Here is a 215,900-nt window from a genome sequence, read left to right as displayed (position 1 = left end):
CGAGCGCCGCCGAGCCTGCGCGAGCCGCACCGGGTCGCGCGCTACCTGGAGGACACCGCCTCGGTGTTCAACAAGTGGTACGACACCAAGGAGTGCCGCATGCTCCCCCAGGGCGACGAGCCGGTGCGGCCGGTCAACGAGGCCCGCCTCGTGCTGACGGTCGCGACGCGGACCGTGATCGCGAACGGCCTGGACCTGCTGGGCGTCTCCGCGCCGGAGCGGATGTGAGCGGCCGGGTCCCGCCGGGCGACTACGCCGGGACCTCGCCGCACTGGCTGCGCGAGCCGGCCGACGTCGACGCCCTGGTTCCGGCTCTGTGGTCCAGGCTCGGCGCGCAAGGAGGACGGTGTCCTGCACGTCGCCGGCCTGGCGGTTCCGGACCTGGTCGCCGACGTCAACACCCCGGCGTACGTCCTCGACGAGGACGACTTCCGCGGCCGGGCGCGGGCATTCCGCGATGCCTTCGCGGGCTACGACGTCTACTACGCCGGCAAGGCATTCCTGTGCACGGCCGTCGCGCGCTGGGTGGCGGAGGAGGGGCTCAGCCTCGACGTGTGCAGCAACGGCGAGCCTGAGCGTGGCGCTCCGGGCCGGCGTCGACCCCGCCCGGATCGGCTACCACGGCAACAACAAGACGGCGATGGAGCTGCGCCGCGCGGTGGACGCGGGCGTGGGCCGCATCATCGTCGACTCCTACGACGAGATCGAGCGTCTCGCCGACGTCGCCCGTCGACTCGGGGTCATCCAGGGCGTGATGGTGCGCGTGACGGCGGGAGTCGAGGCGCACACCCACGAGTTCATCGCGACCGCCCACGAGGACCAGAAGTTCGGCTTCTCGATCGCCGCGGGTGCCGCCTTCGAGGCGGTCTCGCGGGTGCTGTCCCACGACAGCCTCGACCTGCGCGGCCTGCACAGCCACATCGGCTCGCAGATCTTCGACACCTCCGGCTGGGAGGTCGCCGGGCGCCGGGTGCTCGGGCTGCACGCCCGGGTCGCCGCGGAGCCTGGGCCACGTCGCGCCCGAGCCCGACCTCGGTGGCGGCTTCGGCATCGCCTACACCACCCAGGACGACCCGGCCGAGCCCTCCGTGCTCGCCGAGCAGATCACCAAGATCGTGACCGCGGAGTGCGCGGCGCTCGGCATCGCCGTGCCCCACCTGTCGATCGAGCCCGGCCGGGCGATCGTCGGGCCCTCGATGTGCACGGTCTACACCGTCGGCACGGTCAAGGAGGTCGAGCTCGACGGCGGCGCCACCCGCACCTACGTCAGCGTCGACGGCGGGATGAGCGACAACCTCCGCCCCGCCCTGTACGACGCCGACTACTCCTGCACGCTCGCCTCCCGCGCCTCCTCCGCGGCGCCGGTGCTGGCCCGGGTGGTTGGCAAGCACTGCGAGTCCGGCGACATCGTGGTCAAGGACGAGTTCCTGCCCGGCGACGTCGCCCCCGGTGACCTGGTCGCGGTCCCGGCGACCGGCGCCTACGGCCGCTCGATGGCCTCCAACTACAACCACGCCCTCCGCCCGCCGGTGGTCGCGGTCAAGGACGGCGTGGCACGGGTGATCGTGCGCCGCGAGACCGAGGACGACCTCCTCGCCACCGACATCGGCTGACTCCGCGCGCCGGCACGCAACGACCGAATTCGCTGTCGATCGGCCCTTCTCCCGACGAATTCGGTCGTTGCGACGCGCGTCAGGAGCGCCCGAGCAGCCGCACCGGCCCGTCCCCGTGCTCGCGCAGCACGTCGCCGGGGTTGGCGAGGGCGCACGAGCGCATCGACAGGCAGCCGCACCCGATGCAGTCGTCCAGGGTGTCGCGCAGCCGCTCCAGGCGCGTGATCCGCTCGTCCAGGGTGGTCCGCCACGAGCGGGAGAGACGGGTCCAGTCGGCCTTCGTCGGCGTCCGTCCCTCCGGCAGGGTGGCGAGCGCCGCGCGGATGTCGGCCAGCGAGATGCCGACGCCCTGGGAGACCCGGACGAAGGCGACCCGGCGCAGCACGTCGCGGTGGTAGCGGCGCTGGTTGCCGGCCGTGCGCACACTGGTGATCAGTCCCTCGCGCTCGTAGAAGTGCAGCGCGGACACGGCCACGCCGGCCCGGCGGGCCACCTCGCCGGGGGAGAGGTCGTGGTTCCGGATCTCCCGGTTCATTTCGCTCATTGACCTCAACCTTAGTTGAGGTTGTCGGATGGGCACATGCACGCGATCCGGCACCACGCCTTCGGCCCCGCCTCCGTCCTCCGCCTCGAGCAGACTGCCCGACCCCGAGCCCGGCTCCGGGCAGGTGCGGATCGCCGTCGAGGCGGCGGGCGTCCACCTGCTCGACACCTACCTGCGCGCGGGCACCGGGCCCGCGACCGTCGCCGCGCCCGCGCTGCCGATGGTCCCCGGCCGCGAGGTCGCCGGCGTCGTCGACCGGGTCGGCGCGGTCGTCGACGACAGGTGGCTGGGCAAGCGGGTGGTGGTGCACCTCGGGCCGGCCGGACGGGGCGGGTACGCCGAGCGGGTGGTCGCGGACGTGACCCGCCTGCACGTCGTACCGGACGGGATGGAGGCGGCCACGGCTGTCGCCGCGATCGGCACCGGGCGCACCGCGGCGGGCATCCTCGACCTGGCCGCGCTCACCGCCGACGACGTCGTCGTGGTGACCTCCGCGGCGGGCGGCCTCGGCACCCTGCTGCTGCAAGGTGCGCGGAACGCCGGTGCCCGGGCGGTCGGTCTCACCAGCGGCCCGAAAGCTGCACCTCGCGCGGCGCCACGGCGCCGACACGACGGTGGACTACCGCGACCCCGAGTGGCCCGCCGTCCTCCGCGCCGCCGAGCCGCGACTGACCGTGCTGCTCGACGGCGTCGGGGGCGACGTACCGCGCCGGGTGCACGCGATGCTCGCCGAGGGCGGCCGGACGGTCCGCTTCTCCGGCGACCGCGAGGGCTACGACGGGGGCCGGGTCGTCGACGTGCTCGGCCCCGCGCTCGCGAGCCGGGTCCCGGAGCCTGGAGAAGGCCGCGCTGGAGGCGGCGGCCGACGGCTCCCGGGTGCCGTACGTCGGCACGGTCCTCCCGCTCGCCGACGCCGCTCGCGCGCACGAGGTGCTGGAGACCCGGCAGGCGCTCGGCAAGGTCGTGCTGGCGGTCGGCCGGTGACCGCGCTGGCCGAGGCCACGGTGGTCTCGCCGTGGCGGGGCCGGCACGCCCGGACGACGCTCGGCGTCTTCTCGCTGGCGTTCCTCTTCGCCTTCGAGGCGCTCGCCGTCGCCACCGTCATGCCCGACGTGGCCGCCGACCTCGACGGCCTGCGCTGGTACGCCGTCGCCTTCGGCGCCCCGCTCGCCGCGGGCATCGTCGCGCTCGCCGCCGGCGGCCCGCAGGTGGACCGGCTCGGTCCGGGGCCCGCGCTGAGGATCGGGCTCGTCGTCTTCGGAGCCGGCGTGCTCGTCGCGGGGCTCGCGCCGGACATGCCGGTCTTCGTGGTCGGCCGCCTCGTCCACGGGTACGGCGGTGGGCTGATCGGCGTCGCGCTCTACGTCGTGATCGCCCAGGCCTACCCCGAGTCCCTGCGGCCGCGGGTGTTCGCGGTGCTGACCACCGCCTGGGTGCTGCCCGCGCTGGTCGGGCCGGTGCTGGCCGCGCAGGTGGCGGACCGGTTCGGCTGGCGGTGGGTCTTCCTGGGGGTGCCGTTCCTGGCGTTCGCGGCCTGGCTGCTCGTCGCCGACGCGCCGTCGCGCCCGGGCTCCGCCGAGCCGGTGCCGGGCCGGCTGCGCTGGGCCCTGGCGGCCGCGGCCGGCGCGCTCGCGGTCAGCCTCGGTGGCCAGCGGGTGGTCGCGGGCTGGCCGCTGCTGGTCGCCGCCGGCCTGGCGGCGATGGTCGTCGCCGGGCTCCGGGTGCTGCCGCCCGGCGCGTGGAGCGGTGGGCCCGGGTTGCCCGCCGTGCTCGGCACCCGCGCCGCGATCAGCACCTCGATGGCCGCCGCCGAGGTCTACGTCCCGCTGCTGCTGGTCCTGCAGCGCGACCTCAGCATCGCCCAGGCGGGCTGGGTGCTCACGGCCTCGGCGGTGAGCCTGGTCCGGGGGCGCGGTGCTGGCGGCGCGGTGGAGCGCGCTCGCCGACCAGGACCGCCGGGTCCGGCTCGGCGCCGGGCTCCTCGCGGCGGGGGTCGCGGGCTTCGCGACGGTGTCCCTGCCCGCCGTACCGCTGCTCGTGGTGGTGCTCGCCTGGGGCGTCGCCGGGCTCGGCATCGGGATGGCCTTCTCCACGCTCTCGGTGCTCGCCCTGGCGACCGCGGCCGTGGGGGAGGAGGGCCGGGTGTCCTCGGCCCTGCAGACTCAACGACTACCTCGTCAACGCAGCGGGGGTCGCCGTCGGAGGCGTCGTCTTCGCCACCTTCGCCGACAGCGCGCCCGCCGCCGCGGCGACCGGGCTGGTGCTCGCCGCCGCGGTGGTCGCGACGCTCGGGCTGGTGCCCGCGCGCCGGCTCGGCGGCCGTGCCGACTAGGCCGGCACGCGCAGCGAGAACCGGGCGCGGTACTGCTGGGGCGAGACGCCGACCCGGTCGCGGAAGTGCTTGCGCAGCGCGGCCGCCGTGCCGAAGCCGGACAGGGCCGCGACCCGGTCGATGCCGGCATCGCTCGTCTCCAGCAGGCTCCTTGGCGCGCCCGACCCGGGCCTGGGCCAGCCAGTCGCCGAGGGTCAGCCCGGTCTCCGCGCGGAACCTGCGGGTCAGGGTGCGCACGCTGAGGCCGCACGAGTCGGCGACCTCGTTGAGGCTGACCGGCCGGTCGAGCCGGTCGAGCAGCCACGAGCGGACCTCGGCCATCCCGCCGCCCTCGTCGGCGAGCGTGGGGCGGGGCACGAACTGGGACTGGCCGCCGCCGCGGTGAGGTGGCGCGAGGGTGGCCCGCGAGACGTCGGCCGCGGCGGCCGCGCCGAGGTCGCGGGCGATGATGTGCAGGGTGAGGTCGATGGCGGCCGAGGCGCCGGCGGCGGTCAGCACGTCGCCCTCGTCCACGAACGACTCGTCGGGCCGGAAGTCGACGCGCGGGAAGGCCGCACGGAACTCGTCGGCGGCGCGCCAGTGGGTGGTCGCCGCGCGCCCGTCGAGCAGCCCGGAGGCGGCGACCGTGAACGCCCCGGTGCAGTAGGACACGACCCGCGGCGCGCCCAGCCCGCGAGCCCGACCGGGTCGCCGGTGGCCGCGGAGGTCTGCCAGGGCGGCACGATGACGGTGTCGACCTCGGTCAGGACCGAGCGGTCCGCCGTCACGGCGACCGAGAAGTCGGCGGCCGTCGGAACCGGGCCCCCGTCGAGGCTGCAGGTCACCACGTCGTACGCCGGCCTGCCGTCGACGTGTGCCGCGCCGAAGAAGCGCGAGGCGATGCCGAGCTCGTAGGGGTAGACGCCCGGCAGTGCGATGACGCCGATGCGGTGGGGAGCGTGCGCGGCCATGGCCAGATCATGACACATGTCGTCCATCTGGCCACTGTTGTCCCAGGCCCCGCCGCGCGAGGCTGGACGCCCCGGACGGACCGGGAGAGCCTGGACGAAGGAGAAGGACATGCGCGCAGTGCGCTACACCGGCGTCGGGGCGGCGGCCGAGGTCACCGAGCCTGATCGAGGTCGACGAGCCCACCGCGACCGCGGGCGAGGTGCTCGTCCGGGTCGGCGCCGTCGGGCTCAACCCGGTCGACGTGAAGATCCGCGCGGCCGGGGTCGACTTCGGCCCGATCCGGTACACCCCGGCGCCGGGCTGGGACGTCGCGGGTGAGGTCGTCGCCGTCGGCGACGGCGTCACGTCGTTCGCGCCCGGCGACCGTGTGTTCGGCCTGGCCCGGTTCCCCGAGGCCGCCCACACGCTGGCCGAGCCTGGTCGCCGTGCCGGCGAGCGACCTGGCGCGGGTACCGGCCGCGTGGACCCTCGCCCAGGCGGGGGCGGCGCCCCTGGCAGTCCTCACCGCCTGGCACGCCCTCGAGGCCGCCGGCCTGACCGGCGATGCCCGCGGTCGCCGGGTCCTGGTGCTCGGCGGCGCGGGCGGGGTGGGCCACCTCGCGGTCCAGGCTCGCCAAGGCGCGCGGCGCGTACGTCGTCGCCACCGCCAGCCCCGCCAAGCACGAGGTGCTCGCCGCACTCGGCGCCGACGAGACCGTCGACTACCGCGACGACGCGGCCCTGGCCGCGATCGAGCCGGTCGACGTCGTGCTGTCGACGGTCGACGACGGCGTACCGCCCCTCGGCGTCGTGCGGGAGGGCACGGCGGTCATCACCATCACCGGCTTCCCCGAGGGCGCCGAGGACGCGCTGCGAGCATCCGGCGCGGCGAGGGCCGAGCGGATCATGGTCGTCGCCGACGGTCCGGCTCTCGCCGAGGTGGCCGCGCTCGCCGACAGCGGCCGGCTCGACGTGCTGCTCGACACCGAGCTTCCGCTCGCCGACGTGGTGAAGGCACAGGAGCGGCTGGAGACGGGCCGGGTCACGGGGAAGGTGGTCGTGACGGTGCCGTGAGACTCGCCGGCCGGGCATCTCCCCGGGTGTCGTCGCCTCTGCCCGGGTGGTCCACCACCCGGGTGGAGGCATGAACACGTGGTGACGAGCACCGGACGTCTGTCCGCGTTCTGCCGTCGCTGACGGCGCTCGACCCCGGCGCCGATACGATCGCCGGGTGAACAGTCCCCCTCAAGGTCGCCGTGCTCGGCTGTGGCTCCGTGGGGTCGCAGGTGGTCCGGCTCCTCGGTGAGCAGGCGGACGACCTCGCGGCTCGGGTGGGCGCCCGCGTGGAGCTCGCCGGTGTCGCGGTACGACGCCTCGACGCCCCGCGCGAGGTCGACGTCCCCGCCGAGCCTGCTCACGACGGACGCAGCCGCGCTGGTGGCCCGCGACGACATCGACCTGGTGATCGAGGTGATCGGCGGCATCGAGCCCGCTCGATCGCTGATCCTGACCGCGCTGGAGAACGGCGCGTCGGTCGTCACGGCCAACAAGGCGCTGCTCGCCGAGGACGGTCCCACGCTCTTCGAGGCCGCCGAGAAGGCCGGCCGCGACCTCTACTACGAGGCGGCCGTCGCCGGCGCGATCCCGATCCTGCGCCCGCTGCGCGAGTCGCTGGCCGGTGACCGGGTGACCCGGGTGCTCGGCATCGTCAACGGCACCACGAACTTCATCCTCGACAAGATGGACACCCAGGGCAGCGGTTTCGCCGACGCCCTCGACGAGGCCCAGTCGCTGGGCTACGCCGAGGCCGACCCGACCGCCGACGTCGAGGGCTTCGACGCCGCCGCGAAGGCCGCGATCCTGGCGAGCCTTGCGTTCCACTCGCGGGTGACCGCGGCCGACGTGCACCGCGAGGGCATCGCCGACGTGACCGCCGGCGACGTGCGCTCCGCCCGCGAGATGGACAGCGTCGTCAAGGCTGCTCGCGATCGCGGAGCCTGGTGCCCGGTGCTGCCGGTGAGGACCCGGGCGTCAGCGTCCGGGTGCACCCGGCGATGATCCCGCGCAGCCACCCCCTCGCCAGCGTGCGCGAGGCCTACAACGCGGTCTTCGTGGAGTCCGAGGCTGCCGGTCAGGCTGATGTTCTACGGCCCGGGCGCCGGCGGCTCGCCGACCGCGAGCGCCGTCCTGGGCGACCTGGTGACGGTGGCCCGCAACCACCGTCAGGGCACGCGCGGCGTCGGTGAGTCGGCGTACGCCGACCGCGCGGTGCTGCCGATGGGGGAGACCCGCACCCGCTACCACGTGGCGATCGACGTCGACGACCGTGCCGGTGTGCTGGCCACGGTGGCGCAGGCGTTCGCCGAGCACGGGGTCTCCATCCAGACCGTCCGCCAGGAGGGCCGGGGCAACGACGCCCAGGCTCGTCGTGGTCTCGCACGAGGCGACGGACGCGGCACTGGCCGCGACCGTCGAGCACCTGCGGGGCATGGAGATCGTCCGCGACGTCACCTCGGTGATGCGCGTCGAGGGAGTCGAGGAATGACCCATCAGTGGCGCGGTGTCATCGAGGAGTACCGCGAGCTCCTCGAGATCCCGCAGGACACCCCTGCCGTCACCCTGCGTGAGGGCGGCACCCCGCTGGTCCACTCCGGCTGGCTGTCCGGGGTGACCGGCGCCGAGGTGTGGCTCAAGGTCGAGGGCAACAACCCGACCGGCTCGTTCAAGGACCGCGGCATGACCACGGCCCTCTCGGTCGCCGTCCACGAGGGCGCGAAGGCCGTGGTCTGCGCCTCGACCGGCAACACCTCCGCCTCGATGGCGGCGTACGCCGCGAAGGCCGGCGTCACCCCGATCGTGCTCGTGCCCGAGGGCAAGATCTCGGCCGGCAAGATGGCCCAGGCCGTGCTGCACGGCTCGCAGGTCATCCAGGTCCGCGGCAACTTCGACGACTGCCTGCGGATGGCGCGCGAGATGGCGTGGAAGTACCCCGTCGCGCTCGTGAACTCCGTCAACCCGCACCGCCTCGAGGGCCAGAAGACCGCGGCCTTCGAGATCGTGGACTTCCTCGGCGACGCTCCGGACTTCCACCTCCTGCCGGTCGGCAACGCGGGCAACATCTCGGCGTACTGGCTCGGCTACCAGCAGTACGCCGCCCTGGGCCGGGCCACCAAGCGCCCGGTGATGCGCGGCTTCCAGGCCGAGGGCGCCGCCCCGCTGGTCACCGGCGAGCCCTTCCCGGACCCGGAGACCGCGGCCACCGCGATCCGGATCGGCAACCCCGCCTCCTGGAAGGCTCGCCGAGGCCGCGCGCGACGAGTCCGGCGGCCGCTTCGCCGCGGTCTCCGACGCGCAGATCCTGGCCGCGCAGAAGGAGCCTGGCGGCCAAGGACGGCGTCTTCGTGGAGCCGGCCTCCGCCGCGGGCATCGCGGGTCTGCTGGCCGAGCCTGGCCGCGGGGGAGTCCTACGCCGGCACCACCGTCGCGATCACCGTCACCGGCCACGGCCTCAAGGACATCGCCACCGCGCTGGAGGGCCTGGCCCTGCCGGACTCGGTCGTCGACGCCGACGTCGACCAGGCCGCGCACGCCGCGGGCCTCTGACGCCGATGACCTTCGTGGAGGGCCCGGTCCGGGTCCGCGTGCCCGCGACCTCGGCCAACCTCGGCCCCGGCTTCGACACCCTCGGCCCGGCGCTCGACCTGCGCGACAGCCTCGAGGCCGAGGTGACCGGAGGCGGCCTCGTCGTCGAGGTCCAGGGGCACGGCGCCGCGGACGTCCCCCGCGACGAGCGGCACCTCGTGGTCCGCGCCATGCGCGCCACCTTCGAGCGACTCGGCCAGTCGCCGGCCGGGCTGCGCCTGTCGTGCACGAACGTCATCCCGCACGCCCGCGGCCTCGGCTCGTCCTCGGCCGCGATCGTCGGCGGGGTGTGGCTGGCCCGTGAGTCTGGTCGCCGGTGGCCGGCTGCTGCTCGACGACACCGCCCTGCTCGACCTCGCCGCGCGGATGGAGGGTCACCCCGACAACGTCGCCCCGGCACTGCTCGGTGGCTTCGTGATCTCCGGCCAGGACCCCGACGGCTCGTTCTGGGCGGTCCCGGGTGCCGTGGACCCGCGGGTGGGCGCGGTCGTCTTCGTCCCGCCGACCCCGGTCGCGACCGAGGCCGCGCGCGGGCTGCTCCCGGCCGACGTACCGCACGGCGACGCGGCGGCCAACGCCGGCCGGGCCGCACTGCTCGTCGCCGCGCTGTCGCAGAACCCGGAGGAGCCTGCTGCGCGCCACCGAGGACCGGCTGCACCAGGACTACCGCCGCCCGGCGATGCCCGAGAGCCTCGCGCTCGTGGAGGCACTGCGTGCCGACGGCGTGCCGGCGGTCATCTCCGGCGCCGGCCCGACCGTGCTCGCCTTCACCGACGGCCCCGGTACGACGGCCGCCACCGCGCTGCTCGCCCGCTGCCCCGACGGCTGGACCGCGCAGGCGCTCGCCGTGACGCCCGTCGGCGCCACGCCCGCGGACTCCCGCTGAGCCGCCCGAGCGCGGTGGTACATTGACCGTGCGTCGCACTCGTCGGCGCCCGCACGTCCGCTCGGACGTGCCGATTCTCCGGTCTCGGCCGGACCCGCGTGCCTGGCTCGCAGGGTCGTCCGTGCCGGATCCATCCAGTTGCCGTCCCGAGCGGCGAAGCGCTGCGGCCGGGACGGGCATGACGTGGGAAGGGCTCACGTGACCGAGACTCTCGACTCCACCGAGAAGGCGCCCAAGAAGCGCTCCGGTGGACTCAACTCCATGCTGCTCGCCGACCTGAAGGCGATGGCGGGCGGCATGGGCATCCCGGGTGCCGGGAGCATGAAGAAGGCTGCCCTGGTCGAGGCCATCAAGGCGTCCCAGGCGGGCCAGGGTGCGCCGCGGAAGGAGCAGCCGAAGGCCGAGGAGCCGAAGGAGCAGCCCAAGGCCCAGGAGCCGAAGGAGCAGCCCAAGGCCGAGCAGCCGAAGGAGCAGCCCAAGGCCGAGCAGCCGAAGGAGCAGGCTGAGGAGCCGAAGAAGGCCGAGCCGAGCCGCCAGCAGGGCAAGCAGCAGGGCGGCCAGCAGGGGCAGAAGCAGCGCCAGGGCAACCAGCAGGGCAACCAGCCGAAGCAGGGCAACCAGGGCAACCAGGGCAACCAGCAGAACAAGCAGAACCAGAAGCAGGACGAGCCCCGCAACGCGCCCGAGGACGACGGCCACGACGACGCCGACGGCGAGGGTGGCGAGGGCGGCAGCCGCCGCAACCGCCGTCGCCGCGGCCGTGACCGGGACCGGACGACGCGCGCGGGCCGCGAGCCCGACACCGAGGTGCGCGAGGACGACGTGCTGGTCCCCGCCGCGGGCATCCTCGACGTCCTGGACAACTACGCCTTCGTGCGCACCAGCGGCTACCTCGCCGGTGCCGACGACGTGTACCTGTCGCTGTCGATGGTGCGCAAGTACGGCCTGCGCCGCGGTGACGCCGTCGCCGGCCAGGTCCGTCAGCCCCGCGAGGGCGAGCGCCGCGAGAAGTTCAACCCGATGGTGCGGATCGAGACCGTCAACGGGGTGGACCCCGAGCAGGCCAAGAACCGTGCCGACTTCGACCAGACTCACCCCGGTCTCGCCGAGCGACCGGCTCCGTCTGGAGACCGGCCCGGACGCCGTCACCGCACGGGTGATCGACCTGGTCACTCCGATCGGCAAGGGCCAGCGCGGCCTGGTGCTCGCGCCGAGCGACGCCGGCAAGACCGCGACCGTGCAGGCCATCGCCAACGCGATCACGGCCAACAACCCCGAGTGCCACCTGATGGTCGTGCTGATCGACGAGCGCCCCGAGGAGGTCACCGACTTCCAGCGTGCGGTCAAGGGCGAGGTCGTCGCCAGCACCTTCGACCGGCCGGCGGCCGATCACACCACGCTCGCCGAGTTCGCCATCGAGCGCGCCAAGCGCCTGGTCGAGCCTGGGCCACGACGTCGTCGTCCTGCTCGACGGGCTGACCCGCCTGGGCCGGGCCTACAACCTCACCGCTCCGGCCAGCGGCCGGATCCTGCCGGGTGGGGTGGACGCCGCCGCGCTGTATCCCCCCAAGAAGCCTGTTCGGTGCCGCGCGCAACATCGACAATGGCGGCTCGCTCACCATCCTCGCCACCGCCCTGGCGGACGGTTCGAAGATGGACGAGGCGGTCCTGGAGGAGCTCACCGGCACCGACAACCTGCGCCTGCAGACCAGCCGCGAGTCGGCCGACCGCGGGCTGCTCCCGGCGGTCGACGTACGGGCCTCGGGGACGCGTCGCGAGGACCAGCTTGCTGACCAAGGAGGAGCAGGCGGTGCACGCCGCACTGCGCTCCGAGCCTGGCCGGAAAGGACGCCGCCGATGCGCTCGAGCAGGCTGATCGGGATGGTTCACAACAGCGCGACCAACTACGAGTCTGCTGGTCCGCCTGCAGCGCTCCTGACGCGGGGAACAACTCCGCCACCCCCGTGGTTTGGGGTGGCGGAGTCTTGCGCCGTAAGATCTCCTGTTGGCTCCGGTTCACGTCCGCATCCCGCGAGACGACCCGGGCCCCTTTGAGAGGACACCCATGAAGAAGGACATCCACCCCGACTACGTCGCGACCCAGGTGACCTGCACCTGCGGTGCCACGTTCACCACCCGCAGCACCGCGACCTCCGGCTCGATCCACGCCGACGTCTGCTCGCAGTGCCACCCGTTCTACACCGGCAAGCAGAAGATCCTCGACACCGGCGGCCGCGTCGCCCGCTTCGAGGCCCGCTACGCCAAGGCTGCCAAGAAGTAGTCGCCTCCGAGCGCCGGTCCGCCCCACGGGGTGGGCCGGCGCTCGTCATTTGTCCGCTGGGGTTCTTGACCTCTTCCCTCGGTTCCTGGCTGTTGCAACGGTCAAGAACCGTAGGAATCCCCGGGTAAGCGGGGATTCCTGCACGACAAGGAGCCAAGGTGTTCGAAGCCGTCGAGGGCATGCTCGCCGAGCATGCCGAGCTGGAGACCCGGCTCGCCCTGCCCGAGACCCACGCCGACGCCCGGCTGGCGCGCACCCTGAACCGTCGGTACGCCGAGTCTGAACGCGATCATCGCCACCTGGCGCGAGTGGCGGCAGGCCGGCGAGGACGCCGAGGCCGCCCGCGAGCTCGGTGCCGACGACCCCGGGCTCGCGGCGGAGGTCGAGGGCCTGCTCGCCCAGCAGGAGGAGGCGGCCGAGCGGCTGCGCCGGCTGCTGGTCCCGCGCGACCCGGCCGACGACAAGGACGCGCTGCTGGAGGTCAAGTCCGGGGAGGGCGGCGAGGAGAGCGCGCTCTTCGCGGGCGACCTGCTGCGGATGTACAGCCGCTACGCCGAGCGCCGCGGGTGGAAGACCGAGATCCTCGACGCCACCGAGTCCGACCTCGGCGGCTACAAGTCGGTGACCGTCGCGGTGAAGAGCAGCGGCGCCACGGAGCCGGGCCAGACGCCGTACGCGCTGCTGAAGTTCGAGGGCGGGGTGCACCGTGTGCAGCGGGTCCCGGTGACCGAGTCCCAGGGCCGGATCCACACCAGCGCGGCGGGCGTCCTGGTGATGCCCGAGGCCGAGCAGGTCGACGTCGAGATCAACGACAACGACCTGCGCATCGACGTCTTCCGCTCCTCGGGCCCCGGCGGGCAGAGCGTCAACACGACCGACTCGGCCGTGCGGATCACGCACCTGCCGACCGGCATCGTGGTGAGTCGCCAGAACGAGAAGTCGCAGGCTGCAGAACAAGGAGCAGGCCCTGCGCATCCTGCGCGCCCGGCTGCTCCAGGCCGCGCAGGAGGCCGCCGACGCCGAGGCCAGCGACGCCCGGCGCAGTCAGGTCCGCACGGTCGACCGCTCCGAGCGGATCCGCACCTACAACTTCCCGGAGAACCGGATCTCCGACCACCGCACGGGCTACAAGTCCTACAACCTCGACCAGGTCCTCGACGGCGACCTGCAGCCGGTCCTCGACTCCTGCGTGGAGACGGACATGGCCGCCCGGCTCGCGGCGCTCGAGGAATGAGCCCGCGGGAGCCTGGTCCGCGCGGGCGCCGTGCGGCTGGCCGAGGCCGGGGTGGCGAGCCCCGAGCACGACGCCGCCGAGTCTGCTCGCCCACGTGCTCGGCACGACCCGCGCCCGGCTGCCCCTGGTCGGTGCCGTGGACCCCACCTCCCAGAGCCGGTACGACGCCCTGGTGACCCGCCGCGCCGCCCGCGAGCCGCTGCAGCACCTCACCGGCACCGCCGCCTTCCGCTACGTCGAGGTGGCGGTCGGCCCCGGCGTCTTCGTCCCGCGCCCGGAGACCGAGCCTGCTGGCGGGCTGGGCGGTCGACCGGGCTCGCGAGGTGCTCGCGGCGGGGGAGACCCCGGTCGTGGTGGACCTGTGCACCGGCTCCGGGGTGATCGCGCGCAGCCTCGCCGACGAGGTGCCCGAGGCCCGGGTGCACGCCGTCGAGCCTGGACCCGGCCGCGCACGCCTGGGCCGAGCGGAACCTCGCCGGCACCGGTGTGGACCTGCGCCAGGGCGACCTGGCCACGGCGTTCGACGACCTCGCGGGGCAGGTGCACGTGCTGGTGAGCAACCCGCCGTACGTCCCGCTGGAGGCGTGGGAGTCCGTCGCGCCCGAGGCACGCGACCACGACCCGCACCTGGCGCTGTTCTCCGGCGACGACGGCCTGGACGCGATCCGGGTGATCGCCCGGCGCGGCCTGGAGTCTGCTGCGCCCGGGCGGCGTCGTGGGCGTGGAGCACGCCGACGTGCAGGGGGAGGCGGCACCGGCCGTCTTCAGCGACCACGGCCGCTGGGAGGAGGTGCGCGACCATCGCGACCTCGCCGGACGGGCGCGCTACCTCACCGCCCGCAGGCCACGATGAGAGGATGGACGTCGTGAGTGCCGAGCGGTTCCCGACCGAGACCGACGAGGAGCGCGAGGCGGCGCTCGACGCCGCCAGCCAGGCCGTGCGTCGTGGCCGCCTGGTGGTCCTCCCCACCGACACCGTCTACGGCGTCGGTGCCGACGCCTTCGACGCCGACGCCGTCACCCGCCTGCTGGCCGCCAAGGGCCGTGGCCGCGAGATGCCGCCGCCGGTGCTGGTGGGCACCAAGGGCACCCTGGACGCGCTCGCGACCCGGGTGCCGGCGTACGTCGCCCCGCTGGTCGCGGAGTTCTGGCCCGGGGCGCTGACGCTGGTCTGCTTCCAGCAGCCCTCGCTGCAGTGGGACCTCGGCGAGACCCGGGGCACCGTCGCCGTACGGATGCCCGACCACGACCTCACCCGGGCGCTGCTGGACCGCACCGGCCCGCTCGCGGTCAGGCTCGGCCAACCTCACCGGCAGCCCCGCTGCGCTCGACGCGGACGAGGCCGACGCGATGCTGGGCGCCGCGGTCGACGTGGTCGTCGACGGCGGGACCGCGCCGGGCGGCGTGGCCTCCACCATCATCGACGCGACGGGGGAGCGGCCCCGGCTGCTGCGGGCGGGCGCGATCGCCGTCGCCGAGATCGACGCGGTGCTCGCCGGCCTCGGCGTCACCGTGGACACCGGTGAGGAGGACGAGCCGGCGGATGCGTGAGTACGTCGTCGTCTTCCTGGTCGCCGCCGCGGTCACCTACCTGCTGACGGTCGTCGCCCGCGAGATCGCGGTGCGCACCGGCGCGGTGGCCAAGGTGCGCGACCGCGACGTGCACGACGAGCCGGTGCCCTACCTGGGCGGGCTGGCGATGCTCGGCGGCCTCTGGGCGGCGTACTTCGTCGCCAAGGCGCTGCCCTTCCTGGGCCAGGACCGGGCCTTCGTCTTCGACGACGCGCTCGCCGTCCTGCTGGCCGGCACGCTGGTCTGCGCGGTCGGCATCATCGACGACATCATCGACCTGGACGCGCTGACGAAGTTCGGTGGCCAGGTGCTCGCGGTGGGGGTGCTGGTCTACTCCGGCATCCAGTTCCGCTACTTCTACCAGTCGCAGGGCGAGGTCTTCGCGCTCGACCCGGGCCAGGGGGCGCTCCTCACCGCCTTCGCCGTGGTCGCGACGGTGAACGCCGTCAACTTCATCGACGGCCTCGACGGGCTCGCCGCGGGCGTGATCGGGATCAGGCTCGGCGGCCTTCTTCCTGTTCTGCTACTCGCTGTCGTACCTCAACGACGTCACCCGGGCCACCACCGGCGCCCTGCTCTCCGCCGCCCTGGCGGGGGTGTGCGTGGGCTTCCTGGTGCACAACTTCCACCCGGCCCGGCTGTTCATGGGCGACTCCGGGTCGATGCTGATCGGGCTGGTGCTCTCGGCCACCGCGATCACGATCACCACCCAGTTCGCGCCCGGCGACCTGACCCAGGGCGCCGACGGCACCCGGGCCAGCCTGCTGCCCGTGCTGCTGCCCGTGCTGCTGCCGATCCTGATCCTGCTGGTGCCGCTGGTGGACCTGGTCCTCGCCGTCGTACGACGCACCCGGGCCGGGCGCTCGCCGTTCGCCCCCGACAAGCAGCACCTGCACCACCGGCTGCTCGAGATCGGGCACTCCCACCGCCGGGCCGTGGTCATCATGTGGCTGTGGGCCGGGCTGATCGCCTTCAGCGTGGTGGTCGCCAGCCTCTTCACCGGACCGGTCGTGTGGGGCATCCTGGGAGCCAGGCTTCGTCGTCACGGTGACGCTCACCTTCGTGCTCCCGCTCGTCCACGCCCCGCTGGTGGACCAGGTGCTCGACCAGGTGCTGGAGCCGGCCGAGCCGCCGGTCCCGGAGGTCGTCCCGCCGGCGGCGGGCACCCCCGATTCGGAGCCTCCCGGGACTTTGTGATAACTTTCACGAACTCCTGGAGAGCACTCTCCGAGACCGACGACCGCGACGAGCAGAACGGCCGCCGATGATGACGACCGACACCCGGACCACCCGCGTGGTGACCCGTGCGGCCCTGGTGGCCGCGGCGGCCGCCGCGGGCCTCGTCCTGGTTGCCGCGCTCGTCGCCGGCAGGTCCGCCGCGGCCGGTGCCGCCGTCGGGGAGTGATCGCGGTCGGCGTCTTCGCCTTCGGCTCCTTCGCCGTCGAGGCGGTCTCCCGGCTGATGCCGGCGGCCTCGCTGCTCTTCGCGATGGTGACCTACACCTTCCAGGTGGCGGCGATGGCACTGGTCTTCGTGGCGCTCAACACCTCCGGCCTGCTGGACGACGAGACTCGACGGCAGGCTGGGTCGGCGGAGCCATCATCCTGGGCGCCTTCGTGTGGATGGGCGTGCAGATCGCGCTCGCCACCACGGCCCGTATCCCGGCCTTCGAGACCCCGGCGTCCAGGCCGTCCGAGGGCGGTGCGCGATGAGGTTTCGAGACTGCTATTGTCCGGGGCGCAATGAGTCAGCCCGAGGAGAAACCCAAGGGCGATCCGTGGCATGCGTTCGGCTACGTCGTGGCCGGGGTCGCGTTCTACGGCCTGCTGGGGTGGCTCGCGGACCGGTGGCTGGGTACCACGTTCCTCGTTGCGGTGGGCATCCTCGCGGGTGCCGCGCTGGGGATCTACATGACCGCCCGCCGGTTCCGCATGGAACCACCAGATCAGCCCCACAGCCCCAAGCCCGACATCACAGACGAGCAGTGAACGCAGAGGAGACCTGGTGATCATCGCAGCCAGCGCCACCATCGCCGCCGAGGGTGGGGAGGAGTTCCACGCTCCGGGCCCGAGCCTGTTCGACCTGCCGGCCATCGCCGGCGGCGTCACCAAGCCGATGGTGCTGCTGTTCCTGGCCGCGATCGTCGTCTTCGCCTTCCTCTACGCCTCCTCGCGCAAGCGGGCGCTGGTGCCCGGCAAAGCCCAGTTCGCCGGCGAGGGTGCCTACGGCTTCGTGCGCAACAGCGTGGCTCGCGACATCATCGGCAGCCACGACTTCCAGAAGTTCGTGCCCTACCTGGTCACGGTCTTCTTCTTCATCCTGGTGAACAACCTCTTCGCCAGCGTCCCGTTCATCCAGTTCCCGACGTTCAGCCGCGCGGGCATGGCCTACGCGCTGGCCGGTCTCTCCTGGGTGGTCTACAACGGGGTCGGTGTGGCCAAGCACGGCCTGCTGGGCTACCTCAAGGCTGCAGAGCGTCCCGTCCGGCGTCAGCCCGGTGATGTACCCGCTGCTGGTCCCGCTGGAGTTCTTCTCCAACATCCTGGTCCGCCCGGTCACGCTGGCCCTGCGTCTGTTCTGCAACATGTTCGCCGGCCACATCCTGCTCGCGCTCTTCGCGACCGGTGGCCTCTACCTCATCGAGCACGTCGGCGGCATCGGCTACGTCGCCGGCCCGCTCGCCTGGGTGCTGGCGATCCTCGTCAGGCTTCCTCGAGATCCTGGTGCAGTTCCTGCAGGCCTACGTCTTCGTCCTGCTGAACGCGATGTACATCCAGGGCGCGCTCGCCGACGAGCACTGATCTTCCCGTCCGCTCCACAACCCCACAGTTCTCGCACGAGAAAACAACCCGAAAGGAAAGAAGCCATGGGTGGCTCTCTCAACATGATCGGTTACGGCCTGGCCGCCATCGGCCCGGGTATCGGCATCGGTCTCATCTTCGCCGCGTACATCAACGGCGTTGCCCGCCAGCCCGAGGCGCAGAGCCGCCTCCAGTCGATCGCGATCCTCGGCTTCGCGCTCGCCGAGGCGCTGGCGATCATCGGCATCGCCCTGGCGTTCGTCCTCAAGGCATCCAACACCTGAGCCGAACCGGCCTCCTGTCAGTAACGAGATCTAGGTCAGGTCCATGAAGTCACTGTTGATCGTCGCCGCCGCCGAGGCGGAGGAGCACAACCCGCTCGTTCCCGAGTGGATCGAGGTCGTGCTCGCCCTCGTCGTGTTCGGCATCCTGTTCTTCGCCATCAAGAAGTTCGTCGTCCCGAACTTCGAGAAGACGTTCGCCGAGCGCTCGGCGGCGATCGAGGGCGGCATCGAGGCGGCCGCGACCAAGCAGGCCGAGGCGGACGCGAAGGCGGCCGAGCTCGAGAAGCAGGCTGGCCGACGCCCGGCACGAGGCCGCGCGCATCCGCGAGGAGGCGCGCGAGCAGGGTGCCGCGATCGTGGCGGAGATGCGGGAGCAGGCCCAGGCCGAGTCCCAGCGCATCGTCGACCACGGCAAGGCGCAGATCGAGGCGGAGCGCCAGCAGGCGGTCACCTCGCTCCGTGCCGAGGTCGGCACCCTCGCGACCGGCCTGGCCGGCCGCATCGTCGGCGAGTCGCTGGACGACGACGCGCGTCAGGCGCGGGTCGTCGAGCGCTTCCTCGCCGAGCTGGAGACGGCTGACGCCGCCGACGCGGGGCGGGACGCCTGATGGTGTCCTTCCGCACCGCGTCCGCGGACGCCGTGGCCGCCCTCACCGACCAGGTCGGTGGGGTGGCCGAGGCGTCGGCCGCCACGGTGGCGGGCGACCTGTTCGCCGCTGCCGCGGCCGTGCGCGGCGAGGCGTCGCTGCGCCGGGTCATCACCGACCCGTCGGTGCCGGCGCAGGCCCGCGCGAGCCTGGTCGGCGACCTGTTCCAGGGCAAGGTCGACGGCATCTCGCTCGACCTGCTCCGGGACGCCGCCGGCCGCCGCTGGTCACGCCCCCGCGACTTCGCGGACGCGCTGGAGCAGCTCGGCGTCGTCGCCGCCGTCCGATCCACCGGCACGCAGGGCGAGACGCTGGTCGACCAGGCTGTTCGCCGTACGCCGCCTGGTGACGGAGAGCAGCGACCTGCGCAACGCGCTGTCCGACCCGGTCCGCTCGGCCGCCGACAAGGGCTCGCTCGTCGAGTCCCTGCTCGCCGGCAAGGCACTCCCGGCCACGGTGCAGGCTGGTCAAGCAGGCGCTGTCCGGGTCGTACCGGACCGTGGTCGCCGCGCTCGAGGACTACGAGCGCACCGCCGCGCAGGTGCAGGGGGAGGGCGTGGCCACGGTCCACGTCGCCCGTCCGCTGCCCGCGGCCGACCAGGAGCGGCTCGCCGCCGCACTGACGCGGCAGTACGGCCGCCCGGTGCACCTCAACATCGTCATCGACCCCGAGGTCCTCGGCGGCCTCCGGGTGGAGATCGGCGATGACGTCATCGATGGCACCGTCGTCAGCCGCCTCGACGACGCCCGCCGCAAGATCGCCGGCTGACCCCGGCCGATCACCGCACCACCCACGACTTCACGCAGTAGACAAGAGAGAAGGCACCTGAGATGACGGAACTCTCCATCCGTCCGGACGAGATCCGCGACGCCCTCGCCAAGTACGTCGCCGACTTCGAGCCCGCCGCCGCGAGCAAGGAGGAGGTCGGCACCGTCGCCTCCGCCGGTGACGGCATCGCCCGCGTGTCGGGTCTGCCCTCCGCCATGGCGAACGAGACTCCTCGAGTTCGAGGACGGCACGCTCGGCCTCGCGCTGAACCTCGAGGACCGCGAGATCGGTGTCGTCATCCTCGGTGACTTCGACAAGATCGAGGAGGGCCAGACGGTCCGCCGCACCGGCGAGATCCTCTCGGTCCCCGTGGGCGAGGGCTACCTCGGCCGCGTGGTCGACCCGCTCGGCAAGCCGATCGACGGTCTCGGCGAGATCGCCACCGACGGCCGCCGCGCCCTGGAGCTGCAGGCGCCCGGCGTGATGGCCCGCAAGTCGGTCCACGAGCCGCTCGCCACCGGCATCAAGGCCATCGACTCGATGACCCCGATCGGCCGTGGCCAGCGCCAGGCTGATCATCGGCGACCGCGCCACCGGCAAGACCACGGTCGCGATCGACACGATCATCAACCAGAAGCAGAACTGGGAGTCGGGCGACCCGTCCAAGCAGGTCCGCTGCATCTACGTCGCGATCGGCCAGAAGGGCTCCACCATCGCCTCCGTGCGCGGTGCCCTCGAGGAGGCGGGCGCGCTGGAGTACACCACCATCGTCGCCGCCCCGGCCTCCGACAGCGCGGGCTTCAAGTACCTCGCGCCGTACACCGGCTCGGCCATCGGCCAGCACTGGATGTACGACGGCAAGCACGTCCTGATCGTGTTCGACGACCTGACCAAGCAGGCCGAGGCCTACCGCGCCGTGTCCCTGCTGCTGCGCCGCCCGCCGGGCCGCGAGGCCTACCCGGGTGACGTCTTCTACCTGCACTCGCGTCTGCTGGAGCGTTGCGCGAAGTCTGTCCGACGCGCTGGGCTCCGGCTCGATGACCGGCCTGCCGATCATCGAGACCAAGGCCAACGACGTCTCGGCGTTCATCCCGACCAACGTCATCTCGATCACCGACGGCCAGATCTTCCTGCAGTCGGACCTGTTCGCCGCCAACCAGCGCCCGGCGATCGACGTCGGCATCTCGGTCTCCCGCGTCGGTGGCGCGGCGATGACCAAGGCGATGAAGGCCGTCACCGGCTCGCTCAAGGTCGACCTCGCGCAGTTCCGCGCGATGGAGGCCTTCGCGATGTTCGCCTCCGACCTCGACGCCGCCTCCAAGCAGCAGGCTGGCCCGTGGCCAGCGGCTGATGGCGCTGCTGCGGCAGCCGGCCTACTCGCCGTACCCGCTCGAGGAGATGACCGTCTCCCTGTGGCTCGGTACGTCGGGTCGCCTGGACGTCGTCCCGACCGACGACGTGCTGCGCTTCGAGGGCGAGTTCCTCGACTACCTGCGCCGCTCGCACGAGGGCCTGCTGGCCGGCATCCGCGAGACGCAGAAGTTCGAGGACGAGGACGGCCTCGTCGCGGCGTACGACTCCTTCCTGAACCAGTTCGAGACCTCCGAGGGCGGCAGCATCAAGGCCGGGCACGAGCCCGAGGCCGAGGCGCTGGGCGACGACGAGCTCGAGCAGGAGCAGATCGTCAAGCAGAAGCGGGGCTGACGCATGGCCGTATCGCTGCGTGAGTACCGCGCGCGGATCAAGTCGACGGAGTCGATGAAGAAGATCACGCGCGCCATGGAGCTCATCGCTGCGTCCCGGATCATCAAGGCGCAGCAGCGGGCACAGGCGGCAGCGCCGTACGCCCGTGAGTGACCCGTGCCGTGTCGGCGGTGGCGACGTTCTCGAACGTCGACCACCCGCTGACCCGGGAGGAGGAGAACCCGAAGCGCGCCGCAGTGCTGGTCATCACCAGCGACCGGGGCCTGGCGGGTGCCTACTCCTCGAGCGTCATCAAGGAGGCCGAGCGCCTCTCCGGCCGGCTGCGCGAGGAGGGCAAGGAGATCGACTTCTTCCTCGCCGGGCGCAAGGCGGAGGCGTACTTCAAGTTCCGCGGCCGCGACTACGTCCAGGCCTGGACGGGCTTCTCGGACCAGCCGACGTACGACAAGGCGGCGGAGATCGGCCGCGAGCCTGATCACCGCCTTCCTCAAGGAGCAGGGCGAGGAGGGCGACGTCGACGAGGTCCACGTCGTCTACACCCGGTTCCGCTCCATGCTGACCCAGGAGCCGACGGCGATCCGCCTGCTGCCCCTGGAGGTCGTGGAGGGCGAGGAGACGCCGGAGGGCGACGACCTGCTCCCGCTCTACGAGTTCGAGCCGTCGGCGGAGCAGGTGCTCGACGGCCTGCTGCCGCAGTACGTCCAGAGCCGGATCTTCTACAGCCTCCTGCAGGCCGCGGCCTCCGAGACTCGCCGCCCGCCAGAAGGCCATGAAGGCCGCGACGGACAACGCCTCGGAGGCTGATCAAGAAGGCTCACCCGGGTCGCCAACCAGGCACGCCAGGCGGGCATCACCCAGGAGATCAGCGAGATCGTCGGTGGCGTCAACGCGCTCGCCGACGCCCAGGCTGCGAACGACTGACCCACCAGAGAAAACACCTAACGGAGTAAGACATGACTGCAACGGTTGAAGAGACCACCGCCAGCGGTGCGGCCTCGGTGGGTCGGATCGCGCGGGTCATCGGCCCGGTCGTCGACATCGAGTTCCCCGTCGACGCCATGCCCGAGATCTACAACAAGGCTCGAGGCCGACGTCACCCTCGACGGCGAGACCTCCACCCTGCCGCTCGAGGTGGCCCAGCACATCGGTGACGGCGTCGTCCGCGCGATCTCGCTGAAGCCGACCGACGGCCTGGTCCGCGGCCAGACCGTGACCGACACCGGCGCCCCGATCGAGGTGCCCGTCGGCGACGTGACCCTCGGCAAGGTGTTCAACGCCACCGGTGACTTCCTCAACCTCGAGGAGGGCGAGACGCCCGAGGTCACCGAGCGCTGGGGCATCCACCGCAAGGCGCCCGCCTTCGACCAGGCTGGAGTCGAAGACCCAGATGTTCGAGACCGGCATCAAGGTCATCGACCTGCTCGCGCCGTACGTCACGGGTGGGAAGATCGGCCTCTTCGGTGGTGCCGGCGTCGGCAAGACCGTGCTCATCCAGGAGATGATCGCCCGCGTCGCCAAGAACCACGGTGGTGTGTCGGTGTTCGCCGGTGTCGGCGAGCGCACCCGTGAGGGCAACGACCTCATCGAGGAGATGCAGGACGCCGGCGTGTTCGACAAGGTCGCGCTGGTGTTCGGCCAGATGGACGAGCCGCCGGGCACGCGTCTGCGCGTCGCGCTCTCCGCGCTGACGATGGCGGAGTACTTCCGCGACGTCCAGAACCAGGACGTGCTGCTGTTCATCGACAACATCTTCCGGTTCACCCAGGCGGGCTCCGAGGTCTCCACCCTGCTCGGCCGCATGCCGTCGGCGGTGGGCTACCAGCCCAACCTGGCCGACGAGATGGGCACGCTGCAGGAGCGGATCACCTCGACCCGCGGCCGTTCGATCACCTCGATGCAGGCGATCTACGTCCCCGCAGACGACTACACCGACCCGGCGCCGGCCGCGACCTTCGCGCACCTGGACGCCACGACCGAGCCTGTCCCGCGACATCGCCTCGCAGGGCATCTACCCGGCCGTGGACCCGCTGACCTCGACCTCGCGGATCCTCGACCCGCAGTACATCGGTCAGGCGCACTACGACTGCGCGATCCGCGTCAAGCAGATCCTGCAGCGCAACAAGGAGCCTCCAGGACATCATCGCGATCCTCGGTGTCGACGAGGCTCTCCGAGGAGGACAAGATCATCGTCTCCCGGGCGCGCCGCATCCAGCGCTTCCTGTCGCAGAACACCTACGTCGCCAAGCAGTTCACCGGCATCGAGGGCTCGACGGTTCCCGTGGCCGACACCATCGAGGCGTTCAACAAGATCGCCGACGGTGAGTACGACCACGTCGCCGAGCAGGCGTTCTTCATGTGCGGCGGTCTCGACGACGTCGAGCGCAACTGGGCCGAGATCCAGAAGAGCCTCTGATCATGGCGGACACGACGGTCGAGCACCTGCACGTGGAGACTCGTCGCTGCGGACCGGACCGTGTGGTCCGGTGACGCGGCGATGATCATCGCGCGCACGCTCGAGGGTGACATCGGCGTGCTGCGCGGTCACGCGCCCACGCTGTCGCTGCTGTCGGCGTCGGTGATCGAGATCCAGGTCGCGGGCACGAACCAGATCGTGGTCGCGGCTGTCGACGGGGGCTTCCTGTCGGTGGCCAACGACCGGGTCTCGATCCTCGCCGAGCGGGTCGAGCGCGCCGAGGACATCGAGGTCGAGCAGGCTCGCGTCGACCTCGAGGAGGCCAAGCGCCTGCTCGACTCGAGCAACGAGGCCGAGCAGCGGGTGCGCCATGCCGAGGCACGCATCCGCGCGGCGGAGAAGGTCAGCTAGCACGCGTATGGTCTGGTGGGAGTGGCTGCTCGACGCCTGTGGCGCGCTCCTGCTGTTGTTCGTGCTGTACGGCGCCGGACTCATCGTCCGGCGCCGTCTGCTGTCCCGGAACGGTGGCACCTTCGAGCTGAGCCACCGCTATCGCACCGATCGCCCCGAGCGCGGCTGGGTGCTGGGCCTGGGCCGCTACTCCGGGGAGACCCTGGAGTGGTTCCGGGTCTTCTCGCTGTCCCCGCGGCCCAAGCAGGCCTGGCGACGCGAGGAGGCTGCTGTACGACGGCCGCCGGGAGCCTCTGGGCGCCGAGCAGGCCTCGCTGTACCCCGACCACCTCGTGATCCGCTGCCAGTCCCCGCACGGTGAGGTGGAGGCTGGCGATGAGCGTGTCCTCGTTGACCGGCTTCCAGGCCTGGCTCGAGGCGAAGCCGCCCGGCACCGACTGGAACCGCATCTCGGGCTGAGTCCCGCCCCCTCCCGCCCTTCTCCCCGCCTACCCGCGTCGTCGCGTCGCAGGGGGCCATGCTCAACGGGCAATTCGAGGAAGAGGTACGCAAGGGTTCTCGGATTTGTGGCTTTTTCGCGACGTGACCCTTGACACATCGTCCAAGCGGACGCAGGTTGTACCTGCGTGTTACCTCGAGTAACACGTCGCTTGTTGGGAGAGGCGAGCGGTTCGACGTACCAGCCGACGGCGTTGTGGGAGCAACCCGGGAGCAGGTGCGCCAGCCTGCACACCCCGGGGAGGGCCTCTCGTGGTCTCGCGATCACTCCACACAGCAACCGACAGCACCGATCAGCACACCGACCTCGGCGGCACCGACGCGGTGATCGCGCTGCGCGGCGTCACCAAGTCGTTCGGCACGACGACGATCCTCGACGACGTCAGGCTTCGACGTCGCCCGCGGCAAGATCACCGCGGTGCTCGGTCCCTCGGGCACCGGCAAGTCGGTGCTGCTCAACACGATCATCGGGATGTACCCGCCCGAGAAGGGCCAGATCTACGTCGACGGCGAGCCGATCGTCGGCATGCGCCACCGCGACCTGATGCGGGTGCGCCGCAAGTTCGGCGTGCTCTTCCAGGACGGCGCGCTGTTCGGCTCGATCAGCCTCTACGACAACATCGCCTTCCCGCTGCGTGAGCACACCGACCTCACCGAGGCCCAGGTCCGCGAGGTGGTGCACACCAAGGCGGACATGGTCGGCCTGGTGAAGCACCTGGACAAGATGCCCGGCGAGGTCTCCGGCGGGATGAAGAAACGCGCCGGCCTGGCCCGGGCGCTGGCGCTGGAGCCGGAGATCGTCTTCTTCGACGAGCCCGACTCGGGCCTGGACCCGGTGCGCGTGGCGCACCTCGACGAGCCTGATGCGGGCGGTCCAGGAGGTCACCGGCTGCACCTTCTTCGTCATCACCCACAACATCGACTCGGTCAAGCGCACGGCCGACCACATCGGGATGCTGTTCCGCTCCCGCCTGGTCGCCTTCGGCCCCGCCGACGAGGTGCTGTCCAGCGACCGGCCGATCGTCGAGCAGTTCTTCGCCGGGCGCGCCCGCGGTCCGATCGGCATGGACGAGATGGCCGACGCCGAGGCGGATCACGACCTCGAGACCAGCGGCGCCGGCTCCACCGGCGCCTGAGTCACCACCGCGTGTGCCGTCGTACCCGCCCACCGGTGTGCCCGGCCCACGCTCCAACCAGGGAGAGAACATGACCATCGACGAAGCCGTCCACGACGAGCCCGACACGACCACCGACACCCCGCGCGCGGAGCCCCCCACCGCGTCCCGGGCCGCCCGCGACTGGCGCCGGGTCGCCGCCCTCGCGCTGGTGGTGCTGCTGGTGCTGGGTGCGCTGGGCTACCTCACCGTGCAGGCTGCGCGGCGCCCACCGCGACCTCGACCGGTACGACGCCGCGAGGCTCACCCAGGCCGAGGTGCTCGAGAGCGCCCGCGGCCTGGCGGTGGCGCTGACGAGTCTACGACTACCGCGACCTCGACTCCCAGCAGCGACAGGCTGGGGAAGTCCTCCACGGACGCCTTCCAGCAGAAGTTCGCCGAGACCAACAAGACGCTCGGGCCGATGTTCACCCAGGCTCCAGGCCTCCGCGAAGGGCACCGTGGTCGACATCGCCGTGAAGGAGGTCCAGGGCGATCTCGCCACCGTCCTGGCGCTCGTCGACCAGGCGGCCACCAGCAAGCAGAGCGACAAGCCCACGACCCAGGCCAGCCGGCTGCGCCTCCACCTGGTCCGGCAGGGCGACCAGTGGCTGCTCGACAGCGTGGACCTGCTGTGAAGGTGTCCGGTGAGGCGCTGGCGGGGAGCGCCCGCGGCTTCGGCGGCATGGTGGCGATGTTCCTCGACTCGATGGCGGTGACCGTGCGCGCGCTGGTGCGCCGCCGGTTCTCCTGGTGGGAGTTCGTGCTGCAGACCCGCTTCCTCGCCTCGGTCTCGCTGCTGCCCACCGTCCTGATCGCGATCCCGTTCGGCCTGGTGCTGGTGCTGACCGTCGGTGGTCTCACCAGCCAGGTCGGCGCGGCCTCGCTGGTCGGTGGCGTCAACTCGGTCGCGACCGTGCGCCAGGCGGCGCCGATCATCAGCGGCATCGTGCTGGCGGGCGCCGGCGGATCGGCGATCTGCGCGGACCTCGGCTCCCGGGCGATCCGCAGCGAGATCGCCGCCATGCGGGTGATGGCGGTGGACCCGCTCGAGCGACTGGTCGCCCCGCGGATCCTCGCCACCATGCTGGTCAGCATCCTGCTCAACGGGGTGGTCGCCTTCGTCGGCATCGTCAGCGGCTACCTGTCCGCGGTCTACCTGCTCGACAGCACCGCCGGCGGCTTCCTGCACTCGTTCAGCGCCTTCTCGCAGCCGGCCGACCTCATCGAGTCGACCGTCAAGGCGGCCATGTTCGGCGTGGTCGCGGCACTCGTCGCGTCGTACCAGGGGCTGAACGCCCAGCACGGCCCGGCCGGTGTCGGTGACGCGGTCAACCGCTCGGTCGTGGTGACCGGCGTGCTGCTCTTCGTCATCAACCTCGTGGTCAGCCAGATCTTCCTGCTCGCCGCGCCGCCGAGGGTGGGGTGAGGGCGTGACGACGTCGCTCCAGGTCGGCCCGCGCGGCTGGCTCGACGGCATCAGCCGCCCGCTCGGCACGATCCTGCGCCGTCAGGGTGCGATGCTGCTCTTCTGCGTGCACGCCGTGGCGACGGTCCCGCTCGCACTGCGCCGCTACCGGCACGAGGTGTGGCGCCTGCTCGCCGAGATCGCCTTCGGCAAGGGGCTGCTGACGGTTGCCGCGAGCACCGTGTTCGTCTCCGCGCTGCTGTCGGCGGTGATCGGCGTCCAGGCTCGGCCTGGAGGGCCTGCAGGGCCTCAACGTCGTCGGTCTCGCCCCGCTCTCCGGCCTGGTCGCCGCCGTCGGCAACACCCGCGAGCTGGCGCCCCTCATCACCGCCTTCGGCCTCGCCGCGCAGATGGGCTGCCGGTTCACCGCGCAGGCTCGGCGCGATGCGGATCAGCGGCGAGATCGACGCGATGGACACCATGGCCGTGTCCAGCATGGAGTACCTCGTCACCACCCGGCTGATCGCGGTCTCGATCTTCGTCGTCCCGCTCTACCTGGTCTCGCTCTCGGGCGCCTACCTGGCCTCCGAGACTCACCGTGCAGGCTCATCGCGGGGCAGGGGACCGGCACCTACTCGCACTACTTCTACCTCTTCCTCGACACCGGCGACGTCCTGCTGTCGATCCTCAAGGTGGTCGTGCTCGGCCTGCTCATCACCTTCATCCACTGCTTCTACGGCTACACCGCCTCCGGCGGGCCGGAGGGCGTGGGGGTCGCCTCGGGCCGGGCCATCCGGGCCAGCATCGTGACGATCGCGCTGGCCGACATGCTGATGACCCTGCTGTTCTGGGGCACCTCGACCGGGGTGCGGGTGTAGCCGTGGACCTCTACTCGCTCGCTGGCGACCAGCGCGCCCTGGGCCGGCTCGGGGTGGTGTTCTCCGCGCTCGTCCTCGGCGTCACCGGGCTCGTCATCGCCCAGTTCAACGGCCTCTTCTCCGGCGACCCGAGCCTGCGGGTGCAGCTGCCGCCCAACAGACTCGGTCGTCGCCGTCGGCAGCCCGGTGACCTATCGCGACGTGCGCATCGGCAAGGTGCTCGACACCGCCGGTCCGGGCGCCGGCACCGTCCCGGAGCCTGAGGGTCACCATCGAGCGGCGCTGGCTGGACCGGCTGCCGCGCGACGTGGTCGCAACGGTCGGGCCGGTCTCCATCTTCGGCAACCAGTACGTCCAGTTTGCTCTCGCCGAGCGACGACGGGCCGGCCGGGCTCGCGGACACCGCCACCATCCCGGCGTACGACGCCCGGGAGACGCCCTCGCTGCAGGGCACCTTCGTCTCGCTCAACGACCTGCTCAAGGAGGTCAGCCCCGCCAAGGCTCAACGCCGGCCTGTCCGGCCTGGCGACCGCTCTGCAGGGGCAGGGCGAGGAGGCTCGGCAAGACGCTGGTCTCGACCAACGACTGGCTCGGCCTGATGCTGCCGCTGTGGCCGACCCTGGTCACCGACCTCGACCAGGCTCGCGCAGGTGGCGGGCGGCTTGGAGCAGGTGACCCCGGAGCTCCCTCTCCCTGGTGAAGAACGCCACCACCTCCGCTCGCACGGTCAACGAGAACGCCGCGGCCTTCCGGGCCCTGGTCTCCGACGGCGGCAAGGCTGGTGAGCACCACCGCGGGTCCGCTGCGCGACACCCTCGGCTCCTACGCCGACACCGTCGAGGGGGCGGTCTCCCTGCTCGCCGCGCTCTCGCAGGGACCCGACGTGATCACCCGCCTGCTGCGCGGCATCGACACCTGGGCCGGCTCCTGGGCGCCGGCGCTCGCCGACGGGATGCCCGATGTCCGGCTCGCCTCGCTGTCGGTGCGCAACCCTGCCGACCTGACCCTGGTGATGGCCGCCGGCGGCAACCCGGCCGACATCGTCCGGCTGCTCAACGAGGCGGTCCGGCCCGGCTTCGCCAACCCGCCGACCTACCAGGGCTGCCCCGCCCAGGCTCTGCGCGTTCAGCAGGCGCCCGGCCGAGGGGAGCACGCCATGAGCAGCGGTCGTCCCGTCCATCCCGCCCGGCTGCTGGCCTCGGTCGCCGCCTTCGTGGCGCTCGCGCTGCTGCTCACCGTCTTCGTGGTGATCTCCGTGCTCGACCTGGGACGGCGCAACGGCACGGAGTACCACGCGCTGGTGGCCGACGCCGCCGGCCTGCGCGCCGGCGACGACGTCAACATCGCCGGCCCGGAGGTCGGCAAGGTCACCGCCGTCGACCTGCGCGACGACGACGTGCGGGTCACCTTCGTCGTCAGCGGTGACCACCGCCTCGACACCGACACCCGTACGGCGGTCCGCTACGCCAACCTGATCGGCACCCGCTACCTGGCGCTGCTCCCGCCGGCCTCCGGCACCAGCGGCGCGCGTCTCGACCCCGGCGGCACACTGCCGTCGCGGCAGAGCCTGCCGACGGTCGACCTGACGGCCGTGTTCGACGGCTTCCAGCCGCTCTTCGACGCCCTCGACCCGGCACAGGTCAACGAGCCTGACCTCGTCGATCATCGCGATCTTCCAGGGTGAGTCGGGCACCGTCGCCAACCTCGTCCAGCAGGTCGGCACGATCACCACCCACCTCGCCGGCCGCAAGGAGGTCATCTCGACCGTGATCACCAACCTCGCCGACCTGCTCACCAGCGTCAACGAGCAGGGCGACGCGCTCGGTCAGATGATCGACAGGCTTCGGCAGCGTGGTCGGCAACCTCGACGACCAGCGCACCGTGCTGGCCTCCACCATCGACGGGCTCGCCACCTTCGGCGAGAGCGCCGCGCGGCTCACCCGGCGCTCGACCGACGCGATCAACGCCGACGTCGACGGGGTGAGCAAGGCGGCGGAGACGCTGAGCAAGAGCTCCGGCGCGATCATCGACCTGATGCGCGACGTACCGGCCACGGTCGATGCGCTCAACCGGATCCTCGACTCCGGCTCCTTCGCCAAGGTCTACCTCTGCAACCTGGACCTCACCGTGACCGGCCGGCTGAACCTGTCGCTGGTGCCGGGCGTCCCGGCGCCGCAGGACCCCAAGGGCCTGCAGGCGCCAACCGGGACCGTCGGCGACCCGGCTCGCGTGGGAAGGATCTGCCGATGAGCCTGGCGTGACTTCGACCTCGACGACTGGCGGGTCTCGGACCGCGACCCGATCAAGGTCGCCGCCGTGGCGGGAGTGGTGCTGCTGGCACTGGTGCTCCTGGCGCTCAACCTGACCCGGCTGCCGCTGATCAGCCACCACCAGGGGTACTCCGCCTACCTGGCCAACGCCTCCGGGCTCAGCGGCGGGGAGACCGTCCAGGTCCGCGGCGTACGGGTCGGCAAGATCACCGCGGTCGTCCTGGTGGACGACAAGGTCCGGATCGACTTCGAGGTCGACGACGACGTGGACCTGGGGGAGGACACCGCGGCCCGGGTCAAGGTGCTCAACCCGCTCGGTTCGCAGTTCCTCGAGCCTGCAGCCCGCCGGACCGGGGACGCTCGACGAGCCGATCCCGCTGGAGCGCACCTTCGCCAGCCGGACCCTCGTCGGCGAGACTCGGCCGGGTCTCCGGCCAGGCTCGACAAGACCGACATCCCGCAGCTTGCAGGAGGCGCTCGACACCGTCACCGCGACCCTCAACGGGACCTCGGCCGACTCCGTCGAGCGGGCCCTCACCGGCCTCAACGACTTCGCGACCAACCTCGCGGGCGACGCCGACAAGATCAGCGAGTTCGGTCGCCGCCGGCAGCGACGTCGTCAAGATCATCAACGAGAGGCGCGACGTGCTCGTCAACATCGTCAGCCAGGGAGACGCACTGACGGCGGTGCTGCGCGAGCGGCGCCAGGCGATCAGCCGGCTGGTGCGCGGGACCGCGGACCTCAGCGCCCAGGTCGCGAAGATCCTGTCCGTCAACCAGGCCAAGCTCGGCCCGATGCTGCGCAACCTGGAGAAGATCTCCCAGGCGCTCGCCACCGAGAACGAGACGCTCGGCCGGGCGATCCCCGCGATGGCCCAGGCTCAGCACGAACATCGCCCGGGTGACGGGGACCGGCCGCTTCGTCGACATCGTGGTGCCCGACGGGCTGATCCCCGACGCGGTCATCCAGCAGTGCACCGACGGCGCCTTCCCGAAGAAGAGCGACCCGCGCGTGGGGTGCCGGCCGTGAGCGCCCGGCTCCGCCGTGCGGCGGTCGTCACCCTGGTCGCCGTAGTGCTCGTCGGCGCGGCGGTGGTCGGCGTCAAGGTCCTCACCGGGTCCGACACCTACCGCGTCACCGCGACCTTCACCGAGATGCCGGGCGTCTACCCGGGCAACGCGGTGAAGATCCTCGGCGTCCGGGTCGGCAGGGTGGTCCGGGTCGACCCCGGCGCGAAGGGCGTCGAGGTCGAGCTCGAGATCGACGACGCGCACCGGCTGCCGACCGACGTGAGCGCCTTCCTGATGGCCCCGAACGCGGTCAACGACCGGTTCATCGAGCTCGCGCCGGCGTACTCCGGTGCGGGGTCGCGGGTGCCGGACGGGGGCCGGATCGCGCCGGACCACACCGTCGTGCCGCAGTCGGTGGACCAGATCATCGACAGCCTCGACGAGTTCTCGCGGCTGCTCGGGCCGCAGGGCGCGAACGCCGACGGCTCGCTGTCACGGGTGCTCGCCTCGCTCGCCGACACCCTCGGCGGGCAGGGGAGCACGGTGCACCAGACTCGTCGACAGCCTGGGCACGACGCTCGACGCGGTCGGCAAGGACGGCGACGCCGTCACCGACGGGCTCAACGACCTCGGCGACCTGACCACGGCGGCCGCCTCGGTCAGCGGCACCTACCGCCGGCTGGCCGAGAACCTCGCCGCGGTCAGCGGCGGGCTGGCCGGGGACGCGCCGCAGGTGACCGCGGTGCTGACCAACCTGCAGGACCTGCTGTCGGAGCCTGAACACCTTCGTGACGAACAACAAGGACCAGGCTCTCCGGCACGATCAGCAGCCTGTCCGGGGTCGCAGGGGAGATCGGCAAGCAGCAGAGGGCACTGACCCGGCTGATGCGCACCGCGCCGCTGGCGGTCTCCAACACCGGCAACACGGTGGTGACGACGCCCGACGGCAAGGCGATCCGCGCCCGCCTCGACCCGGTGCGCAACGCCGGGGTCCGCTCGACGGTCTGCGGCGACGGCCTGCTCCGGCTGATGGCGGTCGCCCTCGAACCGACCGTCACCAAGCGGGAGATCCTCGACCTGGCCTGCGGCGCCGACCGCTGGCTCGACGAGTCTGCCCAAGCCCGCCGGGACGCCCGACGCCTCGGCGTGGTCGCTGGCCAACCTGCGCGGGCTGGGAGGCTGAGATGACCAGGTTCGCACGACTGCTGCCCGTCGCGCTGCTGGCGCTGGTGCTGTCCGGCTGCTCCCTGAGCCTGCAGGACATGCCGAAGCCCGGCGGGCTCGAGGGGTCGACGTACAGCGTGACGGCGTCCTTCGACGACGTCCTCAACCTGCCCGCCAACGCCGAGGTCCGCGACGGCGCCCGGATCGTCGGCGAGGTCGGCTCGATGGAGGTCGACGGCTACCGCGCCCGGGTCGAGCCTGCGCTTCCTCGACGGGGTCGAGATCCCGCGCGGGACCACGGTGGAGGTCCGCTTCGACAACCCGCTCGGCGACCAGTACGTCGAGGTGCACAAGCCCACCGAGGGAGGTGCCTCGACCGCGCTGCTGCGCGAGGGCGACACCATCGACGTCGGCGACACCGCGGCGGCGCCCACCGTCGAGGACACCCTCGGGGCCTTCGCGACCATCCTCACCGGTGGTGGCGTCGGCGACCTGCACACGATCTCCCGCGGAACTCAACGCGGTCTTCTCGGGCAACCAGCAGCAGGTCCGCCAGGCTGCTCGGTCGCCTCGAGACCTCCGCCCGGCTGCTCGCCGGGGGACTCGGGCCGATCGACCGAGCGCTGACGCAGGTCGGCCGCCTGGTGAAGCGAACCAACGACGGCAGCGACGTCCTCGTCGACGGGCTCAAGGAGATCGCGCCCGCGTTGAAGGTGCTCGGCGACCTCAACGACGACTTCAAGACCCTGCTCACCGGCCTCGACGGCTTCGCCAAGGCCGGGAACGCCGTGGTGGCCCGCAGCGGGGACCAGACGGTCAAGGCGCTCGACGACCTGGTGCCGGTGGTGAGGCAGATCGTCGACTCCCGCGACCTGATCACCCCGGTGCTCAAGAACGTGCGGGTGCTCGCCGACCAGGTGCCGAAGGTCGACGAGATACGGCTACGCACGGGCCTCCGTCGTCGCCCCGATCGCCTTCAGGCTCGGCCCCCTCCGTCGCGAGCGGAACCGTCCGGCAACGCTCGGCGGTGACCTCGCTGATGACGGCTCTGGGTCCCCTCGAGTCGGGGAGGCAGCCATGAGCCGGACGTCCCTGTGGCCGCGGCTGATCGGCATCCTCGTCGGCACCGCGCTCGGTCTCTACTACATCGGCATCCAGATCATCGGGTGGTCCCCGGTCGACAACGACTACAGCGTCAGCGTCGACGTGCCCGCTCCGCGGGTCTGTTCGAGGACAGCGAGGTGACCTACCGCGGCGTCACCGTCGGGAAGGTCGACACGATGACGGTCGGCCCGGCCGGCGTACGTCTCGACCTGGAGTCGACCAAGGACCAGCCGATCCCCAGAGACGTCGCGGCCCGGGTGCGGATGCTCTCGGCGCTGGGGGAGAGCCTACGTCGACCTGGTGCCGAACGGTGCCGCGGAGCCCGAGACCGCCGACGGCGCAGTGATCGCCACCGCGCAGGTCCCCACCAGCGTCAGCCAGGCGCTGGAGAGCGGCACCAGGCTGCTGCGCTCCATCGACCCCGACGACCTCGAGGTGGTGCAGACGCTGTTCGCGGACGCGTTCAGCGGCCTGGCGCCGGAGCCTGCGCACCCTGGTCGTCAGCGGGCAGCGCTTCCTCAACGCCGTCACCGAGGCGGCCCCCGGCACCCGCAGGCTGATCCTCGACGGACTCACCGTGCTGCGCACCGGCAACGCCACCCAGCAGCAGACTCGCCCAGATCATCAGGTCCTTCGACCTGCTGTCCCAGCAAGCTCGCCGACAACGACGCCGACTTCGCCCAGGCTTGCTCCGCGACGGCGGGTCCGCGGCCTCGACCATCGAGGAGCCTGGTCCGCACCCAGAGCGAGCCGTTCCGCACCCTGCTCCAGGGCTCCGGCGCGATCGGGACCGCCCTCAGCCAGAACTCCGCCGCGATCAAGGTGCTGTTCGGGCTGCTGCCCAAGGTCAGCACCGACCTCAGCCAGGTCGCCCGCGACGGCGTCTTCCACGGTGACCTCACCATCAACGTCGGCCAGCCGCTGTGCAGCCACGGCCCGCTGCCACTGCCCTCCACCTCCGGTGGCGGGACGCCGCAGCCCTGCGCGAAGGGTCCGCGCCTGCTGCAGCGCGGGCCGGACTAGGAGATCGCGATGCAACCGACCGTCCGCCGTGGTGCCCTGGTGGGGCTGCTCGCCCTCGCCGGTGCGCTGCTCACGCTGCCCGCCAGCGCCGACCAGGCCCCGTCAGGGGTGCCTGCCTCCGTCGTACGGGCCGCGGTGCCGCAGGTCCCGCCCGGCTGCCGCCCCCGCCGCAACCCTCCGCCCACGGAGTACGGCGTCGTGGCCCGGATCGAGTCCGGCTCGATCGACGCCGGCGTGCTGAAGATCGAGGACATGGACGTCAGCATCTGCGGCGTCCTGCGCCTGGTCCGCAGCGGCGAGTCCGCGTGCCCGGTCTCCACCCAGGCTGGTGATTCCTGCCGACGGGGTGAAGGCCAACGCCCTGCGCGCCGTCTTCGACATCATCCCCGGCAAGCCGCTCGAGGTGCCGGTCAGCATGAGCGCCAGCGCCACCCGGTCCACCGTCTCCTGCACCGGCAGACCCAGGGGGGCTTCAGGGCCGACCTCAACGTCGCCCTGCAGGGGCGCGCACGCCTGTTCGGCCTCCAGTGCGTGATCCCGTTCACCGGCGTCGCGAAGGCCGTCATCACCGGCCCGCTCCTCTCCCCCGCCGTACGAGGGGACCGCGACGTTGAAGGGCGACAGACTTCACCGTCGCGAAGGTCGCCAACCACGACAAGTACTGCCCGGGCGAGCCTTCCCACCCGCATCGACCGGCTGGTCCGGCTCCCCATCACCAAGGTCCCGATCGACCTGAAAGCCAAGATCACCGTCTACCAGGACCCGGCGTGAGCCCCGGGCCTGAGAGGAGACACCGATGAGGATCCACCCGAGCCGCCGCCGTGCGGGACTCGCTGTCACGAGTGTCGCCGTCACGGCGCTGGCGCTCTCCTTTCCCGGCGCCGCGGGCGCCGACCCGAACCCGATGCCGAAGAACCCCTACTACTACACCCGACCGGAGTCTCCCCGTCTTCGACGGCATCCCCTTCGCGTTGAGCCGCGACCCGCAGCTGCCGGCGTCCGTCGCGGATCTTCGCTCCGGCGATCCGTCCTGTGCTGCCCCGCCGCCGTTGACGGCGACCGACTCCGCGTCGGCGGAGGGCTACACGCTCCCGGTCCGGATCAAGGTCACCAACGGGATGATGCTCGCCGGCTACTCGCCGGCTGCGGCGCACTGGAAGCAAGGTGTCCCGTTCTCGCTGCAGCTACGAGGCCTGACGGGCTGGGTCAACGCGCGGGTGCAAGCTGCCCTCGATGAAGATTCTGGTGGACCCCGCCGATGCGGTGATGTGCGACGGAGCGCGTCTCGCCGTCGCTCAGCCCGGCACGGCACCGTACCCGGACTGGGACTGGGCTGCCTGGGACGACCCCGGGAACGGGTCCTGGTCCCTGTCGCAGCAACCTGACGGGTCGATGGAGGCTGCGCCTCCCGGCACCTTCATCTCCTACATCTACCGCCTGTTCGGTGCCGACAACCCGGGCCAGACCCTCGTCATCGAGAACACGAAGGTGAAGAGCGTCAAGGCAGCGCTGTCGGGCCTGACGCCCAGCGGCGCCCTGGGTCTGAGGGTCGACCTCGACATCGACCTCGACGTCGTGCGCGGCGACCACGAGCCGGGGGTCCAGTTCCCGCTCGGCGTGAGCGGGACCTTCACCACCGAGGTGAAGGCACCGTTCGCGGCCCCCACGGCGAACGTCCCCTGGGATGTCGGGCAGGTGAAGCCGGCCAAGCATCCGTCGTACCTTCCGACGAGCACGCTGAGCGGGGCGGTGGAGGGTGCCAGGCTCCACCGTCGGCTCTTCCGACGTCGGCATCGACGTCAGCCGCCTCAACGACGTGACGGACGCCCAGGCGAAGGGCATCGCGACCTCGCTCTACTCCTTCCTCTACGGGGTCGATCCGTGGGGGCAGGGCATCGTCTTCGACGAGCCCAACGGAGACCAGTACAGCCAGTGGTCCGGAAATGTCTCCCAGGGTCTGGCGCCCTTCTTCCCGCCGGACCGCGGCGTCGCGGACGTGAGCGCTGACATGACCATCGAGCGGATCGGCCTCCCCAAGGGCCCACCGTCCGGCTACGGCTTCGACTAGCCGCATCCTCCGACTTCTGCCTCACGGCAGCAGCCCGCCAGCGCACGCGGCGGGAGCCCCCATGAAAGGAATCACGATGAAGGTAACTCTGCGCAAGACCGCCGGACTTCTCGGCGGTACGGCCCTGGCCCTCGCCGCCGTCGCGACCAGCACACCCGCGGCTCACGCCAACCCGAACTGGACGCTCTACAACGAGGGCACGGGCGCTCCGCTCACCAGCACGGACGTCCTCTCGGCCACGGGTACGGCGGTGTTCGGCGCCACCATCGCCGGCAGCCCGCACAACATCACCTGCACGTTCAACGCCAGCAACCCGCTGACGGTGACCACCACGGGCCCGTTCTCGGGTGCCCCGGGCACGACGCTCACGGTCAACGCCACGCCGCCCGCCTCGACGGTGTGCAAGAACCAGGCCGGGGTCAACGTTCCGGTGGCGCTCACCGGCACCTGGGGTGTCTCCTTCGTCGTGCCGGCCGCGGGCACCACGCCGGGTCAGGCTCTACAACGGCGCGCTCACCGGCACGCTCAACGTCCCGGCCAACGCCGTCACCGCGAACCTGTCCAACATCGTCGCCGGGTGCTCGGCGACCGGCCCGACCGTCGCCAAGAACTTCGCCGGCGGCTACAACGCGAGCAGCGGTGTCATCACCGGCAACGCCAACCAGGGCTTCGCCGTGACGGCTGCCGGCGGCTGCGTCGTCACCAACACGCGCCTGACCAGCGCGAGCCTGACCGCGAGCCCGATCATCGACCTCCAGTGGTGATCGAGGCTCTCCGCCTGAGATCACCGAGCACCGGTGATCAGCCGAGGGGTGGTTCGAGTGGCTGCTCGGGCCACCCCCGGTGACCGGCACCCGACGGATCGGGTGCCTCTTTCCAGCAGTGTGAGATTGGAGTTTCCCATGAAGTTGTCCAGATTGCTGCCTCGCAGGTCGGCGGTCGGTGTCGCCGTCGCGAGCAGCGCGGTCGCCCTCCTCGGGCTCGGCTCGAGCCCGGCCTCGGCGGAGCCGACGCTCCCGCCCAACCTCGCCATGTACGCCAACTGTCCGGTGAGCGACCCCTCGGTCGCGAGTCTGCCTGTACATGGAGACCACCAGTGCGCAGGCTCAAGGTCGGCAAGTTCGACCTGCGTACCCAGGACCCGATGAAGGTCGAGTTCGGCATCCGGTACGACGCGAACTTCGACTCGTTCGCGGTCGCACCGACCAACGGCCACAAGATCCTCACCGCACCTCCGATCGAGGTGCCCGGTGGTGTCCTCGGCATCCCCGGCGCGGGCATCGGACCGCTCGCCGCCTACGTGACGCCGGAGCCTGACCGCGTTGCCGACGGTCAACGTCAACAACCTCGTCCTCCAGCAGGGCACGACGCTGGGCCTGAAGGTGAAGGCGCGGGTGCACAACCCGTTCACCGACGTCCTCAGCATCCTCGGGCCGGGTTGCTACATCGGCAGCAACACGAAGCCGATCGCCCTCAACCTGACCACGGGAACGACCTCCCCGCCACCCCCGAACACGCCGATCAGTGGTGCCTACTCGCCCGGCCAGCCCGAGGGCTGGGGGATCCGCTTCGACGGGGTCCGAGCCGTCGACAACGCGTTCGCGGCCCCCGGCGCCAGCGGGTGCGGGACGCCGTTCGGCTACCTGAACCCGACGGTCAACCTGATCGCCGGGGTCCCCGCCGCTGCCGGGAAGAACACCGCGGTGCTCGACGCCACGGTGCACGTCACCGACGCCAACGAGGTCCGCGAGGCCCTGGGGCTCGACCCGGTCTACCAGTGACCCGCACGTGATGCGTGGCGGCCGGCCGCGACCCACCCACAGCCGCGGCCGCCCGCCACCTCTCCACCTCTCTGACAGGGATGAGATGAAGACTCGGATTCATCGGTCGACAAGAGCCTACGACGCCGGCACCGGCGTGGTGACCGGCAACGCCAACCAGACCTTCGGCGTGACGTCGACGGGCTGCGTGGTGACGAGCACCGGATCACCAGCGCGAACCTCACCCCTCACCCCGGTCATCGACCTCCCATGGTGATCGCACCCTGAGCGGCCGGGCGGCCGGCCCCATCCTGCCGCCCGGTCACACCGGCGCACCTCCTGCTTCGGCGCCGGTGACGAGAAACGCGCGGTCGGCGTCGCACCTCTCCCGCGGCGCCGGCCGCGCCCGTTCCCGCTCGCAGCACTCAGTCGGCGAAGAGGCCGCGGATGTCGTCGGCGCCGATGGAGGTGCTCATCGCGCCGTCGCCGTCGATCACCTGGGCGAACAGACTCGGCCTTGCGGGCCTTGAGCTCCATCACCTTCTCCTCGACGGTGTCGGTGGCGACCAGGCGGTAGACGTGGACGTGCTCGGTCTGGCCGATCCGGTGGGCGCGGTCGACGGCCTGGGCCTCGGCGGCAGGGTTCCACCAGGGGTCGAGGACGAAGACGTAGTCGGCCTCGGTGAGGGTCAGGCCGACGCCGCCGGCCTTGAGCGAGATGAGGAAGACGGGCGCGGTGCCGGCGCGGAAGTCGTCGATGACCGCGGCGCGGTCCCGCGTCCCTCCGTCGAGGTAGGTCATGCGGATGCCCGCCGCCTCCAGCCGGGTCCGCACCCGGGCGAGGAAGGAGGTGAACTGGCTGAAGACCAGCGCCCGGTGGCCCTCGGCGGTGATCTCGAGCAGGTGGTCGACGAGCACGTCGAGCTTGGCGGAGCCGACGGTGTCGTGCTCGGCGTCGACGAGGGCGGGGTCGAGCGCGAGCCTGGCGCAGCGTGGTGAGCGCGCTGAAGATGGCGACCCGGTTGCGGTCGAAGTCCTCGACCAGGCCGAGGATCCGCTGCCGCTCGCGGGCCAGGTGGGTGTCGTAGATCTTGCGGTGGCGGGGGGTGAGGTCGACGGCGAGCACCTGCTCCTGCTTGGGCGGCAGGTCGTCGGCGACCAGGCTCCTTGGTGCGGCGCAGCAGGAACGGCCGCACCCGGGCGCGGAAGCGGTCGAGCACGGTCTGGTCGGCGTCCCGCTCGATAGGGCGCACGACGCGCTCGGCGAAGCGGCGCGGCCACGGGTACAGCCCGGGCACGGTCACCGACAGCAGCGACCACAGGCTCCATCAGCCGGTTCTCGAACGGGGTGCCGGTGACGGCCAGCCGGAACGGCGCGTCGATCATCCGCACGGCGGTGTAGGTCTTGCTCTGGTGGTTCTTCACCTGCTGCGCCTCGTCGAGGACGAGGCCGGACCAGCCGACGGCGGCGTACTGGTCCTGCGCGAGTCGCAGCAGGGTGTACGTCGTCACCACGATGTCGCTGCCGGCCGCGATCTCCGCGACGTGGTCGGTGCCGCGGCGCACCACGCCGACCCGCAGGTCCGGGGCGTGACGGGCCGCCTCGTCCGCCCACGCGGTGACCACGCTGGTCGGCGCGACGACGAGGAAGGGCGGCTCGCCGGGCCGCTCGGTGCGGGCGTGCGCGATCAGCGCGAGCACCTGCAGCGTCTTGCCGAGGCCCATGTCGTCGGCGAGGATCCCGCCGAGCCCGTGCTGCCACAGGAACGCCAGCCACCAGAAGCCCTCGCGCTGGTAGGCTGCGCAACGTGGTGACCAGCCCGGTCGGCTCGGGGCGGGGGATGTCGGTCAGGTCGCGCAGCGCCTCGGCGCGTCGTACCCACTCCGCGACCTGGGTGTCGACCAGCCCGGTCTCGGCGAGCCTGGGCCCACAGCCCGAGGTCCTGGCGGCCGACGCCGATCCGCTCCCCGTCGCGCTCGTGCAGGCTCGGCGGCCGCGGCCACCACCTCGCGCAGCCGGTCGAACTCGGGTCGGTCGGTGGTGACGTAGCGCCCGCTGGGCAGGACGAGGTACTCGTTGCCGAGGGTGAGCGCCGCCAGCACGTCGGGCAGCGGGATGCCCTCCTCGGCCACCCGGACGGTGACGGCGAGGTCGAACCAGTCGGTCGAGCCCCGCTCGTCGTCCGTCTCGACCAGGTCGAAGCGGATCTCCGGCGCCTCGTCGATCTCGCGGAAGTCGGGGCGCTCCTCCTCGACCACCCGCACGCCCTCGATCGTGCGCAGGTGCGGCAGGTCGTGGATGGCGAGGGTGAGCGCGTCGCCGTCGGCGGCGGTCGCGGTGCGCAGCAGGTGGTCGGGGACGAGGGCGAGCAGGGCACGCTCGGCCACCCGGTCCCGTACGCCGCCCAGGGGGTCGCTGCTGCCGACCGGGCAGTCTGCGCGTGGCGTCGTCGCCGTAGGACCACGTCCAGGCGAGTGCGGCCTTCGTCGCGCTGTGCCAGGTCACCGTCAGCACCAGCGTGGGTGTCAGCGGCTCGGGCAGACTCGATCGCGGCGGTCTCCGCACGCACCGGCAGGTGCCGCATCAGCACGGGCAGACTCGGCACGGAAGGCCTCGGACTCTGCGGGCGGCACGGTGAAGCCGGGTCCGTCGACGAGGTGGCGCACGGCCAGCGGCATCGGCGCGGTCAGGTCGGCGAGCACGAGGTGGCCGAGCGCGTCGAGCAGTCCCACGGCGGTCGCCGGGTTGCCGATCGGTACGACGCCGTCGCCGCGCCAGGTCTCGTCGCCGAGACTCACCACGCCCTGCACCTCGGTGCCGCCGGTCTCCGCCTCACCCAGCCGGACGACGACCTCCGCCGCCTCGTCCGCCACGTCCACCGTCGCCACGGCCCCACCGCCGAGCAGGGTCACTCCGGCGTCACGGGCGGTGCGCAGCGCACGCACCACCTGGCTGCCGAACTCGTCGAGCGAGGGCGTCACCCCGGTGCCGTAGCCGCGGTGCCCGGACCACAGCGTGTGCAGGGCGGTGACCGCCTCGGCCTGCGCGCGCGGGAAGCCGCCGGTGATCGCCGCCGCGGCCACGTCGGACCAGTCCGCGCCGGTCTTGACCCACGGCTTGTTGCGGCCCGCGCGCAGCGGCCGCACGTGCAGCGTCGTGCCGGGGGACTGGTAGGAGCGCCGCGGCGGCGCGAGGCTGATCTCCAGCGCCAGGGCGACCTCCTCGCGCGGCTCGGAGCGCTGGCGGTCCAGGCTCGGTGACCACCCGCTCCAGGGTCCGCCGCCACGCGGAGGCCGGCGCGGCGGAGGTCTGGGCGAAGGACTGGCGCAGGGTCAGCGCCAGCGCCGCGCCGTGCTTGCACACCGAGCGCACCGGGCAGGTGCACACCGTGAACAGCCAGCCGTCGTAGCCCTCGGCGGGCGCCTCGGCGTGCAGCCTGGACCTGGTACGGCGTCTCGCGCGAGCCCTGCACGTCGGCGGTCGCGGTCACCGAGGCCTTCGAGAGCATCCCGATCTCCGGGCGTCGTACGGCGCCGCGGGCCGCGATCTCGCGGGCGCGCTCCAGCGTCCCGGCGTCGAAGTGACGCTCCAGGAAGGCATCGGTGAGCCTGGGCGAGGACGTTCACGATCGGATGATCGCTCCCTGGGGAGTGGTCATCCCTCCATCGTGACACGCAGGTCCGACCGTTCCCGCATCGCTGGCGCCGCCTCAGCGGCCGGTGCGCCGCCTCTTCCCGCTGCCCTCCGGGAACGGCCAGTCCATCGTGATCGAGCCGCCGGGGGACAGGGCGGCCCAGCGGGCGGCGAAGTCGTCGTAGCGCGCGAACAGGCGCTCGAGCAGGCCCGCGTCGATCCCGCCGCCCGCGACCCGTCCGGGCCAGGCGGGGTCGGGTGCGCGCCAGCCACGGGCGACCTCCCACAGCGCCACGCTGGCCGAGGCGAGCGTCTCGGAGCGGCCCATGTCGGCGGACTCCTGCGCGGTCGGCGCACGACGGCGCTTGAGCGAGGCCCGGCGCTCGGTGGGGTCGAGCGGCCAGAACATCCCGTCGTCGCCGTCCGCGGCCGCGAGCCGTCCGTAGACGCCGCCGCGCAGGCCGTCCTCGACCTCCACGATCAGGTGCGCGACGTCGTGCGGCACCCGGTCGCTGTGCCCGGGACCGTTGCGCGGCGCGAGCGCTGCGCCGGCCTCACGGCGCACGGCGATCTCGTAGCGCCCGCGCAGGCCTTGGTGAAGGTGACGTCCACCCGCCCATCGTCCGCAGCGCGGCACCCGGGCAGCAAGCGGTTATCCGCGCTCGCCACCCGGCACCCACAGCACGTCGCCACGCTCGCGGTTGGCGTGGCGGGCCAGGATGAAGACGAGGTCGGAGAGCCGGTTCAGGTAGGTGATGGCGAGCTTTGTTCATCGACTCGCCGTGGACCTCGTACGCCGCCCACGCGCCCCGCTCCGCGCGGCGGACCACGGTCCGGGCGACGTGCAGGCTGGGCCGCCGCGGGCGTGCCGCCGTTGAGGATGAAGGACCGCAGGCTTCTCCAGCGGCTCGTTGTAGTGGTCGCACCAGGCCTCGAGCCGGTCGACGTAGTCCTGCTCGATGCGCAGCGGTGGGTACTCGGGGTCGGGCACCACGGGCGTGCACAGGTCGGCGCCCACGTCGAAGAGGTCGTTCTGCACGTGGGTGAGGACCTTCACCACGTCCTCCTCCAGCCCGCCGGTCGCGATCGCCACGCCGAGGTGGGCGTTGGCCTCGTCCACGTCGGCGTAGGCGAGCAGCCGGGGATCGGTCTTCGTGGTCACGCTCATGTCGCCGAGCCGGGTCTCGCCGGCGTCGCCGGTCCGGGTGTAGATGCGGGTGAGGTTGACCATGAGGCGACCATAACCGGCAACACGCGCGAAATTTTCGGGGGCTCAGTGCAACCGATCGGGGTATCCGAGCGTCATGGTGGGTAGAGAGGCCCGTGGGAGGGTCCGGATCTCGGGAGGCCAAGGATGAGCGTGACGACGATCAGCACCGACCTCGACACCACCGGCGCGGTGCTCGTGCTCGAGGGCGACCTCGACGTGCGCAGCACCGGCGAGATCCGTGCGGCCCTCTACGAGCACCTCCGGGTGCACGGCTCGTACGCAGACGGCCGGGTCGTGGTCGACCTGAGCCGGGTCACCTCCGTCGACGAGACCGCCCTCAAGGTGCTCGCCGCCGCCAGCCGGCGTGCCCGCCGGCGCGGGGGAGCGGTCGTGCTGCGCGGTGCCTGTCCCGCCGTACGACGCATGCTGCACCTGACCCACCTGATCCGTCTGGTCGAGCTCGAGCGGGACCCGGTCCCCGCCTGATCCGCCGCGTCGTGGCCCCGCTGTGGAGAACCACACACCGAACGACCGTTACCAACCGGTAGCGATCGCACCTAGTCTTCGCTCTATGAGCACCACGTCCGACGCCGCCGCCACCCCCGAGCAGACGCCGCCCGTCAAGGACCGCCCCTGGGTGATGCGGACCTACGCCGGCCACTCGACCGCCGAGGCGTCCAACGCGCTCTACCGCACGAACCTCGCCAAGGGTCAGACCGGCCTCTCGGTCGCCTTCGACCTGGTGACCCAGACCGGCTACGACCCGGACAGCCCGATGGCGCGCGGAGAGGTCGGCAAGGTCGGCGTGCCGATCCCGCACCTGGGGGAGATGCGCAAGGCTCTTCGACCAGATCCCGCTCACCGAGATGAACACCTCGATGACGATCAACGCCGTCGCGATGTGGATGCTCGCGATGTACCAGGTGGTCGCCGAGGAGCAGAACCCCGAGATGGAGCCGGCCGAGGTCGCCAAGGCTCCTCGCGGGCACGACCCAGAACGACATCATCAAGGAGTACCTCTCGCGCGGGACCTACGTGTTCCCGCCCGAGGCGTCCCTGCGGCTGATCGCCGACATGATCGCCTACACGGTGAACTACATCCCGAAGTGGAACCCGATCAACATCTGCAGCTACCACCTGCAGGAAGCCGGCGCGACGCCGACCCAGGAGGTGGCCTACGCGCTGTGCACCTCGATCGCGGTGCTCGACCAGGTCAAGAACTCCGGCCAGGTCTCCGACGACGACTTCGAGAAGGTCGTCGGCCGGATCTCCTTCTTCGTCAACGCCGGGGTCCGCTTCATCGAGGAGACGTGCAAGATGCGCGCCTTCACCGAGCCTGTGGGACGAGATCACCCAGGAGCGCTACGGCGTCCAGGACCCGAAGATGCGCCGCTTCCGCTACGGCGTCCAGGTCAACAGCCTCGGCCTGACCGAGGCCCAGCCGGAGAACAACGTCCAGCGGATCGTGCTGGAGATGCTCGGCGTGACGCTCTCCAAGAACGCGCGCGCCCGCGCCGTCCAGGCTGCCCGCCTGGAACGAGGCGCTCGGCCTGCCGCGGCCCTGGGACCAGCAGTGGTCGCTGCGCCTGCAGCAGGTGCTGGCCTTCGAGTCCGACCTGCTCGAGTACGACGACATCTTCGACGGCTCCCACGTCATCGAGGCGAAGGTCGCCGAGCTCAAGGCCGGCGCGCGGGCCGAGATGGACCGGGTCCAGGCCATGGGCGGCGCGATGGGAGCCGTCGACTACATGAAGTCCGAGTCTGGTCTCCTCCCACGCCCGGCGCCGGGCCCGGATCGAGGACGGCGAGGAGATCATCGTCGGCGTCAACAAGTTCACGACCACCGAGCCGAGCCCGCTGACCGCGAACCTCGACGAGGCGATCATGACCGCGGACCCGAAGGCCGAGGAGGCGGCGCGTGCCTCGGTGGAGGCGTGGAAGGCGCAGCGCGACGAGACCGAGGTCGCCGAGGCGCTCGCGAAGGTCGCCGAGGACGCCAAGAGCGACGTCAACCTGATGGAGGCGACCCTGGCCGCCGCCCGTGCCGGCGCCACCACGGGTGAGTGGGCGGCGACCCTGCGCGAGGTGTTCGGCGAGTTCCGCGCCCCCACCGGCGTCGCCGGGGCCGTCGGTGTCGCTGCCGCCGGTGCTGAGTCGACCGCGGTCCGCGAGGCCGTTCGAACGACGGGCGAGGAGCCCGGTGGCCGCTTGCGCCTGCTCGTCGGCAAGCCCGGCCTGGACGGGCACTCCAACGGTGCCGAGCAGGTCGCCGTGCGTGCTCGCGACGCCGGCTTCGAGGTGATCTACCAGGGCATCCGGCTCACGCCGGAGCAGATCGTCGCGGCCGCCGTGTCCGAGGACGTGCACTGCGTCGGCCTCTCGATCCTCTCCGGCTCGCACATGGAGTCTGGTCCCGGCGGTGCTGGACGGCCTGAAGGCGGCCGGCATGTCCGACGTACCGGTGATCGTGGGCGGGATCATCCCCGACTCCGACGGCCGGGCGCTGGTGGAGCTCGGCGTGGCCGCGGTCTACACGCCGAAGGACTTCGGGCTCACCGAGATCATGGGCGGCATCGTCGAGGTGATCCGCAAGGCCAACGGCCTGGACTGACCCCGGCCTCGGTCTCCTCAGCCGGCGTCGATGACGCGGGCGAGGGAGTCGGGGTCGCGCCCGACCACGGTCGTGCCGTCCGTGGCGGTCAGGATCGGGCGCTGGATGAGCCTCGGGTGCTCGGCCAGGAGCGCCACCCAGGCGTCGCGCCGGGCGGCGTCCTTGGCGGGCAGGGCGACGCCGAGCCTGCGGGCGTCGGCCGTCCGGGCGATGTCCCAGGGCTCCAGCGCGAGGCGGCCCAGCACGTCCTCCAGACTCGGCGACAGTGGGCGGGTCGTCGAGGTAGCGGCGCACGACGTACTCGCTGCCGGCGGCTCGCAGACTCGCTCTCGGCGGTGCGGCACTTGGAGCAGGCGGGATTGAGCCAGATCTCGATCACGGGGCAGACCCTAGCGACGTGCGTCACGAGTGACCCCGGTCACGTCGGTTAGGTCTGCCTACCCTTTCTCACTTATCCTCGTGCACGTGGGCAAGGACAAGAAGAAGTCGAAGGGGAAGCAGAAGGCTCCCCAAGACGAAGTGCTGCGTCTCGAAGTCGAAGTGCGGTCGTTGCCCCCTGCGCATGCTCAAGGAGGGCACGCTGCCCGACGGCTACACCGTCAAGCGTCGGGTCCTGGTGACCACGAGCGGCAAGAAGGTCACCAAGAAGGCGCTCCAGAAGGCCGCCTGATCCCCACGACGATAGGGTGCCGCGCATGGCGGCTCCTCGCTTCACCGACCAAGCTCAACGTCCAGATCGGCAACGAGTTCGCCGCGCACAACCAGTACCTCGCCTGCGCGGTCCACTACGACGCGCTGACGATGCCCCAGGCTCGCCGGGCTGTTCTACGCCCAGGCGCTGGAGGAGCGCGAGCACGCCATGATGATGGTGCAGTACCTGCTCGACACCGACGCCCCTGTGGAGATCCCCGGCGTCGAGGCACCCGTCGCCACCTTCGCCGACATCGTCGCGCCGATCCAGGCTCGCGCTGGAGCAGGAGAAGCGGGTCACCGAGCAGATCTACGGCCTGCTGCGGATCGCCCGCGAGGAGAACGACTTCGCCTCCGAGCAGTTCATGCAGTGGTTCATCAAGGAGCAGGTCGAGGAGGTCGCCACCATGAACGACCTGCTCGCCGTCGTCACCCGCAGCAAGGACGACATCAACGCGATCGAGGACTGGGTCGCCCGCGAGCAGGGTGCCGGCGCGACCGACCCGACCGCGCCGGCGGCCGCCGGCGCCTGAGCCGCTAGGCCACCTTCGGGTGGCGGCGCCGGTAGACCAGCGTCGCCGCGGCGACGCCGACGGCCAGACCGAGCAGCGCGAGGAGCCCGGGGGCCTTGTCCCCGCCCACCGCCAGGCCGATGCCGAGGCCCAGCACGCTGCAGGCGATCGCGATGCTCGCCACGAGCACGTTGAAGAACATCTCCCCGAGGAAGATCCGCGAGAAGGCTCTGCGGCGGGTGCGCCGGGGCGCTCGGTGCCGGCAGCGGCGTCGCCCGCACGACCGCGCTCACCGGCAGCCGGCCGTAGATGTGCGGGAAGGTCTCGCTCACCCCCGGAGCCGGCGGCTCCTCGACGACCGGGACGTCGAGCCGGTCGGTGTCGATGTGCAGCAGCACCAGGGGCTCGCTCACCTCGCCGTAGAACCGGTCCCGCACGCCCGTCCACTGGTCGGCCCGGCTGGCGTGGATGAAGCCCTCCTCGGCGAGGCTGCGCCCCAGCGTCGAGGTCGTGTAGGCACCCGAGCGCTGGGCCGCCGCCCACTCCGAGGCGAGCGCGAGGTGGAAGATCGTGGCCATGCGGGCGATCCTGCCAGCCCGGAGGTGGTTCGTTGCCTACGGTGGTGGCGATGAGCGGCGAGGGGGGACCGGGGGAGCCCGGCAGGCGGGCGCGACGGGTGAGCTCCTCGCGCTCGGCGTCGGTGCGCCGTACCGGACGGCGGGGGCGGCGCAAGGCCGCGCGGCCGGGGCGCACCGTCGGTGCGGTCATCCTGGCGAGCCTGCTCGTCCTCGGGGTGGTGACCGGGACCGGCGTGAGCCTCGCCTACCGGCACTGGAACAGCAACCTCGACGTCGAGGACATCGACGCCCAGCCTCGGTTCGGACCGGCCGGACAACGCGGTGAAGGGCCAGGTCAACATCCTGGTGCTCGGCGACGACACCCGCGAGGGCAAGGGCAACAAGGCTCGACTCGGCCAGCGGCGGCGGCTCGGACACCACGATCCTGATCCACCTCTCCGCGGACCGGACCTTCGCCTACGGCGTCTCGATCCCGCGCGACATCATCGTCGACCGGCCCGCGTGCACCAAGAAGGACGGGGGCGCCGTACCGGCGCAGAAGGACGCGATGTGGAACGTCGCCTACACGGTCGGCGGGCCGGCGTGCACGGTCAAGCAGTTCGAGAAGCCTGACCGACGTCCGCGTCGACAAGTACGTCGTGGTAAAGTTCTCCGGCTTCAAGGACATGGTCGACGCGCTCGACGGCGTCGAGGTCTGCATCCCGGAGAAGATCGTCGATCCGGAGACCCACATCACCCTCGACGCCGGGACCCGCCGCATCCAGGGTGACGAGGCGCTGGCCTACGTGCGGGTGCGCAAGGGCGTCGCCGGCGGGGACGGCAGCGATCCGCAGCGGATCAAGCGCCAGCAGGCCTTCATGGCCTCGATGATCAACGGCGCCTTCCGTGCCGACATGCTGGCGCGCCCGAACCGGCTGCTGAGCCTGGTGAACGCCACCACGAAGTCGCTGACGACGAACTTCGAGAACGTCGCCCAGATGGCGGACCTCGCCGGCTCGCTGAAGGGCATCGGTCTGGACAACATCTCCTTCGTGACCACCCCGTGGGAGCCCTGGCCCGAGGACCCGAAGAACCGGATCCAGTGGCAGCCCTCGGTCGCGAAGGCTCGTGGAGCCTGGTGCGCCGGGACAAGCCGCTGACGCGGGAGTTCGAGGACGACGCGATCAACGCCGCGACGAATCCCGACGGCTCCGCCTCGACGTCCCCGTCCGGCTCGGCCTCCCCGTCCGGCTCGCCCTCGCCGAGCCAGGACGCCTCCAGCGAGGCGCCTGAGGTGCGACCGCGCTCGGCGGGGCTGTGCTGAGGCGTCGTAGCCGGACGGGCAGTACGAGGGCTGGCTAGAAGAGCCGGTCCTCGGCGTTGTCGAGCCCCCGCAGGGCGTCGTAGTCCACGACCGCGCAGGCGATCCCACGGTCCTCGGCGAGCACGCGGGCCTGGGGCTTGATCTCCTGGGCGGCGAAGATCCCGCGCACGGGGCCCTTCGCGGTGAGCAGCGGATCGCGGTTGAGCAGACCCAGGTAGCGGGTGAGCCTGCTCGACCCCGTCGATGTCGCCACGGCGCTTGATCTCCACCGCGACGCTCAGCCCCGCCTCGTCGCGGCACATCAGGTCGACCGGACCGATCGCGGTCGGGAACTCGCGGCGGACGAGGGTGAGGCCGGGCGTGAGGGTGGCGGGGTGCTCGGCGAGCAGCCTCCTGGAGGTGCTTCTCCACGCCGTCCTTCTGCAGGCCCGGGTCGACGCCGAGGTCGTGCAGGCTGTCGTGGAGGATCTCCTCGATCAGGATCCGCAGCGTGTCCGGCGTGGCGCCCTTGGCGGCCTTCGCGGTGACGGTCCACTCGACCTGGCCGTCCTCGGTGCTGCCCTCCCGGACGGTGCACGGGGGTGACATCCAGTTCAGCGGCTTGTAGGAGCCGCCGTCGGAGTGCACGAGCACCGAGCCGTCGGACTTGAGCATGAGCACCCGGGTCGCCATCGGCAGGTGGGCGGTCAACCGGCCGGCGTAGTCGACCTGGCAGCGCGCAACGACGAGTCTCACGAGCGACGAACATACCCGCCGCCCCGTACGCCGCCGTGCCCCGCACCGCCGTGGTGTGACCTCGGTCTCGAAGTGTCCACATGGTTACCGACCGGTAGCGGGTCGGCTCGGGGCCTGCCAGAATCCGGCGCATGACTTCGAGCGAGCAGATCTTCAACACGCTGGTGCTGCCGTACCTGAACCACGCGGTGCGCACCTACGAGTCGGGCTACGCCTCGGTGGCCGACATCGACGCCGCGATGTGCTTCGGCTGCGGCTACCCGAAGGGCCCGCTGACCGTCGTCGACGAGTCTCGGTGCCGCTCAGGTCCGCGACCTGCTCGCCGCCCGGTACGCCGAGACCGGCGACCACCTGCACCAGCCCGCGGACCTGCTGGAGAAGCTCGTCGCCGAGGGCCGCACGTTCGCCGACGAGGCCGCCGCCGCGGGCGAGGCCGCCGCGCCGGAGTTCAAGCACGACATCACCAAGGTCGGCGTCGTCGGCACCGGCACGATGGCCTCGGGCATCGTCCAGGTCTTCGCCCAGGCCGGCTACGAGGTCATCTACGTCGGCCGCAGCCAGGACAAGCCTGGACGGCGTCCTCGGCTACATCACCAAGAACCTCGACCGCGCCATCGCCAAGGGCAAGAGCACCGAGGGCGACAAGGACGCGCTGCTGGGCCGCCTGACCGGCTCCACCGAGCGCGAGGCGCTGGGCGGCGTCGACATCGTCGTCGAGGCGATCGCCGAGGACCTGGACATCGCTCGAGTCTGTTCCGCGACCTCGACAAGATCGTCAAGCCGGGCGCGATCCTGGCGACGACCACCTCCTCGCTCCCGATCACCCAGGCTCGGTGCCGCCACCGGTCGCCCGCAGGACGTCATCGGCATGCACTTCTTCAACCCGGCGCCGGTGATGAAGGCTGGTCGAGATCATCACCACGCCCGACACCGCGGCCGACGTGGACGAGACCGTCCGGGCACTGACCGCCAACGTCGGCAAGGTCGGCGTCTCGGCCGGCGACCGCTCCGGCTTCATCGTCAACCTGCTCCTCTTCCCCTACCTCAACGACGCCATCAAGGCTGGCCGAGGGCGGCGAGGAGCCTGGCCACCATCGACGCCGCGATCAAGGAGACCGCGAGCCTTCCCGATGGGCCCCTTCGAGTTCGCTCGACGTGGTCGGCAACGACGTGTCGCTGGCCATCCAGAAGGAGCCTGTACGGCGAGTTCGGCGAGCCCGGCTTCGCCCCGGCGAAGACGCTGGAGGAGAAGGTCGCCGCCGGCGGGCTCGGCCGCAAGACGGGCAAGGGCTTCCACACGTACTGAGCCGCGGAGCGCCCGATAGGGTGCACCGCGTGACTCTTCACCACACGGCTCTCGGTTCTACCGGGAGCCGTGTGGTCTTCCTCCACGGGCTCTTCGGCCAGGGCAAGAACTGGACCGGCATCGCCAAGCAGGCTCAGCCAGCAGCACCGGGTGCTGCTGCTCGACCTCCCGCACCACGGCCGCTCGGACTGGCTGGAGCGCTTCGACTTCGTCGAGACCGCGGCTCTGGTCGCGGAGGCGATCCGTGCGGAGGGCGCGGAGCCGGTGGCCCTCGTCGGGCACTCGCTCGGCGGCAAGGTCGCCATGGTGCTCAGCCTGCTGCACCCGGAGTCTGGTCGAGCGGCTGTGCGTCGCCGACATCTCGCCGGTCGCCTATCCCTCCGGCAGCGAGTTCCCGGGCTACATCACGGCGATGAAGAACCTGGACCTGAGCCAGGTCGTGCACCGCTCGGACGCCGACCGGCTGCTGGAGCCCGCGGTGCCCGACACCACGGTGCGCGCGTTCCTGCTGCAGAACCTGCGCCGCGACCCGGCCGCGCCGGCGGGCTGGAGTCGGCAGATGAACCTCGACGTGCTCGGCCGCGACCTGGGGGTCATCGGCGACTGGCCCGAGGCCGCGCTGGCCGCCGCGGCGCCGTACGACGGGCCGGTGCTGTGGCTCGCCGGAAGCCGGTCGGGCTACGTCCAGCCCGCCTACGACGCCGCGATGGACCGGTGGTTCCCGAGGAACCGCAAGGTGACCCTCAAGGACACCGGGCACTGGTTGCACTCCGAGCGCCCGGAGCTCTTCGTGGAGATCCTCCGGCGGTTCCTCGGGGACGGCTGACTACCAGATCGACTGCGCGTACTCGGGGTGGTCGACGAACGGGTTCCGGTTGCCCTGGTAGGTGTTGTAGATGACGTCGTTGCGCGCCCGCTCCGCGGCCGAGACCGGGTCGGCGGCGCTCCAGGCGAGCAGCACCGAGATCTTGCCGAGGTAGGGCACCGTGCCGTTGACGGTGTTGTTGAGCTCCAGGTCGGCGAAGCCGTCACCGCCCTCGTAGCGCACCGCCATGTACATCAGGCCGCGGGCGATGTCGCCCTTGACCGAGTCGCGCGGCTCGAAGGAGTCGGCGTCGCTGAAGCAGCCGGAGCAGTTGGCGACCGCGGAGCCGCCGTTGTCGAAGTCCTTGTTGCCGCGGGTGGAGTTGACGGTGACGTCCTCGGGCCGCAGGTGGTGCAGGTCGGTTCCGGGACCGTTGCTGGTGCCGAAGTCGCCGTGGCTCTGCGGCCAGGTGTGCTCGCGGTTCCACTGCCCGACGCTGCCGCCGTTGTTGGACTTCGCGATGGAGCGGCCGGAGTAGATCTCGATGATGTTGTTGCTGTTGGCCGGGTCCTGGTCGGTGACCTTGAGCGCGTCCCAGACCTGCGTGTAGGTCAGCGTCCGGTTGCCGTCGATGATGCCGTGCAGCGCGGTCGCCAGCGCGGCACCCGACTTGCCGGCCGCGGCGTCGTAGTAGCCCGCCGGGATGTCGGAGGAGCCGGGGTCGCCGGGCGGGGTGGTGGTGCCGCCGCCGGCGAGCGCGAACGCGCTGCTGTTCGTCAGGCCCGGGTGGGAGAAGTACGCCGCCAGCGTGCCGGTGACGTCGATCTGCTTGCCCAGCAGCGACGGGTTGGTCTTGAGTCCCCACGCCGAGCGGAAGGCAGCGGGGATCTGCACGTAGAGCATCGACCCGGTCGCGGTGGTGCCGGGGGAGTCGGCCAGGGCCAGGGCGTAGTCGTTGGGGAACCCGCTGGTCACCACGGTCGAGGTCGCGGTGGGCTGGCCCACGACGTACCCGCGCACGGTGGCCGCGGAGGAGTTCTGGGTGCCGATCGCCTGGGCCACCGTGAGCGGCGTGGCCGCGTCGGCGGGCGCCGGCCGCGGGGCGACGAGGAGGAAGGAGGACAGGAGGAGGGTGAGGACGAGGACGCCCAGCGGCGACCGTCGCATCCCGAGCATGCGAGTCATGGGGGAGATCCTGGCCCAGCAAGCGCCCCGCGGCCAGCCCCCCGCGCCGGGTTCACGTGCTCGTCACCGGATGTTGTCAGCCACCCGCCTGCCGGGCGCGGTACGCGGCGACGGCGTTGCGGTTGCCGCACGTGACCGAGCAGAACCGCTTGGAGCGGTTGCGAGACAGGTCGAGCACGACACCCTCGCAGGCCTCGTCGGCGCAGATCGCGAGCCGGGACATCTCGTCGGCGCGCACGACGTCGATCATCGCCATCGCGGTCTCCACCACGATCCGCTCGGCGAGCGGCCGCTCGGGGTCGATGGCGTGCACGTGCCAGTCCAGGCCGTCGTGGCGGCGCAGGCTGGGGGAGCGCACCGGCCTCGCGGAGCATGGCGTTGAGGATCTCCACGGCGCCGTCGCGAGAGGCGGTGAGCACGTCCCGCAGCCGGGGCACGACGGCGCGCACCTCCTCCAGGCTCGGCCTCGTCACCGTCGTGGCGCCCGGTGTAGGCGAACTCGGCGAGGAACTCGGCGAGGCTCCTCGGGGCTGGTCATCCCGACCGGCTCCAGGGCGGAGTTCACCAGCGTGACGGCGGCCCGGAGCGACACGGCGGTGTCATGAGCGAAAACCACGTTGACAGGTTACCGCAGTCCGCTCTAGCGTCATGGACCATGAGTACGTTGACCAGTGACGAGCCCCAGACTGCGCGACCGGGAGCCGGCGCCGGTCTGATGCTCGCCCTGGTCTCCGCCTTCGCCTTCGGGCTCTCCGGAGCGCTGGCGCGCCCCCTGCTCGACAGCGGCTGGAGCGCGGGCGGGGTGGTGCTGCTGCGGATCGCCGTGGGCGCGCTCGCGGTGCTGCCGCTGGGCGTGCGTGCGATGCGCGGGCGCTGGCGACTGCTCCGTGCGGCCCTGCCCACCCTGGTCCTCTACGGCGGCCTGGCGGTCGCCGGAGCTCAGTTCTGCTACTTCTCCGCGGTGCAGACCATGGAGGTCGGCCCGGCCCTGCTCATCGAGTACACCGCTCCGGCCGCGGTGGTCGTGTGGATGTGGCTCGTCCACGGCCAGCGCCCGGGCCGGGTCACCGTGCTCGGTGCGGCGGTCGCCGTGCTCGGCCTGCTCCTGGTGCTCGACCTGTTCTCCGGCGCCGACTTCGACCTGCGCGGTGCGGCCTGGGCGTTGGCGGCGATGGTGGGCGCCGCGGCGTACTTCGTCATCTCCGCCGACGAGCGCCACGGCCTGCCGCCGATGGCGCTGGCCGCCGGCGGCCTCGTGCTCGGCGGCGTGATCCTCGGCCTGCTCGGGCTGCTGCGGCTGATGCCGGTGGAGACCTCCTCCGCCCCGGTGGAGTACGCCGGCCTCGAGGTCGCGCCCTGGCAGGCGATCCTCGCCCTCGGGCTGGTGACCGCCGCCCTGGCCTACGGCACCGGCATCGCCGCCGGCCGGCGCCTGGGCTCCCGGCTGGCCTCCTTCGTGGCTCTCAGCGAGGTCGTCGCCGCTGTCGCGTGGGCCTGGGCGCTGCTCGGCCAGCCTGCCCGGCGTGGTGCAGCCTGCTGGGCGGGGTGCTGATCGTCCTCGGCGTGGTCGGGGTCCGGCTGGGGGAGCCGGCGGTCGCCACCGAGGAGCCCGTGCTCGGCTAGGCGGCGCCTAGCGTTCGTCCTGGCGCTTGACCACGACCTCGCGGATGATCAGCAGCACCGCGGCGGCCGCCGGGATCGCGAGCAGGGCGCCGACGACGCCGAGCAGCGCGCTGCCGACCAGTGCGGCGATCACGATCACCGCACCCGGCAGGTCGACCGAGCGGCTCATCACCCGCGGGTAGATCACGTAGTTCTCGAACTGCTGGTAGATCACGTAGAAGATCACGCAGATGATGCCGGTCTTGACGTCGGTGGCGAAGGCGATCGCGGAGACGATGACCGCGCCGAGGGTGGCGCCGATCATCGGGATGACGTCGAGAACCGCGACGACGAAGGCCAGCGCGACGGCGTACTTGCTGACCGGCGTGAACCACAGGAACACCAGTGAGCCTGATGCCCGCGCAGAGGGCGACGATGAAGGCACCGGAGACGTAGCCGCCGATGTTGGCGATCACCTTGTCGCCGAGCCTGGCCACCCGGTCGCGCCGCGAGGCCGGCGCGAGGCGGTAGATCGCGGCCTTGCTGTTGTCGAGGGAGGCCAGGAAGTAGAGGGTCAGGACGACGATGACGAAGGCGTTGAAGAGCCCGGAGACGAGCCTTGAGCCCGATACCGACGGCGTTGCCGAAGACCGCGGCGACGAGGTCGCCCTCGTTGAGCCTTCTTCTCGATCTTCTCGATGATGTGGTACTCGTCGTCGATGCGCTGGATGCGCTTGTTCTTCTGCAACTGGTCCAGCCACTCGGGCGCGTTCTTGGTGATCGCCTGCACCTGGTCGGTGATGACCGGCACGATCGCCACGACGAAGAGTGCCACCAGCCCGAGCGCCGCCAGGATCACCACGGTGACCGACAGCGAGCGGCGCAGCCCGCGCCGCTCCAGGAACATCACCGCCGGGTTGAGGCCGGCGGCGAGGAAGAACGAGACCACGACGAGCATCAGCACCGAGCCGATGCCCACGATCGCCTGGAAGAGCCAGAACGCCGTCAGCGCCCCGAGCGCGCCGACGAAGCCGTAGTAGTACGGCGAGCGCCGGTCGAAGGGCTTGCCCGGCTGGCCGTACGGCGCCTCCTCGCCAGCCGGCTCCGGCGCGGCGGGGTCGACCCCGCCGTGCTCGGTCACGCCGTCCGGCGCCTCCTCGACGGCGCCGGACCCGCTCAACTCTCGTCCTCGCCGAAGCCGGCGACGAGGTCGGCCAGGGAGGACAGGCTGGGCGGTGATGGCGGCACGGCGCTTGGTGAGCCGGTCCAGGCTCGGCGCGGCGCGACGCGATCTCGCGCTGCAGACTCGGACTCACCGCTGGCGGCGACGGCCTCGGCCTGGGCCCGCGCCGAGGCGATGATCTGCTCGGCCTCGCGACGGGCACGGGTGAGCAGGCCCTCGGACTCCGACTGCGCGGCGGCGCGGTTGGCGGCGGCCTGCTTGCTGGCCTCGGCGGCGCGCGCCTCCGCGGCGGTGGCGCGCTGCTCGGCCTCCTCGACCAGGCGGCGGGTCTCCGCGACGGCGCTGTTGTGGTGGTCGGTGGCCTCGCGGGCCAGCCGCTCCTTCTCCACGGCCAGCGCGCGGCGGGCCTCCTGGACCTCGCGGTCGACCGCGGCCCGGGCCTGCTCGACCTCGCGCTGGGCCTGGCTGCGCTGCTCGGAGACCTCCTGCTCGGCGGCGAGGCGGTGCTGGTCGGCCTCGCGGCGGGCGGCCGCACGGGTGTCCTCGGCCTCGCTCTGCGCCAGCGCCCGCTCCTGCTCGGCGTCGGTGAGCAGGCGGGTGCGGTTCTCCTCCAGGCCACGGAGCCTGGACCGCACGCATGTCGTCGGCCTCGCGGGCCGCCTCCGCGCGGATCGCCTTGGCGTCGCGGGTGGCCTGGTCGCGGATCTCGGTCGCGTCGGACTCGGCCGTGGCACGGATCTCGGCGGCCTCCTCCTCGGCGAGGCGCAGCATCGCGCTCGCCCGGCCCCCCAGCCCGGCGTACGACGGGGTGTCGTTCTCGGCCAGGCTCGGCCTTCGCCTTGGCGAGCTCCTGCTCGAGCTCGATGACCCGCTGCTCGGACTCGGTCAGGCTGGCGCCCAGGGTGGCCTTCTCGCTGGCGAGCCTGGCGGATCTGGGTGTCGACGGCCTCGCGGTCGTAGCCGCCCTTGCGCACGATCGGCAGGCTGCCGCCGGCCGGAGCGTTGAAGCCGACGGGCCGGGGCGCGCCCGCGGGCGCGGCACCGCGCGGGGCGGGGCGCGGCGAGGTCGCGGCCGCGCGGTCGGGCTGCGCGGCCGTCGGGCGGTCCGAGCCGGCGGGAGGACGGGGGGCGGGGGCGTCGCTCTTGACCGCCGGGATGACCTGCGTCGGCTCCTCGTCGCTGGACTTGGTGGTCGTCACGGGGGCGGACTCCTCGGTGGTGTGGGGCTCGTCGTCGAAGATGGACAGACCCTGATCGCTCATGGGGACGGAGCCTCCCTGGCTCTCGGTGCGGGCAGTTGGGGGGATGGGCCCCATGATCCCCGATGGACCTGAGCTTTCCCAGCCCGGCCCGCCGGATCCGGGCGGCAGGCGAAAAAGGCCGACGGGCCGGCGCGTGGTGCGCCGGCCCGTCGTAGGTCCGCCTCAGATGCCGCGGAACAGGTTGATCTTGTCGAGGTGCTGCGCCCGCAGGCTCCTCGTCGCGCACGCCGAGACCCTCCTCGGGGGAGAGGCACAGCACGCCGACCTTGCCCTGGTGCTTGTTGTGGTGCACGTCGAGGGCGGCCTGGCCGGTGTCCTCGAGCCTTGTAGGTGCGCGACAGGGTGGGGTGGATCTTGCCCTGCGCGATGAGGCGGTTGGCCTCCCACGACTCGCGGTAGTTGGCGAAGTGGCTGGAGATGATCCGCTTGAGGTTCATCCACAGGTAGCGGTTGTCGTACTCGTGCATGTAGCCCGTGGTCGAGGCGCAGGTGGTGATGGTGCCGCCCTTGCGGGTGACGTACACGCTCGCGCCGAAGGTCTCGCGGCCCGGGTGCTCGAAGACGATGTCGATGTCCTCGCCGCCGGTGAGTCTCGCGGATGGCCTTGCCGAAGCGCTGCCACTCCTTCGGGTTCTGCTTGGTGCCGTCCTCGTTCCAGAACTTCGGGGCGAGACTCGGAGCGGTTGATGACCATCTCGGCGCCCATGTTGCGCACGATCTGGGCCTTCTCCTCGTTGGAGACCACGCAGATCGGGTTCGCGCCGCCGTTGAGGGCGTACTGGGTCGCGAAGCCACCGAGGCCGCCGGAGGCGCCCCAGATGAGGACGTTGTCGCCCTGCTTCATGTTGCCGCCGTTGGCGGAGACCAGCCTGGCGGTACGCCGTGCAGTTCACCAGGCCGGGGGAGGCGGCCTCCTCCCAGGTGAGGTGCTCGGGCTTGGGCATGAGCCTGGTTGGCCTTGACCATCGCGACGTCGGCGAGGCCGCCGAAGTTGGTCTCGAAGCCCCAGATGCGCTGCGAGGTGTCGAGCATCGTGTCGTTGTGGCCGTCGGGGGCCTCGAGCCGACGGAGAGGCAGTGCGCGACGACGCGGTCGCCGGCCTTCCAGCGGGTCACGCCCGGGCCGACGGCGAGCACGACGCCGGACAGGTCGGAGCCGACGATGTGGTACGGCAGGTCGTGGCGCTTGGCGAGTCTCGGACTCACGGCCGTAGCGCTCGAGGAAGCCGAAGGTGGAGACGGGCTCGAAGATCGAGGTCCACACGGTGTTGTAGTTGATGGCGGAGGCCATCACGGCGACGATCGCCTCGCCGGGACCGAGACTCGGGCATCGGCACCTCGTCGACGTGCAGGGACTTGCGCGGGTCCTTGTCGCGCGAGGCGATGCCCTCGAACATGTCCACCTCGTCCTTGTGGACCGTCACGGCCCGGTAGGACTCCGGGAGGCTCGAGGTTGGCGAAGTCCTCCGAGGAGGTCCCTTCGGCCTGGATGGCGTCGAGAATGTGCTGCACGGTCGTCGTCTCCCTAGGAATGCTTGCGGATGGCAATACGGCCGCGGCGAAGATTACCCATCGGTAACCACCTCGTGGGGGCTTCGTGACGGGCGTCTCATCCGCGGCGATGTCGTCGCGAGTGCACCGTCCTGGGCTCGGCGGCGCGCTGATGGGTCACCATAGGCCCCGTGACGTTGCATCTGGGTGACCCGTCCACGAAGGAGGGTGCCGACCTCGTCGACCTCAACGCCGACGTCGGGGAGTCCTTCGGCCGGTGGCAGGCTGGGCGACGACGCCGCGCTGCTCCCGCACCTCACCAGCGCGAACGTCGCGTGCGGCTTCCACGCCGGCGACCCGCTCACCCTGGTCCGCACCTGCGCGCTCGCCGTCGAGCACGGCGTCGTGATCGGCGCCCAGGTGGGCTACCGCGACCTCGCCGGCTTCGGGAGGCGGTACGTCGACGTACCGGCCGCGGAGCCTGGAGGCGGACGTGCTCTACCAGACTCGGCGCGCTCGACGGCATCGCCCGGGCCGCCGGCGCCCGGGTCGCCTACGTGAAGCCGCACGGTGCGCTCTACCACGCGGTCTCCCGCCACCCGGAGCAGGCGGCGGCGGTGGTCCGCGCGGTGGTGGCCTTCGGCGGGCTGCCGGTGCTGGGCCTCGCCGGCTCGGACTTCCTGGCCGCGGTCGCCGGCGCCGGCCTGGCCGCGGTCGGCGAGGGCTTTGCCGACCGGGGGTACCTCCCCGGTGGCGGCCTGGTTCCCCGCTCGGAGCCCGGCGCACTCCTGCTCGACCCGGCCGAGGTCGCCGCGCAGGCGGTCCGCCTCGCCCGCTCCGGCGTCCGCTCGCTGTGCGTGCACGGCGACTCGCCGGGCGCGCCCGGCCTCGCGGCGGCCGTCCGGGCGGCGCTGGACGCGGCCGGGGTCGCGGTGGCGCCGTTCGCATGAACCTCCTCCCGTACGGCGACCGCGGGCTCCTCGTCGAGTCTCGCCGACACCTCCGCGGTGGTGGCCCTGGTGGCACACCTGCGGACGGACCCTGCTGTCGCGGAGGTGGCGCTCGACGTCGTACCGGGGGCCCGGACGGTGCTCCTCGTCGCCCGGCCGGGGGTGTCCGTCGACCGGCTCCGCGGGGTAGTCCCTGACGAAAGGCACGCTTTCGGAGACGAGATCAGTGCTTCTCGTCAGGGACTACCGCGGCGGGAGCTCGTCGTGCCGGTCGCCTACGACGGCGCGGACCTGGCCGAGGTCGCCGAGCCTGACCGGGCTGAGGCCCGAGGAGGTCGTGGCGGCGCACACGGAGACGCCGTGGCGGGTGGCGTTCGGGGGGTTCGCGCCGGGGTTCGCCTACCTCGTCGGCGGTGACCCGCGGCTGCGGGTCCCGCGCCGCGAGCGCCCACGCACCCGGGTGCCGGCGGGCTCGGTGGGGCTGGCGGGGGAGTTCAGCGGGATCTACCCGCGCAGGCTCGCCCGGCGGCTGGCAGCTGCTGGGCCACACCGAACTGGTCCTGTGGGACGCCGACCGCGACCCGCCGGCGCTGCTGACCGCCGGGACGACCGTGCGTTTCGAGGCCCGATGAGCGCGCTCGTCGTCCGGGCGGCCGGTGGACCGGTGCTCGTCCAGGACCAGGGCCGGCCCGGGCACGCGGCGATCGGCGTCGGCGCCTCCGGGGCCGCCGACCGCGTCGCCCACGCCCTCGCCAACCGGCTGCTCGCCAACGATCCCGGCGCCGCGACCCTCGAGGTAGTGCTCGGCGGGCTGGAGGTCGAGGCCGCGGGGACGCTCTGGGTCTGCGTCACCGGCGCGCCCGCGCCGCTGAGCGTGGACGGTCGCGCCGAGCCGACGGGCGCGGTGCTCGCGCTGCGGCCGGGCCAGCGGCTCGCCCTCGGCACCCCGGCGAGCGGCCTGCGCTCCTACCTCGCCGTCCGTGGCGGCCTCGACCTGCCCGCGCTGCTCGGCTCCCGTGCCCACGACAGCCTCGCCGGTCTGGGCCCGGGGCCGGTGCGAGCGGGGGACGTGATCGCCATCGGCCGCGAGGTCGCCGGCACGATCGGCGTGGACGCCGTCCCCGCCAGCAGGTACGACGCCCCGGCGACCGTGCGCCTGCACCGCGGCCCGCGCGACGACTGGGCCACCGGCCTCGACGCCCTGGTCGGCACGCCGTGGCGGGTGGCGGCGGACAGCGACCGGGTCGGGCTCCGGCTCGAGGGGGAGCCGCTCGGCGTCGTACCGGACCGCGAGGAGCCTGCCCAGCGAGGGTGCCCTGCGCGGCGCGGTCCGAGCTGCCGCCGGACGGACGGCCGGTGGTGTTCGGCCCCGACCACCCGGTGACCGGGGGCTATCCCGTGGTCGCCGTGGTGGCCGATGCCGATACCGACCGGCTGGCCCAGGCTCAGGCCGGGCGAGGAGCCTCCGGTTCCGCTGGGCCTGAGCGTGCTCAGTGAGCGCCGCCCGCGGCCGGCTCGACGAGCTCGACCAGGACGCCGCCGGCGTCCTTGGGGTGCACGAAGTTGATCCGGCTGTCCGCGGTCCCGCGGCGCGCCTCCGGGTAGAGCAGGCGCAGGCCGCGCTCGCGCAGGATCGCGGAGACCTGGTCGAGGTCGGTGACCCGGTAGGCGAGCCTGCTGCAGGCCCGGGCCGCTGCGGTCGAGGAACTTCGCGATCGTGGAGTCGGCGTTGAGCGGCGCGAGCAGGCTGGATCTTGGAGTCGGTGTCGCCGACCGCGACCATCGCCTCGCGCACCCCCTGCTCCTCGTTGGTCTCCTCGTGGGTGACGTGCATGCCGAAGTTGTCGCGGTAGAACGCGATCGCCTCGTCGAGGTCCGGCACCGCGATGCCGACATGGTCGATGGCGGTGAACAGGTGCGTGGGGACTGCGCTGGTGACCGGGTCAGTGATGCTCATGCGCGCCATTGTGCCGTCGCACCCTCCTCCGAGGGGTGTGACGAGTGCCTCACCGACCGCACGATGGACCCCTCGCCGGGCCTGGATACCCGCGAGTAGAGTCGAAATGTTCCGACCACACGTCTGCACGGAGGATCCATGTCCGACAACCCCAGCGTCATCGTCGCCGGCGCCCGTACGCCGATCGGCCGCCTCCTCGGTGGCCTCAAGTCCCTCTCGGCCGCCGACCTCGCCGGTGTCGCCATCAAGGGTGCGCTGGAGAAGGCGGGCGTCGCGCCCGACCAGGTCGACTACCTCATCGTGGGCCAGGTGCTCCAGGCCGGTGCCGGCCAGAACCCGGCCCGCACCGCCGGTCTCGCCGCGGGCCTGCCCGCGAGCGTCCCCTCGATCACCATCAACAAGGTGTGCCTGTCGGGCATCAACGCCATCGCCCGGGCCGACGCGCTGATCCGCGCCGGCGAGGCCGACATCATCGTCGCCGGCGGCACCGAGTCGATGACCAATGCTCCGCACCTGCTGCCCAAGAGCCGCGACGGCTTCAAGTACGGCGACACCACGCTGGTCGACTCGATGGCCTACGACGCGCTCTACGACCAGGCGACGCAGCAGGCGATGGGCAACCTCACCGAGGCCGTCAACGCCGAGCGCGACAACGGCCTGACCCGTGAGGAGCAGGACGAGTTCTCGGCCCGCTCGCACCAGCGTGCCGCGGCCGCGCAGAAGAACGGCGTCTTCGACGACGAGATCGTCCCGGTGAGCATCCCGCAGCGCAAGGGCGACCCGGTCGTCATCAGCGCCGACGAGGGTGTGCGCGGCGACACCACGGCCGAGTCGCTCTCCGGCCTGCGCCCGGCGTTCTCCAAGACCGGCACGATCACCGCCGGCTCGGCCTCGCAGATCTCCGACGGCGCGGCGGCCGTGGTCGTCACCTCCAAGGCCAAGGCCGAGGAGACCCGGCCTGCCGATCCTCGCCGAGATCCTGAGCCACGGCCAGGTCGCCGGCCCCGACTCGAGCCTGCAGACTCCAGCCGGCCAACGCGACCCAGAAGGCCCTCGACAAGGCCGGACTGAGCGTCGCGGACCTCGACCTGGTCGAGTTCAACGAGGCCTTCGCCGCGGTCGGCATCGAGTCGGCCCGCGCCCTCGGCCTCGACGAGGACAAGGTCAACGTCAACGGCGGCGCGATCGCCATCGGTCACCCGCTGGGCGCCTCCGGTGCCCGGATCACGCTGCACCTGGCGCTGGAGCCCAGCGCCGCGGCGGCGGCGTCGGCGCGGCCGCCCTGTGTGGCGGCGGCGGCCGGGGCGACGCGCTGGTCATCCGCGTCCCCTCTGCCTGACCCGTTGCCTGAGCAGGACATCCAGGGCGGCCGCCGCGGGATCACCGCGGCGGCCGTTCCTGCCTTGGTCGAGAAGGCCCGCACCGGCGACCCGCGCTCCGTGGGCCGGCTGGTCTCGCAGGTCGAGGACGAGTCGCCGCTCCTGCCGGAGCCTGATGCGCGCACTCGCGCCGCACACCGGCCACGCCCGGATCGTCGGTCTGACCGGCTCGCCCGGGGTCGGGAAGTCGACCTCGACCAACGCCCTCATCGGCGAGTCTGCGCCGCCGCGACCGACGGGTCGCGGTGCTCGCCGTGGACCCCTCCTCGCCGTTCTCCGGAGGCGCCCTGCTGGGCGACCGGATCCGGATGGGCGACCACGTCCTCGACCCGGGCGTCTTCATCCGCTCGATGGCCGCCCGCGGCCACCTCGGCGGACTGGCCTGGACCACTCCCCAGGCCCTGCGGGTGCTCGACGCGGCGGGCTTCGACTACGTCCTCGTCGAGACCGTCGGCGTCGGCCAGAGCGAGGTCGAGGTGGCCGGGCAGGCCGACTCGACCGTCGTCCTGCTGGCCCCGGGCATGGGCGACGGCATCCAGGCCGCCAAGGCCGGCATCCTGGAGATCGGTGACCTCTACGTCGTCAACAAGGCCGACCGCGACGGTGCCGACAAGGTACGACGCGACCTCCGGTCGATGCTCGGCATCGCCGAGCGTCGCGAGGACGTGTGGCGCCCGCCGGTCCTCAAGACCGTCGCCTCCACCGGTGAGGGCGTCGCCGACGTCGTGGACGCCCTGGAGGAGCACGGCGACTGGCTGCGGGACAGCGGCGAGCTCCAGCGGCGCCGGGTCCGCCGCGCGCGGAGCGAGATCGAGACCCTCGCCCTCACCGCGCTGCGCAAGCGCTGGGGGAGCGTCGGCGACGGCGACCGTCTCGACGACCTCGCGGCGGCGGTGGTGGCCGGCGAGACCGACCCGTACACGGCGGCCGGCACCCTCACCGACGGCTGAGCCCGCTCGGTAGGAATCAGTGCGGTGACCAGCGGGCCGGGCTCCCGGCGCCCTGGGCCGGGATGGTCAGCACCGCGGTGCCGGTGCCGATGCGCACCCCGCTCGGCTGGCCGATCACCACGCTCGCCCGCTCGTCGGGCTCGGTGAGCCCGTCGGCGCGGATCGGGATCGCGATGCTCGCCGTCAACCGGCCCGGCAGGACGGTGAGCCGGGCCCGCAGGGCCGGCAGGTCGTGCCCGATGGTCGCCGACCCGGAGCGCACGGTGAGCGCCACCGAGGTGGGCCGTCCGGCCATCCGGTCCAGACGGACCACGGCGAGCGCGGAGCGACCCTCGGCGGCGTTCTTGACCGAGACCGACGCGACCGGCACCGGGAAGCCCGGCTGGCCGCGACCGTCGAGGGCGGTGAAGCAGTAGCCGTGCCGGCGGGCGCCGCGCACGACCTTCGTGACCGCGTCGACCGACAGCGGTGAGCGATCGACGCCGTCGTGCTGGAGCACCACGTTGCGGCCCCGGCGCAGCGCGCCGAGGATCCGGGCGGCGATCTGGTCCGAGCCTGCCGTGGCTCCAGTCGAGGGAGTCGATGCTCCACAGCACCGGGGTGTAGCCCAGGCCGACGATGTCGGCGCGCACCCGGGCGTTCATCGCGCCGTACGGCGGGCGCATCAGCCGGGTCGGGTGCACGCCTGCGCGCACGAAGGTGCGGTTGGTGCCGGCGATCGAGGCCCGGACCTGCTGGTCCGAGCGCGAGGGCAGGCTCTCGTGCGCCCAGCCTGTGGTTGCCGATGAGGAAGCCGGAGCGCTCGACGAGACGGGCCAGGCTCGGGATGCGCCTGGACCCGGCTGCCGACCATGAAGAACGTCGCCGGCACGTGCAGGCTCGCGCAGGATCCGGACCAGCCGCGGCGTCGTACCGGGCACCGGGCCGTCGTCGAAGGTCAGCGCCACGGTGCCCGTGCAGGCACCTGCCCGCCCGGCGGGGGCCGGGCGCGGCCGGGGTGCCGCGGCACCGGCCAGCCTGCGCCGCGGGGACGTCGCGCCCGGCGGCTTCGGTCGGGACCGGGCCGGCGCTGAGCGCGTGGGCGAGGAGCAGGATGGCGACGGCCGAGGCGGCGGTCGCGAGCCTCCGTCCCGTGACCACCGTCCGGGCACGGGAGAGCAGCACGCTGAAAGCATGGGGTCTGAGAGCGTCGGAAGTGGGCATTTCGCAGGGGGCACGCCGTCCTCAGTGGCGGACGTCACCGGATCCGTCGAGCGCGGAGAAGCAGTAGCCGCGGTGCCGGGCCTTCGTGACGACCTCCGTGACGGCCGCCACGGACAGCGGGGAGCGGGCCACGCCGTCGTGCTGGAGCACGATGTTGTCGCCGGGGCGCAGCGCTCGCAGGATCCGGCGGGCGATGTCGCGGGTGCTGCCGTCGGCCCAGTCGCGGGAGTCGATCGTCCACAGCACCGGGAGGAGTCCCTCGCGGCGCAGAGCCTGGCGGGCGGTGGCGTCCAGGGCGCCGTACGGCGGGCGGGCGAGGCGGCCCGGCCGGACGCCCGCGCGGATCAGCGCCTGGCGGGTGCGGGCCGACTCGCGTCGTACCTGGGGGCCGGTGAGGGTGCGCAGGTCCGCGTGCGACCAGGTGTGGTTGCCGACGGTGAAGCCGGCCCGCTGCACCAGCCGGGCGGTCTCGGGGTGGGCGGCGACGTTGCGGCCGACCATGAAGAAGGTCGCCGGCACGTGCAGCCGCTGCAGGCTCGCGGACCAGCCCGGGCGTCACCCGCGGAGCCGGGCCGTCGTCGAAGGTCAGCGCGACCCGCCCCACGCAGCGCTTGCGCTCGACCGGCGCGGGCGCGGGCGCTGGCGAGGGCGCGGTCCCCGGTGCCGGGTCGGCGGCCGCGGCGGGGACCGCGGTCACGGACGGCATGGCGGCCTGCGGCGGGAGGGGGAGGAGAGGGACGAGGACGGCGAGGAGCCCGAGGGTGAGGACGATCCCGAGGCGAGCAGTGGTGGTCACGGGAGGAAGACGCGGAGACATGCCCGCAGGTTGCGTCGGCGATCTCACAACCCGGCGGCAGCGACGTCACAGGACCGTGACAGGTGCCGGAGCGCCGTGCACGCCTGATAGAACGACGGGGTGAAAGACGTCGTCATCCTCGGCTCGACCGGCTCGATCGGCACCCAGGCGCTCGACCTGGTGCGCGCCAACCCGGGCCGCTTCCGCGTGGTCGGGCTGACCGCGGGCGGCAGCAACCCGGACCTGTTCGAGCAGCAGGTCGCCGAGTTCGCCCCCCGCTTCTCCGGGCTCGGGGAGGAGGCCAGCACCGAGGCGGCGGCCGAGCCCTGCGACGTCGTCCTCAACGGGATCACCGGCGCGGTCGGCCTGCGTCCCACCCTCGCCGCGCTGGACGCGGGGACCACGCTGGCACTCGCCAACAAGGAGTCGCTCGTCATGGGCGGTCCGCTCGTCCTGGAGCGCGCGAAGCCCGGCCAGATCGTGCCCGTCGACTCCGAGCACAGCGCCTTGGCGCAGTGCCTGCGCGCCGGCACCCCCCAGGAGGTACGACGCCTGGTGCTCACCGCGAGCGGCGGCCCCTTCCGCGGGCGTAGCCGCGCCGAGCTCGCCGACGTCACGCCGGAGCAGGCCGCCGCCCACCCGACCTGGGACATGGGCCCGGTCATCACCATCAACTCCGCGACCCTGGTCAACAAGGGCCTGGAGGTGATCGAGGCGCACCTGCTCTTCGGCATCCCCTACGACCGGATCGAGGTCGTCGTCCACCCCACCAGCGTGGTCCACTCGATGGTGGAGTTCGTCGACGGCTCCACGATCGTGCAGGCCAGCCCGCCGACCATGCTCATCCCGATCGCGCTCGGCCTGGACTGGCCCGAGCGGGTGCCGAACGCCGCGCCGGCCGTGGACTGGACCCGCCCGGAGACCTGGGAGTTCCTCCCGCTCGACGACGAGGCGTTCCCGGCGGTCGCACTGGCGCGCGCCGCGGGGGAGCGCGGCGGCGCCGCGCCCGCGGTCTACAACGCTGCCAACGAGGTCGCGGTGGAGGCGTTCCGTGCCGGTCGCCTGCCCTTCACCGGCATCGTCGACGTGGTCGCCAGCGTGGTTGCCGCCCACGACGTACCCTCGGGAGAGCAGATCTCGCTCGACGACGTGCTCGCCGCTGACGCGTGGGCGCGTGAGGCTGCCGCCCGCACCATCGCCGCACGACCGCACTGAGGACACCCGAGACGCCCGTGATGACCGTTCTGCTCTACACCCTCGGCGTGCTCGTCTTCGCCCTGGCGATCCTCGCCTCCATCGGCCTGCACGAGCTGGGGCACATGATCCCGGCGAAGGCGTTCGGCGGGAAGGTCACCCAGTACTTCATCGGCTTCGGCCCGACCGTGTGGAGCAAGCAGGTCGGCGAGACGGAGTACGGCATCAAGGCGGTCCCGCTGGGCGGCTACGTCAAGATCGTCGGGATGCTGCCGCCGGGCGCGGACCACCTGGCCGACAGCGTCGAGATGGACTCCGCGGGCAACCAGGTGATCAAGGTCCGCAAGTCCAACACGGGCATGTTCACCCAGGCTCATCTCCGACGCGCGCGCGGCCGAGTGGGAGACCATCACCCCCGCCGACTCCGAGCGGCTGTTCTACCGGATGCCGTGGTGGAAGAAGGTCATCGTCATGGGCGGCGGCCCGACGGTGAACATCCTGATCGCCTTCGGCATCTTCGTCGGTGTCTTCGCGACCTACGGCAACGCCGGGGACCCGGCCATCGAGACCACCGTCGGCGAGGTCTCGGCCTGTGTGAAGCCCAGCAGCGAGACGGGCGAGGTGTGCACCCCCGAGGAGGCTCGCGAAGCAGCCCACCCCGGCGTACCAGGCGGGCATCGAGAAGGGCGACCGGATGGTCTCCTTCAACGGCGTCGCGATCACCAGGCTGGAAGCAGATGCAGGACCTGGTCAGGAAGAACGGCACCGCGCAGGCCACCGTCGTCGTCGAGCGCGACGGCGAGCAGCGGACCTTCCAGACCACGACCGTCGTCCGTCCGCCCGCCAAGGCGGGAGGCGCGACCGACGCGAAGGTGGGCTTCCTCGGCGTCACCCCCCGCAGCCACCCGACCACGGGCGGCGTCGGCTACACCCTCGGCCAGATGGGCACGATGACCGTCGACGTCGTCAAGGCGCTCGGCACCCTGCCCACGAAGGTCTGGGGCGTGGCGCAGGCGATCGTCGGGGTCAAGGAGCGCGACCCGATGGGCCCGGTCAGCATCGTCGGCGGCGGCCGGCTGGCGGGGGAGACCGCCTCGCACGAGGAGATCCCGGTCAAGCAGAAGATGATCTCCCTGCTCATGCTGGTCGCGGGCTTCAACTTCTTCATCGGCATGTTCAACTTCGTGCCGTTGCTGCCGCTCGACGGCGGGCACATCGCCGGGGCGCTGTGGGAGGCCCTGCGCCGCGGGTGGGCCCGGCTGCGCCGGCGTCCCGACCCGGGGTACGTCGACGTCGCCAAGCTGCTGCCCGTCGCCTACGTCGTGGGGCTGGCCATCCTGGTGATGGGCGTCGTGCTCATCGTGGGCGACCTCGTCGTGCCCGTGCACCTCGAATCCTGATCTCCACCTCCCCGCGACTAATCTTGAGGTCATGACGTCCATCAGCCTGGGCATGCCGGCCGCACCGCCGCCGGTGCTCGCCCCCCGCCGCCCGACCCGCCAGATCCAGGTGGGCAAGGTCGGGGTCGGCAGCGACCACCCGATCTCGGTGCAGTCGATGACGACCACGCTGACCAGCGACGTCAACTCCACGCTGCAGCAGATCGCCGAGTCGACCGCCGCCGGCTGCGACATCGTCCGGGTGGCCTGCCCGAGCCAGGACGACGCCGACGCGCTGCCGGAGATCGCCCAGCACAGCCAGATCCCGGTCATCGCCGACATCCACTTCCAGCCGAAGTACGTCTTCGCCGCCATCGAGGCCGGCTGCGCCGCGGTGCGGGTCAACCCCGGCAACATCAAGAAGTTCGACGACCAGGTCAAGGAGATCGCGGCCGCGGCCAAGGACCACGGCACCTCGATCCGGATCGGCGTCAACGCCGGCTCGCTCGACAAGCGGCTGCTGGAGAAGTACGGCAAGGCCACGCCCGAGGCGCTGGTCGAGTCCGCCGTCTGGGAGGCCAGCCTCTTCGAGGAGCACGGCTTCCGCGACTTCAAGATCTCGGTCAAGCACAACGACCCGGTCGTCATGGTCCGCGCCTACGAGTTCGCTGGCCGAGGCCGGCGACTGGCCGCTGCACCTCGGCGTCACCGAGGCCGGCCCCGCCTTCCAGGGCACCATCAAGTCCGCCACCGCCTTCGGTGCCCTCCTCTCGCGCGGCATCGGCGACACGATCCGGGTCTCCCTCTCCGCGCCGCCGGTCGAGGAGGTCAAGGTCGGCATCCAGATCCTGCAGTCGCTCAACCTGCGCCCCCGCAAAGCCTGGAGATCGTCTCCTGCCCCTCCTGCGGCCGCGCCCAGGTCGATGTCTACACCCTGGCCGAGCGGGTCACCGCCGGCCTCGACGGCCTCGAGGTCCCGCTGCGCGTCGCGGTCATGGGCTGCGTCGTCAACGGCCCCGGTGAGGCCCGCGAGGCCGACCTCGGCGTCGCCTCCGGCAACGGCAAGGGCCAGATCTTCGTCAAGGGCGAGGTCATCAAGACCGTCCCCGAGGCCGAGATCGTGGAGACCCTCATCGAGGAGGCGATGAAGATCGCCGAGTCGATGGAGCCCGTCGAGGGCGCGGAGCCGAGCGTGTCCGTCTCCTGACGGTTCGCTGACACCGCCCACGCCCTAGGGTGGTTCCGTGTTGACCACCCGGCACGGCGTGCGCGTCCTCGCGACCGCCGACGTCCCCGCGTTCGTGGAGCCTCGCGAGCCAGGACCCGGTCGTCAACGTGTTCGCGCTGCACCGCGCCCACACCACCAACCTCGAACCGCGCTGGCTCGGCGGCGAGATGTGGGGCCGCTTCGACGGCGGCCACCTCGTCGCGGCCTGCCACGTCGCCGCCAACCTGGTCCCGGTGCAGGCCCGCCCCGAGGACGCGGTGGCCTTCGCCGAGCGTGCGCTCGCGCGGCGTCGTACCGCCTCCACGCTGGTCGGCCAGCAGAGCGCCGTCCGGGCCTTCTGGGACGAGGTCGCCCCGCACTGGGGCGAGCCCCGAGACACCCGCTGGGACCAGCGTCACCTCGTCCTCGACGGCCCGCCCGCGGTGGCTCCCGACCAGGGTGTGCGAGCCGGGGTCCAGGGCGACCTCGGCACGCTCTACCCGGCCTGCGTCGCGATGTACACCGAGGAGGTCGGCGTCTCGCCCGAGTCCGGTGGAGGCGGCGACCTCTACCGCGCCCGCGTCGCCCAGGCTCATCGGCCGCGGCTGGTCCTTCGTCCGGTACGACGGCGACGAGTCTCGTCTTCAAGGCCGAGGTCGCGTGCGCCACTGCGCAGGCCGCCCAGATCCAGGGGGTCTGGGTACCACCGCACCGACGGGGCCAGGGGCTGGCCACGGCCGGGATGGCCGCCGTGGTCCACCAGGTGCGGGCGCGGATCGCGCCGACGGTCTCGCTCTACGTCAACGACTGGAACACTGCCGCGCGCGCGGTCTACGAGCGGGTCGGCTTCGTGGAGACGACGCGTTTTGCGACCGTGATGTTCTGACCGCGACGTTCTAGAGGCTCACCAGGTGACCTCCTCGGCCGTGACCACCTCGGTGGTGATCCCGGGGTACTCGGTGTCGGCGACGAAGAAGTTCGTGAACGCGATCATCTCCTTCGCCCCGACCGGCACCGTGCTGCCGTCGGGCAGGGGGAGCGGCCACGGGCCCTCGTCGGTGGTGTGCCCGTCGGCGACCAGCACGGTGTCGTAGCCCTCGACCTGCGAGCGGGCGGCGGTGCTGCGCACGCAGGCGTCGGTGGCGGCGCCGCACAGCACCAGGCGGGTGACCCCGAGTGCGTCGAGCCGCGCGCGCAGGTCGGTGCCGGCGAAGGAGTCGAGGTAGGTCTTGGCCACGACCGGGTCGCCCTCGCCCGGGCGCACCTCCTCGACGATCTGCCAGGCCTCGGAGCCGGGCACGAACGGCCCCGCCTCGTGCTGGACCCAGATCACCGGCACGTCGTCGGCGCGCGCCCGGTCGATGAGGCCGCGGATCCGCGCGATCACGCCGGCGCGGTCGTAGGCCTCGGCGGTGTTGCCCTGCTGGACGTCGATGACGAGGAGTGCGGTGGTCATGCTGGGCACGCTAGACCGAGCCTCCGACACAACGCCACCACGCGGGGAGAGCGCTCAGCGCCCGACCCGGGGCAGGCCGTTCCAGAGCAGCCGCGAGGCGATGTCGGTGACCTCCTCCAGCGGCGCTCCGGGGTGCTCCTGCCACCACCGCGCGACACCGTCGACACCGGTGATGAGCAGGCTCGACGACGACCGCGGAGCCGGTCGCGCCGGGCTCGAGGCCCGAGCGGGCGAGGTCGGGGGCGAGCATGGCGGCCACGGCCTGGGCCCGCGCCGTCCGGTACGCCGCCAGGACGCTGTCGAGGTCCGGGTCGCCGGTCGGGATCGGGTCCACGAGCAGCCGTCGGGCTGCGGGACGGTGCCGGGCGAAGGAGAGGTACGCCGCCACGGTGGCGCGCAGCCGGTCCGCACCCGCGCCGGCGCCGGTGATCCCCGCGCCGACCTCGGCGAGCATGGCGGCGTTCTGGGCGTCGAGCACCTGCAGGTAGAGCTCGCGCTTGGAGCGGAAGTGGTCGTAGAGCACCGTCCGGGACACCCCGGCCGCGGTGGCGATCTCGCCGACCGAGGTGGCGTCGTAGCCGCGCTCGGCGAAGACCTCGACGGCCGCGGCCTCGATCCGCTGGCGGCGGGCGGGCGCGCTGAGCCGGCGGCGGACGGTGTCCGTCGTGGCCACGGGTGCCTCCTCGTCGTCGTACCCACAGGGTTGTCGGTAGTAGGCCTCAGGGCCTTGACCTGCTGTGGTGCTGGTCACGATACTCGGTGTCGCCAGTTACCGACACTAGTGTCGGTTGATCTCATGGGGGAGACCAGATGACCCACCGCCTCGACCGCCGCACCCTGCTGAGGCTCCTCGGCCGCCGTCGGCGCCGGCGTGGCGCTGGCCGGCGCCGGCCTGGCGCCCGCCTTCGCCGCCACGCCGGGCAAGAACGCCGTGGTCCTCGGTGGCGGCATGGCCGGGCTGACCGCCGCCCACGAGCTCATCGAGCGCGGCTTCGCCGTCACCGTCTTCGAGCCCTCGGCATGGGGCGGCAAGGCGCGCAGCATCCCCTTCGCCGGCACCGGCGCCGGTGGTCGCGCGGACCTGCCGGGGGAGCACGGCTTCCGCTTCTTCCCGGGCTTCTACCACCACGTGCCGGACACGATGCGGCGCATCCCGTTCGGCTCCGGGACGGTCGGCGACAACCTGGTGGCCGCCAGCGGCGGCAAGTTCCTGCGCGGCGGCGACCACGCGGACGCCTTCGTCTTCGGTGTCGGTCCGGACCCGCAGCAGCCTGCTGACCGTGGACGGCCTGCGCCGTTTCCTGCTCGACAACCTCGGCGGGCACGCGGTGCCGCCGCAGGAGCCTGACGTACTTCGTCGAGCGGCTGCTGGTCTTCCTCACCAGCCTGCGACGAGCGCCGGCTGGGGCAGTGGGAGAAGGTCTCGTGGTGGGACTTCGTCGGCGCCGCGAAGCGGTCCCAGCCCTACCAGAAGATCCTCGCCGCCGGCCTGACCCGCAACCTGGTGGCCGCGAAGGAGACGATCGCCAGCACCCGCACCATCGGCAACATGGGCGAGGCGTTCATCTACAACATCATGGGCCGGGGGAACGACGGCGCGCTGGACCGGGTGCTCGACCTGCCCACCAACGAGGCGTGGATCGACCCGTGGACGACCTACCTGCGCGGGCTCGGCGTCCGCTTCGTCCCCGGCCAGCGACTGGTGCGCTACGAGACCTCCGGTGGCCGGATCACCGCCGCCGTGCTCGCCGACGCCGCCGGTACGACGAGCCGCGTCGAGGCCGACTGGTTCGTCAGCGCGATGCCGGTGGAGCGCGCCGTACCTACCCTCACGCCCGACGTGCTCGCGCTCGACCCGGGGCTGAGGGGTCTCTCCGCGCTGCAGACCGACTGGATGGTCGGCATCCAGTTCTTCCTGCGCGACCACGTCGAGGTCACGAAGGGGCACATCACCTTCATCGACTCGCCCTGGTCGCTGACCGCGCTCACCCAGGGCCAGTTCTGGGCCGACCGGCAGATCCCGCGCGACTACGGCGACGGCGAGGTCGTCGACATCCTGTCCGTCGACATCTCCAACTGGGACGCGAAGGGCATCCTCTACGGCAAGCCCGCCAAGGAGTGCACAGCGACGGAGATCGCCGCCGAGGTGCTCGCCCAGGTCCGGGACCACCACACGGTGGGGGACCTGATGCCCGAGGGCATCGTGCACTCGTGGTTCCTCGACCCGGGCGTGCAGTGGGACGCGGCGAACCGGCGCAACACCAACGAGACGCCGCTGCTGGTCAACACCGTCGACTCCTGGCGCCACCGCCCGACCGCGCGCACGAGGATCCCGAACCTGCTGATGTCCGGCGACTTCGTGCGGACCGACATCGACCTGGCCACGATGGAGGGTGCCAACGAGTCCGCCCGGCACGCCGTCAACGCCATCCTCGAGGAGTCCCGCTCCACCGCGGCGCGGGTGAAGACCTTCCAGGCTCTACGACCCGTCGGAGTTCGAGGCGCTCAAGGCCGCCGACCGGCTGCTCTACGGCTTGGGGGCGCGCAACCTGCTCGACCTGGGCTGAGGGCGGGACTGGCACAGTGGTCCCATGCCCGTCCCCTTCACGGCCAAGGCCGTCACCGGTGCCTTCTTCGTCAGCGGCGTGATCCACCTCGTCAAGCCCGAGGTCTTCGAGCCGCTCATCCCCGAGCAGACTGCCCGGCGGGGCGCGCCCGTGGGTGATCTGGAGCGGGTACGCCGAGTCGGCCTGCGCCGCCGGGATGCTGCACCCGCGTACCCGCAAGGCGGCGGCCTACGCCAGCGCCGCGCTGCTCGCCGGGGTGCTGCCGGGCAACGCGAAGATGGCCGCGGACGCGCAGAAGTCCTCGAACACGGCGTACAAGGTGGCGACGATGGTCCGAGTGCCGCTGCAGGTGCCGATGATCCGCGGGATGCTGAAGGCCGCGCGCTCCGCCTGAGTGTTACTGGTTCGCGGCCCGTCGTAGGACGGCCGTAGGCTGCGCAGCGTGCTGATGCGGATGTCGACCCTGTTCGTTCGGACCCTGCGCGAGGACCCCTCGGACGCGGAGGTCCCGAGCCACCGGCTGCTGCTGCGGGCGGGCTACATCCGGCGTGCGGCGCCGGGCGGCTACTCGTGGCTGCCGCTCGGGCTGCGGGTGCTGCGCAAGGTCGAGGCCGTCATCCGCGAGGAGATGGCCGCGATCGGCTCGCAGGAGGTGCACTTCCCCGCGCTGCTGCCGCGCGAGCCCTACGAGGCGACCAACCGGTGGACCGAGTACGGCGACGGCATCTTCCGGCTCAAGGACCGCAAGGGCGCCGACTACCTGCTCGGGCCCACCCACGAGGAGATGTTCACGCTCCTGGTCAAGGACCTCTACGGCTCCTACAAGGACCTGCCGCTGAGCCTGTTCCAGATCCAGACCAAGTACCGCGACGAGGCGCGGCCCCGGGCGGGGCTGCTGCGCGGGCGTGAGTTCATCATGAAGGACTCCTACTCCTTCGACGTCGACGACGCGGGCCTGGACGCGTCGTACGCCGCCCACCGCGACGCCTACGTCCGGATCTTCGACCGTCTCGGTTTCGACTACGTCATCGTCAAGGCCACGGCCGGCGCGATGGGTGGGTCGAGGTCGGAGGAGTTCCTGGCCCGCGCCGAGGTCGGCGAGGACACCTACGTGCGCTGCACCAAGTGCGACTACGCCGCCAACGTCGAGGCCGTCGAGGTGCGTCCTCCCGCCCCCGTCGCGTACGACGACGTCCCCGCCGCGCACGCCGAGAACACCCCGGGCACGCCCACGATCGACAGCCTGGTCGCGCACCTCAACGCGGCGTTCCCCCGGGCGGACCGGCCGTGGACGGCCGGCGACACGCTCAAGAACGTGCTCGTCGTGCTCAAGCACCCCGACGGCACCCGCGAGCCGCTGGCGATCGGCCTGCCCGGCGACCGCGAGGTGGACCAGAAGCGGCTGGAGGGCCAGGCTCGAGCCGATCGAGGTCGAGCCGATGGACGAGGCCGAGCTCGCGAAGCACCCCGCGCTCGTCAAGGGCTACATCGGGCCCGGCGTGCTGGGGGAGGAGGCCGCGACGGGCATCCGCTACCTGGTCGACCCCCGCGTCAGCGAGGGCACCCGCTGGGTGACCGGCGCCGACGACGCCGGGCGCCACGTCATCGACCTGGTCGCCGGCCGCGACTTCACCGCCGACGGCACGATCGAGGCCGCCGAGGTCCGCGACGGCGACGCCTGCCCGAGTCTGCGACGGCGGCGTGCTGGAGTCCGCGCGCGGCATCGAGATGGGCCACGTCTTCCAGGCTCGGCCGCAAGTACGCCGAGGCGCTGGACCTCAAGGTGCTCGACGAGAACGGCAAAGCTCGTCACCGTCACGATGGGCTCCTACGGCGTCGGTGTCTCCCGCGCCGTCGCGGCGATCGCCGAGGACACGCTGGACGAGATCGGCCTGTGCTGGCCGCGGGAGGTCGCGCCCGCCGACGTGCACGTGGTCGCGGCGGGCAAGGACCCGGCCGTCTTCGAGGCGGCGGAGGGGCTCGTCGCGGGCCTCGTCCACGCGGGCGTCGACGTCCTCTACGACGACCGCGCCGGCAAGATCAGCCCCGGCGTGAAGTTCAAGGACGCCGAGCCTGATCGGCGTGCCCACCATCGTCACCGTGGGCCGCGGGGTCGCCGACCCCGAGAACCAGGTGATCGAGGTCAAGGACCGTCGGACCGGCGAGAAGCAGGAGATCGCCCTCGACGGCGCGGTCGAGGCGATCCGCACGCTTGTCGAGGGCTGACGCCGTGGCTGTCGAGGCGGTCATCTTCGACTGGGGCGGCACGCTGACGGCGTGGCACGACATCGACTTCCACGCGGAGTCGCTGGCCCTGGCGCAGGCGGTGCTCACCACACCCGACACGAGCGACGACCACCACGCCTTCGCGCAGCGGCTGCACCGGGCGGGCAGCGTGATCTGGGGCCGCAGCCGCGACCACCAGCAGAGCGCGACGATCGGGGACCTGTTCACCGAGGCCGGGCTCGAGCACGATCCGGAGCCTGCTGGAGGCCTACTACGCCTTCTGGGAGCCGCACACGCTGACCGATCCCGAGGTCGGCCCGCTGTTCACGTGGCTGCGGGCGGAGGGGATCAAGGTCGGCGTGCTGTCCAACACGATCTGGCCGCGCCGCTGGCACCGCGGGTTCTTCGAGCGCGACGGCGTGCTCGAGCCTGATCGACGGTGACGTCTACACCAGCGAGGTGCCCTGGACGAAGCCGTCACCGGACGCCTTCCGCGCCGCGATGGACGCGGTCGGCGTGACCGACCCCGCCCGGTGCGTGTACGTCGGTGACCGGCTCTTCGACGACGTGTGGGGCGCCCAGCACGCCGGGATGCGCGCCATCCACGTCCCGCACAGCGCCATCCCCGCCGAGCAGGTCGGGCACACCGAGGGTGAGCCGGACGCGGTGGCGCACCGCCTCGCCGACATCCCCGAGTCTGCTCGCGCCCTGGCGCTGAGGAAGCGCGCCGCAGACGCCGGAACCGGCCGCGGAACTGCAGGTTTGTGCACTGCATATTTATGAGGATCGCAAGGTGCAGACCCCGGCGGATCTGTGTTGCATGATTGTGCACAGGTGATCGGTGAGCCCCACCTCTCCCGTCACCCAAGATGACCGTTGTCCCCGGTCACCAGTGGTTCGCGGCCCCGTACTTCGGGGGACGTCTCGGGAGTTCCCCGAAGGACGGAGGCCGCGAACCGCTGGCGTTTTGGACCACGATCCTCGGGGCCAGGGCTCGTGCTCCGCGGTAGCGGGGCCGGCCTCAGCGGCCGGGGAAGTCCTCGGCCCGCCCGCCGAAGCCGAGTCCGCGGACCGCGGCATCCACCAGCGCGCTGACCGCCCAGGCCCGGGTGCTGCCGGTGCTGTGCGCCACGAGGTAGGCGTAGGTCCGCGCGGCGTCCTGCTCCGGGCGCAGCGCCCGGGTGAGCACGGCGCGCTGGGTGCCGAGCTCGGCGGGCAGGGCGTAGCCCGGTGCCGCCGGCTCGGGCTTGCCGCCCGCCGCCCGGATCATCGCCTCGACCTGGTCGCGCCGGGTGCGGTGCAGGCGGTAGGCGGCGGTGAGCCGCGCGAACAGGCCGGGAGCCGTCGAGCGGGAGGTCTGCGCGCCGAGCGCGCCGTAGACGAAGACCGCGGCGTGCTCGGCGGCCAACGTGGTCTGCAGCGCCTCGACCGCCTCCGCGCCGTTCGGGGACGCGGTCGTCGTGGGCGTCGGGTCGCTCACAGGGCCACCCGCTGCTGGGCGACCGCGGCCGCCATCGAGGCGAGCAGGCTGGGCCAGGGCACCGCTCTCGGCCCGGCCTGCGGCCTGGACCAGACGGTCCTGGAGCCGGGTCTCGGCCTGGTCGAGGCCCTGCAGGGCCGTCGCACGGTTGCCGGCGACGGCAGGCGGCTCCGCCGGGTCGGCGCCGCCGAGCTCCTTCAGGTGGGCGGCGTGCAGCGCAGCGAGCCGGGTGGTGGTCGCGGCCAGGGGCGGGTACGTCGTACCGGTGGCGGTGGCGAGGGCCGCGACCGAGGCGACCGCGGTGGCCACCTCGGCGACCAGGTCGCCGTCGGCGTCCACGGCCGGAGCCGTCGGGGTCACCGCGCCCGACACGCCCGGGTCGTCGTCACCGCCGAGCAGGCTCGTCCACGGGGTCGCAGCCGGTGGCCAGCAGGGCCGCACCGGCCAGAGAGCCCGTCACCAGGGCGCGGCGCGTGATCGGGGTCGCTCGTGCGGGCACCGGGGAACCCTATCTCCACCCGCTATGGTGGGCGGGCACAGCCACAACAGGACACGGGAGGACTCGATCATGGGTTCGGGCCAGGGCGCTCAGCGAGCGACAACGGAGCGGATCGAGCACGTCCTCACGGGCCCGCTCGCCGAGTCTCGGTCTCGACGTGGAGGCGGTGGAGCTCACCCCCGCCGGCAAGCGGCGCGTGCTCCGCGTCGCGCTCGACACCGACGGCGGGCCGACGCTCGACGACGTGGCAGCCGCGACGAAGGTCATCGACAAGATCCTCGAGGGCGACGCCTCCGCGGTGATGGGCGAGCCTGCCCTACACCCTGGAGGTCACCTCCCGCGGCGTGGACCGGCCGCTCACGCTGCCGCGGCACTGGCGGCGCAACGCCGGACGCCTGGTCAAGGTGAGCCTGGCCGACGACACCACGCTCACCGGCCGGATCGGCGACTCCGACGAGGAGGCCGTGAGCGTGGACGTGGACGGCGCCGAGCGACGGGTGCCCTATGCGGACGTGCGCAAGGCGCTCGTCCAGATCGAGTTCAACCGCAAGACCAGCGACGACGAGAAGGACGCCGAGTGATGGACATCGACCTGAACATCCTGCGCACGCTGGAGCGGGAGAAGGAGATCAAGTTCGACGTCCTCGTCGAGGCGATCGAGCAGGCTCTGCTGACGGCGTACCACAAGACCGAGGGCTCGGTCGCCCAGGCGCGGGTGGAGACCCGACCGCAAGAGCGGGCACGTCAGCGTGCTCGCCGCGGAGCCTGGACGGCGAGGGCAACAAGGTCGGGGAGTACGACGACACGCCCGCCGACTTCGGCCGGATCGCCGCGACGACGGCCAAGCAGATCATGCTGCAGCGCCTGCGCGACGCCGAGGACGAGATCAGGTTCGGTGAGTTCTCCGGCAAGGAGGGCGACATCGTCTCCGGCATCATCCAGCAGGGCCGCAACCCCGACGACGTGCTCGTCGACCTCGGCAGGCTCGAGGCCCAGCGCGCCCTCGAGCGAGCGGGTGCCGGGGGAGGACTACAGCCACGGCACCCGGATCAAGTGCCTGGTCGTCTCGGTCCGCAAGGGCATGCGCGGCCCCCAGATCACGCTCTCCCGCTCGCACCCGAACCTGGTCAAGAAGGCTCTTCGCCCTCGAGGTCCCCGAGATCGCCGACGGCACCGTGGAGATCGCCGCCCTCGCCCGCGAGGCGGGGCATCGCACGAAGATCGCGGTGCGCTCGACCGTCTCCGGCGTCAACGCGAAGGGTGCCTGCATCGGTCCGATGGGCCAGCGGGTGCGCAACGTGATGTCGGAGCCTGCACGGCGAGAAGATCGACATCGTGGACTGGTCCGAGGACCCGGCGGCGCTGGTCGCGCACGCGCTCTCGCCCGCCCAGGTGCAGTCGGTGACGGTCGTGGACGCCGCGGCGAAGTCGGCGCGGGTCGTCGTACCGGACTTCCAGGCTGTCGCTGGCCATCGGCAAGGAGGGCCAGAACGCCCGTCTCGCCGCCCGGCTCACCGGCTGGCGCATCGACATCCACTCCGACGAAGAGGCCTGAGCCACGCCGGTTCGGTCCCTCGACCGGACAGGCGGTAGAGTTGAGCCTCGGTGGCTCGCCGACTGAAATCTTCCGCACGCCCGGACGCACTCCCCTCCACGGGGCCCGTCCGGACGTGCATCGGATGCAGGCAGCGGGCCGCCAAATGCGAGTTGTTGCGGCTGACCGCCGGCTCGGGGACCGACGGCCCGCTCGTCGTGCTCCCCGATCCTGACGCCAGCGCGCCGGGCCGTGGAGCGCACCTGCACCCCACGACCGGCTGCTACGACCTCGCGGTGCGGCGGAAAGCCTTCTCCCGTGCGCTCCGGGTCACTCCGGGTGCGGGTGGGCTGTCCACTGCGCCGGTGGGGGAGTACGTCGCCTCGCGGACCGATCCGACCGACAGAAACTGGAGCAACAGACTCATGAGCACTCGATGAGTACCTCGCGATGAGCCAGTTCGTTCTGCACCACCCACCAACGGTCTGAGATCCACCCCCGGGTCTCGGCCAGAAGGAGAACCGTGGCCAAGACCCGAGTTTCCGAACTCGCGAAGCAGTACGGCATCCCCAGCAAGGAAGCGCTGGAGAAGGCTGAGCGCGATCGGTGAGTTCGCCAAGACGGCGTCCTCCAGCATCGAGGCTCCCCCGCCGTGAAGAAGTTCGAGGCGACCTACGGCGCCGAGCCTGCTCGCCAACATGAAGCCTGCCGGCGACGCCCCCGAGGCGCCCGCCAAGGCGGCGCCCAAGCCCGCCCCGGCCAAGAAGGCCGCCGCGCCGGCGCCCGCCGCCCCCGAGGCTCCGGCCGCCCCCGAGGCGCCCGCTGCCGCCGCCCCCGAGGCGCCTGCCGCCCCGGAGGCACCCGCCGCCGACAAGCCGGCCGCGCCGCGTCCGGGCCCGCGTCCGGGCCCGAAGGCGCCGGCCGAGAAGCCGGCTCCGGAGGCCCCCGAGGCACCCGAGGCTCCGGCCGCCGAGGCGCCCGCCGCCCCGGCAGCCCCGGCAGCCCCCAAGCCGGGTGCGCCCAAGCCCAAGGCCCCCGCCCCGGCCCCGCGCCCGGTCGGCAAGCCCAGCGGCACCCCGCGCCCCGGCAACAACCCGTTCGCGCCCAGCCAGGGCATGGGCCGTCGTCCCGCCCCGCCGCCGCGCGAGGGCGAGGCCGGTCCGGCCGGCCCGCGTCCGCCGGCCGGTGCCGGCGGTGGGCGTCCGGGCATGCCGCGTCCCAACCCGGCGATGATGCCGAAGTCCCCGGCCGCCTTCGGCGCCGGTCCCGGCGGTCGTGGTCCGGGTCGTCCCGGTGGTGGCGGCGGTCGTCCCGGTGGCGGTGCCCCCGGTCGTGGCGGTGCTCCGGGTCGTCCCGGCGCCGGTGCGGGTGCGGGCGCTCCCGGTCGTGGTCCCGGTGGCTTCGGCCCCGGTGGCGGCGGTCGTCCCGGTGGCGGTCGTCCCGGCCAGCGTGGCCAGACCCAGGGTGCCTTCGGGCGCCCCGGCGGTCCGGCCCGGCGGGGTCGCAAGTCCAAGCGGGCGCGTCGCCAGGAGTTCGAGGCCATGGAGGCCCCGACGATCGGCGGCATGCGGGTCCGCAAGGGCAACGGCGAGACCGTTCGCCTGGCGCGCGGCTCGTCCCTGACGGACTTCGCCGAGAAGATCGGTGTCGACGCCGCCTCGCTGGTGCAGATGCTCTTCCACATCGGCGAGATGGTCACGGCCACCCAGTCGGTGGGCGACGAGACGCTCGAGTCTGCTCGGTGAGGAGCTCAACTACGTCGTCGAGATCGTCTCCCCGGAGGACGAGGACCGCGAGCCTGCTCGAGACCTTCGACCTCGAGTTCGGCGCGGACGAGGGCGGCGAGGAGGACCTGGTCGTCCGGCCGCCGGTCGTGACCGTCATGGGTCACGTCGACCACGGAAAGACCAAGGCTCCTCGACGCGCTCCGCGACGCCAACGTCGTGGCCGGCGAGGCCGGTGGCATCACCCAGCACATCGGTGCCTACCAGGTCCACACCGAGGTCGACGGCAACGACCGCCGGATCACCTTCATCGACACCCCGGGTCACGAGGCGTTCACCTCGATGCGTGCCCGTGGTGCGCAGGCGACCGACATCGCCGTCCTGGTGGTCGCCGCCGACGACGGCGTCATGCCGCAGACGGTCGAGGCGCTCAACCACGCGCGGGCGGCCAACGTCCCGATCGTGGTCGCGGTCAACAAGATCGACAAGGAGACCGCCGACCCCACGAAGGTCCGCGGACAGGCTTCTCCGAGTACGGCCTGGTGCCCGAGGAGTACGGCGGCGACGCGATGTTCGTCGACGTCTCGGCCAAGGCCGGGCTGCACCTCGACAAGGCTGCTCGAGGCGATCGTCCTGACGGCCGACGCCTCGCTCGACCTGCGGGCCAACCCCGTGCAGGACGCGCAGGGCCCTGGTCATCGAGGCGCACCTCGACCGCGGTCGCGGTCCGGTCGCCACGATCCTCGTCCAGCGCGGCACGCTGCGCGTGGGTGACTCGATCGTCGCCGGTCCGGCCCACGGCCGGGTCCGCGCGATGCTCGACGAGCACGGCAACGAGCTCGAGCGAGGCCGACCCGGCCCGTCCGGCGATGGTTCTCGGCCTCTCGTCCGTCCCGGGCGCCGGCCAGAACTTCCTCGTCGTCGAGGACGACCGGATGGCGCGCCAGATCGCCGAGAAGCGGGAGGCGCGCGAGCGGGCCGCCCTGCAGGCCAAGCGCCGCGTGCGTCGTACCCTCGAGGACTTCATGGCCTCCATGGAGAAGGGCGAGAGCCAGGAGCTCAACCTCATCCTCAAGGGCGACGTGTCCGGTTCCGTCGAGGCTCTCGAGGACGCCCTCGCCCAGATCGACGTGGGCGAGGAGGTCAGCCTGCGGGTCATCGACCGCGGTGTCGGTGCGATCACCGAGACCAACGTCGACCGGCCGCCGCTTCCGACGCCATCATCATCGGCTTCAACGTCCGGCCCCAGGGCAAGGCGGGCCAGATGGCGGAGAAGGAAGGCGTCGAGATCCGCTACTACTCGGTCATCTACCAGGCGATCGAGGAGATCGAGGCGGCCCTCAAGGGCATGCTCAAGCCGGAGTACGAGGAGCACGCGCTCGGCCAGGCGGAGATCCGCGCGATCTTCCGCTCCTCCAAGATCGGCAACATCGCGGGCTGCATGGTCATCGACGGTGTCATCCGCCGCAACGCCAAGGTGCGTGTGCTGCGCGACGGCGCCGTGGTGGCCGACAACCTCGACCTCGCCTCGCTCAAGCGGGAGAAGGACGACGCGGCCGAGGTCCGGGAAGGCTTCGAGTGCGGTCTCGTGCTCCGCAACTTCCAGGACATCAAGGAGGGCGACATCGTCCAGGCCTTCGAGATGCGGGAGATCCCGCGGGGCTGACCCCCGCACCACTGTTGTGCCGCCCGTCCCGGTCCTGCCGGGGCGGGCGGCGCGGCCGTTCTACTGATAGGAAATGACTCATGGCCAGCCCGCGCGTGCGCAAGATCGCCGACCGGATCCAGGTGATCGTCGCCGAGTTCGTTGGAGCGACGGATCAAGGACCCGCGCCTCGGGTTCGTCACCGTGACCGAGGTCCGGCTCACCGGTGACGCCCAGAACGCCACCGTCTACTACACCGTCCTCGGCGAGGACGCCGACCAGCAGGCGAGTGCCCAGGCGCTGGAGTCGGCCCGCGGGATGATCCGCTCCGAGGTCGGCAAGCGGCTGGGGATGCGCACGGTCCCGACGATCGCCTTCGAGTTCGACGGCATCCCGGAGTCCGCGCGCCACCTCGACGAGGTGCTCGCCAAGGCCCGCGAGGCGGACGCCGCCGTGGCCGCCGCGCGCGAGGGTGCGCAGCCCGCCGGCGAGGCCGACCCGTACAAGAAGCCGCGCGAGGTCGACGAGGACCTGGACGAGGCTGTCGAGGACGACGAGGCCTGAGTGGCTTCCGTCCCCTCCGGGCTGGTCGTCGTCGACAAGCCCGCCGGGATGACCTCCCACGCGGTGGTCGCCCGCGTCCGTCGTACGCTCGGTACCCGGAAGGTCGGTCATGCCGGCACCCTCGACCCGATGGCGACCGGGGTGCTGGTCCTCGGCATCGAGCGGGCGACCCGGCTGCTCGGGCACCTGATGCTGACCGAGAAGACCTACTCCGCCACCGTCCGGCTCGGCCAGGCCACCACCACCGACGACGCCGAGGGGGAGGTCACCTCGAGCGCCTCCGCCGCGGAGGTCACCGAGGAGGCCGTGCGCACGGCGCTCGAGGCGTTCCGCGGCGAGATCGAGCAGGTTCCCTCGACCGTCTCGGCGATCAAGGTGGACGGGCAGCGGGCCTACGCCCGGGCCCGCGCCGGTGAGGAGGTCGAGCTGAAGGCCCGGCCGGTGACGATCCACGAGGTCGCGGCGGACGGCTTCCGTCGTGAGGGCGGGCTGCTCGACCTCGACATCCGGGTGCGCTGCTCCAGCGGGACCTACATCCGCGCCATCGCCCGCGACCTCGGCGCCGTGCTCGGCGTCGGCGGGCACCTGACCGCGCTGCGCCGCCATGCGGTGGGCGCGTTCACCCTGGACGCCGCGAACACCGACCTCGACGAGCTTCACCCCTCACCCCGTTGGCCGAGGCGGCCCGGGCGTCCTTCCCGGCGCTCGACCTCGACGGGGAGCAGGCGCAGGCGGTCCGGTACGGGCGCCCGCTGCCGCTCGACATCACGGAGCCTGACCGCGGTCTTCGCCCCGGACGGGGAGTTCCTGGCGCTCTACCAGCCGCACGGCAAGGTCTCGAAGCCCGCGGCGGTGTTCGTCGGCTGAACCCCGGTATGGAAGAGTTGCCGCCGTGCGAGTGTGGCGCGACTTCTCCGAGGTGCCGAGCGAGACCGGCCGCACGGTGGTGACGATCGGGAACTTCGACGGCATGCACCTGGGCCACCAGCACGTCGTACGACGCGCGCGGGAGGTAGCCGCGGAGGTCGGGGTCGACCAGGTGGTCGCCGTGACCTTCGACCCGCACCCGATCGCGGTGCTGCGCCCCGAGCACGCCCCGCCGACGCTCACCACGATCGACCAGCGGCTGCGGTTGCTCGGTGAGTCGGGGGTGGACGACGTGCTCGTCATCCCGTTCTCCCGCGAGATCGCCTCCTGGACGCCCGCGGAGTTCATCCAGCGGATCCTGCTCGACACCCTGCACGTGAAGGCCGTGGTGGTCGGAGCGAACTTCCGCTTCGGCAACCGCGCCGCAGGTGACTGCAACCTGCTGCGCGCCGCGGGCGCCGAGCACGACTTCGTGCTCGAGGAGGTCAGCCTCGACGGCGGCCCGCAGGTGTGGTCCTCGACGTACGTGCGCACCTGCCTGGCCGCCGGCGACGTGTCCGGCGCCGCGGAGGCGCTGGGCCGGGCGTTCACGACCCGCGGCGTGGTGGTCGAGGGCGACAAGCGCGGGCGCGAGCCTGGGCTACCCGACGGCCAACGTGCCGGTGCGCCCGGGCGCCGCCGCCCCCGCCGACGGGGTCTACGCCGGACGGCTGACCGTGCTCGACGGCCCGGACGCGGGCGCGACGTACCCGGCGGCGATCAGTGTGGGCACCAACCCGACCTTCGCGGGGGAGCGGGATCGGCGGGTGGAGTCCTACGTCCTGGACCGCACCGACCTGGAGTTCTACGGCCACGAGGTCGAGGTGGCCTTCGTCGAACGACTGCGCGGGATGGTGCAGTTCGCCTCGGTGGAGGACCTGCTGGAGGCGATGGCCGGTGACGTGGCGCGGGCCCGGACGATCCTCGCGGGCTGAGATGAGCCTCCCGGACGACGTGCCCGCCGCCGAGCGGTGGTTCGTCGACCACGGCCTGCCCTACTTCGTCGACGGCTACCGCGCCGGGGTCGCCCGCGGGCTGCGCCGGGGCCGCCTGGTCGTGGTGTTCGCGGTCGCGGTGGTGCTCGGCGCCGTTGCCGGTGTGGCGGTGGGCGCGGGCTGGGGCGCGGCCGCGGGGCTCGGCGCCGCGCTGACGGGGGCCGGGGTCGTCCTGGCGGTGTACGCCGTCGCGACCCTGCGGGCCTGGATGGTGGTGGGTTGGGCGGTGCGCCGCACCCTCGGCTCGCTCGGCCTGGTGCTGCCGCTGGTCACGCGGGCGCTGCCGCTGCTGCTGCTCTTCATGACCTTCCTGTTCATCAACACCGAGGTCTGGCAGGTCGCCTCCAGCCTCGACGGCGGCGTCCTGTGGGTCTCGGTGTTGCTCTTCGCAGCGATCGCGGTCGGCTTCCTGCTCACCCGTCTGCCCGAGGAGCCTGGAGAGCGTCGACCCCGACGTGCGTGGCCTGGAGCGCGCCAACCTCCTGCTGGTCCTGCTGGTCGCGCAGGTGGTCCAGGTGCTGCTCCCGGCGCTCGCGGTCTACGCCTTCTTCCTCGTCTTCGGCATCGTGGCGATGGAGCCCTCGGTCATCACCACCTGGCTCGGTCACGCACCCGAGCCGCCGAACGGCCCGATCGGCGACTGGCTGGGGGAGCGGCTGAGCCTGGAGCTGCTGCGGGTCTCGACCTTCCTGGCGGCGTTCAGCGGTCTCTACTTCACGGTGTACGCCGTCACGGACGAGCTCTACCGCAAGCAGTTCTTCACCTCGGTGATCGCCGAGCCTGGAGCAGGCGGTCGAGGCACGGACCTCCTACCGCGCGTTGCGGGCGCAGGAGCCCCCGCGATGACGCCGGTGGTCCTGGACTGCGACACCGGCACCGACGACGCGGTCGCGATCCTGCTGGCCGCACTCCACCCGGACCTGCACCTGCTCGGCGTGACGACGGTGTGGGGCAACCACGACGTGCGGGACACCACCGACAACACCCTGCGCGTGCTCGACCTCCTCGGCCGGGGCGACATCGGGGTGCACCCGGGCCGCAACGAGCCGGTCCGGCCGCGGATCGCGCCGCTTCCCAGCGGGCGTGCGGACCTGCCGCCGGCCCTCGACCTGCCGGCGCCGGTCTCGACCGCCGGGGCAGAGGCGGTGGAGTGGCTGGTGGCGACCCTGCGGGAGACGACCGAGCAGGTGGCGCTGGTCGCGACCGGCCCGCTGAGCAACCTCGCCGCCGCGCTCGCCGCCGACCGCTCGCTCGTCGGCTCCGTCGCTCGGCTGGTCGTGCTGGGCGGGACGCACCGCCGGGCCGGCGTCACGCCGTACGCCGAGCGGAACGTGTGGTGCGACCCCGAGGCCGCCGCCGACGTGCTCGCCGCCCGCTGGAGCGACCTGCTGCTGGTCACCATGGACGCGACCTTCTCCGCGCCGCTCGACACCGCCGACGCCGCGCAGCCTGCGAGCCGTGGGCACCCCGGCCGGGACCGTCGCGGCGGACCTCGTCGACGCCCGGATCGCCTGGTACGACGGCCCCGCGCCGCTCCACGACCCGCTGGCCGTCGCGGCCCTGGTCGCGCCGGAGCCTGCTGACCACGCTGCGCGCCACGGTGCAGGTGGAGCGCACCGACCCGGAGCGCTACGGCGCCACCGCCTTCGCCGCCGAGCCGGACGAGCGGCGCGGCCGGGCCACCGTGGCCGTGCGAGCCGACCACGACGCCTACCTCGGACTGCTCCGCGACACGCTCGGACCTTAACTGCACTAAGTCGATCGTGTTAATCTCCTGGCCATGGAGATCGGACTGCGACGACGTTCCGTGCTCGGCCTCCCGGTGGCAGGCCTCGCCGCCGCCGGGGTCGCCCAGCTCCCCTCCCCGCGGGCCTGGGCCGGCGCACCGGCGATCCTCAAGCCGCTCCCGCCGGAGTGGTTCGTCGACTACGGCACCAATGCCGAGATGCGCTGGGCCTCGGTGGACCCGCGCGAGCAGCGCACCTCGCAGGCCCGGCTGTTCGTGCGCAACCACACCCGGACGCCGCAGATCGACCCGGCGTCGTACCGGTTGACGATCGCGGGGGACGGCCTGCGCGAGCCCGCCGGGGTGAGCCTGGGCCTGGCCGAGCTCAAGCGGCGCTTCCGGCACGTCGAGGTGGCCGCCGTGCACGAGTGCACCGGCAACGGCCGCAGACTTCTACGACACCCAGCAGGGCACGAAGGCCTCAGGCACCGCCTGGACCCTCGGTGCCGTCGGCTCGGTCACCTGGCAGGGTGTGCGCCTGCGCGAGGTGCTGCGCTGGGCCGGGCTGCGGCCCGAGGCGGTCTCGGTGCAGGGCGTCGGCCTCGACGACGAGTACGTGGACAAGGGCGAGAACCTTGGTCACGTGCGCCGCCCGTTCCCCATCGCCAAGGCGCTCGACGACGCGCTGCTCGCGTGGGGGGCGAACGGTGAGCCGCTGCTGCCCGACCACGGCTTCCCGCTGCGGCTGGTGCTGCCCGGGTGGGTCGGCATCGCCAGCATCAAGTGGCTCGGCTCGCTGGAGGTCTCGACCTCCGAGTCGACCTCGCCGTGGAACACCCGGTGGTACAACATCGGCGGCCCGCTCACCGTCAACCCGGTCCGCTCCGCCTGGGAGCCTGCCGTGGAACGCCACGCTCGCGGCCGGTCGCCCGGTCGTGCTCACCGGCCGCTCGTGGTCCGGAGCGGCGCCGATCGCCCGGGTGGAGGTCAGCACCGACGGGGGCACGACGTGGCAGCGCGCCCGGCTGCGCCCGGAGACCGGGCGTCGTACCGAGGGGCACGGGTGGACGCGTTGGACGCACACCTGGCACCGCCCCTCCGCGGGCAGCCACCAGCCTGCTGGCCCGGGCCACGGACCTGCGCGGGCGCACCCAGCCGGACGTGGCCGCCTTCAACCCCAACGGCTACTTCTTCGACGCCGTGGTGAAGCACCCGGTCACGGTCGCCTAGGCACGCCCTAGTCCTGGACCCGTCCGCGGAGCCTGCTTGGTCTGCCCGCGCTGGCGCTTGGCCTCCAGCCGCCGCTCCTTGGAGCCACGGCTGGGCTTCGTCGCGCGGCGCGGCGGAGGCGGCGGCGCCAGCAGGCTCCCGGATCCGGGCGGCCAGCCGCTCACGGGCGGCGTTGCGGTTGCGCAGCCTGGGAGCGGTGCTCGTGCGCGACGACGCTGATCGGGCTGGTGAGCCGGGCGCGCTGGCGCTCGTCCAGCACGGCCGACGTCCGCGGGTCCCAGGCCAGGCTCGACCCGGGTGTCGGAGGTGTTGACCGACTGCCCGCCGGGCCCGGGGGAGCGGGAGAAGCGCTCGACCAGGCTCGCCGTCGGGAACGACGAGACCCGCGGGCAGGCCGGGGCCGGGTGGGACGCTCAGGTCCATTCAGCCTGACGGTGACCGGTACGCCGGACAGGGCCGCGTTGCCCGACACGTCCAGTCGCTCGGGGTCGGTCAGGTCGTTGATCGACACGCCCGCGACCCTGCTCGCGATGCCCAGGCGCACTCCCTCGCGCTGGTGGCCGTAGCCGTGGGGGAGCGAGACCACGCCGGGCATCACGTCCTCGGTGGCCTTCACCTCCACCTCGACCTTGCCCACGCGGGAGGTCACCGTGACCAGGGTGCCGTCGACCAGGCCGCGGGCGTCGAGGTCGGCGGGGTGCATGAGCAGGTGGTGGCGCGGTCTTCCCTTGGTGAGCCGGTCGGTGTTGTGCATCCACGAGTTGCAGTCGCGCTGGTGCCGGCGGCCGATGAGCAGCAGACTCGTCGCCGCTGGGCGCCTCCTGGGCGCGCAGCCGGGCCAGGTCGCCGGCGACGAGGTCCGGCAGGGCGGCGATCCGCTTGTCCTTGGTGAACAGCCGCCCGGGCAAGCTTGGTCCGGGCGCAGCGCACCGATGTCGACGCCCTCGGGGTGCTTGCGGAGCCTGGCTGATGGTCACGCCGGACTTCCCGGTGCGCAGCAGCATCCCGATGATGAACGACGGGCTGAGCCGCAGGCGCGCCGCGGTCAGCAGCCGGCGCTTGAGCGGCGCCTTGCGCTCCAGCCGCTTGCTGACGCGGAGGTAGAGGTCGCGGAAGATCTCCCAGTCGTGGCGCTGGTCGCGGTCCTTGGGGAAGATCGCCGGGGTGAACCGGGCGGTGTCGCGGACCGCGAGCACGTGGAACGGCAGGTCGTAGTGGTCGCGCTCCAGCAGCGTGGTCGGCGGCAGGATCACGTCGGCGTGCCGGGTCGTCTCGTTGAGGTAGATGTCCACCGCCGCGCAGAAGTCCAGGCCCTCCAGCGCCTTGTCGAGCGCACCACCGTCGGGCGTGGAGAGCACGGGGTTGCCGGCGATCGTGAGCAGGGCGCGCACCCGGCCCTCGCCGGGCGTCTCGATCTCCTCGCGCAGCACCGAGACCGGCAAGCTCGCCGCCGAACTCCGGCGCCTGCCGCACCCGCGAGCGGAACCGGTCGTAGTGCCCGCGTCCCAGCAGTCCGCGCCCCACGGCGTCGACCGCGGGGGAGGTGAGCATCGCGCCGCCGACCCGGTCGGTGTTGCCGGTGACCAGGTTGAGCAGCCTGCACCGCCCACTGGCAGACGAGCCCGAACTCCTGGGTCGAGACCCCCATCCGGCCGTACGCCGCGGCTCCGTCGGCCGCCGCCAGGCTCTCGCGCCACCCGCACGACGACCTCGGCCGGCACCCCGCTCGCCTGCTCGGCGGCCTCGGGGGTGAAGCCGGCGAGCGCCTGCTCGACCGCGTCCAGCCCCTCGACGTACGACGGCGGGGTGGTCAGGCCCTCCGCGAACAGCGTGTGCAGCATCGCCAGCAGCACCCAGGCATCGGTGCCGGGCCGGACGAAGTGGTGCTCGTCGGCGACCCGGGCTGTCTCGGTGCGGCGCGGGTCGAACACGACCATCCGCCCACCGCGCGCCTGCAGACTCGCGCAGCCGGCCGGGGAAGTCCGGCACCGTCATCAGCGAGCCGTTGGACGCCATCGGGTTGGCGCCGAAGACCAGGAAGTACGACGTGCGGTCGATGTCCGGCACCGGCAGCAGCAAGCTGGTGGCCGTAGAGCAGGTGGCCGATGAGCCTGGTGGGGGAGCCTGGTCGACCGAGGTCGCGCTGAACTTGTTGTGCGTGCGGAAGGACTGCGTCACGGCGATCCCGTGGGTCAGCGCGCCCAGGCTGTGCGCGTTCGGGTTGCCGAGGTAGAGCGCGAGGGCGTCGTCGCCGTGCTCGTTGATCGTGCGCGCGATCCCCTCGGCCACGAGGTCCAGCGCCTCGTCCCAGCCGATCTCCTCCCACCGCGCGTCGGCGCCGCGGCCGGTGCGTCGTACCGGCCGGCGCAGGCGGTCGGGATCGGCGTGGATGTCGCCGATGGCGACGCCCTTGGGGCAGATGTGCCCACGCGAGAGCGGGTCGTCCGGGTTGCCGCGAGCGCCGGTCACCCGGCCGTCCTCGATGGTCAGGAGGAGCCCGCAGGTCGCCTCGCACAGGTTGCACACGCCGATCCGCTGCTCTGCCACGCTGGCATCGTCACACGTCGTGCCGGGGGAGCGCCATCACCCCCCGGCGTCATCGCGGGTCAAGGATTCGGTTGCCTCGCAGACCCGCTGTTAGCCTTGTGCGGTTGCCGTCAGAACGGCCGCGGATCAAGAGAGCCTCCAGGATTTCAGGCTGGGGCGCCGCGCAACGAGCGAACCGAGGAGAACTCATGGCAGTCGGAACCGACGCTGAGACCAAGAAGAAGATCATCGCCGAGTACGGCACCACCGAGGGTGACACCGGTTCGCCGGAGGTCCAGATCGCGCTGCTCTCGCACCGCATCAGCCACCTGACCGAGCACCTCAAGAAGCACAAGCACGACCACCACAGCCGTCGTGGCCTGCTGCTCCTCGTCGGCCAGCGCCGCCGTCTCCTCAACTACCTGAAGAAGACCGAGATCGAGCGCTACCGCTCGATCGTCGAGCGCCTGGGCCTGCGTCGTTGATCTGAACGACCGAAGATGCACTCGAACGGGTGACCCCACGCGGGGTCGCCCGTTCTGCATTTCGCCTCCGGCTCGATAGTGTGGCCGGTGACAATCACGTCCATTCCCGCGGGGCAACGCGTCCCGCACGTTCGAATAAGAGAAAACAGTTGACTGAACCCGTCATCTCCGAGGTCGAGACCGTTCTCGACAACGGCAAGTTCGGCACCCGCACCGTCAAGTTCGAGACGGGCGTCCTCGCCCGCCAGGCCGCCGGATCGGTGAGCGCCTACCTCGACGGCGACACCATGCTGCTGTCGGCGACCACCGCCGGCAAGCACCCGAAGGACCACTTCGACTTCTTCCCGCTCACCATCGACGTCGAGGAGCGGATGTATGCCGCGGGCCGGATCCCCGGCTCGTTCTTCCGTTCCGAGGGTCGACCCGGTGAGGACGCGATCCTCGCGTGCCGCCTCATCGACCGCCCGCTGCGCCCGACCTTCAAGAAGGGCCTGCGCAACGAGGTCCAGGTCGTCATCACCGTCATGGCGCTCAACCCCGACACGCCGTACGACGTGCTCGCGATCAACGCCGCCTCGCTGTCCACCCAGGCTCTCCGGCCTGCCGTTCAGCGGCCCGGTCGGCGCCACCCGGGTCGCCCTCATCGAGGGTCAGTGGGTCGCCTTCCCGACGCACAGCCAGCCTGGAGAAGGCCGTCTTCGACATGGTCGTCGCCGGCCGGGTCACCGACACCGGTGACGTCGCCATCATGATGGTCGAGGCCGAGGCCACCGAGGACGTCATCGAGCCTGGTCCGCGGCGGCGCGCAGGCGCCGACGGAGGAGGTCGTGGCCTCCGGCCTCGACGCCGCCAAGCCGTTCATCAAGCAGCCTGGTCGAGGCCCAGGTCGAGACTCGCCAACGTGGCCGCCAAGCCGGTCCAGGAGTTCCCGATCTTCCTCGACTTCGAGGACGACGTCCTGGAGGCCGTCGAGGCCGCCGTCGGTGCCGACGTCGCCGCGCTCTACAGCGTCAGCGGAGACCGTGAGCGCGCCCTGGGCAAGCAGGGAGCGCGATGCCGAGGGCGACCGCATCAAGGAGGCCCTCCTGGAGAAGCTCGGTGACCAGTTCGCCGGTCGCGAGAAGGAGGTCGGCGCGGCCTACAAGGCCGTGACCAAGCAGGCCATCCGCACGCAGGTGCTGCGCGACAAGGTCCGCATCGACGGCCGCGGCCTGGCCGACATCCGTCCGCTGCACGCCGAGGTCGACGTGATCCCGCGGGTCCACGGCTCGGCGCTGTTCGAGCGTGGCGAGACCCAGATCCTGGGCGTCACCACCCTCGACATGCTCAAGATGGAGCAGCAGATCGACACGCTGTCGCCGGAGAACCACCGGCGCTACATGCACAAGTACATCTTCCCGCCGTTCTCCACCGGAGAGACCGGCCGCGTCGGCTCGCCGAAGCGCCGCGAGGTCGGTCACGGCGCGCTCGCGCGTCGTGCGCTGCTGCCGGTGCTCCCGAACCGCGAGGAGTTCCCCTACGCCATCCGCCAGGCTCTCCGAGGCGATGGGCTCCAACGGCTCCACCTCGATGGGCTCGGTCTGCGCCTCGACCCTGTCGCTGCTGCAGGCCGGCGTCCCGCTGAAGGCCGCCGTCGCGGGCATCGCGATGGGTCTCATCTCGGGCGAGGTCGACGGCAAGACCGAGTATGTCGCGCTGACCGACATCCTCGGTGCCGAGGACGCCTTCGGCGACATGGACTTCAAGGTCGCCGGCACCAAGGAGTTCGTCACCGCGCTGCAGGCTCGACACCAAGCTCGACGGCATCCCGGCCGAGGTCCTCGCCAAGGCCCTCACCCAGGCCCGCGACGCCCGCCTGGCGATCCTCGAGGTGATGAACGAGGCCATCGACGCTCCCGAGGAGATGTCGGTCCACGCCCCGCGGATCATCACCGTCAAGGTGCCCGTGGACAAGATCGGCGAGGTCATCGGGCCCAAGGGCAAGGTCATCAACCAGGCTGCAGGACGACACCGGCGCCTCGATCTCGATCGAGGACGACGGCACGGTCTACATCGGTGCGACCAACGGCGAGGCGGCCGAGGCCGCCCGGGCCGCGATCAACGCGATCGCGAACCCGACGATGCCCGAGGTCGGCGAGCGCTACCTCGGCACCGTCGTCAAGACCACCAACTTCGGTGCCTTCATCGCGCTGATGCCGGGCAAGGACGGGCTGCTGCACATCAGCAGGCTGCGTGCCCTCGCCGGCGGCAAGCGCGTGGAGAACGTCGAGGACGTCGTCTCGGTCGGCCAGAAGATCCAGGTCGAGATCGGTGAGATCGACGACCGCGGCAAGCTCTCGCTCGTCCCCGTCGTCGAGGACGCCGAGGGCGACACGGAGTCCGCGGAGGAGTCCGAGGACGCGTGAGCACCACGTCCCGCACGTCGACGGCCGGTCAGCAGCACGCTGACCGGCCGTCGGCCGTTTCCCGCACGTCCACGCGCACCCTGGAGACGGTGCGTGACGAGGCGGGCCAGATCACCTCCGTCGTACGCCGCTCGCAAGCTGCCGTCGGGACTGCGGATCGTCACCGAGCAGATGGCCGGTGCCCGCTCGTCCTCGATCGGTGTGTGGGTGGGGGTCGGCTCGCGCGACGAGACCGCGACCACCCACGGCGCCTCCCACTTCCTCGAGCACCTGCTCTTCAAGGGGACCGGCGAGCGCTCCGCGCTGGACATCTCGATCGCCCTGGACGCGGTGGGCGGGGAGTTCAACGCCTTCACCGCCAAGGAGTACACCTGCTTCCACGCCCGGGTGCTCGCCGACGACCTGCCGCTGGCCGTCGACGTGCTGGGCGACATGATCACCGGCTCGACGATCGCCGCGCCCGACGTGGACGCCGAGCGCGACGTGATCCTCGACGAGATCGCGATGCACGACGACGACCCCGACGACGTGGTGCAGAACCTGCTCGCCGCGCTCGCCTGGGGTGAGCAGACCCCGCTGGGCCGGCCGATCGCGGGCACCGACGCCTCCATCGAGGCGATGACGCGCGCTCAGATCCGCCGGTTCTACCAGCGCCACTACGTGCCGGCCAACACGGTGATCTCGGTCGCCGGCGCGGTCGACCACGGTGCGCTGGTCAAGGCCGTGACCCAGGCGTTCGCCCGGCAGGACTGGCTGCGCGGGGAGTCCGCGCCCGTCGTACCGCGGGCGGCGGCGGGTGCGCGCCGGCCGAAGGTGTCGGCCGGAGCCGCCGAGGTGCACCGGCCCTTCGAGCAGGTCAACCTGGTCATCGGCCGCGAGGGCGTGACCCGGGAGGACGAGCGCCGCTACGCGCTGGGCGTGCTCAACACCGCCCTGGGTGGTGGTACGTCGAGCCGGCTCTTCCAGGAGGTCCGCGAGGTGCGCGGGCTGGCGTACTCGGTCTACTCCTTCGCCAGCCAGTACGCCGACTCCGGCCTGGTCGGTGTCGCGGTGGGCTGCCTGCCCGACCGCACGGAGGAGGTGCTCGCGGTGGTCCGTGAGCAGGCTGACGACGATCGCCTCCGAGGGGATCACCGCCGACGAGTCTCGCCCGCGGCAAGGGCGCGCTGGTGGGCGGGATGATCCTGGGCCTGGAGGACTCCGGCTCCCGGATGATGCGCCTGGGCAAGAACGAGCCTGGTCCACGGCCACGTGCTCGGCATCGACGAGGTGATCGCCCGGATCGAGGCGGTCACGCTCGACGACGTCCGGGAGGTCGCGGCGGAGGTGTTCGGCCGGCCCGAGTCTGCTCGCCGTGGTCGGACCCGCCTAGGAACGCGCAAGAGCGCGGCCCGCCCACCGGGTTCCGGTGGGTGGACCGCGCTCCGCGGCACGCTAGGAGCGGCCCTGGGCGGGCTCGGCCAGGCTCCGGCTCGCCGGGTGCGGGCTCCGGCTCCACCGACTCCACGGAGAGGGCGAAGTCGTCGCCGTGCTCGGTGACGCCGGCGATGACGGCCTGCTCGATGGCCTCCTCGCCGTAGCGCTTGCGGACCATCAGCGGGTCCTCGCGCAGGTCCTTCATCAGGGACGCCGCGAGCCCGATCATGATCACCACGAACGGCAGGGCAGCCACGATGGTGATCGTCTGCAGGCCCTCCAGTGCATCGGTGCCCCCGGCGAGCAGCATGACGGCGGCGACCGCGCCGGTGGCGACGCCCCAGAAGACGACGACCGGGCGGCGCGGCTCCGTCGTACCGCGCTCGGAGAGGCTGCCCATCACGATGGAGGCGGCGTCGGCGCCGGAGACGAAGAAGATCGCCACCAGGGCCATCACCAGGATGCTGGTCGCGGTCGCCCACGGGAACGCCTCGAGGGTGCCGAAGAGCCTGGGCCTCCAGGCCGTCGGCACCGGCGATGTCGGTGCCCTTCTCCTGCAGGTCGATAGCGGTGCCGCCGAGGATGCAGAACCACAGCACGCTGACGACGCTCGGCACGAGCAGCACGCCGGTGACGAACTGGCGGATCGTGCGACCGCGCGAGATCCGGGCGATGAACATCCCGACGAAGGGCGTCCAGGAGAGCCACCAGGCCCAGTAGAAGACCGTCCACCCGCCGAGCCAGGCCTCGGTGTCGGGGCCCTCGGCGCCGGTGCGCGCGGCCATCATCGCGAGGTCCTGGACGTAGGCTGCCGACCGAGGTCGGGACCAGGTTGAGGATGAACACGGTCGGCCCGACCACGAACAGGAAGAAGGCCAGGACGACGGCGAGCACCATGTTGATGTTCGAGAGCCACTGGATGCCCTTGGCGACGCCGGAGACGGCGGAGAGCACGAAGGCCACGGTGAGCACGGCGATGATCACGACGAGCGCGCCGTTGCCGAGCGGGCCGATGTCACCGACGATCTCCAGGCCACTGCTGATCTGCAGCGCGCCCAGGCCCAGGGAGGTGGCCGAGCCGAAGAGCGTCGCGAAGATGGCGAACATGTCGATCAGCCGGCCCGCGCCGCCCGAGGCGCGCTTGCCGAGCAGCGGCACGAACGCCGCGGAGATCAGCCTGCACGCGGCCCTTGCGGTAGACGCCGTAGGCGATCGCGAGGCCGACGACGGCGTAGATCGCCCAGGGGTGCAGCGTCCAGTGGAACATCGTGGTCGCCATGGCGGTCTGCACCTTGGCGTCCGGGTCGCCCTCGGTGCCCGGGGGCGGGGTGGCGAAGTGGGAGAGCGGCTCGGAGACGCCGTAGAACATCAGGCCGATGCCCATCCCGGCGCTGAACATCATCGCGATCCAGGAGACGGTCTTGAACTCCGGCTCCTCGTCGTCGCGCCCGAGCGGGATGGTGCCGTACTTGCTGATCGCCAGCCACACCACGAACACGACGAAGCCGCTGGTGACCAGGACGAACAGCCAGCCGGTGTTCGTCATCACCCAGTCCAGGGCGTGTCCCGAGGCGGTGGAGAGCGAGTCGGTGCCGACCAGCCCCCACACCACGAAGGCGATGCTCACCAGGGCGGCGAGCCCGAACACGATCGGGTCCAGGCCGCTGCGCGGCGGGTCCTCGGGCTCGATGGCCTGGTCCAGAGCCGGGTGGGGCACGACGTCCGCGGCCGGCGCGCTCAGCGCGGCCTCGGCGATCTCGGCGGCTCGATGGCTGTCAGCAGGTCTCTTCAGGCTCTTGAGTCACGAAGAGTTCTGGTACCCGCTCACCGCGAGCTCACGCCGTGACGGTCGTCACAAGGCCGCCCTCGCGGACGGAGCCGGGCGGAATCGCTCCCCGCGGCCGCGGTCAGCGGCGGCCGATGATGCCGATGACCGGCGGCTGCTTCGAGTCGACGATGTAGACCCGGAAGCCGCCGTCGCGCAGCCTGCGCGGAGGCCTTGGCGAGGATGTCCGGAACCTGCTCGGGGCGGCTGGTGTCGAAGAACAGGTTGACCGAGCCGCCGGGCATCAGCCGCTCGTGCAGCAGGGCGATCTCCTCGGAGGCGTCGCGCACCCAGAACAGGTTGACGTCGAAGGCGAAGACCTTCGTCAGCCGCTTGACCGGCACGCGCAGGGTGGCCAGGTCGATCTGCCGGACGGTGAGCCGGCCCGCCTCGATGTGCTCGGCGCAGCGCTGCTTGGTGCGGTCCACCCCGGCCTCGGAGCGGTCGATGGCGAACATCTTGCCCTTGCCCTCGAGCCGGCGGCAGATGAGGTCCGCGGCAGCGCCGTTGCCGCAGCCGATCTCCAGCACGTGGTCGTTGGGCTGGACGTCCATGAAGTCCACCGCCCACCGGATCCGGCTCGGGATCTTGTTCACCATGGGGGTCAGCCTGCCAGAACGCGTCCCCGCACGACGCACTACCTTGGTCCCGTGAGCACTCGTGTCGCGCAAGAGGCAGGTTCGGGGGACGGCGGACGGCTCCGCGTCGGGGTGCTCGGCGCCCGCGGCAAGGTGGGTGTCGAGGTGGTCCGGGCGGTCGAGGGGGCCGACGACCTGGACTTCACCGTGGGGGTCGACCAGGGCGACCCGATCTCCGCGCTCGTCGACAGCGGCACGCAGGTGATCGTCGACTTCACCCACCCCGACGTGGTGATGGACAACCTCCGCTTCTGCATCGAGAACGACATCTCCGCCGTCGTCGGCACGACGGGCTTCGACGACGCCCGCCTCGACACCCTGCGCGGATGGCTCGCGGACAGCCCCGGCACCGGCGTGCTGATCGCCCCGAACTTCTCCGTCGCGGCCATCTTGATGATGCGCTTCTCCGCGATCGCCGCACCCTTCTTCGAGTCCGTCGAGGTCGTCGAGTCTGCACCACCCGACCAAGGCCGACGCGCCGAGCGGCACCGCTCGTCGTACCGCCGAGCCTGATCGCGGCCGCCCGTCGCGAGGCCGGCAGCCCGCCGATCCCCGACGCCACCAGCACCGCCCTCGACGGCGCCCGCGGCGCCGACGTCGACGGGATCCGCGTGCACGGGCTGCGCATCCGCGGGCTGGTCGCGCACCAGGAGGTCGTCCTGGGTGCGCTCGGGGAGACGCTGACCATCCGGCACGACTCGCTCGACCGGGTCTCCTTCACGCCCGGCGTGCTGACCGGCGTACGGCGCATCGGAGACTTCCCCGGGCTCACCGTCGGCCTCGAGAACTTCCTCGACCTTCCCTGAGTCCGGCGGCGCGAGCGCGGTCGAGTGCGGAACGCGTTGCCTCCGTCGAGCGGCAAGCCGGTCGGCACGCGGAGCCGCTAGAGCAGCCGCAGCAGGGCCGCAGCGGCGGCCGAGCCGAACACCACGACGAGGAACGGCGCGCGCAGGAGCAGCAGCACCACGGCCACGCCCAGCGCGACCACGCGGGCATCCAGGACCAGCGCCCTGCCCTCGGGCGCGGCGAGCACCTGGACCGCGACGAGCGCGGCGAGCAGGGCCACCGGGATGAGGTCCGCGATCCGGGCGACGACGGGGTGCGCGAGCACGCGCCCCGGCACGGAGAGACCGGCGAGCCTTGAGCAGGTAGCAGCCGACGCCGGCGCCGAGCACGGCCCACCACATCAGCGCTCACCTCGCCGCAGCGCGCCGACCAGGACGGCGACGCCCGCCGCCACCAGTACCGGTACGCCGGCCGGGGTCACCGTCACCGCACCGGCGGCCACGAGCGCCGCGAGCAGCGCCGTCACCCGGGTCAGGGGCGTGGTGAGCCGCGGCCACAGCAGGGCGAGGAAGGCGGCGCCGACGGCGGCGTCGAGACCGAGGTCGCGCGGGTCGCCGAGCCTGCTCCCCGGCGACCGCGCCGAGACAGGTGGCGAGGTTCCAGAGCACGAAGATCGTCACGCCGGTGGTCCAGAAGCCGGTGCGTGCCAGGTCGCGGTCAGGCCGGTTGACCGCCATCGCGGTGGACTCGTCGATGAGCACGTGCGCGGCGGCGGCCCGGCGCCAGCCGCGGTAGCCCAGCAGCGGCGCCATCCGCAGCCCGTAGAGGGTGTTGCGCGTACCGAGCAGCAGCGCCGTGAGCGCTCCGGAGACGGCCGAGCCGCCGGCGCCGAGGACGCCGGCGAGGGCGAACTGCGAGGCGCCGGTGAACATCAGCAGCGAGAGCACGCAGGTCTGCGCGACGCTGAGACCGGAGGCCACCCCGACCGCACCGAAGCCTGATCCCGTAGGTGCCGGTCGCGACCGCCACGCCGAGGCTGTCGCGGACCACCCCGCGGCGGTCCTGCGCGCTCACGTCAGCGCGGTGTGCAGGCGGACCTGCTTGAGCGTGGCGCCGTCCTCGTCGGCCAGGCTCGCGGCTGGCGCCGTCGGGTCCCCAGCCGGCGCTGGTGAGGAAGGCGCGGAGCACGTCGTCGTCCGCGTCCACCCAGCACACGCCGCGGCGGAAGCCGTCGGCGACGAGGGTGTCGACGCAGGCCTGCAGCAGCCGGGAGCCGTGCCCGGCACGGGTCTGCTCGGGGTCGATGGTCAGGCTCACCCACCTCGCCGTCGGCGGAGGGGTCCGCGTCGGCGTCGGGGTTCGGCCCGGTGAGCGCGAAGCCCACCACCCGGTCGTGCAGCAGGGCCACCAGGGCCCGCTGCCGCGCCTGGGGCGGGCGGGCGAGGGTGCCCCGCCAGGCCTCGGCGAGTCTCGTCCACCCCGACGCCACGGTCCGCGAGCCTGCGCGGCCAGCCGGCCGTCGTACCGCTGCTGCCAGGCGCGGAGCCTGCACCGCGGCGATGCCGGGGGCGTCGGCCGGCCAGCCGACCCGGACGGAGACATCAGCGGAGACCACCCGGCCAGTGTGTCAGGCGGCCCGGCTGGGACGGCTCGCTAGGGTCGGGTGCATGGAGAAGCGCAACCTCGGTGCGAGCGGCCTCAGGATCTCGGCCATCGCCTACGGCAACTGGCTCACCCACGGCTCCCAGGTCGAGGAGGACGCCGCGCTGAGCCTGTGTGCAGCGTGCCCTGGACGAGGGCATCACCACCTTCGACACCGCCGACGTCTACGCCAACACCGCCGCCGAGACGGTGCTCGGCAAGGCGCTGGCGGGGGAGCGGCGCGAGGGCCTGGAGATCTTCACCAAGGTCTTCTGGCCGACCGGTCCGGGCGGGCACAACGACCACGGCCTGTCCCGCAAGCACATCATGGAGTCGATCGACGGCTCGCTGCGCCGCCTCGGCACCGACTACGTCGACCTCTACCAGGCGCACCGCTTCGACCACGAGACGCCGCTGGAGGAGACGATGCTCGCCTTCGCCGACGTCGTGCGCTCGGGCAAGGCGCTCTACATCGGGGTCTCGGAGTGGCGGGCGGAGGAGATCCGCGCCGCGGCCGGGCTCGCCAAGGAGCCTGCGGGTGCCGCTGATCTCCAACCAGCCGCAGTACTCCATGCTCTACCGCGTCATCGAGGCCGAGGTCGTGCCGACCTCCAAGGAGCTCGGGCTCGGCCAGATCGTGTGGTCCCCGATCGCCCAGGGCGTGCTGACCGGCAAGTACCTGCCCGGCCAGCCGCCGCCGGCAGGCTCCCGCGCCACCGACGACAAGGGTGGGGCGGACAACATCGGCCGGTGGCTCAAGGACGACGTCCTGGAGCGGGTCCAGCCTGCTGCAGCCGATCGCGGACGCGGCCGGCCTGAGCCTGGCCCAGCTCGCCGTGGCCTGGGTGCTGCAGAACGACAACGTCTCCGCCGCGATCATCGGCGCCAGTCGCCCCGAGCAGGTCACCGAGAACGTCAAGGCCGCCGGCGTCACGCTCGACATCGACACGATGACCGCCATCGACCGGGTGCTCGACGGAGTCGTCCTCACCGACCCGTCGCTGACGAGGTCGCCGCGCCGCTCGGAGGTGCTCGGCTGAGCGGCTACCGCTCGTAGGTCAGCGCGACCGCGACCGACGACAGGTCCGCCCGGTCGACCAGGCGCAGGTCGAGGGCCTGGGGCAGGCCCTCGAAGAGGTACGGCCCGTGGCCCACGACGCGTGGGTGCACGAGCGAACTCGTAGCTCGTCGATCAGCCCACGCTCGGTCAGCGACCGCGCCAGCCTGTACGCCGCCGACGAACAGGGCGTCGCCGGGCGTGGCCCGCAACCGCTCCACCGTCGCCACCAGGCTCCTCACCGCGGATCAGGCTCGGTGTTCCACCCCACCTGGTCGCGGGTGCTCGAGACGACGTACTTGCGTGCGGGGTCGATCACCCGGACGAAGGGGTCCTCCGATGCGGGCGCGCCCGGCGGCTGCCGGAAGGCGTCCTCCATCGGCTCGTAGGTCACCCGCCCGAAGAGCAGCGCGCCCGCGCGGCTCATGCTCCGCGCCGTGTGGGCGTGCAGGCTCCTCGTCGGCCGGGATGGCGCGGTGGTCGTAGCAGCCGTCGAGCGAGAGGTTGAGGGAGAAGTGGACCCGCATCCCGTCACGGTACGCCGAGCGGGCGGACCTCAGAGGCCGAAGCGGTAGCGACTGGTCGGGACCAGGTCCAGCCCGTCCGCGGCACCGAACCGGGCGCAGACTGTCCATCAGCACGGTGAGCCGGCGCTGCAGGCTCGGTGTCGTCGCCGCCGCTGCCGTAGAACGCGTGCGGGTCGTCCATCCCGGCCATCGGGAACAGGCTCCTCGACGATGCCGGCGACGTCCTGGGCTCCGGGCGTGAGCGCCTCGAGGACGGGGTTCTGGACGTAGCCGAAGGTGCCCTGGGTGTCGATCGCCACCTGGGTGTGCCGGTCCAACCAGTCGTTGCGCCACTCCTGCACGCTCATCGTCGCGGGCCGGCGCAGGAAGGCGAGGTTCGCGAGGGCGTCCGCCCGCTCACCGTCCGGTACGACGGGCGGGGGGATCGGCGTGCGCTCCTCCACCAGCCAGGCGTCCGTGCTCTCGTCCACCTCCTGCAGGGCGGCGAGGGCGGCCGCCGGGTCCTCGGTCCAGACCGAGACGACGGCGGTGATCGGCGTTCCGGGGCCGAAGCGCAGCGCCGCCGCGACCGGCTCGTCGTCGACGTTGACCTGCAAGGTGGTGGCACCGCCGGCCGCGAGCGCGGTGCGGAAGGCCGGTGCGCGCAGCACCGAGCCGGGTCGGGCGCCGTGCAGCGCCGCGACGAGCTTCACCGCTGGTAGTCCTCCGGCAGGGCCTGGCCGATCTTCACCCGGGACTTGGGGATCCGCATGAACTTCATCTGCATCGCGCGGGTGAGGGCGTAGTAGGTCGTGCCCTTGAGCGGCTCGTCGGGGAAGCGGCGCTTGAGACTCGCGCCGGATCCGTCGGCGCAGCAGGAACATGTCGGTGAAGACGAAGAGCACCGTCAGGAAGAGCACGTAAGCTGCTCGCGACCGCGAGCGTCTCGCTGCCCGACCAGCCCAGGACGAGCATCAGGATCATCAGCGGGATGACCATCTCGACGATGGAGAAGCGGGCGTCGACGTAGTCGCGGATGAAGCGGCGGACGGGGCCCTTGTCGCGCGGCAGGAAGTACTTCTCGTCGCCGGACTTCATGCCCTGGCGGATCGTCTTGCTCTGCTCGGCGCGGTGCTCGCGCTGCAGCCGCGCCATCTCCTTCTTGTCCCGCGGGGCCCGGGCGCGGGCCTTGGCCGCGGCTTCGGCCTCCTTGCGGGTGGGCGTGGGACGACCCTTGCCGCCGGGCTTGGCCGGGGTCGCGGGGGAGGCGGACGGAGCATCGGTCTCGGACTTGCGACGGAACACGCGGGCGCTTTCGTGACGGGAACCGCTGCCGGGCCAGGCAGCCGGGGCCAGCCTAGGCCATGGCCCGGCAGCGGTCCCGTCGTACGTCGTGCGTCAGTCGGAGTCGGGCGACGGGATCGTGCCGCCGGGCACGTCCGCCGGGGCGTAGACCCGGTCGTCGCCCGGGTAGGGCACCCGGAAGGCGTGCGTGCTGTACCAGGTCCACCGGTTCATCAGGCTCCGGAGCGACCGAGTCCGCCCGAGCGCCCTTGCCGGTCAGGTGCTGGCGGCTCTTCCACTGCGCCCACTGCGCCGCGAGGTCCTGCTGCGCAGGAGCGACCTGCGCGACCGGGGCGGCCGGTGCGGGCGGGGTGTCCAGGCCGCAGGCCGGGGGCGTGGTGATCGCCTCGGTGAGCGGGATCCGGTTCGCCACCGCGTCGTACGGCGTGAAGTCGGGCTTGCTCGTGAAAGCGCCGTACATCGGCGTGGCCGCGGCCAGCCGCTGGTTGAGCGGGTGCGCCCCGAGGATCTGCTGGATCGTGCGGACCATCGTGATCTGGGAGTAGAACCGGCTGTCCACCACGCCGTGGCGAGCCCACGGGCTGATCACCTGGATCGGGGCGCGGTGCCCGTCGACGTGGTCGACGCCGTTCTGGCTGTCGTCCTCGACGACGAAGATCGCCGACTGCTTCCAGTACTTCGAGTGCGAGATGGCCTCCACCACCCGGCCCACGGCCAGGTCCCCGTCGGCGACCGCGGAGCGCGGGGTCGTCGGCCCGCCGGTGTGGTCGCTGGAGAACCACATCATGTTGAAGTTGGCCGGCCCGTTGGCGCGGAAGGCTCCGCTCCCAGATCGCGGCGCGGTAGATGTCGGGGATGTCGAGGGCGTAGGGCGGCGCCTCGGGCACGGTGATGGCGTCGAGCGAGGGGATCACCGAGCCGTAGTTGCCCTTCAGGCTCCGGCGTGGTGAGCCTGGGCCGGGTCACCGCCGGCGTCCACGCCCCGGGTCGCGCAGTAGTACTGCTGCCAGGTGCCCGACGGCTTGCCCTCGGTGTAGAGGAACTCCCCGAAGTTCCGGGCGGTCCGGCCGGTGTCCAGCACGGAGGACCACAGGAAGCCCGAACGCTGGTGGCCGAGCACGTCCTCCTCGGTGTCGTAGCTGCGGACGTACTCCCCGGCGCTGGACTCGGTGTACTCCGGGTTGTCGCCCTGCATGATCCAGTTGTGACCCTCGGCGGAGTTGGTGCCGATGTCGTAGGTGTTGTCGTAGAGGCCGAACTGGCGGGCCAGGGCGTGCTGGTTGGGCGTGACCTGCTCGCCGAACTGCGCCAGCGAGGCGTCCCCGTTGCCCTGGGGCAGGTCGCCGTAGACCTGGTCGTAGGTCCGGTTCTCCTTGACGATCATGAAGACGTACTTGATGGTCGAGGGGTCGCCGATGCGCCGGGGCACCGGGACCGGCTTCGCCTTGCGGCCCCGGGCGGTCTTCACGTCGGTGTCGCCGGGTCCCCAGCCGTTCTGCTTGAAGACGGTGGCCGTCTGCTTCCGGATCTCCTTGTCGGAGGGCAGGGCGAACCGGGTCAGCGACCCGGTGGTGCTGTGGGTGCCGTGGCCGGTCGCGGGCGTCGTGCCGGCGCCCTTGTCGATCTTCACCTCCGGTCCGCGGGCGTCGATGCCGCGGGTGTTGGTGACGACCACGCGGTCACCGACGGTCGCGACCTCGGAGGGGTAGTAGTCGGTGGGCAGCAGCCCCACGAAGTCGACCGGCGCCTTCGGGCTGCCGTGGTAGCGGTAGACGGCGACGGCGTTGGCGCGGCCGAGGCTCACCAGCAGGTGCCCGTCGTCCGTGAGGGTCACCGCGTTGGGCTGGTAGCCCACCTCGGAGGCCGGCCAGGGCTGGGTGTCGATGCGCTGCTCGACCTGGTCGGTGCGGGTGTTGACGACCGAGACCGTGTCGTCGTTGGTGTTCGTCACGAAGAGTGCCTGTCCCGCGGCGTGGAGGGCGGTCGGGTGCAGGCCGACGGCGATCGAGCGGACGGCGGCGCCCGGAGCGGCCGTGTCGATCACGCTGAGGGTGCCGGTCGTGGACGTGCCCCGGTGACCGTCGGCGGGGACCGCCGTGCCGTAGGAGTCCATCGTCGTCTCACCGGGGCGGGCGGCACGTCCGCCCTCGTTGCTGACGTAGAGCTTCGTGCCGACCAGCGCGAGTCGACGCGGCGCGGTGCCGACGGCCCAGGACTGGCGGGCGGCGCCGGTGGCGGGGTCGATCGCGAGCACCCGGTTCTGGCCGTTGAGGGCGACGTAGAGCGTCGTGCCGTCGGCGGAGTACGCCGACTGGCCGGGCAGCGCGGAGCGCCCGCCCACCGCGGGGAGCGCGATCTTGGTCGGCGTGCCGAGCGAGCCGTCGGCGTTGACCGGGAAGCGGGTCACCGCGTCCTTCTGCGAGACCCACAGGACGCGACCGTCGGGGGAGAAGGTCGGGGCCTCCTGACCCACGCTGGCGTCCGTCCAACGCTGGTCGACGCCCGATGCCGTCCCCACCCGCCACACCAGCCGGTACGTCGAGAGGTCGAAGACCTGCAGCGCGACCGACCGGTCGTTGCTGGTGACCGCCAGGAAGCGCCCGTCCGGGCTGGGTGCGGAGCCCATGAACTTGCCGTACTCGGTCACCAGCCGCTCGCCGATCGGCTTGATCATCTGGTTGGAGGAGACCTGGAGGCCGTCGGCGTACTCCGTGCCGACCTGGTGGTCGCCGAAGATGTCGGTGGAGCCGTAGGCGACGCCGCCGCCGGCCACGGCGACCGCGAGCGTCGTCGCCACGGTGAGCCGGAGCCGTCGCCGGCCAGTCTTCTCGACGCGCCTTCTGATGACCTGCATGAGTGTCCTTCCGTCAGCGGGAGAACAGGTCGACGAGGCCGTCGACCTGCCAGAGCGGGTTCGGCGCGTCCCCCTGCGGGGTGCGCACCAGGAAGAAGCCGTTGACCTCCTTGGGGCCGTCGCCGTCGGCGACGTAGCGCCCGTCGGCGGTGACGTCGAGTCTGGTACGTCGCCGAGCCCACCGCCTGCGAGCCGGGCAGGTGCCAGGACACGACGCAGCGCCAGTCGTTGCCGGGGCCGCGGTCCTCCACGCGCGAGCCGCCCTTGTCGCAGTCGGCGGTGGCCGCCAGCCTGCTCCTCGGTCACGTCGGGCCGGTTCAGGCTGGGCGGTCTGCACCCGGTAGAGGTGGGCGAAGGAGGTCGCGAGGGAGGCCTCCAGGCTTCGCCCTCTCGACTCCCGAGCCGCTGACCGGGCTGGCCACGGCGGCGACGACGGAGGCCACGGCGACCAGGCCGGCGAGCGGGAGCACGGCCAGCGTGGCGGCGCGGCGCCCGCCGCCGTCGTACGCCGGGCCGGTGAAGTCGCGCCGTACGAACAGGTGGTGGGCCGTGGCCGTGGCCACCACCGCCCAGACCAGGCTGACGGCGATCCCGGTGAGGAGCGCACCGCCCTGCGCGGGCTCGGTGAACAGGCCGCGCCAGGCGAGGAAGGCGTTGCTGGGCAGGGCCAGTCGCACCACCGCCGGCACCGGCAGCACCAGGACGAGGTTCATCGCGACGGCGAGCACCGCGGGGACGAGCAGGCCCATGGGGGAGCGGCCGAGGACCACGGAGCCGAGCAGGCCGACGCCCGCGAAGGCGAGCGTCGGCGCCAGCACGCACAGCCAGGCGAGCAGCACCGTGCCGGCCGCCTCGCCCGTGCTCAGCAGGCGTCCGTCGAGGCCGACCAGCGGATGGTTCCCGGCGGCGCACAGACCACCGGCGGTGCTGGAGACCGCGAGGCCGGTGACCATGAGCAGGAGCAGGGTCAGGCTGGCCAGCGCCTTGGCCACGAAGATGCGGTGCGGCGAGCGCACCGCGACCAGCAGGTGCCGCCAGGTGCTGAGCCGGTCCTCGGCGGCGAAGACGTCGCCGGCCACGACCGAGGTCAGCAGGGGAAGCGCCCAGCCTGCACGCGAACGCGAGCACGACCAGCGAGCCGGACCACCCGGTGGCGTGCATCCACCGGCCGAACACGGTGTCGGTCGGCAGCGACGACTGCTGGCTCACGATCGCGACGAAGCCGCCGGGCGCCAGCCAGCACACGAGCAGCACGAGCCGGATCCGCCACGTGGAGACGAGTTCGACGAGCTCGAAGCGGTAGCCCGCCGTCAGTGCCGCGGGCCGGGCGAGCTCCGGGGGAGCGGTCAGCGTCATCCGCGCTCCTCCGTTCCGGTGAGGGCGAGGAAGGCCGCCTCCAGAGGAGGTACGACGGGAGCGAGCTCCCGCACCGCGACCCCGGCGCCGACCAGCCGGACGACCAGACTCGTCGAGCGCCGCCACCGCGCCGCGCACGACGAGGGACCCGGACGGACGCGGGTCGTCGGCAGGCTGCAGGGTCAGGCCGGGCACACCGGCCGCGACCCGGCGCGCGGCGAGCGGGTCGGAGGTGGCGAGCCGGTAGGCGAGGTCGCCGCTCTCCGCGGCGAGCTTCTCGACCGGCCCGGTGAAGAGCACCCGGCCGGCGGAGAGGATCGTCACCTCGGCGCAGAGCGCGGCCAGGTCGTCCATCCGGTGGCTGGACATCACCACGCTCACGCCGTCCTCGGCCAGAGCGGTGATCACGTCGTGCACCTGCCGCTTGCCGGCCGGGTCCAGTCCGTTGGCGGGCTCGTCGAGCACGAGCAGGCGCGGCCGGGTGATCAGTGCGGCGGCGAGGCCGAGGCGCTGGCGCATGCCGAGCGAGAATCCCCGCACCCGGTCGTCGGCGACGTCGGTGAGCCCGACCTGCGCGAGTGCCCGGGCCGCGGCGTCGTCGCGGCGGCTGCCGCCGCGCAGGGCGACCAGCGCGGCGAGGTTCTGGCGGGCGGTCAGCGAGGGGTAGAGCCCGGGGCCGTCGACGAACCCGGCCACGCCGTCGGGCACGGACAGCACCCGCCCGAGCGTCGTGCCGAGCACCTCCAGGGTGCCGCCGTCAGCGACGGCGAGACCGAGCAGGAGCCCGAGCAGGGTGGTCTTGCCGGCGCCATTGGGGCCGACGAGCCCGTGGACCTGGCCCGCGGCGACGTCGAGGTCGATGCCGTCGAGGGCGACCACGTCGCCGAAGACCTTGGTGAGACCGCGCGCCCGGACGGCGGTGGAGCAGTGCATGTCATGCCTCCCGAGAGGGAACCACGACACGCTATTCGGCGGCCCACGACGGGCGCGGGTCCTTCAGGCGAACGTTCGGCGAACGTCACCGGGTCGCTGTCCGGAGGATCAGTCCTTGTGCGTCTTGCCCGGCAGGTCGAGCATCCGCTGCAGCGCGGTGAGCGCGTCTGCCTCGGTCTGCGCGTCGACCTCGATCTGGTTGACCACGTTGCCCTCGACGAGGTTCTCCAACGCCCACACGAAGTGCGGCAGGTCGATGCGGTTCATCGTCGAGCAGTAGCAGACGTTGCGGTCCAGGAACATGATGTTCTTGTCCGGGTGCGCGTTCTTGAGCCGCTGCACGAGGTTGAGTCTCGGTGCCGATCGCCCAGCCTGGTGCCGGCCGGAGCCGCCTCGATGGTCTTGATGATGAACTCCGTGGAGCCCACCAGGTCGGCCTTGAGCACGACCTCGTGCTGGCACTCGGGGTGGACCAGCACGTTGAGGTCCGGCACCTTGGCGCGCAGACTCGTCGATGACGTCGGCGGAGAAGCGGCCGTGCACCGAGCAGTGGCCCTTCCACAGGATGATCCGGGCCTTCGCGAGGCTCCCTCGGGGCTGACGCCGCCGTCGGGCTTGAACGGGTTCCACACGACGCACTCGTCGAGGGAGTAGCCGAGCTTGAGCACGGCGGTGTTGCGGCCCAGGTGCTGGTCGGGCAGGAAGAGCACCTTCGTGTCGGCGCCCTTCTGCTGGAACGCCCAGTCCAGGGCGACCTCGGCGTTGGAGGAGGTGCACACCACACCGCCGTTGCGCCCGCAGAAGGCCTTGATGTCGGCGCTGGAGTTCATGTAGGTGACCGGGACGACGCTGTCCTGGACGCCGGCCGCGGCCAGGGCGTCCCAGGCCTTCTCGACCTGCGCGATGCGCGCCATGTCGGCCATCGAGCAGCCGGCGGCGAGATCGGGCAGGATCACCTTCTGGTCCGGGCCGGTGAGGATGTCGGCGGACTCGGCCATGAAGTGCACGCCGCAGAACACGATGAACTCCGCGTCCGGGCGGGCAGCCGCGTCGCGCGCCAGGCTTGAAGGAGTCGCCGGTGACGTCGGCGAACTCGATGACCTCGTCGCGCTGGTAGTGGTGACCCAGCACGAACAGCCGGTCGCCCAGGCCTTCGCCTTGGCGGCCCGCGCGCGGGCGACCAGGTCCGGGTCGGAGGCCGCCGGCAGGTCGCCGGGGCACTCGACGCCCCGCTCGGAGAGCGGGTCGGAGCCGCGGCCGAGCGGCAGCAGCGGGAGGTCGACGGTCGTCATGGCCTCATCCTAGTTTGGCCGGCCCCGCCGGCCGCGAGGTGCTCACAGCAGCGCCCCGTCGTGGAGGTACGGCGCCGGGGGCGCCATCCCGCGCAGCCCGAGGTAGCCGCGGGTGCTCAGCACCAGCCGGGCGGCCAGGCCGACGTCGACCGCCCAGGCGTTGACCGCGGTGACGTGGGAGGCCAGGAAGGAGCCCTCGGCCCGGGCCAGGCACTCCCACAGCAGCATCCGCGCCGTCGCCTCCTCGCGCGCGGCGAGCACCACCAGGCGGTGCGGGCTCGCGTAGGCGTACCCGCTGCGGTCAGCCGCGACCACGAGGTCGCCGTCGGCGGCCAGCGCGTCGTGGTCGGGGCCGTGCGGCCCGCCGCGGTGGTGGCGGTCGAGGTCGTCCAGCCACTCCCTGTCCGCCTCCGTGCCCGCGCGCAGCCCGGTGACGACGGGCAGCGCCGACCGGTCGACCGGGCCCTCGAGGCGCAGGTGAGGGTGCAGCGCGAAGCCCGCCGCGTGGTAGCGCCGGGCCGCCAGCGGGTCCGCGGAGGCCGAGAGCATCGCCCGCGGGCAGCCCGCGCCGTGCCGCTCGGCCGCCGCGAGCAGACGGGCGCCGATGCCGGAGCCCTGCAGGCCCGGGCGCACCGCGAAGGTGACCAGGCACCACACCTGCTCCCGCCGGATGCTCGTGGCGATGCCGACCACCGCGCCGTCGGCCTCGGCGACCCAGCAGCCGGGCCCGTCGGTCGCGACCAGCCGCCGGGTGCGGGCGATCCAGGCGGAGCCGTCCGGGCGTCGTACCGGGTCGGGGTCACCTGCGCCCCGCAGGCGCAGGTCCAGGGCGTGGAAGGCGTCGGCGCTGATCTCCTCGGCGATGTCCACGTCGTCGGTGCTCATCGGTCGCACGATCACGTCCCCGACCCTAGAGATTCACGTGCCGGACGCCTCCTGATTTTCCGTGGTTCCGGGGCCGCCGAGAGCGTCACGTCCATGGCTGACCTCGACCGACGTCGTTTCCTGCAGATCACCGGTGCGAGTCTCGCTCGCCGGGCTGACCACGAGCCTGCTCGGCAGCGTGGAGCGCGCCGCCGCGGTGGCCCCGGCCCGTCGTACCGGCACCATCCGGGACATCGAGCACGTGGTGATCCTGATGCAGGAGAACCGGTCCTTCGACCACTACCTGGGCGCGCTGCGCGGGGTGCGCGGGTTCGGCGACCCGCACCCGGTCCAGCCTGCCCTCGGGCAAGCCGGTCTGGTACCAGCCCAAGGGCGGCGGGGGCGGCGACCTGCTGCCCTTCCACCCCGACGTCGACGACCTCGGCGGCGCCTACCTGCAGGGCCTGCCGCACTCCTGGCCCGACGGTCAGCGGGCGATCAACTCCGGTCACTACGACCAGTGGGTGCCCGCGAAGGGGACGGCGACGATGGCCTACCTGCAGCGCCAGGACGCCCTCTTCCACTACGCGCTCGCCGACGCCTTCACCGTGTGCGACGCCTACCACTGCTCGTTCATCGGCAACACCGACCCGAACCGCTACTACCTGTGGTCGGGCTGGACCGGCAACGACGGCAAGGGTGGCGGCCCGGTGCTCTACAACGACGAGAAGGGCTACGACTGGACCACCTATCCCGAGCGGCTGGAGCGCGCCGGGGTGTCCTGGAAGGTCTACCAGGACGAGGGCACCGGCCTGGACGCGGCGGGATCGTGGGGCTGGACCAGCGACGCCTTCATCGGCAACTACGGCGACACCTCGCTGCTCTACTTCAGGCTCCTACCGCAACGCCCGGCCCGGCGACGCCCTCTACGAGAAGGCCCGGGTCGGCACCCGCAACCGCGACGGCCAGGGCTACTTCGACCTGCTCGCCGCCGACGTCGCCGCGGACCGCCTGCCGCAGGTCTCCTGGATCTCCGCGCCCGAGGCGTTCACCGAGCACTCGAACTGGCCCACCAACTTCGGCGCCTGGTACCTCTCCAAGGTCCTCGACACCCTCACCGCCAACCCCGAGGTGTGGGCCAAGACCGCGCTGTTCATCACCTACGACGAGAACGACGGCTTCTTCGACCACCTGGTCCCGCCGATCGCGCCCAGCCCGGTCGTGCCGGGCGCCTCGACGGTCTCGACCGCGAACGAGCACTACGCCGGCGGCGACCCCCGGGCGGCGCCCGGCCCGTTCGGGATGGGCCCGCGGGTGCCGATGTTCGTCGTCTCGCCGTGGAGCACCGGCGGCTGGGTGTGCTCGGAGACCTTCGACCACACCTCCGTGCTGCGCTTCCTGGAGCAGCGCTTCGGCGTCCGCGAGCCGCAGATCACCCCGTGGCGGCGCGCGGTCGCGGGCGACCTGACCTCCGCCTTCGACTTCTCCCGCCGCCAGGCGAGCGTCCCGCCGCTGCCCTCGACGGCGGCGATGGCGCCGCGGGACCGCAAGCGGCACGCGACGTACGTCCCGGCGGTGCCGGCCACCGGGACCATGCCGACCCAGGAGCCGGGCGTGCGCCCCGCCCGTCCGCTCGGCTACGACCTCGCGGTCGAGGAGCGCGACGGCGGCCCGCTGCGGCTGCGCCTGGTCAACCGGGGCGCGCTCGGAGCGCACTTCCACGTCCGGCTGATCGAGCCGGCCGCCGTGCCGCACAGCCTACACGGTGGAGGCCGGCAAGAGCCTCGACGTCGTGCTGCCCCTCACCGGCGCCTACGAGGTGCACCTGCACGGTCCCGACGGCTTCTTCCGCCGCTACGCCGGCGACGCGAGGCTGCGGCAGCCGCGGGTCGCCCTGGAGCCGCTCGGCCACGGCTCGGGCAAGCCTGCGCCTGCGGGCGGACGGGGCGAGGCAGGCCCAGGTCTCCTGCGCCTACGACGGCGACCGCACCCTGCGCGGCGGCAAGGTCGACCTCGACACCCGCGCCACCGGCGGCTGGTACGACGTGACGCTCACCCTCCCCGGCGGCTTCGTGCGCACCCTGGCCGGCCACCTCGCCGGGTCCCGGCACAGCACGAGCGACCCCCAGGCTGGGCTGACGGCGCGGCGCTCCCGCCCCCGGGACCGTCCCGTCCGCCATGATGGCGCCATGCGCGTGCTCGTGGCCCCCGACAAGTTCGCGGGCACCCTCACCGCCGTGGAGGCGGCCGAGGCGATGGCCGAGGGCTGGCGCCGCCAGTCGCCGGACGACGAGGTCGTGCTCGCGCCGATGTCGGACGGCGGGCCGGGCTTCGTCGACGTGCTGCACGCATCCCTGGGCGGGGAGCCTGCTCGCCGTGGTGGCCGAGGCACCGCAGGGCCAGGGCCACGAGGTGCCGGCCACCATCCTCCTCACCGACGGCACGGCGTACGTCGAGAGCGCCCAGGCCTGCGGCATCCACCTCACCGAGGGTGCCCTCGGTGAGTTCGCGACGACGGTCGGCGTCGGCCAGCCTGCTGCTGGAGGCCGTCAACGCCGGCGCCGAGCGGGTCGTCGTCGGGCTCGGCGGCTCGGGCACCAACGACGGGGGAGCGGGCCTGCTCGCCGCGCTCGGCGCCAGTGCCGACGTCGCGCTCGACGTGGGCGGGATCTTCCTGGAGGGCGTCGCCGACGTCGACCTGAGCATCGCCCGCGGCCTGGTCGACGGTGTGGAGATCGTGGCGGCGACCGACGTGGACAACCCGCTGACCGGGCTGTTCGGCGCGACCAAGACCTTCGGCCCGCAGAAGGGCCTGGACGAGGAGATGCAGGTCCTCCTCGACGGCTACCTGGAGCAGTGGGCGGCGGCGACCGATCGCCGGCTCGCGCTGGAGCCGGGCGCGGGCGCCGCCGGCGGGATCGGCTTCGCGCTGCTGCTCCTCGGCGGGCACCGGGTCTCCGGCATCGAGTCTGGTCGCCGAGGCGGTCGGCCTGGCCCGGCAGGCAGCCACCGCCGACCTGGTGCTCACCGGTGAGGGCGCCTTCGACTTCAGCAGCCGGGCCGGCAAGGTCCCGGCGGGGGTGGCGGCGATCGCCGCCGCCGCGCTGCGCCCCTGCGTGGCCCTGGCCGGCCAGGTGCTCGTGGGGCAGCGGGAGATGCGCGCGCTGGGGATGGACGCGGCGTACTCCCTCGTGGACGCCGTCGGCGAGGAGCGCGCCTTCCGCGACCCGGCCGGCGCGTTGAGCGAGACTCACCGCGCGGGTGGCGCGGACCTGGTCCCACTGAACAAGAACATGTTCTAGATTGACCGCGTGACCGACACCAGGCAGCGCTTCGACGACCTCCGTCAGGCCCAGCACGCCGATCCCGCCGACCTCGACGCCCTGTGGGCAGACCTCGCCGTCGTGGAGGTGGAGGAGATCCTCGGCGCGTGGCGCGGCGGCGACTTCGCCACCGGCCACCTGGCCAGCACGGTGCTGGAGAAGGTGCGCTGGCACGGCAAGCGCTTCGACGGCCCGCTCGCCGCCATACCGCTGGTGTGCCGCGACGACGACGGCGCCCTCTACTCGAACCTGAAGGCGGGTGGCGGCGGAGAGGCCTCCCTGTGGCCGGTCGGCTTCCGCGGTGAGGTCACCGCGACCATGGTCTACGACAGGATGCCGGTCCTCGACCACTTCAAGAAGGTCGACGACGACACCCTGATGGGCATCATGGACGGCAAGTTCGGAGGCGGCCTTCGGCATCGCCGACCTCTACTACTTCTGGCTGGAGCGCGAGGCATGAGGACCACCGTCGTCCTCGTCGAGGAGCCGGGCGCGGGCTTCACCTTCGCCGAGGTCGAGTCTCGACGAGCCGCGCGCCGACGAGGTGCTCGTCCGGATCGTCGCCACCGGCCTGTGCCACACCGACCTGACCGTGCCCACCATGCTGCCCGCCGAGATGATGCCCACCGTCGTGGGACATGAGGGCACCGGCGTCGTGGAGCAGGTCGGAGCCGACGTGGTCGGCATCGAGGTCGGCGACCACGTCGTGCTCTCGTTCCGCTCCTGCCGGGCCTGCGCGCCGTGCCGGGCGGGCGACGTCGGCTACTGCGAGCAGTCGCTGCTGCTCAACTACATGGGCATGCGCGCCGACGGCTCCACGACGATGAAGCGGGGCGAGCAGACGATCTTCGGCAGACTTCTTCGGCCAGTCCAGCCTCGCCCGCCACGCCCTGGCGTACGCCGACAACTGCGTCGTCGTCGACAAGGCGCTCGACCTGACCCGGCTCGCCCCCTTCGCCTGCGGCTTCCAGACCGGGGCCGGCACGGTCCTCAACGTGCTCGACCCGGCCGCCGACGAGCCCGTCGTGGTCTTCGGCGCCGGCGCGGTCGGCCTCGCCGCGGTCGCCGCGGCCCGGGGTGCCGGTGTGGAGACGGTCGTCGTCGTGGACCCGGTCGCCGCGCGTCGTCGGGTCGCCGAGGGGTACGGCGCCACCGCCCTCGATCCCGCCGACGAGTCCGCCGGCCCGGTCGTGGACCGGGTCAAGGCGCTCACCGGCGGCGGTGCGGCGTACGCGATCGACACCACGGCGATCGCCGCGGTGGTCCTGCAGGCCCAGCACTCCCTGCGCGCACGCGGCCTGCTGGTGGCGCTCGGCCTGGGCGCGCCGGAGTACACCATCGACGCGATCGACCTCCTGCAGTCCGGCAAGATCGTGCGCTCCTCCATCGAGGGCGAGGCCGATCCGCTGCGCACCATCCCCGAGCCTGATCGCGCTGCGCGAGGCGGGCCGCTTCGACGTGGACCACCTGGTCACGACGTACCCGTTCGAGGCGATCGCGGACGCCGTGGCGGACGCGAAGGCCGGCGCGGTCGTCAAGCCGGTGCTCGTCTGGGGGGAATAACCGGGTCTGTGCGACCATTGGACTGTCGAACACCGACCTGACACACCCTGGAGTGAGCATGAGCGACAAGCTTGCTGCGGAGGCGGCCACAGCCACGAGGCCCCCGGCGCGACCACGACCGTCGCGACCCCGGTGGACCTCGAGCGCCGTGAGGACCAGATCAACCTGAGCCCGGTGGCGGCGACGAAGGTGAAGAGCCTGCTCGAGCAGGAGGGTCGTGACGACCTCTCCCTGCGGATCTCGGTGCAGCCCGGTGGCTGCTCGGGCCTGCGGTACCAGGCTCTTCTTCGACGAGCGCACCCTGGACGGCGACGTCGTCACCGACTTCGACGGCGTGGGCGTCGTCGTGGACCGGATGAGCGTCCCCTACCTCAACGGCGCGGTCATCGACTTCGTCGACACCATCGAGAAGCAGGGCTTCACCATCGACAACCCGAACGCCACGGGCTCCTGCGCCTGCGGCGACTCGTTCCACTGAGGTTGACGTGGGGTTTTCCACCCCTTGAATTGTGAGAAACCCACCGGGCAACCGGTGGGTTTCTTGCATTCCGGGGCGACCGGCGGTGGGTTTCTCACAACTCAACGGTGGAAAGCCCCACGTCAACTAGTCCAGGTGGAGGTGGAGGGCGTTGGCCGGGCGCTGCGCGGCCTCGGAGATCTGGATCTCCCGCTTGCCCGTCTCCTTGGGCTGCTCGTCGAAGTGGATGCTGGGGGCGGGCCGGGTGGCCTTGACGGCGGCCTGCTCGAGCCGGCGGCTCACCGCCTCACAGTCGGCGTGCAGGTCGCGGGGTGCGGCGATCTCCTCGTACGGCGTCATGTCCTCGACGCTAGGCGTTACCGCGGGGTAGAACCATCCGTACTTGCCAGTAAGGCCGTGTCGTCTCGGTTAATGTTCCGTGTCGTGACTGCACCCACGGGCTCCCTCCTCATCGCCGGCTCGATCGCGACCGACCACCTGATGACCTTCGGCGGCAAGTTCGCCGACTCCCTGGTCGTCGACCAGACTCGACAAGCCTGTCGGTCTCCTTCCTGGTCAACGACCTCGAGATCCGCCGCGGCGGCGTCGCGCCGAACATGTGCTTCGGCCTGGCCCGGCTGGGCCTGCGCCCGGTGCTGGTGGGTGCCGCGGGCGAGGACTTCGCCGACTACCGCTCCTGGCTGGAGCGCAACGGCGTCGACTGCGACTCCGTGCACATCTCCGAGTCCAAGCACACCGCCCGCTTCGTCTGCACGACCGACACCACGATGGCCCAGTTCGCCTCCTTCTACCCGGGTGCGATGAGCGAGGCGGCCCAGATCGAGCCTGCTGCCCATCGTCGAGCGGGTCGGCACGCCGACGTACGTCCTCATCGGCGCCGACGACCCCGAGGCCATGAAGCGCCACACCGAGGAGTGCCGCCAGCGCGGCTACGCCTTCATCGCCGACTGCTCCCAGCAAGCTCGCCTTCGCCGAGGGCGACCTGATCCGCGACCTCATCGAGGGCGCGGCGATCCTGTTCTCCAACGAGTACGAGTCGCACGTCATCGAGAAGAAGACCGGCTGGAGCGCCGAGGAGGTGCTCTCCAAGGTCGGGATCCAGGTCACCACCCTCGGCAAGGACGGCGTCCGGGTCACCTCCAAGGACGGCACCTCGTTCGAGGTCGCCGCCGCCAAGGACGTCGAGGCCGTCGAGCCGACCGGCGTCGGCGACGCCTTCCGCGGCGGTTTCCTGGCCGCGCTCTCCTGGGGCACCTCGCTGGAGCGGGCCGCGCAGGTCGGCTGCGTCCTCGCGGCCTACGTCGTGGAGACGGTCGGCACGCAGGAGTACGACTTCACCACCGAGCAGTTCGTCGAGCGGGTCCGGGTCTCCTACGGCGACGAGGCGGGCGAGGAGATCGCCAAGCACCTGGCCTGAGTCAGGCTCAGGCGCCGCACGACGTAGCGGGGCGCGCCGTCCGCGGCGCGCTCCTCGCCGACGTACTCCTGGCCGCGCATCCGGCACCACGCCGGTACGTCGTACCGGGCCGCGGGGTCGTGGGCGAGGACCGCGAGGAGGTCGCCCACGGCCACGTCCGGCAGTGCCTTGGCCAGGCTCGATGATCGGGCGCGGGCAGGGCAGGTCGCGGCAGTCGAGACTCGATCACAGCCCGGCTCCCGCCCGGATCTCGCCGATGACGTCCGTGAGCGCCGCGCAGAACGCGTCCACCTGGGCGTCGGTGGTGTCGCGGGCCAGCGAGACCCGCACGTTGCCGTGCGTGAGCGCCCCCATCGCGGCCAGCACGTGGCTGGGCTCCAGTGTCGAGGCGGTGCACGCCGAGCCGCTGGCGACGCCGAAGCCGCGCGCGGCGAGCGCCGTGACGATCTCGTCGCCGGCGACGTAGAGCGCCGAGAAGGTCACCAGGTGAGGGAGCCGCGCCGTGGGGTGGCCGACCACCTCCACGTCCGGCACCGCGGCGGCCACCGCCCGGATCCGGTCCACCTGAGCGTGCTGCCGGGCGGCGACCTCGTCGCGCTCGGCGAGGACCGCCTGCAGCGCCGCGGCGGCGGCGAGCGCGCCGGGCACGTCGGGGAAGCCGGGCTGGTCCAGGCCGTCGTCGCCCGGGAAGGGGTTGGTCCAGCGGGTGCCGCGGCGCACCGCGAGGACGCCGACGCCCGCCGGCCCGCCCCACTTGTGCGCGGACGCGGTGAGCGCGTCCCAGCGCTGGGGGAGCGGCACGTGCCCGACCGCGGCGGCCGCGTCCACCAGCAGCGGTACGCCGCCCGGCAGGTCCACCTCGTCCACCGGCTGCCGCGTCCCGACCTCCTGGTTGGCGGCCTGCAGCGCCACCGCGCCCACACCGCGGGCGGCCGCCGCCGCGGCGAGGGCGGCGCGGTCCACCACGGCGTCGGCGTCGACCGCGACGGAGGCGTGCGCGGGGGAGTCGCGCCACTGCGCGGCGTGCAGGACCGCGGAGTGCTCGACCGCACTGTGGACGATCCCGTCCCGGCCCGTGGCCGCCGTCAGGCCGAGCAGCCCTCGGTGCACCGCCTCGGTGCCGGAGGAGGCGAAGCCCACCTCGTCGGGGTGCGCGCCGAGCGCCTCGGCGAGGACCGCCCGGGCGTTGTCGAGCAGCAGCCGGGCGTCGCGGCCCGGGCCGTGCAGGCGGCGCGGGTCGGCGTAGCCCCGGTCCAGGGCGGCGAGCAGGGTCTCCCGCGCCGCCGGGTGGAGACGCGCGGCCGACGCGCTGTCGAGGTAGACCTCGGGGGTGCTGCTCACGCCAGCACGATACGGCCACGCCCGGCCGGGGGCGTGCGCGCCCGAAACACCGACCCCACGCGGCGGTCGGGGTCGCTCTCCGCTAGTGTTCGCAGTAGTTCTGACCCTCGAGAGGAAGGCTCGTTCGTGGGCTGGTGGCACCCCGAGCGTTCGCGGGCGAAGCGGCGTTTCCGTCGCACGATCCCGCTCGCCGGATTCGTCGTACTCGCGGCCGCGTTGTCCGGTTGCTCGACCGACACCCAGTGGGAGCGGTTCGGCATGCCGGAGATCACGACCGTGCAAGGCATGCACATCCTGCACCTGTGGCAGGGCGCCTGGATCGCCGCGCTGGTCACCGGTGTGATCACCTGGGCGCTCATCATCGGCGTCCCGATCTACTTCCGTCGTCGCAGCGACGACGAGGTCCCGGTGCAGACGCGCTACAACCTGCCGATCGAGATCTTCTACACGATCTTCCCGGTCATCATGGTCGTCGCCTTCTTCTCGCACACCGTGCGCGTGCAGAACATCGCGCTCGAGCACGTCCCGAACCCGGACGTCGTGGTCAAGGTCGTCGGCCAGAAGTGGCAGTGGACCTTCAACTACCCCGACTCCGAGGCTGCCGGCGGCAAGAACCTGTTCATCAACAGCACCGGCGGTGACGACATCCCGCAGCTTGGTGATCCCGGTGGACAAGACGGTCGAGTTCGACCTCTACAGCCCCGACGTCATCCACGACTTCGGCGTCCCGGCGTTCGCCATGCGCATGGACGTCGTCCCGGGCAACGACAACTCCTACCAGGTCACCCCGACCGAGACCGGCACCTACGACGGCAAGTGCTACGAGCTCTGCGGCGCCTACCACTCGCGGATGCTGTTCACCGTCAAGGTCGTGACCCAGTCCGAGTACGACGCCTTCCTGGCCAAGGCTCGCCGCCGACCCGGACCACGTCTCCGACAGCCCCGTCCAGGGCGGCCGGTACTCCGAGCACCTGATCAACGACGACGAGGAGGGTCACGAGTGACCGCCACGCTCGCTCGCAACGCGGACGTCGCGGAGCGCAAGCCCCTGGGCAAAGCTTCTCGTCCGTGCGATGACGACGACCGATCACAAGGCTGATCGGCAACCTGTACTTCGGCACCGCCATGGCCTGGTTCATCGCCGGCGGCATCATGGCGCTGCTGATCCGCTCCGAGCTCGCCTACCCGGGCAGCCAGATCGTCAACGAGGAGCCTGTACAACCAGGCTCTTCACGATGCACGGCACGATCATGCTGCTGCTGTTCGCGACGCCGCTGTTCTTCGGCTTCGGCAACGCGATCATGCCGCTGCAGATCGGGGCGCCGGACGTGGCGTTCCCGCGCCTGAACATGTTCGAGCTACTGGCTGTACCTGTTCGGCGGCCTCATCGCCGGCGCCGGCTTCCTCACCCCGCAGGGCGCGGCCTCCTTCGGCTGGTTCGCCTACACGCCGCTCTCGGACTCGGTCAACAGCCCCGGTGTCGGTGGCGACCTGTGGATCATGGGCCTGTGGATGGGTGGTCTCGGCACCATCCTCGGCGCGGTCAACTTCATCACCACGATCATCTGCATGCGTGCGCCCGGCATGACCATGTTCCGGATGCCGATCTTCACCTGGACGGTGCTGATCACCGCGATCCTGGTGCTGGTCGCCTTCCCGATCCTCGCCGGCGCGCTGCTCTCCCTCGAGGCTGATCGCCAGGCTCGGTGCCCACGTCTTCGACACCTCACACGGTGGCGCGATCCTGTGGCAGCACCTGTTCTGGTTCTTCGGGCACCCCGAGGTCTACATCATCGCCTTGCCGTTCTTCGGGATCATCTCCGAGATCCTGCCGGTGTTCAGCCGCAAGCCGATCTTCGGCTACATCGGCCTCGTCGGCGCGACCCTCGGCATCGCGATCCTCTCGGTGGCCGTGTGGGCGCACCACATGTTCGTCACCGGAGCCGTGAACCTCGCGTTCTTCTCCGGCATGACCTTCCTCATCGCCGTACCGACCGGTGTGAAGTTCTTCAACTGGATCGGCACGATGTGGGGCGGATCAGTGCGCATGGACACACCCATGCTCTGGTCGATCGGCTTCCTGACGACCTTCCTCTTCGGTGGCCTGACCGGCATCATCCTGGCCAGCCCGCCGCTCGACTTCCACGTCTCCGACTCCTACTTCGTGGTGGCGCACTTCCACTACACGGTGTTCGGCACGGTGGTGTTCGCGATGTTCGCCGGCTTCTACTTCTGGTGGCCCAAGGCTCACCGGGCGGATGCTCGACGAACGGCTGGGCAAGATCCACTTCTGGCTGCTGTTCATCGGCTTCCACACCACCTTCCTCATCCAGCACTGGCTGGGCATCGAGGGCATGCCGCGTCGCTACGCCGACTACCTGCCCGGTGACGGCTGGGAGTTCATGAACCAGGTCTCGACGATCGGCGCCTTCATCCTGGCGTCCTCGCTGCTGCCCTTCTTCTACAACGTCTACGTCTCCCGCAAGGGCCCGCTGGTCAACACCGACGACCCGTGGGGATGGGGCCGGTCGCTGGAGTGGGCGACGAGTCGCCCGCCGCCGCGCCACAACTTCCACTCGATCCCGCGCATCCGCTCGGAGTCGCCCGCGTTCGACCTCCACCACCCGGAGATCGCCGCCATCGAGATGTACGACGAGCCGGTCGCCGCGGGCGCCGGGTCCAAGGAGGTCGACGCCTGATGAAGATCGAGGCATGGATCTTCGGCGTGACCACGATCTTCCTGGTCCTGGTCAGCCCCGCCTACTGGTTCATCACCGACGCCGGTGACTCCGGCGCCGACTGGACCGGCACCTCGGCCCTGGTCATGACGACCCTGCTGTGCGCGATGGTCACCCTGTACCTCGGGTTCCACGCCGGCCGCATGGACGCCCGGCCCGAGGACCGCAAGGACGGCGAGATCGCGGAGGGCGCCGGCGAGACTCGGCTTCTTCCCGCCGTACTCGTGGTGGCCGCTGTGGTGCGCCGCCACCCTGGGCGTCATCGTCTTCTCCGTCGCGGTGCTCGCCTGGTGGCTGATGATCATCGGGATCGTGCTCGGTGCCCTGGCCCTCTCCGGCTGGATCTTCGAGTACTACCGCGGCGAATACGCACACTGAGTTGTCCGGGGCGAGCGCGTCTTCGCCCCGGCGGTCGGCAGCAAGTTTGCTGGGCGCGTGGCTCTCGCCGCGCTGCCGCCCTGTTGGTCGGGGCGAGCGCGTCTTCGCCCCGGCGGTCGGCAGCAAGTCTGCTGGGCGCGTGGCTCTCGCCGCGCTGCCGCCCTGTTGGTCGGGGCGAGCGCGTCTTCGCCCCGGCGGTCGGCAGCAAGTTTGCTGGGCGCGTGGCTCTCGCCGCGCTGCCGCCCTGTTGGTCGGGGCGAGCGCGTCTTCGCCCTGAGCACGTCCGCTATCGGCGGTGTCACACTCACGGTGTGACACCGCCGACGCGCTTTGGGCGAGGTTTTCGTGCACCGGACAGGTACGATTTGTCGGTGTTCTCCACCATCCGTCGCTCCCGCCTCGTGCGGAGCGCCGCTGTCCTCTCGGTCCTGGCAGTGGCGGCCTCCGGCTGCGACGGCTCCGGCTTCAGCCCCGGCGGAGGCGGTGACGACAGCCCCGAGACCACCGCGGCCGCGGTCGTCAAGGCCAAGGTCACCGCGAACGTCACGGCCGGCGCGACCGGCGTACCGGTCAACACGGTGCTCAAGGTCGCCGCGTCGGACGGCACGCTGAGCGCGGTCACCGTCACCTCGAAGGCCGGCCCGGTCCCCGGCAAGATCGTCGGCGGCGAGCGCTGGGTCGCCAGGCTCGCGCCTCGAGCCCGGTGCCCGCTACCGGATCCGCGCCGTCGCCAAGAGCTCGGACGGCTCCACCGTGGAGAGCCTCACGCCGTTCACCACGCAGGCGCTCGGCCTCGACCAGGCTGACCTACCCCTCGGTCGCCCCGCTGCAGGGCGAGACCGTCGGCATCGGCATGCCGGTGATCGTGCACTTCGACGTGCCCGTCACCAACAAGGCGGCGTTCGAGCGCAACATGAAGGTCACCGCGACTCCCGCCCAGGCCGGCTCCTGGCGCTGGGTGAGCGAACACGAGGCGCACTGGCGCCCCGAGGCGTACTGGAAGGCCGGTACCAAGGTGCACGTCGCCGTCGACGTCAACAGCGTCCCGGCCGGCAACGGCGTCTACGGCCGGAGAGCCGCGACCTCGACTTCAAGATCGGCGACGCGCACATCTACAAGGTCAACGCCAAGACCCACCAGATGAAGGTCTTCTCCAACGGCAAGGCTGCTGCGCACCCTGCCGATCACCACTGGCAAGGAGGGCTTCACCACCCGCTCCGGTGTGAAGGTGATCATGGAGAAGTTCGCCACCAAGCGGATGAACTCCGAGACCGTCGGCATCGCCCGCGGCTCCTCCGAGGCCTACGACATCGACGACGTCCGCTGGGCGATGCGCCTGACCAGGCTCCGGCGAGTTCATCCACGCCGCGCCGTGGTCGGTCGGCTCCCAGGGCGTCGCCAACGTCTCGCACGGCTGCACCGGCATGAGCACCGAGAACGCGGGTTGGCTGTACTCCATGTCCCGCCGCGGCGACGTCGTCCAGTACGTCGGCACGACCCGCCAGATGGAGCCCGACAACGGCTACGGCGACTGGAACATCTCCTGGGCGGACTACCAGGCGGCCTCGGCCCTCTGAGTCCACCAGCACCCCAGGAAGCCCCGCTCCGGCGGGGCTTCCTGCATTCCGGGTGCGCCCGGATACCAGCGCGGTCTGCCGGGCCGTCCCCGGCGCCTCCCGGTGGGGCCTCTCGGCGGCTTCGACGGGGACCCGCCGTCGGCGTCCACCCGGGCGCGTGACGGGCTTCTCCTCACCCAACGCCGGCGGCACCCCGAGGCGCCGGCGAGAGGCCCCACCGTCCGGCACCGGAGACGGCCCGGCAGACGGCGGCGTCCTCGCCTGCAGAGTCGGGCGGTGCGCCTCAGGCGTCCGGAGCCCGGCCCCCTCGCCGGCGCCTCGGGGCGCTGCCGGCGTGGGAAGCACGCCCCCGTAGCGTCGAAGAGTGGCGCCGGCGGCGGCTCGTCGAAGTCGCCGAGGGGGCTGGGGGACGGCCGCCGGAGGCGCACCGCCCGACCCAGGAGGCCAACCGACGTCCGGAAGTGCGAAGGGCGCCACTCCCGCTGGGGGAGTGGCGCCCTTCGGCTGCCGGGATCAGTGCTCGGTCGGACCGTGGCGGTTCGGGCCGGCGGCGATCTGCGACTCGAGCTCGTGGAGCTCGTGCTCGGAGTGGTGCTGCGCCTCGTGCAGGCTCCTCGGCGGTGGGCTTCTGCACGTTGTCCGCGAAGAACAGCGCCTGCAGGCTTGGCCCGCAGCTTGCGGACGCGCACCTGGCGGCCGGCGAGACCCGAGGCCTCGATCTCCTCGACCGTCTCCGGCTCCGGGTCGCGGTCGCGAGCGGTGAGCGTGTAGGCCTTGGCCTCGGGGAGGGGCAGGTGCTTCTCGGCGTACCCACCCTCCGGCGAGCGCACCAGGACACCCGACTCGTAGCCGTGCAGGAGCATCTCCTCGTCGTGACGCTGCAGCGAGATGCACCAGCGGCGCGTGATGATGAAGGCGATCACCGGTCCGATGAACACCGCCCCACGCATGAAGTAGGTGATCTCGTTGATGCTCAGGTGCAGGCTTTGATCGCGATGATGTCGTTGCCGCCCGCGGCCCAGGAGAGGCCGTAGAAGGTCATCAGCGCGACCATGATGGCCGTGCGCGTGGGGGCGTTGCGGGGACGCTGGAGCAGGTGGTGCTCGCGCTTGTCACCGGTGATCCACGACTCGATGAACGGCAGCGCCATCAAGATCATCAGCATCAGCGGGGGCATGACGAGGATCGGGAGCATGACGTTCCACGAGATCGTGATGCCCCACAGGTGCGTCTCCCACGCGGGGATGATCCGGAGCAGGCCGTCGGGCCAGCCCATGTACCAGTCGGGCTGGGAGCCCGCGGTCACCTTGGACGGGTCGTAGGGGCCGTACTTCCACACCGCGTTGATCGAGAACAGACCGCCCAGGAGGGTGATCACGCCGAACACGATGAAGAAGAAGCCACCGGCCTTGGCCATGTAGACGGGGAGCATCGGGTAGCCGACGACGTTCTCCTCCGTGCGGCCGGGACCAGGCCACTGCGTGTGCTTGTGGTAGACGAGCAGCAGCATGTGGGCGGCGACCGGGCCGAGCAGGATGCCGGGGATCAGCAGGATGTGCATCACGTAGAACCGCGGGATGATCGCGTCACCCGGGAACTCGCCCCCGAAGAGGAAGAACGACATGTAGTCGCCGACCACGGGGGAGGCCTTCATGAAGCCGTCCGCGGCCCGGACGCCGGTGCCGGAGAGCAGGTCGTCGGGCAGGGAGTAGCCGGTGAAGCCCTCGATGGTGCCCAGCAGGAGCAGCAGGCAGCCGATGACCCAGTTGAGACTCGCGCGGCTTGCGGAAGGCGCCGGTGAAGTAGACGCGCATCATGTGGATCATCATCGAGGCGATGAAGATCATGGCCGCCCAGTGGTGCATCTGCCGCATGAGCAGACCACCGCGGACGTCGAAGGAGATGGTCAGCGCCGAGTTGAACGCCGACGACATCTCCTTGCCGCGCAGCGGGTCGTACGCGCCGTTGTAGTGCACCTCGGTCATGCTCGGGTCGAACCAGAGCGTGAGGAACACGCCGGTCAGCAGCAGGACGACGAAGGACCACAGCGCGATCTCGCCGAGCATGAAGGACCAGTGGTCGGGGAAGACCTTGCGCAGGTTCTTCTTCATGGCCGTGCCGAGTCCGAGGCGCTCGTCGGCCCAGTTCGCGATCGCACCGGCCCGCTGGGCGCCCTTGGTGGGCGCCGCCGGAGTGGTGCCGTTGGTCGTAGCGACCTTGCTCATGTCACCAACGGTCATAGTAGTCACGCTCCCAGAAGGCTCGGGCCGACCGGCTCGTCGAAGTCGCTCTGCGCGACCAGGTAGCCCTGCTCGTCGACCTTGATCGGCAGCTTGCGGCAGCGGACGGCCGGCGGGGCCGAACACCACCTTGCCGGAGTCGGCGAGGTCGAAGGTGGACTGGTGGCACGGGCAGAGCAGGTGGTGGGTGGTGCGCTCGTTCAGCGAGATCGGGCAGCCGACGTGGGTGCAGATCTTGGAGTAGGCGACGATGCCGTCGACCGTCCAGTTCTCCCGGCTCCGGCCCTGGGCGTCCTTGCCGGGCTTGATGTCGTCGGGGTTCATCCGCAGCAGGATCAGCGACGCCTTGGACTTGTGGATCTGGAGGTTGACGCCCTCGACCTCGGTCGGGTCGATGTCGTAGCGCTCGGGGTTGTGCAGCGCGTCCGGCTGGCAGTTGACCAGGTCGCCCATCTCGAGGTCCGAGGCGAGGATCGGGGTCCAGATGCCGTCGCGGACGATCCGCATCGGCTTGTCCTTGGTGCCCTTGCCCCAGATCGTGTGGTGCAGGCTTTGTCGCCCGGCAGCGGACCGAGGTCACGCAGCATCACGATCGCGGGCAGGCCCAGCAGGCCGACCGCACCGAGCAGCGAGTTGCGGATCAGCGGACGGCGGCCGATGCCGGACTCGTCCAGGCCGGCGGAGAGCGCCTGCAGGGTGCCCTCGCGGTCCTCCTCGGAGGAGCGGGCCGGGTGCCGCAGACTCGCTGATCTCGTGGTCACCCATGAGCTTGCGGGCCCAGTGGATGACGCCGACGCCGATCAGCAGCAGCGCCATGCCGAGGGTGAAGCCCAGGGCCATGGTCGAGGCGCCGAAGCCGGCGACGACGTGCCAGTTGTCACCGATGTCGAGGGTGAAGTACGCGACCAGGAAGAGCACCACGCACACGGCCGAGAGGCCGAACAGCGTGGCGACCCGGCGCTCGGCGCGCTTCTCCTTCGCCGGGTCGACGTCGGTGGGCCGCCACTGGTGCTCCGGGAGCCCCGGGTCGGCGATCGGCTCGACGGGCACCAGGCTCGTGCCCGGTCGGGTCGGGGGTGTGTGCGTCGCTCACGCTGCCGCCTCGTCCTTCTTCTTGCTCGAGCGGGTCGTGTGGGCCGCGATCCAGACCGCGAAGCCCACCAGCAGGCCGATGCCTCCGACCCAGGCGATGATGCCCTCACTGACCGGGCCCAGGCTGCCCAGCGTGAAGCCGCTGTAGGCTCGGGGCCTTGTCCAGGGTCTCCAGGTAGGCGATGACGGCCTTCTTGTCCTCCGGCGGGATGTTGCCGTCGGAGAAGGTGTCCATCGACTGCGGGCCCGTCAGCATGGCCTCGTAGATGTGCTTGGAGTCCACGCCGCGGATCTTGGGGGCGAAGCCACCGCGCGGCATGGCGCCGCCGGAGCCCTCGAAGTTGTGGCAGGCGGTGCAGTTGGCGAGGAAGATGTCGCTGCCGCGGGTGACGAGCAGGCTCGCGGTCGGCGTCGTCCTCCTTGCCGTCGCCGTTGAGGTCGCCGGGGCGCTCGGTGTCGTAGAGCCCGGCGTCCGGTATGGCCGGGCCCGTGCCCAGCGAGGCGACGTACGCCGAGAGCGCGGCGATCTCCGACTTGGTGTACACGACCTCCTTGCGCGGCGCCTGCACGCCGGGCTGGGCCATCGGCATGCGGCCGGTGCCGACCTGGAAGTCGACCGCGGCGGCGCCGACGTCGGTCAGGGCCGGGCCGTACTGCGAGCCGCCCTGGGTGAGCACACCCTGGCCGTTGGCGCCGTGGCAGAAGGCGCAGCCCACGAGGAAGAGCTCGCGGCCCTGCTTGACCAGGCTCTTCCTGGTCGGCCTTGGAGTTGGCCTGCGCGGGTGCGAAGGCGGCGTAGAGCCCTCCGGTGAGCAGCAGGCCCAGCAGGAGCACGACGAGGCCGGCGATCGGGCCGCGACGGTGCCGCGAGAGGCGACCGGCGGAGCGGTTGAGGAGTCGCACAATCAGTCCTTCGAGTCCAGGCAGGAGGAGTTCGGAGCGGGGGTGGCGATCGGATTTCCCATCGTGCGCCTCGTCACTTGATCAGGTAGATCGTGGCGAACAGTCCGATCCACACCACGTCGACGAAGTGCCAGTAGTAGGACACGACGATCGCGCTGACCGCCTGCTCGTGGGTGAACCGGCGGGCGACGTAGGTGCGGCCGAGGACGAAGAGGAAGGCGATCAGGCCGCCGGTCACGTGGATCCCGTGGAAGCCGGTGGTGAGGTAGAACATCGTGCCGTAGCCGTCGTGCGGGATCGTGACGCCCTCGTGGATCGACTCGGAGTACTCCAGCGCCTGACCACCGACGAAGATCGCGCCCATGATGTAGGTCAGGATGAACCACTCGCGCAGGCCCCACTTGCCCACCTGCAGCAGCGAGCCGGAGCGCCCGACCTGGCCGCGCTCGGCGGCGAACACGCCGAACTGGCAGGTGAACGAGGACAGCACCAGGATCGTGGTGTTGATGCTCGCGAACGGGACGTTCAGCAGGTCGGTGTTCTCCGCCCACATCTCCGGCGACACCGACCGGATCGTGAAGTACGACGCGAAGAGCGCCGCGAAGAACATGAGACTCGCTGGACAGCCAGATGATGGTGCCGACGGCGACCATGCTGGGTCGGTCGTGCTGGCCGTGCAGGCGCGAGGCCGGGAGAGATGCCGAAGCCTTGGATCGCCACGTGCGCCATTATGGCGGTTCCCGTCGGTGACGGCATCTCGACCCCCCGTTATGAGCCCCTACCAGGCGGGACCTAGGCTCGAAGAGGCCCGGATCGGCCCTGGTCGACCGGAGCGGCTCGAGGAGGTACGCGTGGGACTGGTGGGGAGCGCCGCCGTCGAGAACCTCCCGCGCTTCGACGCCGGTTCCTTCTTCTCCCAGTGGGGGATCGCGCCGCTGCCCCTGGTCGTCACCGTGTGGGGTGTGGGCCTCTACGCCCTCGGGGTGGTCACGCTGCGCCGCCGCGGCGACGGCTGGCCGGTCGGCCGCTCGATCGCGTGGGGCGTCGGGATGGCGGCGTTCTACGTCGCGACCTCGTCCGGCCTGGCGGCGTACGACACCGTGCTGCTGAGCGTGCACATGGTCCAGCACATGGTGCTGTCGATGGTCGTGCCGCTCTCGCTCGCCCTCGGCGCGCCGGTCACCCTCGCGCTGCGCACCCTGCCGCGCGCGCCGCGCCGGTGGCTGCTCGCGCTGCTGCACTCGCGCCTGGCCAAGGTGCTCGGCTTCCCCCCGCTCACGTTCGGCCTCTACGTGCTCTCGCCGTGGGCCCTCTACTTCTCCGGCTGGTACGACGCCTCCCTGCGCACGACGTACGTCCACGAGATGATGCACGTCCACCTGGTGGTGGTCGGCGCCCTCTTCTTCTGGCCGATCGTGGGGGTGGACCCGCTGCCCGGCCGGGTCGCGCACCCCTTCCGGGTGCTGCTGACCGTGATGACGCTGCCCTTCCACGCGTTCCTGGGCGTCACGATCATGGGTCAGAAGACCCTGCTCGGCGGCGACTGGTACCCCCGGCTGCACGACGGGCCGATGGGCGCCTGGCTCCCCGACCCGTACGACGACCAGAGGCTCGCCGGCGGCATCCTGTGGGGCGCGGGCGACCTGGTCGGTGTCGTCTTCTTCGTCGTGCTGTTCATCCAGTGGGTGCGCTCGTCGATGAAGGAGGCCGAGCGGGAGGACCGCCGGCTCGACCGGCTGGAGGCGCGCGCCCGGGCGGCGGGCGAGCGAGCGCAGGAGTAACATCGCGCGACGTGAGTCTCTCCGAAGTCTCTGAAGGTGCTCGTCTACAGCGACGACGTGCACACCCGCGAGCAGGTCATCCTGGCGCTGGGCCGTCGCCCGCACCCGGACCTGCCGGAGCCTGGAGTACGTCGAGGTGGCCACCGAGCCGGTGGTGATCCAGCACATGGACGCGGGCTACCTCGCCCTCGCGATCCTCGACGGCGAGGCCGTTCCCGCCGGCGGGATGGGCATCGCCAAGCGGACTCAAGGACGAGATCTACGACTGCCCGCCGCTGGTCGTGCTGACCGGCCGGCCCCAGGATGCCTGGCTGGCGACCTGGTCGCGTGCGGACGCCGCCGTGCCGCACCCGCTGGACCCGATCCAGGCTGGCCGAGGCGGTCGTCTCGCTGCTGCGCTCGCGCGTCCCGGCGTGAGCACGTGGCCCGACGTCCTCGGCGCGCTCGTCGCCGGGGAGGACCTGACGCCTGCCCAGGCGAGGCTGGGCGATGGGGGAGATCCTCGCCGGTGAGGCGACGCCCGCCCAGATCGCCGGCTTCGCGGTGGCGCTGCGCGCCAAGGGCGAGACGATCGAGGAGCCTGTCCGGCCTGGTCGAGGCGATGTACGCCGTGATGACGCCGATCTCGGTGCCCGGGCGCCTGCTCGACGTGGTCGGCACGGGCGGGGACCGCTCGTTCTCGGTGAACATCTCCACGATGTCCGCGATCGTCGCCGCCGGCGCCGGCGCGCGCGTGGTCAAGCACGGCAACCGCTCGGCGTCCTCGCAGGCCGGCACGGCCGACGTGCTCGAGTCGCTGGGCGTGCGGCTGGACCTGCCCGCGGAGCGGGTGGCCGAGGTCGCCGACGAGGCCGGCATCACCTTCTGCTTCGCCGCGGCCTTCCACCCGGCGCTGCGGCACGCGGCCGTGCCCCGGCGCGAGACTCGGCATCGGCACCGCCTTCAACGTGCTCGGCCCCCTCGCGAACCCGACCAAGCCGGCCGCCCAGGCGATCGGCTGCGCCGACCCGCGGCTGGCGCCGGTGATGGCCGGCGTGTTCGCCGGGCGCGGCGTCGACGCGTGGGTGTTCCGCGGCGACGACGGCCTCGACGAGCCTGACCACCACCACGACCTCCTCGGTGTGGGTGGTCCACGGCGGCGAGGTCACCACCACGACCGTCGACCCGGCCGCGCTGGGGCTGGCCCCGGCGAGTGCCGAGGACCTGCGTGGCGGCGACGCGGCGCACAACGCGGGCGTCGTACGACGGCTGCTGGCGGGGGAGACCGGGCCGGTCCGTGACGCGGTGCTGCTCAACGCCGGTGCCGCCCTGGCGGTGTACGACGCCCCGGGCCAGCCCGTGCCCGACGCGCTCGCCGCCGGGATCGCCCGCGCGGCCGAGGCGATCGACTCCGGTGCGGCTCAGGGCACGCTCGAGCGCTGGGTCGAGGCGGCCTCCGCCTGATCCAGCGCCGGCCAGGTCCACACCAGCGGGTAGCCGGTCAGGCACAGCAGGGCGAACGCCGTGAACACCACGGGCGCGCTCAGCAGCACGACGATCGAGAGGTGGAGCAGCACGCCCAGGGCCGGGGCGAGCCGTCGTACCCGACGCCACCACAGGCCCAGGCCGATGCCGATCTCGGCCGGCACCGTCGCCCAGGCGGCGAGCCGGGCGGGCACCCAGTCCGGCGAGAGCGAGCCGATCAGGTGCCCGCTGAGGAACTCCGGGTTGGCCTTGCTGAGCCCGGCGAACAGGTAGCAGGCCGAGACCGCCGCGACGACGAGCAGTCTGCGGCCACCAGGGGGACCGTGCCGCCCGCGGCCGCACGCCGGCTCCCGGCGCCCGGCGCCCACGCGCGGTCCGAGCAGGCTGTGGCGAACAGCACGCACAGCACCACCAGGAGGAAGCGGTGGTTGCTGTAGAGCCTGCTGGTCGGCGGCCATCAGCAGCGCGTTGCCCGCTGCGATCGTCAGGCAGGACAGCGGGACCAGCACGCCGAGCGCGAGCAGCACGCAGGCCAGGCCCATGGTGAGCACCCAGGCCGAGAACGGCACCGAGGCCGCCGACGGCAGCCAGGCTCGCGACCGGGGTGGTGACCCGGTCCCGTTGCAGTGCGTTGAGGAAGCCCGCTCCCTCGTGGCAGGTGAGCAGCGCGCCGGCCGCCAGCAGCACCCGGCTCAGCGCGACCGGTCGCGGCGCGACCCGCAGCGTGGTCAGCACGCGACCGCCCGGTGCTCGGTCCCGCCCGGGAGGGTACGGCGCACCTCGACCCGCGCCGCCTGCGGGAGCCGCGCGCACAGCCGCTCGGGGAGGAAGGACGGCCAGTCGACCTCACCGCGCGGATTGGCGGTGGAGCGCTCCAGGTCGAGCACGTGCGTCGTACCGGCGCGGTCGGTCCAGGTGGCGGTCACCACGCCGTAGCCGGAGTACATCTGGAAGCCGAACCGGCCCGGCTTCGGCGCGAGCAGCAGGATCGCCGCGGGGACCACGAAGAGCGCGAGGGCCACGGCGAGGACGGCGCGGTCGCGCCAACTCGTGACGAGGCCGGGGGGAAGCACCTGGCGAACCTAGCGCCGCGGCTCGCCCGGCGGAACGGGATCGGGACTCGTCCCGATGGCCCGAAAGGACTAGACGCACTGACCCGACGCCGGTCCCGGCGGCCCCGGCCGGCGACCTAGCGTGCAGGTGCCGGGCCGTGGGGGCCTGGCGCACGAGGGATTCTTGGGAGGGACCGTGTCGCTTCGACGCGCCATGACGACCGCGCTGGTGACGACGGTGGGGGGCTCCGCGCTCGCCGTCGTACCGCTGCTGGTGCCGGCGTACGCCGACGTGGACGCGCCCGCCGCGGCCGCCGCGCTCGACCTGCCGGCCGGGGTGACGGTGAGCGCGACGACCGGCGACCCGGTCACCCGGGCTGTGGCGGACACGGCCGCCGACGCCGACACGCGCTTCAACGACTTCCCGTCCCGGGGCAGGCTCCTACCTCATGCTCTCCAGCGGCGATGCGAGCAAGGTCTTCGAGGGCGTCCCGACCTCGCAGGCTGAGCACCGACATCGGTCAGGACGAGGCGCCGGACGCCTCCACCTTGACCCTCACCGTCGCTGCCGGCACGGCCAACGCGGGCTGCCTCTTCGTGGACTTCGCCTTCGGGACCGAGGAGGTCCTCGGGCTCACCTCGACCACGGCGGGCGACGACGACGAGACTCACCATCGTCTCCGGCGGCACGGACTACGCCGTCAACGCCGGGAGCGGCTACTTCGCGCAGGACGACCCGAAGACGACGAAGGTCCCGGACTGGCCGGCTGGCGCGGCGCCGAGCCTACCAGGTGAACCAGGCTGCGCTACTGGCACAAGCCGGGCGACCCGGGCGACCCGGTCCCGGGCACGGCGGAGGACCCGTACCTGCCGGCCGTGACGGGCCTCAACCACGTCACCACCCGCGACACGGCCCGGGTCCCGATCGACGTCAGCGGCGGCGACGTCCAGGTGACCCTGCGGGTGAGCGACGCCCCGGCCATGAGCAACGGCGACCTCGACTCGGTCGGCTTCTTCGACAACGTCCGGCTGCGCACCAGTCTGTGCCAACGGCCTCGGGGTCGAGCCGCACCCGGACACCCGCGAGGCGCCGGCCGCCTGCTGCGGCGTGATCCGCGGGATCCGCGGTGTCGGCAACGCGCTGGTCTACGACCCGGTGCCCTCGACCGACGCGATCGAGCGCTACGACAGCGCTGCCAACGGCTGGCGCTCGCCGTCGAGCGTGCCCGTGGAGGCTCCGCTTCCGCTGGTACCGCACCACGGTGGGCAACCGCTACAACGGCGACATGCGGAGCCTGGGAGGCCATCGACAACGCCGACCGGCAGAGCCTACGTGCCCACCGCCGTCGACCGGGGGATGGTGCTGATCGTGCTCGTCACCGGCGTGGTCGACGGCCGAAGGGTCGAGACCTTCCCCTCGACCAACGACGCCGAGACCTGGTACGTCACCACAGCCATCCAGAACGGCACCTTCCAGGAGGGCGTCGCGCCCGTCATCAGCGGACCCGCCGGCGGTGCGCCCTCCGTCGGTGACACGCTGACCGCCCAGATCGGCAACACGGTGCCCCGCCAGGACACCTATGCCTGGCAGTGGTACGCCAAGACACCGGGCTCCACCGGGCTCGGCACCGCCATCTCCGGCGCCACCGCGCAGACCCTGGTCATCGGTGACGCGCAGGCCGGCAAGGTCATCTCGGTCCAGGCCACCGCCCGGCGCGACCAGTTCGACCCCAAGGCGTGGCCCAGCGACCCCTACGGACCGGTCCGGCTCCAGGAGTGGCAGCAGACGCCCGCTCCGGTGGTCGTGAGCGACGGGACGCCGAAGGTGGGGGAGACGCTCAGCGTGGACACCGGCGCGTGGCTGCCGACGCCGACGTCGTACAAGCCTACCAGTGGAAGCGCAACGGCGGCGTCATCGCCGGTGCCACCACGGCGACGTACGCGCTCAAGGCGGTGGACGCCGGCACCACCCTCAGCGTCGACGTCTCCGGAGTCCTGACCGGCTACCCCCAGACGCCACGCGCCTCGGCCGGGGTGGCCGTCGCGGGCGACGTGATGACCGGTGCCCCAGTCAGCGTCAGCGGCACGGCCAAGGTCGGCTCCCGGCTGACCGGTTCCGCCAGCGGCTGGATGCCGTCCGGATCGTCGCTGAACTACCAGTGGTACGCCGGCACGACCCTGGTGCAGTACGGCATCAAGAACACCCTGGTCGTCCCGGCGTCCGCCGCCGGCAAGCGGATCACGCTCAAGGTGACCGGCACCCGGTCCGGCTACGACACGCTGACGCGCGCCAGCGCGGCGACGGCCGTGGTCGCCCGCGGGACGCTGCTCCCCGGTTCGGTGGCGATCACCGGGACGCTGCGCACCGGTCAGACGGTGCGCGCCTACGTCGGCGCCTGGGGGCCGGCCCCGGTGGCCGTCGAGCTACCGCTGGAAGATCGGCACGGCCTACGTCACGGGCCCGGCCGGAACCCTGAGCGTGCTCAAGCCTGCCCGCCCGGGCACGCGGCAAGCGGATCACCTTGGTGGTCACGATCCGCAAGACCGGGTACAACACGGTGGTCCGGGCGGTCGCCAGCAGCGTCGTGCGCTGAGCTCCGGACTCGGTCTCGGGGCCGGTCTCAGTCGAGGCCGAGCGAGAACGCTGCCTCGAGGTCGTGGCGGGAGTAGGCCCGGTAGGCGATGTGGGTCTCGGTGTCCACCACGCCGTCGACCTTGTTGAGCCGGTCGGAGACCACCGTGGCGATGTCCTCGTGGTTCTTGACCCGGACCAGCGCGATGAGGTCGATCTGGCCGGTGACCGAGTAGACCTCGCTGACGCCGTCGAGCGCGGCGATCGCGGCGGCGACCTCGGGGATCCGCGCGGTCTCGGCCTGGACGAACACGATGGCGGTGATCATGGGGCCACCCTAGTGAGCGCGGCGCCTGCCAGCACCGGCACGTGCCGCGCCGCTCCGCCCACCGGGCAGGTCCACTCGCCGACCACGTCGACGAGCCGCACGCCGGGAGACTCCAGCCAGCGCAGGATCCGCTCGGTCTCCTCGGCCGTCGCGGCGGGGGTCGGCCCCAGGCCTGGGGCACGACGGTCTCGGCCGTTCCCCGCAGCGTCTCCACCCAGGCCACCGCGTCGGCGCCGGGTGGGATGTGTCCCGCGGCGGCCAGCCGCCCGTGCCGCACCACGTGCACCGCCCAGCGGCCGTCGTCCTCGCGGCGGGTGGCGATCACCTCGGGGCAGCGGGTGAGCGCGGCCAGGCGCTGGGTGCGGGCCGCGCCGCGGATGAAGTCGGCCAGCCGGTCCCGGTGGTGGGCGGCCTCCTCGAAGCGCTCCTGCTCGGCGAGCGCGCTCATCCGGGCCTGGACCAGGTCGACGACGTCGTCGGGGCGGCGCAGCAGGGTGTCCTGCAGGCTGGCGCACCACGGCGCCGTAGGACTGCGCGTCGACGCTGCCGTCGCACGGCGCCAGGCAGCGGTGCAGGCTCGGCCAGCACGCAGGGCGAGCGCGCTGGTCGCCGGCCGAAGCGGTCGTTGCACTGACGGATCGGGAAGACCTCGTGCAGGGCCTCCAGGGAGGCTCTCCGCGCGGGCCCGGGAGGAGAACGGCCCGACGTAGTCGGCGTCGTCGTCGAGCACCCGCTTGACCAGGGACAGCCGCGGCCACGGCTCGCGGGTGAGCCTTGAGCCAGGTGACCTTCTCCGGGTGCCGGGAGCGGCGGTTGTAGGGCGGCTTGTGCTCGGCGATCAGCCGCAGGCTCGCGGACCTCGGCCTCCAGCGGGGTGGCGCACTCGATGCCGGTCACGGACGCGGCGAGCCTGGACCATCTGGCCGATCCGGGTGCGCTTCTCCGAGGCGGTGAAGTAGGAGCGGACCCGGCGACGCAGGTCGCGCGAGGTGCCGACGTAGAGCACCCGGTCGCGCTCGTCGCGGAACAGGTAGACCCCCGGCGCGTGGGGCAGGCCGTCGGCGAGGTGGCGCTTGCGCCGCGAGGCGGAGGCGACCTTGGAGGAGTAGCCCTGCAGGCTCCTCCAGCGTGTGCACGCCGAGCCCGCCGAGGCGCTCCATCAGCCCGTGCAGCACGTCGACGGTCGCCCGGGCGTCCTCGAGCGCACGGTGGTTGGGCGTGGTGGAGGCGCGGAAGACCCGCGCCAGCGAGGACAAACTTTGTGGTTGGGCGTCTCGTCGCGGCTGACCACGTGGCGGGCGAGCCTTGACGGTGTCGAGCACCTCGAAGTCGGGCCAGACGATGTCGAGCTCGGAGGAGAAGTGCCGCAGGAAGCCCACGTCGAAGCGCGCGTTGTGGGCCACCAGCACGCTGCCGGCGGCGAACTCCAGGAAGGAGGGCAGCGCGGCGTGGATGGGTGGCGCGTCGGCGACCATGCCGTTGGTGATGCCGGTCAGCACGGCGATGAACGCCGGGATCGCGGTGTGCGGGTTGACCAGGGTCTGGAACTCCCCGAGCACCTCGCCGCCGCGGACCTTGACCGCGCCGATCTCGGTGATCCTGTCGCCGTCGCCGACCGAGCCCCCGGTGGTCTCCAGGTCCACCACGCAGAAGGTCACCTCCCGCAGCGAGCGGCCCAGGCTCCTCGAAGGATCGCTGGTCCTCCCACCGGGGCGCGGACGGGACGGTCGAGGTCATGGGAGGACCGTAGGACGCACCTCCGACGCAATGGCGCAGACCGGCCGGGCGCGGGCTCGCCTCGATGGTCGCCGCGGGGCTCCCGGGCGGCTCCGGGGCGGCTCCGGGGCATTTGTGTCGGACCCCCTTGGCACCGTGGTCCCCATGACGACGAGGATCGATTGCGACACCTGTGTGGTGCGGGGGCTCGCCTGCCACGACTGCGTGGTGACGGTGCTGCTGGGGCCCCCGCCCGAGCTGATGATCGACGACGAGGAGCCTGCGCGCCCTCGACGCGCTGGCCGAGGGCGGGCTGGTGCCCCCGCTGCGGCTGGTGCGCCCAGTGAGCGCTCCGGAGGTGGAGTCGGCATGAGCGGATGACCGTCACCGCCGTGACTCGTGGGGCAGGAGCGCCTGGTGAGACGCGTGTGACCCGTGTCTCGGCGAAAGCGCGGCCAACACGCGCGGGAGGGTTTGGCCTCGCCGCGAGGCGCGTCTAGGCTTCTCGCTCAGGTGTCCGTGGCAGTGGATCGACCGATCCGCGCGGGCACCGCGCTGAGTCCGGCGTCGCGTGCGGCGCCGGAGCCGGGGACCCAACCACATCTGGGGCGAGTCCCGCACGAGGGGCGAACCCGCCCGTCCGCAGTCGGACGCGTGGGGGAGCAGGGAGTGCGGGTAGGGCAAGTCGTGCCCGAGCCCGTCAGGCTCACCCGGTAGGCGTACGACTCGCAGAAGGGGACCGCCAGGCTCGTGCTGAACGGCCGCACACGCACCACCGCTTCGCTCGCCGCACTGGCCCTGACCGGGACGATCGCCTTCTCCGTCAGCGCGCCCAGCGGCCCCGCGAACGCCGAGCCCGACATCCAGACCGTGCGCGCGCGCGTCGACAAAGCTGCTGCACCAGGCCGAGCAGGCCTCGGAGCGCTCCAACGACGCCCGCCTCGAGCCTGACCGAGCCAACCGCGACCTCGGCTCGCTGGAGGCCGACGAGAAGCGCCAGGGCACCGTCCTCGACGGTGTGCGCGACGACGTCCGCGACGCGCTCATCGAGCGCTACCAGAACGGCGGCGCCGGCCCGGCCGGCGAGCCTGCTCTCCTCCGACTCCGAGGGATTCCTCGACGAGGTCTCCACGCTCTCCACCGTCGACGGCATCCAGGACTCGCTGCTCTCCGACTACGACGCCGAGTCTGGCCGCCTACAGCATCCGCCGCAGCCAGACCGAGGAGCGGCGCAACGAGGTCCGCAAGCTCGAGGCGAGCCTGGCCAAGGAGAAGAAGAGCGCCGACGACAAAGCTCGCCGAGGCCAAGGCGCTGCTGTCGAAGCTCGAGGAGGCGCAGCGCACCGCGATCCTCTCCCGCGGCGACGTGCGTGCCCCCGACGCCGGGTCGATCCCGGCCTCGGGCCGCGCCTCGGCCGCGATCAAGTACGCGCTGGCCCAGGTCGGCGACGCCTACGTCTACGGCGCCGCGGGCCCGAGCGCCTTCGACTGCTCCGGCCTGACCATGATGGCCTGGGCCCAGGCGGGCGTCAGCCTGCCGCACTCCTCGCGGGCGCAGATGGGCTCGGGCACCCCGGTCTCCAAGAGCGACCTGCAGCCCGGCGACCTGGTGTTCTACTACAGCCCGGTCAGCCACGTGGCGCTCTACCTCGGCAACGGCATGATCGTGCACGCCGCCAACCCGGGTGCCGGTGTCAAGGTGTCGAGCGTCGACGAGATGCCCTACGCCGGAGCGGTCCGGCCTGGGTGACCCGACGGGTCATCGTCGCGGCGCTGGCCGCCGCGGTCCTGCTCGCCGGAGGCTGCTCCGACGACGGGTACGTCGCACCGACCCCGGCCGAGCGGACCGAGGTCGCCGACCCAGGAGTCGCCGGCGCGACCGTCACCACCCTGCAGGACGCCCTGCGCGACCCCGACGCGGCCGCGGCGCTCGGCGCCGATGACCGCGCCGCGAGCCTGCTCGACGCGCTCGCGCGCAATGTCGCGAACCTGCGGCTGAGCGACGTCACCCTGCGCTACCTCACCGAGACCGGCCGCACCTCCGGCCAGGACTCCTGGGACGGCCTGGTCGCGATCACCTGGCGGGTGTCCGGCTTCGACGAGGCCTCCTCCCGGGCCGAGGTCCCGTTCACCTTCGCCGACGGCGGGCGCAGGATCGCCGCGATCGGCGGGGACACCGGGCGGCTGCCGCTGTGGCTGACCGGGCCCGTCGTCGTACGACGATCGGCGGGGGCGCTCGTGCTGGCGGCCGGGACGGCGACCGACGCTGATCGGTACGCCCGTCGCGCGACGCAGGCGGTGCGCAGCGCCCGCGCCCTGCTCGGCGGCCGGGAGCGCCTCGTCGTGGAGGTGCCGGCCGATCCGGGGCAGGCTCGCCCGGGCGCTGGACGCCGACCTGGGCACCTACAGCGCGATCGCCGCGGTCACCGCGCCCGTCGACGGGACCCGGGTCGCCGGGAGCCCGGTGCACGTGTTCGTCAACCGGTCCGTCTACGACGCCCTGGACCCGGTCGCCGCCCAGGTCGTGATGACCCACGAGGCGGTCCACGCCGTCACCGGCGCGGTGCTGGCCCAGAGCGCGCCGCTGTGGCTGGTGGAGGGCTTCGCCGACTACGTCGCGCTGCGTGACGTACGACTGCCGCAGACGCGGACCGCCGCACAGGTCATCCGGCAGGTGAAGAAGGAGGGCGTGCCGCAGCGGCTGCCCGCGGACACCGACTTCGACCCGTCGGCGAGCCACCTCGGGACGGTCTACGAGGCGGCCTGGCTGGTCACCGTGACGCTGGCCGAGCACCGCGGGCAGGCCGCGCTGGTGGCGTTCTACCGCAGCGTGCTGGGCGGGGCCCAGGTCGCGGCCGCGCTGCGCGCCGGCTTCGGCTGGTCCGAGGCCGACCTGACGTCCGCCTGGCGCTCCCGGCTGGCCTCCCTTGCGGGCGTGCCAGAGTAGGGACGTGGAGACCCGGACGGCCGCGCGGCGGGTGGCGATCGGCACCGTGGCCGTGGGGGCGGTGGGCTTCGTGGTCCTAGCCGTGCTGCGGGTGCCGTGGGACGGTTTGTCGTCGCCGGTGCCGGCGTCCTCGGTCTTCTCCCCGGCCGACATCGAGCGCGCCGAGCACTACGCGCGCTGGGGCCGGGTGTGGAGCCTGGTCCGCGCTCGCGGTCTCCCTGCTCGTGGCCTGCTGGCTGGGCTTCGGCCGCCGCGGGCCGGCGTGGGCCGCGCGGGTGCCCGGCTGGTGGTGGGTCCGGATCGTCGTCGTGGTCGCCGCGCTGACGGTGGTCGGCCGGGTGGTCACCCTGCCGTTCGGGTACGCCCTGCGGCGCCCGGCGCTCGACGAGGGCGTCGCGACCGGCAGGCTGGGGCGCGTGGGCGCTCGACGTGGTCAAGAGCGAGGCTGATCACGATCGTGTCGACCTCGCTCGCGGTGGTCGTGCTGGTCGGCTGTGCCCGGCGCTGGCCGCGCGCCTGGCCGGCGGTCGCCGGTGCGCTGGGAGCCGGGCTGGTGGTCGCCGGCTCCTTCGTCTACCCCTTGCTGATCGAGCCGGTCTTCAACTCCTTCGAGCCGCTGCCCGACGGCCCGCTGCGCACCGAGGTGCTGGACCTGGCGCACGCGGAGGGGGTGCAGGTGGACGACGTGCTGGTGGCCGACGCCTCACGTCGTACGACGGCCCTGAACGCCTACGTCTCGGGCTTCGGCGGCACCCGCCGCGTGGTCCTCTACGACACCCTCGTCGACGGCACCCCGCGCGAGGAGGTGCTCTCGGTGGTCGCCCACGAGCTCGCCCACGCCAAGTACGACGACGTGGTGACCGGTACCGCGCTCGGCGCCGCCGGCGCGCTCGCCGGCATCGGGCTGCTCGGCCTGCTCGTGCCGCTGGGGGAGCGCCGCGGCCGCGAGGCGGTGCCCCGGGTGCCGGCGGTGCTGGCGCTGGCCGCGCTCGCGACGGTGCTCTCGGCTCCCCTGCAGAACAGCGTCAGCCGCCAGATCGAGAACCGGGCGGACCAGACGGCGCTGGAGCAGACGAGGGACCCCCAGGCCTTCGTCGCGCTCCAGCGCCGTCTCGCCCTGCGCTCCCATGCCGACCCCACACCACCGGCATGGTCGCAGTTCTGGTTCGGCTCGCACCCGACCGTCCTGCAGCGGATCGGCCTGGCGCGGGCTCAGAACTGAACGTTCGCGAACAACCCGCGGACCGCGTCCCCGAAGAGCCCCACCGAGACCAGGATCGCCACGGCGATCAGGGTCATGAGCAGGGCGTACTCGACGGAGGTGGCGCCACGCTCGTCGGAGGGACCGAGCTCCGTCATCGTGCTGGCTTCCATCGCGCACCTTCCTTGGGTTGCTCGTTCCCGGGACGACGTACGACGCCGTCCGCACGCACGAACGGCCGGGCTGCACCAGCCCGGCCGTTCGCGATGTCGATCCGCTCGGATCAGGCGTTCGCCACGTCGGTCGCGGTGCCGTTGAACATCGCGGCGAGGTTGCCGCCGAGGAGGCGGACCGCGACGATGATCGCCACGGCGATCAGGGCGACGAGCAGGCCGTACTCGACAGCGGTGGCGCCGCGCTCCTCCATCTTGGCGAAGCGGGCGTTGAGCAGGATCTGGAGGTACTGGACCATCGGGGTTCCCCTTTGCACTGGTTGAATCGTGTCCCCGGGGAGTGCTTTCCCCGACACCCAGAACTCTGCCGGATCCGAGACACCGGAGGGATCGGGAGTTCGGATTCTCGCCGCTAGTCAGTTCTGACTAGCCAGTGGACGTGATCGGGACCACGGAGTCCCGGGGGCCTCAGCGCGCGGACGGCTGGACGGTCGACAGCAGCCCGATCCGCATCGCCGTGACCAGGGCCTGGGCGCGGTTGGCGGCCCCAGCCTTCTGGTAGATCCGGGCGATGTGGGACTTCGTCGTGGACTCGCTGAGGTAGAGCCTTCTGGCCGATCGCGGCGGCGTTCAGGCCTTCGGCGAGCAGCAGCAGGACGTCGTGCTCGCGCTCGGTCAGGGCCGTCGACTCCGCGGACTGGCGGCGCATCATCGCGCCCACCAGGCCGGCGCACACGAAGGCCTTGGGGGAGACAGCCGCGTGCCGGGCCGCCTTGATCACCTCGGTCGAGGGCGCGTCCTTGCCGACGAAGCCGGACGCACCGGCCTGCATGGCCGCGAAGATCTGCTCGTCCCCGGAGTGCATGGTCAGCACGATCAGGCCGACCTGGTCGCTCTCCTTGCGCAGCGTGCGGACGACGTCGAGACCTGTCCCGTCCTGCATCTGCAGGTCGGTGATGACGACGTCCGGGGAGACATCGTGGAAGGCTCGCGATCCCCTCGGCGACCGAGCCCGCGGTCGCGACGACCTCGAGGTCCGGCTCGAGGTCCAGCACCGCCCCGAGCCCGTTGCGGATCGAACTCGTGGTCGTCGATCAGGAGCACACTGATGCTGTCGCTCATCTCATCTCCTCCGATGTCGTCTCCGCCGGGTGCGCCCCGACGGCATGGCGGGGAACCTTGAGGGACACCGAGACGGTGAGCCCTCGGCTGGCGTTGTCCCGGACCACGAGCTCCGCGCCGACAAGTCTCGCACGTTCGCGCATGATCTTGAGCCCGTGGGAGTCGCTGCGGGCGGCCTGCAGGCCGACGCCGTCGTCGGTGACCGTGATGATCGCCTCGGGTGCATAGACCTGGCACCGTACGTCGATCGAGGTGGCCCGGGCGTGCTTGACGGCGTTGTTCATCGCCTCCTGGGCGATCCGGAACAGGCTCGGCCTCCACCTCCGGCCGCAGCCGGGCGGGCTGCTCGTCGAGGCGGACCCGGATCGGGATGCCCGAGGACTCCGACAGGTGGCGGGCCACGCTGCTGATCGCGCCGCCGAGGCTCTCCGCCTCGCCGATGCTGGTGCGCAGGTTCATCACCGAGCGACGGACCTCGGAGACCACCACGGAGACGCGCTCGCGCAGCATCGCGAAGGTCTTCGCCTGCTGCTCGTCGGCGGGCCGGGCGGCGAGCGCGTCGACGAGGTAGCCCAGCGAGGCGATGTCCTGGGCGACCCCGTCGTGCATCTCACGGGCGAGGCGGTTGCGCTCGTCGGCGGTGGCGGCGTCGCGGAACTGGGCGAAGAGCAGTGCGGCGTCGAGCCTTCACCGCGTTGTCGCCGAGGCTGGCGGCGACCTCGGCGAGCGGGATCGCGCTCGGCTCCCCGCCGATCGGCAGCAGGCCGGCGACGATGGCCTGGTCGCTGACCTCGAAGGCGAAGCCCTGGCCGATCTCGACCGTGCCACGGCGCTCACCCAGCCCGCGTCGTACGTCGCCGGCCAGGGTCTCGCAGGCCGCGAGGTCGCCGGTGTCGAGGTCCACGGTCGCGGCCACCGGGGTGAGGTCGTCACCGCGCGGGACGAAGAGCACCAAGCCGCGGTTGGGGATCCGGTCGCTGACGTCGCTCAGCATCTCGCCGCCGAGGGCCCCGACGTCGAGGCCGGAGCTCAGGCTCCCGGCCAGGGCGAGCAGACTGCTTGAGGTGCTCCTGGGCGTCCCGGTACGGCGCGAGCGGGTCCGGGCGGCGGTCCCCGGAGAAGGTGACGCTGGCGATGAGGCTCAGGCCCAGCCCGGTCATCACCCAGGTGAAGATGCCGACCGCCTGGTCGTTGGTGATCCGCTCCCACCACATCAGCGCGAGCGCGACGACCGCGATCACCTCGACGAAGACGGTGCGCAGCATGGTGCGGATGCCGGCCGTCGCCGTGGCGTAGAGCGGGGGCACGACCAGTGCGGCGAGGATGGAGGGCCCGTAGGGCATGCTCACCGCGCAGATGATCCCGATCGTCGCCGCCTCGGTGGTCGGGCTCAGTGACAGCCTGCAGGCTCACGGCGGGTGGCGGTGACGCCCTGGTAGATCCAGACCAGGCCGATGAGCAGCAGCGCGAGCACGCCCTGGCTCTGGCGCAGCCACAGGATGGGTCCACCGATCGCGAGCAGGGCGAAGAGCCGTGCTGCGGCGACGACGGCGAAGGTCTGGCTGCTGGCCATGGGGTGACCCTAGGGCTCCTCAGCCCCGGAACGCATCGATGGCGTTCAGGACGGGGGGGCCGATGACGACGATGAGCAGGCAGGGCAGGATGAACAGCACGAGCGGGATCATGATCTTCACCGGCACCTGCTGCGCCTTCTCCTCGGCGTACTGGCGCCGCTTGACCCGGATCTCGCCCGACTGGACGCGCAGCACCTGGGCGATCGGGATGCCGAAGTTGTCGGCCTGCACCATGGAGCCGGCGAAGGTCTTGAGGTCCTCGACGTCACTGCGCTCGCCGAGGGTGCGCAGCGCCTCGGCGCGGCTGCGGCCGAGCCTGCATCTCGCGCAGCACCCGGGAGAACTCCTCGGCGACCGGGCCGCCGGTGTTGCGTGCGACGTGCTGCAGGGCGGCGTCGAAGCCGAGCCCGGCCTCGACGCTGATGGTGAGCAGGTCGACGGCGTCGGCGAGCGTGCGCTTGATCTGGTCGGCGCGCTTCTGGGCGACGTTGTAGAGGTAGAGGTCCGGGCTGAAGAAGCCGAGCACCACCCCGACGAGGGCCGCGAGCAGCACCATCGTGGTCGACAGCGCCAGCAGGAGAGCGAGCACCACCAGGACGATCGGTACGACGACGGCGCCGAGCACCTTCGAGGAGATGACCCGGTCGACGGTCCATCCCGCCGGGTTGCCGGCCGACTCCAGGCTTGCGCCGGATCCGCTCCGCCTGGTCGGCACCGGTGATCCGGCGGCCGAGCCCGAGGGCCCGGTCCTGCAGCGGGTTCACGACGCGGTCGGTGAAGGACTGCTCCGCCTCGGCGACGAGCGCCGGGTCGGCCGTGCCCTGCTGCTCGAGCGCGCGCAGCGCCCGGGACAGTCCGTCGGACGGCTCCGTCCTCGTGAACGCCGCACCGAGCACGGCCACCGCGGCGAGGAGGAGGACGAAGGCGAGCAGGAGCAGCATCAGACGTCCACCTTGACCAGTCGAGACATCGAGAAGGTACCCAGGCTCATCAGGACGATCCCGATGCCGAGGAGCGCCCAGCCCCGCGGGTCGTGCAGGAACGGGTTGAGGAAGGCTGCGGTCGGAGAGGTAGAGGTACAGGCAGAACAGCGGCGGCATCGCGCACAGGATGATGGCGGAGAACCGGCCCTCGGCCGAGAGCGTGCGCACCTGGCGGCGCAGGTAGGCCCGCTCGCGCATCGTGCCGGCGACCGTGTTGAGCAGACTCGGCGAGGTTGCCGCCGACCTGGCGCTGGATCCGGATCGCCATCACCGACCAGGCGAAGTCCTTGCTCTCGAAGCGCTGGGCGACCCCCTCGAAGGCGTCCTCGATCGGCATGCCGATCCGGGCCTCCACGAGCACCCGCTTGAACTCCGAGGCGATCGGCTCCGGTCCCTCCCGGACGACGGTGTCGACGGCCTGGGCCAGCGACAGCCCGGCGCTGAGCGCACCGGAGATCAGGCTGGAGCACGTCGGGCAGGGCCGTCTCGAACGCCTTGCGCCGGCGGTTGGCCTGGAAGGTGAGGAACAACGGGGGCAGGAAGTAGGCGATCACCATCGCCAGGACGCCGACGATGATGTTGCCGCCACCCACGAGCAGGCCCACCACGCCACCGGCGAAGACGGCGGCGATGTGGACCAGCAGCCACTCCGACGGCTTGAAGCCGCTGCCCGCGGCGGTCAGCCGCTGCGAGAGCCGGTCGTCGAGGCCCCGGTTGCGCTGCAGCACCCCCGCGGCCGCGGCCTTGGCCTGCTCCAGCATCGGCTCGCTCGCCGGCCTCGACTCCTTCGCGACCGGCCGGGTGACCTGGGCGCTGTAGGCCTCGACGCGCTCGGCGATGCTCATCGGCGCCGGGCGAGCGGGCACCAGCAGGACGGCGACGGTGACCAGGCCGAGGGCGAGCACGCCCAGCCCGGCGTACAGGACCCAGGGCGGGGTGTCCCAGCCGCCGCCGGGGGAGCGCAGCGTCACCGACGGCTCCGGGTCCCGCGCGGGCTGGTCGCCGGAGGAGGTCTGGATCGGTGCGAGCGCGCGCGCCAGCACCGGCTCGCCGCCGGTCGGCAGGGTCACCTCCACGGTGGCCTGGTCGGCGTCGAAACCACTGGGCAGCGGAGCGGTGACCAGGACCTGGCTCGCCAGGGTGTCGGCCTCGGAGCGGAAGTCCGCGGCCAGGGCGGTGCCGCTGCTCTCGATGACCCGGCCGTGCCCGGCGGTCGCGAGCGCCCGCAGGGGTGCGAGCGCGGGGCCGGTCTGGCCCAGGCTGACCACGTCGACCAGGGTCTTGGTGTCGCCGATCTTGGCGCCGAGTGCCTCCAGGGTGACCTCGCCGCCGGTGTCGGCGCCGTCGGAGAGCACCAGCACGGTGCGCTGACCGGTGTCGCCCGCCGCGTCGACCGCGGCGGCGACGCCGTCGTACAGGACGGTGTCGCGGGCCAGGCGCAGGCCGCCGACGACCGTGCGCGCGGCGGCCCGGTCGGTCGTCGGCGCGAGCGCCACGCTGACGCTGTTGTCGAAGGTGACGATGCCGACCTCGACGTCGGCGGGCACCGTGTCGAGGAAGGTCGTGGCGGCGGCCTTGGCGGCGGTGAAGCGGCCCTGCTTGTTCATCGAGGCGCTGGTGTCGATCGCGAGCACCGTGGTGCGCTTGACGGCCGAGCCGTTGCCCGCGGGCGCCGCGGTGGCGCTCAGGGACTCGCCGTCCAGGGTGGCCTCGACCCCGGCGAGGTCGACGTCGGCGCCCTCGGGCACGTTGACCAGGACGCTCAGGCTGCTGCCGTCGGACTCGACGTGAGCGATGGTGCCGTCCTCGGCGGACGCCGCGCCGGCGGGCAGCAGCAGGGCGGCGAGCAGCGCGGCGAGCAGCACGAGTGCCCGGCGCGCGGACATCAGATCCGCTCCGTGCGGAAGATCGTCGGGTCCACGGCGACGTTCGCGTAGGCCAGACTTCTCCAGGAACTTCGGGCGCAGCCCGGTGGTCCGCAGCCGCCCGAGGACCCGGCCGTTCTCGTCGAAGCCGGCGCTGTTGTCGAAGACGAAGACGTCCTGGAGGGTGATGATGTCGCCCTCCATCCGCTCGACCTCGGTGATGTGCGTGATCCGGCGCGAGCCGTCCTTGAACCGGGTCTGGTGCACGATCAGGTCCACCGCGGAGGCGACCTGCTCGCGGATGGCGCGGATCGGCAGGTCCATCCCGGCCATCAGCACCATCGTCTCCATGCGGGCGAGGGTGTCGCGCGGGCCGTTCGAGTGCAGGGTGCAGATCGAGCCGTCGTGACCGGTGTTCATCGCCTGGAGCATGTCCAGGGCGGAGGCGTCGCGGACCTCGCCGACCACGATCCGGTCGGGCCGCATGCGCAGGCTGTTGCGGACCAGGTCGCGGATGGTGACCGCGCCCTTGCCCTCGATGTTCGAGGGGCGCGACTCCAGGCGCACCACGTGGTCCTGCTTGGTTCGCGAACCGGCAGCGTCCTCGATCGTCACGATCCGCTCGTCGGAAGGGATGAAGGAGGACAGCACGTTGAGCGTCGTGGTCTTCCCGGCGCCGGTGCCGCCGGACACGATGACGTTCAGCCGGCCGCGGACGCAGGCATCCAGGAAGTCCGCGGTCTGCGGGGTCAGCGAGCCGAAGTTGATCAGGTCCTGGACCGTCAGCGGGTCGGTGGAGAACTTCCGGATCGTCAGCGCGGAGCCGTCGATCGCCAGCGGCGGGACGATGGCGTTGACGCGGCTGCCGTCGGGGAGGCGGGCGTCCACCATGGGGGAGGACTCGTCGACGCGGCGGCCGATGCGGGAGACGATCTTGTCGATCGTGCGGCGCAGGTGGGCCTCGTCCGCGAAGTGCGCCTCGGCCTTGACCAGCCGCCCGTCGCGCTCCAGCCAGACGTCGTCGTGGCCGTTGACCATCACCTCGGAGACCTCGGGGTCGCGCAGGTACGGGTCGATCGGGCCGTAGCCGAGGATGTCGTCGGTGATCTCCTGGGTGACCCGGGCCCGGTCGGCCGCGCTCAGCGGCCGGTCCTGCGCGCCGAGCACCTCCGACAGCACGCTGCGCACGGTCTGGTCCAGACTCGTCCTGGTCCATCTCGGCGTCGTACAGGTGGGGGCCGAGTCTGCTGGAGGAGCTCGGCGTGGACGCTCGACTTGAGCTCCTCGATCCGGTCGACCTCGGGGTTGGCGATCGAGCGCCGGGAGGTCGGGCGGCTCTCCGCGCTCGCGGCGGCGGCGCGGGCGGAGAGGGGGCCGGCGGTCGTCGGCGTGCTGCCGGCGGGCTCGGGCCCGGCGGGCGTGGCCGGTGCGGTGGGCGCCTTGGGCGCCACGGTGGCGACGGCGCTCGCACCCTCACCGGGCTCCGCGGCGTGCCTGCCCTGGGCAGCGGCCTCACGGCGGGCGGCGGCGAGACGTTCGGACAGGCTGCTCATGAGTTCCTCCCGCGGCGGAAGAAGCCGCGCGACCGGGCCGTCTCCGGGGTGCTCTCCGGCATCGCGGCGCCGGGCGCGGTCACCGGCTCGCCGGTGACGGATGCCGCCAGGTGGAAGTAGGCCTGGCTGGCCGGGTGGTGGGGCTTGTGGGACACGATCGGGGTGCCGGAGTTGGTCGCCGCGGCGATGTCCACCGCGGTCGCGACCTGGGAGGTGACCGGCATGCCGAGGATGCTCTCGACCTTCTCCACGCTGATGCCGACCTCGTCGTCGGCGCGGTTCAGCAGCAGGTGCCGGTGACCGCGGGCGATCGAGAGCATGTCCATCGTCTCGAGGGCGACCTTCACGTTCTTCAGGGTCGGTACGTCGAGGGTGGCGATGATGACGCACTCGTCGGTCTCGTCCAGCGCGGTCAGCGTGGCGTCGTCGAAGGACGGCGAGGTGTCGACCACCACGTAGTCGAAGCCGTCGCGCAGCGCGCGCAGGATCCGGGAGATGAGCAGCGGGGTGATCCGCTCCCGCACGTCCGGGTGGGCCGGCGCGGCCAGCACGGTGAGCGAGTCCTCGTGCCGGGTGAGCAGGCCCTCCAGCATCGCGAGGTCGATGGAGTCCTCGGAGCCGACGGCCTGCTCGATCGAGTGCGTCGGGAACAGGCTGCATGGTGATCGCGACGTCACCGAAGGCGAGGTCGAGGTCGACCAGGCAGACCTTCCGGGCACCGCGGTCGGTCAGCGCGAGGGCCAGGTTGACCGAGGAGGTGGTCTTGCCGACGCCGCCCTTGGGCGAGAACACCGTGACGACCCGGCCGAGCCTGGCGTGCGCCGCCCGGACCGCGCAGCGCCTCGAAGAGCCTGGTGGGCGCGCTCGACGGCCTTGGTGAGCGCCTTGTCGTCGCTGTCGGCGACGACCACGTCCCGCACACCGGCGTGCATGGACCGCGCCAGCACGTCGGTGTCGAACTGCTCGCGGACCAGCACCACGCTGACCGTGGGCCGCTTGATCCGCAGGCTCCTCGGCGCACTCCAGCGCGGTGTCCAGGTCCAGCGACGGGCCGAGCACGACGACGTACTCGTCGGGGTGCTGGTCGAGCCAGGCGTACATCCGCTCGACCGAAGCGACCGAGTGGGATCCGGTCGGCAGTGCGGCGAGGAGGACCGGGACCGAGGCGGAATCCGCCTCGACGATCACGGGCATGTCCGCTCCTCTCAGTCGAAGAGGTTGTCTTTGGTGACCGGGGTCCCGGTCTTCACGGTGCTCTTGTCGTTGAGCAGCGCGATGCTGAGACTCGCCGCTCTTCTCCGCGAAGCGGACCTGCTCGGCCTGCTTCTGGGTGACGGCGACGGTGACGAGGCGCTGCAGGCTCGGAGTCGTTCGAGGCTCTTGGAGTCGCCGGACCCGCTGGTGTCGGCGGCATCGCCCTCCTCCCTCTTGACCGTCTGGCTGCCGTCGGCGAGGACCGTGACGCGGTCGAGCAGGACCCGGGTCAGGACCGGGTGCCCGGAGTCGTCGAGGAGGGTGGAGATGACCGAGATCTCCGCACCGGCGCGGGTGAAGCCGCCGACCCGGCCGTCGTCCTTGACCAGGATCGAGATGGCGAGCTTTGCCCGCCGGGATCGGCAGGGTGGCGGCGGCCTCGACGTCCTCCAACGCCCCGAACTTCACCGGGACGAGTCTGCTCGCCGGGGTAGATCGTGGTGAGCGCGACCTTGTCGCGCAGCGGCTTCGAGTTCTCGCTGGCGCCCTCGAGGAGCCTGCGCCTTGGCGATGTGCGTCAGCTGCACCTTGCCGTTCTTCAGCGCGTCGTCCAGGCTCTCGCCCGGCTCGATCTCCTGCGAGGCGGTGAGCACCTCGACCGCGTCGTACTTCGCCGCCGCGCGGTTGTCCGCGTGGCGCGCGTAGATGAAGACGAGTGCGACGCCCAGCGCGGCGATCACCGCGGCAACGACGAGCAGCAACCTGCGACGGTCCACTTCAGAGCCCTCCCGCTCCCCATGTGCTGACTCGACGTACGTCCCTCCGACAAACGCCGGCCAGCGACCAATCCCGAGTCCCGCGCCTCCGGCCTCCCGTCCTTCGGCGCAGGCTCGGACGCTAGCGAAGGTCGAGGGGTGGAGTGACGGAAATCGCAAAACCGTTGGAAGTGACATCGGGCTGCCTACGGGAGAGGTGAGGTGTTCACGAGTAAAGAGCGGCGATCTCCTCGCGGCACTCGCGCAGGACGACGTTCCGCTTGAGCCTTGAGGCTGGGGGTGACCTGCCCGGCCTCCTCGGTCCAGTCGGCCGGCAAGATGGTGAACTTGCGGATCGACTCGGCCTTGGAGACCGCCTTGTTGGCCTCGTCGACCGCCGCCTGGACCTCCGCGCGCAGGTCGTCGTCGTCGACCAGGTCGGCGATCTTGCCGGACTTGCCGTGCTGCTCGGCCCAGGCGGGGAAGGCCTCCTCGTCGATCGTGACGAGTGCGCCGATGAACGGCTGGCCGTCGCCGACGACCAGGCACTGGCTGACCAGCGCCGAGGCGCGGACCCGGTCCTCCAGCACGGCCGGCGCGACGTTCTTGCCGCCGGCGGTCACCAGGATCTCCTTCTTGCGGCCGGTGATCCGCACGAAGCCCTCGTCGTCGACCTCGCCGACGTCGCCGGTGTGGAACCAGCCGTCCTGCAGGGCCTCTGCGCTCGCCTCGGGGTTGTTCCAGTAGCCGGTGAAGACCTGGCCGCCCTTGAAGAGCAGGCTCCCCGTCGTCGGCGATCCGTACGGCGGTGCCGGGGATCGGCCGCCCGACCGTGCCGACCTTCTGCGCGTCCGGCAGGTTCACCGTGAGCGCGGCGGTGGTCTCGGTCAGCCCGTAGCCCTCCAGCACGGTGACCCCGATGCCGCGGTAGAAGTGGCCCAGCCGGTCGCCGAGCGGCGCCCCGCCGGAGACGGCGAACTCGCAGCGACCGCCGAGCGCCGTGCGCAGCTTGCCGTAGACCAGCCGCGAGAAGAGCGCGTGCTGGGCGCGGACCCGCACCGGAACCCGGCCGTTGTCGAGCGCGCGGGACCAGGCGATCGCGGCCTCGGCGGCGCGGTCGAAGATCTTGCCCTTGCCGTCGGCGGTCGCCCGCTGGGAGGCGGTGTTGAAGACCTTCTCGAAGACCCGCGGCACGGCGAGGATGAACGTCGGCTGGAAGGTCGCGAGCTGGGGGAGCAGGTTCTTGATGTCCGCGCTGTGGCCCAGCCGGGTGCGGGCCTTGATGCAGCCCACCTGGATGATCCGGGCGAAGACGTGGGCCAGCGGCAGGAAGAGCAGCGTGGAGGCGCCCTCGGTGTCGAAGAGACGCTCCAGGCTCGGCGACCGCGACGGTGAGTCTCGTTCTGGAAGTTGTCGTGGCTGAGCATGCAGCCCTTGGGCCGGCCGGTGGTCCCGGAGGTGTAGATCAGCGTCGCCAGGTCGCCCGGCCCCGCCGTCGTACGACGGGCCTCGAGATCGGCGTCGCCGACCGCTTCCCCGAGCCGGGTCAGGCTCGGCGACGGCGCCGTCCTCGATCGCCCAGACGTGCTCGAGGGAGGTCAGGCTCGCCGCGCACCGCCGCGACCCGGGCGGTGTGGGCGGCGTCCTCGACCACGATCGCGCGGGCGCCGGAGTCGGAGAGGATCCAGGCGATCTGCTCCTCCGAGGAGGACTCGTAGATCGGCACGGTGGCCGCACCGGCGAACCAGATGGCGTAGTCGAGCAGCGTCCACTCGTAGCGGGTGCGCGAGATCAGCGCGACCCGGTCGCCGGGGGCGATGCCCGCGGCGATCAGGCCCTTGGCGACCGCGGAGACCTCGCCGAGGAATTCCGCGCAGGTGACGTCGGACCAGCCGCCGTCGCCGTCGGGCCGGCTGAACTGCACGGCGTCCGGGGCTTCGGCTGCGTTGCGGACCACGTCGTCGGTGAGGTTGCCGGTGGCCGGCACGGTGACGGTCTGCGGGGTGGAGTACTCACGCACCTTCGCAGGCTACCGCTCGTCGGCCCGGGGAGTTCTGCGTCACGTCGTCGCAGTGGCCGGAGCCGGGCGGGAGCAGGGTCCGGTAGCCTTCCGGCATGGCCGAACAGACGTCTTCGTCGATCGTTGTCGACGCCCCCGCCGCGGACGTGATGGCCGTCATCGCGGACTTCGCGGCCTACCCGGCCTGGGCCAAGGGCGTCACCGTCGCCGAGGTCCGCTCGACCTACGACGGCGCCGACCCGAAGCAGGCTGGCCGCGCCCGCGAGGTGTTCTTCGCCCTCGACGTCTCGCCGATCAAGGACGAGTACACCCTCGCCTACGACTGGGACGGCGACGCGCAGGTCACCTGGACCCTGGTCGAGGGCAAGATGCTCAAGGCGCTGGAGGGTGCCTACGTGCTGCGTGCGACCGGCGCCTCCTCGACCGAGGTGACCTACCGGCTGGCCCTCGACGTCTCGATCCCGCTGATCGGCATGCTCAAGCGCAAGGGCGAGAAGATCCTCATCGACACCGCGCTCAAGGGGCTGAAGAAGCGCGTCGAGTCCGGCGCCTGAGCGAGCCGTGCGGATCGTTCTCTTCACCGGCAAGGGCGGCGTCGGCAAGTCCACCGTCGCTGCGGGCACGGCTGCGCTCGCGGCGGCCCGAGGCCTGCGCACGCTGGTGATCTCGACCGACGCGGCGCACTCCCTGGCCGATGCCTACGGCGCGGTCCCGGCCGGTTCGAGCGGCGACCGGGCCTCCGAGCCCACCGAGGTGGCGCCGCACCTGTTCCTGCAGCAGGTCGACGCCCAGCCTGCGCTTCGAGCAGTCCTGGGCCGACATCCAGCGCTACCTGCTCTCCGTCCTCGACGCCGCCGGGATGGACCCGGTCGCGGCCGAGGAGATGACCGTCATCCCGGGGGCGGAGGAGGTGCTGGCACTGCTGGAGCCTGCGCCAGCACGCCCGCTCCGGGCAGTGGGACGTGATCGTGGTCGACTGCGCGCCCACCGCGGAGACGCTGCGCCTGCTGGCGCTGCCCGAGGCGCTGGGGTGGTACATCGAGCGGCTGCTGCCCATCCAGCGGCGCCTGGTCCGGGCGCTGCGCCCGGTGCTGAACCGCGCGGCCGGCGTACCCATGCCGGGGGACGCGGTCTTCGACGCGATCACCCGCCTGCACGCCGAGACTCGACGAGGTGCACGCCCTGCTGTCGGGGCCGGAGGCCAGCGTGCGGCTGGTGCTCACCCCCGAGCAGGTCGTGCTCGCCGAGGCGCGGCGGGCCTACACCAGCCTGTGCCTGTTCGGCTACCGCGTCGACGGGGTCGTCGCGAACCGGATCTTCCCCGCCTCCGACGCCGACCCGTGGCGTGCGGCCTGGGTGGAGGCCCAGGCCGGGGTGCTGGCCGAGGTGGCCCAGTCCTTCACTGGGCTGCCGGTGTTCACCTCGGAGTACCAGCCCGCGGAGCCGGTCGGCGTGGAGGCCCTGGCCGCCCTCGCCCGCGACCTGTACGACGACGCCGACCCGCTCGCGCCGCCGCTCGGCGACGGGCCGTTCCGGGTGACCCGCCCCGAGGCCGGGGGAGCCGTGGTGCACCTGGCGCTGCCGTTCGTGACCCGCGCCGAGGTGGACCTCGCCCGCAACGGTGACGAGCCTGGTGATGACCGTCGGCTCCTACCGCCGCCTGCTGACGCTGCCCGCCGGCCTGGCCCGGCTCACCGTGGCCGGCGCGCGGGTGATCGAGGGCGAGCCTGCGGGTGCGCTTCGCCGAGCCCGCGCCCGCCGCCACCGGGAAGGAGGCGCGATGAGCGACGAGCACGAGCCTCGTGAGCCGGAGGTCGGCAGCGTCGGCGAGGAGGCGATGAAGGCTCTTCGGCGCCCTGGCCGACCTCGCCAAGCAGCAGGGCGGTGAGGCCGCCGGCAGCCTCGGCGACCTGGCCGGCCACGCCGCCTCGATGGCCCACGAGGTCAACGAGCACATCGCCACCGGCAGCGCGGAGTGCCGCTACTGCCCGGTGTGCCGGGTGGTGCACGCGGTGCGGGAGACCTCGCCGGAGGTGCGCACCCACCTGCTGAGCGCGGCGTCCTCGCTGCTCCAGGCGGCTGCCGGCTTCATGGAGACGCTCCCGCCGCCGCCCGGGAGCGCGACCGGGGGCACCCCGGGACACGCGCGCGGTCCCGCGGTGGAGAAGATCGACCTCGACGCCGACGACCCCGACCTCGGAGACACCCCGTGAGCACACTGACCTGCGGCATCGACATCGGTGGCACCAAGATCGCCGGCGCCGTCGTGGACCCCGACGGCAATGTCGTCGCCGAGAACCGGGTGGAGTCCCCGGCCACCGACCCGACCGCGATGGAGGAGGCCGCGGCCCGGCTGGTCGCCGGCTTCGCCGCAGAGCACGGCATCACCGCCGTGGGCGTGGGCGCCGCGGGCTACGTCGCCTCGGACCGCTCGACGGTGCTCTTCGCCCCCAACATCGCCTGGCGCAACGAGCCCCTCGGTGCCGACCTGGCCCGGCTCACCGGGCTGCCGGTCGTGGTCGAGAACGACGCGAACGCCGCCGCCTGGGGCGAGTTCCGCTACGGCGGCGGCGCCGACGTGGACGACCAGGCTGATGGTCACCGTCGGCACCGGCGTGGGCGGCGGGGTCGTCATCGACGGTGCCCTGCTGCGCGGGGCGCACGGGGTCGGCGCCGAGATCGGCCACCTGTGCGTCGTACCGGACGGGCGGGTGTGCGGATGCGGCAACCACGGCTGCCTGGAGCAGTACGCCAGCGGCACCGCCCTGGTCCGCGCGGCCCGCGAGGCGGTGGCGGCCAGGCTCGCTGCTGGCCCGCGACCTGCTGCAGCGCGCCGGCGGGGACCCGGCGAAGATCACCGGGCCGATGATCACCGCGGCGGCCCAGGACGGCGACCGGTTCGCGATCGAGCAGTTCGAGCGGCTCGGGCAGTGGCTCGGGCACGGCATCGCCTCGCTCGTCGCGGTCCTCGACCCGGCGGTCGTCGTGATCGGCGGCGGCGTGAGCGAGGCGGGAGCGCTGCTCATCGACCCGCTGCGGGCCTCCTTCGAGCACGAGTCTGAGCGGACGTGGTTACCGCCCGACCGCGGAGATCCGGCTCGCCGAGTCCGGGCAACCGAGCCGGCGTGATCGGCGCCGCGGACCTCGCCCGCAGCCTAGTGCGATGACGCACCGCTCCTGGGTCGGCGTCGACGTGGGCGGCACCAAGGTGCTCGCCGTGCGGATCGGGGAGTCCGGCACGGTGGAGCAGACCGCGACCCGGCCGATGCCGGGCCGCACCGCGCCCCCAGAGGCGGTCGAGGAGGCGGTGGCCGCAGCGGCCGCCGACGTCACCCTCGCCGAGCCGCCCGTCGCCCTCGGTGTCTCCGCGGCCGGCCTGGTCGACGCGGCCGGCGAGCGGTACCTGTTCGGCGCGCACCTGCCCTGGCGCGACGTACCGGTCCGGGCGCGGCTGGAGGAGCGCACCGGGCACCGGGTGGTGCTGGACAACGACGCCAACTGCGCGGCGTACGCCGAGTTCGCTGGCCGGTGCCGCCCAGGGGTTCGCCTCGGTCGTGCTGGTCACCATCGGCACCGGCATCGGCGGCGCGCTCGTCCTCGGCGGCCGGCTGGTGCGCGGCGCGCACGGCCTGGCGGGGGAGTTCGGGCACATGCAGGCCGTGCCCGACGGGCTGGCCTGCGAGTGCGGGCTGCACGGCTGCTGGGAGCAGTACTGCAGCGGCCGCGCGCTGGAGCGGGTCTCCCGGGTCGCGCTCGGCCGTCACCTCGACGGGCCGGAGGTGACCGCGATGGCGCTGGCCGGCGACGAGGTGGCTCGCAACGCCTTCGCCTCGATCGGCACCTGGCTCGGCGTCGGTACGGCGGCCCTGGTCTCCGCCTTCGACCCCGAGGTCGTCGTCGTGGGCGGTGGCGTCTCCGCCGTCGGGGACCTGCTGCTCGCTCCCGCCCGGGTGGGCCTGCGCGGCGCGCTCCAGGGCACCGACCACCGGCCGGTGCCGGACATCGTGCCCGCGGCGCTCGGCCCGGGCGCCGGAGCGATCGGGGCGGCGCTGCTCGCCCGCGACGGGCGGCCCTAACTCGCTGCTACAGGACGGCGCCGTCGTCCCAGGGGTCGCGCGGGTCGCTGGGCATCCGCAGCACGAGGTAGCCGAAGCCGACCAGGAAGGCACCGACCAGCGCCCAGGCGACCAGTCGCGGGACCGAGATCCCGGTGACGACCACGACGAGCAGCACGGCCGGGGCACCGAAGACGCCGATCCAGGCCAGCAGCCGGTCGACCGGGGTGCGGGGCAGCGGGCCGAGGGTCGGCGGGACGAAGCGGTCCTCGTCGTGCTCGGCGAGGCTCGGGCGGCTCCTCGGGCTCCGCGGGGAGCACCGGCTCGGGCGCGGGCTCCGGCTCGGCGGGGGCCTCGTCCTCGTCCTCGAGGACGCGCTCGCCGTAGTTGTCGACGATGGCCCGCCAGGCGGCGTCCTCGTCGGGCTCTCGCTGCACGCAGCCAGCCTACGTCGCACTCACCCGCGCGACGAACGCCGCGGACCGCTCGAAGATCGTGGGGGCGTCGTTGTCGAGGGTCGCGACGTGGAAGTCTGTCCCGCAGACTCGACGCGGGTGACGTCGGTGGAGGAGACCCCGTCGAGGATGACCGGCTCGGACGAGCCGTCCACGACGTGGTCCTCGAGCGAGCGGAAGTAGAGCAGCGGCGCGGTCACCTTCGGCAGGTCCGCGATGATCCCCGGCCAGCTCCCGATGAAGGAGTGGATCGCGCGCAGCGGGGTGCGGACGTAGCCGGACTCGTCGACGCCGGGCTTCTTGATGTCGTTGGCGATCGCCGGGAACGACGGGACGACGTGCTTGAGGACCGGCAGCAGACTTCACGTCGAGCCGCTTGGTGGCGACGGCGGGGTTGACGACCATCACCCCGCCGAGCGCGTCGCCGAGGTCGGCGGCCAGCCTTGAGCACCAGCGCCCCGCCCATCGACAGCCCGCCCGCGACGACCACGTCGTGCTCGGTGTGCAGCGCCTCGTAGGCCTCGCGCACGGCGCCGTACCAGTCCTCGAAGCGGCGCCCGTTGAGGTCCTGCCAGGTCGTGCCGTGGCCGGGCAGCAGCGGGACCCGGACGCCGTACCCGAGCGCGCCGAGGTGCTGGCCCCAGGGCCGCATCGAGGCGGGGGAGCCGGTGAAGCCGTGGCTGAGCAGGACCCCGACCCGCACCCCTCCGGTGAGTCTCGGGGCGGGCGGCGACGGTGAGGGGCTGGGTCAGCGACGACATGGCGCGATTGTGCCGCAACCAGGTGACGGGCGGGATACGCCCCGTGCCCGCGGAGGCACTACGCTGCGAGGCAGGCGGTGTCCGATCGGGCGGGTGCCGAAGCGTTGGGGAAAGGTGCGTCTTCCGGTGTTCTACTGGTTCCTGAAGTTCATCGCACTCGGGCCGCTGCTCAAGGTCGTCTTCCGGCCACGCGCCGAGGGTCTCGAGAACGTCCCGTCGAGCGGGCCGGCGATCCTGGCGAGCAACCACCTGTCGTACGCCGACTGGCTCTTCATGCCGCTGGTGATCCCGCGGATGGTGCGCTTCGTCGCCAAGGCGGAGTACTTCACCTCGCCGGGCATCAAGGGCTGGCTGCAGAAGAACTTCTTCTCCGGCACCGGCAACATCCCGATCGACCGCACCAGCGGTGACGCCGCCTCCGGCGCCCTGGTCTCGGCGAAGCGGGTGCTGGCCGAGGGCGAGTCTGTTCGGCATCTACCCCGAGGGCACCCGCTCCCACGACGGCCGGCTCTACCGCGGCAAGACCGGCATCGCCCGCCTCGCTCTGGAGACCGGCGTCCCGGTGATCCCGACCGCCGTCGTCGGCACCGACGTGGTGGCGCCCCCGGGCAAGAAGTTCGGCCGGATCACCCGTCCGACCGTGCGCTTCGGCAAGCCGCTGGACTTCTCCCGCTACGCCGGCATGGAGAACGACCGCTTCATCCTGCGCTCGATCACCGACGAGATCATGTACGAGATCATGCGCCTGTCCCAGCAGGAGTACGTCGACATGTACGCCTCGCGCGCCAAGGCCGAGTCCAAGAAGGCCGACAGCGCGGAGGGCGAGCACCGCAAGCTCGCCTCCTGAGCATGAGCGGCGGTACGACGCGGGCGGCGCTCGCGGTCGAGAACCGCATGTTCCGCGCGCTCGCCGTGCTGCGCGTGGTGGTGCTGGCCTACACCCTTGCCGTCAGCGTCTACCGCAACAACTACGACCGCCCGGCTCTGGGCTGGGCCTGTGTCGCGGTGATGGTCGTGGCGACCTTCGCCTTCGTGGTGGCCTATGCCGCGCCCGAGCGGCGCAGCCCCGCCCTGCTCGGCCTGGACCTGGGTCTCGCGGTGGGCCTGCTGGTGATCACGCCGATCGCCAAGGGCGAGTGGTTCCACGCCACCGTCCCGGGCTACTGGATCATCGGTGCCCTGCTCGCCTGGGCCGCTCGCTGGGGCTGGCGCGGCGGCACCGTCGCCGGTGCCGTGCTCGGTGCCGTGGACCTGCTGCTGCGCGCCGAGGTCCACGAGAAGGACTGGGGCAACGTCTTCCTGCTGCTGCTCGGCGGCTCGATGGTGGGCTTCGTGTGCGAGTCGCTCAAGGAGATGGCGGCCCAGCGCGACGAGGCCCAGCGCGAGGCGGCCGCCGCGGCCGAGCGGGCCCGGCTGGCGCGAGTCGTGCACGACGGCGTGCTGCAGGTGCTCGCCCTGGTCCAGCGCCGCGGTGGCGAGCTCGGCGGCGAGGCGGCCGAGCCTGGGCCGGCTCGCGGGGGAGCAGGAGCAGGCGCTGCGCACGCTGATCCGCTCCCAGGACGCGGTCAGCACGCAGGCGACCGGTGCGAGCGCCGACCTCGCTGCGGCGCTCGGCACGCTGGGCACGCGGCCCGGCGTCGAGGTGGCCCTGCCCGCCGGCGCGGTCGAGCCTGCCCTCGACGGCCGTGGCGGAGCCTGGTGGCCGTCGTCCGCGCCTGCTTGGACAACGTCGAGCGGCACGTCGGCGCGGGCGCTCCCGCCTGGGTGCTGGTCGAGGACCTGGGCGACACCATCGAGGTCTCGGTGCGCGACGACGGCCCCGGCATCCCCGCCGGACGGCTGGAGAGCGCCGCCGCGGAGGGCCGGCTCGGCGTCGCGGAGTCGATCCGCGGCCGGGTCCGCGACCTCGGCGGCACGGCCAGCCTCGACAGCGGCGGCTACGGCACCGAGTGGACCTTCACGGTGCCCCGGGTGGTCCGGTGACGATCCACTCCGGCCACCCCTTCGCCGACCCCGACCCCGATCCGGTACGACGCCTGCGCGGCCGGCTCGGCGGCGCGGTCACGCTGTGGACGGCCGGCGAGGCGGGCGAGCGCGCCGGGCTGACCGTCACCTCGCTGCTGGTCGCGATGGGCCCCGAGCCACGGCTGCTCGCGCTGCTCGACCCGGACTCCGACCTGGTCGAGGTGCTGCGCGAGACCGGGCGCGCGGTCGTGCAAGCTGCTGTCGTGGCACGACCGGCAGACTCGCGGAGGGGTTCGCGGGCACCGCGCCGGCGCCCGGCGGGCTGTTCCGGCAGGCGGAGTTCGTGGACACCCCGCACGGGCCGCGCCTGGCCTCGGCGGGCTCCTGGGCCGACGTACGGCTCGAGGGGGAGCGCACGGTCGGCTGGTCGGTGGAGGTCGCCGCGGTCGTCGAGCACGCCGTCGTCGGTGAGGACGACGACCCGCTGCTGCACCGGCGCGGGCGCTTCCACCGGCTAGGGTCCTGAGTCATGACGGACCCGATCCGGGTGATGGTCGTCGACGACCACCCGATGTGGCGCGACGCCGTGGAGCGCGACCTGCAGGCGGCGGGCTTCGACGTCGTCGCGGTGGCCGCGACCGGCACCGAGGCGATCAACCGGTTCCGGGCGACCCGGCCGCAGGTGGTCGTGCTCGACCTGCAGATCCCCGAGCCCAGCGGGGTCGAGGTGACCGCGACCGTGCTGGCCGACGCGCCCTCCTCGCGGGTGCTCATCCTGTCCGCGTCCGGCGAGCAGGACGACGTGCTGGCGGCGGTCAAGGCGGGCGCGACCGGCTACCTGGTCAAGTCCGCCTCGCGCGAGGAGCCTGCTCGGCGCCGTACGACGGGTGGCGGCGGGGGACAGCGTCTTCACGCCCGGCCTCGCGGCGCTGGTGCTGGGGGAGTTCCGGCGGATGAACCAGCCGGAGACGCCGCCGGGGGAGAGGCTCACCGAGCGCGAGACCGAGATCCTCAAGATGGTCGCCAAGGGGATGTCCTACAAGCAGATCGCCGAGCGGCTGGTGCTCTCCCACCGCACGGTGCAGAACCACGTGCAGAACACCCTGCGCAAGCCTGCAGATGCACAACCGCGTCGAGCCTGACCCGCTACGCCATCGAGCAGGGCCTCGACGAGGACTGATCCCCGCTCAGTCGCCTCGGGCGGGGTGGCGCCTGCCGCCGGCGGGCGAGGCGTCGACCAGGTCGTGGTGGACGTTCCAGTCCCGGCGCAGCCGCTCCTCCTGCTCGGCCTCGTAGGTCTTGCCCTTGCGGGTGCGGCGCGGCAGCGTCCCCGGGACCCGGTCGAGGCCGGCGTTGAGCGCGGTCAGCACCGGGCCGGTGCGCGCCACGACGCCGGTCAGCCGGGTGCGCGGGATCTCCAGGCTCGTCGGCGATCTCGTCGCCGAGGAAGAGCCGCTCCAGGGCGTGCACCAGGCGCGGCGCGTGCCGGGCGAGCCGGCGCGGCAGCACGCCCTCGATCTCGGGTACCAGGAAGTCCCGGTTGATGCTCGCCACCAGCGAGCGGCAGTAGTCGTCGACCTCGGGACGGGTGAGCAGGTAGATCTCCTCCAGCCGCTCCTGCTCGGCCGCGTCGCGCGGCAGCAGGGCCTCCTCGATCCCGAGCAGGTGCCCCAGGTAGCGCCAGCGGGCGTACGCCGCCGCCTCCTCCTCGGGCAGGTACGGCGCCCCGATCCGCCGCATCGCGCGCAGCGGGATCAGCGTGAACTCCACCAGCGTGTAGCCCAGGTAGGCCTGGCAGATCGGCACCCCCAGGCCGTGGCGTCCCAGTCCGGCCGGCGGGCGAGGTCGGCTCGCACGAGGGCGTGGATGATCCGCACCCGCACGGTCAGCCTCGAAGCCGTCGGAGAAGCGCTCCAGGCCGCCGGGCTGGTTGACGGCGAGCAGCCAGGAGCCGACCTCGAGCGTGCGGGCGCCGGCGTTCTCGACGTACCGGCCGGTGAGACTCGAGGGGCCGGGAGGCGGCGGAGTTGGCGTACCCACTGACCAGCGACGCGGCGCCGAGCACGATCCCGGAGGCACGGGAGTAGCGCGAGGTGTAGCGGCTGGCGTGGTCGATGGCCGCGGTGTCGAGCCAGGTGGGGGTGTCGTCGAGCGCGGCGAAGAGTGCGCGCAGCGAGTCCGGGGCGTCGGCGACGGCGTCGATGCCCTCGCGGCAGGCCTGGCGCAGCATCCGCATCGCCGGCCCGTGGCCGAGGGCGGGGAAGTCGGCCACGAAGGCGTCGGCGAGCGGGTCGCCGCGCCACATCGCGTCGAGGTAGGCCTCGGTGAACGACCCGAACCGACGGCGGGCCTCCTCGACCCGGCGCAGGCTGCTCGGGACGGCGACGGGGAGCCTGCTCGGTGACCATGCGTCCAGGCTAAAGTGAGGAAGTCTCACCTTCTATTCACTTTTGTGGAGGACCCCGATGGCCCAACGGCAGCGGGCTCGGCCCCGCCAGGAGCGGGCCGTGCAGACCCGGCGTCGGCTCCTGGACACCGCCGTCGCGATCCTCGACCGGGACGGCATCGACCGGCTCACCACCACCGCGGTGATCGAGCGTGCACACGTCAGCAGCGGCACCTTCTACCGCTACTTCAACGACCGCGCCGAGTCTGCTCGCCGTGCTGCGCGACGAGGCGGTGCGGGCGATCAGCGACGACCTGATGGTCTCGGTGGTCGACGCCCTGGAGCCTGGACCTCGACGCCGCGCTGCGCCTGGTCGTGCGCACCCTGGTGGACGGCTTCGAGCGGCACCGCGGCGTCATCCTCGCCATGGTCAGCCAGCCGCCGGCGGGCTACAACGCCAACGTGCTGCCCGAGATCGAGGCCCAGCCTGCACCACCTCGCCACCCTGCTCCCGCGCCGTCACCTTCCCGGGCTCGACCCGGACCGGCTCGAGGGCGTGGTGTTCATGCTGATGGGCGTGCTCGTCTCGACCTGCCTGCGGATCGCGCTGGGCCGGCCCGACGGAGTCGACCGGGAGCAGGCTGATCGACCTCACCGTCGCCATGATCGGCGCCGGGCTGGAAGACTCCTGACGTGGCCGACCTCCTCGGAGATCGCGGACGAGCTTCTACGCCCTGCCCCTGGCGGAGTTCACCCCTGCCCGCGACGCGCGCGCCAAGGAGGCTCAAGGGCACCGGCCTCGCGGCCCCCGTGAAGGCGCTGCGCAAGCCGAGCACCGCCGCCTGGGTCCTCAACCTGCTCGTGCGACGCGAGGGCGCCCAGGTCGACCAGGTGCTCAACGTCGGCGCCGCTCTGCGCCAGGCCCAGCAGGCCATGTCCGCCGGCGAGCCTGCGCGCGCTCACCAAGCAGCGCCGCCAGGTCACCGCCGCCGTGACGACCCAGGCCCGCCGGCTCGCCGGCGAGGAGGGCATCCGGGTCACCGAGGCCGTCGCCGAGCAGGTCGAGGCGACGCTGACCGCCGCGATGGTCGACGAGGGCTGTGGCCGGGCGGTGCGCAGCGGGCTGCTCGTCGGCGTGCTCAGCACGACCGGCGTGGAGGAGCCTGAGCGAGGCGGAGCCTGGCCCGGAGCGTGGCGCTGCCGGAGGCGCTGGGGTTCAGCGCCACCCCGCGCGAGGCGCCGGTCCCGGGACCGCCCGACCTGCACGTCGTACCGGACCCGGACCGGGCGGCCAAGGCCCGCGCCGCGGCCGAGGAGCGCCTCGCGGCGGCCGACGAGGAGCACGAGGCCGCCCGGGAGACCTACGACGAGGCGGTCGGCGAGGTGGACCGGCTGGAGGCCCGCCAGGCTCCAGGTCCAGGCCGAGGCCGACGAGCCTGCGCCGCCGCCTGGCCGACCTGGAGGAGCAGGCCGAGGGGCTGGAGGAGGAGCTCGCCGAGGCGGAGGAGGTCCGTGACGGCGCCGCCGCGGAGCCTGCGCACCGCCACCGCCGAGCGGGACGCCGCGCAGGCCGCGGTGGACCGCCTGGGCTAGCGCCCGGTCACCTCGTCGATCTGCTCGCGCAGGATGTCGGCGTGCCCGGCGTGCCGGGCGACCTCGCTGGTCATGTGCGCGACCACCCAGCGCACTGTCCAGGGCCGGCCGTCCTCGGGGTGCTCGACCGGCGTGCGGTCGTCGAACCCCGCCGCCGCGAGGTTCCGGTCGCTCTCCGCGATGGCGGTGCGGTAGTCCGCGACCACCTCCGCCGGGGGCGTCCCTTCCGGTACCTCCATCGTGAAGTCCACGTCGGCATGCGCCGGGTCGCCGGTGAGGACGTGCCCGAACCAGTAGCGCTCGCCGTCGGTCAGGTGCCGCACCAGGCCGAGCAGGGTGGTATCGGAGACCACCAGCCGGCGGCGCAATCTGCTCCTCGTCGAGGCCGTCCAGGCTTCTTCAGCACGCTGTGCCGCGCGAAGTCGAGGAAGGCCAGCGCGATCTCGCGCTCGCCGCCATCGGGGTTCGGCACCCGCTCGCGCTGGGTCTCCAGGCTCACCCATTGCTCGGCCCTGCCTGGGTCTCGTCCTGACCGGAGTCCTCGAGGGTGACCCCGGCGACGCCCCAGGCTGTCGCGGGGGATCTCCTGGACGACGACCCGGATGGTGTCCGGGCGGATCCCCATGACCCGCTCGTACGTCGCCGTGAGACCCGGCGATCAGCGCTCGCTTGCGGTCCTTGTCGGACGGACTGGCGTTGAGGACGTGGATCAGCGGCATCGCTCAGCCCTGCTCGCGCACGATCGCCAGCACCCGCCGGTCGATCCACGCCAAGTCCGGGTCCACCCGCATCTCGTAGTTCTCGGTGCCCACCCAGGCCCGGAAGTCGCGGTGCCCGGCGCCCGCGGCGAAGGTCTCCAGGCTCGGCCTGCAGGGCGCCGTCGACGACGACCTTCTCCTCCTCGGTGGACGCGGTGAGGTAGAGCTCGTGCAGGCCCAGCAGCCGGGTCAGGCTCCTCGAGCGGCGCCGGGTGGTCGTCCACCCGCAGGTCCACGGCGACGTCGTCGAGGCCGCCGTAGCCCGCCTCCTCACGAACGACGAGGATCGCTGCGGACTGCCGGCCCCGCCTGTCGCCTCCCGCCGCGTCACCTGCGGCCAGCGCGGCCATCAGGCGGTCCTGCAGGGGCGCGTCGGCGTCGCTCGCCAGCCAGGCGCGCTCCATCTCCTCCACGACCTCCTCGCCGGCGAGGCAGTTGCCCTGGACGGCGTACCCGTCGCCGGTGCGGCCGCCGGCCCACGGGATGCAGTCGGCGCCCGTGTGCGAGGCGGCCGTGCCGTCGAGGTCGACGATGCCGACCTGGCGGTGGGTGCGGCCCTCGTCCTCCTCGATCAACCGCTGCAGGGCGACCGGTGCGGTGGCGCCCTCGTCGAGGTGGGAGAGCACGAGGCCCTTGTAGGCGACATTCGCGTCGGCCTGGGTGGCGACGGCGCCGACGCCGGCGACCGCAGCGGGCACCGCTGAGCCGACCGCGAGGAACTTCGAGGCCACGGCGACGCCCCACGTCTCGCCGTCGGCCGAGCGGGCAACGATGGAGAAGGTCATGGGAATCAGCCTAGGCACGGGCGTAGGTTGGCTGTATGCGCGTCGGAGTGCTGACCGGTGGAGGGGACTGTCCCGGGCTGAACGCGGTGATCCGTGCCGTGGTCCGCAAGGGCGTCAAGGAGCACGGCTTCGAGTTCGTCGGCTTCCGCGACGGCTGGCGAGGTCCGCTGGAGGGCGTCACGATGCCGCTCGGGATCGAGCAGTGCCGCGGCATCCTGCCCCGCGGCGGCACGATCCTGGGCTCCTCGCGGACCAACCCGTTCGCCGTCGACGGCGGCGTCGAGCGGATCCGGGAGAACCTCGCCGCGGCGGGCGTCGACGCCCTGGTCGCGATCGGCGGCGAGGACACCCTCGGCGTCGCCACCAGGCTGGCCGACCTCGGCGTCCAGGTCGTCGGCGTGCCGAAGACGATCGACAACGACCTCTCCGGCACCGACTTCACCTTCGGCTTCGACACCGCCGTCAACATCGCCACCGAGGCGATCGACCGGCTGCACACCACCGCCGAGTCGCACCACCGCGTCCTGGTCGTGGAGGTGATGGGCCGCCACGCGGGCTGGATCGCTCTGCACGCGGGCATCGCCGGGGGAGCGAGCGCGGTGCTGATCCCGGAGGTGCCCTTCGACATCGACGCGGTGTGCGCGCACGTCGAGACCCGCTTCCGCAGCGAGTACGCCCCGATCATCGTGGTCTCCGAGGGTGCCGTCCCGGCCGATGGCACCGGGATGACCCTGGCCAGCGGTCGGAAGGACGCCTTCGGCCACGTCCGTCTCGGGGGCATCGGCGACCGGCTCGCCTCCGAGATCGAGCACCGCACGGGCAAGGAGGCGCGCGCCGTCGTCCTGGGGCACGTCCAGCGGGGTGGCACGCCCACGGCCTTCGACCGGTGGCTGGCCACCCGGTTCGGGCTGCAGGCGATCGACGCCGTCGCCGAGGGGGGAGTACGGCGTGATGGTGGCCCTGCGCGGCACCGACATCGTCCGGGTGCCGCTCATCGAGGGCACCGGGACGCTGAAGGTCGTCAGCGCCGAGGAGTACGCCGAGGCGCAGGTCTTCTTCGGCTGACCCGCGGGTCACATCTCCAGGTCCACGACCAGGGCCCGGTGGTCCGAGAGCGCCATCGCCCGCGCCTCCGACCGGGCCGGCAGGGCCCGGTCGGCGAGCACGTGGTCGAGTTTGTTCGCTCGGGTCGTCCACGGGGAAGGTCGGGTCGGCAGCCAGGGGGTGCAGGCCGGTGATCCGGGCAGCGCGGTCGAGGCCCATGTTGAGGTCGCCGGTGAGCAGGAGCGGTCGCCCGGCCCCGGACAGCGCTCGGGTCAGGTGCGCCAGCTGCCGACCGTTCCACCAGCGCACGAACGACAGGTGCGTGGTCGCGACCGTCAGGTCACCACCCGGCGCCCGCAGGCTCGCGACGACCGCGACGCGGGGCTCGTCGCGCACCATCGTCGGACGCCACTGCCCGCCGAAGCGGACGGGCACCCGGGTCGGCAGCACCGGCAGGCGCACCACCTCCCAGCCGGTCACCTCGTGCCTGCTCAGCAGCGCGATACCGTACGCCGCGTCCTCGGGCTGCTCGCTGCCCGTCGCCGCCGTCCAGGTGGCGCCCGGACTGCCGGACAGCGCCGCCACGAAGCGGTGGTACGGCGCACCCATCGCCTCCGCCGCGACCGCGGTCAGGTCGGCGTGGCCCGAGCGCTGCTGGTTGCGGTCCACCTCCTGCAGCGCGAGCACGTCGGGGTCGAGCTCGGCCACGGCCGCGGCGAGGACCCCGGGGTCGACGTCCACGTCGCGGGGGCTCCGGCCGTTGAGGATGTTGAAGGTCGCGATCCGCATCGGGGCTGCGGTACCCCGGAGATCGGTGCGCATAGCCGTCGGACAGCGGGGTACCGGGCGGTCCGAGGTGATGGCGGATGGTGCACGACGACGCCTCGGCCCGCGCAGCGCGTCCTGCCGGCCCGACGGGGCAGGACGCGCTGCGCGAGGCGCTCAAGGAGGTGGGCGTCGCGCTCAAGGAGGCCGAGACCCCGTTCGCGCTGGCCGGTGGCTACGGCCTGTGGGCGCGCGGCGGCCCGGAGCCGGAGCACGACGTGGACTTCATGGTCGCCGAGGAGGACGCCGCGCGGGTCCGCGACCTGCTGGCCGCTCGCGACCTGGTCGTCGTCCAGCCGCCTGAGGACTGGCTGTTCAAGGTCTTCATCGACGAGGCGATGGTCGACGTCATCTTCCGCGTCGACGGCGAGACCATCACCCGGGACCGCTTCGACGCGGCCGAGGTGATCGAGGTCGAGTCCGTGCGGCTGCCCGTGCTGCCCGCCACCGTGCTGCTCGCCGACAAAGCCTCAACGCGCTGGAGGAGCACGCGTGCGACCTCACTCCGGTGCTGCCGGTCGCGCGCGCCGTACGCGAGCAGGTGGACTGGACCGAGGTCGCCGTCCGCACCGCCGGCAACCCGTACGCCGAGGCCTGCCTGCTCCTGCTCGAACGGCTCTCCGTCGCCGAGTCTCAGCGACCCGATGACCCACGCGGAAGGTCGAAATGCTTCGCTTTCCGCGCGCGCTGCGCGAAGGTGATGCCGGAGAACGGCTCTCTGCTCGGGAAGGACGAGGCCCATGACCACTGAGACCACGCCCGGAGGCCCCGTCGACGCCTCCGGCCACGGCCAGCCGGAGCCTGAAGCGGGTCCTCGGGCCCGGACTGCTCCTGCTCTTCATCGTGGGCGACATCCTCGGCGCCGGCGTCTACGCCGTCACCGGGCGCCTGGCCGGGCAGGTCGGCGGTGTCGCCTGGCTGCCCTTCCTGGTCGCCTTCGCGATCGCGACCCTGACGGCGTACTCCTACCTGGGTCTGGTCACCAAGTACCCCCAGGCGGCGGGCGCCGCGCTCTACGCCCACAAGGCCTTCGGGGTGCACTTCGTGACCTTCCTGGTCGCCTTCACCGTGGTCTGCTCGGGCATCACCAGCGCATCGACGTCCTCGGGACTGCTCGCCTCGAACCTGCTGATCGGGCTCGGCGACGACTCGCCCGGCAACGGCGCGGTGCTCGCCGTGGCGCTCGGCTTCATGCTGCTGCTCGCGCTGATCAACCTGCGCGGCGTGGGGGAGAGCGTGAAGTTCAACGTCGTGCTGACGATCATCGAGATGGCCGCGCTGGCCATCGTGATCGGCATCGGGTTCTGGGTGATCGGCAGGGGCGACGGGGACCTCGACCGGATCACGGTCTTCGAGAGCCCCGACGACAAGGGCCTGTTCATGGCCGTCACCATCGCCACGGCCATCGCCTTCTTCTCGATGGTCGGCTTCGAGGACTCGGTCAACATGGTCGAGGAGACCAAGAACCCCGAGCGGATCTTCCCGAAGATGATGCTGACGGGCCTGGGCATCGCGGTGATCATCTACATGCTCGTGGCGATCTCGGTGATCGCGGTGATCCCGGCCGACCAGGTCACGCACCCGGCCAACGAGGAGGCGGGCATCCTGCTCGACGTCGTCCGGATCGGCGCCCCCGACCTGCCGATCGACGACTTCTTCCCGTTCATGACCGTCTTCGCCGTGGCCAACACCGCACTGATCAACATGCTGATGGCCAGCCGCCTCATCTACGGCATGGCCCGTCAGCACGTGCTGCCGCCGGTGCTCGGCAAGGTGCTGCCCAAGCGTCGCTCGCCGTACGTCGCGATCGGCTTCACCACGCTGCTCGCCTTCGGCCTGATCATCTACGTCCGGCTGGCCTCGGGCAGCACGATCGTCGGCTCCCTGTCCGGGACGACGGCCCTCCTGCTGCTCGCGGTCTTCACGATCGTCAACATCGCGTGCCTGGTGCTGCGCCGCGACCCGACCACCGGCTTCAGGGCGCCCACGATCGTGCCGGTCCTCGGTGCCCTGCTGTGTGCCTACCTGCTCGGCCCGTGGGCCCGGCTGGAGGAGGACATGATCCAGTACAAGATCGCCGGCGGGCTGCTCGTGCTCGGCGTCGTGCTCTGGGCGGTCACCCGGCTGTTCTTCAAGCCGGAGGGCGGTCACTTCGCCGACATCGAGCACATGGACATCGACCCTACCGACGACCCCGTGTGAGCCAGGTCGTCCACGGGTGGTCGCCGAGTCGGCGGCCACCGGGGGTGAGCCGTAAACTCGTCGCGTGAGCACCCTCCCGTCCCTCGAGCAGTTGCACGCCATCGGCGCGAAGCAGCAGCCGTCGTACGACGACCCGGCCGCCCTGGCCGCCGTCGTCGACCGGTTGCGGACGCTTCCCCCGCTGGTCTTCGCGGGCGAGTGCGACGAGTTCGAAGGCCAAGATCGCCGCGGCCAGCCGCGGAGAGGCCTTCCTGCTCCAGGGCGGGGACTGCGCGGAGACCTTCGTCGACGCGACCGCCGACAACACCCGCAACAAGCCTGCGGGTGCTACTGCAGATGGCGGTCGTGCTGACCTACGCCGCGTCCGTGCCGGTGATCAAGGTCGGCCGCCTCGCCGGGCAGTACGCCAAGCCCCGCTCCTCCGACAGCGAGACGCGCGGCGAGGTCACCCTGCCGGCGTACCGGGGCGACGCGGTCAACGGCTTCGACTTCACCCCGGAGTCGCGGCGCCCGGACCCGCAGCGGCTGCTCGAGGTCTACCACGCGTCGGCCTCGACGCTGAACCTCGTGCGCGCCTTCACCACCGGTGGGTACGCCGACCTGCGCCAGGTGCACACCTGGAACTCCGAGTTCGTCCGCAACAGCCCCGTGGGCCAGCACTACGAGGCGATGGCGGCGGAGATCGACCGCGCGCTGACCTTCATGCAGGCGATCGGTGCCGACCCCGACGAGTTCCACCGGGTCGACTTCTACTCCTCGCACGAGGCGCTGCTGCTGGAGTACGAGCACGCGATGACGCGCATCGACTCGCGCACCGAGAAGCCCTACAACGTCTCCGGCCACATGGTGTGGATCGGGGAGCGGACCCGGCAGGCTCGACGGCGCGCACGTGGAGTACTTCAGCCACATCAGCAACCCGATCGGCTGCAAAGCTCGGCCCGTCCGCCACCGCCGACGACGCGCTGGCCCTCGCGGCGAGGCTGAACCCGGCCAACGAGCCGGGCCGGCTCACCTTCATCACCCGCTTCGGTGCCGGCAAGATCCGCGACGGCCTGCCGCCGCTGGTCGAGAAGGTCACCGCCGAGGGCGTGAACGTCGCGTGGGTGTGCGACGCGATGCACGGCAACACCTTCGAGGCCTCCAACGGCTACAAGACCCGCCGCTTCGAGGACGTGCTCGACGAGGTGCAGGGCTTCTTCGACGTCCACCGCGCCCTCGGCACGGTCCCGGCCGGCATCCTGGTGGAGAACACCGGGGACGACGTCACCGAGATCATCGGCGGTGGCGAGCAGACTCGACGAGTCTCGGCCTGGCGCACCGCTACGAGTCGGTCGTCGACCCGCGGCTCAACCGCGTGCAGTCGCTGGAGATGGCTTTCCAGGTCGCCGGCATGCTGCGCCACTCGTAGGTGGCGGCCTTGCAGGAATCCCCGCTTCAGTGGGGAAACCTACGGTTCTTGACGGTTGCAACGGCCAAGAACCGTAGGAATACCCCGGTAAGCGGGGATTCCTGCAAGTCTCGGTCCACCGACATGGCAGGCTCGCCGTCGTGATCGACCTCCGCTCCGACACCGTCACCCGCCCGACGAAGGCGATGCGCGCGGCCATGGCCGCAGGCTGAGGTCGGCGACGACGTGTACGGCGAGGACCCGACCGTCCGCGTGCTGGAGGAGCGGGTCGCGGCGCTGTTCGGCAAGCCGGCCGCGCTGTTCACGCCCACCGGCTCGCTGGCGAACGTGCTCGCCGTCGCGGCGGTCGTCGCGCCCGGCCAGGAGGTGCTCTGCGAGGCGCGGGCGCACATCGCCCGCGCCGGTCTCGGCGCCCACGGCGCGGTCAACGGGATCACCATGCGCACCTGGTCCGACCCGCGCGGCCAGGCCGACCTCGCCCGGATCGGGGAGGCTCTTCGCCCCCGACCTCGGACCGTACTTCGTGCGGACCGCGGCGCTGTCGGTCGAGAACACCCACAACTTCGCCGGCGGCGCGGTGCTGCCGATCGACGACCTCCGTGCCCTGCGCGCCTACGCCGACGAGCAGCGGGTCGCCGTCCACCTCGACGGCGCGCGGATCTGGAACGCCCATGTCGCGACCGGCACGCCCTTCGCCGACTACGGCGCGATCGCCGACGTGCTCGCGGTCTGCCTCTCGAAGGGGCTCGGCGCCCCCGTCGGTTCATTGATGCTCGGCAGCACCGACGCCGTCGCCGAGGCCCGGGTACGACGCAAGCGGCTCGGCGCCGGGATGCGCCAGGTCGGCGTGCTGGCCGCGGCGGGTCTGCACGCGCTGGACCACCACGTGGAGCGGCTGGCCGAGGACCACGCGCACGCCCGGCTGCTCGCCGAGGCCGTCGGCACCGACCCCGCAGGTGTGGACACCAACATCGTCGCCCTCGACTGTGCGGACGCACCGGGCCTGGTCGCCCGGGCACGCGAGGCGGGCGTGCTGATCGGCGCCGTCGGGGCGCGGACCGTCCGGCTGGTCACCCACCTGGACATCTCCCGGGCGGACGCCGAGCAGGCGGCGCAGGTGCTCGCCGGCCTGCTGCGCTGACCAGGCTCGTCCGCTAGGACGCGGGAGCGCCGAGGAACCGGACCTCGCTGATCGCGGTGAAGTCCCGGCTGTTGGGGCCGGTGCCCGGCGCGGTGACGGTGAGCAGGTGCACGGTGATCGTGCGGGTGGCGATCGGCCCGAGCTCGGCGGGCTGCATCTCGCGGCGGTCGGCGAGCCTCCTGGGTGACCCGGGTGCCGTCGTCGAACTCCCACTGCACGGCCCGGACCCGGCGGTTTCCCTGGTACCAGTTGTCGGTGCCGTCGACCTTCGCGTAGCCGTTGATCATCGCGACCTCGGTGATCACCACGTCCTGGCCCAGGTCGAAGGTGAGGGTCTCGCCGGTGCCGTCACCCGCCATCCGCCAGGCCGTGCGGGGGTTGCCGTCCCACATGTTCGCGGCGACGAAGCGCACCGGCTTGCCGGCCCGGTTGCGGCTGGGCGGCGCCTCGGCGGGCACGGTCGCGGTCACGCCGGGCGTCAGGTCGACGACGTCGGCGGGATCGGGCGGCGTGACCGGCGCACCGGTGCCCGTGGCGTCGGGCTCGTCCGGTGTCGTGGAGGACGGTACGTCGGAGGGCGTGCTCGACGTCGTACCGCTCGGCCGGTCGTCGGCGGCCTTGTCGTCCCCGTCGTCCCCGCCGAGCAGCAGGATGCCGCCGACGCCCGCGACCAGGGCGAGCAGCGCGACCGCGACCACCCACGGCAGCCACGGCGTCCGGCGCCGGGCCGGTGCGGGCTCCTGCGAAGGCGGGGGAGGAGCGGGCGGGACGGGGCCGAGCCGGGTGGCGGTGGCGTCCGGTGCCGACGTCGGGGCGTCCGCGAAGAGCGGGTAGCGCGCCGAGGGCGGCAGCTCGTCCGACCGGCGGCGGGACCACCGGCCGGGGCGGCGGAGGCGCGCTCGAGCCGGGCGCGGCCTCGGGGTGGCGGCCGGGCACCGGCTGTCCGCAGTTGGTGCAGAAGCGCCCGACCCCGAGCTCGTGCCCGCAAGCTGGTGCAGTACGTCGGGGTGCTCATCGCGGGGTCAACCTACCGCGATCTGCCCTTCACCCGGTGTTCGCGCGGCGACAGGCCTCCGCCTCGATGTCGGCCAGGTCGTGCTCCAGCACCCGGCGGCTGTGGTCGTAGCTGAACCCGCCGAACATGGCCCACATCGCCCGGGACATGGCCGAGCGGTGGCTCATCTCGACCGTGGTGGTCATGGCGAGGCGGGTCCGGTGGCCCTCCGGGTCGGGCGTGAGCCGGTACGCCGTGCGGATGACGTCGTCGCCGACCTCGGCCTCCACCACGGCGCGCCGCGGCGGGTCCGCCTCGACGACGTGGAGGTCCTCGGTGCCGTGGTGGCCGAAGAGGTTGCGTCGTTCGCGCCAGGCGGTGCCGACGTCGTACTCCCCGTCGGTCAGCGACTCGCACGCGCTGACGCTGCGCAGCACGGTGTCGGCGTGGGCGATGTCGGTGATGACGTCCCAGACCTGCTGGGGTGGGGCCGGGATGGTCCCGTGGACGTGGATGATGTGACCGGCCATGGTGACTCCTGTTGGGAACGACCCCCCGCGTCCCATGGTGCGCCTGTCGCGGCCGGAACGCCAGGGGCGCGGCGCTCAGACGGCGAGGTGGGTGACCTCGGCCTCGATCTTGCGCCGCGGCGCGAGACTCGACGACGAGCATGGCGGCGAGCACCATCAGCCCACCCGCGAGCATCCGTCCCGTCGGTGACTCCCCGCCGAGCAGCACCGCGAAGAAGGCAGCGAAGACCGGCTCCATGCTCATGATGATCGCCGTGCGCGTCGGCGGGAGGTGCGACTGCGCCCAGGTCTGGGCGAGCATCGCGGCCGCGCCGGCGACCAGCGCCATGTAGACCAGCGACGCCCAGTCCGCGCCGCGCTCGGGGAGGACGACGCCGGGCGCTCCGGTCGTCAGCGCCGCTGCCAGGCAGATCGCCGCGATCACCAGCACCTGCAGGATCGACATGCCGAGCGCGTCACCGGCGCTCGACCAGGCGCCCAGGCCGACGATGTGGGCGGCGTAGAGGAAGGCCGCGACGAGGGTGATCGCCTCGCCGTACCCGATCGAGAGGCCGTCGAGGGTCAGCACGCCGAGCCCCGCCGTCGCGAGCCCCACCGCGGCCCAGGTGGTGGCGGTGATCCGGGTGCGCAGGACCGCGGCGGCGAAGAGCGGGGTCGCCACGACGTAGAGGCCGGTGACGAAGCCGGACACGCTGGCCGGGGTGTGCGCCAGGCCGGCGGTCTGCAGGATCTGCGCGACGCCGTACAGGCAGCCGAGCACGACCGCCCGGCGTCGTACGACGGGGGACAGGCGCGCGATCGCCCGCGGCGCCACGAGCACCATCGCCGCGCCCGCGACCAGGAAGCGCACGGCCAGGAAGTCGACGGTCGGCACCCGCTCGAGCAGGTCCTTGATGAGGAAGAAGGTCGAGCCCCAGCAGGCAGTCATCGCGAGCAGGGCGAGGCTCGCCAGCAGCGCCGTGCGCCGCGGGTGCCCGGACGACGGATCAGACGACATAGAGGACGATCGTGCTGCCCTTGCGCACCCGATCGCCCGCGCCCGGGTCGGTGTCCCAGGCCACGGAGCCGGAGAGGTAGATGCTCGCCCGCTCCTTCTTGACCTTGAACCCGAGGGCCTCCAGGCTTGTCGACCGCGGAGTCGGTGCTCGAGTAGCGCACCGACGGCACCGTCACCGACTCGGGGCCCTTGGAGACGACGAGGTCGATCTCGTCGCCCTTGTAGACCACGCCGGAGGCGGGGGTGTGGCTGATCACGCGCCCCTTCGGGACGGTGTCGCTGAACTCGGTGTCGGTGACCTTCACCTGCAGGCCACGTCCCTCGAGGGTCTTCTCCAGGCTTCGCGGCGTCCAGGCCGGTCCACTTGCCGACCTTGATCGGCTGGCGGCCCTTGCTCACCACGACCGCGACGGCGGTGTCGACGGGCAGGCCCTTGGACTCCGCGCTGCCGTACGCCGGGGAGCCTGGCGATGACCTGCCCCTGGGGCACGGTCTCGGAGTAGCGCGGCACCTGGCGGCCCAGCACCATCTTGACCTCGCCCAGCCTTGGCCTCCGCCCGGTCGACGGTGAGCCCGGCGAGGTCCGGCACGTCGTAGACCTCCGGCCCGCGGGAGACGGTGAGGGTCACGTCGTCGCCGGGCAGGACCCGGTCGCCGGGGCGCGGGTCGGTGGAGACCACGACGCCCGGGGCGACGTTGTCGGAGTAGACCTGCTCGACCTTGTTGCCGAGGCCCGCGTCGTCGAGCCTTGCCCTCCGCCGCGGCCTGGGCCAGGCCGACCACGCTGGGCGTGGTGGTGTAGCGGCCCCAGCCGAACCAGTAGCCCCCCGCGGCCAGGGCCGCGACGAGCACCACCAGGACCGGGGCGAGGGCCAGGCCGCGCCGGCTCCGGCGCTCGCGCACCGGCGGCGGGGCGACGTCGACCGGGGCCGGGCGCGAGGGGGCCGGGCGCGGGGCACGCGGTTGCGCACGGGGCTGCGGTGCGGGCGGCGGGGGTGCCGGGAGCAGGTCCGGGATGCCCTGCCACAGCGAGTCGACCGGCTCCGGGGTGGTGTCGCCGCCGACCTCGTCGCGCGCCTCGGGCTCGACCACGCGGGAGCCTGGGCATCAGGTCGGCGTAGAGCTCGGGGTCCTCGCGGACGCCCTCGTGCAGCGCCTGGGCAACCCGGCGGACGTGGTGCAGCAGCACGGTCGCGTCGCCCGGGCGCAGGCTCGGGTCGCGGGTGGTGGCGCGCGCGACCAGCGCGTCGACGTACGCCGGCAGGCCCGGCACCACGCCGGAGGGCGCCGGCACGTCGTGGTGCACGTGCCGGTAGGCCACGGCGATCGGCGACTCCCCGGTGTGCGGCTTGGTGCCGGTGAGCAGACTCGAAGAGGATCACGCCGGCGGCGTACACGTCGGCGCGGGCATCGGAGCGCTGCTCGACGACCAGGCTCCGGCGCGAGGTAGGACACCGTGCCGATCAGCACGCCGCTGGTGGCGGTGTGCTGGGTCTCGGAGCCTGACTGCCTTGGCGAGGCCGAAGTCGGCGACCTTGATCCGGCCGTCGTCGGCGATGAGCACGTTCTCCGGCTTCACGTCGCGGTGGATGAGCCCGGCGCGGTGGGCCGAGGCCAGCGCGGAGAGCACCGGGTCGAGGATCGCCAGCGCCCGCTCGGGCGACATCGGGGCTTCCTTGCTGATGGTGTCGCGCAGGGTGTGGCCCGGCACGTGCTCCATCACCAGGTACGTCGTACCGTCCCCGGACTCGTCGCGGCCCTGGTCGTAGACCGCCACCACGTTGGGGTGGGACAGCCTGGCCGCGGCCTTCGCCTCGCGCACGAACCGTCGCGCGAAGGAGTCGTCCTCGGTGGTGGCGTCACCCAGGCCCGGGTGCATGATCTTGACCGCGACGGTCCGGTCGAGCCGGGTGTCGACGGCTTCGTAGACGCTGGCCATCCCGCCGCGCGCGATCCGCGGGCCGATCCGGTAACGGCCGTCGAGGAGGCGCCCGTACTGGTGGTCCTCGGTACGTCCTGCGGGGTCGCCGGGCCGCGCGGCGTGGTCGCCGCGGGCGCGCTGGTCGTCGTGCACAGCGACCCTCCTGTGCAAGCTCTGCCGGACCGGCCGGGGAAGGTGACCGGAAAGGTCATCGTACGGGCCGCCACCCCAGCATCCCGGCGGCCACGCCGGTGTGATCCCGGACCGGTCGGTCGTGGAAGATGGGCCCATGAGCGACATCCCACTGGCCGAGCAGGACCTCTCCGCCCTCGTCGAGGAGTGGCTGGAGTGGGACCAGGCGGCCGAGCCGGATCGGCGTCACGCCGGCCAAGGTGCGCACGATGGTGCGCGAGCACCAGCTCGCCGCCGCCGTCCCGGCCGAGGGCCGCAAGCAGGGCATCCCGGCGCTCTTCCTCGACGGGGAGGAGCCGGTCAAGGGCCTGCCGGGCCTGCTGACCACCCTGCACGACAACGGCTTCGACGACCGCGAGTGCATCGCATGGCTCTTCCTCGACGCGGACCTCCCCGGCCGCCCGATCGACGCGCTGCGCGAGAACCGCGGCTCGGAGGTCAAGCGGCGCGCCCAGGCGCTCGGCTTCTAGCGGGCCTCGGTGTCCAAGCGCACCACGCAGGTCCTGACGTCGGTCGCCACCGTCGTCCTGCTGATCGGCGTGTGGTGGCTGCAGAACCGCGACGCGGGCTCGCCGGAGCCGGACGCCGCGCGGGACACGCCCTCGTCGGCACCGTCGTCGGCACCGTCGTCGGCACCGTCGTCGGCACCGTCCACCCCACGGTCCTCTGCCGCCTCGGAGCGCCCCGACACCTCCGGCCTCCCCTCCGTCGACCTCGCCGACCTGCCGCCCGAGGCCGCCGAGACGCTCGACCTCATCGACGCCGGCGGGCCGTTCCCGTATCCCGGCAAGGACGGTTCGACCTTCGGCAACCTCGAGGGCCGGCTGCCGAAGCAGCCGCGCGGCTACTACGCGGAGTACACCGTGCCCACGCCCGGCGCCGAGAACCGCGGCGCCCGCCGGATCATCGTCGGCGACGGGGGCGAGCCTGTACTGGACCGGCGACCACTACGACTCCTTCGAGAGGATCCGCCGATGAGCGGTCTCGCCGCCGTCCTCGCCGGCCGGCACGCGCCGGGGGTGCACCGCTGGTCCTCGGCCCTCGACGTCGCCGACGTCCGCGAGGCCGTCGAGCACGCCTCCTGGTCCTTCGGGTACGTCGACGGCGTGGGTCTCGACACGACGCCTGCGGTGCTGCGCGGGATCGGCGACGCGCTCGCCTTCGGTGGGCACTACGGGGCCAACCTGGACGCGCTCAACGACTGCCTGCGCGACCGGGGAGGCCCCACGGTGCTGCTGTGGGACGCCTGGGGTGCGTTCGCGCGCACCGAACCGGAGCGGTTCGCGGTCGTGGTGGACGTCCTGCGGGACCGCGACGGCGACGAGCCGCCGCTGCAGGTGCTGCTGCGCGGGCCGGGGCCCGACGGCGTCGTACCGCTGCTCGACTAGCGAGCGCGCCGCGTCGCCGCGGTCGCCAGCCTGCTCCAGCACCTGGCAGGCGCCGGCGTCCCAGCCCTCCGCGGCCTGGCCGGCCCGCAGCGCCTCGACCGCCTCGCGGGCGAGACTCGTCGATGCGCGTCTCCACCTGCTCCCGGGCGCCGGAGCCGTCGATGATCGTGCGGAGGTCCGCGACCTGGTCCTCGTCGAGCGCGCTGCCGAGACCGGCGTCGAGCCGGGAGGCCTCCTCGGGGGAGGAGGCCTCCAGGGCCAGCGCGACGAGCACCGTGCGCTTGCCCTCGACCAGGTCGTCGCCGGCCGGCTTGCCGGTGGTCGCCGGGTCGCCGAAGACGCCGAGCAGGTCGTCGCGCAGCCTGGAAGGCCTCGCCCAGCGGCAGACCGAAGCCGGTCAGCCGCTCGATCGTGGCGGGACCGGCGCCGGCGAGGGCGGCGCCGATGTGGACGGGGCGCTCGATGGAGTACTTCGCGGACTTGTAGCGCAGCACGGTCGTGGCCTGCTCGACGCTGGCCCGGCCCCGCGCCTGCACCGAGACGTCGAGGAACTGCCCCGCGATCACCTCCGAGCGGCACAGGTCGAAGACGTCGAGCGCGGGCCCGACCCGGTCCCAGCCCAGGCCGCAGCGGCGGAGCAGACTCGTCGGACCACGACAGCAGCAGGTCGCCGAGCAGGATGGCCGCCGCGGCGCCGTACTGGACCGGGTCGCCGCGCCAGCCGTCGGCACGGTGCTCGGCCTCGAAGCCGCGGTGCGTGGCCGCCCGGCCGCGGCGGGTGTCGGAGGCGTCCATCAGGTCGTCGTGGACCAGCGCGCTGGCGTGCAGCAGGCTCCAGCGAGGCGGCGGCGCGCGCCACCGCGCGCGCGTCCTCGCCGGTCGGTACGCCGGCCACCGCGGCGTACCCCCAGTGGCAGAAGGCCGCCCGGAAGCGCTTGCCGCCCGAGACCGTCGCGCGCGCCTCCGTCAGCAGCCGCGCGGCGTCGGCGCCCAGCGGTGCGAGGCGGGTCGTCTGCTCGGCGAGGAAGGTGTCGAGCGTCGCCTGGACCTCCGCCCGGAAGGAGGTGGGGTCCCAGCGCTGCTCACTCACCGGGCCAGCCTAGTGATCCTCCACACTTGCGAGATCCCCGGCCCCGGAGGCCCGCGCCCGCCTACACTTCGGCCCATGGTTACCGGTGCCGGACGCTCCCTCGGCGACATCATCCGCGAGGGCGGTCGCTCGTTCTCGTTCGAGTTCTTCCCGCCGAAGGACGAGGCGGGCGAGACCCAGCCTGTGGGACGCGATCCGCGCGCTCGAGCCGTACCGTCCCTCGTTCGTCTCGGTGACCTACGGCGCCGGCGGCAGCACCCGTGACAAGACCGTCGCCATCACCGGCCGGATCGCCCGGGAGACCTCGCTCATCCCGATGGCCCACCTGACCTGCGTCGGCCACACCCGCGAGGAGCCTCGAGAGCATCCTCGACGCCTACGACGCCGAGGGCGTCGCCCACGTCCTGGCCCTGCGCGGCGACCCGCAGGAGGGCCCGCGCGCCGAGTGGACGCCGACCGACGGCGGGCTCAACTACGCCGTCGAGCTGGTCGAGCTTTGCTCGCGCCCGCGGCAGCTTCCGGGTCGGCGTCGCCGCCTTCCCCGAGGGCCACCCGTCCGCGGAGTCGCTGGACCGCGACGCCGACGTGCTGGTCGAGAAGGCCAAGGCCGGGGCAGAGTTCGCCGTCACCCAGATGTTCTTCCGCGCCTCCGACTACTTCGCCCTCGTCGAGCGGGTGCGCGACCGCGGCGTCGACATGCCGATCCTGCCGGGCATCATGCCGATCCTGAACCTCAGCGCCATCCGCCGCCAGGGCGAGCCTGATCGGCACCAGCGTCCCGGACGAGATCGTCGCCCGGATCAGTGCCTACGACGGCGACCCGGCCGCCGTACGCGCTGAGGGCATCCGGCTCGCGGCCGAGCCTGTGCGACGAGCCTGCTCGCCGGCGGTGCGCCCGGGCTGCACTTCTACACGCTCAACCGCTCCAAGGCGACGCTGGAGATCTTCGAGGCGCTGCAGATCACCGTCTGACGACTCAGGCGGGGCCGATCAGCCCCGCCACCAGCGCTGCCGACTGGGCCACGAAGGGCACGCCCGCACCGGGTGCGCCGTGCGCGCCGGCGACGTACACGTTGGGGATCGGGGTGCTCGGACCCAGCCGGGAGCGGACCGTGCCGCGGCCCTGCCACAGCACCCCCATCGGCGAGCCGTGCCAGTGCTCCACGAGGTCGCGCGGGCTGAGGTCCACCCGGGTGACGAGCCTGGTCGCGGACGTCGATGCCGTGGCGGACCAGCGCGTCGACCATGTCCTCGGCGATCTTGCCGCGCCCGTGCAGGGTCCAGGCCGCGCCGCCGTCGGGGGCGGAGATGCCCGGGCGGACCACGATCGTGGGCTCGGCGTTGAAGACGATCTCGTGCGTCAGCGGAGGTACGTCGCCCGCGAGCCCCAGGTGCGCGACCACCGGCGGGATGGCCGGCATCGTCCGCTCGACGTACGGCGCCAGGGTGGGCAGGCGGCGCGGGTCGACCGCCACCACGACCGCATCGGCGTCGGCGTCGCCCTCGCTCGTGCGCACGGACACCGCACGGCCCTCGCGGAGGACCACGTCGCCGACCTCGAGGCCGGTGCGCACGGTGACCTTGCGGGTCTCCAGGCGCTGTTCCAGCAAACTCGGCGATGCGCGCCATCCCGCCGGGCACCCGCCAGCCACCGAAGGTCTGCTCGAGGTAGGACCACACGCCCACCCACGACGGGACGTTGCGCAGGTCGTGCCCCTCCGCGGTCGCGTGGTGGCCCGCGACCAGCGCCAGCCGCTCGTCGCGGAAGTCGTGGCGCAGCCGCTTGAAGAGCGTCTCGCGGATCGCGAAGAGCCTGGTCCAGGCTCCTTGGGCAGGGAACGGCGGTCGGCCGGCTCGGCGGGCGCCTCCACGTAGTGCCGGCGCAGGATGTCCCACACCGGGCCGTAGATGTCGACGTGCTTGGCCCAGATCGCGCCGAGGCCCTTGCCGAGGCTCGTCGAAGGCCGCGACCTGGTCGGCCCGGGAGCCGCCGGGGAGCCGGACCGAGGTGCGGTCGGCGAAGCGATGCTCACGCAGCACCTCCAGCGGCTCCAGGTCGGTGCCCGACTCGGCCTCCAGCGGGCGGCCGGTCTTGCGGAACAGGTCGCGCAGCGCCGCCGGCACCAGCGTGCCCACCGGCCCGCCCTCCCAGCGGTAGCCGTCCTGCTCGACCGGCGCCAGCGCGCCGCCGATCCGGTCGGAGGCCTCCAGCAGCGCCACCTCGTGGCCCTGCTTGGCCAGCCGCGCCGCGGTGGCCGCGCCGCCGAGGCCGCCGCCGACGACGACGACCCGCATCAGGCGACCTCGATGGGCGTGGCGCCGGTGAGGGCCAGCGAACTCGTCGTACGTCGTGGAGAAGACCGCCGCCGGATGACCGGCCCCCGCCCAGACCACCTCGTGGCGGGCGAGCCACGGGTCGACGTACGTCGGGACGGGAGCGGGGTGACCGATCGGGGAGACCCCGCCGATGACCTGCCCGGTGTGCTCGCGGACGAAGTCCGGGGTGGCCCGGCGCAGGGGGCCGCGACCGATCGTCGTACCGGCCCGGGCGGTGTCGACCCGGTGCGCGCCGGAGGTCAGGATCAGGACGGGTGAGCCGTCGGCGTCGAAGAGCAGGCTGTTGGCGATCGCGCCGACCTCGCAACCGAGCGCCTCGGCGGCCAGTGCGGCCGTGTGGACGGTGTCAGGCAGAATGACGATCTCGCCCTCACCCCCGCGAGCCTGGTGCTCCGCGCGGAACCGGGTGATCGAGGGATGCTCGGCCGACATGGGGGAGACCCTATTCCAGGCCTGTCGATGCAGGAGGAACGGATGACCAAGCGACCACCCGCCGTGACTGTCGCGTGCTGGCTGCTCTGGTTCCTGGTGGCCGCCGGTGCGCTGGTGTGCGTGATGGTCGTCGTCCAGCGCGACGACCTCGGCGCCGTCTGGTCGCCGGTCCAGGTCGGGGACAGCACGGTCCAGCCGGTGGAGTTCGTCCCCGTCATCCTGGTCCTGTACGGCGTGACGGCGGTTCTCGCCGCGACCCTCATCGCGCTCTTCCGCGCCCGCAACAACTGGGCCCGCCACTCGCTCGCCGCGATCGTGGTGGGGATCTTCCTGGTGACGGTCGCGACCGTGCGCACCGACCCGCCCCGGTTGGTCGAGTGGGCCGCGATCGGCGCCGCCGTCGTCTGCGGGGTCACCCTCGTGTTCGTCTGGCACCCCCAGTCCCGCCAGTGGGTGCGCGAGCGCCGGCGAGCGCCTCGGGAGCCCGCCGCGCAGGAGGCCGCCACCGACGCTTGACGTCCTGTCGGGGGTCGGGTGTACCTTCGAGTCGTTCGAACATCTGTTCGAACGACGCCTCGAAGGAGATGCCCGTGGTTTCGTCGCCGCTCGCCCCGCAGCACGCCTCGCCGCCCTCGTTCGGTCCGGACGCCCTGCCCGCGACCACGCACAGCCTACCTGCTCCGCGCCGCCGCGTCGCTGAGCGAGGCGGTCGCTTCCCCCGATGCCCCGACGCGCTACGCCTGCGCCCACGTCGCGGCCCTGCGGGCGGCGGCGGCCCTGCTCTCCGCCCGCGCCCGCCCGGCGGCGCCCCGCAAGCGCCCCCAGAAGAACGCCTGGGTCCTGCTCACCGAGGTCGCCCCGGAGATGGCGGAGTGGGCCACCTTCTTCGCCGCCGGTGCCGGCAAGCGGGCGGCGGCCGAGGCGGGCTCGACCCGCGCCGTCTCCGAGCGCGAGGCCGACGACCTGGTCCGGGACGCCGATCGGTTCCTCGCGCTGGTCGAGCAGTCGCTCGGGCTGGCCCCGCACGCCGCGGTGGGCGCGCGGATCGCCGCGCGCGTGGCCGGCTGAGGCGACGCGGGCCGGTCACGAGACGACGGGGGAGGGCGGACGGATAGTGTTCGGGACATGGCCTCTCGCGAGCAGCGCGGTTCGGTGCGGACCGCCGTCGTCTGGGACGCCCTCGAGGCAGCCCTGGCGGGCGGCCCGCGGGACGTGGTCGACCTCGGTGGCGGCACCGGCGGCTTCGCTGTCCGGCTCGCCGAGTCGGGTCACCACGTGCGCGTCGTCGATCCCAGCCCGGACGCGCTCGCCGCGCTCGCCCGGCGAGCCCAGGAGGTCGCCCTCGACGTCACCGGGATCCAGGGCGACGTCACCGACCTGGTCGAGGTCGTCGGTGCCGGCACCGCCGACGTGGTGCTCTGCCACGGCGTCCTCGAGGTCGTCGACCCCGCGCTGGCGCTGGCCCGGATCGGTGAGGTGCTGCGCCCCGGCGGCCTGCTCAGCCTCGTCGTCGGCCAGCGGCACGCAGCCGTCGTCGCCCGGGCGATGGCCGGGCACTTCCAGCAGGCGCGCGGACTGCTGGACGGCCAGGAGCCGCTGGACGCGCGAACCGGTCGCCGGTTCACGTCCGGGGAGCCTCGCGGCCCTGCTCGCCACGGCCGGCTTCGAGCCCACCACGGTGCACGGGGTCCGGGTCTTCACCGACCTGGTCCCGGCCGCTCTCGTCGACCTCGAGCCCGGTGCCTCCGCCGCGCTCGTGGAGCCTGGAGCGCGCGGTCGCCGGGCGCGCGGAGTACCTGCCCCTGGCCACCCAGGTGCACGTGCTCGCCACCCGGGCCTGATCTCGCCCCGCCCGCCCTCGTTCGGCCCGCCCTCGTTCGGCCCGCCCTCGTTCGGCCCGCCCTCGTTCGGCCCGCCCTCGTTCGGCCCGCCCTCGTTCGGCCCGCCCTCGTTCGGCCCGCCCTCGTTCGGCCCGCCCTCGTTCGGCCCGCCCTCGTTCGGCCCGCCCTCGTTCGGCCCGCCCTCGTTCGGCCCGCCCTCGTTCGGCCCGCCCTCGTTCGGCCCGGTCTAGCCCGGCTCGGTTGCGCCGGGAGCGGTCATGCCGGACCGCGCTCGGCAGGTCCCGTCGCCGGCCTCACCCCTGGGTGGACGACACCTGGCCGCCGCGGCGACCCGGGGCGGGCCGAGCCGCGCGGGGGTTCCCCATGACCGCGGCGCCCCCGCCGGCGTCCCCGCCGCTCGCACCGCAGCCGGAGTGCCCGCTGTTGCACGTGGACATGGACGCGTTCTACGCCTCGGTGATGATCCGTGACCGGCCGGACCTGCACGACGTACCGGTCGTGGTGGGCGGTGGCCACCGCGGTGTGGTCCTCTCGGCGAACTACCCCGCGCGCCGCTTCGGCATCCGCTCGGGCATGTCCGGCACGGAGGCCCGCCGGCTGTGCCCGCACGCGGTCACGATGCCGCCGGACTTCACCCTGCTCACCCCGGTGTCCAAGGCGATCATGGAGACCTTCCGGACGGTCACCCCGGTCGTGGAGGTGACCTCCCTCGACGAGGCCTTCCTCGACGTCCGCGGTGCGGGGCGGCTGTTCGGGTCGCCGGAGGCGATCGCCGAGCGGCTACGTGCCCGCATCCGCGCGGAGCACGGCATCACCTGCTCGGTCGGCATCGCGGCCACGGTCTCGGTGGCCAAGGCTCGCCAGCCGGCAGGCCAAGCCGGACGGGGTGCGGGTGATCCCACCCGGCCGGTTCGTCGCCGAGGTGCACCCCCTCGACGTCGGCGTCCTCTACGGCGTCGGTGAGGCCACCCGGCAGCGCCTGCACCGGCTCGGCCTGGTCACCGTGGGCGACGTCGCGGCGCTGCCGGTCGAGCAGCCTGCGCCGGATGCTGGGCGGACACCTGGGCGGGCACCTGCACACCCTGGTGTGGGGCACCGACCGCAGCGAGCCTGTGCCCGGGCGGGGCCGGTGTGTTCGGGTTCGGCGAGGGTGAGCCGGAGGGCAGCATGGGCGCCCAGCACACGCTGGCCGTGGACCTCACCGACCGCGCGCGGCTGCACCGTGAGCTTGCTGCGGCTCACCTCCCGCGTCGCCGCGCGGGTCCGTGCGGCCGGCCGGGTGGGGCGCACGGTCGCCATCACGGTGCGGTTCAGCGACTTCACCACCGTCGCGCGATCGCGCACCCTGCCCGAGCCGACCGACGTCACCCAGGAGGTCTACGACACGGCGGTGGCCCTGCTCGACACCCTGCTCGACGCGATGACCGTGCGCCGGCCCTCGGTCCGGCTCGTCGGGGTCCGGGTCGAGGGCCTGCGCCGCGTGCGTGACGGCGACAGCCGCCAGATGGCGCTGGGGGAGCGGGACCCGGGCTGGCCGGACGCCGACCGGGCCGTCGATCGCGCGGCGAGCCGGTTCGGCTCGGCCGCCGTCCGTCGCGCCAGCCTGCTCTCCGCGGCGGACTCCGCACCCCGCCCGCCGGGGTGGCCCGTTCAGGTCATCCGGTGAGACCGACTGCACAATTTCGGGGGACGCCCTACCGGGCCGCGAATTGCCTGCCTACACTTGGGGGACAGTCAGCGAACGTGTCGGAGGAACCGGTGCCACTCTCAGAAGAGGAGGCCTTCGTCTGCTCGAGCAGATGGAGCGCGCCCTCAGCGAAGAGGACCCGAAGTTCGCCTCCACGCTGCGCGGCACCACTCTTCGCCAGGCAGCGCGTCGTCGCGCGATCCTCGCCGGTGTGGTCTTCGCCGTCGGCGTCGCGGTGATGATGGGCGGCGCCGTGAGTGGGTACTGGCCGGTCGGCGTCGCCGGCTTCGTGGTCATGCTCGGCTCGGCGACCGTGCTGCTGACCGCTCTCAAGGGCCAGCGTGGCGGCGCGAGCGACGCCCACATCGCCGCCCACCCCTCCGGCTTCGGCGTCGTCGACGGTGGCCGCAGCCGCCGCTCCGGCCGCGGGTCGAGCCGCGGCTCGTCCGGCTTCATGGGCACTCTGCAGGCGCGGTGGCGCCGGCGTCGGGACCGCGGCGGCTTCTGAGCCACCTCGACGGTGGCCGAGCGTGGCCCACCTCGAGTGCCTTGCGCTGAACCGGCGCGGCTGAGCGCTCGCCGCAGCGCCGCCGTTCTCCGCCGCTCTCCGCCGCCTCGGGGCAGCGGGTCAGCGCCGGCGCACCGCCCGCCACACCGAGCGTGGCAGCCACTGCGCCAGGCGTCGCTGCCGCGGACCCACGCCCGCGTTCAACGCCGCGACGACGAGCTCCACGTCCTCGCGGGAGGCGGGCCGGACGGCGGTGGCAACCGAGCCGGGCCGGGCGTAGCGGGCGCGCTCGACCCCGTGCACGAGGCGTTCGAGGGCGTCGGCGGCCTGCGGTGCGGCGTCGGCGCCGGTCCGCGGGCGCTCCATCGGTGGTGCGGCGGGATCGGCGAGGTGGTCGAGCAGCACGGTGCCGGCCTCGCGAGGGGAGCGGCCCTCGGGCCAGGGCACGCCGAGGTCGAGGGCGGTGGCGCGGACCTCGGCCCACTGCTCGTCCGGCCCGCCCCCCCCAACCGGGTACGACGCGCCGTGGTCCGGACCGACCGCGGACCCAGCAGCAGCGCGGCCACCAGGAGCAGCAGCAGGAGCACCCCGCCGCCGACGGCGAGGTTGCGGCCGGTGTGGCTGCTGGCACCGGAGTCCGTCGCGCCGGTGGCGGCCGGGGCCTCCGTCGGCCGGGTCGGGACGGCGCTGGGGGCGACGGTCGCCGTGCCGCTGGGGGCGGCGGAGCCTGGTGGCGTCGCCGGGATCCTCCTCGCTGCGGTCGACCGGGACCCGGGAGTAGTCGGGGACGCTCTCGACCCGGCCGGACGGGGTCGGCTCGAAGCGCACCCAGCCGGCGCCGGCGAAGTACAGGCTCGGGCCAGGCGTGCAGGTCGTGGCTGCTGTACTCCCAGCGCCCGTCGTCCATCCGGGTGGGCTCCAAGAAGCCGACCGCGACCCGGGCCGGGATGCCGACGACGCGGGCCATGACGGCCATCGCCGAGGCGTACTGCTCGCAGTAGCCGACCCGCCCTCCGGGCGCGAGGAAGGACTCCAGGGTGTCGTTGCCGGTGCCGGCGGGTGCCCTGCGCAGGTCGTAGGTGAAGCCGCCGTCGCTGCGGAAGAAGCGCTGGAGCATCAGTGCGCGCTCGTAGTCGTTCTTCGCCGGCTGGGTGACGCTGCGGGCGAGGTCGCGCGCGATCGCGGGAATGCCGGGGGGGCAGGCTCGAGCATCTCGTCGGGCACCGTGCCGCCGGGTGCGTCGCGGAAGAAGCGTCCGTCGGTGCCGTAGCGCGGCGCGATCGAGGTCAGGGAGTACGACAGGCCGCGGGTGTCGAGGTCGTCGTCGGCGGCGAGGAAGTCCATCGAGGTGGGGTCGAAGCGCCAGTCGCCCTCGGCCCGCACCGCAGCGGCCGGGAACTGCGTGGGCAGCCAGGTCGAGTTCAGGCTGGTCGGTGACCTGGACCTCGTAGTCGTACTGCGCGCGGGGCACCGACTCCGACAGGCCCACCGGCGCGGGAAGGGCGCCGTCGGCGGTGTTCTCCTGGGGCACGTCGCGGTCACCGCTGCTCCACTCCTGCCCGGTGAAGCGGTTGAGCACCGAGATCCGCAGGTACGACGGCGCCGGGTCGTCGGTCGCGACGCGCACCAGCGGCACGTCCTCGCCGCGCTCGAGGTCGCGGCGCATGTCGGCGATCGGCTTGCGGATCCGGATGTCGCCGCCGTTGCCGCCGCTGCCGAGGTCGAAGAGGTCGGTGCTGAGCACCGGCACGAAGAGGGGGACCACGAGGGCGAGCACCGTCGCGGTGATGCCGATCCGCCCGGCGCCGGCCTTCGCGGCCTCGCGCACCGGGTGACCGTGCCGCCACGGGGTGCTGTCCTTGGGCCCGAGCGCGCGCCCCCACCGGAACAGGTGCTCGCGGGCGTCGAGGTGGAGCAGCACCAGGAAGCCGAGCGCGGTGAGGGCGAAGCCCACCCAGCCGGGCCCCTCGTCGAGGAGCCCGCTGGGCACGGAGTAGATCGCGAGCAGGGCGAGCCCGGCCCCGGGCACCCGGCGGAAGGTGCACGCGATGGTGTCGACGAGCACGAGGAAGACCGCGGCGCAGACCAGCAGGAGCGGCCACAGCGCGGGCACCCGCGGCCCGACCGGGGCGCTGTAGGTCCGGGCGGTGTCGACGGCGGTCGCCAGCGCGTGCCCGATCTCGCCGCTGGGCAGGGGGGAGCCGGTGATCTGCCAGGAGACCACGAGGGTGACGACCACGACCTGCGCCAGCGCGATCAGCCAGCGGGGGACAGCCCGCCACCGCAGGACGGTGCCGACGGCGACCACGACGAGGCCGACCACGAAGGCGCGGCCGAGCAGGCTGCGCGGCTCGGCGAGGAAGCCCTGCCACGCGGTCAGCGCCATCCAGGTGGTGGCGAAGGCGACCACTCCGAGCAGCAGCGTGGGGCCGGCAGGAGCGGTGCTCGCCGAGCGGCTCATGACCGCCTCCCGCCGCGCGAGGGCGCCCGGCCGAGATCGCGCCAGGCGGTGTCGAGGCGGTCCCGGGGGCCGACGCCGGCCGCGCGCCAGCCGATCGAGAGCAGCGGCGCAGCGGCGGCGCCCGTACCGTCGCTCAGCCGCGCGGCGGTCCACTGTTGCACGTCGAGGACGACGGCGAGGGCAGCCCCCGCGTCGTGGCGGATGCGGCGCAGCGCCGCGGTGTCGTTGGCGGCGTGCGCGCCGAGGACCGCCACGACGACCCCGCCCCGCGCCTGGTCGCCGGACCAGGTGGTGTCCAGCGTGGGCCGCGGGGTCAGGTCGAGGACGGCCAGCCGGCGCAGCGCCGCGTCGGCCCCGTCGGCCTCGGCTCCGGAGGCGGTGGCGAGCTGCACGGCGTACCCGTGCTGCTCGAGGTGCACCAGGACGGAGGCGGCCGCGACCACGGCCGACTCGAAGGCTGGAGGCGGGGCCCTGCCCGCGGTGCGACTGGGCCCGGTTGTCGAGGACGACGGTCGCGTGCGCCTCCCAGGGCTGCTCCTCGCGGCGCACCATGAGGTCGCCGATCCGGGCCGAGCCTGCGCCAGTGCACCCGGCGCAGGTCGTCGCCGCGACGGTACTCGCGCACGCTGACGTCCTCGGCCGAGCCCGACGCGAACGCCTGGGGCCGGTGCTCCCCGGCTCCCTGCCAGCCGCCGGAGAGCGGGATCGCGGGCAGCGGCAGCACGCGCGGGGTGACGACGAGCTCGGCGGTGCCGCCGATGTCCCGGCGGCGCTCGACCAGGCCGAAGGGGTCGGTGATCCGCACGCTCAGCGGGCCGACCCCGAACCGGCCGCGGATGTCGGAGCGCACCGGGTACGTCACGGTGCGCTCCCAGTGCTGGCCCAGGCCCTGCAGCACGAAGCGGGGCCGGCTGCCGAGGGCGTAGGGGAGGGTGTCCTCGATGAGCAGCGGCCCGTCGGCGCGGCGCCGGTCGCTGGCGACGCTCAGGTCGATCCGGGCGGCCTCGCCGGCGCGGACCAGGCGCGGCCAGACCGTCCGGCTGACGACCGGGTCGTGGCGGCGCCGGCTGACGACGAGGGCCGCGACGAGCGGCAGCGCCAGGACGAGGACGCCGACCCGGGTCAGCGCCGGCTGGCCGAAGACGATCGCGCAGGCGATCGCGGTCACCCCGGCGGCGAGGAAGGCGCGCCCTCGCAGGGTCAGCGAGGAGAGCGCGGAGCGGAGCATCGCCGGGTCCGGACTCAGGCGGCGCCGTCGGGCACGGGCACCTGGGCCGCGAGGGCCTGCAGGATCCCGGCGGCGTCGCGGCCACCGACGGCCGCCTCGGCGCTGGGGAGCAGACGGTGTGCCAGCACCATCGGCAGCAGCGCCCGGACGTCGTCGGGCAGCACGTAGTCGCGCCGGTGCAGGGCGGCCCGGGCCTTGGCGGCGCGGACCAGGTGCAGGGTGGCGCGGGGTGAGGCGCCCAGCAGCAGACTCGGGGTGGTTGCGGGTGGCGGAGGTGAGCGCGACGGCGTACCGCTGCACAGCGTCGGAGACGTGCACCTGCGCCACGATCCCGCACAGCCTTGCGGATCTCGGCGCTGTCGGTCACCGGGTCCAGGTCGTCGAGCGGGTTCACGGTGCCGTGGCTGGAGAGCATCGCGATCTCGGCCGCCGCGACCGGGTAGCCGATCGAGACCCGGGCCATGAAACGGTCCCGCTGGGCCTCGGGGAGGGGATAGGTGCCCTCCATCTCGACCGGGTTCTGGGTCGCGATCACCATGAAGGGCGACTCCAGGCTGGTAGGTGACGTTGTCGACGGTGACCTGACGCTCGGCCATGCACTCCAGCAGCGCGGACTGGGTCTTCGGCGAGGCGCGGTTGATCTCGTCGCCGATCACGATGTTGGCGAAGACCCCGCCGGGGCGGAACTCGAAGGTCCGCGTCGACTGGTCGAACACCGACACACCGGTGATGTCGGAGGGCAGCAGGTCGGGCGTGAACTGCACCCGGCGCACGGTGGAGTCGATGCTGCGGGCGAGGGCCTTGGCCAGCATCGTCTTGCCGACGCCGGGCACGTCCTCGATGAGCAGGTGTCCCTCGGCGAGCAGCACGACGATCGCGGCGCCCACGACCTCGCCCTTGCCCTCGATGACCCGCTCGACGTTGGCGCGGACCTGCGCGGCGACCCGCGCGACCGTGTCGACGTCGGCCACGGCGGGGGCGGGGGTGCCGGACGGCGGCGCCGGCGGACCCGGCGGCGGGCTCATCGGTGGGGTGGTCGGCGTCTCCACAGCGAACTCCTCGTCGTGCTCTCCCTCGGGGGACCAACCCTACGGCGCGGGTGGCTGGGTCGCGCTGCTCCACCGTTCCCCACTTTTCCCTCCACTCTGCTCCACCTCGCTCCCCGGCGCGCTGACCAGCGCTGACCTGCGCTTTTTCATGGCGTGGGGGAGCAACGCGCCGCGACTCGGGGAGCGTCGGTGGTTGACGGTGGGGGAAAGTGGAGTACTGTGGGGGAAAGTGGAGGAACGGCGAAGTCCGATCGGACGGCGGGGGGTGGCCCGATGCTCTTCATGGGCACCTACACCCCGGAAGCTCGACGAGAAGGGCCGCCTCTTCCTCCCGGCGAAGTTCAGGGATCGACTGGCGGAGGGGCTCGTGGTCACACAGGGACAGGACAAGTGCCTGGTCGTGTGGCCCACGGACGTCTTCGCGGAGGAGGCCGAGCGGGCATCCGCGCGGCCGATGACCAGCCGCTCGGCGCGGCGCTACGCCCGGGTGCTGTTCGCCGGCGGTGACGAGAGCACCCCCGACAAGCAGGGCCGGATCGGCATCCCCGCCCACCTGCGGGACTACGCCGGCCTGGAGCGCGACGTGGTCGTGATCGGGGTCCGGGACCGCCTGGAGATCTGGAACCCCGCCGCCTGGCGCGAGTTCCAGGCCGAGGCGCTGGAGGAGTTCGCCGACCTCGACGAGGACGAGGACTGACCAGCAGCAACCAGCAGCAACCGGCAGCAAGCAGCAGCACCTGACAACAGCACAGCGGATCCGCAGGACGAGGTCTCAGCCCGCTCCCGCTCCCGACACCTCGATGTCGCCACCCACCTGGGGCACCTTCCCCGGCACCAGGCGATCCGACGACATCGAGGACACCCCGCCGTCTGGGGCACCTTCCCCGGCACCAGAAGGCACCCGAACACACCGGGCACGGGAGCGGGCAGGGACCTGGCTCTGCGGATCCGCCTGATTTCCAGCAGTTCCAGAAGTTCCACCGGGTCGAGGGGTCGAAGCCATGAGCGTGACGCGGACGCACGAGCGTTCTCCGCAGCCGCGTGTGCGGGAGATGGCGCGCGAGGCGCTGCTCCTCATGATGTTCTCCGCCGCCGTCTCCTCCGTGTGCGCACTGCTGCTCGTCCTGACCCAGCCTGCTCGGGCCCACGGGACGCTGAGATGGCCGGCCCCCGCCACGTCCCCGTCCTGCTCGACCGGGTCGTCGCTCTCCTCGCGCCCGCGCTCGACGCGGAGGGCGCCGTTCTCGTCGACTGCACGCTCGGCCTCGGTGGCCACAGCGAGGCCGTGCTCGAGCGGTGCCCGCGGGCCCGCGTGGTCGGCATCGACCGCGACCCGCAGGCGCTGGCGATGAGCCGGGAGCGGCTCGCGCCGTACGGCGAGCGGTTCACCGGCGTGCACGCGGTCTACGACGAGATCCCCGACGTGCTCGCCGACCTCGGTCTCGACGAGGTCGCGGGCGTGCTCTTCGACCTCGGCGTCTCCTCGATGCAGCCTGGACCTGCCCGAGCGCGGGTTCGCCTACGCCGTGGACGCGCCGCTCGACATGCGGATGGACGGCAGCACCGGGCCGACCGCCGCCGACGTGCTCAACACCTACAGCGCGCGCGACCTGGCCCGGGTCCTCAAGGAGTACGGCGAGGAGAAGATGGCCCGCCGCATCGCCGAGGCCGTCGTCCGTGAGCGCGCCACCGAGCCGTTCTCCACCTCGGGCCGCCTCGTCGCCCTGCTGTACGACGCGATCCCGGCCCCCGCGCGGCGCACCGGCGGTCACCCCGCCAAGCGCACCTTCCAGGCCCTGCGCATGGAGGTCAACGACGAGACTCGGCGTGCTGCGCCGGGCGATGCCGGCCGCGGTCGAGGCGATCGGGCTCGGCGGCCGGGTGGTCGTCGAGTCGTACCACTCCCTGGAGGACCGGCTGGTCAAGCGCGTCTTCGCCGACGCGACCCGGCTCGACGTCCCCGACGACCTGCCCTTCGTCCCCGAGGGCGCCGAGCCGTCGTACCGGCTGGTGACGCGGGGCGCCGAGCAGGCCGACGACGCGGAGATCGAGCAGAACCCGCGGGCCGCGTCCGTCCGACTCCGCGCCATCGAGCGCATCCGCACCACCCCACCGAGCAGGTCCAGCAGCACCACTGGCAAGGGAGCCGCCTGATGTCCAGCACCGCACCGCAGATCCGTCGCCTGCAGACCGTCGCGCCGCGGATCGCCCAGGCGGCCCTGCAGCGAGCCCGGCTCACCGTCGTGCCCCGGGCCCGGCGCTCGCGCGCCCCGCGGGTGCCCTTCGTGACCTTCGTGAGCGTGATCCTGCTCGCCGGCGTCTTGGGGCTGCTGCTCTTCAACACCTCCATGCAGCAGGCGTCCTTCCGCGCGACCGCGCTGCAGAAGCAGGCCACCGACCTCAGCGCCCAGCAGGAGGCGCTGGAGTCTGCAGATCCAGGCGCTCGGCAAGCCGGACCGGGTCTCCGCGCTGGCGCAGAAGATGGGCATGGTCGTCCCGTCCCAGGCCGGCGTGATCGATCTCGCCACGGGCAAGATCACCGGCGCCCCGGCGCCCGCGTCGGGCGCCGACAACATCCCGCCGCACATGCCCGGCCCCACCAAGCCGGACGAGTCTGAACGTGCCGCCCGCGAAGACCGACGGCGCGTCCACCGCCGATCGGTGATCCACGCCCGTAAGGTCGAGTCGTCCGCAGGACCCGACCGCTGCCCGCGACCAGGACGAGAGCGTTGAGCCGACCGAATCCCCTCCGCACCCTCCGTGGCACCCGTCCCCGACGGGGCTCGCCGCAGCCTGCGCATGAAGGTCGGCTTCCTGATCATCGCGATCGTGCTCTCGGTGTTCGCCGGACGGCTGCTGCAGGCTGCAGGGCGTGGACCCGCACTCCTACGCCCAGATGGCCGCCGCCGAGGGATCGGTCGACATCGTGCTGCCCGCCACGCGCGGGGAGATTCTCGACCGCAAGGGCCAGCCGCTGGCCCAGACCGTCGACGGCCGGATGATCATCGCCAACCCGATGGTCACCGCCGCGATCGCGCCGCAGGCTCGCGACGCTGCTGTCCCAGCGCCTCGGGGTGGACTACATCGAGACGCTCACCCGGCTGCGCACCAAGGCCAGCCAGTTCCAGTACGTCGCCCGGCAGGTCCCGGCGGCCAAGGCGGAGAAGCTCGTCTCCGACGTGCGGGCACTGTTCAAGGACGACAAGGGCCGGCCCTTCACCGGTCTGACCACTGAGCGCGACCCGTTGCGCATCTACCCGGACTCCGACGTCGCAGCCAACCTCCTGGGCTTTCTCGGCACGCCGAAGAACGACGGCACGGCGCAGGCGCTGGCCGGGCTGGAGAACTCCTTCAACAAGGACCTGTCCGGCAAGGACGGCGAGGCGCGCTACGAGGTCGGTGCCGGCAACCAGATCCCGCTCGGCAACAACACCGTCACCCCGGCCGTCGACGGCAAGGACCTGACGCTCACCATCGACAGCGAGCCTGCAGTACTACGTCCAGCGGGTGCTCCAGCAGACCGTGCGCAAGGCCGGGGGCGACTCGGGCACCGCGATCGTGCAGGACACCCGGACCGGTGAGTCTGCTCGCGCTCGCCGACTTCCCGACGTACGACGCCTCCGACCCGTACCGCTACGACAAGAGCCTCTACAAGTCCGCCGCCCTGACCGACCCCTACGAGCCCGGCTCGGTCGAGAAGGTGCTCACGATCAGGCTCCCTGGTCGACGCGGGCAAGGCCTTCAAGGAGCAGAAGTTCCGGGTGCCCGGCAAGGCTCAACCGGCAGGACCGGCCGATCGGCGACTACTGGGAGCACCCCACGATCCGGCTCACCCTCGCCGGGATCATCGCCAAGTCCTCCAACATCGGCACCGTGCTCGCCGCCGACCAGTTCGGCAAGGGCCAGCCTGCGCCGCTACCTCACCGCCTTCGGGCTGGGGGAGCGCACGAACATCGGTCTGGACGGCGAGACCCGCGGCATCCTGCCGCAGGGCGCGGCGTGGACCTCCCAGGTCGGCGACCGGATCGCGTTCGGCCAGTCGCTGTCGGTCAACGCGCTGCAGATGATCACCGCGGTCAACACCATCGCCAACGGCGGGATCCGGGTCGACCCCTCGCTCATCCAGGGTGAGGCGACCACCGACCGCGGGCAGAAGGTCGGCACCGATGTCGCCACCTCGCGCCGGGTGATCAGCGCGGCCGCCGCGCGCGAGACGATGCTGATGATGGAGCGCGTGGTCGACCCCGACGTGGGCGTGGCGCCGGGCGCCGCGGTCCCCGGCTACCGGGTCGCGGGCAAGACCGGCACCGCCCAGCGCGTCGTCGACGGACGGTACGACGGCAGCACCACCGTCTCCTTCGCGGGCTTCGCGCCCGCGGACAACCCGCGGTTCACGATCTACGTCGTCGTGCAGAACCCGCGGGCCGGCAGTGGTGGCGGCTCGACCGCCGGTCCGGCATTCTCGAAGGCTGATGAGCCTACACCCTGCGCCGCTACGGCGTCCCGCCCACGGGCGCCAAGCCCAACCAGACCCCGGTCGAGTGGTGAGTCAGCCGACCCGGCCCGACCACCCGCACCGTACGTCCCTCGACGACGTCGCCCGGTCGCTGGGCCTGCCTCCTGTCGAAGCCGGTGCCGACCTGCTCGGTGTCACCCTCGACTCGCGCCGGGTCCGGCCCGGCGACCTCTACGCCGCCCTGCCGGGCAGCCGCGCGCACGGCGCCTCCTTCTCCGCGCAGGCCGCGGCGGACGGCGCGGTCGCGGTGCTGACCGACGCGGCGGGGGAGGGCGACGCCCGCGCCAGCGGCCTGCCGGTGCTGGTCGTCGAGAGGCCCCGGGCGGTGCTCGGCGAGGTCGCCGCCCTGGTCTACGGCCATCCGGCGGCGTCCCTGCGCACCATCGGCGTGACCGGCACCCAGGGCAAGACCACCGTCACCCGGCTGCTCGACGGCGGCCTGCTGGCCGCCGGTGTGCGCAGCGCGGTCGTGGGCACCGTCGGGACGCGGATCGCCGGCGAGGAGGTGAGGACCGCGCTCACCACGCCCGAGGCGCCCGACCTGCACGGCCTCTTCGCCCGGATGCGGGAGCTCGACGTCACCGCCTGCGCGATGGAGGTCTCCAGCCACGCGCTGGTGATGGGCCGCGTCGACGGTGTGCGCTTCGACGTCGCCGTCTTCACCAACCTGGGCCGCGACCACCTGGACTTCCACGCCGACGTCGAGGACTACTTCCAGGCCAAGGCGATGCTCTTCACCCCCGAGCACGCGGCCCTGGGCCTGGTCTGCACCGACGACGAGCACGGGCGCCGGCTCGCCGCCGAGGCGCCCATCCCGGTCCGTACCTACGGCCTGACCGGGCCGGCCGACTGGACGGCCACCGACGTCGCGCTCGGCGCCGACGGCTCGCGCTTCACCGTGCTGGGTCCCGACGGCGTGCGGGTGTCCGCCGCGGTCCCGCTGCCCGGGGACTTCAACGTGGCCAACGCCCTGGCGGCGATCGCCGCCGCCGCCGAGGCGGGATACGACCCGCAGGCGGTCGCCGACGGGATCGCGGCCTCCGGCGGCGTACCCGGGCGGCTGGAGCGGGTGCCGACCGGGCGGGACCTGACCGTCGTGGTCGACTACGCGCACAAGCCGGACGCCGTCGAGGCGGTGCTGCGCACGCTGCGCCCGGTGACCCGCGGCCGACTCGTGATCGTGATCGGCGCCGGGGGCGACCGGGACACCGGGAAACGCCCGGTGATGGGCGAGATCGCCGCCCGGCTGGCGGACCTGGTCGTGGTCACCGACGACAACCCCCGCTCGGAGGACCCGGCCGCGATCCGTGCCGAGGTGCTGGCCGGGACCCGCGGCGGGCCGGCCGAGGTCGTCGAGATCGGCGACCGCCGGGCCGCGATCGCCGCCGCCATCGACGGCGCCGGCCCCGGGGACGTCGTCGTCGTCGCGGGCAAGGGCCACGAGTCCGGCCAGGAGATCGCCGGCGTCGTGCACCCCTTCGACGACCGCGAGGTCGTGCGGGAGGTGCTGGCCCGGTGATCGCGCTGCGCCTGTCCGAGATCGCCGCCGTCGTCGGCGGGACCCTGCACGGTGACGACGTCCTCGTCTCCGGCCCCGCCTACGTCGACAGCCGCACCCCCGTCCCCGACGGGCTCTTCGTCGCCGTTGTCGGCGAGCACACCGACGGCCACGCGTACGCCGACGGCGCGCACGCCGTGCTCGGCAGCCGCCCCACCAGCGCGCCCACCGTGGTGGTCGGCGACGCGGTCGCGGCGCTGGGCCGGCTGGCGCGCCACGTCGTGGACCGGCTCGACGCCACCGTGCTGGCGATGACCGGCTCCCAGGGCAAGACCGGCACGAAGGACTTCCTGGCCGCGGTGCTGCGCACCCTGGCGGGCGAGGACGCCGTGGTGGCCACCAACGCCAACAACAACAACGAGGCTCGGCGTACCGCTCACCGTGCTGCGGGCCACCACCGCGACCCGCTTCCTCGTGGTGGAGATGGGCGCCCGTGGTGTCGGGCACATCTCCTACCTGTGCGAGATCGCCCCGCCCGACGTCGCCGCGGTGCTCAACGTCGGCACCGCGCACGTGGGGGAGTTCGGCGGGCGCGAGCAGATCGCCCGCGCCAAGGGGGAGATCGTCGAGGCGCTGCGCGCCGAGGGGACCGCCGTGCTCAACGCCGGCGACCCGCTGGTGGCCGCGATGGCACCGCGCACGTCCGCCCGCGTCGTCAGCCTTCGGCGAGACCGGCGACGTGCGCTGGGAGGACCTCCACCTCGACGAGACTCGGCAGGCCCGGGTTCGTGCTCGTCCACGACGGCGATCGCAGCGAGGTCCGGCTGCTCGAGGTGGGACCCCACCAGGTGCTCAACGCCGCCGCGGCCGCCGCGATGGCGCTCGCCGCCGGATTCGGGCTGGCCGAGGTCGCCCGGGCGCTCGGCAGCGTGCGGTCGGCCTCGCGCTGGCGGATGGAGGTCACCGAGCGCGCCGACGGCCTGGTGGTCGTCAACGACGCCTACAACGCGAACCCGGACTCGATGCGAGCCGCGCTGGAGGCGCTGGCGGGCATCGGACGGCCCTCGGGGCGTCGTACCGTCGCGGTGCTGGGGGAGATGAAGGAGCTCGGCGGTGAGCACGAGACGGGCCACCGCGCCGTCGGCGCGGACGCCGCCCGGCTCGGCATCGACGTGCTCGTGGTGGTCGGCGAGGCCGCTCGCGGCATCGCCGAGGGTGCGGCCCAGGGTGAGGCCCCGGGCACATGTGAGGTGATCGTCACGGCGGGCCGTGAGGAAGCCGTGGCGTGGGTGCGGCAGAATGCCGGACCGGAGGACGTCGTCCTCGTCAAGGCGTCCCGGGGCGCCGCGTTGGAAGTGGTAGCGGAGCAGGTGCTGGAGGAGACGACGCCATGAGAGCCATCCTGCTCGGGGGCGGCATCGCACTGCTGATCTCGCTGCTCGCCACCCGCGTGGTGATCACCCTGTTCACCCGCTGGGGCTACGGCCAGGAGATCCGCGACGACGGCCCGACCAGCCACCACACCAAGCGCGGCACGCCCACCATGGGCGGGGTGGTCATCATCATGGCCACGGTGATCGCCTACTTCCTCGCCAAGTCGATCACGATGACGACGCCCAGCGCCTCGGCGCTGCTCCTGCTCTTCCTGTTCGTCGGCATGGGCCTGGTCGGCTTCCTCGACGACTTCATCAAGATCTCCAAGCAGCGCAGCCTCGGCCTGCGCAGCAAGGCCAAGATGGCCGGCCAGACGGTGATCGCGCTGGTCTTCGGCGGGCTCGCGCTCTCCCCGTGGCTGGAGGACGAGAACGGCCGCACCCCGGCGAGCGAGAAGGTCTCCTTCCTGCGCGAGCCTGGACTGGTTCGTGCTCCCGACCATCCTGGCGATCCTGCTGATCTGGCTGTTCGTGGCCGGGTTCAGCAACGCGGTGAACCTGACCGACGGGCTCGACGGCCTGGCGGCCGGTGCCTCGGTGATGGTCTTCGGCGCCTACATGCTGGTGAACATCTGGCAGAACAACCAGTTCTGCCAGGACGAGCCCAGCGCGAGCCTGCTACAACGTCCGCGACCCGCTCGACCTCGCGATCATCGCGGCCGCGATCACGGGCGCCTGCTTCGGGTTCCTGTGGTGGAATGCCTCCCCGGCGAAGATCTTCATGGGCGACACCGGCTCGCTCTCGCTGGGTGGCGCGCTCGCCGGTTTCGCGATCCTGACCCGCACCGAGTCTGCTGCTGGTCATCCTCGGCGGGCTCTTCGTCCTCGAGACCGTCTCGGTGATGATGCAGGTCACCTGGTTCAAGGCCACGAAGAGGCTCACCGGGGTCGGCCGACGGATCTTCCGGATCGCGCCGATCCACCACCACTTCGAGATGCTCGGCTGGGAGCAGGTCACCGTCGTGATCCGGTTCTGGATCATCACCGGGTTGTGCGTCGCGACCGGGCTGGGCATCTTCTACGCCGAGTGGGTCTCGCGGCTGTGACCGATCCGAGCAGCCTGGGCCGCACGGACTCCTGGGCCGGCGTACGCGCCGTGGTGGCGGGCTTCGGCGCCAGCGGTGCCGCCGCCGTCGACAACCTGCTGCACCTCGGCGCCGACGTGCACGCGGTGGCCGAGTCGGTGAGCCCGAAGATCCTCGAGCGGGCCGAGTCTGCTGGAGGTGCTCGGCGCGCGGATCGACGTCCACGAGGGCGCCACCGCACAGCCTGCCCGCCGACGCCGACGTGCTCGTCGTCTCGCCGGGCCTCCGGCCGGACGCACCGATCGTCGTGGCCGCGCGCGAGCGGGGAGTCCCGGTCTGGGGCGAGGTCGAGCTGGCCTGGCGGCTGCGCGACCCCGCCCAACCGGCGCCGTGGCTCTGCATCACCGGCACCAACGGCAAGACCACCACCGTGCAGATGCTCGACAGCATCCTGCGCGCCGCCGGGCTGCGCAGCGTCGCCGCCGGGAACGTCGGCCTGCCGCTCACCGAGGCCGTCATGGACCCCGAGCCGTACGACGTGATCGCGGTCGAGGCTCTCCAGGCTTCCAGCCTGCACTACACCGACTCGATGGCCGCCGAGAGCGCCGCGGTGCTCAACGTCGCCGAGGACCACCTGGACTGGTACGACGGCCCGGAGGGGTCCGACGCCATGGCCGCCTACGCCCGGGACAAGGGCCGGATCTACACCGGCGTCGAGCGCGCGTGCGTCTACAACGCGGCCGACCCCGGCACCGAGCAGGCTGGTGCGGGACGCCGAGGTGGTCGAGGGCGCCCGCGCGATCGGCTTCACCCTCGGCGTGCCGGGGCCGGGCATGGTCGGCGTCGTCGACGACATCCTCGTCGACCGGGCCTTCATCGAGGAGCGCTCCACCAGCGCCGCCGAGCCTGTGCACCTTCGACGACCTCGCCTCGCGTGCCCCGCACTTCGTCGCCAACGCCCTGGCCGCCGCCGCGCTGGCCCGGGCCCACGGGGTCAGCCAGGCCGCGGTGCGCGACGGTCTGCGGGCCTTCCAGCCCGACGGGCACCGGATCGCGGTGGTCGCCGAGCACGACAGCATCACCTGGGTCGACGACTCCAAGGCGACCAACCCGCACGCCGCCGCCTCCTCGCTCGCGGCCTTCGCACCGGTGGTCTGGGTCGCCGGCGGTCTCGCCAAGGGCGCGAGCCTTCGACGACCTGGTGCGCCAGGTGGGGGACCGGCTGCGGGCCGTCGTCCTCATCGGCCAGGACCGCGACGTGATCCGCCAGGCGCTTTCGCGACACGCTCCGGATGTGCCGGTGATCGACGTGGACAGCACCGAGACTGGGGACGTTGTCGGTGGCGACCGGATGGCTCGCGTCGTCGCGGCAGCGGCCGAGGTCGCCCAGGCGGGGGACACCGTGCTGCTGGCGCCGGGATGTGCGTCGATGGACCAGTTCGCCGACTACGCCGCCCGGGGCGATGCCTTCGCCGCGGCGGTCCGGGACCACATCCAGCGCTAGCCACTGCAGGGGGACGTCATCACCACCGCGAACCCCGAGAAGGCTCCGCCTCGGTCTCCGCTCCCGCTTCGCGGTCCGGCGCCCGGGCTGGACCAGCGCCCTCAAGGACGCGCTGGACCGCCCGCTGACGACCTACTACCTGCTGCTCGGCGCCACCGCGCTGCTGCTCACCATCGGGCTGATCATGGTGCTGAGCGCCTCGAGCGTCTACAGCTACCAGCAGACCGGCGACTCCTACACCGTCGTACGACGCCAGGTGATGTGGGTGCTGCTCGGCGTGCCGTGCGCCTTCCTCGCCTCGCGGGTCTCGGTGCGCTGGGTGCGCGGGCTGACCTATCCGGCGTTCTCGCTCTCGCTGCTGCTGCTGGCGCTGACCGCCAAGGTCGGCGTCGAGGTCAACGGCAACAAGAACTGGCTGGCGCTCGGCCCGCTGCAGATCCAGCCCTCGGAGATCGCGAAGCTCGTCGCTGATCATCTGGGCCAGCCACATCTACGCCAACAAGGAGCGCCGCCTGGGCAACCTGCACCAGATGCTGGTGCCCGTGGTGCCCGGCATGGTGCTCGCGACCTCGCTCGTGGTGGTCGGCCGCGACCTCGGCACCGCGCTGGTGTTCTTCGCTCTGCTCGTCTCGATGCTGTGGGTGGTCGGCGCCCCCGGCAAGGCTCTTCGCGCTGGCCTTCTCCGGCGTCAGCGTGCTGGCTCTGGGCCTGGCCGCCACCGATGGCGAGCGGCTGGCGCGCATCTACAACTTCGCCGACCCGTTCAAGGACTACCACGGCACGGGCTGGCAGCCCGCGCACGGCCTGTACGCCATGGCCAGCGGTGGGATCTTCGGCGAGGGGATCGGCGCCAGCCAGCAGAAGTGGGGCCAGGCTGCCGGAGGCGCACACCGACTTCATCTTCGCGGTGCTGGGCGAGGAGCCTGGGACTGATCGGCACCCTGCTCGTCATCGCGCTCTTCCTGGTCCTCGCCTACGCCGGCATCCGGGTGGCGCGCGAGACCAAGGAGCCCTTCGTGCGCTACTGCTCCTTCGGCATCGTGATCTGGCTGCTCGGTCAGATGATCATCAACGTCGGCATGGTGCTCGCGCTGCTGCCGGTCATCGGCATCCCGCTGCCTCTGGTCTCCTACGGCGGCTCCAGCCTGCTGCCCACCCTGGCCGCGCTGGGCCTGGTGATCGGCTTCGCCCGTCGCGAGCCGGCAGCCGCCCGCGCGCTCAAGCAGCGACGCCGGGCCCGTTCGGCCGGGCTCTCCGCCCGCGGGTAGGTTCTTCCTCGTGCGAGTTCTGTTGGCCGGTGGGGGAACGGCGGGGCACACCTCGCCACTGCTCGCGACGGCGGACGCGCTGCGTCGCCTCGACCCGGACGTCGAGGTGACCTGCCTGGGCACCCCGCGCGGCCTGGAGAACAAGGTGGTCCCGGCCGCGGGCTACCCGCTGCGCCTGGTCCCGCCCGTCCCGCTGCCGCGCAAGCCCGGCAAGGACCTCGCGCTGGTGCCCTCGCGACTGCGGGGCGCGGTGAAGGCCGCGCTCGAGGTGGTCGACGAGGTCCGCCCGGACGTCATCGTCGGCTACGGCGGCTACGTCTCCATGCCGGCGTACCTCGCCGCGCGGCGCCGCAAAGCCTGCCCCTGGTCGTGCACGAGCAGAACGCCCTGCCCGGCATCGCGAACAAGTTCGGCGCCCGGAAGGCGACTCGGGTCGCGGTCAGGCTTCCCCGACACCCCGCTCAAGGGGGCCGAGTACGTCGGCCTGCCGATCCGCCGGATGATCTCCACCCTCGACCGGCCGGCGCTGCGGGCCGAGGCGCGCGCGTTCTTCGGTCTCGACCCGGACCTGCCGACGCTGGTCGTCACCGGCGGCTCGCAGGGCGCGCGCCGGCTCAACCAGGCGGTCAGTGGTGCCGCGCCCGCGCTCGCGGCGGCCGGCATCCAGGTGCTGCACGTGGTCGGGCCCAACGGCGCGAGCGACCCGAGTCTGGTCGGCCCCCCGTCGCCTCCGGCGTCCCCTACGTCGTGCTGCCCTTCGTCGAGCGGATGGACCTCGCCCTGGCTGCGGCGGACCTGATGGTGTGCCGCTCGGGGGCGTCCAGCGTCGTGGAGGCCTCCGCCAGCGGCGTACCCGCCGTCTTCGTGCCGCTGCCGATCGGCAACGGCGAGCAGGCGCTCAACGCCCGGCCTGTCGTCGAGGCCGGGGGAGCGCTGCTGGTCGAGGACGCCGCGTTCACCGCCGACCGGGTCGCCGAGACGGTCCCCGCGCTCTTCGCCGACCCCGGCCGGCTGGCCGCCATGGGCGCCGCGGCGGCCCACCTGGTGCCGCGCGACGCCGACGAGCGGCTGGCCCGGATCATCCAGGACGCCGCCCGGTGAAGATCCCCGTCCCCGACGAGATCCTCCCCGCCGACCGGCTCGGCCGCGTCCACCTCGTCGGCATCGGTGGCGCCGGGCTCTCCGGCATCGCCCGGCTGATGCACCACAGCGGCGTCGAGGTCAGCGGCAGCGACGCCAACGACTCCGCCGTCGTGCGCGCCCTGCGCGAGGAGGGCATCACCGTCCACGTCGGCCACGACGCCGCCCACCTGGACGGCGTCGACACCGTGGTGGCGACCACGGCCGCGCGCGAGGACAACCCCGAGATCGCCGGCGCGCTGGCCCGTGGGCTGCGGCTGTGGCCGCGCTCGGCCGGCCTGCAGTCGGTGCTGCTCGGGCGGCGGGTGGTGGCCATCGCCGGCACCCACGGCAAGACCACCACCACCGCCATGACCACGGTCGCGCTGCAGGAGGCCGGGCTCGACCCGACCTTCGCGATCGGTGCGGAGGTCGCCTCGCTCGGCACCAACGCCCGCCTCGGCTCCGGTCCGGTGGCCGTCGTCGAGGCCGACGAGTCCGACGGCGCCTTCCTCGTCTACACCCCCGAGATCGGGGTGATCACCAACGTGGACCCCGACCACCTCGACCACTGGGGCACCGAGGAGGCGTACGCCGCGGCCTTCGCCGAGTTCGCTGAGCGAGCCGGCACGACCATCGCCGAGGACGCCGGCCTCGCCGACGTGACCGCGGCCTTCGCCGACGGCGCGACGATCCGCGGCACGGACCTGGTGATCGAGGGTGGCCGCACCCGGTTCCGGGTCGAGGCCCGCGGCGCCGACCTCGGCGAGGTCGAGACTCGCCGTGCCCGGGCGGCACTACGCCCAGGACGCGCTCCTCGCCCTCGCCGTCGGGCTCGAGCTCGGCGCCGATCCGGCCGCGCTGGTCCGCGGGCTGGGTCGCCACCAGGGCGCCAAGCGCCGCATGGAGTCGCTCGGGGAGAGCGGCGGCGTGCGCGTCTACGACTCCTACGCCCACCACCCCAGCGAGATCCGGGGCGACCTCGAGGCCGCCCGCTCGCTGGTGACCGGCGACCAGCGGCTGATCGTGGCCTTCCAGCCGCACCTGGTCTCCCGCACGCGGATCTTCGGCACCGCGATGGGCCGTGAGCTCGGCGCCGCCGACGACGTCCTCGTCCTCGACGTGTACGTCGCCCGGGAGGACCCCGATCCCGAGGTCACCGGAGCGCTGGTGGCCGGGGCGGTGCCGCTGCCGGGCGACCGGGTCCGGTTCGTGCCGGAGCGCTCGGCCGTCGTACCCGCGCTGGTGGAGGTGGCCCGCCCCGGCGACCTGGTGCTGACCCTCGGCGCCGGGGACGTCACCGCCCTCGCGCCGCAGCCTGCTGGCCGCGCTCGCGGAGGGCGGTCGTGGCTAGGCTCAGGCTCCCGCGGCGGGCTCCCGGCGCCGACCGCGCCCAGGACCGGGCGCGCAAGGCCTTCGCCCGCCGGCAGCGCGCCCGGCGCTGGCTGACCTGGCGCTACGTGCTCGCGGTGGTGCTCGCGCTGGCGCTGGTCGGGTTCAGCGTCTACGCGCTGTACTTCTCCTCTTGGCTGCGCGCCGACGGCGTGGAGGTCGTCGGCAACGACATGGTCACCCAGAAGCAGCCTGCTCGCCGCGGCCGAGGTGCCGACCGGCGGTCCGCTGGTCCGGGTCGACCTGGACGCCATCGAGAAGCGGGTCAAGTCGCTCTCGGCGGTCAAGGACGTCGACGTCTCGCGCAAGTGGCCGCACGACGTGCGCATCGAGATCGTCGAGCGCAAGCCGATCGCGGTGCTCGACCTCGGCACCAAGGTGCTCGCCCTCGACGCCGACGGGACCTCCTTCGCGGCGCCGGCGCGCAAGCGCGAGGGCCTGCCCCGGATCCGGGTCGGCAGCGGCGCCGACAAGGACGCCCTGCGGGAGGGCGCGGCCGTCGTCGCCGCGCTCTCGCCCGAGGTCGCCCGGCTCGTCGACCACGTCGAGGTGCGCACCATCGACGAGATCCAGACTGCTGCTGCGCGACGGCCGGAAGGTCGAGTGGGGGAGCGCGGACAGGCTCGCCGGACAAGGCCGCGGTGCTGCTGCAGCTTGCTCAAGCGCAAGGCGCAGGAGTACGACGTCTCGGTCCCGGGCGCGCCCACCACCCGCTGAGTTTTCAGAAAAGGCGTGGGGCGCGGCGTGTCTGCGCCGTACGGGTCCTCGGCGTCCCTACCGTCTTCATCACGACGAGGTTGACATAACTATAACCCTCAGGTTGAGGGTAAGAGTTGTCGACACGCCGGCTGGCCACGGGGAAGCGGTCCGGCCGCCTTCGTCGGTGAACGGACACCAGCAAACTCATCGCAACACCGGAGAGGTGGAGCCCACCGTGGCAGTCTGCACAGAACTACCTGGCCATCATCAAGGTCGTCGGCATCGGGGGCGGCGGCGTCAACGCCGTCAACCGGATGATCGAGGTCGGTCTCAAGGGCGTCGAGTTCATCGCGATCAACACCGACGCCCAGGCGCTGCTGATGAGCGACGCCGACGTGAAGCTCGACATCGGCCGCGAGCTCACCCGCGGCCTCGGTGCGGGCGCGAACCCGGACGTGGGCGGCAAGGCCGCCGAGGACCACGCGGAGGAGATCGAGGAGGTGCTCAAGGGCGCCGACATGGTCTTCGTGACCGCGGGCGAGGGCGGTGGCACGGGCACCGGCGGCGCGCCCGTCGTGGCCCGGATCGCCCGCTCGCTCGGCGCGCTGACCATCGGTGTGGTGACCCGTCCGTTCACCTTCGAGGGCGCCCGCCGCAAGAAGTCCGCCGACGAGGGCATCGAGAGCCTCCGCGAGGAGGTCGACACCCTCATCGTCATCCCGAACGACCGGCTCCTGCAGATCTCGGACCGCAACGTCTCGATGCTCGACGCCTTCAAGCAGGCCGACCAGGTGCTGCTCCAGGGCGTCTCCGGCATCACCGACCTGATCACGACGCCGGGCCTGATCAACGTCGACTTCGCCGACGTCAAGGCGGTCATGAGCAACGCCGGGTCCGCCCTGATGGGCATCGGCTCGGCCCGGGGCGAGGACCGCGCGCTGCAGGCCGCCGAGATGGCGATCAGCAGCCCGCTGCTGGAGGCCTCCATCGACGGGGCGCACGGCGTGCTGCTCTCCATCGCCGGTGGCTCCGACCTCGGCATCTTCGAGATCAACGAGGCCGCGGCGATGGTCGCCGACGCGGTGCACGAGAACGCCAACATCATCTTCGGCACGATCATCGACGACGCCCTCGGCGACGAGGTCCGGGTGACCGTCATCGCCGCCGGCTTCGACGGTGGCCTGCCCAAGCGCCGTGAGGACACCGCCGTACGACGCCCGCAGCAGCAGGCGCCCGCCTCCCGCCCGGCGCAGCAGGCCCCGGCCACCCCGGCCCGGTCCGAGCAGCCGGCCCGGTCCGAGCAGCCCCGCACCGAGCAGCCGGCCGAGCCGCAGCCGGTCGGCGTCCGCAACGACCGTGCGCCGATCCAGGCTCGACGAGGGCGACGACCTGGACGTGCCCGACTTCCTGAAGTGAGCCGTGTTCGTCTTCCGTGAGCGCCTCGACCTCGACCCGGAGCCCCTGAGCGGGCTCCGGGTCGAGGTGGCGTTCACGGACGCCTCGCTCGACCTCCGCGAGGGCCCGGACCTGACGGACACGCTGGCCTCGCTGGAGGCCACGCTCGACGCCGAGGTCGCCCGGGCCAGCCAGGTCCACGGCGACGAGGTCGTGACCGTCGAGGACGCCTCCGTGGTCCCGGAGGCCGACGCCCTGGTGACCACCCGGCGTCGTACGGCGCTGATGGTCCGGGTCGCCGACTGCGTCCCGGTCCTGCTCGCCGACCGCGCCGGGGGCGTGGTCGGCGCCGCGCACGCCGGGCGCCGCGGCGTCGAGCCTGGACGTGGTCACCCGGACCGTCGAGCGGATGCGCGCCCTCGGCGCCGGCGAGATCTCCGCCTGGATCGGCCCGCACGTCTGCGGCGGCTGCTACGAGGTGCCCGAGGAGATGCGCGCCGAGGTCGCCGGCCGGGTCCCCGAGACGCACGCCGAGACCACCTGGGGCACCCCCTCGCTCGACCTCGGTGCCGGTGTGGCCGCCCAGCCTGACCGCCGCCGGCGTCGCCGTCACGGCCGTGCCCGGGTGCACCCGCGAGGACGCCCGGCTGCACTCCTACCGCCGCGACGGGGCCGCCTCCGGGCGCTTCGCCGGCCTGGTGTGGCGCTCATGACCCGCGCCGACGACCTCCGCGCGAGCCTGGCCGCGGTCCGGGAGCGGATCGACCGGGCCGCGACCGCCGCCGGCCGTGCCCCCGAGGACGTCGCGCTGGTCGTGGTCACCAAGTTCTTCCCGGCCTCCGACGTCCGGCTGCTCGCCGACCTCGGCGTCACCGACGTCGGCGAGAACCGCCACCAGGAGGCCGAGGCCAAGGCCGCCGAGTGCGCCGGCGTGCCGCTGCGCTGGCACTTCATCGGCGGGTTGCAGTCCAACAAGGCGGCCGCCGTGGCGCGGTACGCCGACGTCGTCGAGTCCGTCGACCGGCCCAGCCTGGTCGGACGGCTCGACCGCGGTGCGGGGGAGAGCGGTCGCACGGTCGAGGTGCTGCTGCAGGTCAGCCTCGACCCACCCGGCCAGGAGCACCGCGCCGGCGCGGACCCTGCCGACCTGGCCTCGATCGCTGACGCCGTCGCCGCGGCCGAGCACCTGTCCCTGCGCGGTCTGATGGCTGTCGCGCCCCTCGGCGAGGACCCGGCCACCGCCTTCGCGCGGCTCGCCGAGATCCGCGCTCGCTTCACCCAGCAGCACCCCGACGCCACCCGTCTCTCCGCCGGGATGAGTGGCGACCGGAGGCCGCGATCACCGCCGGTGCGACACACGTGCGCATTGGCTCCGCGGTCCTCGGATCGAGGCCCTCGGTCCAGTAATGTCCGAAACACCACCACAGGCTCCCGAGACTCGGGGCCAGGGAACACGGAGGCAACAGTCATGAGCGGTGCGATGCGCAGGATCGGTGAGTACCTCGGCCTGCTGGAGGACACCGGCTATGACGAGTACGACGAGGAGCAGACCGAGCAGCGGCCCGCACGCGAGACGCGTGAGCGCCCGGCCCGGCCGGTCCGCGCCGTACCGTCCGGCTCCGTCGCCGACCTCGACGAGCGCCGCCGGCAGCCCGTCGCCGTCGCGCCCCAGCCCGAGGTGGCCGAGCCTGTCCCGGATCACCACGGTGCACCCCACGACGTACAACGACGCGCGAGCCTGTCGGCGAGCAGTACCGCGAGGGCATCCCGGTGATCATGAACCTCACCGAGATGGACGACTCCGACGCCAAGCGGCTCGTCGACTTCGCCGCCGGGCTGATCTTCGCCACCCGCGGCAGCATCGAGCGGGTCACGAACAAGGTCTTCCTGCTGTCCCCGCCGAACGTGACGGTCGCCGCGGAGGACAAGCAAGCTGATCGCGGATCGCGACTTCTTCAACCAGTCCTGATCCGCGCGAGCGCGTCGGCGCTTCGCTTGCCGCGCTGCCGCGCTCGCGGTTGTCTCGCGTAGGTGGTGCTGTCCGCCTGGCGGCAAGACTGCCGGCGCGCGGAGCGGCGCCTCCCTGCGCCTCCGGGCGCTCGTTCCTCGCTTCCTCCGGCTCCGGGCCGGCTTCGCCCCGCGCTGCCGGCCCGCTGCGCGGCGGCTACGGGTCCTGCGTGGCTGCGGGACATGCGTCCCGGCTGTGCGATCCCGGCGTTCGCGTCGCCCGGGCACCCGATAGGTTGGGGGGCGTGAGCATCGCCGGGTGGATCATCGAGGGCATCCTCTTCGCCTTCATCGGATTCCTGTGGGTGCGGCTCATCACCGACTGGGTGCAGATGTTCGCGCGCTCGTGGGAGCCGCGGGGTGCGGCACTGGTGTTCCTGGAGTCTGTCGTACTCGGCGACCGACCCGCCGATCAACGCGCTGCGCAAGGTCATCAAGCCGATCCGGATCGGCAACTTCGCCCTCGACCTCAGCCTTCTTCCTGGTGATGGTCGTGGCCTACATCCTGCTCTCAGTCAACCGCAGCGTCGTCCTGTTCTGAGCCACGGCTGCGGGTCTCACGACCCAGTGTTCGGGGGCATTTCGCGGGAGCGACACGCCCCGGCCGCGCGGACGCAACGGCGGGTGATGCGGGCTTCTCGACTGCAGGCGCTAAGGTTCGGTGAGACAGTTTGTCCTTAGTACTTCCGAAGATAGGTGAGGTCATGCCGCTGACGCCTGAGGACGTGAGCAACAAGCGCTTTACGCCGGTCCGGCTGCGCGAGGGCTACGACATGGGCGAGGTCGACCAGTTCCTGGACGAGGTGGAGGCCGAGCCTGGCTCGCCTCACCCAGGAGAACGACGACCTCCGTGCGAAGCCTGGCCGCGGCGCAGGCTGACGGCGGCGCCGGCTCCGGCTCCTACTCGGCGTACGACGCGCCGACGCAGGCTCGCCCCGGTCCCCGAGGTCGCCGCTCCCGAGCCGCCGGCCCCCGTGGAGCCGCCCGCTCCGGTCGAGCCCGTGGCCGCTCCGGCGCCCGCTCCGGTCGCCGCGCCCGCCCCGGCTGCCGCCGGTGGTGTGGAGACGATCCGCGTCGAGACGGTCCCCGAGGCCTCCAACGCGGCCGCTCGCCTGCTCGAGATCGCGACCCGCAACGCCGACGAGCTCGTCGAGGACGCGAAGAACGAGGCCGACAAGATCGTCGGCGAGGCGCGTACCAAGTCCGAGCGTCTGGAGTCCGAGGCCAAGGTCAAGGCCGACCGCCTCGAGTCCGACGCCCGCACCCGTGCGGAGATGCTCGACAGCGAGACCGCCGAGCGTCGTACGCAGGCTCTTTGGTGACCTGGAGAAGGAGCGCGACAAGGCTCTCCGCCGAGGTCGAGACGCTGCGCTCCTTCGAGCGTGAGTACCGCTCGCGTCTCAAGAGCCTACTTCACCCAGCAGACTCGAGTCGCTGCAGACCCCGGGCGACACCCTCGCCCCGGTCGAGGAGGCCCCGGCCCCCAAGCGACTGCGCTCGATCCTGGGCGAGGAGGAGGGCTGAGCCTCCGGCTCCGCTCCACCTGAGCACTTCGAACGGCCGGTCCGCCCCTCGTGGCGGGCCGGCTGTTCGCATTTCGGTACGACGGTGCGCCTGCTTGGACCGGGTTGTCCGAGCCGATACCCTCCGCAGCAGCCTGTCCGACTCCCGTCGCAGGCCGTCCTTCCTGAGGAGTCGTCATGGCCCGCACCACGAAGAAGACGTTGGCAGGCAAGGCCACGTCCGCCGCCCGGAAGATGATCCGCCCGCGCAAGGCGGCGACGGCCGCGAAGGCGGAGCCCGCGAAGAAGGCGGCCCCGGCGAAGAAGGCGGCTCCGGCGAAGAAGGCGGCCCCGGCGAAGAAGGCGGCCCCGGCCAAGAAGGCGGCCCCGGCCAAGAAGGCGGCCCCGGCCAAGAAGGCGGCCCCGGCCAAGAAGGCGGCCCCGGCCAAGAAGGCGGCCCCGGCCAAGAAGGCGGCCCCGGCCAAGAAGGCGGCCCCGGCCAAGAAGGCGGCCCCGGCCAAGAAGGCGGCCCCGGCCAAGAAGGCGGCCCCGGCCAAGAAGGCGGCCCCGGCCAAGAAGGCGGCCCCGGCCAAGAAGGCGGCCCCGGCCAAGAAGGCGGCCCCGGCCAAGAAGGCGGCCCCCGCGAAGAAGGCGGCCCCCGCGAAGAAGGCGGCCCCCGCGAAGAAGGCGGCCCCCGCGAAGAAGGCGGCCCCCGCGAAGAAGGCGGCCCCCGCGAAGAAGGCCGCCCCCACGACCCCGGCACCCGCCAAGAAGACTGCGGAGCCGGTCACGAAGCCCACACCCGTGAAGAAAGCACCCGTGAAGAAGACCCCTGCCAAGAAGGCCGCTCCGAGCACGCTCGTCGTCCTCGAGCACGAGGAGGCCTGGTCGAAGTCCGAGCTCGCCGAGGTGCTCGCCGAGCCTGCACGAGCAGCGCGGCCACAGCGCCGAGATCCTCGAGGAGCAGGAGGCCGACCTGTCGGGCCTGCTCCGCGACTCCGGCGACGGTGCCGGCCAGGACCAGGCGGACCTGGGCGCCACCAGGCTTCGAGCGCGACCAGGGAGCTCACCGTCCTCAACCACGAGCGGGAGAAGGCTCGCCCAGATCGACCGGGCGCTGGCCCGCATCGACGACGGCACGTACGGCGTGTGCGAGTCCTGCGGCAACCCCATCGGCAAGATGCGGTTGATGGCCTTTCCCCGTGCCACACTGTGCATGACATGCAAGCAGCGCGAGGAACGCCGGTAGACGACCGCGGCGACGGCCCCGACGAGACCCGGAGCCCCCTGCTCGCCGCTCCCCAGACCTGGCTGCTCTTCGCCGTCGTCGGCGTCAGCCTGCTGGCGATCGACCAGGTGGCCAAGGTGCTCGCCGTGCGCCACCTGACCGACCGGCCGGACGTGGAGCCTGGTGGGTGAGGTGCTGCAGCCTGCACCTGACGTACAACCCCGGTGCGGCGTTCAGCCTCGGTACCCGGTTCACGGTCGCCCTCGCCGTGCTCGCCTCGGTCGCCACCGTGGTGGTGCTCTGGCTGAGCCGCCGGGTGCGCAGCCGCTGGTGGGCGGTCGCGCTCGGGCTGATGTTCGCCGGGATCACCGGCAACCTGGCCGACCGCATCTTCCGCGACCCCGGCCCGCTGCGCGGCCACGTCGTGGACTTCCTCATGCTGCCGAACTGGCCGGTCTTCAACGTCGCCGACATGTGCATCAACGTCGGGGTGGCGATGATCCTGGTCCAGGTGCTGCGTGGCATCGCCCTCGACGGCACCAAGGTCGCCGACAAAGCGGACAAAGCGGACAAAGCGGACAAGTCCGGCAAGCCCGCCAGCACCGCGGACGGGACGACGGAGGGCGAGGCATGAGCACGCTCGACCACCGCACCCTGCCGGTCCCGGACAGCCTGGAGGGGGAGCGGGTCGACATCGTCCTGGCCCAGGCTCTTCGGCGTCTCCCGGACCCGCGCGGCCGAGTCTGGTCGCCGACGGCCGGGTGCAGGCTCGACGGCAGCCCGGTGGCCGGCAAGAGCGAGCGGGTGCTGGGCGGCGCGGTGCTGGACGTCGCGATCCCGGCCGAGGCGGACCCGCTGGAGGTCGTCCCCGAGATCGTCGAGGGGATCAAGATCATCCACGACGACGACGCCATCGTGGTGATCGACAAGCCGGTCGGCGTCGCCGTGCACCCCTCGCCGGGCTGGCGTGGGCCGACCGTCGTCGGCCACCTGGCCGGCGCCGGCTTCCGGATCTCGACCTCGGGTGCCAAGGAGCGCGAGGGCATCGTCCAGCGCCTCGACGTCGGTACGTCGGGCGTGATGGTCATCGCGAAGTCCGAGCACGCCTACTCCGTGCTCAAGAACGCCTTCCGCCACCGCACGGTCGACAAGACCTACCACGCACTGGTCCAGGGCCACCCGGACCCGCTGGAGGGCACCATCGACGCGCCGATCGGGCGCCATCCCCGCCACGACTACAAGTTCGCGGTCATGGACGACGGCCGGCACAGCGTCACGCACTACGAGACGCTGGAGGCGCACCGCTTCGCCAGCCTCCTGGAGGTCCACCTCGAGACCGGCCGCACCCACCAGATCCGGGTGCACATGAGCGCGCTCAAGCACCCCTGCGTCGGCGACCTCACCTACGGCGCCGACCCGGTCCTGGCCCGCAGGGTCGGCCTGGAGCGGCAGTGGCTGCACGCCGTCAGGCTGGGCTTCGAGCACCCCGACGGCGGCTACGTCAGCCTACGAGTCGACGTACCCCGACGACCTGGCCCGGGCCCTCGACGTCATCCGTGACAGCCACTGACCTGCTGCTGCGCCCGGCCACGCCGGAGGACGCGAGCGCGGTCGCCGAGGTGCACCTGCGCGCCCGGGCGGCCTCGCCGATGCCGCCGGCCGGGCACCCCGACGAGGAGGTCCGGGCCTGGCTGGCGAGCCGGATCGGCGGCGGCGACGAGGTCTGGGTCGCCGTGACCGACCGGGTCGTGGGCTACGCCCGCTTCACCCGGACCTGGCTCGACGACCTGTACGTCGTCCCGGAGGCCGCCGGTCAGGGCGTCGGGAGCGCCCTGCTCGACCTGGTCAAGGCCCGGCTCGGGCCCGGCTTCGGGCTGTGGGTCTTCGTCTCGAACACCCCGGCCCGCGCCTTCTACGCCGCCCGCGGGTTGGTCGAGACCGAGCGGACCGACGGCTCCGGCAACGCCGAGCGCGCCCCCGACATCGCGCTGACCTGGCCCGGCTGAGGTTCGCGGGGGTTGGTGTCGGACCCACCTGCCACGATCATCGGGTCGGGTCGCGTAGGCTGATCTCCTTCCCCGACCGAGTCCACCCACCACGTGATGAGGAGTCACCCCACCTGATGGCAGCCGGTTCCGGGGAAGCGGACTTCGTCCACCTGCACGTCCACACCGAGTACTCGATGCTCGACGGTGCGTCGCTGCTCGACGGGCTCTTCACGCGTGTCAACGACCTCGGCATGACGTCGATCGCGATGACCGACCACGGCAACCTGCACGGTGCCTACGACTTCTACTCCAAGGCCAAGAAGTACGGCGTCAAGCCGATCATCGGCATCGAGGCCTACATCACCCCCGGCACGCCGCGCGGCGAGCGCCGCCGGGTCCGCTGGGGCCAGAGCAACGGTCCGGACGCGGCTGAGGAGGGCGGCAACGACGTCGCCGGCGGTGGTGCCTACACCCACATGACGATGTGGGCGGAGAGCACCGAGGGGATGCACAACCTCTTCCGGCTCTCCTCGCGCTCCAGCCTCGAGGGCTACTACTTCAAGCCGCGGATGGACAAGGAGATCCTGGCCGAGCACAGCAAGGGCCTCATCGTCTCCACCGGCTGCCCCTCCGGCGCGATCCAGACCCGGCTGCGGCTGGGCCAGTGGGACGAGGCCGTGCGCGAGGCGGCCGAGCCTGCAGGACATCTTCGGCAAGGACAACGTCTTCCTCGAGCCTGATGGACCACGGCATCAGCATCGAGAAGCGGGTCCGCGACGACCTGCTCCGCCTCGGCCGGGAGATGAACATCCCGCCGATCGCCACCAACGACTCGCACTACAACAACCCCGAGGACGCCGACGCCCACGACGCCCTGATCTGCGTCGCCTCCGGCAAGCGGCTCTCCGACACCAACCGGCTCAAGTTCGACGGCGGCGGCTACTACATCAAGTCCGCGGCCGAGATGCGCGAGTCTGTGGGGCGAGCGGTTCGGCATGCCGGAGGCGTGCGACAACACCGTCGCGATCGCCGAGCGCTGCGCGGTCGAGTTCACCGAGTCCACCGGCGGCTACATGGCCCGCGCCGACGTGCCGGCGGGGGAGACCGAGGAGTCCTGGTTCCGCAAGGAGGTCTGGCGCGGCATCGAGGCGCGCTACCCCGGCGAGCGGCTGGACCAGGAGGTCAAGGACCGGGTCGAGATGGAGCTCGCGATCATCTCGCAGAAGGGCTACTGCGGCTACTACCTCGTGGTCGCCGACTTCATCCAGTGGTCCAAGCGCAACGGCATCCGGGTCGGTCCGGGCCGTGGCTCGGGTGCGGGCTCGATCGCGGCGTACGCGTTGAGCATCACCGACCTGTGCCCGCTGGAGCACGGCCTGTTCTTCGAGCGCTTCCTCAACCCCGAGCGCCCCTCGATGCCCGACTTCGACATCGACTTCGACGACGCCCGCCGCGGCGAGGTCATCCAGTACGTCAGCGAGAAGTACGGCGCCGAGCGGGTCGCCCAGATCGCCACCTTCGGCCGGCTCAAGGCCAAGGCCGCGATCAAGGACGCCGCGCGGGTGCTCGACCACGGCTTCGCGATCGGCGACAAGATCACCAAGGCGCTGCCGCCCGACGTGATGGGCAAGGGCGTCCCGCTCAAGGACATCTTCAACACCGAGCACAAGCGCTACAACGACGGCGGCGAGTTCCGCTCGCTCTACGAGCAGGACGCCGAGGTCCGCACGATCTACCAGACGGCGCTGGGCCTCGAGGGCCAGATCCGCAACTGGGGCGTGCACGCGGCCGGCGTGATCATGTCGAGCGAGCCGCTCATCGACATCGTCCCGATCATGGCCCGCCCGCAGGACGGCGCGGTGATCACCCAGTTCGACTACCCGATGTGCGAGTCGCTCGGGCTGGTCAAGATGGACTTCCTGGGCCTGTCCAACCTGCGCATCCTCGAGGACGCCCTGGTCAACATCAAGGCCAACAAGGACGAGGACGTGGTGCTCGAGGAGCCTCCCGTTCGACGACCGGGCGACGTACGAGCTGATGGGCCGCGGTGACACCCTCGGCGTCTTCCAGGCTCGATGGCGGCGGCATGCGTGCGCTGCTGCGCTCGATGCAGCCCGACCAGTTCGCCGACATCACCGCGGTCTCCGCGCTCTACCGCCCCGGCCCGATGGGTGCGGACTCGCACAACAAGTACGCCCGCCGCAAGAACGGCCGGGAGCCGATCGAGCCGATCCACCCGGCGCTCGCCGAGGCGCTGGAGCCGGTCCTGGGTGAGACCTACGGTCTCATCGTCTACCAGGAGCAGGTGATGGCGATCGCCCAGGTGCTGGCCGGCTTCACCCTGGGTGCCGCCGACAACCTGCGCCGTGCGATGGGCAAGAAGAAGAAGGAGGAGCCTGGACAAGCAGTACGCCGGCTTCCAGGCGGGGATGCTGGAGCGGGGCTACCCGCAGAAGGCCATCGACACGCTGTGGGAGATCCTCCTCCCGTTCTCCGACTACGCCTTCAACAAGTCGCACTCGGCCGCCTACGGCGTCATCACGTACTGGACGGCCTACCTCAAGGCGAACTACCCGACCGAGTACATGGCCGCTCTCCTGACGTCCGTCAAGGACGACAAGGACAAGATGGCGATCTACCTCAACGAGTGCCGCCGGATGAAGATCCAGGTGCTCCCGCCCGACGTCAACGAGTCCGCGCACAACTTCACCGCGGTCGGCCGCGACATCCGCTTCGGCCTCACCGCGGTGCGCAACGTCGGCTCCAACGTGGTCGACGGGATCGTCGCGTCGCGCCGCGAGGACGACCGGTTCGCCGACTTCAACGACTTCTTGTCCAAGGTGCCCGCCACGGTCTGCAACAAGCGGGTCATCGACTCCCTCATCAAGGCCGGCGCCTTCGACGACATGAAGCACAAGCGCCGTGCGCTGGTGGCGATCCACGAGACCGCCGTCGACCAGTACGTCGACATCAAGCGCAACGAGGCCATCGGCCAGGACTCGCTCTTCGCCGGTCTCGACGACGACGAGGGCGACGGCGGCTTCGGGGTGAGCGTGGCGATCCCGGACATCGACGAGTGGGACAAGATGACCCTGCTCGGCCACGAGCGGGAGATGCTCGGCCTCTACGTCTCCGACCACCCGCTGCTCGGCCTGGAGCACGTGCTGTCCAACGGCACCGACTGCACGATCGGCCAGGCTCGTCACCGACGAGAGCCGCCCGCACAACTCCACGGTCACCGTGGCCGGCCTGGTCACCTCCATCCAGCGCAAGATCACCAAGAACGGCGACCCCTGGGCCACCGTCACGCTGGAGGACCTCGAGGGCTCGATCGACGTGCTGCTGTTCCCGAGCAGCCTACCGGCTCGCGGCGCCGTACCTCGTCGAGGACGCGATCATCCGGGTGCGTGGCCAGGCTCGACACCGAGCGGGAGGCCTCGCAGGCTGCGCGGGCAGGAGGTCACCGTCCCGGACCTGGACAAGGGCAGTGACGGCCCGGTCGTGATCAGCCTGCCCTCGACCCGCTGCACCGGTCCGGTGGTCCAGCAGCCTGCGTGACGTGCTGATCACCCACCCCGGCCTGACCGAGGTCCGGCTGCAGGCTGCTGAGCCGCGACGCGACCCGGCTCATGCGCCTGGGGGACAATCTCCGGGTGACTCCCAGCCCTGCTCTCTTCGCCGACCTCAAGCAGGCTCCTCGGACCGGGGTGCCTGGCCGGATGAGTCCCGCAGCAGTGGCGCGGGTCGCGACCGTGCCGGTGGCGGTCGGCGCCGTCCTGGGTGCCGTCCTCGGCGCCGTCGGCGGCTTCGCGTGGTGGACCTGGTGGGGTCCGGCGCCCGACGGCAAGATCTACAAGACCTCGGCCGGCCCGAAGTGGTACCCCGACCCGTTCGACCCGGGCATCACCCGGGACTTCAGCGGGACGGCGACGTACGTCGTGATCGGCTTCGGGCTCGCGCTGCTGCTCGGCCTGGTGGCG

At 72.4% G+C, this 215,900-nt stretch carries 230 protein-coding genes and 96 pseudogenes (1 of these 326 only partly in view); 224 read left to right on the top strand and 102 right to left on the bottom strand.

The window, feature by feature from the left end; translation table 11 throughout:
• Positions 1-63: 63 nt before the first annotated feature.
• Positions 64-228 carry a DALR anticodon-binding domain-containing protein gene (locus G5V59_RS09990; protein WP_278256340.1) on the top strand — a complete coding sequence of 55 codons (165 nt, stop codon included), beginning with the start codon at positions 64-66 and terminating at the stop codon, positions 226-228.
• Positions 225-1,613: pseudogene (gene lysA / locus G5V59_RS09985) on the top strand (diaminopimelate decarboxylase). The gene G5V59_RS09990 and the pseudogene lysA overlap by 4 nt, the downstream one beginning before the upstream one ends.
• Before the next feature lie 79 nt (positions 1,614-1,692).
• Here the strand turns inward: lysA and soxR are convergent.
• Positions 1,693-2,148 carry a redox-sensitive transcriptional activator SoxR gene (gene soxR / locus G5V59_RS09980; RefSeq protein WP_278256339.1) on the bottom strand — a complete coding sequence of 152 codons (456 nt, stop codon included), beginning with the start codon at positions 2,146-2,148 and terminating at the stop codon, positions 1,693-1,695.
• Between the two features lie 37 nt (positions 2,149-2,185).
• Here soxR and G5V59_RS09975 point away from each other — a divergent pair.
• The 3 genes and pseudogenes from G5V59_RS09975 to G5V59_RS09965 form a co-directional block, all read left to right on the top strand.
• Positions 2,186-2,407 (top strand): annotated as a pseudogene (locus tag G5V59_RS09975) (hypothetical protein); the annotation flags it as partial.
• Positions 2,408-3,033: 626 nt separating this feature from the next.
• Positions 3,034-3,141 carry a zinc-binding dehydrogenase gene (locus G5V59_RS09970; RefSeq protein ID WP_278256338.1) on the top strand — a complete coding sequence of 36 codons (108 nt, stop codon included), beginning with the start codon at positions 3,034-3,036 and terminating at the stop codon, positions 3,139-3,141.
• Positions 3,138-4,874 carry an MFS transporter gene (locus tag G5V59_RS09965; protein WP_278256337.1) on the top strand — a complete coding sequence of 579 codons (1,737 nt, stop codon included), beginning with the start codon at positions 3,138-3,140 and terminating at the stop codon, positions 4,872-4,874. Before G5V59_RS09970 ends, G5V59_RS09965 begins: the two co-directional genes overlap by 4 nt.
• Positions 4,875-4,980: 106 nt before the next feature.
• Here G5V59_RS09965 and G5V59_RS09960 read toward each other — a convergent pair whose 3' ends face one another.
• The gene (locus G5V59_RS09960; RefSeq protein ID WP_278256336.1) at positions 4,981-5,457 is read right to left on the bottom strand and encodes a hypothetical protein; all 477 of its coding nucleotides are present in this window, start codon (positions 5,455-5,457) and stop codon (positions 4,981-4,983) included.
• Between the two features lie 19 nt (positions 5,458-5,476).
• Here G5V59_RS09960 and G5V59_RS09955 point away from each other — a divergent pair, with 19 nt between their 5' ends.
• The 4 genes and pseudogenes from G5V59_RS09955 (at position 5,477) to thrC (ending at position 9,022) form a co-directional block, all read left to right on the top strand.
• Complete coding sequence (locus tag G5V59_RS09955; RefSeq protein ID WP_278256335.1) at positions 5,477-5,758, top strand: hypothetical protein; 282 nt, start codon at positions 5,477-5,479, stop codon at positions 5,756-5,758.
• Between the two features lie 225 nt (positions 5,759-5,983).
• Complete coding sequence (locus G5V59_RS09950; RefSeq protein WP_278256334.1) at positions 5,984-6,493, top strand: zinc-binding dehydrogenase; 510 nt, start codon at positions 5,984-5,986, stop codon at positions 6,491-6,493.
• Positions 6,494-6,675: 182 nt separating this feature from the next.
• Positions 6,676-7,816, top strand: a pseudogene (locus tag G5V59_RS09945) (homoserine dehydrogenase); the annotation flags it as partial.
• A gap of 144 nt (positions 7,817-7,960) precedes the next feature.
• A pseudogene (gene thrC / locus G5V59_RS09940) lies at positions 7,961-9,022 on the top strand (threonine synthase).
• 273 nt (positions 9,023-9,295) lie between these two features.
• On the opposite strand, the gene G5V59_RS36320 reads toward thrC, so the two are convergent.
• A complete protein-coding gene (locus tag G5V59_RS36320) occupies positions 9,296-9,439 on the bottom strand; it encodes a hypothetical protein (protein WP_341350903.1) in 144 nt (47 codons plus the stop codon).
• Between the two features lie 301 nt (positions 9,440-9,740).
• Here G5V59_RS36320 and G5V59_RS36315 point away from each other — a divergent pair, with 301 nt between their 5' ends.
• From G5V59_RS36315 to G5V59_RS09710, 48 genes and pseudogenes are all read left to right on the top strand, one after another.
• The gene (locus G5V59_RS36315) at positions 9,741-9,947 is read left to right on the top strand and encodes a hypothetical protein (RefSeq protein WP_341351173.1); all 207 of its coding nucleotides are present in this window, start codon (positions 9,741-9,743) and stop codon (positions 9,945-9,947) included.
• A 261-nt stretch (positions 9,948-10,208) separates the two neighbouring features.
• Positions 10,209-10,310, top strand: a pseudogene (locus tag G5V59_RS09930) (Rho termination factor N-terminal domain-containing protein); the annotation flags it as partial.
• Positions 10,311-10,754: 444 nt separating this feature from the next.
• Positions 10,755-11,735 (top strand): annotated as a pseudogene (rho, locus tag G5V59_RS09925) (transcription termination factor Rho); the annotation flags it as partial.
• A gap of 277 nt (positions 11,736-12,012) precedes the next feature.
• Positions 12,013-12,228 (top strand): 50S ribosomal protein L31, encoded by a 216-nt coding sequence (gene rpmE, locus G5V59_RS09920; protein WP_278256333.1) that lies wholly within the window; start codon positions 12,013-12,015, stop codon positions 12,226-12,228.
• A 179-nt stretch (positions 12,229-12,407) separates the two neighbouring features.
• A pseudogene (gene prfA / locus G5V59_RS09915) lies at positions 12,408-13,462 on the top strand (peptide chain release factor 1).
• A 136-nt stretch (positions 13,463-13,598) separates the two neighbouring features.
• A complete protein-coding gene (locus G5V59_RS36310; protein WP_341351172.1) occupies positions 13,599-14,018 on the top strand; it encodes a hypothetical protein in 420 nt (139 codons plus the stop codon).
• Positions 14,003-14,332: a hypothetical protein gene (locus tag G5V59_RS36305; RefSeq protein ID WP_341350902.1), complete on the top strand. Its 330-nt coding sequence runs from the start codon at positions 14,003-14,005 to the stop codon at positions 14,330-14,332. Before G5V59_RS36310 ends, G5V59_RS36305 begins: the two co-directional genes overlap by 16 nt.
• Positions 14,320-14,694, top strand: a pseudogene (locus G5V59_RS36300) (Sua5/YciO/YrdC/YwlC family protein); the annotation flags it as partial. The gene G5V59_RS36305 and the pseudogene G5V59_RS36300, both read left to right, overlap by 13 nt.
• Positions 14,695-14,812: 118 nt before the next feature.
• Entirely contained in the window at positions 14,813-15,013 is a 201-nt protein-coding gene (locus G5V59_RS36295; protein WP_341350901.1) for a Sua5/YciO/YrdC/YwlC family protein, read from the top strand.
• Positions 15,006-15,482 (top strand): annotated as a pseudogene (locus G5V59_RS09900) (undecaprenyl/decaprenyl-phosphate alpha-N-acetylglucosaminyl 1-phosphate transferase); the annotation flags it as partial. The gene G5V59_RS36295 and the pseudogene G5V59_RS09900, both read left to right, overlap by 8 nt.
• Before the next feature lie 67 nt (positions 15,483-15,549).
• Positions 15,550-15,678: pseudogene (locus tag G5V59_RS36290) on the top strand (undecaprenyl/decaprenyl-phosphate alpha-N-acetylglucosaminyl 1-phosphate transferase); the annotation flags it as partial.
• A 403-nt stretch (positions 15,679-16,081) separates the two neighbouring features.
• Entirely contained in the window at positions 16,082-16,231 is a 150-nt protein-coding gene (locus tag G5V59_RS09890; protein WP_278256332.1) for a hypothetical protein, read from the top strand.
• Positions 16,232-16,298: 67 nt separating this feature from the next.
• The gene (locus tag G5V59_RS09885) at positions 16,299-16,439 is read left to right on the top strand and encodes a hypothetical protein (RefSeq protein ID WP_278256331.1); all 141 of its coding nucleotides are present in this window, start codon (positions 16,299-16,301) and stop codon (positions 16,437-16,439) included.
• Positions 16,420-16,746, top strand: coding sequence for a hypothetical protein (locus G5V59_RS09880; RefSeq protein WP_278256330.1), 327 nt, complete (start codon positions 16,420-16,422; stop codon positions 16,744-16,746). The genes G5V59_RS09885 and G5V59_RS09880 overlap by 20 nt, the downstream gene beginning before the upstream one ends.
• A gap of 30 nt (positions 16,747-16,776) precedes the next feature.
• A complete protein-coding gene (locus tag G5V59_RS09875) occupies positions 16,777-17,022 on the top strand; it encodes an AtpZ/AtpI family protein (protein ID WP_278256329.1) in 246 nt (81 codons plus the stop codon).
• A gap of 127 nt (positions 17,023-17,149) precedes the next feature.
• A pseudogene (locus G5V59_RS09870) lies at positions 17,150-17,443 on the top strand (F0F1 ATP synthase subunit A); the annotation flags it as partial.
• 91 nt (positions 17,444-17,534) lie between these two features.
• Positions 17,535-17,672, top strand: a pseudogene (locus G5V59_RS09865) (F0F1 ATP synthase subunit A); the annotation flags it as partial.
• A 228-nt stretch (positions 17,673-17,900) separates the two neighbouring features.
• Positions 17,901-18,119, top strand: a complete 219-nt coding sequence (atpE, locus tag G5V59_RS09860; RefSeq protein ID WP_036542107.1) for an ATP synthase F0 subunit C — start codon at positions 17,901-17,903, stop codon at positions 18,117-18,119.
• A gap of 43 nt (positions 18,120-18,162) precedes the next feature.
• A pseudogene (locus G5V59_RS09855) lies at positions 18,163-18,727 on the top strand (F0F1 ATP synthase subunit B).
• On the top strand, positions 18,727-19,389 hold the full coding sequence (locus tag G5V59_RS09850) for a hypothetical protein (RefSeq protein WP_278256328.1): 663 nt from the start codon (positions 18,727-18,729) through the stop codon (positions 19,387-19,389). The pseudogene G5V59_RS09855 and the gene G5V59_RS09850 overlap by 1 nt, the downstream one beginning before the upstream one ends.
• Entirely contained in the window at positions 19,308-19,535 is a 228-nt protein-coding gene (locus G5V59_RS09845) for a F0F1 ATP synthase subunit delta (RefSeq protein WP_341350900.1), read from the top strand. The genes G5V59_RS09850 and G5V59_RS09845 overlap by 82 nt, the downstream gene beginning before the upstream one ends.
• Before the next feature lie 62 nt (positions 19,536-19,597).
• Positions 19,598-21,239: pseudogene (atpA, locus tag G5V59_RS09840) on the top strand (F0F1 ATP synthase subunit alpha).
• Positions 21,240-21,242: 3 nt separating this feature from the next.
• Positions 21,243-22,160 (top strand): annotated as a pseudogene (locus G5V59_RS09835) (F0F1 ATP synthase subunit gamma).
• A gap of 32 nt (positions 22,161-22,192) precedes the next feature.
• Positions 22,193-23,652, top strand: a pseudogene (gene atpD / locus G5V59_RS09830) (F0F1 ATP synthase subunit beta).
• A 60-nt stretch (positions 23,653-23,712) separates the two neighbouring features.
• Positions 23,713-24,063, top strand: coding sequence for a F0F1 ATP synthase subunit epsilon (locus G5V59_RS09825; RefSeq protein ID WP_278256326.1), 351 nt, complete (start codon positions 23,713-23,715; stop codon positions 24,061-24,063).
• Positions 24,064-24,070: 7 nt separating this feature from the next.
• On the top strand, positions 24,071-24,424 hold the full coding sequence (locus tag G5V59_RS09820; protein WP_278256325.1) for a DUF2550 family protein: 354 nt from the start codon (positions 24,071-24,073) through the stop codon (positions 24,422-24,424).
• Positions 24,421-24,522 (top strand): DUF2550 family protein, encoded by a 102-nt coding sequence (locus G5V59_RS09815; protein ID WP_278256324.1) that lies wholly within the window; start codon positions 24,421-24,423, stop codon positions 24,520-24,522. Before G5V59_RS09820 ends, G5V59_RS09815 begins: the two co-directional genes overlap by 4 nt.
• Positions 24,523-24,979: 457 nt before the next feature.
• Positions 24,980-25,771 (top strand): ATP-binding cassette domain-containing protein, encoded by a 792-nt coding sequence (locus G5V59_RS09810; protein WP_341350899.1) that lies wholly within the window; start codon positions 24,980-24,982, stop codon positions 25,769-25,771.
• Complete coding sequence (locus tag G5V59_RS09805; protein WP_278256322.1) at positions 25,768-27,144, top strand: ABC transporter permease; 1,377 nt, start codon at positions 25,768-25,770, stop codon at positions 27,142-27,144. The genes G5V59_RS09810 and G5V59_RS09805 overlap by 4 nt, the downstream gene beginning before the upstream one ends.
• A gap of 91 nt (positions 27,145-27,235) precedes the next feature.
• Positions 27,236-27,646 carry a hypothetical protein gene (locus G5V59_RS09800; RefSeq protein WP_278256321.1) on the top strand — a complete coding sequence of 137 codons (411 nt, stop codon included), beginning with the start codon at positions 27,236-27,238 and terminating at the stop codon, positions 27,644-27,646.
• A complete protein-coding gene (locus tag G5V59_RS09795) occupies positions 27,534-28,001 on the top strand; it encodes an ABC transporter permease (protein WP_278256320.1) in 468 nt (155 codons plus the stop codon). The genes G5V59_RS09800 and G5V59_RS09795 overlap by 113 nt, the downstream gene beginning before the upstream one ends.
• A gap of 2 nt (positions 28,002-28,003) precedes the next feature.
• Entirely contained in the window at positions 28,004-28,264 is a 261-nt protein-coding gene (locus G5V59_RS09790; RefSeq protein WP_278256319.1) for a hypothetical protein, read from the top strand.
• A 44-nt stretch (positions 28,265-28,308) separates the two neighbouring features.
• A complete protein-coding gene (locus tag G5V59_RS09785; RefSeq protein ID WP_278256318.1) occupies positions 28,309-28,701 on the top strand; it encodes a hypothetical protein in 393 nt (130 codons plus the stop codon).
• 81 nt (positions 28,702-28,782) lie between these two features.
• Positions 28,783-29,685: an MlaD family protein gene (locus G5V59_RS09780; RefSeq protein WP_278256317.1), complete on the top strand. Its 903-nt coding sequence runs from the start codon at positions 28,783-28,785 to the stop codon at positions 29,683-29,685.
• Between the two features lie 167 nt (positions 29,686-29,852).
• Entirely contained in the window at positions 29,853-30,251 is a 399-nt protein-coding gene (locus G5V59_RS09775; protein ID WP_278256316.1) for a hypothetical protein, read from the top strand.
• A 66-nt stretch (positions 30,252-30,317) separates the two neighbouring features.
• Positions 30,318-30,953 (top strand): MlaD family protein, encoded by a 636-nt coding sequence (locus G5V59_RS09770; RefSeq protein WP_278256315.1) that lies wholly within the window; start codon positions 30,318-30,320, stop codon positions 30,951-30,953.
• Entirely contained in the window at positions 30,917-32,062 is a 1,146-nt protein-coding gene (locus G5V59_RS09765; RefSeq protein ID WP_278256314.1) for an MlaD family protein, read from the top strand. Before G5V59_RS09770 ends, G5V59_RS09765 begins: the two co-directional genes overlap by 37 nt.
• Entirely contained in the window at positions 32,025-32,159 is a 135-nt protein-coding gene (locus G5V59_RS09760; RefSeq protein ID WP_278256313.1) for a hypothetical protein, read from the top strand. The genes G5V59_RS09765 and G5V59_RS09760 overlap by 38 nt, the downstream gene beginning before the upstream one ends.
• Before the next feature lie 8 nt (positions 32,160-32,167).
• Entirely contained in the window at positions 32,168-32,470 is a 303-nt protein-coding gene (locus G5V59_RS09755; protein ID WP_278256312.1) for a hypothetical protein, read from the top strand.
• Positions 32,467-33,477 carry a hypothetical protein gene (locus tag G5V59_RS09750; RefSeq protein ID WP_278256311.1) on the top strand — a complete coding sequence of 337 codons (1,011 nt, stop codon included), beginning with the start codon at positions 32,467-32,469 and terminating at the stop codon, positions 33,475-33,477. The genes G5V59_RS09755 and G5V59_RS09750 overlap by 4 nt, the downstream gene beginning before the upstream one ends.
• A 46-nt stretch (positions 33,478-33,523) precedes the next feature.
• On the top strand, positions 33,524-33,691 hold the full coding sequence (locus tag G5V59_RS09745; RefSeq protein ID WP_278256310.1) for a hypothetical protein: 168 nt from the start codon (positions 33,524-33,526) through the stop codon (positions 33,689-33,691).
• Complete coding sequence (locus G5V59_RS09740; RefSeq protein WP_278256309.1) at positions 33,688-34,110, top strand: MlaD family protein; 423 nt, start codon at positions 33,688-33,690, stop codon at positions 34,108-34,110. The genes G5V59_RS09745 and G5V59_RS09740 overlap by 4 nt, the downstream gene beginning before the upstream one ends.
• A gap of 472 nt (positions 34,111-34,582) precedes the next feature.
• Positions 34,583-35,344, top strand: a complete 762-nt coding sequence (locus G5V59_RS09735) for a hypothetical protein (RefSeq protein WP_278256308.1) — start codon at positions 34,583-34,585, stop codon at positions 35,342-35,344.
• Positions 35,345-35,369: 25 nt separating this feature from the next.
• Positions 35,370-35,810, top strand: coding sequence for a hypothetical protein (locus tag G5V59_RS09730; RefSeq protein ID WP_278256307.1), 441 nt, complete (start codon positions 35,370-35,372; stop codon positions 35,808-35,810).
• A complete protein-coding gene (locus tag G5V59_RS09725) occupies positions 35,807-36,580 on the top strand; it encodes a hypothetical protein (protein WP_278256306.1) in 774 nt (257 codons plus the stop codon). Before G5V59_RS09730 ends, G5V59_RS09725 begins: the two co-directional genes overlap by 4 nt.
• Positions 36,581-36,717: 137 nt before the next feature.
• The gene (locus G5V59_RS09720) at positions 36,718-37,488 is read left to right on the top strand and encodes a hypothetical protein (protein ID WP_278256305.1); all 771 of its coding nucleotides are present in this window, start codon (positions 36,718-36,720) and stop codon (positions 37,486-37,488) included.
• A gap of 236 nt (positions 37,489-37,724) precedes the next feature.
• A complete protein-coding gene (locus tag G5V59_RS09715) occupies positions 37,725-37,958 on the top strand; it encodes a hypothetical protein (protein ID WP_278256304.1) in 234 nt (77 codons plus the stop codon).
• Positions 37,959-37,963: 5 nt separating this feature from the next.
• Positions 37,964-38,422 carry a hypothetical protein gene (locus G5V59_RS09710; RefSeq protein ID WP_278256303.1) on the top strand — a complete coding sequence of 153 codons (459 nt, stop codon included), beginning with the start codon at positions 37,964-37,966 and terminating at the stop codon, positions 38,420-38,422.
• Positions 38,423-38,539: 117 nt separating this feature from the next.
• Here the strand turns inward: G5V59_RS09710 and G5V59_RS09705 are convergent, their stop codons facing one another.
• From G5V59_RS09705 to G5V59_RS09680, 5 genes and pseudogenes are all read right to left on the bottom strand, one after another.
• Positions 38,540-40,141, bottom strand: coding sequence for a DEAD/DEAH box helicase (locus tag G5V59_RS09705; protein WP_341351171.1), 1,602 nt, complete (start codon positions 40,139-40,141; stop codon positions 38,540-38,542).
• Positions 40,142-40,927: 786 nt separating this feature from the next.
• Positions 40,928-41,485, bottom strand: coding sequence for a hypothetical protein (locus tag G5V59_RS09695; RefSeq protein ID WP_278256300.1), 558 nt, complete (start codon positions 41,483-41,485; stop codon positions 40,928-40,930).
• 249 nt (positions 41,486-41,734) lie between these two features.
• Positions 41,735-42,028 (bottom strand): hypothetical protein, encoded by a 294-nt coding sequence (locus G5V59_RS09690; protein WP_278256299.1) that lies wholly within the window; start codon positions 42,026-42,028, stop codon positions 41,735-41,737.
• A gap of 83 nt (positions 42,029-42,111) precedes the next feature.
• Positions 42,112-42,672, bottom strand: coding sequence for a hypothetical protein (locus G5V59_RS09685; protein WP_278256298.1), 561 nt, complete (start codon positions 42,670-42,672; stop codon positions 42,112-42,114).
• Between the two features lie 15 nt (positions 42,673-42,687).
• Positions 42,688-43,266, bottom strand: a pseudogene (locus G5V59_RS09680) (cob(I)yrinic acid a,c-diamide adenosyltransferase).
• Between the two features lie 129 nt (positions 43,267-43,395).
• On the opposite strand from G5V59_RS09680, the gene G5V59_RS09675 reads away from it, so the two are divergent.
• The 7 genes and pseudogenes from G5V59_RS09675 to G5V59_RS09645 all read left to right on the top strand — a co-directional run bounded on the left by G5V59_RS09675 (position 43,396) and on the right by G5V59_RS09645 (position 45,856).
• Complete coding sequence (locus G5V59_RS09675) at positions 43,396-43,731, top strand: STAS domain-containing protein (protein ID WP_278256297.1); 336 nt, start codon at positions 43,396-43,398, stop codon at positions 43,729-43,731.
• Positions 43,732-43,816: 85 nt separating this feature from the next.
• Positions 43,817-44,077: pseudogene (locus G5V59_RS09670) on the top strand (methylmalonyl-CoA mutase family protein); the annotation flags it as partial.
• Positions 44,078-44,247: 170 nt separating this feature from the next.
• Positions 44,248-44,511, top strand: a pseudogene (locus tag G5V59_RS09665) (methylmalonyl-CoA mutase family protein); the annotation flags it as partial.
• A gap of 118 nt (positions 44,512-44,629) precedes the next feature.
• Positions 44,630-44,677, top strand: a pseudogene (locus G5V59_RS09660) (hypothetical protein); the annotation flags it as partial.
• Positions 44,678-44,768: 91 nt separating this feature from the next.
• Positions 44,769-44,930, top strand: a pseudogene (locus G5V59_RS36285) (hypothetical protein); the annotation flags it as partial.
• A 76-nt stretch (positions 44,931-45,006) separates the two neighbouring features.
• Positions 45,007-45,591, top strand: a pseudogene (locus G5V59_RS09650) (methylmalonyl-CoA mutase family protein); the annotation flags it as partial.
• 73 nt (positions 45,592-45,664) lie between these two features.
• Positions 45,665-45,856: a hypothetical protein gene (locus G5V59_RS09645; protein ID WP_278256296.1), complete on the top strand. Its 192-nt coding sequence runs from the start codon at positions 45,665-45,667 to the stop codon at positions 45,854-45,856.
• Between the two features lie 17 nt (positions 45,857-45,873).
• Here the strand turns inward: G5V59_RS09645 and G5V59_RS09640 are convergent, their stop codons facing one another.
• Complete coding sequence (locus G5V59_RS09640) at positions 45,874-45,993, bottom strand: ArsC/Spx/MgsR family protein (RefSeq protein ID WP_278259751.1); 120 nt, start codon at positions 45,991-45,993, stop codon at positions 45,874-45,876.
• A 558-nt stretch (positions 45,994-46,551) separates the two neighbouring features.
• Here G5V59_RS09640 and G5V59_RS09635 point away from each other — a divergent pair.
• Both G5V59_RS09635 and G5V59_RS09630 read left to right on the top strand, forming a co-directional pair.
• Positions 46,552-46,719: a hypothetical protein gene (locus tag G5V59_RS09635; protein ID WP_278256295.1), complete on the top strand. Its 168-nt coding sequence runs from the start codon at positions 46,552-46,554 to the stop codon at positions 46,717-46,719.
• A gap of 33 nt (positions 46,720-46,752) precedes the next feature.
• Entirely contained in the window at positions 46,753-47,079 is a 327-nt protein-coding gene (locus G5V59_RS09630; RefSeq protein ID WP_341351170.1) for a ferritin-like domain-containing protein, read from the top strand.
• Positions 47,080-47,345: 266 nt separating this feature from the next.
• Here G5V59_RS09630 and G5V59_RS09625 read toward each other — a convergent pair.
• Positions 47,346-47,636, bottom strand: a pseudogene (locus G5V59_RS09625) (DUF952 domain-containing protein); the annotation flags it as partial.
• Here G5V59_RS09625 and G5V59_RS09620 point away from each other — a divergent pair.
• The 4 genes from G5V59_RS09620 to G5V59_RS09605 are packed head-to-tail and all read left to right on the top strand — an operon-like array spanning position 47,635 to position 48,939.
• The gene (locus G5V59_RS09620) at positions 47,635-47,961 is read left to right on the top strand and encodes a hypothetical protein (protein ID WP_278256294.1); all 327 of its coding nucleotides are present in this window, start codon (positions 47,635-47,637) and stop codon (positions 47,959-47,961) included. The pseudogene G5V59_RS09625 and the gene G5V59_RS09620 sit on opposite strands and share 2 nt — an antisense overlap.
• Positions 47,958-48,248 (top strand): hypothetical protein, encoded by a 291-nt coding sequence (locus tag G5V59_RS09615; RefSeq protein WP_278256293.1) that lies wholly within the window; start codon positions 47,958-47,960, stop codon positions 48,246-48,248. The genes G5V59_RS09620 and G5V59_RS09615 overlap by 4 nt, the downstream gene beginning before the upstream one ends.
• On the top strand, positions 48,245-48,775 hold the full coding sequence (locus tag G5V59_RS09610) for an LCP family protein (RefSeq protein WP_278259749.1): 531 nt from the start codon (positions 48,245-48,247) through the stop codon (positions 48,773-48,775). Before G5V59_RS09615 ends, G5V59_RS09610 begins: the two co-directional genes overlap by 4 nt.
• Positions 48,754-48,939: a hypothetical protein gene (locus tag G5V59_RS09605; RefSeq protein ID WP_278256292.1), complete on the top strand. Its 186-nt coding sequence runs from the start codon at positions 48,754-48,756 to the stop codon at positions 48,937-48,939. The genes G5V59_RS09610 and G5V59_RS09605 overlap by 22 nt, the downstream gene beginning before the upstream one ends.
• Before the next feature lie 34 nt (positions 48,940-48,973).
• On the opposite strand, the pseudogene nucS reads toward G5V59_RS09605, so the two are convergent.
• A pseudogene (gene nucS, locus G5V59_RS09600) lies at positions 48,974-49,674 on the bottom strand (endonuclease NucS).
• Between the two features lie 131 nt (positions 49,675-49,805).
• Between nucS and G5V59_RS36280 the strand changes: the two are divergent.
• From G5V59_RS36280 to G5V59_RS09575, 5 genes and pseudogenes are all read left to right on the top strand, one after another.
• Complete coding sequence (locus G5V59_RS36280; RefSeq protein WP_341350898.1) at positions 49,806-50,342, top strand: 3-hydroxyacyl-CoA dehydrogenase family protein; 537 nt, start codon at positions 49,806-49,808, stop codon at positions 50,340-50,342.
• Positions 50,243-50,640, top strand: a pseudogene (locus G5V59_RS09590) (3-hydroxyacyl-CoA dehydrogenase NAD-binding domain-containing protein). Before G5V59_RS36280 ends, G5V59_RS09590 begins: the two are co-directional and overlap by 100 nt.
• A complete protein-coding gene (locus G5V59_RS09585) occupies positions 50,543-50,980 on the top strand; it encodes a 3-hydroxyacyl-CoA dehydrogenase family protein (protein ID WP_278256291.1) in 438 nt (145 codons plus the stop codon). The pseudogene G5V59_RS09590 and the gene G5V59_RS09585 overlap by 98 nt, the downstream one beginning before the upstream one ends.
• A 69-nt stretch (positions 50,981-51,049) precedes the next feature.
• Positions 51,050-51,253, top strand: a pseudogene (locus tag G5V59_RS36275) (hypothetical protein); the annotation flags it as partial.
• 139 nt (positions 51,254-51,392) lie between these two features.
• Complete coding sequence (locus tag G5V59_RS09575; protein WP_278260287.1) at positions 51,393-51,806, top strand: hypothetical protein; 414 nt, start codon at positions 51,393-51,395, stop codon at positions 51,804-51,806.
• Here G5V59_RS09575 and G5V59_RS09570 read toward each other — a convergent pair whose 3' ends face one another.
• The 3 genes from G5V59_RS09570 to G5V59_RS09560 all read right to left on the bottom strand — a co-directional run bounded on the left by G5V59_RS09570 (position 51,807) and on the right by G5V59_RS09560 (position 53,586).
• On the bottom strand, positions 51,807-52,970 hold the full coding sequence (locus tag G5V59_RS09570) for an endonuclease (RefSeq protein ID WP_278256290.1): 1,164 nt from the start codon (positions 52,968-52,970) through the stop codon (positions 51,807-51,809).
• Between the two features lie 76 nt (positions 52,971-53,046).
• Positions 53,047-53,193, bottom strand: coding sequence for a CGNR zinc finger domain-containing protein (locus tag G5V59_RS09565; RefSeq protein WP_278259748.1), 147 nt, complete (start codon positions 53,191-53,193; stop codon positions 53,047-53,049).
• Between the two features lie 246 nt (positions 53,194-53,439).
• The gene (locus G5V59_RS09560) at positions 53,440-53,586 is read right to left on the bottom strand and encodes a hypothetical protein (RefSeq protein WP_278256289.1); all 147 of its coding nucleotides are present in this window, start codon (positions 53,584-53,586) and stop codon (positions 53,440-53,442) included.
• Positions 53,587-53,634: 48 nt separating this feature from the next.
• Here G5V59_RS09560 and G5V59_RS09555 point away from each other — a divergent pair, with 48 nt between their 5' ends.
• Positions 53,635-54,522, top strand: a complete 888-nt coding sequence (locus G5V59_RS09555; protein ID WP_278256288.1) for a DMT family transporter — start codon at positions 53,635-53,637, stop codon at positions 54,520-54,522.
• A 78-nt stretch (positions 54,523-54,600) separates the two neighbouring features.
• Here the strand turns inward: G5V59_RS09555 and G5V59_RS09550 are convergent, their stop codons facing one another.
• The 4 genes and pseudogenes from G5V59_RS09550 to ccrA form a co-directional block, all read right to left on the bottom strand.
• Positions 54,601-54,975, bottom strand: coding sequence for an AI-2E family transporter (locus G5V59_RS09550; RefSeq protein WP_278256287.1), 375 nt, complete (start codon positions 54,973-54,975; stop codon positions 54,601-54,603).
• A gap of 171 nt (positions 54,976-55,146) precedes the next feature.
• Positions 55,147-55,752, bottom strand: a complete 606-nt coding sequence (locus G5V59_RS09545) for an AI-2E family transporter (RefSeq protein ID WP_278256286.1) — start codon at positions 55,750-55,752, stop codon at positions 55,147-55,149.
• Positions 55,749-57,017 carry an ATP synthase F0 subunit B gene (locus tag G5V59_RS09540; RefSeq protein WP_278256285.1) on the bottom strand — a complete coding sequence of 423 codons (1,269 nt, stop codon included), beginning with the start codon at positions 57,015-57,017 and terminating at the stop codon, positions 55,749-55,751. The genes G5V59_RS09545 and G5V59_RS09540 overlap by 4 nt, the downstream gene beginning before the upstream one ends.
• Before the next feature lie 162 nt (positions 57,018-57,179).
• A pseudogene (gene ccrA / locus G5V59_RS36270) lies at positions 57,180-58,528 on the bottom strand (crotonyl-CoA carboxylase/reductase).
• Positions 58,529-58,710: 182 nt separating this feature from the next.
• On the opposite strand from ccrA, the pseudogene G5V59_RS09515 reads away from it, so the two are divergent.
• The 3 genes and pseudogenes from G5V59_RS09515 to G5V59_RS09505 all read left to right on the top strand — a co-directional run bounded on the left by G5V59_RS09515 (position 58,711) and on the right by G5V59_RS09505 (position 60,841).
• Positions 58,711-59,457 (top strand): annotated as a pseudogene (locus G5V59_RS09515) (5-oxoprolinase subunit PxpA).
• Positions 59,458-59,514: 57 nt separating this feature from the next.
• On the top strand, positions 59,515-59,874 hold the full coding sequence (locus G5V59_RS09510; protein WP_341350897.1) for a carboxyltransferase domain-containing protein: 360 nt from the start codon (positions 59,515-59,517) through the stop codon (positions 59,872-59,874).
• Entirely contained in the window at positions 59,795-60,841 is a 1,047-nt protein-coding gene (locus tag G5V59_RS09505) for a carboxyltransferase domain-containing protein (protein ID WP_341350896.1), read from the top strand. The genes G5V59_RS09510 and G5V59_RS09505 overlap by 80 nt, the downstream gene beginning before the upstream one ends.
• A 106-nt stretch (positions 60,842-60,947) precedes the next feature.
• On the opposite strand, the pseudogene mce reads toward G5V59_RS09505, so the two are convergent.
• Positions 60,948-61,414 (bottom strand): annotated as a pseudogene (mce, locus tag G5V59_RS09500) (methylmalonyl-CoA epimerase).
• A 138-nt stretch (positions 61,415-61,552) separates the two neighbouring features.
• On the opposite strand from mce, the pseudogene G5V59_RS09495 reads away from it, so the two are divergent.
• Positions 61,553-62,753, top strand: a pseudogene (locus G5V59_RS09495) (acetyl-CoA C-acetyltransferase).
• A 285-nt stretch (positions 62,754-63,038) separates the two neighbouring features.
• Positions 63,039-63,743 (top strand): methylmalonyl Co-A mutase-associated GTPase MeaB, encoded by a 705-nt coding sequence (meaB, locus tag G5V59_RS09490; protein ID WP_341350895.1) that lies wholly within the window; start codon positions 63,039-63,041, stop codon positions 63,741-63,743.
• 16 nt (positions 63,744-63,759) lie between these two features.
• Here the strand turns inward: meaB and G5V59_RS09485 are convergent, their stop codons facing one another.
• Positions 63,760-64,245: a hypothetical protein gene (locus tag G5V59_RS09485; RefSeq protein ID WP_278256281.1), complete on the bottom strand. Its 486-nt coding sequence runs from the start codon at positions 64,243-64,245 to the stop codon at positions 63,760-63,762.
• 116 nt (positions 64,246-64,361) lie between these two features.
• Between G5V59_RS09485 and G5V59_RS09480 the strand changes: the two genes are divergently transcribed.
• Positions 64,362-64,598: a hypothetical protein gene (locus G5V59_RS09480; protein ID WP_278256280.1), complete on the top strand. Its 237-nt coding sequence runs from the start codon at positions 64,362-64,364 to the stop codon at positions 64,596-64,598.
• Positions 64,595-64,816: a hypothetical protein gene (locus tag G5V59_RS09475; RefSeq protein WP_278256279.1), complete on the top strand. Its 222-nt coding sequence runs from the start codon at positions 64,595-64,597 to the stop codon at positions 64,814-64,816. Before G5V59_RS09480 ends, G5V59_RS09475 begins: the two co-directional genes overlap by 4 nt.
• A gap of 151 nt (positions 64,817-64,967) precedes the next feature.
• On the opposite strand, the gene G5V59_RS09470 is transcribed toward G5V59_RS09475, so the two are convergent.
• On the bottom strand, positions 64,968-65,471 hold the full coding sequence (locus G5V59_RS09470) for a polysaccharide deacetylase family protein (RefSeq protein ID WP_278259745.1): 504 nt from the start codon (positions 65,469-65,471) through the stop codon (positions 64,968-64,970).
• 391 nt (positions 65,472-65,862) lie between these two features.
• Here G5V59_RS09470 and dxr point away from each other — a divergent pair, with 391 nt between their 5' ends.
• The 5 genes and pseudogenes from dxr (at position 65,863) to G5V59_RS09445 (ending at position 70,408) form a co-directional block, all read left to right on the top strand.
• Positions 65,863-66,957, top strand: coding sequence for a 1-deoxy-D-xylulose-5-phosphate reductoisomerase (gene dxr / locus G5V59_RS09465; protein WP_278256278.1), 1,095 nt, complete (start codon positions 65,863-65,865; stop codon positions 66,955-66,957).
• A 20-nt stretch (positions 66,958-66,977) separates the two neighbouring features.
• Positions 66,978-68,336: a site-2 protease family protein gene (locus G5V59_RS09460; RefSeq protein ID WP_278259744.1), complete on the top strand. Its 1,359-nt coding sequence runs from the start codon at positions 66,978-66,980 to the stop codon at positions 68,334-68,336.
• A 31-nt stretch (positions 68,337-68,367) separates the two neighbouring features.
• Positions 68,368-69,522 (top strand): annotated as a pseudogene (gene ispG / locus G5V59_RS09455) (flavodoxin-dependent (E)-4-hydroxy-3-methylbut-2-enyl-diphosphate synthase).
• A 188-nt stretch (positions 69,523-69,710) separates the two neighbouring features.
• Positions 69,711-69,950 (top strand): annotated as a pseudogene (locus tag G5V59_RS09450) (DUF4081 domain-containing protein); the annotation flags it as partial.
• The gene (locus tag G5V59_RS09445; RefSeq protein WP_278259743.1) at positions 69,881-70,408 is read left to right on the top strand and encodes a GNAT family N-acetyltransferase; all 528 of its coding nucleotides are present in this window, start codon (positions 69,881-69,883) and stop codon (positions 70,406-70,408) included. The pseudogene G5V59_RS09450 and the gene G5V59_RS09445, both read left to right, overlap by 70 nt.
• A gap of 18 nt (positions 70,409-70,426) precedes the next feature.
• Here the strand turns inward: G5V59_RS09445 and G5V59_RS09440 are convergent, their stop codons facing one another.
• Positions 70,427-70,978, bottom strand: coding sequence for a cysteine hydrolase family protein (locus G5V59_RS09440; protein ID WP_278256277.1), 552 nt, complete (start codon positions 70,976-70,978; stop codon positions 70,427-70,429).
• A 10-nt stretch (positions 70,979-70,988) separates the two neighbouring features.
• On the bottom strand, positions 70,989-71,651 hold the full coding sequence (locus tag G5V59_RS09435; RefSeq protein WP_278256276.1) for a TetR/AcrR family transcriptional regulator: 663 nt from the start codon (positions 71,649-71,651) through the stop codon (positions 70,989-70,991).
• Between the two features lie 198 nt (positions 71,652-71,849).
• On the opposite strand from G5V59_RS09435, the gene G5V59_RS09430 reads away from it, so the two are divergent.
• The 8 genes from G5V59_RS09430 to G5V59_RS09400 are packed head-to-tail and all read left to right on the top strand — an operon-like array spanning position 71,850 to position 76,554.
• Positions 71,850-72,326 carry an FAD-dependent oxidoreductase gene (locus G5V59_RS09430; RefSeq protein WP_278256275.1) on the top strand — a complete coding sequence of 159 codons (477 nt, stop codon included), beginning with the start codon at positions 71,850-71,852 and terminating at the stop codon, positions 72,324-72,326.
• The gene (locus tag G5V59_RS09425; RefSeq protein WP_278256274.1) at positions 72,307-72,471 is read left to right on the top strand and encodes a hypothetical protein; all 165 of its coding nucleotides are present in this window, start codon (positions 72,307-72,309) and stop codon (positions 72,469-72,471) included. The genes G5V59_RS09430 and G5V59_RS09425 overlap by 20 nt, the downstream gene beginning before the upstream one ends.
• Before the next feature lie 11 nt (positions 72,472-72,482).
• Positions 72,483-73,703, top strand: coding sequence for an FAD-dependent oxidoreductase (locus G5V59_RS09420; protein ID WP_278256273.1), 1,221 nt, complete (start codon positions 72,483-72,485; stop codon positions 73,701-73,703).
• Entirely contained in the window at positions 73,700-73,939 is a 240-nt protein-coding gene (locus G5V59_RS09415) for a hypothetical protein (RefSeq protein ID WP_278256272.1), read from the top strand. Before G5V59_RS09420 ends, G5V59_RS09415 begins: the two co-directional genes overlap by 4 nt.
• A gap of 54 nt (positions 73,940-73,993) precedes the next feature.
• The gene (proS, locus tag G5V59_RS09410; RefSeq protein ID WP_341351169.1) at positions 73,994-75,622 is read left to right on the top strand and encodes a proline--tRNA ligase; all 1,629 of its coding nucleotides are present in this window, start codon (positions 73,994-73,996) and stop codon (positions 75,620-75,622) included.
• Between the two features lie 5 nt (positions 75,623-75,627).
• Positions 75,628-75,771, top strand: coding sequence for a His/Gly/Thr/Pro-type tRNA ligase C-terminal domain-containing protein (locus G5V59_RS36265; RefSeq protein ID WP_341350894.1), 144 nt, complete (start codon positions 75,628-75,630; stop codon positions 75,769-75,771).
• Between the two features lie 4 nt (positions 75,772-75,775).
• On the top strand, positions 75,776-76,204 hold the full coding sequence (locus G5V59_RS09405) for a hypothetical protein (RefSeq protein WP_278256271.1): 429 nt from the start codon (positions 75,776-75,778) through the stop codon (positions 76,202-76,204).
• 26 nt (positions 76,205-76,230) lie between these two features.
• Positions 76,231-76,554, top strand: coding sequence for an HAD family hydrolase (locus G5V59_RS09400; RefSeq protein ID WP_278256270.1), 324 nt, complete (start codon positions 76,231-76,233; stop codon positions 76,552-76,554).
• Between the two features lie 238 nt (positions 76,555-76,792).
• Here the strand turns inward: G5V59_RS09400 and G5V59_RS09395 are convergent, their stop codons facing one another.
• A complete protein-coding gene (locus tag G5V59_RS09395) occupies positions 76,793-77,623 on the bottom strand; it encodes a ferritin-like domain-containing protein (protein ID WP_278256269.1) in 831 nt (276 codons plus the stop codon).
• 101 nt (positions 77,624-77,724) lie between these two features.
• On the opposite strand from G5V59_RS09395, the pseudogene G5V59_RS36260 reads away from it, so the two are divergent.
• The 13 genes and pseudogenes from G5V59_RS36260 to G5V59_RS09345 all read left to right on the top strand — a co-directional run.
• Positions 77,725-77,973, top strand: a pseudogene (locus G5V59_RS36260) (hypothetical protein); the annotation flags it as partial.
• Between the two features lie 121 nt (positions 77,974-78,094).
• On the top strand, positions 78,095-78,331 hold the full coding sequence (locus G5V59_RS09390; protein WP_341351168.1) for a hypothetical protein: 237 nt from the start codon (positions 78,095-78,097) through the stop codon (positions 78,329-78,331).
• Positions 78,331-79,305 (top strand): annotated as a pseudogene (gene nusA / locus G5V59_RS09385) (transcription termination factor NusA). The gene G5V59_RS09390 and the pseudogene nusA overlap by 1 nt, the downstream one beginning before the upstream one ends.
• Before the next feature lie 50 nt (positions 79,306-79,355).
• Positions 79,356-79,724 carry a YlxR family protein gene (locus G5V59_RS09380; protein ID WP_278256268.1) on the top strand — a complete coding sequence of 123 codons (369 nt, stop codon included), beginning with the start codon at positions 79,356-79,358 and terminating at the stop codon, positions 79,722-79,724.
• A gap of 83 nt (positions 79,725-79,807) precedes the next feature.
• Positions 79,808-82,674, top strand: a pseudogene (infB, locus tag G5V59_RS09375) (translation initiation factor IF-2).
• 80 nt (positions 82,675-82,754) lie between these two features.
• Positions 82,755-82,883: a hypothetical protein gene (locus tag G5V59_RS36255; RefSeq protein ID WP_341350893.1), complete on the top strand. Its 129-nt coding sequence runs from the start codon at positions 82,755-82,757 to the stop codon at positions 82,881-82,883.
• The gene (locus G5V59_RS09370; protein WP_341350892.1) at positions 82,858-83,217 is read left to right on the top strand and encodes a ribosome-binding factor A; all 360 of its coding nucleotides are present in this window, start codon (positions 82,858-82,860) and stop codon (positions 83,215-83,217) included. Before G5V59_RS36255 ends, G5V59_RS09370 begins: the two co-directional genes overlap by 26 nt.
• A pseudogene (gene truB, locus G5V59_RS09365) lies at positions 83,218-84,084 on the top strand (tRNA pseudouridine(55) synthase TruB).
• A 103-nt stretch (positions 84,085-84,187) separates the two neighbouring features.
• Positions 84,188-84,514: pseudogene (locus G5V59_RS36250) on the top strand (bifunctional riboflavin kinase/FAD synthetase); the annotation flags it as partial.
• Entirely contained in the window at positions 84,513-85,058 is a 546-nt protein-coding gene (locus tag G5V59_RS36245) for a riboflavin kinase (RefSeq protein ID WP_341351167.1), read from the top strand. The pseudogene G5V59_RS36250 and the gene G5V59_RS36245, both read left to right, overlap by 2 nt.
• A 1-nt stretch (position 85,059) precedes the next feature.
• Positions 85,060-86,865, top strand: coding sequence for a hypothetical protein (locus tag G5V59_RS09355; RefSeq protein WP_278256267.1), 1,806 nt, complete (start codon positions 85,060-85,062; stop codon positions 86,863-86,865).
• Between the two features lie 33 nt (positions 86,866-86,898).
• Positions 86,899-87,294, top strand: a pseudogene (locus G5V59_RS36240) (molybdopterin-dependent oxidoreductase); the annotation flags it as partial.
• Between the two features lie 82 nt (positions 87,295-87,376).
• Positions 87,377-88,051, top strand: coding sequence for a molybdopterin-dependent oxidoreductase (locus tag G5V59_RS09345; protein WP_278256266.1), 675 nt, complete (start codon positions 87,377-87,379; stop codon positions 88,049-88,051).
• Between the two features lie 19 nt (positions 88,052-88,070).
• On the opposite strand, the gene G5V59_RS09340 is transcribed toward G5V59_RS09345, so the two are convergent.
• From G5V59_RS09340 to G5V59_RS09325, 4 genes and pseudogenes are all read right to left on the bottom strand, one after another.
• Positions 88,071-88,238 carry a hypothetical protein gene (locus tag G5V59_RS09340; protein ID WP_278256265.1) on the bottom strand — a complete coding sequence of 56 codons (168 nt, stop codon included), beginning with the start codon at positions 88,236-88,238 and terminating at the stop codon, positions 88,071-88,073.
• Positions 88,235-88,828, bottom strand: coding sequence for a molybdopterin dinucleotide binding domain-containing protein (locus G5V59_RS09335; RefSeq protein WP_278256264.1), 594 nt, complete (start codon positions 88,826-88,828; stop codon positions 88,235-88,237). The genes G5V59_RS09340 and G5V59_RS09335 overlap by 4 nt, the downstream gene beginning before the upstream one ends.
• A 406-nt stretch (positions 88,829-89,234) precedes the next feature.
• Positions 89,235-89,915: pseudogene (locus tag G5V59_RS09330) on the bottom strand (molybdopterin-dependent oxidoreductase); the annotation flags it as partial.
• A gap of 232 nt (positions 89,916-90,147) precedes the next feature.
• Positions 90,148-90,543 (bottom strand): annotated as a pseudogene (locus G5V59_RS09325) (molybdopterin-dependent oxidoreductase); the annotation flags it as partial.
• 266 nt (positions 90,544-90,809) lie between these two features.
• Between G5V59_RS09325 and rpsO the strand changes: the two are divergent.
• The 3 genes and pseudogenes from rpsO to G5V59_RS09310 all read left to right on the top strand — a co-directional run bounded on the left by rpsO (position 90,810) and on the right by G5V59_RS09310 (position 94,672).
• Positions 90,810-91,085 (top strand): 30S ribosomal protein S15, encoded by a 276-nt coding sequence (gene rpsO, locus G5V59_RS09320; RefSeq protein WP_136561187.1) that lies wholly within the window; start codon positions 90,810-90,812, stop codon positions 91,083-91,085.
• Positions 91,086-91,234: 149 nt separating this feature from the next.
• Positions 91,235-93,490, top strand: a pseudogene (locus G5V59_RS09315) (polyribonucleotide nucleotidyltransferase).
• A gap of 171 nt (positions 93,491-93,661) precedes the next feature.
• Positions 93,662-94,672 (top strand): pitrilysin family protein, encoded by a 1,011-nt coding sequence (locus G5V59_RS09310; RefSeq protein ID WP_278259741.1) that lies wholly within the window; start codon positions 93,662-93,664, stop codon positions 94,670-94,672.
• Between the two features lie 109 nt (positions 94,673-94,781).
• On the opposite strand, the gene G5V59_RS09305 is transcribed toward G5V59_RS09310, so the two are convergent.
• From G5V59_RS09305 to G5V59_RS09285, 5 genes and pseudogenes are all read right to left on the bottom strand, one after another.
• Entirely contained in the window at positions 94,782-95,360 is a 579-nt protein-coding gene (locus G5V59_RS09305) for a BCCT family transporter (RefSeq protein ID WP_278259740.1), read from the bottom strand.
• A gap of 139 nt (positions 95,361-95,499) precedes the next feature.
• Positions 95,500-95,691: pseudogene (locus G5V59_RS09300) on the bottom strand (BCCT family transporter); the annotation flags it as partial.
• An 85-nt stretch (positions 95,692-95,776) separates the two neighbouring features.
• A pseudogene (locus G5V59_RS09295) lies at positions 95,777-96,022 on the bottom strand (BCCT family transporter); the annotation flags it as partial.
• Positions 95,922-96,623, bottom strand: coding sequence for a BCCT family transporter (locus tag G5V59_RS09290; RefSeq protein WP_278256263.1), 702 nt, complete (start codon positions 96,621-96,623; stop codon positions 95,922-95,924). The pseudogene G5V59_RS09295 and the gene G5V59_RS09290, both read right to left, overlap by 101 nt.
• A gap of 107 nt (positions 96,624-96,730) precedes the next feature.
• Positions 96,731-97,330, bottom strand: coding sequence for a class I SAM-dependent methyltransferase (locus G5V59_RS09285; RefSeq protein WP_278256262.1), 600 nt, complete (start codon positions 97,328-97,330; stop codon positions 96,731-96,733).
• Positions 97,331-97,381: 51 nt separating this feature from the next.
• Here G5V59_RS09285 and dapB point away from each other — a divergent pair.
• Positions 97,382-98,175 (top strand): annotated as a pseudogene (dapB, locus tag G5V59_RS09280) (4-hydroxy-tetrahydrodipicolinate reductase).
• Positions 98,176-98,252: 77 nt separating this feature from the next.
• Here the strand turns inward: dapB and G5V59_RS09275 are convergent.
• The 3 genes and pseudogenes from G5V59_RS09275 to G5V59_RS09265 form a co-directional block, all read right to left on the bottom strand.
• Positions 98,253-98,492: an AzlD domain-containing protein gene (locus tag G5V59_RS09275; RefSeq protein WP_278256261.1), complete on the bottom strand. Its 240-nt coding sequence runs from the start codon at positions 98,490-98,492 to the stop codon at positions 98,253-98,255.
• A gap of 70 nt (positions 98,493-98,562) precedes the next feature.
• Positions 98,563-99,135 carry an AzlC family ABC transporter permease gene (locus G5V59_RS09270; RefSeq protein WP_278256260.1) on the bottom strand — a complete coding sequence of 191 codons (573 nt, stop codon included), beginning with the start codon at positions 99,133-99,135 and terminating at the stop codon, positions 98,563-98,565.
• Between the two features lie 238 nt (positions 99,136-99,373).
• Positions 99,374-99,757, bottom strand: a pseudogene (locus G5V59_RS09265) (hypothetical protein); the annotation flags it as partial.
• A 174-nt stretch (positions 99,758-99,931) separates the two neighbouring features.
• On the opposite strand from G5V59_RS09265, the pseudogene G5V59_RS09260 reads away from it, so the two are divergent.
• The 3 genes and pseudogenes from G5V59_RS09260 to G5V59_RS36235 all read left to right on the top strand — a co-directional run.
• Positions 99,932-100,291, top strand: a pseudogene (locus G5V59_RS09260) (aldo/keto reductase); the annotation flags it as partial.
• Between the two features lie 76 nt (positions 100,292-100,367).
• Positions 100,368-100,457: pseudogene (locus G5V59_RS09255) on the top strand (hypothetical protein); the annotation flags it as partial.
• A 67-nt stretch (positions 100,458-100,524) separates the two neighbouring features.
• Entirely contained in the window at positions 100,525-100,836 is a 312-nt protein-coding gene (locus G5V59_RS36235; protein WP_341350891.1) for an aldo/keto reductase, read from the top strand.
• 4 nt (positions 100,837-100,840) lie between these two features.
• Here the strand turns inward: G5V59_RS36235 and G5V59_RS09245 are convergent, their stop codons facing one another.
• The 10 genes and pseudogenes from G5V59_RS09245 to G5V59_RS09200 form a co-directional block, all read right to left on the bottom strand.
• Positions 100,841-101,083 carry a hypothetical protein gene (locus G5V59_RS09245; protein WP_278256258.1) on the bottom strand — a complete coding sequence of 81 codons (243 nt, stop codon included), beginning with the start codon at positions 101,081-101,083 and terminating at the stop codon, positions 100,841-100,843.
• 18 nt (positions 101,084-101,101) lie between these two features.
• Positions 101,102-101,488: a hypothetical protein gene (locus G5V59_RS09240; RefSeq protein ID WP_278256257.1), complete on the bottom strand. Its 387-nt coding sequence runs from the start codon at positions 101,486-101,488 to the stop codon at positions 101,102-101,104.
• A gap of 580 nt (positions 101,489-102,068) precedes the next feature.
• Positions 102,069-102,156: pseudogene (locus tag G5V59_RS09235) on the bottom strand (DUF3043 domain-containing protein); the annotation flags it as partial.
• Positions 102,137-102,664, bottom strand: a complete 528-nt coding sequence (locus G5V59_RS09230; RefSeq protein ID WP_278256256.1) for a DUF3043 domain-containing protein — start codon at positions 102,662-102,664, stop codon at positions 102,137-102,139. The pseudogene G5V59_RS09235 and the gene G5V59_RS09230, both read right to left, overlap by 20 nt.
• Positions 102,665-102,716: 52 nt before the next feature.
• The gene (locus tag G5V59_RS09225; RefSeq protein ID WP_278256255.1) at positions 102,717-103,448 is read right to left on the bottom strand and encodes an alkaline phosphatase family protein; all 732 of its coding nucleotides are present in this window, start codon (positions 103,446-103,448) and stop codon (positions 102,717-102,719) included.
• Positions 103,448-103,630, bottom strand: a complete 183-nt coding sequence (locus tag G5V59_RS09220) for a hypothetical protein (RefSeq protein ID WP_278256254.1) — start codon at positions 103,628-103,630, stop codon at positions 103,448-103,450. Before G5V59_RS09220 ends, G5V59_RS09225 begins: the two co-directional genes overlap by 1 nt.
• On the bottom strand, positions 103,596-107,807 hold the full coding sequence (locus G5V59_RS09215) for an ATP-binding cassette domain-containing protein (RefSeq protein ID WP_278256253.1): 4,212 nt from the start codon (positions 107,805-107,807) through the stop codon (positions 103,596-103,598). The genes G5V59_RS09220 and G5V59_RS09215 overlap by 35 nt, the downstream gene beginning before the upstream one ends.
• Before the next feature lie 108 nt (positions 107,808-107,915).
• Positions 107,916-108,110 (bottom strand): quinolinate synthase NadA, encoded by a 195-nt coding sequence (gene nadA / locus G5V59_RS09210; RefSeq protein ID WP_278259739.1) that lies wholly within the window; start codon positions 108,108-108,110, stop codon positions 107,916-107,918.
• Positions 108,071-109,099 (bottom strand): quinolinate synthase NadA, encoded by a 1,029-nt coding sequence (gene nadA / locus G5V59_RS09205; RefSeq protein WP_341350890.1) that lies wholly within the window; start codon positions 109,097-109,099, stop codon positions 108,071-108,073. Before nadA (G5V59_RS09205) ends, nadA (G5V59_RS09210) begins: the two co-directional genes overlap by 40 nt.
• Positions 109,100-109,141: 42 nt before the next feature.
• A complete protein-coding gene (locus G5V59_RS09200; protein ID WP_278256252.1) occupies positions 109,142-109,984 on the bottom strand; it encodes a GNAT family N-acetyltransferase in 843 nt (280 codons plus the stop codon).
• Between the two features lie 335 nt (positions 109,985-110,319).
• Here G5V59_RS09200 and G5V59_RS09195 point away from each other — a divergent pair.
• From G5V59_RS09195 to erpA, 9 genes and pseudogenes are all read left to right on the top strand, one after another.
• Positions 110,320-110,826: pseudogene (locus G5V59_RS09195) on the top strand (alkaline phosphatase family protein); the annotation flags it as partial.
• Positions 110,714-111,322, top strand: a pseudogene (locus G5V59_RS09190) (alkaline phosphatase family protein); the annotation flags it as partial. The pseudogenes G5V59_RS09195 and G5V59_RS09190, both read left to right, overlap by 113 nt.
• A gap of 406 nt (positions 111,323-111,728) precedes the next feature.
• Positions 111,729-111,776 (top strand): annotated as a pseudogene (locus G5V59_RS36230) (hypothetical protein); the annotation flags it as partial.
• A gap of 232 nt (positions 111,777-112,008) precedes the next feature.
• Entirely contained in the window at positions 112,009-112,467 is a 459-nt protein-coding gene (locus G5V59_RS09185) for a glycerate kinase (protein ID WP_278256251.1), read from the top strand.
• Positions 112,455-112,997 carry a glycerate kinase gene (locus G5V59_RS09180; protein WP_278256250.1) on the top strand — a complete coding sequence of 181 codons (543 nt, stop codon included), beginning with the start codon at positions 112,455-112,457 and terminating at the stop codon, positions 112,995-112,997. The genes G5V59_RS09185 and G5V59_RS09180 overlap by 13 nt, the downstream gene beginning before the upstream one ends.
• On the top strand, positions 112,933-113,265 hold the full coding sequence (locus G5V59_RS09175) for a glycerate kinase (protein ID WP_341351166.1): 333 nt from the start codon (positions 112,933-112,935) through the stop codon (positions 113,263-113,265). Before G5V59_RS09180 ends, G5V59_RS09175 begins: the two co-directional genes overlap by 65 nt.
• A gap of 9 nt (positions 113,266-113,274) precedes the next feature.
• Complete coding sequence (locus G5V59_RS09170; RefSeq protein ID WP_278256249.1) at positions 113,275-113,928, top strand: DUF4334 domain-containing protein; 654 nt, start codon at positions 113,275-113,277, stop codon at positions 113,926-113,928.
• Complete coding sequence (locus G5V59_RS09165) at positions 113,831-114,715, top strand: alcohol dehydrogenase catalytic domain-containing protein (protein ID WP_278256248.1); 885 nt, start codon at positions 113,831-113,833, stop codon at positions 114,713-114,715. The genes G5V59_RS09170 and G5V59_RS09165 overlap by 98 nt, the downstream gene beginning before the upstream one ends.
• A gap of 266 nt (positions 114,716-114,981) precedes the next feature.
• A pseudogene (gene erpA / locus G5V59_RS09160) lies at positions 114,982-115,327 on the top strand (iron-sulfur cluster insertion protein ErpA).
• A gap of 126 nt (positions 115,328-115,453) precedes the next feature.
• Here erpA and G5V59_RS09155 read toward each other — a convergent pair.
• Positions 115,454-115,666 carry a hypothetical protein gene (locus G5V59_RS09155; protein WP_278256247.1) on the bottom strand — a complete coding sequence of 71 codons (213 nt, stop codon included), beginning with the start codon at positions 115,664-115,666 and terminating at the stop codon, positions 115,454-115,456.
• A gap of 257 nt (positions 115,667-115,923) precedes the next feature.
• Between G5V59_RS09155 and G5V59_RS09150 the strand changes: the two genes are divergently transcribed.
• Together G5V59_RS09150 and G5V59_RS09145 are read left to right on the top strand one after the other, a co-directional pair.
• Complete coding sequence (locus G5V59_RS09150; protein ID WP_278256246.1) at positions 115,924-116,313, top strand: PfkB family carbohydrate kinase; 390 nt, start codon at positions 115,924-115,926, stop codon at positions 116,311-116,313.
• Positions 116,310-116,744 (top strand): PfkB family carbohydrate kinase, encoded by a 435-nt coding sequence (locus tag G5V59_RS09145; RefSeq protein WP_341351165.1) that lies wholly within the window; start codon positions 116,310-116,312, stop codon positions 116,742-116,744. The genes G5V59_RS09150 and G5V59_RS09145 overlap by 4 nt, the downstream gene beginning before the upstream one ends.
• Here G5V59_RS09145 and G5V59_RS09140 read toward each other — a convergent pair.
• Together G5V59_RS09140 and G5V59_RS09135 are read right to left on the bottom strand one after the other, a co-directional pair.
• Positions 116,699-116,893, bottom strand: a complete 195-nt coding sequence (locus G5V59_RS09140) for a sulfurtransferase TusA family protein (RefSeq protein WP_278259735.1) — start codon at positions 116,891-116,893, stop codon at positions 116,699-116,701. The genes G5V59_RS09145 and G5V59_RS09140 overlap by 46 nt on opposite strands.
• A gap of 76 nt (positions 116,894-116,969) precedes the next feature.
• Complete coding sequence (locus G5V59_RS09135) at positions 116,970-118,085, bottom strand: aminotransferase class V-fold PLP-dependent enzyme (protein ID WP_278256245.1); 1,116 nt, start codon at positions 118,083-118,085, stop codon at positions 116,970-116,972.
• Positions 118,086-118,370: 285 nt separating this feature from the next.
• Between G5V59_RS09135 and G5V59_RS09130 the strand changes: the two genes are divergently transcribed.
• From G5V59_RS09130 to G5V59_RS09100, 7 genes and pseudogenes are all read left to right on the top strand, one after another.
• The gene (locus G5V59_RS09130) at positions 118,371-119,060 is read left to right on the top strand and encodes a hypothetical protein (RefSeq protein WP_278256244.1); all 690 of its coding nucleotides are present in this window, start codon (positions 118,371-118,373) and stop codon (positions 119,058-119,060) included.
• Between the two features lie 98 nt (positions 119,061-119,158).
• Positions 119,159-120,784: pseudogene (gene ctaD / locus G5V59_RS09125) on the top strand (cytochrome c oxidase subunit I); the annotation flags it as partial.
• Positions 120,784-120,966 (top strand): annotated as a pseudogene (locus tag G5V59_RS36225) (cytochrome c oxidase subunit 4); the annotation flags it as partial. The pseudogenes ctaD and G5V59_RS36225, both read left to right, overlap by 1 nt.
• Positions 120,967-121,057: 91 nt before the next feature.
• Positions 121,058-121,201, top strand: coding sequence for a cytochrome c oxidase subunit 4 (locus tag G5V59_RS36220; RefSeq protein ID WP_341351164.1), 144 nt, complete (start codon positions 121,058-121,060; stop codon positions 121,199-121,201).
• Between the two features lie 853 nt (positions 121,202-122,054).
• The gene (locus G5V59_RS09110; protein ID WP_278256242.1) at positions 122,055-122,345 is read left to right on the top strand and encodes an Ig-like domain-containing protein; all 291 of its coding nucleotides are present in this window, start codon (positions 122,055-122,057) and stop codon (positions 122,343-122,345) included.
• Between the two features lie 214 nt (positions 122,346-122,559).
• A pseudogene (locus G5V59_RS09105) lies at positions 122,560-122,622 on the top strand (hypothetical protein); the annotation flags it as partial.
• Positions 122,623-122,625: 3 nt separating this feature from the next.
• Positions 122,626-122,778: a hypothetical protein gene (locus tag G5V59_RS09100; protein WP_278256241.1), complete on the top strand. Its 153-nt coding sequence runs from the start codon at positions 122,626-122,628 to the stop codon at positions 122,776-122,778.
• Positions 122,779-123,379: 601 nt separating this feature from the next.
• On the opposite strand, the pseudogene G5V59_RS09095 reads toward G5V59_RS09100, so the two are convergent.
• The 5 genes and pseudogenes from G5V59_RS09095 to G5V59_RS09080 all read right to left on the bottom strand — a co-directional run.
• Positions 123,380-125,018 (bottom strand): annotated as a pseudogene (locus G5V59_RS09095) (ubiquinol-cytochrome c reductase cytochrome b subunit); the annotation flags it as partial.
• Positions 125,005-126,071 (bottom strand): annotated as a pseudogene (locus tag G5V59_RS09090) (Rieske 2Fe-2S domain-containing protein). The pseudogenes G5V59_RS09095 and G5V59_RS09090, both read right to left, overlap by 14 nt.
• Positions 126,072-126,216: 145 nt before the next feature.
• Positions 126,217-126,483, bottom strand: a complete 267-nt coding sequence (locus G5V59_RS36215) for a cytochrome c (protein ID WP_341351163.1) — start codon at positions 126,481-126,483, stop codon at positions 126,217-126,219.
• A gap of 181 nt (positions 126,484-126,664) precedes the next feature.
• A pseudogene (locus G5V59_RS36210) lies at positions 126,665-126,826 on the bottom strand (cytochrome C); the annotation flags it as partial.
• Between the two features lie 260 nt (positions 126,827-127,086).
• Positions 127,087-127,666, bottom strand: a pseudogene (locus G5V59_RS09080) (heme-copper oxidase subunit III).
• Positions 127,667-127,864: 198 nt separating this feature from the next.
• On the opposite strand from G5V59_RS09080, the gene G5V59_RS09075 reads away from it, so the two are divergent.
• From G5V59_RS09075 to trpD, 3 genes and pseudogenes are all read left to right on the top strand, one after another.
• Positions 127,865-128,794 carry a cytochrome c oxidase assembly protein gene (locus G5V59_RS09075; protein ID WP_278256240.1) on the top strand — a complete coding sequence of 310 codons (930 nt, stop codon included), beginning with the start codon at positions 127,865-127,867 and terminating at the stop codon, positions 128,792-128,794.
• Positions 128,795-128,824: 30 nt separating this feature from the next.
• Positions 128,825-129,211: pseudogene (locus G5V59_RS09070) on the top strand (hypothetical protein).
• Positions 129,208-130,237: pseudogene (trpD, locus tag G5V59_RS09065) on the top strand (anthranilate phosphoribosyltransferase). Before G5V59_RS09070 ends, trpD begins: the two co-directional pseudogenes overlap by 4 nt.
• On the opposite strand, the gene G5V59_RS09060 reads toward trpD, so the two are convergent.
• Positions 130,195-130,827, bottom strand: a complete 633-nt coding sequence (locus tag G5V59_RS09060) for a hypothetical protein (protein ID WP_278256239.1) — start codon at positions 130,825-130,827, stop codon at positions 130,195-130,197. The pseudogene trpD and the gene G5V59_RS09060 overlap by 43 nt on opposite strands.
• Before the next feature lie 159 nt (positions 130,828-130,986).
• A complete protein-coding gene (locus tag G5V59_RS09055) occupies positions 130,987-131,331 on the bottom strand; it encodes a hypothetical protein (protein WP_278256238.1) in 345 nt (114 codons plus the stop codon).
• Between the two features lie 208 nt (positions 131,332-131,539).
• Here G5V59_RS09055 and G5V59_RS09050 point away from each other — a divergent pair, with 208 nt between their 5' ends.
• The 4 genes from G5V59_RS09050 (at position 131,540) to G5V59_RS09035 (ending at position 133,980) form a co-directional block, all read left to right on the top strand.
• Positions 131,540-131,818 carry a hypothetical protein gene (locus G5V59_RS09050; RefSeq protein WP_278256237.1) on the top strand — a complete coding sequence of 93 codons (279 nt, stop codon included), beginning with the start codon at positions 131,540-131,542 and terminating at the stop codon, positions 131,816-131,818.
• A 41-nt stretch (positions 131,819-131,859) separates the two neighbouring features.
• Positions 131,860-132,105 (top strand): hypothetical protein, encoded by a 246-nt coding sequence (locus G5V59_RS09045; RefSeq protein ID WP_278256236.1) that lies wholly within the window; start codon positions 131,860-131,862, stop codon positions 132,103-132,105.
• Positions 132,106-132,643: 538 nt separating this feature from the next.
• Positions 132,644-133,309 carry a hypothetical protein gene (locus tag G5V59_RS09040; protein WP_278256235.1) on the top strand — a complete coding sequence of 222 codons (666 nt, stop codon included), beginning with the start codon at positions 132,644-132,646 and terminating at the stop codon, positions 133,307-133,309.
• Entirely contained in the window at positions 133,264-133,980 is a 717-nt protein-coding gene (locus tag G5V59_RS09035; protein WP_278256234.1) for a hypothetical protein, read from the top strand. Before G5V59_RS09040 ends, G5V59_RS09035 begins: the two co-directional genes overlap by 46 nt.
• Here the strand turns inward: G5V59_RS09035 and G5V59_RS09030 are convergent.
• From G5V59_RS09030 to G5V59_RS09010, 5 genes and pseudogenes are all read right to left on the bottom strand, one after another.
• Entirely contained in the window at positions 133,932-134,210 is a 279-nt protein-coding gene (locus G5V59_RS09030; RefSeq protein ID WP_056892772.1) for an Lrp/AsnC ligand binding domain-containing protein, read from the bottom strand. The two genes, G5V59_RS09035 and G5V59_RS09030, sit on opposite strands and share 49 nt — an antisense overlap.
• Positions 134,207-134,725: a hypothetical protein gene (locus tag G5V59_RS09025; RefSeq protein WP_278256233.1), complete on the bottom strand. Its 519-nt coding sequence runs from the start codon at positions 134,723-134,725 to the stop codon at positions 134,207-134,209. The genes G5V59_RS09030 and G5V59_RS09025 overlap by 4 nt, the downstream gene beginning before the upstream one ends.
• Positions 134,655-135,107 (bottom strand): hypothetical protein, encoded by a 453-nt coding sequence (locus G5V59_RS09020; RefSeq protein ID WP_278256232.1) that lies wholly within the window; start codon positions 135,105-135,107, stop codon positions 134,655-134,657. Before G5V59_RS09020 ends, G5V59_RS09025 begins: the two co-directional genes overlap by 71 nt.
• Positions 135,049-135,216, bottom strand: coding sequence for a hypothetical protein (locus G5V59_RS09015; RefSeq protein WP_278256231.1), 168 nt, complete (start codon positions 135,214-135,216; stop codon positions 135,049-135,051). Before G5V59_RS09015 ends, G5V59_RS09020 begins: the two co-directional genes overlap by 59 nt.
• Positions 135,217-135,436: 220 nt before the next feature.
• A pseudogene (locus tag G5V59_RS09010) lies at positions 135,437-135,853 on the bottom strand (exonuclease domain-containing protein); the annotation flags it as partial.
• Positions 135,854-136,154: 301 nt separating this feature from the next.
• On the opposite strand from G5V59_RS09010, the gene G5V59_RS09005 reads away from it, so the two are divergent.
• The 6 genes from G5V59_RS09005 (at position 136,155) to G5V59_RS08980 (ending at position 140,095) form a co-directional block, all read left to right on the top strand.
• Complete coding sequence (locus tag G5V59_RS09005; protein WP_341350889.1) at positions 136,155-136,307, top strand: hypothetical protein; 153 nt, start codon at positions 136,155-136,157, stop codon at positions 136,305-136,307.
• Between the two features lie 369 nt (positions 136,308-136,676).
• Positions 136,677-136,877 carry a hypothetical protein gene (locus G5V59_RS09000; RefSeq protein ID WP_278256230.1) on the top strand — a complete coding sequence of 67 codons (201 nt, stop codon included), beginning with the start codon at positions 136,677-136,679 and terminating at the stop codon, positions 136,875-136,877.
• A 67-nt stretch (positions 136,878-136,944) separates the two neighbouring features.
• A complete protein-coding gene (locus G5V59_RS08995; RefSeq protein ID WP_278256229.1) occupies positions 136,945-137,676 on the top strand; it encodes a C40 family peptidase in 732 nt (243 codons plus the stop codon).
• Positions 137,673-138,554, top strand: coding sequence for a hypothetical protein (locus G5V59_RS08990; RefSeq protein ID WP_278256228.1), 882 nt, complete (start codon positions 137,673-137,675; stop codon positions 138,552-138,554). Before G5V59_RS08995 ends, G5V59_RS08990 begins: the two co-directional genes overlap by 4 nt.
• Entirely contained in the window at positions 138,520-138,873 is a 354-nt protein-coding gene (locus tag G5V59_RS08985; protein ID WP_278256227.1) for a hypothetical protein, read from the top strand. The genes G5V59_RS08990 and G5V59_RS08985 overlap by 35 nt, the downstream gene beginning before the upstream one ends.
• Before the next feature lie 4 nt (positions 138,874-138,877).
• Positions 138,878-140,095, top strand: a complete 1,218-nt coding sequence (locus tag G5V59_RS08980) for a M48 family metalloprotease (RefSeq protein ID WP_278256226.1) — start codon at positions 138,878-138,880, stop codon at positions 140,093-140,095.
• Here G5V59_RS08980 and G5V59_RS08975 read toward each other — a convergent pair.
• The 13 genes from G5V59_RS08975 to G5V59_RS08915 form a co-directional block, all read right to left on the bottom strand.
• Positions 140,086-140,232 carry a Flp family type IVb pilin gene (locus tag G5V59_RS08975; RefSeq protein WP_278256225.1) on the bottom strand — a complete coding sequence of 49 codons (147 nt, stop codon included), beginning with the start codon at positions 140,230-140,232 and terminating at the stop codon, positions 140,086-140,088. The genes G5V59_RS08980 and G5V59_RS08975 overlap by 10 nt on opposite strands.
• 125 nt (positions 140,233-140,357) lie before the next feature.
• Positions 140,358-140,546: a Flp family type IVb pilin gene (locus G5V59_RS08970; protein ID WP_278256224.1), complete on the bottom strand. Its 189-nt coding sequence runs from the start codon at positions 140,544-140,546 to the stop codon at positions 140,358-140,360.
• A 113-nt stretch (positions 140,547-140,659) separates the two neighbouring features.
• Positions 140,660-141,190, bottom strand: a complete 531-nt coding sequence (locus tag G5V59_RS08965; RefSeq protein ID WP_278256223.1) for a response regulator — start codon at positions 141,188-141,190, stop codon at positions 140,660-140,662.
• Positions 141,124-141,978: a histidine kinase gene (locus G5V59_RS08960; protein ID WP_278256222.1), complete on the bottom strand. Its 855-nt coding sequence runs from the start codon at positions 141,976-141,978 to the stop codon at positions 141,124-141,126. Before G5V59_RS08960 ends, G5V59_RS08965 begins: the two co-directional genes overlap by 67 nt.
• 1 nt (position 141,979) lies before the next feature.
• On the bottom strand, positions 141,980-142,321 hold the full coding sequence (locus G5V59_RS08955) for a hypothetical protein (RefSeq protein WP_278256221.1): 342 nt from the start codon (positions 142,319-142,321) through the stop codon (positions 141,980-141,982).
• Positions 142,299-142,718, bottom strand: coding sequence for a hypothetical protein (locus G5V59_RS08950; protein WP_278256220.1), 420 nt, complete (start codon positions 142,716-142,718; stop codon positions 142,299-142,301). The genes G5V59_RS08955 and G5V59_RS08950 overlap by 23 nt, the downstream gene beginning before the upstream one ends.
• A gap of 41 nt (positions 142,719-142,759) precedes the next feature.
• On the bottom strand, positions 142,760-142,942 hold the full coding sequence (locus G5V59_RS08945; protein ID WP_278256219.1) for a hypothetical protein: 183 nt from the start codon (positions 142,940-142,942) through the stop codon (positions 142,760-142,762).
• 19 nt (positions 142,943-142,961) lie between these two features.
• On the bottom strand, positions 142,962-143,234 hold the full coding sequence (locus tag G5V59_RS08940) for a type II secretion system F family protein (protein ID WP_278259734.1): 273 nt from the start codon (positions 143,232-143,234) through the stop codon (positions 142,962-142,964).
• Positions 143,209-143,658 carry a type II secretion system F family protein gene (locus tag G5V59_RS08935; protein WP_278256218.1) on the bottom strand — a complete coding sequence of 150 codons (450 nt, stop codon included), beginning with the start codon at positions 143,656-143,658 and terminating at the stop codon, positions 143,209-143,211. Before G5V59_RS08935 ends, G5V59_RS08940 begins: the two co-directional genes overlap by 26 nt.
• Before the next feature lie 225 nt (positions 143,659-143,883).
• Positions 143,884-146,979 carry an ATPase, T2SS/T4P/T4SS family gene (locus G5V59_RS08930; protein ID WP_278256217.1) on the bottom strand — a complete coding sequence of 1,032 codons (3,096 nt, stop codon included), beginning with the start codon at positions 146,977-146,979 and terminating at the stop codon, positions 143,884-143,886.
• Positions 146,931-149,006 (bottom strand): ParA family protein, encoded by a 2,076-nt coding sequence (locus G5V59_RS08925; RefSeq protein WP_278256216.1) that lies wholly within the window; start codon positions 149,004-149,006, stop codon positions 146,931-146,933. Before G5V59_RS08925 ends, G5V59_RS08930 begins: the two co-directional genes overlap by 49 nt.
• The gene (locus G5V59_RS36205; protein ID WP_341351162.1) at positions 149,003-150,586 is read right to left on the bottom strand and encodes an AMP-binding protein; all 1,584 of its coding nucleotides are present in this window, start codon (positions 150,584-150,586) and stop codon (positions 149,003-149,005) included. Before G5V59_RS36205 ends, G5V59_RS08925 begins: the two co-directional genes overlap by 4 nt.
• A gap of 253 nt (positions 150,587-150,839) precedes the next feature.
• Positions 150,840-151,313, bottom strand: coding sequence for an AMP-binding protein (locus G5V59_RS08915; protein ID WP_278256215.1), 474 nt, complete (start codon positions 151,311-151,313; stop codon positions 150,840-150,842).
• Between the two features lie 95 nt (positions 151,314-151,408).
• Between G5V59_RS08915 and G5V59_RS08910 the strand changes: the two genes are divergently transcribed.
• From G5V59_RS08910 to G5V59_RS08860, 11 genes and pseudogenes are all read left to right on the top strand, one after another.
• Positions 151,409-151,867 carry an SRPBCC family protein gene (locus G5V59_RS08910; RefSeq protein ID WP_278256214.1) on the top strand — a complete coding sequence of 153 codons (459 nt, stop codon included), beginning with the start codon at positions 151,409-151,411 and terminating at the stop codon, positions 151,865-151,867.
• 7 nt (positions 151,868-151,874) lie between these two features.
• On the top strand, positions 151,875-152,279 hold the full coding sequence (locus tag G5V59_RS08905; protein WP_278256213.1) for an ArsA-related P-loop ATPase: 405 nt from the start codon (positions 151,875-151,877) through the stop codon (positions 152,277-152,279).
• A pseudogene (locus G5V59_RS08900) lies at positions 152,276-152,374 on the top strand (ArsA-related P-loop ATPase); the annotation flags it as partial. The gene G5V59_RS08905 and the pseudogene G5V59_RS08900, both read left to right, overlap by 4 nt.
• A gap of 112 nt (positions 152,375-152,486) precedes the next feature.
• Positions 152,487-152,744, top strand: a pseudogene (locus G5V59_RS08895) (ArsA-related P-loop ATPase); the annotation flags it as partial.
• Between the two features lie 190 nt (positions 152,745-152,934).
• Positions 152,935-153,201: a hypothetical protein gene (locus G5V59_RS08890; RefSeq protein ID WP_278256212.1), complete on the top strand. Its 267-nt coding sequence runs from the start codon at positions 152,935-152,937 to the stop codon at positions 153,199-153,201.
• Between the two features lie 43 nt (positions 153,202-153,244).
• Entirely contained in the window at positions 153,245-153,526 is a 282-nt protein-coding gene (locus G5V59_RS08885; protein ID WP_278256211.1) for a hypothetical protein, read from the top strand.
• A pseudogene (locus G5V59_RS08880) lies at positions 153,523-153,837 on the top strand (ROK family protein); the annotation flags it as partial. The gene G5V59_RS08885 and the pseudogene G5V59_RS08880, both read left to right, overlap by 4 nt.
• Positions 153,838-153,907: 70 nt before the next feature.
• Positions 153,908-154,039, top strand: a pseudogene (locus G5V59_RS08875) (ROK family protein); the annotation flags it as partial.
• 139 nt (positions 154,040-154,178) lie between these two features.
• Positions 154,179-154,442 carry an ROK family protein gene (locus tag G5V59_RS08870; RefSeq protein WP_278256210.1) on the top strand — a complete coding sequence of 88 codons (264 nt, stop codon included), beginning with the start codon at positions 154,179-154,181 and terminating at the stop codon, positions 154,440-154,442.
• 34 nt (positions 154,443-154,476) lie between these two features.
• A pseudogene (locus G5V59_RS08865) lies at positions 154,477-154,776 on the top strand (ROK family protein); the annotation flags it as partial.
• Positions 154,673-155,389: an ROK family protein gene (locus tag G5V59_RS08860; RefSeq protein WP_341350888.1), complete on the top strand. Its 717-nt coding sequence runs from the start codon at positions 154,673-154,675 to the stop codon at positions 155,387-155,389. The pseudogene G5V59_RS08865 and the gene G5V59_RS08860, both read left to right, overlap by 104 nt.
• Here G5V59_RS08860 and G5V59_RS08855 read toward each other — a convergent pair.
• The 3 genes and pseudogenes from G5V59_RS08855 to G5V59_RS08845 form a co-directional block, all read right to left on the bottom strand.
• On the bottom strand, positions 155,386-155,805 hold the full coding sequence (locus G5V59_RS08855; protein ID WP_278256209.1) for a hypothetical protein: 420 nt from the start codon (positions 155,803-155,805) through the stop codon (positions 155,386-155,388). The genes G5V59_RS08860 and G5V59_RS08855 overlap by 4 nt on opposite strands.
• A 9-nt stretch (positions 155,806-155,814) precedes the next feature.
• Positions 155,815-156,228, bottom strand: coding sequence for a hypothetical protein (locus G5V59_RS08850; protein WP_278260286.1), 414 nt, complete (start codon positions 156,226-156,228; stop codon positions 155,815-155,817).
• A 91-nt stretch (positions 156,229-156,319) separates the two neighbouring features.
• Positions 156,320-156,475 (bottom strand): annotated as a pseudogene (locus G5V59_RS08845) (esterase); the annotation flags it as partial.
• A gap of 235 nt (positions 156,476-156,710) precedes the next feature.
• Between G5V59_RS08845 and G5V59_RS36200 the strand changes: the two are divergent.
• The 3 genes and pseudogenes from G5V59_RS36200 to G5V59_RS08825 all read left to right on the top strand — a co-directional run bounded on the left by G5V59_RS36200 (position 156,711) and on the right by G5V59_RS08825 (position 159,729).
• Positions 156,711-158,567: a DUF5931 domain-containing protein gene (locus tag G5V59_RS36200; RefSeq protein WP_341350887.1), complete on the top strand. Its 1,857-nt coding sequence runs from the start codon at positions 156,711-156,713 to the stop codon at positions 158,565-158,567.
• An 85-nt stretch (positions 158,568-158,652) separates the two neighbouring features.
• Positions 158,653-159,075 carry a hypothetical protein gene (locus tag G5V59_RS08830; protein ID WP_278256207.1) on the top strand — a complete coding sequence of 141 codons (423 nt, stop codon included), beginning with the start codon at positions 158,653-158,655 and terminating at the stop codon, positions 159,073-159,075.
• A gap of 3 nt (positions 159,076-159,078) precedes the next feature.
• A pseudogene (locus G5V59_RS08825) lies at positions 159,079-159,729 on the top strand (response regulator transcription factor).
• Here the strand turns inward: G5V59_RS08825 and G5V59_RS08815 are convergent.
• On the bottom strand, positions 159,696-160,355 hold the full coding sequence (locus G5V59_RS08815) for an oxygenase MpaB family protein (protein ID WP_341351161.1): 660 nt from the start codon (positions 160,353-160,355) through the stop codon (positions 159,696-159,698). The pseudogene G5V59_RS08825 and the gene G5V59_RS08815 overlap by 34 nt on opposite strands.
• A 79-nt stretch (positions 160,356-160,434) precedes the next feature.
• Positions 160,435-160,986: a hypothetical protein gene (locus tag G5V59_RS08810; RefSeq protein WP_278256206.1), complete on the bottom strand. Its 552-nt coding sequence runs from the start codon at positions 160,984-160,986 to the stop codon at positions 160,435-160,437.
• Between the two features lie 28 nt (positions 160,987-161,014).
• Here G5V59_RS08810 and G5V59_RS08805 point away from each other — a divergent pair, with 28 nt between their 5' ends.
• Genes G5V59_RS08805 through G5V59_RS08795 form a run of 3 tightly spaced genes read left to right on the top strand, consistent with a single transcriptional unit; the run spans position 161,015 to position 162,528 of the window.
• Positions 161,015-161,749 (top strand): TetR/AcrR family transcriptional regulator, encoded by a 735-nt coding sequence (locus tag G5V59_RS08805; RefSeq protein WP_278256205.1) that lies wholly within the window; start codon positions 161,015-161,017, stop codon positions 161,747-161,749.
• Positions 161,746-162,102, top strand: coding sequence for a hypothetical protein (locus G5V59_RS08800; protein WP_278256204.1), 357 nt, complete (start codon positions 161,746-161,748; stop codon positions 162,100-162,102). The genes G5V59_RS08805 and G5V59_RS08800 overlap by 4 nt, the downstream gene beginning before the upstream one ends.
• Positions 162,103-162,126: 24 nt before the next feature.
• Positions 162,127-162,528 (top strand): hypothetical protein, encoded by a 402-nt coding sequence (locus G5V59_RS08795; RefSeq protein ID WP_278256203.1) that lies wholly within the window; start codon positions 162,127-162,129, stop codon positions 162,526-162,528.
• On the opposite strand, the gene G5V59_RS08790 is transcribed toward G5V59_RS08795, so the two are convergent.
• The 4 genes and pseudogenes from G5V59_RS08790 to G5V59_RS08775 all read right to left on the bottom strand — a co-directional run.
• Positions 162,525-162,896: a DUF664 domain-containing protein gene (locus G5V59_RS08790; RefSeq protein ID WP_278256202.1), complete on the bottom strand. Its 372-nt coding sequence runs from the start codon at positions 162,894-162,896 to the stop codon at positions 162,525-162,527. The genes G5V59_RS08795 and G5V59_RS08790 overlap by 4 nt on opposite strands.
• On the bottom strand, positions 162,839-163,153 hold the full coding sequence (locus tag G5V59_RS08785) for a hypothetical protein (protein ID WP_278256201.1): 315 nt from the start codon (positions 163,151-163,153) through the stop codon (positions 162,839-162,841). Before G5V59_RS08785 ends, G5V59_RS08790 begins: the two co-directional genes overlap by 58 nt.
• 97 nt (positions 163,154-163,250) lie before the next feature.
• Positions 163,251-163,340, bottom strand: coding sequence for a hypothetical protein (locus G5V59_RS08780; protein ID WP_278259729.1), 90 nt, complete (start codon positions 163,338-163,340; stop codon positions 163,251-163,253).
• 200 nt (positions 163,341-163,540) lie between these two features.
• Positions 163,541-164,071, bottom strand: a pseudogene (locus tag G5V59_RS08775) (DUF1028 domain-containing protein); the annotation flags it as partial.
• 35 nt (positions 164,072-164,106) lie between these two features.
• Here G5V59_RS08775 and G5V59_RS08770 point away from each other — a divergent pair.
• Positions 164,107-165,309, top strand: coding sequence for a 6-phosphofructokinase (locus tag G5V59_RS08770; RefSeq protein ID WP_278256200.1), 1,203 nt, complete (start codon positions 164,107-164,109; stop codon positions 165,307-165,309).
• Here G5V59_RS08770 and G5V59_RS08765 read toward each other — a convergent pair.
• Positions 165,299-165,904: pseudogene (locus G5V59_RS08765) on the bottom strand (endonuclease/exonuclease/phosphatase family protein); the annotation flags it as partial. The gene G5V59_RS08770 and the pseudogene G5V59_RS08765 sit on opposite strands and share 11 nt — an antisense overlap.
• 161 nt (positions 165,905-166,065) lie before the next feature.
• On the opposite strand from G5V59_RS08765, the gene G5V59_RS08760 reads away from it, so the two are divergent.
• The 8 genes and pseudogenes from G5V59_RS08760 to G5V59_RS08725 all read left to right on the top strand — a co-directional run bounded on the left by G5V59_RS08760 (position 166,066) and on the right by G5V59_RS08725 (position 170,691).
• Entirely contained in the window at positions 166,066-166,641 is a 576-nt protein-coding gene (locus G5V59_RS08760; protein ID WP_278256198.1) for a hypothetical protein, read from the top strand.
• A gap of 142 nt (positions 166,642-166,783) precedes the next feature.
• Complete coding sequence (locus G5V59_RS08755) at positions 166,784-168,142, top strand: APC family permease (RefSeq protein ID WP_278256197.1); 1,359 nt, start codon at positions 166,784-166,786, stop codon at positions 168,140-168,142.
• Positions 168,143-168,206: 64 nt separating this feature from the next.
• Positions 168,207-168,494 (top strand): 3-deoxy-7-phosphoheptulonate synthase, encoded by a 288-nt coding sequence (locus G5V59_RS36195; protein WP_341350886.1) that lies wholly within the window; start codon positions 168,207-168,209, stop codon positions 168,492-168,494.
• Positions 168,467-169,126: a 3-deoxy-7-phosphoheptulonate synthase gene (locus tag G5V59_RS08745; protein ID WP_278256196.1), complete on the top strand. Its 660-nt coding sequence runs from the start codon at positions 168,467-168,469 to the stop codon at positions 169,124-169,126. Before G5V59_RS36195 ends, G5V59_RS08745 begins: the two co-directional genes overlap by 28 nt.
• A pseudogene (locus G5V59_RS08740) lies at positions 169,105-169,380 on the top strand (3-deoxy-7-phosphoheptulonate synthase); the annotation flags it as partial. The gene G5V59_RS08745 and the pseudogene G5V59_RS08740, both read left to right, overlap by 22 nt.
• A 71-nt stretch (positions 169,381-169,451) precedes the next feature.
• A complete protein-coding gene (locus G5V59_RS08735) occupies positions 169,452-169,550 on the top strand; it encodes a 3-deoxy-7-phosphoheptulonate synthase (protein WP_278259728.1) in 99 nt (32 codons plus the stop codon).
• A 225-nt stretch (positions 169,551-169,775) separates the two neighbouring features.
• Positions 169,776-170,003 (top strand): annotated as a pseudogene (locus tag G5V59_RS08730) (beta-eliminating lyase-related protein); the annotation flags it as partial.
• A gap of 70 nt (positions 170,004-170,073) precedes the next feature.
• Positions 170,074-170,691: a beta-eliminating lyase-related protein gene (locus tag G5V59_RS08725; protein ID WP_341351160.1), complete on the top strand. Its 618-nt coding sequence runs from the start codon at positions 170,074-170,076 to the stop codon at positions 170,689-170,691.
• Positions 170,692-170,704: 13 nt separating this feature from the next.
• Here the strand turns inward: G5V59_RS08725 and G5V59_RS08720 are convergent, their stop codons facing one another.
• From G5V59_RS08720 to G5V59_RS08690, 7 genes and pseudogenes are all read right to left on the bottom strand, one after another.
• A complete protein-coding gene (locus G5V59_RS08720) occupies positions 170,705-170,848 on the bottom strand; it encodes a hypothetical protein (RefSeq protein WP_278256195.1) in 144 nt (47 codons plus the stop codon).
• Positions 170,849-171,039: 191 nt separating this feature from the next.
• Positions 171,040-171,627, bottom strand: a complete 588-nt coding sequence (locus G5V59_RS08715) for a hypothetical protein (protein WP_278256194.1) — start codon at positions 171,625-171,627, stop codon at positions 171,040-171,042.
• Positions 171,628-171,718: 91 nt separating this feature from the next.
• Complete coding sequence (locus G5V59_RS08710; protein WP_278256193.1) at positions 171,719-173,143, bottom strand: DMT family transporter; 1,425 nt, start codon at positions 173,141-173,143, stop codon at positions 171,719-171,721.
• 58 nt (positions 173,144-173,201) lie between these two features.
• Positions 173,202-173,276 carry a hypothetical protein gene (locus G5V59_RS08705; RefSeq protein WP_278259726.1) on the bottom strand — a complete coding sequence of 25 codons (75 nt, stop codon included), beginning with the start codon at positions 173,274-173,276 and terminating at the stop codon, positions 173,202-173,204.
• Positions 173,277-173,460: 184 nt separating this feature from the next.
• Positions 173,461-173,517 (bottom strand): annotated as a pseudogene (locus G5V59_RS08700) (hypothetical protein); the annotation flags it as partial.
• A gap of 90 nt (positions 173,518-173,607) precedes the next feature.
• Positions 173,608-174,171, bottom strand: a complete 564-nt coding sequence (locus G5V59_RS08695; protein ID WP_278259725.1) for a PASTA domain-containing protein — start codon at positions 174,169-174,171, stop codon at positions 173,608-173,610.
• Positions 174,172-174,590: 419 nt separating this feature from the next.
• Complete coding sequence (locus tag G5V59_RS08690) at positions 174,591-175,286, bottom strand: protein kinase (RefSeq protein ID WP_278256192.1); 696 nt, start codon at positions 175,284-175,286, stop codon at positions 174,591-174,593.
• A 248-nt stretch (positions 175,287-175,534) separates the two neighbouring features.
• Here G5V59_RS08690 and G5V59_RS08685 point away from each other — a divergent pair, with 248 nt between their 5' ends.
• The 3 genes and pseudogenes from G5V59_RS08685 to G5V59_RS36185 all read left to right on the top strand — a co-directional run bounded on the left by G5V59_RS08685 (position 175,535) and on the right by G5V59_RS36185 (position 176,713).
• Positions 175,535-175,795 carry an Rv2175c family DNA-binding protein gene (locus G5V59_RS08685; RefSeq protein WP_278256191.1) on the top strand — a complete coding sequence of 87 codons (261 nt, stop codon included), beginning with the start codon at positions 175,535-175,537 and terminating at the stop codon, positions 175,793-175,795.
• 9 nt (positions 175,796-175,804) lie between these two features.
• Positions 175,805-176,185 (top strand): annotated as a pseudogene (locus tag G5V59_RS36190) (ribonuclease domain-containing protein); the annotation flags it as partial.
• A 114-nt stretch (positions 176,186-176,299) separates the two neighbouring features.
• The gene (locus G5V59_RS36185) at positions 176,300-176,713 is read left to right on the top strand and encodes a barstar family protein (RefSeq protein ID WP_341351159.1); all 414 of its coding nucleotides are present in this window, start codon (positions 176,300-176,302) and stop codon (positions 176,711-176,713) included.
• A 241-nt stretch (positions 176,714-176,954) separates the two neighbouring features.
• Here G5V59_RS36185 and G5V59_RS08675 read toward each other — a convergent pair.
• From G5V59_RS08675 to G5V59_RS08665, 3 pseudogenes are all read right to left on the bottom strand, one after another.
• A pseudogene (locus G5V59_RS08675) lies at positions 176,955-177,062 on the bottom strand (polyprenyl synthetase family protein); the annotation flags it as partial.
• Between the two features lie 73 nt (positions 177,063-177,135).
• Positions 177,136-177,249, bottom strand: a pseudogene (locus tag G5V59_RS08670) (polyprenyl synthetase family protein); the annotation flags it as partial.
• 178 nt (positions 177,250-177,427) lie between these two features.
• A pseudogene (locus G5V59_RS08665) lies at positions 177,428-177,508 on the bottom strand (hypothetical protein); the annotation flags it as partial.
• Between the two features lie 380 nt (positions 177,509-177,888).
• Here G5V59_RS08665 and G5V59_RS08660 point away from each other — a divergent pair.
• The 3 pseudogenes from G5V59_RS08660 to G5V59_RS08655 form a co-directional block, all read left to right on the top strand.
• Positions 177,889-178,134 (top strand): annotated as a pseudogene (locus G5V59_RS08660) (methylenetetrahydrofolate reductase); the annotation flags it as partial.
• Positions 178,135-178,168: 34 nt separating this feature from the next.
• A pseudogene (locus tag G5V59_RS36180) lies at positions 178,169-178,240 on the top strand (hypothetical protein); the annotation flags it as partial.
• An 88-nt stretch (positions 178,241-178,328) separates the two neighbouring features.
• Positions 178,329-178,775 (top strand): annotated as a pseudogene (locus G5V59_RS08655) (methylenetetrahydrofolate reductase); the annotation flags it as partial.
• On the opposite strand, the gene G5V59_RS36175 reads toward G5V59_RS08655, so the two are convergent.
• Both G5V59_RS36175 and G5V59_RS36170 read right to left on the bottom strand, forming a co-directional pair.
• The gene (locus G5V59_RS36175; protein ID WP_341351158.1) at positions 178,712-179,377 is read right to left on the bottom strand and encodes a hypothetical protein; all 666 of its coding nucleotides are present in this window, start codon (positions 179,375-179,377) and stop codon (positions 178,712-178,714) included. The pseudogene G5V59_RS08655 and the gene G5V59_RS36175 sit on opposite strands and share 64 nt — an antisense overlap.
• A gap of 619 nt (positions 179,378-179,996) precedes the next feature.
• Positions 179,997-180,572: pseudogene (locus tag G5V59_RS36170) on the bottom strand (YbaK/EbsC family protein); the annotation flags it as partial.
• A gap of 42 nt (positions 180,573-180,614) precedes the next feature.
• Between G5V59_RS36170 and G5V59_RS08645 the strand changes: the two are divergent.
• The 6 genes from G5V59_RS08645 to G5V59_RS08620 all read left to right on the top strand — a co-directional run bounded on the left by G5V59_RS08645 (position 180,615) and on the right by G5V59_RS08620 (position 184,608).
• On the top strand, positions 180,615-181,088 hold the full coding sequence (locus G5V59_RS08645) for a hypothetical protein (RefSeq protein WP_278256188.1): 474 nt from the start codon (positions 180,615-180,617) through the stop codon (positions 181,086-181,088).
• A gap of 18 nt (positions 181,089-181,106) precedes the next feature.
• Positions 181,107-181,640 carry an SAV_6107 family HEPN domain-containing protein gene (locus G5V59_RS08640; RefSeq protein ID WP_278256187.1) on the top strand — a complete coding sequence of 178 codons (534 nt, stop codon included), beginning with the start codon at positions 181,107-181,109 and terminating at the stop codon, positions 181,638-181,640.
• 57 nt (positions 181,641-181,697) lie between these two features.
• Positions 181,698-182,780 carry a methyltransferase domain-containing protein gene (locus tag G5V59_RS08635; protein WP_278256186.1) on the top strand — a complete coding sequence of 361 codons (1,083 nt, stop codon included), beginning with the start codon at positions 181,698-181,700 and terminating at the stop codon, positions 182,778-182,780.
• On the top strand, positions 182,777-183,376 hold the full coding sequence (locus tag G5V59_RS08630) for a hypothetical protein (protein WP_278256185.1): 600 nt from the start codon (positions 182,777-182,779) through the stop codon (positions 183,374-183,376). Before G5V59_RS08635 ends, G5V59_RS08630 begins: the two co-directional genes overlap by 4 nt.
• The gene (locus G5V59_RS08625; RefSeq protein WP_278256184.1) at positions 183,300-184,079 is read left to right on the top strand and encodes a hypothetical protein; all 780 of its coding nucleotides are present in this window, start codon (positions 183,300-183,302) and stop codon (positions 184,077-184,079) included. Before G5V59_RS08630 ends, G5V59_RS08625 begins: the two co-directional genes overlap by 77 nt.
• Positions 184,080-184,212: 133 nt before the next feature.
• Positions 184,213-184,608, top strand: a complete 396-nt coding sequence (locus G5V59_RS08620) for a DUF3040 domain-containing protein (RefSeq protein WP_278256183.1) — start codon at positions 184,213-184,215, stop codon at positions 184,606-184,608.
• Here G5V59_RS08620 and G5V59_RS08615 read toward each other — a convergent pair.
• From G5V59_RS08615 to G5V59_RS08600, 4 genes and pseudogenes are all read right to left on the bottom strand, one after another.
• Positions 184,553-187,069, bottom strand: coding sequence for a DUF3488 and transglutaminase-like domain-containing protein (locus tag G5V59_RS08615; protein WP_278256182.1), 2,517 nt, complete (start codon positions 187,067-187,069; stop codon positions 184,553-184,555). The genes G5V59_RS08620 and G5V59_RS08615 overlap by 56 nt on opposite strands.
• Positions 187,066-187,461 (bottom strand): hypothetical protein, encoded by a 396-nt coding sequence (locus tag G5V59_RS08610; RefSeq protein WP_278256181.1) that lies wholly within the window; start codon positions 187,459-187,461, stop codon positions 187,066-187,068. The genes G5V59_RS08615 and G5V59_RS08610 overlap by 4 nt, the downstream gene beginning before the upstream one ends.
• Complete coding sequence (locus tag G5V59_RS08605) at positions 187,383-188,297, bottom strand: hypothetical protein (RefSeq protein ID WP_278256180.1); 915 nt, start codon at positions 188,295-188,297, stop codon at positions 187,383-187,385. The genes G5V59_RS08610 and G5V59_RS08605 overlap by 79 nt, the downstream gene beginning before the upstream one ends.
• A 14-nt stretch (positions 188,298-188,311) precedes the next feature.
• Positions 188,312-189,322 (bottom strand): annotated as a pseudogene (locus tag G5V59_RS08600) (MoxR family ATPase).
• Here G5V59_RS08600 and mraZ point away from each other — a divergent pair.
• The 6 genes and pseudogenes from mraZ to G5V59_RS08570 all read left to right on the top strand — a co-directional run bounded on the left by mraZ (position 189,204) and on the right by G5V59_RS08570 (position 195,381).
• Entirely contained in the window at positions 189,204-190,043 is an 840-nt protein-coding gene (gene mraZ / locus G5V59_RS08595; RefSeq protein WP_341350885.1) for a division/cell wall cluster transcriptional repressor MraZ, read from the top strand. The pseudogene G5V59_RS08600 and the gene mraZ overlap by 119 nt on opposite strands.
• A 462-nt stretch (positions 190,044-190,505) precedes the next feature.
• Positions 190,506-191,500, top strand: a pseudogene (gene rsmH / locus G5V59_RS08590) (16S rRNA (cytosine(1402)-N(4))-methyltransferase RsmH).
• Positions 191,500-191,964 carry a hypothetical protein gene (locus G5V59_RS08585; RefSeq protein WP_278256178.1) on the top strand — a complete coding sequence of 155 codons (465 nt, stop codon included), beginning with the start codon at positions 191,500-191,502 and terminating at the stop codon, positions 191,962-191,964. The pseudogene rsmH and the gene G5V59_RS08585 overlap by 1 nt, the downstream one beginning before the upstream one ends.
• Positions 191,965-192,420: 456 nt before the next feature.
• The gene (locus G5V59_RS08580; protein WP_278256177.1) at positions 192,421-192,927 is read left to right on the top strand and encodes a hypothetical protein; all 507 of its coding nucleotides are present in this window, start codon (positions 192,421-192,423) and stop codon (positions 192,925-192,927) included.
• Positions 192,924-193,754, top strand: a pseudogene (locus G5V59_RS08575) (penicillin-binding transpeptidase domain-containing protein); the annotation flags it as partial. The gene G5V59_RS08580 and the pseudogene G5V59_RS08575, both read left to right, overlap by 4 nt.
• 64 nt (positions 193,755-193,818) lie before the next feature.
• Positions 193,819-195,381 (top strand): UDP-N-acetylmuramoyl-L-alanyl-D-glutamate--2,6-diaminopimelate ligase, encoded by a 1,563-nt coding sequence (locus G5V59_RS08570; protein ID WP_278256176.1) that lies wholly within the window; start codon positions 193,819-193,821, stop codon positions 195,379-195,381.
• Between the two features lie 79 nt (positions 195,382-195,460).
• Here G5V59_RS08570 and G5V59_RS08565 read toward each other — a convergent pair whose 3' ends face one another.
• The gene (locus G5V59_RS08565; protein WP_278256175.1) at positions 195,461-195,730 is read right to left on the bottom strand and encodes a hypothetical protein; all 270 of its coding nucleotides are present in this window, start codon (positions 195,728-195,730) and stop codon (positions 195,461-195,463) included.
• A 71-nt stretch (positions 195,731-195,801) separates the two neighbouring features.
• Here G5V59_RS08565 and G5V59_RS08560 point away from each other — a divergent pair.
• The 32 genes and pseudogenes from G5V59_RS08560 to G5V59_RS08405 all read left to right on the top strand — a co-directional run.
• Positions 195,802-196,023, top strand: a pseudogene (locus G5V59_RS08560) (Mur ligase family protein); the annotation flags it as partial.
• 212 nt (positions 196,024-196,235) lie between these two features.
• On the top strand, positions 196,236-196,754 hold the full coding sequence (locus G5V59_RS08555) for a cyanophycin synthetase (RefSeq protein WP_341351157.1): 519 nt from the start codon (positions 196,236-196,238) through the stop codon (positions 196,752-196,754).
• Positions 196,751-197,839, top strand: a pseudogene (gene mraY, locus G5V59_RS08550) (phospho-N-acetylmuramoyl-pentapeptide-transferase). Before G5V59_RS08555 ends, mraY begins: the two are co-directional and overlap by 4 nt.
• Positions 197,836-198,360, top strand: coding sequence for a hypothetical protein (locus G5V59_RS08545; RefSeq protein WP_278256174.1), 525 nt, complete (start codon positions 197,836-197,838; stop codon positions 198,358-198,360). Before mraY ends, G5V59_RS08545 begins: the two are co-directional and overlap by 4 nt.
• Positions 198,255-198,506: pseudogene (gene murD / locus G5V59_RS36165) on the top strand (UDP-N-acetylmuramoyl-L-alanine--D-glutamate ligase); the annotation flags it as partial. The gene G5V59_RS08545 and the pseudogene murD, both read left to right, overlap by 106 nt.
• Positions 198,507-198,541: 35 nt before the next feature.
• A complete protein-coding gene (locus tag G5V59_RS08540; RefSeq protein WP_341351156.1) occupies positions 198,542-199,450 on the top strand; it encodes a cyanophycin synthetase in 909 nt (302 codons plus the stop codon).
• A gap of 56 nt (positions 199,451-199,506) precedes the next feature.
• Positions 199,507-199,728 (top strand): annotated as a pseudogene (locus G5V59_RS08535) (FtsW/RodA/SpoVE family cell cycle protein); the annotation flags it as partial.
• 61 nt (positions 199,729-199,789) lie between these two features.
• A pseudogene (locus tag G5V59_RS36160) lies at positions 199,790-199,927 on the top strand (cell division protein FtsW); the annotation flags it as partial.
• A gap of 88 nt (positions 199,928-200,015) precedes the next feature.
• Positions 200,016-200,255, top strand: a complete 240-nt coding sequence (locus G5V59_RS08525) for an FtsW/RodA/SpoVE family cell cycle protein (protein WP_278256172.1) — start codon at positions 200,016-200,018, stop codon at positions 200,253-200,255.
• Positions 200,186-200,590, top strand: coding sequence for an FtsW/RodA/SpoVE family cell cycle protein (locus tag G5V59_RS08520; protein WP_278256171.1), 405 nt, complete (start codon positions 200,186-200,188; stop codon positions 200,588-200,590). The genes G5V59_RS08525 and G5V59_RS08520 overlap by 70 nt, the downstream gene beginning before the upstream one ends.
• A gap of 10 nt (positions 200,591-200,600) precedes the next feature.
• Positions 200,601-201,389 carry a glycosyltransferase gene (locus tag G5V59_RS08515; RefSeq protein WP_278256170.1) on the top strand — a complete coding sequence of 263 codons (789 nt, stop codon included), beginning with the start codon at positions 200,601-200,603 and terminating at the stop codon, positions 201,387-201,389.
• The gene (locus G5V59_RS08510; protein WP_278256169.1) at positions 201,359-201,691 is read left to right on the top strand and encodes a glycosyltransferase; all 333 of its coding nucleotides are present in this window, start codon (positions 201,359-201,361) and stop codon (positions 201,689-201,691) included. Before G5V59_RS08515 ends, G5V59_RS08510 begins: the two co-directional genes overlap by 31 nt.
• Before the next feature lie 98 nt (positions 201,692-201,789).
• Positions 201,790-202,278, top strand: a pseudogene (locus tag G5V59_RS08505) (Mur ligase domain-containing protein); the annotation flags it as partial.
• A 334-nt stretch (positions 202,279-202,612) separates the two neighbouring features.
• Positions 202,613-203,158 (top strand): cyanophycin synthetase, encoded by a 546-nt coding sequence (locus G5V59_RS08500; protein ID WP_278256168.1) that lies wholly within the window; start codon positions 202,613-202,615, stop codon positions 203,156-203,158.
• Positions 203,159-203,311: 153 nt separating this feature from the next.
• Complete coding sequence (locus tag G5V59_RS08495) at positions 203,312-203,818, top strand: FtsQ-type POTRA domain-containing protein (protein ID WP_278256167.1); 507 nt, start codon at positions 203,312-203,314, stop codon at positions 203,816-203,818.
• 239 nt (positions 203,819-204,057) lie between these two features.
• On the top strand, positions 204,058-205,236 hold the full coding sequence (ftsZ, locus tag G5V59_RS08490; RefSeq protein WP_341351155.1) for a cell division protein FtsZ: 1,179 nt from the start codon (positions 204,058-204,060) through the stop codon (positions 205,234-205,236).
• Positions 205,220-205,510 (top strand): annotated as a pseudogene (locus G5V59_RS36155) (laccase domain-containing protein); the annotation flags it as partial. The gene ftsZ and the pseudogene G5V59_RS36155, both read left to right, overlap by 17 nt.
• Before the next feature lie 94 nt (positions 205,511-205,604).
• Positions 205,605-206,465: pseudogene (locus G5V59_RS08475) on the top strand (alanine racemase); the annotation flags it as partial.
• Positions 206,466-206,663: 198 nt separating this feature from the next.
• Positions 206,664-207,164, top strand: a pseudogene (gene sepF, locus G5V59_RS08470) (cell division protein SepF).
• A 283-nt stretch (positions 207,165-207,447) separates the two neighbouring features.
• Positions 207,448-207,690 (top strand): hypothetical protein, encoded by a 243-nt coding sequence (locus tag G5V59_RS08465; protein ID WP_278256166.1) that lies wholly within the window; start codon positions 207,448-207,450, stop codon positions 207,688-207,690.
• Positions 207,691-207,906: 216 nt separating this feature from the next.
• Positions 207,907-208,524 carry a DivIVA domain-containing protein gene (locus G5V59_RS08460; RefSeq protein ID WP_278256165.1) on the top strand — a complete coding sequence of 206 codons (618 nt, stop codon included), beginning with the start codon at positions 207,907-207,909 and terminating at the stop codon, positions 208,522-208,524.
• Positions 208,525-208,584: 60 nt separating this feature from the next.
• A complete protein-coding gene (locus G5V59_RS08455) occupies positions 208,585-208,749 on the top strand; it encodes a hypothetical protein (protein ID WP_278256164.1) in 165 nt (54 codons plus the stop codon).
• A 71-nt stretch (positions 208,750-208,820) separates the two neighbouring features.
• A complete protein-coding gene (locus G5V59_RS08450) occupies positions 208,821-209,894 on the top strand; it encodes a hypothetical protein (protein ID WP_278256163.1) in 1,074 nt (357 codons plus the stop codon).
• Complete coding sequence (locus tag G5V59_RS08445; protein ID WP_238383508.1) at positions 209,885-209,953, top strand: TraR/DksA C4-type zinc finger protein; 69 nt, start codon at positions 209,885-209,887, stop codon at positions 209,951-209,953. The genes G5V59_RS08450 and G5V59_RS08445 overlap by 10 nt, the downstream gene beginning before the upstream one ends.
• Positions 209,926-210,123 (top strand): hypothetical protein, encoded by a 198-nt coding sequence (locus G5V59_RS08440; RefSeq protein ID WP_278256162.1) that lies wholly within the window; start codon positions 209,926-209,928, stop codon positions 210,121-210,123. Before G5V59_RS08445 ends, G5V59_RS08440 begins: the two co-directional genes overlap by 28 nt.
• Entirely contained in the window at positions 210,120-210,566 is a 447-nt protein-coding gene (locus G5V59_RS08435) for a signal peptidase II (RefSeq protein WP_278256161.1), read from the top strand. Before G5V59_RS08440 ends, G5V59_RS08435 begins: the two co-directional genes overlap by 4 nt.
• Positions 210,563-211,502 (top strand): annotated as a pseudogene (locus G5V59_RS08430) (RluA family pseudouridine synthase). The gene G5V59_RS08435 and the pseudogene G5V59_RS08430 overlap by 4 nt, the downstream one beginning before the upstream one ends.
• Complete coding sequence (locus tag G5V59_RS08425; RefSeq protein ID WP_278256160.1) at positions 211,489-211,938, top strand: GNAT family N-acetyltransferase; 450 nt, start codon at positions 211,489-211,491, stop codon at positions 211,936-211,938. The pseudogene G5V59_RS08430 and the gene G5V59_RS08425 overlap by 14 nt, the downstream one beginning before the upstream one ends.
• 116 nt (positions 211,939-212,054) lie before the next feature.
• Positions 212,055-212,660, top strand: a complete 606-nt coding sequence (locus G5V59_RS08420) for a PHP domain-containing protein (protein WP_278256159.1) — start codon at positions 212,055-212,057, stop codon at positions 212,658-212,660.
• Positions 212,661-212,915: 255 nt separating this feature from the next.
• Positions 212,916-213,971, top strand: a complete 1,056-nt coding sequence (locus tag G5V59_RS08415) for a hypothetical protein (RefSeq protein WP_278256158.1) — start codon at positions 212,916-212,918, stop codon at positions 213,969-213,971.
• 35 nt (positions 213,972-214,006) lie between these two features.
• Positions 214,007-214,258: pseudogene (locus G5V59_RS08410) on the top strand (hypothetical protein); the annotation flags it as partial.
• Between the two features lie 7 nt (positions 214,259-214,265).
• The gene (locus G5V59_RS08405; RefSeq protein WP_278256157.1) at positions 214,266-215,411 is read left to right on the top strand and encodes a hypothetical protein; all 1,146 of its coding nucleotides are present in this window, start codon (positions 214,266-214,268) and stop codon (positions 215,409-215,411) included.
• Between the two features lie 14 nt (positions 215,412-215,425).
• Here G5V59_RS08405 and G5V59_RS08400 read toward each other — a convergent pair whose 3' ends face one another.
• Positions 215,426-215,551 carry a hypothetical protein gene (locus tag G5V59_RS08400; RefSeq protein WP_278256156.1) on the bottom strand — a complete coding sequence of 42 codons (126 nt, stop codon included), beginning with the start codon at positions 215,549-215,551 and terminating at the stop codon, positions 215,426-215,428.
• A 22-nt stretch (positions 215,552-215,573) separates the two neighbouring features.
• Between G5V59_RS08400 and G5V59_RS08395 the strand changes: the two genes are divergently transcribed.
• A protein-coding gene (locus G5V59_RS08395; protein ID WP_278256155.1) for a hypothetical protein crosses the window boundary here: on the top strand, positions 215,574-215,900 show its 5' portion. It continues 300 nt past the right edge of the window; the window shows 327 of its 627 coding nt (coding positions 1-327); the start codon lies at positions 215,574-215,576; the stop codon falls past the right edge of the window.

The sequence above is a fragment of the Nocardioides convexus genome (assembly GCF_011090295.1).
This window is presented reverse-complemented; position numbering and strand designations above follow the sequence as displayed.

What these genes read in the sequence shown, in the direction of transcription:
- G5V59_RS09725 (WP_278256306.1), top strand. Translation starts at nt 35,807, where the DNA reads ATGAAGATTCTGGTGGACCCCGCCGATGCGGTGATGTGCGACGGAGCG.
- atpE (WP_036542107.1), top strand. Translation starts at nt 17,901, where the DNA reads ATGGGTGGCTCTCTCAACATGATCGGTTACGGCCTGGCCGCCATCGGC.
- G5V59_RS09240 (WP_278256257.1), bottom strand. Translation starts at nt 101,488, where the DNA reads ATGGACAGTCTGCGCCCGGTTCGGTGCCGCGGACGGGCTGGACCTGGT.
- G5V59_RS08975 (WP_278256225.1), bottom strand. Translation starts at nt 140,232, where the DNA reads ATGACGGAGCTCGGTCCCTCCGACGAGCGTGGCGCCACCTCCGTCGAG.
- mraZ (WP_341350885.1), top strand. Translation starts at nt 189,204, where the DNA reads ATGACCCGCTCGACGTTGGCGCGGACCTGCGCGGCGACCCGCGCGACC.
- G5V59_RS08965 (WP_278256223.1), bottom strand. Translation starts at nt 141,190, where the DNA reads ATGCAGGACGGGACAGGTCTCGACGTCGTCCGCACGCTGCGCAAGGAG.
- G5V59_RS08570 (WP_278256176.1), top strand. Translation starts at nt 193,819, where the DNA reads ATGAGCCTACACCCTGCGCCGCTACGGCGTCCCGCCCACGGGCGCCAA.
- G5V59_RS08710 (WP_278256193.1), bottom strand. Translation starts at nt 173,143, where the DNA reads ATGACTGCCTGCTGGGGCTCGACCTTCTTCCTCATCAAGGACCTGCTC.
- G5V59_RS09585 (WP_278256291.1), top strand. Translation starts at nt 50,543, where the DNA reads ATGCACTTCTTCAACCCGGCGCCGGTGATGAAGGCTGGTCGAGATCAT.
- G5V59_RS36295 (WP_341350901.1), top strand. Translation starts at nt 14,813, where the DNA reads ATGCTGGGCGCCGCGGTCGACGTGGTCGTCGACGGCGGGACCGCGCCG.
- G5V59_RS08460 (WP_278256165.1), top strand. Translation starts at nt 207,907, where the DNA reads ATGCCGCTGACGCCTGAGGACGTGAGCAACAAGCGCTTTACGCCGGTC.
- G5V59_RS09225 (WP_278256255.1), bottom strand. Translation starts at nt 103,448, where the DNA reads ATGTGGTTCTCCAGCGACCACACCGGCGGGCCGACGACCCCGCGCTCC.
- G5V59_RS08645 (WP_278256188.1), top strand. Translation starts at nt 180,615, where the DNA reads ATGACCAAGCGACCACCCGCCGTGACTGTCGCGTGCTGGCTGCTCTGG.
- G5V59_RS08420 (WP_278256159.1), top strand. Translation starts at nt 212,055, where the DNA reads ATGGCAGCCGGTTCCGGGGAAGCGGACTTCGTCCACCTGCACGTCCAC.
- G5V59_RS09110 (WP_278256242.1), top strand. Translation starts at nt 122,055, where the DNA reads ATGCCGGTGATCGTGCACTTCGACGTGCCCGTCACCAACAAGGCGGCG.
- G5V59_RS09305 (WP_278259740.1), bottom strand. Translation starts at nt 95,360, where the DNA reads ATGGCCCTGGTGGCGATCTTCTTCGTCTCCGGCGCCGACGCCGCCTCC.
- G5V59_RS36255 (WP_341350893.1), top strand. Translation starts at nt 82,755, where the DNA reads ATGGCCAGCCCGCGCGTGCGCAAGATCGCCGACCGGATCCAGGTGATC.
- G5V59_RS09355 (WP_278256267.1), top strand. Translation starts at nt 85,060, where the DNA reads ATGAGCCTCCCGGACGACGTGCCCGCCGCCGAGCGGTGGTTCGTCGAC.
- G5V59_RS08605 (WP_278256180.1), bottom strand. Translation starts at nt 188,297, where the DNA reads ATGCTCCGCTCCGCGCTCTCCTCGCTGACCCTGCGAGGGCGCGCCTTC.
- G5V59_RS09745 (WP_278256310.1), top strand. Translation starts at nt 33,524, where the DNA reads ATGAGCCGGACGTCCCTGTGGCCGCGGCTGATCGGCATCCTCGTCGGC.
- G5V59_RS09310 (WP_278259741.1), top strand. Translation starts at nt 93,662, where the DNA reads ATGGCCGGTGCCCGCTCGTCCTCGATCGGTGTGTGGGTGGGGGTCGGC.
- G5V59_RS09475 (WP_278256279.1), top strand. Translation starts at nt 64,595, where the DNA reads ATGAAGAACGTCGCCGGCACGTGCAGGCTCGCGCAGGATCCGGACCAG.
- G5V59_RS09850 (WP_278256328.1), top strand. Translation starts at nt 18,727, where the DNA reads ATGGTGTCCTTCCGCACCGCGTCCGCGGACGCCGTGGCCGCCCTCACC.
- G5V59_RS09570 (WP_278256290.1), bottom strand. Translation starts at nt 52,970, where the DNA reads ATGACTCGCATGCTCGGGATGCGACGGTCGCCGCTGGGCGTCCTCGTC.
- G5V59_RS09335 (WP_278256264.1), bottom strand. Translation starts at nt 88,828, where the DNA reads ATGCACAACACCGACCGGCTCACCAAGGGAAGACCGCGCCACCACCTG.
- G5V59_RS08885 (WP_278256211.1), top strand. Translation starts at nt 153,245, where the DNA reads ATGGCCCACGAGGTCAACGAGCACATCGCCACCGGCAGCGCGGAGTGC.
- G5V59_RS08615 (WP_278256182.1), bottom strand. Translation starts at nt 187,069, where the DNA reads ATGAGCCGCTCGGCGAGCACCGCTCCTGCCGGCCCCACGCTGCTGCTC.
- G5V59_RS09950 (WP_278256334.1), top strand. Translation starts at nt 5,984, where the DNA reads ATGCCCGCGGTCGCCGGGTCCTGGTGCTCGGCGGCGCGGGCGGGGTGG.
- G5V59_RS08510 (WP_278256169.1), top strand. Translation starts at nt 201,359, where the DNA reads ATGGACCTCGCCCTGGCTGCGGCGGACCTGATGGTGTGCCGCTCGGGG.
- G5V59_RS09155 (WP_278256247.1), bottom strand. Translation starts at nt 115,666, where the DNA reads ATGACGCCGTACGAGGAGATCGCCGCACCCCGCGACCTGCACGCCGAC.
- G5V59_RS09575 (WP_278260287.1), top strand. Translation starts at nt 51,393, where the DNA reads ATGAAGAACCTGGACCTGAGCCAGGTCGTGCACCGCTCGGACGCCGAC.
- G5V59_RS08400 (WP_278256156.1), bottom strand. Translation starts at nt 215,551, where the DNA reads ATGAGCCGGGTCGCGTCGCGGCTCAGCAGCCTGCAGCCGGACCTCGGT.
- nadA (WP_341350890.1), bottom strand. Translation starts at nt 109,099, where the DNA reads ATGACGACCGTCGACCTCCCGCTGCTGCCGCTCGGCCGCGGCTCCGAC.
- G5V59_RS09755 (WP_278256312.1), top strand. Translation starts at nt 32,168, where the DNA reads ATGCGCACCGCGCCGCTGGCGGTCTCCAACACCGGCAACACGGTGGTG.
- G5V59_RS08850 (WP_278260286.1), bottom strand. Translation starts at nt 156,228, where the DNA reads ATGGTCGTCAACCCCGCCGTCGCCACCAAGCGGCTCGACGTGAAGTCT.
- G5V59_RS09635 (WP_278256295.1), top strand. Translation starts at nt 46,552, where the DNA reads ATGGCGGCTCCTCGCTTCACCGACCAAGCTCAACGTCCAGATCGGCAA.
- G5V59_RS09620 (WP_278256294.1), top strand. Translation starts at nt 47,635, where the DNA reads ATGCGGGCGATCCTGCCAGCCCGGAGGTGGTTCGTTGCCTACGGTGGT.
- G5V59_RS08555 (WP_341351157.1), top strand. Translation starts at nt 196,236, where the DNA reads ATGGCGCTCGCCGCCGGATTCGGGCTGGCCGAGGTCGCCCGGGCGCTC.
- G5V59_RS08635 (WP_278256186.1), top strand. Translation starts at nt 181,698, where the DNA reads ATGGCCTCTCGCGAGCAGCGCGGTTCGGTGCGGACCGCCGTCGTCTGG.
- G5V59_RS09735 (WP_278256308.1), top strand. Translation starts at nt 34,583, where the DNA reads ATGCAACCGACCGTCCGCCGTGGTGCCCTGGTGGGGCTGCTCGCCCTC.
- G5V59_RS09960 (WP_278256336.1), bottom strand. Translation starts at nt 5,457, where the DNA reads ATGTGTCATGATCTGGCCATGGCCGCGCACGCTCCCCACCGCATCGGC.
- G5V59_RS36280 (WP_341350898.1), top strand. Translation starts at nt 49,806, where the DNA reads ATGACTTCGAGCGAGCAGATCTTCAACACGCTGGTGCTGCCGTACCTG.
- G5V59_RS09820 (WP_278256325.1), top strand. Translation starts at nt 24,071, where the DNA reads ATGGTCTGGTGGGAGTGGCTGCTCGACGCCTGTGGCGCGCTCCTGCTG.
- G5V59_RS09750 (WP_278256311.1), top strand. Translation starts at nt 32,467, where the DNA reads ATGACCAGGTTCGCACGACTGCTGCCCGTCGCGCTGCTGGCGCTGGTG.
- G5V59_RS08960 (WP_278256222.1), bottom strand. Translation starts at nt 141,978, where the DNA reads ATGCACGACGGGGTCGCCCAGGACATCGCCTCGCTGGGCTACCTCGTC.
- G5V59_RS08630 (WP_278256185.1), top strand. Translation starts at nt 182,777, where the DNA reads ATGACCGCGGCGCCCCCGCCGGCGTCCCCGCCGCTCGCACCGCAGCCG.
- G5V59_RS09215 (WP_278256253.1), bottom strand. Translation starts at nt 107,807, where the DNA reads ATGCACTGCTCCACCGCCGTCCGGGCGCGCGGTCTCACCAAGGTCTTC.
- G5V59_RS36315 (WP_341351173.1), top strand. Translation starts at nt 9,741, where the DNA reads ATGCCCGAGAGCCTCGCGCTCGTGGAGGCACTGCGTGCCGACGGCGTG.
- G5V59_RS08805 (WP_278256205.1), top strand. Translation starts at nt 161,015, where the DNA reads ATGGCCCAACGGCAGCGGGCTCGGCCCCGCCAGGAGCGGGCCGTGCAG.
- G5V59_RS09150 (WP_278256246.1), top strand. Translation starts at nt 115,924, where the DNA reads ATGTGCTTCGGCCTGGCCCGGCTGGGCCTGCGCCCGGTGCTGGTGGGT.
- G5V59_RS08720 (WP_278256195.1), bottom strand. Translation starts at nt 170,848, where the DNA reads ATGCAGCCCGCCGAGCTCGGGCCGATCGCCACCCGCACGATCACCGTG.
- G5V59_RS09565 (WP_278259748.1), bottom strand. Translation starts at nt 53,193, where the DNA reads ATGTCCCGGCTCGCGATCTGCGCCGACGAGGCCTGCGAGGGTGTCGTG.
- G5V59_RS08770 (WP_278256200.1), top strand. Translation starts at nt 164,107, where the DNA reads ATGCGCGTCGGAGTGCTGACCGGTGGAGGGGACTGTCCCGGGCTGAAC.
- G5V59_RS09805 (WP_278256322.1), top strand. Translation starts at nt 25,768, where the DNA reads ATGACCATCGACGAAGCCGTCCACGACGAGCCCGACACGACCACCGAC.
- G5V59_RS09440 (WP_278256277.1), bottom strand. Translation starts at nt 70,978, where the DNA reads ATGACCACCGCACTCCTCGTCATCGACGTCCAGCAGGGCAACACCGCC.
- G5V59_RS08620 (WP_278256183.1), top strand. Translation starts at nt 184,213, where the DNA reads ATGGAGCGCGCCCTCAGCGAAGAGGACCCGAAGTTCGCCTCCACGCTG.
- G5V59_RS08945 (WP_278256219.1), bottom strand. Translation starts at nt 142,942, where the DNA reads ATGGCCAGCAGCCAGACCTTCGCCGTCGTCGCCGCAGCACGGCTCTTC.
- G5V59_RS08870 (WP_278256210.1), top strand. Translation starts at nt 154,179, where the DNA reads ATGATCACCGCGGCGGCCCAGGACGGCGACCGGTTCGCGATCGAGCAG.
- G5V59_RS08785 (WP_278256201.1), bottom strand. Translation starts at nt 163,153, where the DNA reads ATGGGGATCCGCCCGGACACCATCCGGGTCGTCGTCCAGGAGATCCCC.
- G5V59_RS08910 (WP_278256214.1), top strand. Translation starts at nt 151,409, where the DNA reads ATGGCCGAACAGACGTCTTCGTCGATCGTTGTCGACGCCCCCGCCGCG.
- G5V59_RS09730 (WP_278256307.1), top strand. Translation starts at nt 35,370, where the DNA reads ATGAGGATCCACCCGAGCCGCCGCCGTGCGGGACTCGCTGTCACGAGT.
- proS (WP_341351169.1), top strand. Translation starts at nt 73,994, where the DNA reads ATGCGGATGTCGACCCTGTTCGTTCGGACCCTGCGCGAGGACCCCTCG.
- soxR (WP_278256339.1), bottom strand. Translation starts at nt 2,148, where the DNA reads ATGAACCGGGAGATCCGGAACCACGACCTCTCCCCCGGCGAGGTGGCC.
- G5V59_RS09100 (WP_278256241.1), top strand. Translation starts at nt 122,626, where the DNA reads ATGAGCACCGAGAACGCGGGTTGGCTGTACTCCATGTCCCGCCGCGGC.
- G5V59_RS08500 (WP_278256168.1), top strand. Translation starts at nt 202,613, where the DNA reads ATGGAGTCGCTCGGGGAGAGCGGCGGCGTGCGCGTCTACGACTCCTAC.
- G5V59_RS09460 (WP_278259744.1), top strand. Translation starts at nt 66,978, where the DNA reads ATGACCGTTCTGCTCTACACCCTCGGCGTGCTCGTCTTCGCCCTGGCG.
- G5V59_RS36185 (WP_341351159.1), top strand. Translation starts at nt 176,300, where the DNA reads ATGAGCGGTCTCGCCGCCGTCCTCGCCGGCCGGCACGCGCCGGGGGTG.
- rpmE (WP_278256333.1), top strand. Translation starts at nt 12,013, where the DNA reads ATGAAGAAGGACATCCACCCCGACTACGTCGCGACCCAGGTGACCTGC.
- G5V59_RS09795 (WP_278256320.1), top strand. Translation starts at nt 27,534, where the DNA reads ATGGGCTGCCGGTTCACCGCGCAGGCTCGGCGCGATGCGGATCAGCGG.
- G5V59_RS09285 (WP_278256262.1), bottom strand. Translation starts at nt 97,330, where the DNA reads ATGGTGAACAAGATCCCGAGCCGGATCCGGTGGGCGGTGGACTTCATG.
- G5V59_RS08415 (WP_278256158.1), top strand. Translation starts at nt 212,916, where the DNA reads ATGCCGGAGGCGTGCGACAACACCGTCGCGATCGCCGAGCGCTGCGCG.
- G5V59_RS08440 (WP_278256162.1), top strand. Translation starts at nt 209,926, where the DNA reads ATGCAAGCAGCGCGAGGAACGCCGGTAGACGACCGCGGCGACGGCCCC.
- G5V59_RS08685 (WP_278256191.1), top strand. Translation starts at nt 175,535, where the DNA reads ATGGTGCGCGAGCACCAGCTCGCCGCCGCCGTCCCGGCCGAGGGCCGC.
- G5V59_RS09030 (WP_056892772.1), bottom strand. Translation starts at nt 134,210, where the DNA reads ATGATCACCGCCATCGTGTTCGTCCAGGCCGAGACCGCGCGGATCCCC.
- G5V59_RS09800 (WP_278256321.1), top strand. Translation starts at nt 27,236, where the DNA reads ATGCTGCTCTTCTGCGTGCACGCCGTGGCGACGGTCCCGCTCGCACTG.
- G5V59_RS09540 (WP_278256285.1), bottom strand. Translation starts at nt 57,017, where the DNA reads ATGAGCGATCAGGGTCTGTCCATCTTCGACGACGAGCCCCACACCACC.
- G5V59_RS08585 (WP_278256178.1), top strand. Translation starts at nt 191,500, where the DNA reads ATGTCCAGCACCGCACCGCAGATCCGTCGCCTGCAGACCGTCGCGCCG.
- rpsO (WP_136561187.1), top strand. Translation starts at nt 90,810, where the DNA reads ATGGCAGTCGGAACCGACGCTGAGACCAAGAAGAAGATCATCGCCGAG.
- nadA (WP_278259739.1), bottom strand. Translation starts at nt 108,110, where the DNA reads ATGTTCCTGGACCGCAACGTCTGCTACTGCTCGACGATGAACCGCATC.
- G5V59_RS09200 (WP_278256252.1), bottom strand. Translation starts at nt 109,984, where the DNA reads ATGAGCACCGACGACGTGGACATCGCCGAGGAGATCAGCGCCGACGCC.
- G5V59_RS09715 (WP_278256304.1), top strand. Translation starts at nt 37,725, where the DNA reads ATGGAGACCACCAGTGCGCAGGCTCAAGGTCGGCAAGTTCGACCTGCG.
- G5V59_RS09720 (WP_278256305.1), top strand. Translation starts at nt 36,718, where the DNA reads ATGAAGGTAACTCTGCGCAAGACCGCCGGACTTCTCGGCGGTACGGCC.
- G5V59_RS09885 (WP_278256331.1), top strand. Translation starts at nt 16,299, where the DNA reads ATGATGACGACCGACACCCGGACCACCCGCGTGGTGACCCGTGCGGCC.
- G5V59_RS09130 (WP_278256244.1), top strand. Translation starts at nt 118,371, where the DNA reads ATGCACATCCTGCACCTGTGGCAGGGCGCCTGGATCGCCGCGCTGGTC.
- G5V59_RS08970 (WP_278256224.1), bottom strand. Translation starts at nt 140,546, where the DNA reads ATGGTCCAGTACCTCCAGATCCTGCTCAACGCCCGCTTCGCCAAGATG.
- G5V59_RS09875 (WP_278256329.1), top strand. Translation starts at nt 16,777, where the DNA reads ATGAGTCAGCCCGAGGAGAAACCCAAGGGCGATCCGTGGCATGCGTTC.
- G5V59_RS09480 (WP_278256280.1), top strand. Translation starts at nt 64,362, where the DNA reads ATGTCGGCGCGCACCCGGGCGTTCATCGCGCCGTACGGCGGGCGCATC.